The following is a 230,686-nucleotide window of genomic DNA, read 5'->3' as shown; positions in this document are numbered from 1 at the left end:
GGCGGCTTCGTCGAGATTGGGCGTGAAGACCGTCGTGCGGGGCAGCAGCTCCGCCAAGAGCGCCGTGCGCGCCTGGCCGGCCAGCAGGGTGTCGCCGTGCTTGGAGAGCGCGACCGGATCCACCACGACCGGGACGTGCCCGCCGACCGTGCCCAGCAGCTCCGCGACGAGCCGTACGGTCCGCTCGTCGCCGAGCGCGCCGGTTTTGATCGCGTCCACGCCGATGTCGTCGACGCACGCGCGGAACTGTGCCTCGATCGCCGCCGGCGGGAGCGGCCAGGATCCGCTGACGCCCAGTGAGTTCTGCGCGGTGACAAGTATGATCGCGCTCATTCCGTGCCCGCCGAGCGCCTGAACGGTCTTCAGATCCGCCTGGATGCCTGCCCCGCCGCCGGAGTCCGAGCCCGCGATCGTCAGGACCCTGGGTCGGGCGGTGCCCGCACCGGGCCGGGTCACGAGAAGTGGTCCCAGCCGGCTGCTCCGGCCCAGGTTCGGCCACTCACCGTCACCAGCGGCGCGTCGTCGGCGGCACGTTCGTGCACCCGGCCGACCACGGTCCACCCAGCCGGGAGCGTGGCCTCCGGCGGGAAGGTCGCGGCCAGCGCGTGGTCCTCGCCGCCGGTCAGGATCCAGGAGAGCGGGTCGAGGCCGAGCTGCGCGGCCGTCTCGCGCAGCTGCGGGTCCAGCGGGAAGGCCTCGGGGTCCAGATCGACGGCCACGCCGCTCTCCTCGGCGATGTGCCCGAGGTCGGCGAGCAGGCCGTCACTCACGTCCAGCATGGCCGTCGCGCCCGCCTGAGCGGCCGCCGGACCTTGCTGGTAGGGGGGCTGAGGGCTGCGGTGCCGGGCCAAGGCGAGCTTCGGGCCGTCGATCTCCCGGCGCAGCAGCTCCAAGCCGCACGCGCTCCAGCCCAGCTCCCCGGCGAAGGCCACGACGTCGCCCGGCCGAGCGCCCGAGCGCAGCACCGGCGGCCGTCCGGCCAGGTCGCCGAGGGCGGTGACGGCCAGCATGAGCGTGTCCGCGCGCACGGTGTCGCCGCCGGCCACCGAGGCGTCCACCAGCGCGGCCTCGTCCGCGAGCCCCGCGGCCAGGTCCCTGGCCCAGCTCAGCGGCAGGTCGGCGGGCGCGACCAGGCCCACCAGCAGCGCCGTGCCGACCGCGCCCATGGCGGCGATGTCGGCCAGGTTCTGCGCAGCGGCCTTGCGCCCGATCTGGTACGCGCTGGACCAGTCCCGGCGGAAGTGGCGGCCCTCCACGAGCAGATCGGTGCTGGCCACCACGCGCCCGTCCGCCGCCGCGATCACCGCCGCGTCGTCGCCCGGGCCGAGCATTACCGCCGGACCCTGCTCCGCCCGCCGCGCCACTCGGTCGATCAGGCCGAATTCACCGATCTGGCCTAATGTGGAGTCACCGGTCAAATCACCCCGCCCCGCCTCTACCTCGCTCACGCAACCACCTCGCTAGCGCTCGGTGGGCGCGTTCGCGGGCACTCAGTGCCTATCGGTTCGCTCGCAAGCTCGCTCACGCAACCACCTCGCTAGCGCTCGGTAGGCGCGTTCGCGGACACTCAGTGCCTATCGGTTCGCTCGCAAGCTCGCTCACGCAACCACTGTAGACGCCACCCATGACGCCCCGGATCCTCGCCGAATCACGCGGATCCCCGCCGAACCACCCTCAAAGGTGTGGAACTAGGGGAACCCCCTTGCGGCATCCCCGGGTCGGGCCGGTAACGTTTCGCCGTCGCCTAGTTCTCATTGACTATAAGTAGTAGTCCAAATGGAGGGCTCCATCGTGGTTCAGGCCTACATCCTCGTACAGACCGAAGTCGGCCGCGCCGCCGCGGTGGCCGGCCAGATCACCGAGCTGCCCGGGGTACTGTCCGCTGAGGACGTGACCGGTCCCTATGATGTGATCGTGCGCACCGAAGCCGAGACCATGGACGACCTGGGCCGGCTCATCGTCGCCCGGATCCAGGTCATCGAGGGCATCACCCGGACCCTGACGTGCCCGGTGGTCAACCTCGGGTGAACAAGCTCAGAGTCCTTCTTCCCACCGCCGCGGTGGTGGCCGCCAGCGTCGCCGGAGCCGTGGCCTGGCTGGTGCTCAGCGCGGACAGCGCGGTCGCGGTCACCCCGCCGAAGGCCGACGCGAAGACCGAGGCCGCCTGCGCGACCCTGCAGCGCCACCTGCCCGCCACCGTGGACGGGCAGAAGCGCGACACCACCTCCCCCGACTCCCCGCTCACCGCCGCCTGGGGCTCCAGCCCGATCGTGCTCACCTGCGGCATCGGCGAACCGGCCGTCCTGGCCTCCGGCACCAAGCAGTACGACCCCAACGCCCAGGCCGTCTACAGCGCCGGCGTCTCCTGGCTGGTCGTGCCCGGCTCCGACGGCTACGCCTTCGTGGCGATCTACCGCTCCGTGTACGTCGAGGTGTTCGTGCCGAAGTCCTACAACCTCGCCGCGACCCAGGCGCCCACCATGGACGCGCCGACCGACCTCTCCCCCGCCGTCGTCGCCGGCACCACCCGCAACGACGGCCGCCCCGGCGCCGACGACGCCCCCGCGTAAGGCGAGCGCCGAAGCCCCCCGCTCACGTGTCAGGCCCGCTCCGAGACTCCGGAACGGGCCTGTTCGCTGTTCGCGTCGACGCGGCTCAGCGCAACCCGGCCGGACGCGTCAGCGCCTCGGTCAGCAACCGGTCCACCAGTTCGCCGTAGGCCACCCCGGTGGCCGCCCACATCTGCGGGAACATCGAGGTCGGGGTGAACCCGGGCATCGTGTTCACCTCGTTGACCACGAAGCCGCCCTCGTCCAGCAGGAAGAAGTCCACCCGGGCCAGCCCTTCGCACTCGAGCGCGAGGAACGCCGCCACCGCCAGCTCGCGGATCTCAGCCAGCTGCGACTCGGTGAGCCGCGCGGGCAGGTCGATGTCGGTGGTGCCGTCCAGGTACTTGGCCTCGAAGTCGTAGAACTCGTGGCCCTCGTGCACCTTGATCTCGGCCGGCAGCGAGGCCTCCGGCCGCGCGCCGTGGATCCCGGCCAGCACGCCGACCTCGATCTCCCGGCCGCGCAGCATGCCCTCGATCACCAGCTTCGGATCGTGCGCCCGCGCCGCCTCGATCGCGGCGCCGAGCTGCTCCGGCCCGTGCACCTTCGAGATGCCGTTGGACGACCCGCCGCGGGCCGGCTTGACGAACACCGGGTAGTCGAGCTCTGCGACCGCCTGGCGCACCGCCGCCGGGTCCTGGTCCCACTGCGCCGCGCGCAGCGACACGTACGGCCCGACCGGCAGCCCCGAGGCCGCCAGCAGGCGCTTCATCACGTCCTTGTCCATCGACACCGCTGAGGAGAGCACCCCGGAGCCCACGTAGGGGATCCCGGCGAGCTCGAGCAGCCCCTGCAGCGTGCCGTCCTCGCCGTACGGCCCGTGCAGCAGCGGCAGCACCACGTCCACGTCGCCGAGGACCTTGGGCACCGCGCCCGGCTCGTGCACCGTCAGCTCACGCGCGGTCGGGTCCGGCGCCATGGTCACCAGCGCGCCGCTGGTCTCGTCCAGCCGCGGCGGCAGCGCGCCGTCGGTGATCGCGAGCTGGTCGGCGATCCCATCCGCGAGCACCCAGCGGCCGTCGGTGGAGATCCCGACCGGCACGACCTCGTAGCGCTGCGGATCGAGGACCTTCAGCACGCTGCCGGCGGTGACGCAGGAGATGGCGTGTTCGCTGGAGCGGCCGCCGAACACGACGGCGACACGCACCTTGACATCGGTGGCGGAGTGGGCGGGAACGGCAATCGGGTCGCTCATAGTCCCAAGACACTAATAGGGGAACAAGGGCTAGGTCGAGCTGGGGCGGCCGCCAGAGTCCGAGCGAGTGATGCTCATCAGTCGAGCGGACCTCTACTCAGCCCGATCCTGTGGCGGTGAGGCCGGCTCGAGAACCCGGTGAGCTGCGGATCCCACATCGGCACAGGGATCTTCCGCAAGGCGCTCCAACACGACGCGCACCCGGATGCCTAGGGCGTGTTGAGAAGTAGCGTCGGCTCAGGCCACGGCGTCTGACGCGTGCGCTCGCAAGGCGCCGGGTCGGGCGCATACTCGGCCGTCTGTAACCGATCCGGCAACGCAGCGAGCGTGCGTGGCAGGCGTCGCGGCCCCGGCGATACTTCTCAAACGCGCCCTAGTACAAGGCCTCGGACTTCGCGGTCCGCGCCATCAGCGTCGCGAGCATCTCCTTCGGCGAGTGGCCTTCATGGACCACACCGACCACGGCGCGCGCGATCGGCATGTCCACTCCGTGGCGCTCCGCCAGCTCCAGCACCGATCGGCAGGACTTCACGCCCTCGGCCGTCTCGCGCACCAGTTCGCTCGTCTCGGCCACGCTCAGCCCGCGCCCGAGGTGCACGCCGAACATGTGGTTGCGCGAGAGCGAGGAACCGCAGGTGGCCACCACGTCGCCGAGGCCGGCCAGGCCGGCGAAGGTGTACGGGTCGGCGCCCGCGGCCACGCCGAGGCGCGTGGTCTCGGCCAGGCCGCGGGTGATCAGGGTGCCCTTGGCGTTGTCGCCGAAGCCCATCCCGTCGGCCATCCCGGCGGCCAGGCCGATCACGTTCTTGACCGCGCCGCCGAGCTCGCAGCCGATCACGTCGGTGCTGGTGTACGGCCGCAGGTACGGGGTGTGGCAGGCCTTCTGCAACCGCTCCGCGGTCGACTGGTCGGCGCTGGCCACCACCGTGCCGGCCGGCATCCGGCGGACGATCTCGTGCGCCAGGTTGGGTCCGGAGACCACCGCGATCCGGTCCGGCCCGGCCCCGCTGCACTCGGCGATGACCTCGCTCATCCGCATGCAGGTGCCCAGCTCGATCCCCTTCATCAGCGAGACGAACACGGTCTCCGGCCCGGCCAGCCCGGCCCAGGTGGACAGGTTGGCCCGCAGCGTCTGCGACGGCACCGCGAGCACCACGATGCCCGCGCCGTCGAGCGCCTCGGCCGGATCGGTGGTCGCGCTCATCCCGTCCGGCAAGATGATCCCGGGCAGGTAGTCCGGGTTCTGCCGGTCCACGTTGATCGACTGGATCAGGTCCGGACGGCGGCCGCACAGCGTCACCTCGGTGCCGGCGTCCGCCAGCACCATGCCGAACGCGGTACCCCAGTTGCCCGGACCGAAGACGGCGGCGCGCGTCATTCGCTCGCCTCCGCGGCCTCGGCCGGCGCGGCCGGCACGATGCTCGGCTCGGCCTCGTTCCCCGGCGGCTGGAAGCGCACGGCCGGCGCCGTCTCGCCGCGCAGCCCCTCGAGCAGCTTGGTGATCTCGTCCATGATGTAGTCGGTCACCTCCTGCTCCGCGGCCCGGTCGCGCTTGCGGTCGGCCCACGGGCTCAGGTCCAGCGCCGGTCCGGCGACCACCTTGAGGGTCTTGCGGGGGAAGAACTGCGGCTTGGTCGAGTAGGGCGCGAACACCTCCTGGGCACCCCACTGGGCCACCGGGATCACCGGCACGCCGGTGCGCAGGGCGATCCGGGCCGCGCCGGTGCGCCCGGCCATCGGCCACAGCTCAGGGTCCTTCGTCATGGTGCCCTCGGGGTAGAAGATCACCGTCTCCCCGCGCTTGATCGCGTCCTGCGCCGCCAGCAGCGCCTTGACCGCGTCCCGGGAGCCGCGCTGCACCGGGATCTGGCCGGCCGCCTTGAACAGCCGGCCGAGCACCGGGTTCTTGAACACCCCGGACTTGGCGGTGAACCGCGGCGTGCGGCCGTTGGCCACCACGAAGTGCCCGACCGAGATCGGGTCGAAGAAGGAGTAGTGGTTCGCCACGACCAGCGCGCCGCCGGTCTCCGGCAGGTTCTCCTTGCCGCGCCAGTCCCGCTTGCACAGGACCGCCATGATCGGCCGGACGATCGCGGCGATGAACAGGAACGCGAAACCGGGGCGCGGATTGCGGCGGGCCACTTGGGGGTCCTTCCGGTCGGCCGTAGCGGCGCGACGTGGGTCGACGAACTCTTGCGAACTTCCAGCCTAGTCTCCCGTGTGGGCCGGGGTCATGCCAAGGCGCGTCGCTCGGACGCGACGTGGCTCACGTCGCGAATGTAATCATGGTCGGGTGTGGTCCCTGGTGATTCCGGTCAAGCGCCTGTCCGCGGCCAAGACCCGGCTCGAGCCCGTCCCGCCGGAGCGGCGGCGCCGGCTCGCGCTGGCCTTCGTGCACGACTGCGTCACCGCGGCCCTGGCGACGCCGCAGGTCGCCCAGGTCCTGGTGGTCACCGCCGATACCGCGGCCGCGCAGCGGCTTTCCGCCCTCGGTGCGCGCATCGCGGTGGAACCGGCCGCCGACGAAGTGCTCTCGGCCGCCCAGCGGCTGAACGCGGCGATCGCCTACGGGGCCGGGCGATCCCGGCATCAACGCCCCGACCTGCGGGTGGGAGCACTCACCGGCGACCTTCCGGCGCTGCGGCCGGCCGAACTGGCCGAGGCGCTCGCGCACGCGGCCGTGAATCCGGGACGCAGCTTCGTCCCCGACGCCGCGGGCAGCGGCACGACCTTGCTGCTCGGTTCCCTCGACGGCGTCCTGGATCCGCGCTTCGGCCCGGACTCGCGCGCCCGTCACGCCGAGAGCGGCGCCGCTCCATGGCTGGCAGCGGGCCCGTCGCTGCGCCAGGACGTGGACACGCTCGCGGACCTCGAAGCGGCGTTAAGGTTGGGCGTGGGGGCCCATACCGCGCACGAGATTGGCCTAGGACTGATGCAGGGAACGGTCAGGAGCTTCGATCCGGAGACCAGGGGCGGCACCGTGCTGCTCGACGACGGCACCGAGCTGCCCTACGACGCCGCGGCCTTCGACGCCGGCGGCCTGCGGCTGGCCCGGATCGGCCAGCGCGTCGCCCTGCGCGCCGACGGGCAGGGCCGGATCACGGCCCTGACGCTGGCCACCCTGCCCCTGCCCGACTGAGCCCGCCCGCGCCCGCTGCGCGGCCGGAACTGCCCTGGAAAACGCGACGTCCCCGCGGCCGCCGGCGCCTGGCGGTCGAGGGGACGTACGCGTGTACTGCTTCGTCGCGGTGCTCAAGCCACTAACGCTTGCGGGCGGTGGCCTTCTTCGCGGTGGCCTTCTTGGCCGGCGACTTCTTCGCCGCGGTCTTCTTCGCGGCCGTCTTGTTCGCCGGGGCCTTCGCCGCCGTCTTCTTCGTCATCGGGCGCGCGGTGGCCTTCGCGGTGACCTTCTTGGCCGGGGCCTTCTTCGCCGTGGCGGTGGTCTTCTTCGCCGCGGCCTTGGTGGCGGTGGCGGTGGCCTTCTTCGCCGCCGTCTTCTTCGCCGCCATGGTCGGCGTGGCCTTCTTGGCGGTGGCCTTCTTGGCCGCGGACTTCTTCGCCGCCGTCTTCTTCGCGGCCCCGCGCCGCCGCCCGCCGGTGGCGTTCACCTCGTCCTTGAGAGCCTGGCCGGGACGGAACTTCGGCACCGTCGCGGCCGGCACGTCCACCGCCTCGCCGGTGCGCGGGTTGCGCGCGGTCCGGGCGGCACGACGGGTGGTCTCGAAGGTGCCGAAGCCGGTCAGCGACACCTTGTCACCGGAGATGATGGCGCCGGTGATGCCTTCGAGGACGGCGTCGACGGTGTCGCCTGCCGACCGACGGGAGATGTCCAGCTTCATGGCGACGGCGTCGATCAGCTGAGCCTTGTTCACGATGCGCCCCTCGGGGGTTGGTGCGGCGCACCGTTTGCGCCACACTGCGGAGGATTTCCTTTCCGCACCGTAGGCCCCTGAATCGCCCGAATCAAACACCAAAGGCTACTCATCACCCTTGTGTCGCAATACCAGTGCGTCAAGGAAGCGGTCAAGCCGGGCGAGCGCGTCGGCGCGATCATGCCGGGAGGCGGCCGTGATGACGAGCAGGCGCCGGACGAAATCGGCGCGTTCGGGCACTTCCAAATCCATGCCACGCAAGGCTTCGTGCGCCTCTTTCAGGCGCTGGGCCAGGCGCGCGTAGCCGGAGAGCTCGGCCAATTCCTCGTCGTCGAAGGACTCGGAGTCGTCGTGCGCCGCCGTGCCCATGGCTCCATTGTGCTCCAGCAGAACGAACGCGCCGAATCGGCGTGTTGCGGGGCCGATCCGGCGCGTTCGGGTCGCGCGGGGGTGTCGCGGGTCAGGAGGACGCCGCGAGGGTTATGCGGGCTGCGTCACCGGCTTGAAGGACGGGCGGCGCGTCTCGAACTCGTCCACCGCTTCGACGTTGCGCAGGGTCAGACCGATGTCGTCCAGCCCTTCCATCAGCCGCCAGCGGGTGTAGTCGTCGATCTCGAACGGGGCCACCAGATCCCCGCAGCGCACCTCGCGCGCGTCGAGGTCCACGGTGACCTCGACGGCCGGGTCGGCCTCGGTGGCCGCCCACAGCCGCTCCACCGTCTCCTGCGGCAGCACCACCGTCAGCAGCCCGCCCTTGAGCGAGTTGCCGCGGAAGATGTCGGCGAAGCGCGCCGAGATCACGGCCTTGAAGCCGTAGTTCTGCAGCGCCCACACCGCGTGCTCGCGGGAGGAGCCGGTACCGAAGTCGGGGCCTGCGATCAGCACGCTCGCCCCGGCCCGCTCCGGCCGGTTCAGGATGAACTCGGGGTCGGTGCGCCAGGCCGCGAACAGCCCGTCCTCGAAACCGCTGCGGGTGACCCGCTTGAGGTAGACCGCGGGGATGATCTGGTCGGTGTCCACGTTGGAGCGGCGCAGCGGGGCCGCCGTGCCGGTGTGGCTGACGAACTTCTCCATGGAACTCAGACCTCCAGCAGATCGGACGGAGCGGCCAGGGTGCCGGCCACGGCGGTGGCGGCGGCGACGAGCGGGGAGACCAGGTGCGTGCGGCCGCCCTTGCCCTGCCGTCCCTCGAAATTGCGGTTCGAGGTCGAGGCCGAACGCTCACCCGGAGCCAGCTGGTCCGGGTTCATGCCCAGGCACATCGAGCAGCCGGCGAAGCGCCATTCCGCGCCGGCCTCCTTGAAGACCGTGTCCAGGCCCTCGGCCTCGGCCTCCAGGCGCACCCGCGCCGAGCCGGGCACCACCAGCATGCGCACGCCCTCGGCGACCTTGCGGCCCTTGAGAACCTCGGCCGCGGCGCGCAGGTCCTCCAGCCGGCCGTTGGTGCAGGAGCCCAGGAAGACGGTGTCCACACTGATCTCGCGCAGCGGCACACCCGGGGTCAGGCCCATGTACTCCAGCGCGCGCTCGACCTCGGCGCGCTTGCCGCCGTCCTCGATCGCGGCCGGGTCCGGCACGCGATCGCCCAGCGGGGCGCCCTGTCCGGGGTTGGTGCCCCAGGTGACGAACGGGGTGAGCGAGTCCGCGTCGATGGTGATCTCGGCATCGAAGGCAGCGCCCTCGTCGGTGCGCAGCGTGGACCAGTAGGCCACCGCGTCGTCCCAGTCCGAACCCTGCGGTGCGTGGGCACGATCCTTGAGATAAGCGTACGTAGTGTCGTCGGGCGCGATCAGCCCGGCCCGCGCGCCGGCCTCGATCGACATGTTGCACACGGTCATCCGGCCCTCCATGGAGAGCTCCCGGATGGCCTCGCCACGGTATTCGATGACGTAGCCCTGACCGCCGCCGGTGCCGATCTTGGCGATCACCGCCAGGATGACGTCCTTGGCGGTCACGCCCGCGGACAGCGAGCCGGTGACGTTGACCGACATGGTCTTGAAAGGCTTGAGCGGCAGCGTCTGGGTGGCCAGCACGTGCTCGACCTCGCTGGTGCCGATGCCGAAGGCCATCGCGCCGAACGCGCCGTGGGTGGAGGTGTGCGAGTCGCCGCAGACGATCGTCATGCCCGGCTGGGTCAGCCCCAGCTGCGGGCCGATCACGTGCACCACGCCCTGGTTCGCGTCGCCGAGCGAGTGCAGCCGGACGCCGAACTCGGCGCAGTTGCGGCGCAGCGTCTCGATCTGCGTGCGCGAGACCGGGTCCGCGATCGGCTTGTCGATCTCGAGCGTCGGGGTGTTGTGGTCCTCGGTGGCGATGGTCAGGTCCGGCCGGCGCACCGGACGGGCGGCCTGGCGCAGCCCGTCGAAGGCCTGGGCGCTGGTGACCTCGTGGATGAAATGCATGTCGATGTAGAGCAGATCGGGCTCGCCCGCGGCGCGGCGCACGACGTGCGCCTCCCAGATCTTCTCGGCCAGCGTCAGCGGCTGCACCGGCGCTGCGTGTGTGGCTGTCATCGGGGATTTCTCCAGTTCGTGGTTCGTTGCCACTTCGGGATGTGATCCAGTACCGGGAGGCGGATCGGCGCCAGGTTGTGGATCCGGGTACCGCCAGCCTGGCACCGTCTCACTGGGCAATGCACTTGTGTCTCAGGCAATGAGATGGCAGTATCGGCCCATGGACACCGCATCCAGTGGCGTCGGCGTGCTCGACAAGGCCGCCGCCGTCCTTTCCGCACTAGAGGCAGGCCCCGCCACCTTGGCGAGCTTGGTTTCTGCCACCGGCCTGGCCCGGCCGACCGCACACCGGTTGGCCGTGGCCCTGGAACACCACCGTCTCGTCTCGCGAGACATACAAGGGCGCTTCGTGCTCGGCCCCAGGCTCTCCGAACTCGCCGTCGCGGCGGGCGAGGACCGCCTGCTGGCCGCCGCCGGCCCCGTGCTGGCCAACCTCCGGGACGTCTCCGGCGAATCCGCGCAGCTCTACCGCCGTCAGGGCGAGATGCGCGTGTGCGTGGCCGCGGCCGAGCGCCTGACCGGCCTGCGCGACACCGTCCCGGTCGGCGTGGCCCTGCCCATGGCCGCCGGCTCCGGTGCGCAGGTGCTGCTGGCCTGGGAGGAGCCGGACCGGCTGCACCGCGGCCTGCAGGGCGCGCGCTTCACCGCCACCACCCTGGCCGGTGTGCGCAGGCGGGGCTGGGCCCAGTCCGTCGCCGAGCGCGAGATGGGCGTCGCCTCCGTCTCCGCCCCCGTCCGCGGCCCGAACAACCGCGTCATCGCCGCCGTCTCCATCTCCGGCCCGGTCGAGCGTCTGAGCCGTTACCCCGGCAAACTGCACGCCGAAGCCGTCCTGGACGCCGCGGCACGCCTGTCCGAAGCCGTCCAGCGCTCCTCCTGAGCAACGGGAAGGTCGTGACGGCGCGACGATCGCCACGACGCCAACGCGAGAGCGGGGAGTCGCGGGATTTCGCGAAAGTCGCGGAAGCAAGCTCACGGAGCCGAGCTGAGTGCGGTGACGCAAGGCGACCGTAAGCAGGGCGAGCGGCGAAGCGAAGAAGCGGCGCGGCGAGAAACAGCAAGGCGCACAGCAAGGCACGGCAAAGCACAGCGGGGATCGAACAGATCTACAGCACGAAGCGGCGAACGACGGTGGCGACAAGGATGACGCCCACGTCACAGGCAGAGCGAGCAAGACGCCGCTGAGAAGGCGCCCTCACCATCGAGAAGCAGGGCACCGAGCACCAGGCATACGAGGCACGGATCGTGCCACGGGCCGTCCCGGAATGTGGCAGGCAGAGCGCCGATCAGAAGTCGGTGCCGCCGAAGCCCGGCCGGCGAACACCGCGCATCCGAGGGAGCCACCGTTCGGGCCCGGATCGAGAGCGCGGGAAAGTTACAGAGCCACAAGGCCGCCGCGGACAATGGTGTCCAACCTCCCGGCGGCCTCGTGGCGGTCACTGCGCGACTACGCACCGTCGGCGGAGTTGCCGCCGCTCACTGCCGAAACTGCCGGTGGCCGGGCTCGCGGTTGCCGCCGCTCACTGCCGAAACTGCCGGTGGCCGGGCTCGCGGTTGCCGCCCCTCATTGCCGAAGCCGCCTGTTGCCGGCTCGCTGCGGTCCCCATGGCTCGGCGCGATGACTTTGTTAGTCCCGGCCGATGACACCTTCACCGTCCCGGCGCAGCCCGCTCCGATGATTTCCCCGGCCCCGGCTGCGTGCCGTTTTCTTCAGTCCCGCGCGTTCTCAGTCCAGCGTGTTCTTCAGTCCAGCGAGCCGTCGCGCCTTACGGACCATGAGCGCGGGATCTCCTCGATCCACGTGCGCTCGTAGATCAGCTCGTCGGCTTCGTAGCAGCGCACGACGTTCTCGACGTGGAACGACGTGCTGGTGCAGCTGGTCTCGGAACGGGTCACCACCCGGGCGTCCCACTTCGCCTCCGTCGCCTCCCTCGACGCCGTCATCGTCTCCCTGGCCGTCTTCTTCTCATCCCGTTGGAAGCGGATGCTCCAGTCGGAGCGGGCGCGCGCGGAGAGGGGATCGTCGTGGGTGATCCAATACCGGTCGCGGGCGATCTCGGTGTAGAGCAGCCCGTCGGGGTAGCGGCGGGAGGGGGTGGCGCCGTAGGCGGGGTCGATGTCGAGCATCCAGGTGCCCGCCGCCACGTCGCGCATCAGCATGCGCTCCGGGCGGTTGCGCCGGCCCTCGATGACTTCGACGCCGAGCGGTCGGGCCTGCTCCGGCTCGGCGAACACGATCTTCTTCTTGCCCACGTCGGGGATCTGGTCGCGGACGGGGAGGATCAGGGCGCTGTGAGCGGCTTCGACCTCGTAGCCGGCGCCCTGTCCGTCCGGCCAGATCCACGGCCAGTAGGCCGAGGACAGGGCGACGCGGATGCGGTGGCCGGGCGGGAAGGCATAGCCGGCGGCGTTGAGTTCGAGTTCTACGTCTTCGGTGTGGCCGGGGATCCACGGCGCCGCGCGGTCGCGTCCGGCGCGGCTGGCGAGGTTGAGCACGCCGCGGGTGACGAGGGTGGAGGAACCGTCCTCGGCCACATCGCACAGCCGTGCGATGACGTGGGCGTTGTCGGCTTCGCAGCGTAGCCGCAGCCGGATCCGCGGACGGCCGAGGATCTCCACCCGGCCGACCAGCGGCGCGGTGTCGAAGCAGACCGAGCGGCCGTCCTCCTCGCGCTGGTCGGGCGGCAGGTCGCCGCAGTTGCCGATCGGGAAGAAGCGGCCCGCGTCGATGCCGGTCTGCTGCGGCGAGGAGACCGGCAGCAGCCACGCCTCCGCCGACTGCTGCGGCTGGGCGAACGCGATCTCCGCCGGGATGATCTGCTTGGACGGCCAGGATTCGTCGCCGACCCAGCGGCCGGGCAGCTCGGGATGCGTGGTGGCCGGCCGCACCGACTCGCAGATCCAGCTGCGCAGCAGCGGTTCGGCGAGCACGCCGGTCTCATCGCCCCGCAGCCACTGGTCCCACCAGCGCAGCGTCTCCTGCAGGAAGCCGATGGCCGGCCCCGGCGGGGTCTCGCGATCCGGGTACTGATGCGCCCAGGGCCCGATCAGCCCGCGGACCGGGGTGTCGAACTCGTCGAGCTGCTCGACGAGGCGCAGGACGGTATCGCGGTACGGGTCCTGCCAGCCGCCGACCGCGAGCACCGCGGCTTTGATGGCGCCGTAGTCCTCGCAGACGCTGCCGTGCCGCCAGTAGTCGTCGCGCAGCGGGTGGGACAGCCAGGTGTGGATGAAGGGCAGCGTCCCGGACAGCCGCGCCAGCCACTGCTCGCGCCAGCCCGGCCCGACGTACTGCGGATCCGGCGGCCGGGCGGTGAACGCGAGCATGGCGGCGGACCAGGCATGCATGTCCACCGCGAGGACCGCGCCTCCCGCGTAGTGGACGTCGTTGTCGTAGCGGTCGTCGGTGGAGCACACCGTCACGATCGCCTTGAGCGCCTCCGGCGCCCGCGCGGCCACCTGCAGCGCGTTGAAGCCGCCCCAGGAAATCCCGAACATGCCCACCCGGCCGTTGCACCAAGGCTGCCGGGCCAGCCATTCGACCACCGCGACGCCGTCGAGGATCTCCTGCTCGGAGTACTCGTCCGTCATCGTCCCGTCGGAGTTGCCGGACCCGCGCAGATCCACCCGGACCGAGACGTAGCCGTGCCCGGCGTACCAGGGATGGCGTTGCTCATCGCGTTCGGCAGTCCAGTCGGTGAGGCGGTAGGGCAGGTACTCGAGCAGGGCCGGGACCGGCTGGTCGGTGACCGGGCGCCAGATCCGCGCGTAGAGCCGGGTGCCGTCCCCGAGCGGGATCCGCACGTCGTCGCGGATGACTCCGTAGGGGAACTCGTCTCGGATCCTCATCGCAGACCTCTCACCCGACCGCGGCCCGCTCCCGGCGAGGAAGCGGCCGCCCGGGCGCTCGCCGCGGGCGGCGGACTCCGGTCGGCCGTCTCCTCGCGGCTCGCCGACTTCGGCGACCGGCGTGGAGCGAATCCGTCGGCATCGACCTGTCCGCGACGATACCCGCGCGTTCAGGTCGGCGCTTCCGCTCAGCTTTGCGGCTGGGCCACCGGAGTGGCGGTGTCGGCGACGGCGTTCGTGCGGCCCTGGGCCTCGGCCGGCGCCGCCGTGTCCGCCAGGGTGACGCCGCGCAGGATTATGGCCGTCAGCAGCGCGGCCAGGCCCATGAGGACGGCGCCGACCACGGAGACGCTGTTGAGGCTGTCGGTGAAGGCGACGCGGGCTGACTTCAGCAGTTGCGCGGCCGCGGAGGCGGATGGCTGGTTGGCGGCCACGGCCACGGCGCCGCCCAGGGTCGAGCGGGCGCCGACGGGCACGCCGGCGGGTATGTGGTGGCGGTAGACGGCGGCGCCGATGCTGCCGAGCACGGCCATGCCCAGCGCCCCGCCGAGTTCGCCGACGGTCTCGTTCACCGCGCCGGCCGAGCCGGCCCGCTCCGGGGGGATCGCGCTCATCAGCAGCTCGTTGCCGATCGTCATCACTCCCACCGCGCCGCAGGCGAGCAGGGCCGCGCCTATCATCAGCACCCACATGTGCGAGTCGGCCCGCAGCAGCGTCGCCTGCACGCAGTATCCGCCGAGCATCACGAAGAAGCAGCCCGCGATGATGAAGGCGCGGTCGAACACCTTGACCAGCGCTCCGCATAGGCCGATCACCGCGCCCACCCCGAGCGAGGGCACCAGCGACCACAGCGCGGCCGTGAGCGGACTCATCCCCAGCACGGACTGCAGAAACTGCGTCAGGAATATGGCGTTGCCCAGCAGCGCGAAGGTTCCCAGCAGGTTGGTCGAGAGCGCGCCGCTGTAGCCGCGGCTGCGGAACAGCCGCAGCTCGAGCATCGGGTGCGCGGCCTTGCGCTGCCTGAGCAGGAAGAGCGCGCCCATCACCAGGCCCACGGCTACCGCGGCGAGGCGTATCGGATCCGTGCCGTTCTCCGCGATCTCGGAGACTCCGAAGATGGCCGGCAGCACCGCGCCGAACGAGAGCACCGCGCCGAGCAGGTCGAACCGGCCGGTCTGCGGCGAGCGGTACTCCGGGAGCAGGACGGGGCCGAGGGCGAGCAGCATCACCATGAACGGCAGGTTGATCAGGAAGACCGAGCCCCAGAAGAAGTGGTCGAGCAGGACTCCGCTGATCACCGGGCCCAGCATGATCCCGCCCATCATGCCGCCGGTCCACACTCCGATGGCCTTCCTGCGCTGGCCTTCGTCGTGGAAGAGGTTGCGGATGAGCGCGAGGGTGGAGGGCATGAGCGTGGCGCCGGCGACGCCCTGCACCGCCCGGGCCGCGATCAGCTCGCCGGCGTTGCCCGCGTAGGCCGCGCCGAGCGAGGCGACGCTGAAGAAGAACGCGCCGATCAGCAGCAGCCTGCGACGGCCGATCCGGTCCCCCACCGCGCCCATGGTGATCAGCAGGCCGGCGAGCACGAACCCGTACACGTCGTACATCCACAGCTGCTGGGTGCTGCTCGGATGCAGCTGCCTGGTGATGAAGGGCACTGCGTAGAGCAGCACGGAGGTGTCCATCGAGACCAGCAGCAAGGGGAGCAGGAGCACGGCGAGCGCGATCCACTCCCGGCGGCCCGCCCGCGGGGCCGCGCCTTCGCCTACCTGATTGATCGTCATGGATGAAACTGTACAGATGTCTTGCACATCTGTCTAGAACAGTTGTGCAAGACATCCGTACGAGGCTGGGGTATGCTCGCTGACATGGGAAATCGTGAGGCTCTGCTGGACGGCGCCAAGCGCTGCCTGCTGGAGAAGGGCTACGCCAAGACCACCGCGCGCGACATCGCGGACGCGGCCGGGGTGAGCCTGGCGGCCATCGGCTACCACTACGGGTCGAAGGAATCGCTGCTCGAGCAGGCGTTCATGGCGGCCATGGAGGAGTGGGTCGAGGATGACGACGAGGACGCCCCCGACCAGCCGCCCACCGGCTCCCTCGAGCAGTTCAGCCGGTTCTTCGAGGAGATCCTGGCCTCGTTCCCGGATCGCAAGCCCCTGCTGCGGCTGAACATGGAGATGGGCATCGAGGGCATGAACAACGAGGCCCTCGGCCGCTTCATGGCCGGCGCGGTGCAGTACGGCCGGATGGAGTTCGCCCGGGGGCTGCAGGGCCTCGACCCGGAGCGGGACGGGCAGCTGGCGCAGTCGGTCGGCAGCTTCTACAGCGTGCTGATGACGGGCCTGGTGGCGCAGTACCTCATGGACCGGGAGAACTTCCCGGCCGCCGCCGATTTGACGGAAGGTTTGCTTTACATCGCCAAGAGATTACTTGGCGCATAGCCGCAAAATGCTAGCCTGCCCCCGCGGCGCCGGTGATCGCTCCGCCGGACTCGGGTCGAGTCCGCGCCGGGGCGGCCGCGGTCGGCCGCGGTGAGGGGACATGCACAGGTACGGATCCGGTCAACATCCACCGTCAGTGGTGGACGCGCAATACCCCCGTCGCCCTATCATGACAGCACGTACGAACGTGCCCGCAGTGCCTGCGCGTCCACTCAGGGTCGGGTGTGACGCGCGAGACCAGGTCTGTGGGATCACGCACGTGAGCGTCGCCGAACAGTGAAGGGGAGCAGGATGCGCCGACACTCCGTTGCGCGCTCCGCGCGGCGTGCTCAGCCGGCGATTCCCTGGGCGCCCGGAGCATGCGTCGTGACGCGGGATGCGGGCGGGACGCCGTGACCGGCGCCGCGCAGCGGGTGGCCGCGGCCTGGTTCAAGACCCTGGCCGAGATAGGCGGTGTGCCGGGGAACGCGGCGCGCTCGCGCGAACTGCTGCAGGACTTCGCCGAACGCCTCCTCGCGGCCGACGGGCCGCAGGCGCTGCGGGAACTCGGCGCGGAGGCCGGGCGGACGCTGGTAGAGAACGATTACACGCAGCCTGAGGCGATGGCCACCAGCATCACCGTGCTCGACGGCGTGCTGCCGCGCGAAGTCGGCCGGGAGGGGCGCACCGCGCTCTACTCCGGCCTCTCCATGGGCTATGCGAACGCGCTGCGGGAGCGGACCCGGGCCGAGCAGGAACAGATCCGGCAGGCCGTGCTCAGCGCCCACCGCACCGGTGAAGGGCGTTTCCGCGCGGTGTTCCGCAACGCGGCGCTGGGGATCGGCGTCGTGGACGGCGAGGGCCGGGTGCTGGAGGTCAACGAGCGGCTGGCCCGGATAGTCGGGCAGGAGGCCTCGACCGTGCGCGGGCGGAGCATCGACGAGTTCCGCGATACCGACGACACACCCGAGTTCTGCGTCGCCGTCAAGGATCTGCTGGCGGGCCGGCGCGCGCACTACAGCGCGGAGAAGCGGTTCAGCGCGGACGACGGCACCGTGGTCACCTGGACCCGGATGCAGGCCAGCACGGTCCGGGCCGGCAACGGCTCGGTGGAACTGCTGATCATGATGTTCGAGGACATCACCGAGCAGCGCCGAATGAACCAGCGGCTGCTCTACCAGGCCACCCACGACTCGCTCACCGACCTGCCCAACCGCACCATGCTGCTCGAACGCCTCGGCGAACTGCTCGAGCACGCGGGTCCGGACGAGCGGATCGGCCTGTGCTTCCTCGACCTCGACGGCTTCAAGGGGATCAACGACACGCTCGGCCACGAGGCCGGGGACCGGCTGCTGGCGGAGGTGGCGCGGCGGCTGAGCGACGCCACCGACCCGAAGCACCTGGTGGCGCGGATGGGCGGGGACGAGTTCGTCATCGTGGTGCCGGGCTCGATGAGCTCCGCCTGCGTGACCGACGTGGCGAAGTCGGCTCTGGCGGCGCTCGCCGACCCGATCGAGCTCGACGGGCGCAAGCTCTCGGTGACGGCGAGCATGGGCCTGGTCGAGCGTCCGGCCGCCGGCGCCAAGCCGATCGAGCTGCTGCGCGCCGCGGACATCACCTTGTACTGGGCGAAGTACGACGGCAAAGCGCGCTGGGCGCTGTTCGACCAGGAGCGCAACGAACGCGAGGTGGCCCGGTACGCGCTCTCGCAGGCGCTGCCGACCGCGCTGGAACACGGCGAGCTGTTCCTCGAGTACCAGCCGATCGTGGATCTGGCCGACGGCCGCACCTACGCGATGGAGGCGCTGGTCCGCTGGAACCACCCGGTGCGCGGGCTGCTCGGGCCGGGCGAGTTCGTCTCGCTGGCCGAGGAGACGGGCGTGATCGTCGCGCTGGGCCGCTGGGTGCTGCGCCGCGCGGTGGCGGACGCGGCCACCTGGCCGCCGGACCGGACGGGCGCCGGCTCTCGGTCGCGGTGAACGTGGCGGTGCGTCAGGTGCACGAGCCGACGCTGTGCGACGACGTGGCCGAAGCGCTCGCGGCGGCCGGGCTTCCGCCGGAGCTGCTGCAGCTGGAGATCACCGAGACCGCGGCGATGAGCCCGGGCGAGAGCGGCCGCCCGGCGCTGGAGACGCTGCGATCGCTCACGGATCTGGGCGTGCGCATCGCCATCGACGATTTCGGCACCGGGTACTCGAACCTGGCCTACCTGCACCGCCTGCCCGCGGGCACACTGAAGATCGACTATTCCTTCGTCCGGGCCCTCACCCGCCCGAGCGTGCAGGGCCACGACTCGGCCGAGGCCATCATCGCGAGCCTGATCACGCTGGCGCACGCCTGCCGGATGACGGTGACCGCGGAAGGCGTCGAGACCGTCGAGCAGGCACGGATACTGCGCACCCTCGGCGCGGACCGCGGTCAGGGCTTCCTGTTCTCCCGCGCCGTGCCGCACGCACGGGTGCACGAGCTCTGCGCCGGGTTCCCGGTGGTCGAGGAGCTCGGCGCGGTCGAGGCGGCCAAGAAGTGAGCACGCCGCGAAGTCCGGTCCACAGTCCATGCGCCGAGGAAACGGCGAGGTCACAGGCGCATATCAAAGTGCACAGGAGTACCGGGGCTGCTAGCGTGACGCAGCATCGCCCGGAATGCGGGTGCTGATAAATTCGGGGAGAATCCCATGCGCCGTACCGTCATCGCCGCCGCACTGCTGCCCTGCGCGCTCGCCCTCACCTCCTGTGCCTCCTCCGCGAAGTCGACCTCGCGCGTCGTGACCACCGCGGGCGCCGCGGCGGACAGCGACGGCTCGACCAACGCGAAGCTCACCCAGGCCCAGCTGACCGCCAAGATCAAGACCGCCCTCGACGCGGCCACCGCCCTGCACATGAAGGGCACCATGACCGACAGCGGCCAGGCCACCTCCATGGACATGCAGCTCAACAAGGACGGCAGTGTCCAGGGCACCGTCGAGGTCCAGGGCATGAGCATGCCGATCATCTCGGTGGACGGGGTGACCTACCTCCAGTTCACCGCCGGCTACATCAAGATGATGGAGCAGAGCGCGGGCGGCGGGGTCGCCGACTCCTACTTCACGAAGTACGAGAACAAGTGGATCTCGTCGAAGAGCTCCACCGGCGCGGACATGACCTCGGGCCTGGGCGACGTGTCCTTCGACTCCATGTCCAAGCAGATGATCGACAACGCCGACGAGAAGTACACCTACCTCAGCACCAGCACCCTGAACGGCACGCCGGTCGCGCTGTACAAGGACGTGGACAAGACGGACGGCACCGCGACGGTCTACTTCCCGCTCAACGGCCCGGCACTGCCGATCAAGCTCGACGCCGGCTCCAAGGGCGTGATGACGTTCACTTGGAACCAGCCCACCACGATCACCGCTCCGCCGGCCTCGGAGGTCACGACCTTCACGGTGCCGACCCCCTGACCCGGGCGTCCCCGTTCAGGGAATGTAGATCCCGATGAAGGCTTGGAACGCGAAGTAGGCGCACAGCGCGGCGGACGAACCGATCGTCCACCACCACGCTGTGCGCTTGGTCGTGAGCATCGCCGCGACGAGCAGCAGCGGGAGTATACCGGCCGAGTAGCGGGCGAAGGACGAGAAGTGCGGGGCGGTGATGACCGCGGCGAGGCCTGCGAAGGCCCACACCGTGAACGAGACCGGCAGCCGCTTGGCCGACCCCCACAGCAGCCCGATCGAAGCGATCACCAGAAGCAGCGTGAACGCGCCCGCGCCGTTGCCGCCCTGGTTGATCGACTGGAGCGCGGAATCGAACGGGTTCGCCGCCGTGGTACCGCGCAGGTTGGCGGCCCGCTGGGTCGAGTACGGCAACATCCAGTCGTGGTACTCGGCGTTGACCCAGCCCAAGAATATGAGCAGCCCCACCACCGGGGACGCGGCGACGGCGAGGCGCGCGGCCGTGCCCGACGGCCTGTCGCGCCGGTTTCCCACCACCTCGACCAGCCCCGCCAGGCACAGCAGCCAGCCGGTGGGACGGACCAAGCCGGAGCCGACGCCCGCGACGAAGCCGACCGCGTACCACGTCCAGGTCGCGCGAGCCGTGGGCAGCGCGCCGGGGCGGGTGAGCAGAATCGAGGCCAGGAACGCGGCGGCCAGCATCCCGGCCAGCGCCTCGGTATAGCCCATCACGAGCACGAAGGCGCCCGGCGCGAGCTGGCTCAGCCAGGCCGCGCGGCGTGCCGTCGGCTCATCGCCGCCGACGGCCAGGGCCACCCGGTACATGAGCATGCCGAAGGCGAGCGAGGCCGCCCAGCACACCACCAGCGCGCCGGTGAGTGCGCCGATCCCGACGAGGTCGAAGGAGCGGATGGTCAGCGGCAGCAGCGGCCAGAACCGGATGCCGTCGCTCGGCACACCGGTGTATCCGTGCTCGGCGATGCCGCTGTACCAGGCGGTGTCCCAGGTGAAGAGCGCATCGAAGACGTGGTGGATCTGGTCGCGGCCGGGCATCTGGGCCGCGAACGGCGGGTCGCGGCGCTCGGCGTAGTCCTGCATCGCCAGGACCAGCACGTGCGCGAGCACCCAGGCCGGAAGCGCGGCCAGCAGCGAGGCGAGCCACAGCGGGCGATCCGCGCGCCGGGCGGCCGCCGGCGCCGAAGCCGCGGCGCGGGTCGGGACCGACTCCGGCTCGGACTGCACTCCGCCGGCCGTGTCGTCGATCTCTGACGTGCCTCGCACCTGCTCCCCAACCCTACTCAATCGTGCGCCATGACCTGATCTTCCGGCAAACCGTAGCGTGTGGGTCGGGATTGCGCCACGGCCGGGTGAAAACCACCGGACATTCCGGTCGATCAGGTCATTCCGCCAAGCCGTGGCGGTAGGCGTAGCCGATGGCCGCGGCACGGTCGCGCGAGCCGGTCTTCGAGAAGATCCGGTTGACGTGCGACTTGACCGTGAGCGTGCTGACGAACAGCCGGTCGGCGATCTCCGGATTCGTCAGGCCCTTCGCGACCAGGCCGAGGATCTCGGCTTCCCGCTGGGTCAGACCGTCCGGCGCGGCCTGGCCGCCGGCCGGCTCGCCGAGGGCGTCTTCGTCGTCGCGTTCGGCACCGAAACCCGAAGCGGCATTGAGCAAGGTGGCGTGCACGCGCGGATCGAACACGGCGAGGCCGTCGGCCGCGGCCCGCAGCGCGTGCGCGATGTCCTTGCGGTCGGCGTCCTTCGTCAGATAGCTGCGCGCACCCGCCCGCAAGGCGTCCATGACGGACGTGTCGTCGAGGTACGTCGTGAGCACCACCACGGCGACCTGCGGATGCTCGGCGACCAGCAGTTTCGTCGCCTCGATGCCGTCGAGCACGGGCATGTGCAGGTCGAGCAGGATCGCGTCCGGCCGGTGCTGCGCGACGAGTTCGACCGCCTGCCTGCCGTCCGCCGCCGACGCCACCACCTCGATATCCGGTAGTGCGCCGAGCAACACCACGAGCCCCTCGCGGACGCTGGCCTGATCATCGGCGACGATGATGCGCAGCATCCTGCCGGGTTCGTTCATCGGATGGCGACCTCCGGGCTCGGCGACTGGGCGAAGGGAAGCTCGGCCGCGACCACCCACTCGCCGCCGCGCACGCCGGCGTCGAGGGTACCGCGCAGCAGCCGCAACCGCTCGTGCATCCCGGTCAAACCGTATCCGGCGTCGACGGTCTGCGGTCGCCGCGGTGCGGACCCGTCCCCCGCCACGTCGCCCTCCTCGTCGAGATCGTTCGCGATCGTCATCCGCAGCCGGTCGGGCGCGTAGACCAGACGGATGTCGACGCTGTGGCCGGTGGCGTGCTTCGCCGCGTTGACCAGCGACTCACGGGCCGTGCGCATCAGCGCGACGGTCGCGTCCGGCGGCACCGGCCGCGGCGCACCCTCGGTTTCGCAGCGCACCGATACGCCGTAGACCGCGGCGTGCTGCGCGGCCGTCCGGGCGAGTTCCTCGTTCAGCGGCAGCGTATCCGAGCGCAACGCCAAGACCGCGCGGCGGGTCTCGGTCAGCCCTTCGGCCGCCATCCGCTGCGCGGTGGTCAGCGCATCGAGCCCGCGCCGCGGATCATCGAGGTCGGCGAAGTACACCTGTGCGGTCTGGATCTGGATGCTCAGCGCGCCGAGCGAGTGCGCGAGCACGTCGTGGATCTCCCGGGCGATCCGAGCGCGCTCGTCGAGCACATCGGCCCGACGCTGCTGCACCCGCAGCCGTTCGTGCTGAGCGAGCAACGCGGCCGCCTGCTCGGCCTGTACCCGATAGGCGGTGCGCTGACGGCCGAAGAGCGCGCCACTCAAGATCAGCAGCGGGACGCCGAGCAGCGTGGCCGCACCCTGATGAAAGGCGAGCCCGCCGATGTCCGTGGCCAGCGCGGACGCGACACCGATGCCGATGGTCGCCCGACCCCGCAGCTCGCTGCCCGCGTGCATCATCGCGGTGGCGGCGAGGATGATCAGCACGTCCCCCGCGCCACCCGCCGACGCCCCGACGCAGGCGGCGACGGCGACCGTACCCAGCGAGCCGATCAGGACCGGCACACCGAAGCGTTCCGGCAAACGGCTCCACGGCACGGCGACGGACGCCCACCCGATCACGCCCAGCACGGCGACGACGTAGGCCGTCTGCTGCGTGAGCGGACCCTCCGCCGACGTGGGCGGATTGAGGAAAGTCAGGCCGCCGAGCAGGACCAGCCCGACGATGCGGGCGAACCATACGGCGAGCAGCATGATCTCAGTATGGCGTCGGCGGCTCATCGGCGGCGATCACGAGCCGGGCCGCCGTCGAGCAGGCCGCCGAGAAGGCCGGCCCCGCCCTCCTCCGGCGCGAACGGCACGCCCGTCGCGAGCGCCCGCGGCACGATCACCGCGGCCTGTGCGAGCCGGTTGACCCCGAGGCTGAACAGCAACGTCGACGCCGAGGCCGCGACGTGCGCGTGCATCGAGCCGGCGAGCACCATGACGAGCCCGCGCCAGACCAGCAACGCGCCCCACAACCACAGTCCGGTCAGCGGGAGTCTCGCCCACAGGTAGCCGTCGCGCGATTCCAGCCGGGTGATCGCGCCGAAGGCGAATCCGATCAACGCGGATCCGACGCACCCGATCGTGAGCCAGAGGATGTCGACGCTCTGGAAGTGGTGCTCCTGGGCCGAGCGCAGATCGGTGAAACCGACCACCGTCAGAACCACCGGAAGCAGGATCGCCCTCCTCGCGCGCAACATCTCGCCCTGGGTCTGCCGGATGACGACGTACACGATGATCCCGACGACGGCCAGGATGCTGATGACGGACACGGCCGGTTCCCTCCACTGAGCCCGCGTCGACGGAACCCGCCGACAGTGGGAACGGTAGGGCGGGGCCCGGGTGGAGCGCGTCGAGCCGAGGGTGGAGATCCGGTTGGAGATCGGGTTGGAGATCGGTTGGGGCGGTACTACTACCGCTCCCCGGCCGCCGTGGCCGACCGGTCTCCGAGAGCGCGCTCAGGACGCCGCCAGTTCCACCGCCTCCGCCTCCGGCTCGCTCTCCGCCGACGGGTGCGCCTTGAGGTGCGAGACCGAGCTGTACACACCCGCGACATAACCGGCCACACCGATCACCGCGACGACGACGGAGTCCCAAGGCCCGCGCACGTCGTTGTCGCCGCCGAACGCCGTCGCGCCGAAGTACGACACAAGCAGCAGCGCGCCCAGGTAGACCAGCAGCCAGACGCCGCGCCACAGATCCGCGACCTCGAACCCGCGCTTGATGCCGTCGCCGACGTAGACCAGGATCGCGGCCAGCAGCACCGGGATCGCTATCTTCAGCTCGGCCCAGCCGGCCCAGTAGAAGATGAGCGTCGCCAGCACGAAGCCGAGCGGCGCGAGCAGCCGGCTCCCGCGCACCCAGCCGGCCTGACGCTCCGGCTCGGCCCGGCCGAACCCGGCCACGCTGATCGCCGAGATGGAGTAGGCGAACAGACCCAGGATGCTCGTCGCCGCGATGATCTTGTGCCACGAGTGCAGCGTGAGCAGGAAGACCAGCCCGACCGCGAAGTTCGCCACCAGCGCCCGACGCGGCACCCCGGAACGCCCGTCGACCTGCGCGAACCACTCCGGCAGGAAGCGGTTGCGGCTGAGCGAGTAGACCTCGCGGCTGGTCGCAGCGGTGAACACCAGCGCCGAACCGCCGGGCGACACGATCGAGTCGGCGTAGAGCACCCAGGAGAACCAAGACAGGTTCAGCATCACCGCGAGCTGCGCGTAGGGCGAAGTGAGGTTGATCCCGGCCCACCCGCCACCGCCGACCTTCACCGTGCCGAGGAAGACGAGCTCGAGGGCGACGTAGAGCAGGATCGAGAGTATCAGCGCCGTGATCACGGCCCGCGGGATGTCGCGCTTGGCGTCCCGGGCTTCACCGGAGACGTCCAGCGGACCCTGGAACCCGGTGTAGGCGTAGATGATGCCCGCCGTCGCGATCGCCGAAAGCGGCGCCGAATAGCCGTACGGTGCGAACCCGCCGTGTGCCGAGAAGTTCGAACTGGTGAATCCGGCCGTGGCCAGGAGAATCACGGTCAGTGTCGGAATGACGAACTTGGCGATCGTGACCGCGAGGTTCACCCGCGCGAACAGCAGAACACCGAACCAATTCGCCACGACCATCAACACCATGAGGACGACGGCGATGACAATGCCCAACGCGGTGAGCTGGCCGTTCTCATAGACGTGCTTGACGTGCGCACTCGAGTACTGCAGCATGGCCGCGGCCTCGGACGGCGGGTGGTCGCGTAGGCGATCCAGATACCCCAGCCCACCAGCGTGGCCACCAGCCGTCCACTGCTCAGGAACGGCCAGCGCACCAGCCCGCCGGACATCGGCCGACTGCCCCCGAGCTCCACCATCACCAGCGCGATCACCAGCAGCGCCAAGCCGCCGACCACCCAGGTGATCAGCGAGGCCGGCCCGGCGGCGTTGGCCGCGTAGAGCGCACCGAGCAGCCAGCCCGAGCCGATCACCCCGCCCAGGCCGATCGCAGTGAGCTGCCAGAAACCCAAGTCCCGTTTGAAACCGAACACTGCCGCAGCCCTCCCGGGTCGTCGCTTTCCTCGTCTCTTCACCGGTAATCGGAGACCGCAACACGTCAGGCTTCTACATCTTTACGGAAACGTGACCTCGGCTCGCGGTCTCACTCAGCTGCAATGCTCCGGCCGCCACCGCGACCCCCACACAAGCGCAGCACAGTCCCCGCGCACCGATACCGCCGTCGAGCAGCAGACCGCCGATACCGGCGCCGAGCGCTTGACCTAGATAGATGCCTGCGGAATTGAACGAGATCACCACGCCGGGAAGATCGGGCGCCAGCGTGATCAGCCGGTGGTTGTTGGGCGTGGACACCGCCCAAGCCGCAGCGCCGTTGGCCAGCATGACCAAGCCCGCCATCACTGCGTCGTCCGCGACCGTCAGCAGGCCCAGCGAAGCGGCCAGCACGCTGATGGCGAGTGTCAGCGTCCGGTCGGCGCCCCAGCGGTCCGCCAGCCAGCCACTGCCGAACGCGCCGGCCGTCCCGCCGATGCCCCAAAGCAGCAGCATCACAGCCAGTGCCGCGCCCGTGACGTGCGCCGTGGTGGCGAGCACGTCGGCGATGTAGGTGTAGACCATGATGCTCGAGCCGCTGGCGAGCGTCATGAACACGACGTACCTGATCACCCGGCGGTTCGTGAAGACGCGCAGGCGCTCCGACATCGGCACCACAGGCGGAAGCGGCGGCGCGGCCAGGACCGCGAGAAGCCCCAGCAAGGCGACGGCCCCCACCACCGCGACGTAAACCAGCGAGGCGCGCCACGACACGTGCTGGCCGATGGCCGTGCCCACGGGCACGCCGAAGACCGTGCCGACGGTGAGGCCGCCGAGGATCACGGCCAGCGCACGGCCGCGACGGGCAGGCCCGGCCAGTGCGGCAGCAGCCGCCGAAGCGTTCGGCGTATACAACGCCGCACCCAGCCCCGCCGCCACCCGAGCGGCCAGCAGCACACTGATCGACGGCGCGAAAGCCGAGCCCAGATTCGCCAGGACGAACAAGCCGAGCCCCACAGCCATCAGCGGCTTGCGTGGCATCCGTCCGGTCGCGGCGGACAGAAACGGCGCCGCGAACCCGTAGGTGAGGGCGAAGGCGGTGATGACCTGCCCGGCCGTGCCCGCCGACGTGTGCAGGCCGAGCGAGATCTGCGGCAGGATCCCGGCCAGCACGAAGGAGTCGGTGCCCATCGCGAAGGTGCCGAGCGCGAGGACCGCGACCGGCAGGATCCAGCTGCGATCGGACGCCGGTCGGTCCGGGGCTGGTCTGGGCCTGCCGGACAGGTCGTTGGCGGAGCGGTCGTTGTCAGAGCGGTTCAGGGAGCGGCGGTCGACGGACGCGTTCGCGGTCATGCTTCGAGCGTCCCGCGTCGCAGTAAGCTGGTACAGAGGCGCAGTTATGCTGGTATAACCGCTACCAGGACGACTCGGGGAGAGTGCGCTTCGATGGAGGGCATGACGCAACGGTCACTGCTCGCGAGCTTTCTCAGGGCCCGGAGAGAAGCGCTCTCGCCGCAGGAAGCCGGCTTCACCGCGTCCACCCGTCGGCGCACGCCAGGGCTCCGCCGCGAAGAGGTCGCCCAACTCGCAGGCGTGAGCGTGACCTGGTACACGTGGCTCGAGCAAGCCCGCGACATCACCGTCAGCCGCCAAGTGCTCGAAAGCCTCGCCCGCACACTGCGCCTCACCCCGGCCGAGCGACGCCACCTGTACACGCTCGCGGGTGCCGCCCTCCCCGAAGAGCCGCCAGAACCGGCAGGAGTCGACGCAACGCTGCAGGCACTACTCGAGGCGTTGGAACCGAACCCGGCCCACGTGATCGACTCCCGCTGGGACCTGCTGGCCTACAACCGCCCGTACGCGGCCCTCATCGGCGGCCTCGACGATCTCCCCGACCCGGCCCGCAACACCATATGGCTCCTGTTCACCCGCGAATCGATGCGCAAGCTGCTACTCGACTGGCGCCAGGAAACCGAAGGCATCCTCGGCCAATTCCGCGCTGCCGCCGCCCGCCACCCGCAAGACCCCCGCACCGCCGCCCTGATCAGCGCCCTGCACCAAGCCAGCCCCGAGTTCACCGCCATGTGGTCGCAGCACGCCATCCAAGCCTTCAGCCCCAAAACCAAGCGCTTCGACCACCCCCGCGCCGGCCGAATCGACCTCAGCTACACCAAGCTCTCCGTAGCCGACGACCCATCCCGCCACCTCGTCGTCTTCCTCCCGGCCTCCCCGTCCGACGCCGAGGCCTTGACCGCGCTTCAGCCCTCAGAGGAGGAGGCGGCCTCCGAACACGCGCCGGGCACGCCGGCCAACCCGGAGCTCACGTCTGACGGCCCGTGACAGCCAACGGCCGCGCATCCAGCCGCAGCTCCCCGTTCGGCATGAAGTCCACGGTCACCGCCATGAGATCGCCGCCGACTGCCGCGACCCCTCACGAGCTCCGCCTTGGCCGAGAAGTCGGAGTAGCGACCCCTGAAAACACTTCAGGCCACCTCTGGCGAGGTGGCCTGATCTGCGTTTCCTGCTGGTAGCCCCGACGGGATTCGAACCCGCGCTACTGCCTTGAGAGGGCCGTACCGCCGTGTCGGGCGATGTCGGCTAGTACCGGCTGGCCCTCTCCCCTGCTGGTCGGGCACCGTGCACTGTCGTCTGTTGTCGGCTGCTGTTGGGCGTTTCGCTGACTCTCTGCTGACTTCAGCCGACGGCGCCAGTCCTCCGCCCGCTGTCGGCGGCGGCATCTACGATGTCTGTAGACCCAGAGCGTCAAGGGGAGTGAGCTAGTGGGAATACTGGACCTGAGCGATCGCGAAGCTGTGCTCCGCGCCCTCACAGATTTCGACGACCGTGGCCGCGACGCGTTCCTCGCCACTCACTACTTCGGCCCGTCTACTCGCTACTACCTGATTCACAACGGCGCTCGCTACGACGCGAAGGCCGTCGCAGGAGTTGCCCACAACCTGCAGTTCCCCGACCGCAAGCCATTGACGAGCGAAGACTTCAGCGGTGGCGTTGCCGCGGCGAATGCAGCCCTCCAGCACGCCGGCTTCTTCGTCCTGGATACCAAGCCGAAAGACCTCGAGGAAGAGCGCGCCTGGCGCTTCGCTGTGTGGAGCCAGCTCGAGGCCAACTACAACCTCGACGCCGTTCCGCCTCAGGCACTGCATGCATATGGCGCTTACAAGCCCCAACAGGGCATCTGGACCGACTCGGCGCGGACAAAGCACATCGAGTTGCCTGCCGGCCCAAGCGCAGCACCCTCGGCAATCACCGTCGGGATTCTCCACACGGGCTCGCACTATCCAGACGACATCAGCGACGACGGCGTGATCTACCACTACCCATCCACGAACCGCGTCCAGGGCCGTGATCGAGCCGAAGTCGAAGCCACCAAAACCGCCGGGCGGCTCGGACTACCAATCTTCATGATTGCCTATCCGACGATCGGCTCCACCGTGCGCTCAGTTCGTCTGGCGTGGGTTGAAGGCTGGGATGACCAGGCAAAGACGTTCCTCGTCACGGTCGGCAATGCACCTCCGAGCCAGATCCTGTCCGAGGATCATTCGGACGAGGAGCCCTTTTTGCTGCAGGCTGACCCCCGTCGGCGCGTCGCACGCAACGTCATCAATCGTCCTGACCAGCGCAGATTCAAGTTTCGAGTGCTGCAGCGCTATGGACCTCGGTGCCCTCTGTCGGGCGTAGCAGTGACAGAAATGCTCGATGCCGCCCACCTTCGACCAGTGGCTGACCACGGCTCGAGCGATCCCAGAAACGGCCTGCCGCTCAACGCAGCTCTTCACCGCGCTTTCGATGCTCACCTCTTCGCCATCGACCCTGACACACTAGACGTCGTCGTGCGCCCTCACGGGCCGTCGATCGAAGATCTCGGGATCACCTGTCCCCACATACGCGGCCTCGACAGGAGGCCCCATCGTGAAGCTCTGAAGTGGCGCTATGAGCTGTGGCTGTCCAAGCTGCCTGAAGCCGTGAGCGCGGCCCTGCCAAAGTCGTAGGAGTCTGCTGCCCAGTTCACCAGTCTCCCATTCTGGCTCCACAGCCTTTTGCCGACCGCGCATTTAGCTGCCAGCTGCCTATACGAATGCGCCGACCTGCGCCGATGTGATCCCTGACACCGATTCACGGTCCTGCTGACCTGCGGCTATTCGCCGCCGTTCGCTGCAGTTGGTGTCAGCCGTTGGTGTCAGTCTGTATGGCCTTATCGAGGCCCTGACATCCCTGGTCAAGACACACCTACGACGTCTGCAGTACCGACCCCGGACGCTGGCCGGCCTCCTCGCGAAGACCGGCCTGGACCTTCAACCACCGTAGAAGCTACATCAGCACGCCGAACTCTCTAGCGTCGGTCTTTGCCGCCGATCGTCGAGCCTGTTGCTGTACTCCGCTGCGGTACTGCTACTCGCCTTGTGTGCCCCTCGTGAGGCACACGAGCCAGCCCGTGAGGGCCACGCCGGACGCCGTAAGGGCGACCAAAACCGGCGTGCCAGCCTGCGGCCACACAGCGGCACACGCGGTGGAAGCGACCACGCCTCCGGTGAGGCCGAACGCGATACGGCGGCGAGGCCGCTTGTCGCCAGGACGTGCCAAAACGGGTACCCTCATGGAAGCACTCCTATCTCTCTGCTAAGGGCATACGGGTGCGTGGCGGCTCTCTGGTCCAACAGAGGGCCGCCTTTTTTGCGCGGCCTGCCGCTCGCCAGAAGGTATCAGTTTGGCAACTCTGCCGCACGTCGCCGGATTGCTGAGTGAACTCAGTGCCCGGGCTTGGTATGCCAAGCAAGAAAGTTGCACGCGTGCAACCTATAGTGGGCTTGACCTGCACGTTTATAGTTGATTCAAATCAACTCCGACTGCGTGCGACTGAATAAGTTCAGCCCATCTCACAAAGTCGCTTGCATGCGAGAAAATCTGTAACCGTATCGTTATAGACTGCCGCTTGGAGTCAGCTTCATGTATTAAATCACTTGCGATCTACTTCACCGATAGAGCGGGGCTGCTCGGATCATCCCCGGGGGCGGCAAACTCCTGTTCTGCCGGGCGGTGGTCGGCGCGTCAAGACATGCTTTTCGTCTTGACGTGTTGGCCGGCGTCTGGCAGCCCTCCGGGTGGCGTCCGCGGGGATGATCCGAGCAGCCCCGCCACCACCCACAGACCGCAGCCTGACCCGTTGAATCATCCCCGAGGTGGCCCGCCGGAGGCGTTGCTTTTCGCTCTCTCCGGCCACGTGCGTGAGTTCGCCGCGGGTGTGAGTGTCCGGGACGGTGACGGGGTGCAGCTGGAGGAAGTTGGCTCGGTGGTGGCTGGGTTCGTGCTCGAAGAGGGCCAAGGCGCCTCGTTCCGTCGCGCGGCCCCGTCCCCCTGGTTCCGCCGGCCGGAAAGACCAGGGCTCCCCCAGCGCAACTCCCCCTGCTTATCCCTTCGTTCCTTTTGCTTGTTCGCCGATCCTCGGTACCTGCTGGTGCTGGTAGCTGGTTGTCGTGGGGTCGGTGTTCCTGGTTGGGTTCGTGGTCGTCGGGTCTGGTTTGGGGGTGTGGTTTCTGGGGCGTTCGTGGCTTGCTGTGGCGGCGATGAGGGTGTGGGTTCCCGCATTCTGGTGCGGGGTGGTCGGCTTCCGGCGTCCAGGTTCTTCCTGGGTGCTGGCCGCGCCGCCGGGCGCGCGGAACGCAGGCGCCCGGGCGAGCGCGGGCCAGTGCATCCCGTGGGGATGTGCTGAGGGCTTCGTGAAGGCCTCGACCGCTCCCTTGGCTCCTTCAGAGGCAGGGGAAGACCCATCAAACTCGATCACGCAGTCTGACGGCGTGGGCTCGGTGCAAGCCCTGGGAGTGGCCACACAGCCCGGTCCTGGCGTGTCGGTTCTCGAGGTTCTGAGCGGTGACGCTTGAGCATTCATGGCCTCGCCGGCCGACCCGGGCGGCGGGCCTGGTGCCCGTATTCTTCGCTGTCTGCCGTTGCCTCACCGCGTGGTCGCCTGCCCCCAGCGCGAACCCACCCCACCCGTCTTTGCCCGCCCTGATCTTTCCGGCCGGCGGAACCAGGGGGACGGGGCCGCGCGACGGAACGGCGCGCCTTGATCCTTGTAGAGAAAGTTCTAGCCCATCACCGCGGCAGCAGGTTCACGCCATCGTGGCTGCGGACCTTCGGCCCGTCTGCTTCGTACGCGTCCAGGACTCGCACGGCGAAGACCTCGTTCATGCGCTGCTTGATCTCGTTGGGTTCGAGCCACGCGAAGGCCGTCGTCTCATCGCTCGCGCGGAGCTTCCCGCCAGTGACGTGGCAACGGAAGACGATCGCCACAATGCCGTGCTTCATGTTCTTGTAGACGCCGGAGACTGACTCCGCCTCGATGGTCAAGCCGGTCTCTTCGAGGACCTCGCGGGCGAGGCCTTCCGGAATCGACTCGCCTAGCTCGAGCACTCCGCCTGGAGGCTCCCACGTCCCGTTGTCTCGGCGCTGCACAGCGAGCGCTCGACCTGTGCCATCGATGACGGCTGCTGCAACGCTGACCGAGTGCTTCGGCGAGGGTTCCGGTCTCATAGCTCCAGCGTATACTCCACTACAGGAGTGAGGAGTTCCATGCTGACGACAATCGACCCCACAAGCGATCGGCCGGCGTACAAGCAGATCGCCGATGCCATCCGTGCCGCTGTCGGCAGTGGGGAACTTGCTCCCGGGGCGAAGATCCCCAGCGAGTCTGAACTGATCCGCTCGTTCGGGGTTGCTCAGGGCACAGTCAGGAACGCGCTCAATGTGCTCCGAGCCGAGGGCCTGATCATCGCTGAGCATGGGAAAGGTGTGTTCGTTCGAGCGCGGCCGCCGATGCAGCGGAAGGCATCCAATCGGTTCCTGAGGGCCCATCGCGATGCGGGTAAGGCTGCGTACACGGTGGATGCTGAGGCGCAGGGCATCAAGCACGACGTAGAGGTCTCGAAGGTCGGACCGGATGTTGCACCCGACGAGATCGCCGAACGCCTCAGCGTGCCTATTGGCTCTACGGTCCTCGTGCGCAGCCGGCGCTACCTTCACAGCGGCACGCCGATGGAGATCGCTACGTCGTACATCCCCTGGTCAATCGCCGACGGCACTCAGATGACTGAGCAGTACCCGGGGCCTGGTGGGATCTACGCACGGATTGAAGAGACCGGTCACCGCCTCGGAAAGTTCACCGAGGACGTCACGGCGCGCATGCCTCTACCTGATGAGGCAAGGGCTCTTCACCTGGCCGCTGGAACACCCGTGATGCGGGTGCTGAGGACGGCGTACGACACGGACGGTACGCCCGTTGAGGTGTGTGACACGGTCATGACTGCTGACCTGTTCGTTCTCTCCTACGAGCTCCCCGCCGACTAGCCCTCAAAATCTCCTATACAGGAGTCCTTGACAGGCTTTCAGGCAACTCCTATAAAGGACTACAGAGGTACTTGTCTGTAGGACTCGCATCCGGGATCCATGGTCTTCCCTTCCGCCAAGAACAGACGGCCAGAGTCCCGGGCTCTTCCCTAGGAGGGTGTTTACATGGCCCGTCGTCTGGTCGTCGAAGCCACTGCTGACGAGCGCATCACCGCTGAGCAGGTGGCCCAGCGGACCCGGATCAACGAGAACGTCGGGGACGGTCAGCGCGCGCGGATCGCGGACAACACCGCGCGGCGCTGGCTCCGATAGCAGCAGGCACCCGGGGGGCGGCGTTCCCTTCCGCCAAGAACAGACCGCCGCCACCCGGGCTCTTCCCTCCGCCGCGATGCGGTCGGGGGTCTCGTTCAGCATCGCACATGCTCCGCCTCGTGATTTCCGATCTCACATCTCGCATGGAGGAACCAGAATGCTGATCATTCCGATGGACAACTCCCGGACGCTGCTGGCGGTCGGCCCGGCTACCCCGCAGATGGACCGGGCGAACGTCGGTCAGCCGGCTGTGGACCGGGCGACCGGTGCGCCGCTGATGGACGTGCCGCTGGTGATGCCGACCGACGACGGTCAGCCGCTGACGATGCGGGTGACGGTGCCGGTGACCGGCATGGCCGAGGAAGTGAAGATGGGTTCGATGGTCAAGGCGACCGGGTTGACCCTGGTCACGGACGTGAAGAACGGCAAGGCCTGGTACATGTACCGCGCCGCCGCCCTGTCTCTGGTCAAGGGCTGATCGACGTGGGGACTCTGCTGGTTGTCGTCGTCGCTCCGGTCGCCGCGCTTACCCTCGCGCGGCGCCTGGTGCGCCACCCGGCGTACGCGTGGGTCAAGGACATCGCCGCCTCGGTGGCCGTGCTGGTGCGTCTCGCCTACAAGCTCGTGCGGTTTCTGGTGCTGTTCGTGGTCGGGGAGGTGCGCTCGTGGAAGCTCTCGCGCTCTTCGGCGCAGTAACCGCCGCGCCGCCGGCCGCTGTGGCCGTGACCTCCGCAACTCGCTACGTCCTGTCGGACCGCGATCGGCAGGCGGTGCTGCGCAAGGCGTGGCGTATCCGCGCGACCTGGCGTCGTACCGCGGTGCGGGTGGGTCTGTTCCAGGCGGTGCACGGTGCGAAGGTCGGCGCGGAGGTGCCGTTGGTTGAGGAACTGCGGGCGCACCGGAGCGAGAAGATCCTGGTACCGCGTATCAAGGTCACCCCGATTCCCGGGGGCGTCCAGGTCGAGGTGCGCGCCGTGGGCAAGCTCGGGCTCGAGGCGTTCGAGCGGGCCTGTGATGACCTGGCCAACGCGTGGCGGGTGCGGTTCGTCTCGGTCTCCCCGGGCAAGCCGGGCCGGCTGCGGCTGCGCGTGACGCTCAAGGATGCGCTGCGGAACCGGACCAGCTTCACCCCGTCGCCTGATGACGTGGTGGACCTGCGGGCTTGGGAACTCGGGCACGACCGGTACGCCGCTCCCGTGAGCGTCCGGACCGCGAACGTCTCCGGAATCATCGTCGGCGGGCTGTCCGGCACCGGTAAGACCGCGCTCGTGCGCCACCGGTTCGCCAAACTCGCACCCTGCCCCCACGTCCAGTTCGCGCTGATCGACGGCAAGGGCTATGAGCTCGAAGATCTCGCCCTGCGCGCCTGGCTCTACGCCGGCGCCTCGATCGAGGACGCGCACCGGGTCATCTCGAAGGTCTACACGCTGTTCGAGACGAGGCAGGATCAGATCCGCGCCGTCCTGGGGCGTAAGAACTTCTGGGACGGCGCTCCGGTCACCGCATGGCCATTCATCAAGCTGATCATGGATGAGGCGCACTGGTTCCTGTTCGAGTCCAAGCTGAGGGATGACGCCTCGGTCACGCGGGACAAGCTCGTACGCGAGATGATCCGCATGTGCGGTGACATGGTGCGGATGGGTCGTGCCCTTGGTATTCAGCTGATGTTCCTGACGCAGAAGCCGACCGGCGAGGCGGTTCCGACCTCGATCCGTGACGCCTGCCAGATCGCGATGTCCTTCGCCCAGCGCTCCACAGAGGCAGCGAAAGCCGCGCTCGGTGAGGACATCGCCGACTATCCGCACGCGCACCCGCGCCGGCTGCAAGACCCGGCGTTCATTGGCGTGATGACCGTGCTCGCCGAGGGCCGCTCCGGCTACACCCTCGTACGTAACCCGTTCACCAGCGACGCAGACACGATCGCGCTCGCCGAGGCGACTGCGCACCTGGTCGCCGACCCGCTCGCCCTGATCGAGTACGCCATCCGAGGCCTTCACGCCGTCGACGACGACGCGCTAACAGCCTAACCACCTCCCCGTAAACCCGCTGGTCACGGTTCACCGAGCCCTGACCCTAGCCACACCCGTCCCCGAACACCCCGGAAGGAACGTCATGCCGCGCAAGCCGAAGACCGTCGCCGCAGCTCACGAGCCGTGCCCGGCCTGCGACGGCACCGGAGAGACCGAGCAGGTCGTAACCCGTTCCCGCCGCTCGATCAAGGGTCAGCTCGGGGTGTGCCTCGCCTGCTTCGGCGACGGCATCGCCCGGGACGTCCCGACCAAGACCGCTGCTCAGCCCTACCACCCGTAGAGAGGAAACGCCCTGATGAACACCCCTCAGTCCGTGGGCCTGCTCGCCGTGCTGCGCGAGGTCGCCGACGTGCTCGCCGGCCTCGACCTGGCCGCGCTGCCCGAGATCCACGCCATCGACGCCAGCCCGGACATCCACGGCGGGCTGCGCGGAAAGGCCCAGCTCTCCCACCTCGGAAACGACATCGAGGCGATCGACGCCATCCGTACCTGGGCCGACGCGCTCGGCGCCGTGGTGCTCCTCGGTGACGAGATGACCCACTCCACCCCGCCGTACCGGCAGCTCGCGGCCGTGCTGCGCCTGCCCTCCGGCGCGCTGTTCGAGGTCTGGCGCCACCTGCACGACCTGCACCCCTCGCCCGAGTGGGCGCCCACCGACCCGGAACTGATCGCCGCCTGATCGGCCGGCTGGCGCTGATCCCCGGACCTCCTGCCCGGCCCGGGGCTCGGCGCGAACCGCCCGAACCACCACCCGCTGACACAAAGAAAGGAACCCCCTGATGCTCACCCCGATCGAGGCAACCGCGATCGCCTCCGCCGTCACCTCCGGCTCCCTCGGCTTCGTGATCGGCCTGCGCGCCAACGACATCCGCGGCATCGGCTACCTGCACGGCACCTGGACCGAGGTGCACCCGCGCGAGCTGGCCGAACAGATCCGCACCGGACAGCTCAAGGCCAAGAACCTCGACAAGCGCACCCGCGCCGTCGTGCTCGCCGAGATGGCCCGCCAGGCCAACGGCATCACCGCCGCCGAGTCGGCCGAATTCCTCGCCCTTGACGGCATCGCCGGCCGCTTCACCCACGTCACCCCGCCCGCCGCCCACCCCTGCGCCGAGTACGAATACCGCAAGGCGGCCTGACCATGACCATCAAGACCACCCCCACCGTCTACGACCCGGCCATCGAATCGGACGGCCTCACCCTCGACACCCCGCTCGGCCCGGTCGACCTCGTCGCCGTTCAGCGCGTCCTCGACGGCCACCCGATCGACGCGCTGACCGAGGCGGAAATGACCTACCTCGCCAACACCCTCGGCTACGCCCCGCGCCTACGCAACGGCTACGGCCCGGAACACGACACCCGCCGCCGCGCCGCCGAATCGCTCCACATCTCCGCCCCCGCCCTGTCCACCCGGATCATCTACCGGCTGCGCCGCGACCAGACCACCACGGCCCGGAAGGTGGCGTGATGAGTATCAAGCGCCTGTCGGACGGGATCCTGTTCCAGTTCCTGATGGTCGGCTCCCTCTCCTTCTCCCACATCCACGACGTGGTCGCCGCCCACGGACAGGCCGGCTGGAAATCCTGGCTCTACCCGCTCTCGGTCGACCTGCTCACCGTCGCTGCGTACCGGAAGATCCTGGCCGCGCACCGGGTCAAGGGCTCCTCCGCCGGGCTGGCCTGGTTCTCCTTCCTGCTCGGCCTGGCCGCATCCCTCGCCGCGAACGTCGTCGACTCGTGGACCGCCGCCCCCGCCGGCCGCATCCTCGCCGTGGCCATCGGTGTCTGGCCCGCCATCGCGCTGCTCGTGTGCACCCTGCTCGGCCACGACCAGACCACCCCGGCACACCCCACCGCCGAACCGACCGCACCGGCTCCGGCTCCGGCTCCGGCTCCGGCTCCGGCTCCGGCTCCGGCTCCGGCTCCGGCGAAGCCTGCCCCCGCCCATGTTCCGGCGCCAGTCGTGCCCGAGCAGGTCGCCCCGCTCGCGCCCGCCGCGTCGCCGGACCTTCCGCCGATCGCCCCGCCGCTGCTCGCCTGGGCGCGCGGGATCGCCGACCAGCACCACAAGACCACCGGCACCCCGATCACCCCGGACGCGCTCGCTACCCGCCTGCGCATCGCCCCCGCCCTGGCCGAAGCCGTCCACGGACACCTCACCGCACAGACGGTAGGGGCCTGACATGGACACCCCGGACCTCGCCCAAGCCGCGTACCTCGAACTCGCCGCCATGGCACTCGAACGACACGACCTGCCCGCCCTCCTCGGCGCGCTCGCCTGCCTGAAGACCGACACCCTCGACCAGCTCGCCGCCACCACGACCCACCCCGCATGGGCCGTCCTGGCCGACCTCATCCCCGCCGCGACCACCGGAGGTGACAAGTGACCGACACCCTCGACCTGACCGCGTTCGGCGTCGAAAACCTCGACCAGCTCGTTCGGATCGCCGGCGCCACCCTCGAACTCCAGTCCGCCGGAACCTGCGAACACCCCATCCGCCTCGTCGGCGGACGCGACGTGATCGAGAAAGCAACCGGCGTCCTGCTCGAATCCGGCATCGACCGGCAGATCTCCGTACCCTGCGGCAACCGCCGCGCCACCCGCTGCACCCACTGCTCCACCCTCTACAAATACGACGCGTACAACCTCGTCGCCGCCGGCCTGCGCGGCGGCAAAGCCACCCCGGACACCGTCGCCGTCCACCCGCGCCTGTTCATCACCCTCACCGCCCCCTCCTTCGGCCCGATCCACCTCGGCCCCGCCAAAGACGGCACCCTCCGCCCCTGCCACCCGCGCCGCGACGGCTCGAGCTGCGGCCGCTACCACCGGGCCGCTGACCCGCTCATCGGCACGCCGCTGCACCCCGAGACCTACGACTACACCGGCCACGTCCTGTTCAACGCCGCCGCCGGCCGCCTGTGGTCCGTTACCACCACCGAAATCCGCCGCACCTTCGCCCGCCTGCTCGGCATCCCCCGCCGCGAACTGCGCGACCACGTGACCCTGACCTTCGCCAAAGTCGCCGAATACCAGCAGCGCGGCGTCGTGCACTTCCACGCCGTGGTACGCCTCGACGGCCCAGACGGACCCGACACCCCGCCCCCAGCCTGGATCACCGCCGACCACCTCGACCGGGCCATCCGCGAAGCGGTCACCACTGCCCGCCTCGATCTGCCCGACTCCAAAGCGCTCGGTGTCCCGGTCGTCACCTGGGGCCGTCAACTCGACATCCGCCCGATCGGCGCCGACCAGCTCGACGGCGACGGGCTCAGCGACGTGACGGTCGCCCGGTACATCGCCAAGTACGCCACCAAGGGCGCCGAGACCGCCGGCACCGAACTGCCCCCGCTCGCCTGCCGCGACTGCACCGCCACCGGCTACCGGCAGATCGAGGGACACGCCCCGACCCCCTGCGGTACCTGCGACGCCACCGGCCGCCGCTACGACCTCGATGCTTGGGAACTGCGCGAGCACCACCGGATTCTCATCGAGACGTGCTGGCGTCTCGGCGCCGTGTCCCAATTAGCGGCTCTCCGGCTTCGGCAGTGGGCTCACATGCTCGGCTTCGGCGGACACTTCGCCACCAAGAGCCGGACGTACTCGACCACCTTCGGTGCCTTGCGCCAGGAGCGCGCCGACTACATGGCTGCGCACGACCCGCTCACCGCCGCGTTCGCCGAGAGCGAAGACCTCATCGTTATCAACCACTGGTCGTTCGCCGGACACGATGACGCGCCCAGGCTTCCAAAGCGCGTCAAGGAGTGGCCAACGTGAGCAGCGTCGTTCCTCTGCGCCTTGTCCGCTCCGAGCGGTCCTCGGCCCGGCTGACCTACACCGTCAACGAGGTGTCTGACTTGCTCGGCCTCGGCCTGGGCCTCACCTATGCAGCCGTCCGTAACGGCGAGATCCCCGCTCGCAAGGTGGGCTCTCGCTGGGTCATCCCGAAAGCCGCGTTCCATGCCTGGCTGGACGCGACATCCGCCGAGTATAAGGAAGTGTCCTGATGGGCTTCATCAGCAAGACTCCGGCCGGAGGGTTCCGGGCGAACTGGCGCGACCCTGCCGGCCGTCAGCGGGCCAAGACGTTCCGTACCAAGCGGGAAGCCTCGGCCCACCTCGCCGAGATGGAGACGGCGACCACCCGCGGCGCGTACGTCGACCCAAACGGCGCCAAAACCAAATTCGGGGCCTACGCCTCGACCTGGCTCGAGCACCGCGCGACCGAGAAGACTTCGCACGCGCGGGATCTCTCATACATGCGCACGCACGTGATGCCCAGATGGAATGACGTACCGATGGGCAAGGTCACGTACAGCATGGTGCAGGCCTGGGTCGTCGAACTGTCCAAGGCCCTGGCTCCGGCGTCGGTCGTGAAGTGCCACCAGCTCACGTCCGCCGTCTTCACCGCGGCTGTGCGCGACCGACTGATCAGCTCAAATCCCTGCGAGGGCGTCAAGCTGCCGTCCGTGCGACGGTCCATCGACGCGTACCAGATCATTCCCATGCCCGTTGTCCGCGAGAAGCTGCTGCCCGCCCTGCCGTCGCAGTACCAGGCCCTTGTGGCTGTCGGGGCCGGTGCTGGCCTGCGGTGGGGCGAGTGCCTCGGCCTGTGCCTCGACTCCATCGACCTGAGCAACAGGACTCTAACTGTGCGACGGACGGTCGTCGAGGTCAGCGGGACCGTCTCGATGAAGCCTTATCCCAAGTCGCGGGCGGGCTTCCGCACTGTCCCGCTTCCTGGCTGGCTCGCTCTGGTGCTGAAGGTCCACATGGACGAGTTCGCGCCAGGTCCCAGTGGCGAGCTGTTCGTGTCGGCCTCGCTCGGCCCGCTCTACCGCGGCACGTTCCGCCTGTGCGTCTGGCGACCCGCGCTCGTCCGGGCCGGCCTGCTCGGCAGCATCGCGAAGCAGGACGACGGCCGGTTCCTGGCCTCGTGGACGGACGCGGCCGGCGAGCCGTGCCGGAGTTACACCAAGACCGAGGATGCGGCAGTCGTCGACATCAGCCGGGGCGGCGGCAAGTCGCTTCGGTTCCACGATCTCCGGCACTCATACGCGACGTGGCTCATCTCGACCGGCGTTCCGGTCAACGAGGTCGCCCGGGTCCTCGGGCACGAACAGGTCACTACGACGCTCAACCGGTACACGCACGTCCTGCCGGACGTCGAAGCGCGGAATCAGCGCATCCGGGACGCGCTCGCTGACTTTCCGCTGACTCCGCCCGAGTAGCTCTCTCTGAAAACACTTCAGGCCACCTCTGGCGAGGTGGCCTGATCTGCGTTCTTGCGAAGTAGCCCCGACGGGATTCGAACCCGCGCTACTGCCTTGAGAGGGCAGCGTGCTAGGCCGCTACACAACGGGGCCCTAGCTTGTCAGCTGCGGATCTTCTCGCCGATCTTGTGCTTTCCGGCGGCCGGCCCGCTTGCCAACGGGCTTAACTATAGGCGACGGGGAGGCGGACGGCCAAATCGATAAGCCGGGCGGCCGGCGGGGGGCCGGTCACCTAGAGTCGGGCGCATGGGTACGCAGCGGCCGACGGCCGGGCAGGGGCGGGCGGTCGGCTCGGCGAAGGGGCGGGTGTGGGTGGTGGCGGGGGCGCCGGGGGCGGGCAAGAGCACCGTCTGCTCGCTGCTGCTCGGCGCGCTCGAGCCGGTGCCGGCGCTGCTCGACAAGGACACGCTGTTCGGCTCGTTCGTGGCGGCGACGCTGGCGGCGGGCGGGCGGGCTGCCGGGGAGCGGGAGGGCGGGTGGTACGACGAGCACGTCAAGGCGCACGAGTACGCCGGGCTCACCGCCGGGGCCCGGGAGATCCGCTCGTTCGGCTGTCCGGTGCTGCTGAGCGCGCCGTTCACCGGGCAGATCCGGTCCCCCTCGCGTTGGGCCGACTGGGTCGAGGCGCTCGGCGGGCCGCTCGTCACCCTCGTCTACGTCCAGAGCGACGCCGAGACCTTGCGCTCCCGGCTCATCGAGCGCGGGTCGCCGCGCGACACGGAGAAGCTCGCCTCCTTCGACGCGTTCCTGCGGCGGATGACCCCGGCCGTCCCGCCGCCGGTCCCCCACCTGCTTGTCGACAATCGCGCCGATTGCCCGATTCCGCTTCCGGTACAAGTCGATCGGCTCGTCGAAGAAGAGGTGTCGCGCATCGCAAACCACGATGGCGCTGCGGACTAGGCTCGAAGCATGTCGCTCGAAACCGAGATCACTCACGCGCCGGAGGACAACCCCTTCTTCCGGACTTCCACCCTTCCGTACCAACTGCCTCCGTTCGAGCTGATCCGAATGGAGCATTACCGGCCGGCCTTCGACAAGGGCATGGCGGAGCAGTTGGCCGAGATCGCCGCGATCACCGGCAATCCGGCGGAGCCCAGTTTCGACAACACCCTGATCGCGATGGAGCGCAGCGGCGCCCTGCTCAGGCGCGTCACCCACGTGTTCTTCAACCAGTCGTCGGCGGACACGAACGAGGAGCTCGAGCAGATCGAAGCGGAGATCTCGCCGCTGCTGGCCGCTCACGAAGACGCCATCCACCTCGACCACGCGCTTTACGGGCGTATCAAGGCTCTGTATGACGCGCGCGAGTCGTTGGAGCTGCCGGACGGAGAAGCGCTGCGGCTGATCGAGAAGTACCACGAGGAGTTCGTGCGCGCCGGAGCCGAACTCGACGCCGAGCAGCAGGACCGCTTGCGTGAGTACAACGCCGAACTGGCCTCGCTCACCACGACCTTCCAGCGCAATCTGCTCGCCGACACCAAGGCCCGTGCGCTCGTAGTCGATGACGCCGCCGACTTGGCCGGCTTGTCTGCGGACAGCGTGTCGGCAGCCGCCGAGAACGGCAGGGAACTGGGCCACGACGGCAAGTACGTGCTCAGCCTCAAGCTGTTCTCCAACCAAAGCGAGTTGGCTTCGCTCGACGACCGGGATGTGCGCCGCCGCCTGCTCGAGGCCTCGGTCGGGCGCGGGTTCTCGGTGAACGGCGACGTCATCCGGCGGATCGTGATGCTGCGGGCCGAACGAGCCGCCCTGTTCGGATTCCCCTCGCACGCCGCGTACACCGTCAGCGACCAGACCGCCCGGAGCGTCGACGCGGTGGAAGCGATGCTCGGGCGGATCGTCCCGCCTGCGGTCGCCAACGCGCGCAAGGAGGCTGCGGCACTGCGCGCGGCCAACGGCGGCGCGGCGATCGAGGCGTGGGACTGGCAGTACTACTCCGAGAAGGTGCGCAAGGCGGAGTACGACATCGACTCCGCCGCGCTGCGCCCATATCTCGAGTTGAACGCAGTTCTGCACGATGGTGTCTTCTTCGCCGCCAACCAGGTCTACGGCCTGACGTTCACCGAGCGCCCCGATCTCAAGGCCTACCACCCGGATGCGCGCGTATACGAGGTCTTCAACGCGGATGGCAGCGCGCTCGGCCTGTTCATCGCGGACTTCTACGCTCGCCAGTCCAAGCGCGGCGGCGCGTGGATGAACGAGCTCGTCGACCAGTCGGAGCTGGCCGGCACGAAGCCGGTGGTGGTCAACAACCTCAACATCGCCAAGCCCCCGGCAGGCGAGCCGACGCTGCTGACCTTCGACGAGGTCGACACCATGTTCCACGAGTTCGGCCACGCGCTGCACGGGCTGTTCTCGAACGTGCGCTATCCGTACTTCACCGGCACGACCGTCCCGCGTGACTTCGTCGAGTACCCCTCGCAGGTCAACGAGATGTGGTCGGTCTGGCCGGAGGTGCTCTCGAACTACGCCCGCCACTACCAGACCGGCGAGCCGATTCCGGCCGACCTGGTGGCGAAGATGAAGGAGGCCAAGCTCTTCGGCGAGGGCTTCCGGACCGTCGAGTACCTCGGCGCGACGCTGCTCGACTGGGCCTGGCACTCCCTCGCGGCCGGCCAGGACCCGGGCGCCGACCTCGAGGCCTTCGAGGCGGCAGCGCTGGAGAGGGCCGGTGTGGCCATGGCCGAGATCCCACCGCGTTACCGCACGGGCTACTTCTCGCACATCTTCAGCAGCGGCTACAGCGCCGGGTACTACTCGTACATCTGGTCCGAGGTGCTGGACGCGGACACGGTCAAGTGGTTCGAGGAGAACGGCGGGATGCGCCGCGAGAACGGCGACCGCTTCCGCGGCGAACTGCTCTCGCGCGGCGGCAGCGTCGACCCCCTCTCCGCCTTCACCAGCTTCCGCGGCCGCGCCCCCGAGATCGACGCGCTCCTGGAGCGCCGGGGCCTGCTGGTGGCGCAGGAGTCGTAGCCGCACGCGGACCGAGCGACTCAGGGCCCTGCGGGTTGGACGGCGCGAAGCCGGCCGGCCTGCGGGGCCCTTGCCGTCGCCTGCGCCTGCGCCTGCTAGACCCCGCTTCGCGAACCAGCTCAGCTGACCGGGCAGGTGTCCACGCCGCCGGGCGTCGCGGTGCCGGCCGCCGGGCCGGTGGTGGAGCTGCCCGACGGCATGTCGGATGTGCCGGAAGTCTCCGATGCGCCCGACTGGGCCGACGCGTTCATCGCGTCGCTGGGGGCGTCCGCCATCAGGGCGAGCCGCATCAGGCTCTCGAATGCGCCAACCGACTCGGCGGCGCGCACGTCGTCCATCGCCTCGCTCGGCCCAGCCGTCCGCGGCGCGGGCTGACTGCCTGCGCCGAGGTAAGCCTCGACGTACGACATTGCTTGCGTCGAGCCGGGCGCCGACATCGGCGGGGTCATCGGCATCGGTCCGAAGACCGGAGTGCCCAGCGGGCCGATGTTGGGGCCGGGAACGGCTGCCCGGGCGGCGGGATCGAGCGGCGCTTGGCCGTTGATGCCCCAGTTCGCGATGTCGTGCCCGCCGATGCCCGGGCGCAGGCCGAGTGCCGCGCTGCCGGACGTGGCGGTGGCCGACTTCGGCTCGTTGATCAGGCCGTCCCACAACTTGGTCGCCGCGGGCTCGCTCCACACGACGCGGTCCGGGTCGTCCGGGAACGGCGTGTTGGGCACCGTCACGTACGTCATCTTGCCGGAGGGAATGGAGTTGAGCGTCTGGGCGAGACCGTACAGGTCGCTGACCGTGCCGAGGCCGGGGTCGGCCTGAATGGCGCTGGTCGCGGCGTTGAGGACCTTGTAGAGCTTGACGGGGTCGGTGAGCAGGCCGGCTGCACGTACCTGAGACGAGAGCTGGTCGATGAAGTACTGCTGACGCTGGATGCGCTCCAAGTCCGAGCCGTCGCCGACCGCGTGCCGCACCCGCACGAAGGCGAGTGCCTGCTGGCCGTTGAGCGTCGTCGTGCCGGCGGGGAGATTGAGGCCGGAGTCGCGGTCTTTTATCGGCTGCTTCACGCATACCTTCACGCCGCCGAGCGCGTTGACGACGCCGACGACGCCCTCGAAGTCGACCACGATGAAATGGGTGAGCGACAGGCTGGTCAGGCTCTCCACTGTGCGGACGGTGCAGGGCGCGCCGCCGGAGGTGAACGCGGAGTTGAACATCCCGTATGTCGCCGACACGGTCTGCCCGCCGGCGCCCGTGCAGCTGGGGATCTGCACCATCGAGTCCCTCGGGATCGAGACCTCGGTGCCCTTGTGCCGGTCGGCCGGACTGTCGAAGACCATCGTCGTGTCCGACCGCGCCCCGTCGACGGTGCCGCCGCCGAGCGCCTCGTTGGCCCCCGCCCGCGAGTCGGAACCTATGAACAGGACGTCCTGCTTGCCGTTCATGGCCGACGGCTTCAGGTTGGCCCACTCGGTCCTGATGTTGCCGTTCAGGTGATTCCAGACCAGCATGAACGTCGACGCGCCGAGCACGATGATGCCGGCGAGCGCGCTGCTGCACCAGACGATGAGCCTCTTGCGTATGGACCACTTCTCACGTCCCCGCCGCCCCCGCCAACGCCCGGGACCCGTTCCGCGCGGCCCGAAAGCAGCCCCGCCTCCGCTGGCACCGCCACGTCCGTCCGAAGAACGGCCGCGGTCGCTACGCCCGGATCCCGACTCCGTCTCCCGTCGCGGCGGCCCGTCCGTCTCCATAGGGAGATCTTCGGCCTGATCCGGTGCTTCGCGCCCGCCGCCTAAGCCAAACGAGCGTAAGGAGCGCGGGACCGAGGCGATCGCCGGCCCGGCCCGGAAAAGCAAAACGGGCGTATCGCCTAAGCGATACGCCCACAAGCTGGGGTACCAGGACTCGAACCTAGAACAACAGAGCCAGAATCTGTCGTGTTGCCAATTACACCATACCCCATTGGCGTGCAGTCTTTCCGGTTGCCCGGTCGCTGCGTAGATAACTATAGCGGGCGGCGCCCGGTGGCCCAAATCAGTTAGTTCAACTCGCGTGGACCGAAGGGCGGATGTGCGGCAGGCGGGGTTGAGATGACGCACAGTGACCGCAGCGCCGCGGAGCAGCCCGCCTCTCCGGGCCGAAGACGGACTTGTCGTCTTCGGCCCGGAGCGCCCGAAGAGGCCCAAAGCGGCTCGGAGCGGAGCCGAGCTGTACGCAGCGGGCGGTCAGCCGGCTGCCCTAGGCCGCTACGCCGCTACGACACCGCTGCGGAGGCGGCGGCGCGGGCGCGGGCGGTGGCGGCGCGGAGGCGCGCCAGGGCGCGGTCGCGGCCGAGGAGCTCGATCGACTCGAAGAGCGGCGGGGAGACGCGGCGGCCGGTGATGGCCACGCGGATCGGGGTGAACGCGTTCTTCGGCTTCAGACCGAGGCCTTCGATCAGCGCGGCGCGCAGCGCGTCGTCGATCGCCTGGGTCGTCCACTGCGCCTCGGCCGACTCGGACACCTGCGCCGACTGCGGCAGGTGGGGCGACTGGGCGGAGCCGGCGGACACGGACGGCGACGGCGCCGAACCGCCCGCGTCGGCGGCCGCCTCCGCGCTGCCCTCGCCGTCCACGCCGATCGCCTCGAGCGCCGCCGTGGCGGCGGCGAGGGCGGGCCACGCGTCGGCCGTCAGGACCTTCGCCGCGTCATCCTCGTTGACCTGGAACTTGTGCCGGCGGTCCGTCCCGTCGCCGGTGAACAGGAAGCCGAGCATCGGCACGGCCTCCGACAGCACCGTCATCCGCTCCTGCACCAGCGGGGTCGCCGCGAGCAGGGTGCGCCACTCCGCGTCGTCGGCGAGGTGGCCGTCCTCGCCGCCGAGGAGCAGGCCCTCCCGATCGAGGAAGGGCAGGATCCGCTTCGCGAGGTCCTGCGTCTCCAGCTTGCGCAGGTGGACGGCGTTGATCGCCTCGCACTTCTTCAGGTCGAAGCGCGCCGGGCTCGAGTTGATCCTCGTCCCGTCGAAGCCAGCGACCAGGTCTTCCTTGGTGAAGATCTCCTCGTCGTTGCCGAGGGACCAGCCGAGCAGCGCCAGGTAGTTCAGCACGCCCTCGGGCAGGTAGCCCGTCCTCGGGTAGAAGCTGAAGCTCGCCTGCGGGTCGCGCTTGGACAGCTTCTTGTTCCCCTCGCCCATGACGAAGGGCAGGTGGCCGAACTCCGGGACCCGCTTCGAGACGCCGAGCTCGACCAGCGCTTCGTGCAGCGGGATCTGACGGGGCGTCGACGGCAGGAGGTCTTCGCCGCGCAGGACGTGGCTGATGGCCATCATCGCGTCGTCGACCGGGTTCGTCAGCGCGTAGAGCGGGGAGCCGTCGGCGCGCAGCAGGGGGTAGTCCGGGACGTTCTCGGCCTCGAAGGAGATCTCGCCGCGCACCAGGTCGTTCCACGCGATCTGACGGTCCGGCATGCGGAAGCGCAGCACGTGCGTGCGGCCGTCAGCCTCGTACGCGGCGATCTGGTCCGCCGTCAGGTTGCGGCAGGTGCCCTCGTATCCGGGGTTGCGCTTCTCCTCCTTCGCCCGCTCGCGCGCCGCCTCGAGCTCCTCCGCGGTGCAGTAGCACGGGTAGGCGAAGCCGCCCTCCTTCAGCCGGGCGGCCGTCTCCTGGTAGATCTCGCCGCGCTCGGACTGGCGGTACGGACCGTGCTCGCCGCCGACCTCGGGGCCTTCGTCCCACTCCAGGCCCATCCACCGCAGGGTCTGCAGGATCGCCTGGTAGGACTCCTCGGTGTTGCGCGCGGCGTCGGTGTCCTCGATCCGCAGCACCAGCTTGCCGCCGTAGTGCCGGGCGAAGGCGTAGTTGAACAGCGCCGAGCGGACCAGGCCCACGTGCGGGTCTCCGGTCGGGGACGGGGGGAATCTGACCCGGACGCTGTTGTCGAGCTTTGAGGTGTCGATGCTCACGTTTCCAATACCGTTCTACTTCGCATTCGGTCGCGCCCCGGGTGCGAGCGTCGAATCAAGGGGGTGGCCGGGCCCGGCCGGGCCGTCCGGACTAGCGCTTCACGATCCGGTTCGTCAGGGTGCCGATGCCCTCGACGCTGACCGAGACCCGGTCGCCGACGTTCATCGGGCCGACGCCGGCGGGGGTGCCGGTGAGGATGACGTCGCCGGGCAGCAGGGTGAGCGCCTCGGAGATGAAGGCGACCAGCTCCTCCACCCCGCGCATCATCTGGCCGGTGCGGCCGGCTTGCCTGAGCTCGTCGTTGACGGTGCAGGTCACGGCCAGGTCGCTCGGGTCCAGCTCGGTCTCGATCCACGGGCCGAGCGGGCAGGAGGTGTCGAAGCCCTTGGCCCGGGCCCACTGGCCCTCGGCCTTCTGCGCGTCGCGCGCGGTGACGTCGTTGGCGCAGGTGTAGCCGAGAATGACCTCGCGCACCCGCTCGCGCGGTACCTGGCTGCACAGCCGGCCGATGACGATCGCGAGCTCGGCCTCGTGCTGCACGTCCTGGGAGAAGCTCGGGTAGGCGATCGTCTCGTTCGGGCCGATCACGCTGGTGGAGGGCTTGAGGAAGGTCAGCGGCACGGCCGGGACCTCGTTGCCGAGCTCCTTGGCGTGGTCGGCGTAGTTGCGGCCGACCGCGACGATCTTGCTGGGCAGGACGGGGGCGAGCAGGCGCACGTCCGCGAGCGGCCAGGCCCGGCCGGTGGTCTGGGGCTCGGGGGTGAAGGGGTGGCCGTCGAGTTCGGCGATGACCATCGCCTCGGGCTGCTCCGGGTCGCCTTCGACGATGCCGAAGCGCACGGCCCCGGCGTCGGCGGCGGTGTCGGGAAGGGAGAATCTCGCGATACGCACGAGCTAAGTCTAGGCGGCTGCCGCGTGCAGCCGACCGGCATCAAGGGCACCGGGTCCGACGCGTCGGACCTCGGCGGCCGGGCGGGTCGGCTCTCGAGCCACCCACCCGGCCGCGCGGGTCAGCTCTCGAGCCGCAGCAGTCCGTACGTCACGGCCTCGACCAGCGCGTTCCAGCTCGCGGCGACGATGTTCTCCTGCACACCGACGGTCGCCCACTCGTCCTTGCCGTCGCTCGTGGTGATCAGCACGCGGGTGCGGGAGTTCGTGCCGTGGTCGCCTTCGAGGATGCGCACCTTGTAGTCCGTCAGCTCCAGCTCCGCGAGTTCCGGGTAGAGCTGGCCGATCGCGTTGCGCAGAGCGGTGTCGAGGGCGTTGACCGGGCCGTTGCCCTCGCCGACGGTGATGATCCGCTCTCCCTTGGCGTGCAGCTTCACCGTGGCCTCGCAGCCCTGGGTGCCGTCCTGGCGCTGCTCGACGATCACCCGCCAGGCCTCGACCGTGAAGAACTCGGGGCGCTCGGTGCCGCTCAGCTCGTCCAGGATGAGCAGTTCGAACGAGGCGTCGGCCGCCTCGAACGAGTGGCCGGTGGCCTCGAGGCCCTTGACCCGGTCGGTGATCCGGGTCAGCGCGTCGCGGTTGCCGGACAGGTCGTAGCCGAGCTCACGGCCCTTCAGTTCGATCGAGGCGCGGCCGGCCATCTCGGATACCAGCATGCGCATGTCGTTGCCCACCACGGCCGGGTCGATGTGCTGGTAGAGCATCGGGTCTGCCTTGACCGCGGACGCGTGGATGCCGGCCTTGTGCGCGAACGCGGAGAAGCCGACATAGGGCTGCTTGGTGTGCGGGGCGATGTTGGTCACTTCGGAGATCGCGTGCGCGATCCGGGTCATCTCGGCCAGGGATTCCTGCGGAACGACCTGCATGTTCTTCTTCAGCTGCAGGTTGGCCACGATGGTGAACAGGTTCGCGTTGCCGGTGCGCTCGCCGTAGCCGTTCGCGGCGCCCTGGACGTGCGTGGCGCCGGCCTCGATGGCGGCGAGCGAGTTGGCCACGGCGCAGCCGGAGTCGTCGTGGCAGTGGATGCCGACGCGCGCGCCGGTGCGGTCGATCACGGTGCGCACCACGTCGCCGAGCTCCGTCGGGAGCATGCCGCCGTTGGTGTCGCACAGGGCGATCAGGTCGGCGCCGGCCTCGGCGGCGACGCGGACGAACTCGAGCGCGTAGGCGGGATTGTCCTGGTAGCCGTTGAAGAAGTGCTCCGCGTCGATGAACACGCGCTGGCCTTCGGCGCGCAGGTGGCGCACGGTGTCGCTGACCATGGCCAGGCACTCGTCCAGGGTGGTGCGCAGGGCGAGTTCGACGTGGCGGTCGTGTGCCTTGGCCACGAGGGTGACGATCGGGGCGCGGGAATCGCGCAGGGCGGCCACCTGGGGGTCGTCGGCGGCCTTCAGGTCGGCTCGGCGGGTCATGCCGAACGCGGCCAGCTGCGCGTGCTTCAGGTCGAGCTCGGTCTGAGCGCGCCGGAAGAACTCGGTGTCCTTGGGGATCGCCCCGGGCCACCCTCCCTCGATGAACCCGACCCCGAGTCCGTCGAGCTGACGGGCGATCAGCAGCTTGTCCGCCACCGAGAGGGCGAGGCCCTCCTGCTGGGCGCCGTCTCTCAGCGTCGTGTCATAGACGTGGAAGCTGTCGTTCACGCTGACTCCTCGTTCGGGTGGGCAACCGGTCGTGAAAAACAACAAAACCCCTCGCGATACGCGAGAGGTCTGCACACCGGCGGCGGACTGCGAAAGCCCTATGCCGATGCGCTGCCGGTAATAATGCTCCGGGTCTTCATGCCCGGCAGTCTGCCACCATCGATCCGATCGGGACAGAGCGTCTCGAAAGGTGGGATAGGTACGGGCGGGCCCGCCTCACTCGGCGGGCACGTCGCGCAGCTGCCTCAGCGGGGAGAAGAAGACCCACAGGCCGGAGAGCATGCCGCCGACGGCGCCGATCGCGATGGTCTCGCGCACGCCGATCCAGGTGCCGAGGGCGCCGCCGAACAGCGCGCCGAGCGGCATGGTGCCCCACACTATCCAGCGCACCGAGGCGTTCATCCGGCCAAGCAGTTGCGGCGGGCAGATGCGCTGGCGGTAGGAGACCTGGGCGGTGTTGTAGACGACGGCGAGGAAGAACTGCGCGAACAGGCCGACCGCGAACAGCAGCACGCCCCAGCCGGGCCGGGCCAGCGGCATGAGCAGGAACAGCGGGCTCGGCACGAGAACGGAGACCCAGATGATCCGGGCCGAGCCGATCCACCGGCCGAGCAGGCCCGCGGTCAGGCCGCCGATCACCCCGCCGATCGCGGCCAGCGAGAACAGCGCGCCGATCACGCTCGGCGAGGCGTGCAGGACGCGCACCAGGAAGACCACGTCGACCGCGCCGACGGTGGAGCTGAAGAAGTTGGAGGTGCCGGTGCAGGCCACGATCTTGCGCAGGATCGGGTGCTTGACCACGAAGGCCAGGCCCTCGTTCATGGCGGCGCGGAAGGTGACGTGCTCGGCCCGCTTCTCCGGCTTGGGCTCGTGGGTGCGGATGAGCAGGAGCGAGATCGCGCTGGCTGCGAAGGAGCCGGCGTCGGCCGCGATGGCCTTGGCCGCGCCGATGAAGCCGACCAGGGCGCCGCCGACGGACGGGCCGACGAGTCCGGCGAAGGAGTTGGTGGCGCCGAGCTTGCCGTTCGCGTCGACCAGTTGTTCGCCGTCGAGCAGCACCGGGACGTAGCTCTGGTAGGAGACGTCGAAGAACACGCTGAGGACGCCGGCGAGGGTGGCCACGAGGTAGATCTGCCAGAGCGTCACATGCCAGAGCCAGCCGGCCAGCGGGATGGAGCCGAGCAGCACCATCCGCGCCACGTCGCACCACATCATCAGGCCGTGCTTGCGCACCTGGTCCACGATCACGCCGGCCGGCAGCGAGATCAGCAGGAAGGCCAGGCTCGTCAGTATGCTGATCAGAGAGACCTGGAAGGTGCTCGCCTTGAGCACGGAGACGGCGAGCAGCGGCAGGGCGAGCATGGTCACCGCGCTGCCGACGTCGCTGACCGTCTGGCCGCTCCAGAGCAGCATGAAGTCGCGGTGGCGCCACAGGGACGCGGGCTTGCCTCGCTGGGCGGGGACGGCCGCCTCGGCCACTCTCGTCTCGAGAACCGGGCCGGCCTCGTCCACGCCGTCCGCGTCGCGCTGGGTCATCTCCGTCACGCCTCCTGCCTAGCGGATCGGAGGCGCACAGTCCAGTGAATTGCCTGTCCTGAGATGGGACGAGTCGCGAGCAACATGTGGGACGAGGCCGGCTTGGTGCGGCGCGCGGGCTCAGCCGGCGGCCGGCACCGGCGCGGGGACGATGGTGTGCAGCCAGCCGCGGGTGTCGGGCAGGTCGCCGTGCTGGATGGCCAGCAGGTGCTCGCGCACCCGCATGGTGACCGGGCCGGCCTCGCCGCCGCCGATGACGATGGCGCCGTCCTTGCCGCGGAAGCCCCCGATCGGGGTGACCACGGCCGCGGTGCCGGAGCCGAAGGCCTCGGTGATCGCGCCGCTCTCGGCGTGCTCGCGCAGCTCGTCGACCGAGATCAGGCCCTCCTCGGCCGGGATGCCGAGCTCCTCGGCGGCCTTGAGCAGCGAGTCGCGGGTGATGCCGGGCAGCAGCGAGCCGGACAGGCGGGGGGTGAACAGCTTCGCGTGCTCACCGGCGCCGTAGACGAAGAAGACGTTGTTCGAGCCCATCTCCTCGATGTACTTGCGCTCGATCGCGTCGAGCCAGCACACCTGGTCGCAGCCCTCGGCCACGGCCTGGGCCTGGGCCAGGAAGGAGGCCGCGTAGTTGCCGCCGCACTTCGCCTCGCCGGTGCCGCCGGGCGCGGCGCGCACGTAGTCGGTGCCGATCCAGGCGGTGACGGTCTTGCCGGGGCTGAAGTACGAGCCGGCCGGCGAGGCGATCAGCATGAACAGGTACTCGGACGAGGGGCGGTTCACGCCGAGCCCGACCTCGGTGGAGAACATGAACGGGCGCAGGTAGAGCGACTTCTCCGGGTCCTGCGGCACCCAGTCGACGTCCTGGTTGACGAGGGCGTCGATGGCGGCGAGGAAGAGCTCCTCGGGCAGCACCGGCATGGCCATCCGGACCGACGAGTTCGCCATCCGCTCGGCGTTGGCCTCGGGGCGGAAGCAGGCGATCGAGCCGTCCGCCTGCCGGTAGGCCTTGAGGCCCTCGAAGACCTCCTGGCCGTAGTGCAGCACCGAGGTCGCCGGGTCGATCTCGATCGGTCCGTACGGACGCAGCTCCGCCGAGTGCCAGCCACGACCCTCGCTGTAGCGGATCGTGATCATGTGGTCGGTGAAGTACTGACCGAACTTGGGATCGGCGAGGATGGCTGAGCGCTCGGCCTCGCTCAACGGCTCGGTGGTGGGCTTGAGCTCGATGGTCGTCGCACTGGACATGTCAGTTTCCCTCTTGCGTCGGGCCGTAACGATGGATTACGCCTCGTGACGGCCCGACCGTGGGATCGGGTGTACGGCATCCGGGGCCGTCACACTAGTTGTTCTCGCCTAGTGAGACGGTAACCCAGTTTTTCCTACCGTCTCACCGAGCTACTCGCCCCCGGATGGCGTCTCCGATGGCCGAGGTGCCGCGTACGCCCAGGTCGGCGCGCTCGGCCAGATCCGCCTCGACGGCGGTTTCGATCCGCGCGGCGGCTTCGGCGTGGCCGAGGTGCGCCAGCAGTAGCGCCGCGCTCAGGATCGCGGCGGTGGGGTCGGCCTTGCCGAGGCCGGCGATGTCCGGAGCCGAGCCGTGCACCGGCTCGAACATCGACGGGAACGCGCCGGTCGGGTTGATGTTGCCGGACGCGGCCAGGCCGATGCCGCCGGAGATGGCCGCGGCGAGGTCGGTCAGGATGTCGCCGAACAGGTTGTCGGTGACGATCACGTCGAAGCGCTCGGGCTGCGTGGTCAGGAAGATGGTGGCCGCGTCCACGTGCAGGTAGTCGGTGGCGACCTCGGGGTACTCGGCCGCGACCGCGTTGAAGGTGCGGGTCCACAGGTGCCCCGCGTGGACCAGCACGTTGTTCTTGTGCACCAGCGTCAGCTTGCGCCGGGGGCGGGCCTGCGCCCGCTCGAAGGCGTCGCGCACGACGCGCTCGATGCCGAAGGCCGTGTTGAGCGAGACCTCGGTGGCGATCTCCTGCGGCGTGCCGGTGCGCAGGCTTCCGCCGTTGCCGGTGTACGGCCCCTCGGTGCCCTCGCGCACGACCACGAAGTCGATCGGAGCCTCGCTCCGCAGCGGGCCGGTGGTGCCCGGCCACAGCTTGGAGGGGCGCAGGTTGACGTAGTGGTCGAAGGCGAAACGCAGCTTGAGCAGCATGCCGCGCTCGATCAGGCCGGACGGGATCCGGGTGTCCCCCGGGGCCGCGCCGACGGCGCCGAACAGGATCGCGTCGTGCTGCCGCAGTGCCTCGAGCGTGTCCTCGGAGAGCGCTTCGCCGGTCGCCAGGTAGTGCTCGGCGCCCAGGGCGTACTCGGTGGTCTCGAGCTTGACGTCTTCCGGCAGGACCGCGCGCAGGACCTTCAGGGCCTCGGCGGTCACCTCCGGGCCGATCCCGTCGCCGCCGATGACGGCGAGATCGATCAGCTTACTGTCACGGCTGCGGACTGCGGTGTCGGGCATGCCGGGTAGCGTACGCCCGTCTCAAATTCGCGCAGAAGCCCGTCCACATCCCGAGACTCGAGTTCGCTCTCGTCGCGCCAGTCGTAGGCCTGCTGCAGCGCACGGCGTGCCGCGGCCCTGGCTTCGGAATCCTGAGTGCTGTGACGGTGGTGCTGGTGCATCGTCGTGTTCCGTCCCTCGCTGACTATCGGTGGGGTACGGACACGCGGGCTTGTGGCCACGCGGGCGGGTCCGGGTGCGGCGGGGGTGGGGCCGTTTGCTCGGACGTCCTAGTATCCGACCGTACCCCTTGTCGGGCGAGATGTCTCGTTTTTCTTCGGACTTCCTAGTATTTGAGATGCCTGAGCCGTAGGGGGGAGGAAAACGACGAAAGCCGCGCCCCCTCAGGGGGACGCGGCTTCGCTTTCCGCCCGCGCGGCGTGCGGCCGGCGGGACGGAAGGGCCTTATTCGCTCAGGTCGGCGCTGCGGGACCAGGTGGCCCCGATGGCGTCGGAGATCTCCGCGAGCAGTTCGGCGGAGACGGCCGAGTCGACGGTGAGGGCGACCAGCGCCTCGCCGCCGCGGGCGTTGCGCGAGACCTGCATGCCGGCGATGTTGACGCCGGCCTCGCCGAGGATCCGGCCGAGCGTGCCGATCACGCCGGCGCGGTCGGTGTAGCGGAAGAAGACGGTGTGCGCCTCGAGGCCGATGTCCACGGTGAAGCCGTTGACGTCCACGATCCGGCGCACCTGGGCCTTGCCCGCGATGGTGCCGGTCACCGAGACGATCTCGCCGCTGGCCAGCGCGCCGCGCACGGTGACCAGGTTGCGGTAGTCGGGAGACTCCGAGGTCGTGGTCAGCCGCACCTCGAGGCCGCGCTCCTGAGCCAGGTAGGGCGCGTTGACGAAGGAGACCGGGCTCTCGGTGATGTCCGCGAACACGCCCTTGAGCGCGGAGAGCTCGAGCACCTTGACGTCGTGCTGGGTGATCTCGCCCGCCACCACCACGTCGAGCTGCTGCGCGGCGCCGCCGGCGAGGGCGGTGAACAGCCGGCCGAGCTCCTCGGCCAGGGGCAGGCCCGGGCGCACGTCCTCGGCGATCAGGCCGCCCTGGATGTTGACCGCGTCCGGGACCAGCTCGCCGCCGAGGGCCTGGCGCACCGAGCGGGCCACCGAGATGCCGGCCTTCTCCTGGGCCTCGTCGGTGGAGGCGCCGAGGTGCGGGGTGACCACGACGGAGTCCAGCTCGAACAGCGGGGACTCGGTGGTCGGCTCCTTGGCGAACACGTCGATGCCGGCGCCGGCCACCCGGCCCTCGCGGATCGCGTCCGCCAGCGCGGCCTCGTCCACCAGGCCGCCGCGGGCGACGTTGACGATCCGGACCGTGGGCTTGACCTTGAGCAGGGCCTCGGCGCCGATCAGGCCGAGGGTCTCCGGGGTCTTGGGCATGTGCACGGTGATGAAGTCGGACTCGGCCAGCAGCTCGTCCAGGGAGACCAGCTGGGCCCCTATCTGGGCGGCCTTGCCGGCCTGCACGTAGGGGTCGTAGGCCAGCAGCTTCACGCCGAAGGGCAGCAGCCGGGCGGCGACCAGGGCGCCGATGCGGCCGAGGCCGACGATGCCGACGGTCTTGCCGTCGAGCTCGACGCCGGTGTACTTGCTCCGGGCCCACTTGCCGGCCTTGAGCGCGGCGTTGGCGCTCGCGACGTTGCGCGCGCTGGCCAGGATCATGGCCACGGTCAGCTCGGCCGCGGAGGTGATGTTCGAGGTGGGCGCGTTGACCACCATGACCCCGGCCCGGGTGGCGGCCGGGATGTCCACGTTGTCGAGGCCCACGCCCGCGCGGGCGATCACCTTGAGGTTCTTGGCGGCCTCGACGGCCTCGGCGTCGACCTGGGTGGCCGAACGCACCAGGATCGCGTCCGCCTCGACGATGGCGGACAGCAGGGCGGCGCGGTCCGCGCCGTCGCAGTAGCGCACTTCGAAGTCGGGGCCGAGGGCCTCGACGGTGGCGGGGCTGAGCTCCTCGGCGATGAGCACAACGGGTTTGCCTGACACAGCGTCTCTCCGGTCGTCCGTCGGTGTGGGGGTTGAGCAACGGATGAGCTCCCGGGTCCACGACGCTGTGGTCCTGGCATACGGCGACGACACACGGAATCGGCGAATGTTAACGTCGCATGTCTTTCGGCCGTACACCAGCAATGGTACAGATTCGTCCGGCAAGCGCCAGGACCACTTTTGATACCGCGCCGGTCCCGATTGTGCAACATCCGATGATCGGATCACCGGCCTCGCGCTCAGGTTAGATAACCTTCTGGACCTTCGCGTAGTGGCAGGCCGCGGCGTGCGAGCCGCCGAGCCCCCGATCGATCAACTCCGGCTCCTCGTTGATGCATCGCTGCTGGTCAGCCTCCGAGAGCGTGACGAACAGCGGGCACCGGGTGCGGAACCGGCAGCCGGAGGGCGGATTGGCCGGCGAGGGCACGTCACCCTGCACCAGGATCCGCTCCCGCTCGCGCTCCCGGCGGGGGTCCGGAATGGGGATCGCTGAGATCAATGCCTGGGTATACGGGTGCAGCGGATGTTCGAACAACTGGTCCGCCGGGCCGACTTCCACGATCTTGCCGAGGTACATCACCGCCACCCGGTCGGCGATGTGCCGGACCACGGACAGGTCGTGCGCGACGAACAGATAAGCCAGCCCCAGCTCGTCCTGAAGATCCTCCAGCAGGTTGATCACACCGGCCTGGATGGAGACGTCGAGCGCGGAGACCGGCTCGTCGAGCACCAGCACCTTCGGCTTGAGCGCGAGCGCGCGGGCGATGCCGATGCGCTGGCGCTGGCCGCCGGAGAACTCGTGCGGATACCGGTTGCCGTGCTCGGGATTCAGCCCGACGCGCTGCATCAGGTCCTCGACGTACTGCTTGCCGTCGCGCTGGAACAGGCCGTGGATCTTGAGCGGCTCGGCGATGATCTCGTTGACCGTGATCCGCGGGTTGAGCGAGGCGTACGGGTCCTGGAACACCAGCTGCATGTCGCGTCGCAGAGCCCGCAGACGCCGCGCGCTGAGCGTGGTCACCTCCTCGCCCTCGAACACGACGCTGCCGCTGGTGGCCGGCTGCAGGTGCAGCACGGCGCGGGAGGTGGTGCTCTTGCCGCAGCCGGACTCCCCCACCAGGCCGAGCGTCTCGCCGCGGTAGAGGTCGAAGGAGATGTCGGAGACCGCGTGCACGGCGCCGATGGTGCGCGGGATCAGGCCCTTGGACCGGATCGGGAACTCCTTGACCAGGTGACGGACCGACAGGATCGGCTCGCCCTGGACCGCCCCGGGCGCCGAGTGCGGATCCGGCTGCTGGGGCGAGGGCGGGGTCAGCGAGCTCATGAGCGGTCGTCCTCCGTCCCGAAGTCGCTGTTGACCGAGCGGACGTCGATGTCCTCCGGCCGGCGGCCCTGGATGTCCTCGTCGTCGTACGCGCTCGCGCCGAAGTCGACCGGCAGCTCGGCGTCCGCGGCGGTCTCGTCGAACAGGTCGGACGGCGCGTGCCGGGCGACGCGGTCCTTGAAGTGGCAGGCGGCGCGGTGCCCGAGCGGGCTGCCCTGGTCCGGATCGACCAGTTCGAGCTCGGGCTCGCGGGTCTGGCACACGTCCTGGGCGAGCGGGCAGCGCGGGGTGAACGGGCAGCCGGGCGGCAGGTTCACCAGCGAGGGCGGGGATCCCTGAATGGGCGTCAGCCGGGTCGCCTCGCGCTTGTCGAGCCGGGGCAGCGAGCCCAGCAGCCCGAGCGTGTAGGGCATCCGCGGCCGGTAGTAGATGTCGTCGACCGAGCCGATCTCCACCGGCTTGCCCGCGTACATCACCAGCACCCGGTCTGCCTGGCCGGCCACCACGCCGAGGTCGTGGGTGATCAGCACCATCGCGGCGCCGGTCTCGCGCTGCGCGGCCCGCAGCGAGTCGAGCACCTGGGCCTGCACGGTGACGTCGAGGGCGGTGGTCGGCTCGTCCGCGATGATCACGTCCGGGTTGTTGGCCATCGCGATCGCGATCACCACACGCTGGCGCATGCCGCCGGAGAACTCGTGCGGGTACTGATCCACCCGGCGGTCCGGCTGCGGGATGTTGACCATCTCGAGCAGCTCGACCGCGCGCTTGTGCGCCTGCGCCTTGGGCACGTCGTGGTGCGCCAGGACCGCCTCGGCCAGCTGGTGGCCGACCTTGTAGACCGGGTTGAGCGAGGTCATCGGGTCCTGGAAGATCATCGCGACGTTGCGGCCGCGCACCCGCTTCATCTCCTTGTCCGACAGGCCGAGCAACTCGCGGTCGCGGAAGCGCACCGAGCCGGAGACCTTGGCGGTCTTGGGCAGCAGACCCATCACCGCCATCGAGGTGACCGACTTGCCCGAGCCGGACTCGCCCACGATGCCGAGCACCTCGCCCGGGCGCAGCCGGTAGGAGACGCCGCGCACCGCGTGCACCGCGCCGTCCGGGGTGGGGAAGTCCACGGTCAGGTCCTCCACGGTCAGCACCGCGTCGGTGTACGTCTCGGTGGGCCCCGCGGGCACCGCGGCGGAGCCGCTGTTCGTCGACATCAGGCGCGCACTCTCTGCTGGGACGGGTCGAACGCATCCCGCAGCCCGTCGCCGATGAAGTTCACCGAGAGGCTGATCAGGATGATCATGATGCCGGGGAAGTAGAACAGCCACCACTGGCCGCCCTGCAGCGCGGTCTGCGCGGTGGAGATCAGCGTGCCGAGCGAGGTGTCCGGCGGCTGCACGCCGAAGCCCAGGTAGGAGAGCGAGGACTCGAGCAGGATGGCGAAGGCGATCTGGATGGTGACCACGACGATGATCTGGCCGATCACGTTCGGCAGGATGTGCCGGAAGATGATCCGCCCGTCCTTGGCGCCCATCGACCGGCCCGCCTCCACGTACTCCTTCTCCCGCAGCGAGAGCGTCTGGCCGCGCACGATCCGGGCCACGGCCGGCCAGGCCAGGCCCGCGATCACCAGGGCCAGCGCCCACCAGCCGGCGGACTGGAAGTGGTGCGAGAGCAGCGCGCCGGCCGCCAGGATCGGGATGGTCAGGAACAGGTCGGCGATGCGCATCATCAACGTGTCCAGCCAGCCCCGGTAGTACCCGGCCACCGCGCCCCAGACCGTGCCGATCAGCGTGGCCAGCACGGCCACGCTGAACGCGATCTCGAGCGAGCGCTGGGTGCCGCGCAGCACCCGGGCGAACTCGTCGTAGCCGAGGTTGTCGGTGCCGAACGGGTGGGTGCCCGAGGGCGGCACCGAGTTGTCCGGGGTGATGTCGGTGTAGCTGTAATGCCACAGCGGCGCGCCCACGAAGGCCAGCAGGATCACCGCGATCAGCACGAACAGGCTCACCACGGCCAGCCGGTGCTGCATGAAGCGGCGCAGCACCAGCTGCGTCTGGGTGCGCGCCTTGACCGTGAACTCGCGCTCCTGGAACGGACGCTCCGATCCGGCCGACGGCGTGATCTCGGTGGGCTCCGGGTCCTCCCGGGGGAGTTCATGCATGGCGAATCCTCGGATCCAGGACACCGTAGAGAAGGTCGGCGATGAGGTTGAAGACGATCACGAAGATCGCGGAGACGGTCAGCCAGGCCAGGATGACGTTGAAGTCGGACGAGTTGATGCCGTTGACCAGCATCGTGCCCATGCCCTGCCAGCCGAAGACGGACTCGGTCAGCACCGCGCCGCCGAGGATCGCCGCGACGTCCAGGGCGACCTGGGTGGTCAGCGGGATCAGCGCGGTGCGCAGGCCGTGCCGGATCATCACCTGGCGCCGGCTCAGGCCCTTGGCCCGGGCCAGGCGCATGTAGTCGCTGCCGAGCACGTCGAGCATCGAGGCGCGCTGGAACCGGGACCAGGACGCGTACGAGGACATCGCCAGCACGACCGTCGGCAGGATCAGGTGGCCGATCGCGTCGGTGAAGGCCGCGCCGCCGGTCAGGCCCGGGGTGCCGGAGCCGTAGGTCGAGATCCCATACCAGCCCGTCGAGTTGTTCAGGTTCACCACCGCCTGCTTGAGCAGGATGGCGAACCAGAACACCGGCAGCGAGAGGAACAGGAAGCCGATCAGGGTGATGGCGTAGTCGGTCTTCGAGTACTGCCGGGTCGCGCTGACCACGCCGGCGATGATGGCCAGGATCACCGCGACGATGATGGCCAGGATGACCAGCCGCGCGGTCAGCTCGATGCTGGTCGCCAGCAGCTGCCCGATGCTCGTGCCCGCCTGGACCGAGGGCCCCCAGTTGCCGTGGAAGAAGAGCTGGGAGAACCAGTGCCAGTAGCGCTCCGGGATGGAGTGGTTGAGGTAGAGCTGGTTGGAGAGCTGGTCGATCTCCGCCTGCGGCGGCGGCGGGTTCTTCGCCTTGAGCTGGCCGAGCGGATCCGCGCCCCAGGTCACCAGGAGGAAGACCAGGAACGTCGAGACGATGAAGACCGGGATCGAGATCAGCAGGCGTCTGAGCGCGAAAGCGAGCATGGGGGCCTCGTGTCGGAAGGGGCGCGCGCGGCCGGGGACGGCCCGGCGGGGCACGGATCGCGCGCGACTCGTGCCCCGCCGGAGGGGTGCCTCCGGGTCAGGACTTCAGGCCCCACTGGCCGACGTTGTAGGTCGGGCCCATGGAGGTCGCGTTGTCGCGGACGTTGACCAGGTTGGGGTTGAAGGCGATCAGGGTCGGCTTCTGGTAGAGCGGCAGTGTGTAGGCGTCCTGGCTGATCTGCTGGTCCGCCTTGTTCAGGTTCGAGATCTGGGTCGCGGAGTCCGAGCTCGAGGCGGCCGTGGCCAGCCAGGTGTCGACGTTCTTGTTCGAGTAGCCGCCGAAGTTGCCGCCCCCGCCGGTGGTGTAGAGCGGCTGGTTCGCCGAGGCCGGGAACGGGGTGTTGACCCAGGCGAAGTCGACGATGTCGTAGCCGTTGCCGCCGGTCTGGGTGAGCGTGGCGCCGAGGTTGTCGGTCGGGGTCACCGCGACGTTGATGCCGAGCTGGGCCATCTCCGAGGCGAACAGGCTGCAGGTGTCCAGGCGGATCTGGTTGCCGACCGTGTACTTCATCTGGAAGGTCGGGATCTTGCTGCCGTCGGGCGCGGTCAGGCCGCCCTTGCCCGAGCCGACGTTCTTGAAGCCGGCGCTGGTCAGCTCCTGCTGGGCCTTGCTCAGGTTGCCGGTGCCGAGGCCGAACTGGGTGACGTTGTCCTGAAAGCCGTTCTGGCCCTGCACGAACATCCGGCTGTTGAGCGGCACCGCCGAGCTCTGGAACTGCTGGATGGTCTTGGACAGGATCGCGTTGCGGTCGGTCGCGGTGAACATCGCCGTGCGCAGGGTCTTGCCCCAGGTGGCGTTGCCGAGCGCGGAGTTCTTCAGGTTGAAGTCGATGTGCTCGAAGCCCAGGCCCGCGTCGATCTTGTAGGTGATCGTGCTGCCCATGTTCTTGAGCTGGTTGACCAGGTTGGTCTCCGGCTGCGGGTAGATCCCGTCCACCTCGTGGTTCTGCAGCGCGGTGGGTTCCTGGGCCGCGTCGGTGATGGCCCGGAAGGTGACCTGGTCGAGCGGGACCGCCTTGCCGTACCACTTCGGATTGCGCTTGAGGATGACCGAGGTCTTGTCCGCGGACACGCTCGAGACCACGAACGGACCGCCGGAGACCGGCGGCGGGTTGGTCTGGAACCAGTTGAAGGACTGCTCGTTGTTGCCGTGCTGCTTGGCGATGTGCGCCGGGTACATGTTGATGAACAGCGACTTCCAGTCGCCGAACGGGGTCTTGTACACGGTGGTGACGGTCTTGCCGTTGTCCGAGCCGGTGACCGACTGGATGTTCGAGTAGCCGGTGGTGGAGGCGGCCGCGATGTTCGGGTCGGTGCCGTTCTGCACCTGCCAGTTGTAGACGAAGTCGTCCGCGTTGATCGGCGTGCCGTCGGACCAGACCGCGTTCGGCTGGATCTTGTAGACCACGGTCTGCGGGCTGCTGCTCGTCTGGCTCGCGCTCACCAGCAGGTCGGAGTTGAGCGTGACCTGGTAGGACGGGTTGAAGATGTACGTCGAGGGGGTGAGCGGGTTGACGACCTGGGCGTAGTCGAAGGTGTTGCCGTCCGCCGAGAGCACGTTCCAGTTCTGCATGGTCTTCTCGATCGTCCAGGTGACCGAGCCGCCCTGCTTGGGAGTGCCGGAGTTGAACGTGTCGGCGGCCGAGGTGCCGGAGATGGACTGGGTCGAGTTCCCGCTCGAGCTGCTGTTGCCCGAACCGCCGCAGCCGGCCAGCAGCGCGAGCCCGGTCGCCATCGCGGCGCACACCACTGTCCAGCGCCGCCTCTGCCGCCGTCTCACCGTCCCGGACATTCGCGCTCCTTCAGCCCTAGATCTCTTTCGTTGACAGAGTCATTTCACCTGACAACTATGGACAAACTAGGGCGTTACGCGTCCCGACGCGCGCTCTTGCCGCCGAATGAATGACGGAGAGTCACACGACGGACATGACGAAGCCCCCCTCCCGCCGGGGCGGGAGGGGGGCTCGAAGCCGCCGGATCAGTCCTCGGTGTTGACCCAGGACATCAGCGAACGCAGCTGCTTGCCGACCTTCTCGATCGGGTGGTTGGTGGTGGCGTCGTAGAGCTTCTTGTACTCCTTGAGCCCGCCGTCGTACTCGGCGATCCACTCGCGGGTGAACTGGCCGGACTGGATCTCGGCCAGCACCTTCTTCATCTCCGCCTTGGTCTCGGCGGTGATGATGCGCGGGCCGGTCTTGTAGCCGCCCCACTCCGCGGTCTCCGAGACCGACCAGTTCATCTTGGTCAGGCCGCCCTCGTAGATCAGGTCCACGATCAGCTTGAGCTCGTGCAGGCACTCGAAGTAGGCGATCTCCGGCTCGTAGCCCGCCTCGGTCAGCGTCTCGAAGCCGGCCTTGATCAGCTCCTCCACGCCGCCGCAGAGCACGACCTGCTCGCCGAACAGGTCGGTCTCGACCTCGTCCTTGAACGTGGTCTTGATGACCCCGGCGCGGGTGCCGCCGATGCCCTTGGCGTAGGAGAGCGCCAGGTCCTGGGCCTTGCCGGAGGCGTCCTGGGCCACCGCGATCAGGCACGGGACGCCGAAGCCGTCGGCGAACTGACGGCGCACCAGGTGGCCCGGGCCCTTCGGCGCCACCATGGCGACGTCGATGTTGGCCGGCGGGGTGATCAGCTCGAAGTGGATGTTCAGGGCGTGGCCGAAGAAGATCGCGTCCCCGTCCTTGAGGTTCGGGGCCACTGCCTCCTCGTACACCGCGCGCTGCACCGGGTCCGGCACCAGGATCATGATGACGTCCGCCTCGGCACAGGCCTCGAACGGGGTGACCACGCGCAGGCCCTGCTCCTCGGCCTTGGCCCGGGACTTGGAGTCCGCCTTCAGGCCGACCCGCACGTCCACGCCCGAGTCGCGCAGGCTCAGCGCGTGGGCGTGGCCCTGGGAGCCGTAGCCGAGGACGGCGACCTTGCGGCCCTGGATGACCGAGAGGTCCGCGTCGTCGTCGTAGAACATCTCAACAGCCATGGTTCGTGTCTCTTCTTCTCGTGTCCGGTGGCCGGCGTCCCGGTGCTGCCGGGGCGCGGGCCGTGGATGGGTCGGCTATGCGGCGCGTTCGACGGCGCGCAGCGATCGGTCGGTGATGGAGCGCGAGCCGCGCCCGACGGCGAGCAGGCCCGACTGGACCAGCTCCTTGATGCCGAAGGGCTCGAGCACGCGCAGCAGCGCCTCCAGTTTGGCGGACTCGCCGGTGGCCTCGATCACGAGGCTGTCGGTGGACATGTCCACCACCCGCGCGCCGAAGGGCTCGAGGGTGGCGAGCACGTGCTGGCGCTCGGAGGCATCCGCCCGCACCTTGACCAGGATCAGTTCGCGCCGGACGCAGGCCGAGGGTTCCAGCTCCACGATCTTGAGCACGTTCACCAGCTTGTTGAGCTGCTTGGTCACCTGTTCGAGGGGGTGGTCCTCGACGTTCACGACCAGGGTGATCCGGGAGATCTCCGAGTGCTCGGTCGGTCCGACCGCGAGCGACTCGATGTTGAATCCGCGCCGGGAGAAGAGCGCGGAGACCCGGGCCAGCACGCCCGGGCGGTTCTCGACCAGCACGGAGAGCGTGTGCGTCTGGGCCGGGGCCGAGTTCGTCATGGTGCTCACTCACTTTCCTCGTCGAACTCAGGACGCTGGTCGCGCGCGGCCAGGATCTCGTCGTTGGACAGCCCGGCGGGCACCATCGGCCACACCATGGCGTCCTCGTGCACCACGAAGTCGATCACCACCGGCGCGTCGGTGATGGCCATGGCCTTCTCGATCACCGAGTCGACCTGGTCCGGACTCTCGCAGCGCAGGCCCACGCAGCCGTAGGCCTCGGCCAGCTTGACGAAGTCCGGGATCCGAATTTGGGACCCCGTCCCCGCGCTTGCGCGCAAGTTCGTGTTGGAGTAACGCTGGTTGTAGAACAGCGTCTGCCACTGCCGCACCATGCCCAGGGCGCCGTTGTTGATGACGGCGATCTTGATCGGGATGTTGTTGAGCGCGCAGGTGGCCAGTTCCTGGTTGGTCATCTGGAAGCAGCCGTCGCCGTCGATGCACCACACCGTCGCGTCCGGCCGGCCGGCCTTGGCGCCCATCGCGGCCGGCACGCCGTAGCCCATGGTGCCCGCGCCGCCGGAGTTGAGGAAGGTGTTGGGCTTCTCGTACGAGATGAACTGCGCCGCCCACATCTGGTGCTGCCCGACGCCGGTGGTGTAGATGGCGTCCGGGCCGGCGATCTTGCCGATCCGCTCGATCACGTACTGCGGGGCCAGCTGGCCGGGCTCGGTCTCGTAGCCCAGCGGGTAGCGGGTGCGCCAGTCCTCGAGCGAGTCCCACCAGGCCGCGTAGTCCCCGGCGCGGCCGGCCGCGGCCTCGGCGCGCACGGCGGCGGACAGCTCGGTCAGCACCTCGCGGCAGTCGCCGACGATCGGGACGTCCGCGGTGCGGTTCTTGGAGATCTCGGCCGGGTCGATGTCGGCGTGCACGACCTTGGCGTCCGGGGCGAAGCTGACCAGCTTGCCGGTCACCCGGTCGTCGAAGCGGGCGCCGAGCGCGACGATCAGGTCCGACTTCTGCAGCGCGGTGACCGCGGCCACCGAGCCGTGCATGCCGGGCATGCCCAGGTGCTGGCGGTGGCTGTCCGGGAAGGCGCCGCGGGCCATCAGGGTCGTGACGACGGGCGCGCCGGTCAGCTCGGCCAGCTCCAGCAGCTCCGCGGTGGCGCGGGCCTTGAGCACGCCGCCGCCGACGTAGAGCACCGGGCGCCGGGCCAGCCCGAGCAGCCGGGCCGCCTCGCGGATCTGCTTGCCGTGCGGCTTGGACACCGGCCGGTAGCCGGGCAGGTTCAGCTCCACCGGCCAGCGGAACGGGGCGGTGGCCTGCAGCACGTCCTTGGGGATGTCCACCACGACCGGGCCGGGCCGGCCGGTGCCGGCGATGTGGAAGGCCTCGGCGACGGCCCGGGGGATGTCCTCGGGCCGGGTCACCAGGAAGTTGTGCTTGGTGATCGGCATCGTGATGCCGCAGATGTCGGCCTCCTGGAAGCCGTCGGTGCCGATCTGCGCGCTGGCCACCTGCCCGGTGATGGCCACCATCGGGACGGAGTCCATATAGGCGTCGGCGATCGGGGTGACCAGGTTGGTCGCGCCCGGACCGGAGGTGGCCATGCACACCCCGACCTTGCCGGTGGCCTGCGCGTAGCCGGTCGCGGCGTGGCCGGCGCCCTGCTCGTGGCGCACCAGGATGTGGCGGATCTGCTTGGAGTCGAACAGCGGGTCGTAGGCCGGCAGGATCGTCCCGCCGGGGATGCCGAACACGGTGTCCACACCCAGCTCCTCGAGGGCGCGGATGAGGGCCTGGGCTCCGGTCAGCTCGGGTGCGCGAAGGCTGCTGCCCTGCTCCGTCATGGTGAGGCTTCTCTCGGTCTGGGTCCGGGCTTCCTACCCGGGCGATGCTGTATGCGGCCAACAAAAAACCCTCGGGCCCGAAGGGGCAACCGAGGGAAGCGCGCTGGCAGGTGGGCCCTTGAGGGGGCTTCAGCCGGCGCGCTGGCCAAGTACGAGCTCGCGCTGACGCGCGTGGGAAATCCGCATGGGGCGACCATACTCGCGCACGGCCCGGTGCCGTCAAGCCACCCCGCCGTGCGTCTCGAATGCCGGACATACAATGTCCATTTCCTCTTCATCGCCGCATGCGGCGGCGCATCCGGCTCACCGCGGCACCGGCGCCTCACGGACGATCAGCCGGCCCTTGCCCTCGCCCTTCGCCTCGTACATCGCCAGATCCGCCTCGCGCAGCAGCTGCGCGGCCGACATCCCCGGACGCCAGAACGCCACGCCGACCGAGGCGCCGACCACGAACCGGCCGGCCGGCAGCAGATAGGGCCGCACCAGCGCCGCGTGCAGCCGCTCGGCCACTTCGTGCACCGTGCCGTCGTCGCCGGCCTGCACCAGCGCGGCGAACTCGTCCCCGCCGAACCGGGCGACCGTGTCCCCGACCCGGACCGCCGCGCGCAGCCGGGCCGCGGCCTCGATCAGCAGCTCGTCGCCGACGGCGTGGCCCTGCGCGTCGTTGACCTCCTTGAACCAGTCCAGATCCAGGAAGACCACGGCCGGCGGCCGGCGCGCCGCCGAACGCTGATGCAGCGCCTGGGCCAGCCGTTCGCCGAACAGCGCGCGGTTGGGCAGCCCGGTGAGCGCGTCGTGGTACGCGTTGTAGGCCAGCTGGTTGCGCAGCGCGACCCGGTCGCTCACGTCCCGGATGGTGAAGACCAGGCCGCCGCAGTGCCGGGTGACGGTGGACTCGGCGTGCCGCCAGATCGACTGCGCCCCCTCCCCCGCGCCCGGCAGCGGCATCACCCGCGCGGCCCGGATCCGGCACTCGACCAGCACGGCCGGCGCCACCCCGGCCAGGAAGCGGTCCACCGCCTCGATCACGCCCCTCCGGTCCTCGAGGTGGATCAGGTCGTAGAGCGAGCTGCCGATCAGATGCTGCGGCTCGTAGCCGAGCACGCCGCTGACCGCCGGGGAGATGTAGCCGAGCCGGCCCGGGCGCGTCAGGGTCATGATGACCTCGCTGGCGCCCTGGACCAGAGAGCGGAAGTGGTTCTCGCGCAGGGTCAGCTGCTTGGTCAGCCGCAGGTTCTCGGTCAGCGTCAGGGCCTGGCGCGCCACCAGCGCGGCCAGCACCGCGCAGCCGGTGATCAGCGGCACCGGGTGCACCTGGTGGCGCCCGCGCAGCCCGTCGCTCATGATCACGGCCAGGCAGGTGGATCCGGCCAGATAAGGGAAGAGCTGGCCGGCGAGGTCGACCAGCCGCCGGCTGCCGGCGAGCAGGCGCGTCCGCCAGCCGGACGCCACGCCGGCGCCGGCTTCGGCTCGCCACACGGACATCCACGGCGCGATGGCCAGCAGCAGGTATCCGAAGAACCAGCCGGCGTCCATCAGCTCGCCGGAGTAGTAGTGCGCCCGCACCTGCGGCAGGGTCCACAGGCCGTCGAAGACCACGACGACGCTGTATCCGCACACCAGCATCAGCATCGAGGCGCCGTCGCCGCGCCCCTTGCCGCGGTGGCGCAGGCACAGCACGAGAGACACCAGCAGGATGTCGAACACCGGATAGGCCAGCGCGAAGGTGATCTGCGTGGGTGTATGCCCGTCGCTGTAGGCGACCCGGGACAGCGCCACCCCCCACCCGGCGGTGAACAGCGCGCCGCCCACCAGCGTCCCGTCGAGCCCGAGCCGCAGCCAGGCCAGCGGTCCGCCCACGCCGCGGTGGTGCACCAGCGTGCCCGCCATCGCGAAGGGCGCGAAGCACAGGAAGGCCCAGTCGGCCATCGACGGCACCGGCGGGGAGGTGCGCAGCACGAGCTCGTACCAGCCCCACACCGCGTTGCCGAACCCGGCCACCAGCGCCGATCCGGCGAACAGCAGCCAGGACACCCGCAGCGCCCCGGAAAGAGTCAGGGCCCTGCGAACACTGGAGACCGCGGCCAGCGCGGCCGCGCCGGCCAGTCCGAAGTCGCCCATGATGTCGGCGACGGTGCGGCTGGAACGGTCGCCGACCCCGCCCCAGTGCAGAACGGCACCGAGCACGAAGACGGCGGTGGCGGCCACGGCGGCGCCCACCGCGGCCGCCACCCGGGCCGCGGGCGGCACTTCCGGGCGGCGGGGCAGGATGGCGGGCACGGCGCTCACTCTACGCGATGAGTTGATCGCGCGTCGTGAAGAAGGCGTGGAAAACGGCTGCGCATGGGCCATCAGAGCTCGGATCCGCCCGTCGACGGCGCCGCACGGAGGCGCCGTCGGCGCGGGGCGCGAAGGCGCGCGGCGAGCGTGGACGGGCAGGCATACCCCGAAGCGGCGCCGTGTAACGGCGATGTCCGTATGCGGATACCGAATCGTTGTCGGAGGGCCATGACATGCTCGGCGGAGAGGGTGTAGACCGGTGAGGACTTCGCGGAACGACAGCGGGGTCCTGATATAAGCAGCCAGGGAGGGAACGGTGTCCGACGAACAGTCGGAGCCCGTCGAGCCGGAACCGTTCAACCGACCGTCCATCGACGCCGAAAAGGGCCCGGCGCCCGGCGCCGGGGACACGGAGGTCGGTCGGAGCGCCGGATTCGCCATATCCGCGGGGGAATCGGAGCCGCCGGAGCGCGCTTCGAGGCAGGCGCAAACGGATGGCCTCGATCAGGGCGGTACGTCCATATCAATGCACAGCGGCCCGCCACCGGCCACGATGGCAGCGGAGCCCGAAGGATCGGGGGTGCCGGCCTGGGGCACGCTCTCCGCTTCCTTCCTGACCGCGTCCTCGACCTCGGCCTCGGCCAAGGCGCGCGGCAGAGTCCTGCTGGGCACCGGAATCGGGCTCGGCTACGCCGCGATCGCGGCGGTCACCGCGTTCGCCGTGATCGCGATCGCATCGCCCGGCCCGGTCAGGGTGGCGAGCCTGGCCGACACGACCGCGACGAGCGCGGCTTCCGCGGCACCCTCGCCGAGTCCTTCCACCGCAAGCGCGGCACCGACTACACAACCGCCGACCAGCGCCACTCCGACCTCGACCGTCACCGGCCACGTCAGCGGCGGCGTGCACAGCGGCGACCTGCGCTACTTCCTGCTGCCGCCGCCCGACGGACCGAGCTCGGTGCAGGGCGACCCGGACGGCGCCACCGAAACCACGAACGACGTCGTCGACGCTTACGGCGGCGGCTCGAGTGTGCGCTCTCTCTTGCGCGAGCTCGGGTTCAAGGCCGCCTGCGACCGGACGTACCAGGACTCGACGATGGGCGCGAACGTGACCATCGAGCTCCTGCGGTTCGCCGGATCGAACGGATCCTCGCAATGGCTCAGCGGATTCACCGGATCCACCAGCAGCGGCACCAAGCGCATCTCCGTCCCCGGCGTCTCCGGCGCGGTCGGCTGGAGCTACCACAAGGGCGGGACATACGTGCTCATCGGCGCGTACCGGGATGGCGACACGTTCTTCCAGGTGAGCATCTTCGGCGACGAACCGGTGACTGCTTCGGATCTCGCGCAGGTCATCAAGGCCGAGCATGCTCGACTGGGGAACGGTTAGGGCGGGGAGAAGATGACCGAGAACGAACAGACGCCGGAACCGGAACCGCAGCAGGACCCGGCGGCGTTGGCGGCGGCGGTGGCTGATCCGGCACCGCCGGCTCTGCCCATGCAGATGCTGCCGCCGCTCCCCGAACCCCCGCTGTGCCAGATCCCGGCCGCCCGCAAGCCTCGGCGCCGAATCAAGACCCGCACGCTCATGGCGAGCGCCGTCGTCCTCGGCTTGCTCGGCGGAGCGGGCGTCGGCTACGCGATCCAGTCCTCCCGTCCGCCCACGCCGCTGCCGGCCCTGCTCCCGGCGGCGCCGAAGTACGCTCCGGTCGGCGTGTACGCGGGCGTCGCCCCGCCGACGCTGCCCCCGTCCCAAGACGATCTGACCGTGACCGACGGCGATCTGACCAAGCTTCTGCTGCCCACCCCGGCCGGCGCCTCGGTGCAGGACGCGTGGGATCACCAATGGCTGGACGTCATGGATGACGCCGAGCTCTGCTCCGACGACCGCCAGGCAGAGTGCTTCTCGGACAAGATCAATGCCGGCGTACGGGCCGTCGCGGACACCGGCTGGACTACGTCATCGGGCTACTACGAGGAGATCCGCATCTTCCGGTACGCCCCCTCCTATGACACCAACGCCTTTCTGGACGGCATCTCGTCCGAGGGCTCGCCCATCGACACCCCGCCGCTGCTCGACGCGTCGGCCGTCGCGGACACCTACACGGAGGACGGCGATCACCTCGACTACGGCGCGGCCGCGCACGGCGACCTCGCCGTCGAGTTCTGGGTCGGCTCGACCGAGCGCGTCCCCGACCCATCGCTGATCGATGACCTGATGACGCAGCAGATGGCGAGGCTGTAGATGTCCGCCTCCATCCGAACCCGGCTCGCCGCCGGCGCGGTGGCCTCGCTCGTCGTCGGCGCCGCCGTCGGCGTCTGCGTGGTGCACGCGCGCGACGTGACGCACGGCCAGCAGCAAGCCGTGGCCGACGCCGCCGCCTCGGCGCAGGCGCGGACCAACGCCATCCAGACGCCGATCACCGGCGCAGTCCGCTCCGACGGCTCGCATTACGGCTCGCTGTTCGCCTACCTCCTGCCCCTGCCGACGGGCTACTCGCTCGGCCCCGACATCGGCACGATCGGCGACAACAACTACATCTCCGCGGCCCAGGTCGACGCACAAATCCAGGGACAGCTGCTGAGCCTGCCCAAAAACGACATGGCCAGCACCAAGGGCACCCTCGCCGACCTGCATCTGCAAGGCATAGCCGTGCGCACGATGGTGAACGAACCCGGCACCGAGGAGATCGACTTCGAGCTGATGCAGCTCGACCCCAAAGCGGCGGCGTCCGACGAGAAGTCGCTCGGCAGCCTCGTCGACGGCCTCGGCTACCGCCAGGGCACCTCCGTCCCCGGCTATGGCACGGCCAAATGCGTACTGCCGCCGAGCCTCGGCAGCGACCGCGTCGACGAGATGCTGTGCGCGGCCTCGTACGGCGATGTCGAGGTCGTGGTGGAGGTCAGCGGGGCGGCGCCGCTGGACCAGGGGAGCGCCGTGAAGATGATCGCGCGGCAGCTGGATCGGTTGAAGGGCAACCAGATACTGACCGCGCCCAGCGGCGATCCGAGCATCGGGGGGCAGAATGTCTGAGCAGCCGGAGCCGCAGCCGGAGGCGATCGCTCAGCAGTGGGATATCTCGCCGCAGGTCCCGGTGCTGCCGGCGAAGCCGAAGCGTCCATTCCCTTGGCGGTGGGCCGGCGCGCTGGCTGCCGCCGTCGTCGTCGGGGCCGGCTGCGCGTTCGCGATGATGGCGCCGCAGCGTGCCGACCTGCCGGGTCTCAAGACCGCTACCGACGGGCGATACGTCTTCGCGCCGCTGTCGCTGCCCACGTTGGCTCCCGGCCAGCTCACGCCCGACGACTTGGCGAACATCGGCGAGCAGCACCTGGCCGACATCAGGAAGCTGCTGCTGCCGGCACCGCAGGGCGCGGTCGACGACGAAGCGCTGGAGCTGAGCCACGGCTGGCTCTCCGAAGCCGACTCGGAGAAGCTCACCACGTCGGACGCGGCGCGGCTGGACTTCGGCGAGTACGGCTGGCGGCACACGGCGGCGGAGTCGTGGAAGACGACCGATGGCGCGGAGACGAAGATCTACCTGCTGCAGTTCGGCAACGAGCGCAACGCCGCTGCGGCCTTCACCATTCTCGACGACATGACGGGCGAGCCGAGCAACGCCGCGACCTCGCTTCTCATGCTGGGTTCGAACCCCCTGACGTACGACAAGGAGGCACGGGGTACGAAGAACACCTGGTACGGAATCGCGCAGCTGCACGATACGGTGCTGGAAATCGTCTACACCGCGCCGAGTTCCGTGGGCGTTACGCCGTTCCGCCAGGAGTTCAGCCTGCAGGCGGAGCTGCTGGAGTAGGCCGTCCGAGAGGAGCTCGTCGCCGGTGCCTGATGCGAACTCGGATACGGAGACAACGGACGAGGCCACCTTGCCGATCGAGGAATCGGCGCCGTCCTGGGCCGCGCGCCACAGCGGGCTGCGACGACGTGGGCTGACACATTGGCTGGCGGCGAGCCTCGGCTTCGGCCTCGTCGCCGGGCCGGTGATCGGGCTGGCCGTCAACCACGGCCATCCGCAGCCCGTGGTGGTCACGATCGTCTTGGCGCCGCTCATGGTCTTGGCCGCGCTCTTCGTCCTCGTCGGCGTGCACTACATCCACTGGACCTGGCGTCATGCACTGTGGCGGGTCTTGCTGGTGCTGCTGGCCGGCAGCGTCGTCTTCCTGCTGCCGAACTCGCTGAACCTGCCCGCCACCGGCGACTTCTGGTGGGCGACCGTGCTGGAGAAGTACGCGATCTCCTGCCTGCCCTATCCGCTCGTCGGCTGGCTCGTGATGCCCGGGATTCGCCGAAGGCTGGCCGTCGAGGTCTGCGTGCTGGTGGCCGCGGCCCTGGCGCTGACCTGGCCGGCCCTGCTGCGGGGCATGCGCGCCCAGACTGCCGACGTCCTGCGCCACGAGATCAACGTGCCGCCGTCGATGCTCTACGTGCTCGAGATGCCCGGCGCGAAGACCGTCGCGGGGTACTTCCACCAGAACCCGGCCGCTTGGCTCGGCTATCGGCTGCCCGCATCCGCGCACCAGGCCGCGACGGACGGGCCCGACCTCGGCTACGACGTGACCATCACGGTCTTCCCGGCGACGAAGTCCTCGCCCTGTTCCCAGCTCCCCGACATCCTGGAGAAGGTCGACGACTTCGACCGGCGGGGTATGTCCTGCGGCCAGACCGCCCCCGGGCACTGGGAGGCCGCCGACGACGGCACCTTCGAAACGCTCGACGACGCGACCGAGGTCGAGGTCGTCGGCGGCGATTACGTCGCGCTGACCATCGCCCAGAAATCCCGGGCTTTCGACGACGAGTTCGCCGTGCTGTTCGCCGATCTACGGCATCCGACCAGCGCGCAGCTGGTCCAGATCGGGCTGGCCGGCGGCCCGAACGCGCTGTTCTAGTCTGGCCGGCGCCGCGGCATCTGCGAGCCGCGGCGCCGATCCGGAGTCCGGCTCAGGCGAGGCGGGAGAGCGTCAGTTCCTTGACCTTCGCCGCGTCGGCCTGGCCCTTGGTCGCCTTCATCACCGCACCGATGATCACACCGGCGGCGGCGTGGTTGCCGCCACGGATCTTGTCGGCCACGGCCGGGTTGGCGGCGATCGCGTCGTCGATCGCGGCGAGCAGGGCGGTGTCGTCGGAGACGACCTTCAGGCCGCGGGCGGCCACCACCGCGTCCGGGTCGCCCTCGCCGGCCAGCACGCCCTCGATGACCTGGCGGGCCAGCTTGTCGCTGAGCTCGCCGGCCGAGACCAGCGCGACGATCCGGGCCACATGGGCCGGGGTGATGGGCAGCTCGGCCAGCTCCACCGTGCGCTCGTTCGCGGTGCGGGCCAGCTCGCCCAGCCACCACTTGCGGGCCGAGGTCGGGTCCGCGCCGGCCGCGATGGTCGCCTCGATCAGGTCGAGGGCGCCGGCGTTGACCACCGACTGCATGTCGAAGTCCGAGATGACCCAGTCGGAGGCGAGCCGCTTGCGGCGGGCGCCCGGCAGCTCCGGCAGGGTCTCGCGGAGCTTGTCCACCCACTCCCGGGCCGGGGCGATCGGGACCAGGTCGGGCTCGGGGAAGTAGCGGTAGTCCTCCGCCTCCTCCTTCACCCGGCCCGAGGTGGTCGTGCCCTTGTCCTCGTGGAAGTGGCGCGTCTCCTGCACGATCGTGCCGCCGGACGCGAGCACCGCGGCGTGCCGCTGGATCTCGAAGCGGGCGGCCCGCTCCACCGACCGCAGGGAGTTGACGTTCTTGGTCTCGGACCGGGTGCCGAACTTCTCCGAGCCGGTCGGCTTGAGCGAGAGGTTCACGTCGCAGCGCATCTGGCCACGCTCCATCCGCGCCTCCGAGACGCCGAGCGCGACGATCAGCTCACGCAGTTCGGCCACGTACGCGCGGGCCACCGCGGCGGCGAGGTGGCCGGGCACCTCGATCGTCTTGGTGACGATCTCGATCAGCGGGATGCCGGCCCGGTTGTAGTCCACCAGCGAGTAGTCGGCGCCGTGGATCCGCCCGGTCGCGCCGCCCACGTGGGTCGACTTGCCGGTGTCCTCCTCCATGTGCGCCCGTTCGATGCCGATGCGGAAGGTCTGGCCCTCCACCTCGACGTCCAGGTATCCCTCGTACGCGATCGGCTCGTCGTACTGCGAGGTCTGGAAGTTCTTCGGCATGTCCGGGTAGAAGTAGTTCTTCCGGGCGAACCGGCACCACTCGGCGATCTCGCAGTTGAGCGCCAGGCCGATCCGGATCGCGGACTCCACCCCGATCTCGTTGACCACCGGCAGCGCGCCGGGCAGGCCCAGGCAGGTGGGGCAGACCTGGGTGTTGGGCTCGGCACCGAACTCGGTCGGGCAGGAGCAGAACATCTTCGTGTTCGTACCCAGCTCGACGTGCACCTCGAGGCCCATCACCGGATCGAACCGGGTGAGCGCCTCGTCGAGGTCCATCAGCTCCTCGGTGGTCGCGGTCATCAGAAGTTCAGCTCCTTCAACACAGTCATCAGGTTCACTCCGGCTAGCCCGCGGCGGCCGACGTACTCGGTTCGACGATCTCGCCCTCGATCGTCTCGTCCTGCTCGTGCACGGTGCGCAGCGCCACGGCCAGGGTCACCAGGACCGCGGCGCCGGTGACCGCGCCGTGCAGCTGGGCGAGCCGGTCGCCCTTGCTCTTCGCGTCCTTGAACGCCCGCCAGGCGGCGAGCGCGGCGGCGACCTGGCCGCCGGCGAACACCGTCCGGCCGATCCTGCCCTTGGGGACCTTGACCAGCGACTGGTCCTTCTTGCCCCTGCCCAGCATGCCCATACCCGTGCCCTTCTCGTGCGGGCGGGGCGACGCGCGCCCCGCCCGGCAGTTCGGCGACCGCCCTTGCCGTGCCCGCGCCGGCTACAGCGCCGGGACGGCGTCCAGCATCGGCCGGCCCCACTGTGCCAGCAACGCGGCCTCCAGCGCGGCGCCCACGCGGTAGAGCCGGTCGTCGGCCATGGCCGGCGCGAGGATCTGCAGGCCCACCGGCAGCCCGTCCTCCGGCGCGAGGCCGCAGGGCAGCGACATGCCGGCGTTGCCGGCCAGGTTGGTGGGGATGGTGCACAGGTCCGCCAGGTACATCGCCATCGGGTCGTCGGCGCGCTCGCCGATCTTGAAGGCGGTGGTCGGGGTGGTCGGCGAGACCATGACGTCCACCCGGCCGAACGCGGCGTCGAAGTCCCGGGTGATCAGGGTGCGCACCTTCTGCGCCTGGCCGTAGTAGGCGTCGTAGTAGCCCGAGGAGAGCGCGTAGGTGCCCAGCATGATCCGGCGCTTGACCTCGGCGCCGAAGCCGGCCTCGCGGGTGAGCGCGGTGACCTCCTCGGCGCTGTGCTCGCCGTTGTCGCCGACGCGCAGTCCGTAGCGCATGGCGTCGAAGCGGGCCAGGTTCGAGGAGCACTCGCTCGGCGCGATCAGGTAGTAGGCCGGCAGCGCGTAGGCGAACGAGGGGCAGTCCACCTCGACGACCTCGGCGCCGAGCTCGCGCAGCAGCGCCACCGACTCCTCGAAGCGCTGCATGACGCCGGCCTGGTAGCCCTCGCCGGCGAGCTGCTTGACCACGCCGACCCGCAGGCCCTTGATCCCCTCGCGCGCGCCCGCCTCGGCGGCCGCGACCACCCCGGGAACCGGGGCGTCGATGGAGGTGGAGTCGAGCGGGTCGTGCCCGGCGATGACCTCGTGCAGAAGCGCCGCGTCGAGCACGGTGCGGGCACAGGGGCCGCCCTGGTCGAGCGAGGAGGAGAAGGCCACCATGCCGAAGCGGGAGACGCCGCCGTAGGTCGGCTTCACGCCCACGGTGCCGGTGACGGCGCCGGGCTGGCGGATCGAGCCGCCGGTGTCTGTGCCGATCGCGAGCGGCGCCTCGAAGGCGGCCAGCGCGGCCGCGGAGCCGCCGCCGGAGCCGCCGGGGATGCGCTCGAGATCCCACGGGTTGCGGGTGGGGCCGTAGGCGGAGTTCTCGGTGGAGGAGCCCATGGCGAACTCGTCCATGTTGGACTTGCCCAGGATGACCACGTCGGCCTCCCGCAGCCTGCGGGTGACGGTCGCGTCGTACGGCGGGAGCCAGCCCTCGAGGATCTTCGAGCCGCAGGTGGTCGGGATGCCGCGGGTGGTGAACAGGTCCTTGAGCGCGAGCGGCACGCCGGCCAGCGGGCCGAGCCGCTCGCCCTTGGCCCGCTTGGCGTCCACGGCCCGCGCGGCCGAGAGCGCGCCCTCGGTGTCCACGTGCAGGAAGGCGTTGACCTTCTCGTCCACCTTGCCGATGCGGTCCAGGTGAGCCTGCGTCACTTCGAGCGCGGAGACCTCGCCGGAGGCGATCGAGGCGGCCAGTTCGGCGGCGGTGCGCCTGGTCAGATCAGTGCTCATGGTCTCAGTCCTCACCGAGGATGCGCGGAACCCGGAAGCGGTCGTCCTCGGCGGCCGGCGCCTGGGCGAGGACCTCGGCGCGGTCGAGCACCTGGGTCCCGGCCGGACGCACCACGTCGGCCCGGAAGATGTTCGTCAGCGGCTGGGCGTGCGAGGTGGGCGGCACGTCTTCGGTCGGCAGCTCGCTCACCCTCGCCACGGCGCCGACGATCGCGTCGAGCTGCTCGGCGAAATGGTCGAGTTCGGCCTCGCTCAGCGCAAGCCGGGAAAGCCGGGCGAGGTGGGCCACCTCCTCGCGGGTGATCGCGGACATCGGTCCTGCTTTCTGCTCGCAGCGGCGCCCGCGGACGCGCCGCGGCCGGGTCGGACCGCTCCATCCTAATGGGGGTGGAAGGAGACGAGTCCCGCTTTTCACCGGCGCGCGACGCGCCCTGCCGCGTCTTCGGCCGAATCTCAACCCAGCGCGCGGATCATGGTGGTGAGGGCGGCGCTGTCGTGGCTGGAGTCGTCCACGGGGGACCCGCCGTCGAGGAAGACGATGTCGAGCAGGTTCCCGCTACGCACGACGTAGCCGTGGTAGTCGGAGGCGGTGTAGTTGCCGTTCACCTGCGCGGGCCGGCCCTGATCGGTACGCCTGATGTCGGTGTAGGCCACACCGTCGGAGACCGTCGCGGTCTTCGTGGCCACCTCCGTGGAGGGCACGTTCTTCACATCGGTCATGTCCTTGAGAACCGAGCACGCCCCCACATCCCTGACCAGCGCAGCGTACGCGGCCTGCGCCGCCGCGACACTGCTATAACGCACGTACTCCTGCCTCGCCCCCGAAGTGCCGTCGAACCCGGCACCGGTGACATCCGCCGTGGCAGTGAAACTGTTCATCGAGAACCCGGCGACATCCTTCGAGAAGATCGGGTAGCCGTTCGCCGCGTCCGCACACGGGTAGAGAATCGGGGTCTGCCCCATCAGCGCCACACCGCTCAGCGCCGTCGACACACCACCCCCGGCCCAGTGCAGCGTGCCGTCGAGCGGCACCAGCGACGGCGAAAGCCAACCAGCCGGAACCGCCGACCAGAACGTCTTCACAGCGCTCGGGATCGAACTCGTCGGTGTGCCCGAGTTCGTGTCGCTCGGCGTGGTGGTGGTCGGGTTCTGCGTCGGAGCGGTCGGACTCGCGGATTCGGACGCCGACTGGGACGGCGACGGGCTCGCCGTGATGACGCTCGCACTGGCCGAGACGGAGGAGTTCGCGACGGGCACCTTGCCGGGACCGCTGTGGTTCAGCGAGACCGCGGCCACGCCGCCCGCCCCGCCGAGCACGGCCACGGTCAGCGCGGAGGAGGCCAGCCGTTGCCGGGTGCGGCGCTGCCGGCCTCGCTTGCGGGCCGCCGCAGCGCCGGGCTCGCGCGCGGCGCTGCTCGCCGACTCGACCACGCCGGAAAGCAGTTCGTCGAAATGCTCAGACATAGCGCGTACCCTCCTTCGAAGTCGTTTCGTGAGTCGAACTGCCGGATGTGTCGGACGTCGCCGGGCCGGCGGCCCGGCCGACGGCCTTGGCGCCGCGGGTCTGCGTGGTCTCGGGGCCATGCCCGGCCTCCTGTGCGAACTCGCTCAGATGAGGGGCCAGCGCCTTGCGACCGCGTACCAGGCGCGCCTTCACCGTGCCGGAGGGCACCCCGGTCTCCGCGCAGATCTCCTCGACGGAGAGGTCGAGCAGATGGTGCAGCACGATCACCTGCCGCAGCTCCGGTGTGATCTTCTGCAGCGCGACGACGATCGCCAGCCGGTCCGGGCTCAGGTCCGGTACGTCGGAGCTCTCCGCGGCCTGGCGCCGGTGCGCGGTGAACGTCGGCGCCCCGCAGCAGGCGCGCTCGATGGTGTCACGCCTCTGCGGCACGACCGGTTGTCACTCGGGCGGATTACTTTTCGCGGGCTGGGATCGGCGGGGACGGGCTGGGCCGAGAGAGCGCTCGGACGCCGGTCAGGGGGCGCCGCGCAGCGAAGGCCGGTTCTTCGGCCCGGGCAGCGCCGCGGTCGGACGGCCGTGCGCGACGGCCTGGGCCCGGCGGTTGAGCCACGCCGTGGCCTCGTGCGCGGGCAGCGCCTTGGCCAGCAGCCAGCCCTGGGCGATGTCGCAGCCGAGTTCGGCCAGGCGCTGCCAGGTCACCTGGTCCTCCACGCCCTCGGCGACCACCTTCAGGCCGAGCGAGTGGGCGAGGTCCACGGTGGAGCGCACGATCGCGGCGTCCTCCTGGTCGTGCACCAGCCGGGCCACGAAGGATTTGTCGATCTTGATCTCGCGCACCGGCACGCTGCGCAGCAGCACCAGGGAGGAGTAGCCGGTGCCGAAGTCGTCCAGCGACAGGTTCACCCCGAGCGCGTCGAGGCGGTGCAGGGTGGCCTTCGCGCGCTCAGGGTCCTGCAACAGCACCCGCTCGGTGATCTCGAGCTGCAGCGCGGCCGGCGGCACGCGGTGCTTGCGCAGGCCTTCCTGGATCGCGGCGACGAAGTTGGGGCCGTGGATGTCGCGCATGGAGACGTTCACCGCGACCGGCACCGACAGGCCCGAGCGCCACCAGACTGCGGCCTGCGCCAGCGCCCGCTCGACCACGTACGTGGTGAGCGTCGGCATCAGGCCGGTCTGCTCGGCGAGCTGGACGAACTCCTCCGGGTTGACCGGGCCGCGTCCGGCGTGGTTCCACCGCACCAGGCCCTCGAAGCCGACGACCTGGCCGGTGGCGAACGCCACCTTCGGCTGGTAGTGCAGCTGGATCTCGCCGCCGGCCAGCGCGCGGCGCAGGTCGCCGAGCAGCGCGAGCCGGTCCGGGGTGTTCTGGTCCCGGCCCGCCTCGTAGACCGCGATGCCCGAGCGCGAGCGCTTGGCCTGGTACATGGCCACGTCCGCGCGCTGGAGCAGCTGTTCGAAGTCGTCCGCGTCCCGGGGATACTCGGCCACGCCGATGGAGCACTCGAGGTCGAGCGTGTAGGCCTCGAGCTGGAACGGGATCGTGAAGCACTCGGCGATCCGGTGCGCGGCGGAGAAGGCCTCCTGCTCGGTGCGCACGTTCGGCAGCAGCACCACGAACTCGTCGCCGCTCCACCGGGCCAGCATGCCCTGGCTGCCGACGCAGGCGGAGAGCCGACTGGCCACCACGCGCAGCAGCTGATCCCCGATCAGGTGCCCGAGCGTGTCGTTGACGTCCTTGAACCGGTCGAGGTCGAGCAGCAGCACGCCCACCCGGCCGCCGGTGCGCTCGGCCACCTCCAGCGCCTTGTCCCCCTCGGCGCGCAGCAGCCGGCCGTTGGGCAGCCCGGTGAGCACGTCGTGCTTGGACTCCCACTCGCGCTCCCACCGCTCGGTGGTGCTGCCGTGCACGACGTAGATGGCGGGCAGCAGGCACAGCAGCAGCCAGCCGTGACGCATCGTCAGCCCCACCACGAGCGGGGCCAGGCAGACCATGGCGCCGGACGCGCGGGTCTGCCGCCAGCCGTCCCGGCGCAGCTGCAGCGAGAACGGCAGGCCGCGCACCTGCGCCACGTAGCCCCAGACCAGCGAGTGGTTGACGACGACGATGACGCAGCCGGTGACGATCAGGGCGCTGACCCTGGCCGGCCCGAGCACGTTGGCGTGGACCGCGCTGTTGCCGTTCCGGTCGACCAGCAGGGTGAACAGGAACGAGCCGGCGAAGTAGGAGATGGCCTGCTGGCAGACGTTGAACGCGATCCGGTCGAAGGTGTGCCGGCGGCCGACCTCGGCCAGCAGCATGCCCAGGGCTTGGGCGAGCACCGCGTCCTGCCAGCCGTCCACGGCGTAGATGGCCGAGGCGAAGGCGAGGCCGAGGCTGGCGCCGTCGGTGTTGCGGCGGGACAGGACCGGCCGGGCCTCGCCCAGGACGACCAGCGCGATCAGCAGCCAGAGCACCGCGGGCTGCAGCTGCAGCCGGCCGGCCGCGCCCGCTCCGGTCCACAGGGAGTAGAGCGCGGCGGCGATCGCGGCGCCGCCGCCGCCTATGACGAGACTGAGGTAGGCGCGCGGACGCCAGGTCGGATCCGTCCAGAACATCCGGAACCGCGCCATCTCCACCTCCGTCGTCGAGCCGGTTCAGTCACTCAGGCACGGGCCGATCACTCCGGCCGGACGCGCCGGGCACGCGACGGGAGCGCGTGAGCAACCAGGCTAATCGCATAGCACGTATTCAGGTGAAAGCTTGGCCGATTCGTGACGGTGAATCAGATGATCTTCGTCTCCGCGCCCACCCTGGCCTGCGCGGACACGGGAGGGGTAGCGCGCGCCGCCCGCGCCGGGCTCACACGCCAGGGCGCGCGCCGGGCACGCGCCCCCGCCGGGTCGTCAAACCGGCGCCGACTCCGCGACGCCGGTTTGAAGACCCGGCCCAGGCGGACGGGCGGGCCGGCGGCCCCTACGCGATCTCCTCGTCGGCGTCCGCGGCGGCGTCCGCCGCCTCCTCGGCCCCGGACTTCTCGGCGGCCGGCGTCTGTTCGGGCTCGGCGGCGGTCAGCTCCCCGGCCAGCAGCGCGCGGAAGCCGGCCTCGTCGAGCACCGGCACGCCGAGCTCGGTGGCCTTGTCAGCCTTGCTGCCCGGGTTCTCCCCCACCACGACGTACGAGGTCTTCTTCGAGACCGAGCCGGACACCTTCGCGCCGGCTTCCTGCGCCGCGTCCTTGGCACCGTCCCGGGTGAAGCCCTCGAGCGTGCCGGTGATCACGACCGTCAGCCCGGCCAGCGGCTGCGGCCCGGCGGCGCGGGCGGGCACGGTCGGGCGCACGCCGGCGGCGAGCCAGCGCTCGATGATCTCCCGGTGCCAGTCCACGGTGAACCACTCGACCACGGCCTGCGCGATGGTCGGGCCGACACCGTCGATGCCGGCGAGGTCCTCCGCGCTCGCGTCGCGCAGCGCCTCGAGCGAGCCGAGCACTCGGGCCAGCTCACGGGCCGCGCTCGGGCCCACATGCCGGATGGACAGGGCGGTCAGATACCGCCACAGCTCCTTGGTCTTCGCCGCCTCGATCTGCTCGAGCAGCTGGGCCGTGGTCTTGGTCGGCGCCGAGGGCTTGGCCTTGGTGCCCTTGGTGTAGAAGTACGGCACGAGTTCGAGCGCGCCCTCGGCCGCCTCCTTGCCCCGGGCCTTCTGGTACATCCGCGGCTCGGCCAGCTTCTCCACCGTCAGCTCGAACAGTTCGCTCTCGGAGGTGAGCGGCGCCTCGCCCGAGTCCGGCGCGGTCAGTGCGGCCGCGGCCTCGTAGCCGAGGGCCTCGATGTCCAGCGCACTGCGCCCGGCCAGATAAGCCATCCGCTCCTTGAGCTGGCCCGGGCAGCTGCGCGAGTTGGGACAGCGCAGGTCGATGTCGCCCTCTTTCTGCGGGGCGATCGGCGTGGCGCAGGACGGGCACTCGGCCGGCATCACGAACTCGAGCTCCTCGCCCGTGCGCAGCTCGACCACCGGCCCGACCACCTCGGGGATGACGTCGCCGGCCTTGCGCAGCACGATCGTGTCGCCGATCAGCACGCCCTTGCGCTTGACCACCTCCTGGTTGTGCAGGGTGGCCTGGGCGACGGTGGACCCGGCCACCGTCACCGGCTCCATCACCGCGTACGGGGTGACCCGGCCGGTGCGCCCCACCTGCACCCTGATGTCCAGGAGCTTGGTGGTGACCTCCTCCGGCGGGTACTTGTACGCGATGGCCCAGCGCGGATCCTTGCTGGTCGCGCCGAGCCGGCCCTGCAGGGCGAGGTTGTCCACCTTGACCACGACGCCGTCGATCTCGTGCTCCACGTCGTGCCGGTGCTTGCCGTAGTACTCGATATAAGCGAGCACCTCGTCGAGCGACTCGACCACCTTGACCCGGTCGGAAGTCGGCAGGCCCCAGGCGCGCAGCAGCTCGTACGCGTGCGACTGGGAAGTCACGTCCAGGCCGCGGCGGGCGCCGATCCCGTGCACGACCATGCGCAGCGGCCGCTGGGCTGTGACCCGCGGGTCCTTCTGCCGCAGCGAGCCGGCCGCGGTGTTGCGCGGGTTGGCGTAGGAGCGGCCCTCGTGCTCCATCGCCCAGGCGTTGAACTCCTCGAACTGCGCGCTCGGGAAGTAGATCTCCCCGCGCACCTCGACCAGCTCGGGCACCGGGTGCTCGGCCGAGCCGGTCAGCTTCGACGGGATGCCCTTGATGGTGCGCACGTTGGCCGTGACGTCCTCGCCGGTGCGCCCGTCGCCGCGGGTGACGCCGCGGATCAGCCGGCCGTTCTCGTAGACCAGGGCGACGGCCAGTCCGTCCACCTTCAACTCGCACAGGTACGCGGGCACGGAGCCGACCTCCCGGACCACGCGCTCGTTGAACGCCGCCATCTCCTCGGCGTTGAAGGCGTTCGCCAGCGAGAGCATCCGCTCGATGTGGTCCACCGAGGCGAAGTCGGTGGACAGCTCGGCGCCGACCTTCTGCGAGGGCGAGTCCGGCGTGCGCAGCTCCGGGTGCTCCTCCTCCAGGCCGACCAGCTCGCGCATCATCGCGTCGTACTCGCCGTCGGCCATCGTCGGCCGGTCGAGCACGTGGTAGCGGAACCGAGCCTCGTCGATGACCGCGACGAGTTCGGCGTGCCGGTGGGCCGCCCCGGACTCCGTGGGAACGACGGCCTCGCTGCTCAGGGAGGTGTCTCGCTTCTCAGCCATAGACACAAACTACCGGTGCCCACCGACAGAAACAGCCGACCACGGCCGGTGACGCGCTTCGAGGGTTCTCCTGGTCAGAGCTCCTCGTCCACGTCGAGGTCGAGCAGGTATCTGCTCTCGTCGAAGATCTCGAGCAGCACCACCACGAGTACCTCCCGCACCACTGTGTACTCGAGCATGAGCCCGGGTGCGACGTAGGCCTTGCGGTAGTTGTCGTTCGTTCCGATGGATGCGGTAGCGGTCTTGTGATACGGGTCGCGGGAGAGCACCTTCACCGCGTGATCGAGCATCGCCTGACGTTCGACGGGCAGTTCGTCGCGCGTCTGCTTGGCCTCCACGGTGTAGGAGACCTTGAGTTTGGGACGATCCGTCATGCCACGGTCCGTCCCGATACGTGACCCACCATGCCCCGATGGTACCGCTGCGGGGCCGACGGTAGGTCAGACGTACTGGGTGACGTCGGCGACAGCGAACCCCTGGGCCTGGATGTGGCGGTACAGGTTGGTCATCATCTGGACCATGGTCTTGCCCTTGAGCTGGGCCGGACCGCGGAAGTGGCACAGGATGATGTCGCCCGGGTTCAGCTGCCGGCGCGAGGTCTGATACTCCATGTCCTCTATCTCCATCGCCTCCCGCCACATCATCATGCCCTTGAGACCGGCCTGGCGCACCGCCGCGCGGGTGGTCTCGTTGTAGTTGCCGCCCGGCGGCCGGAATATGTAAGGCGTGACGCCGTACTCCCGCTTCAGCTTGACCTGCTGCCCGGCCACCTCGTCGAGCTGCTGCTGGAAGGAGAGCCCGGGCATCTCCAGGGGATGGGTCACCGTGTGGTTCTGAATGGAGACGAAGCCGGTCTCGTACAGCTTCTCGAAGTACGCGTAGTCGTCCCGGATCAGCGTGTCGGCCAGCGAGAGGGTCAGCGGGATCTTGAAGTCCTTGACCATCTGGATGAAGGCCGGGTCCTTGTCGATCCCGTCGTCGATGGTGACGAACACGATCTTCTCGCTGGCCGGGACGTCCGAGAAGGTCGTCGGGTGGTTCGGGTCGAGGTGGATGGCCTTGGCCGTGGGCGGCGGCGGGGCCGGCAGGAAGGGCTTGAGGCCGTAGCGGCTGGAGAGCAGTTGCGCGTCCACCACGTTCTGCGCGGCGGCCTTCGGCTGCGGCGACGCGGCGGTCGTCGGCGCCTTGGTCACGCCCGCGTTCGCGGCTTGCGCCGACGTGGGCGACCCGGCCGGCCCGTCGCAGGCGGAGGCGAAGGTACCCAGGGTGGCCAGTGATGCCGCACCGCCCATGATCTTGGTGAAGCGGCGGCGGGACCAGGCGTGCGGCTGCGGATCCGTCATGTACTGACAGATGCCGCCGACCGGGGAACGGTTGCCGGATTCTTCAGATTCGGTTCAGCCGTGTTCGCTCGAACGGCCCCGCGCGCCGCCCGCTCACTCCACGTCGGCGAGCGCCTGCGCCGCGTCCAGGCACAGCCGCTGCGCCCGCGCCGCCCACTGCGGGCTCGCGCCGGCCAGGCCGCAGGACGGCGTGACCACGACGGCGCCGGCGATCTGACGGGGCGGCAGGCCGATCCGGCGCAGCGCGAGGATCTCGTCGACGAACTTCTGGTAGCCCGGCGGCACGCTGGAGACCGGGTCCAGCGCCGGGACGACGCCCGCGTAGAGCATGACGCCGGCCTCGACCAGCTCGGCGAGCTCCTCGTCCTGGCGGGTCGTCAGCAGCGACCAGTCCACCGAGACGGCGGAGGCGCCGGCGCCGCGCAGCGTGGCGAACGGGACGTCCGGGGCGCAGCAGTGCACGACGACCGGGCTGTCCGGCGCCGCGGTCTCGATCACCCGGCGCAGCAGGTCCCGCGCGGCCGGCTCCTCCACCGAGCGCAGCCGGCCGAAGCCGCTGGCGGTCGGGACGGTGCCGCGCAACACGCCGGGCAGCGCCGGTTCGTCCAGTTGGAGCACGAGCTTGGCTCCCGGGATCCGCCGGCGCAGCTCGGCCAGATGCAGAGCGAGGCCCTCGGCCAGCGACTCGGCCAGGTCCCGGCAGGCGCCGCGGTCCGCGAGCACCTTGTCGCCGTGCTTGAGCTCGATCGTGGCCGCGAGCGTCCACGGCCCCACCGCCTGCACCTTCAGCGCGCCGGTGTAGTCCTGGGTGTGCTCCTCGAGCAGGTCCAGATCACGGCGCAGATGGCTGTGCGCCCGCCCGTGGTCGCGGCCCGCCGCGTCGGCCACCCGCCAACCGGACGGAGCAAGCTCCACCGCCAGGTCCACCAGCAGTGCGGCCGTGCGCCCGGCCATGTCCGCCCCCACCCCCCGCGCGGGCAGCTCGGGCAGGTACGGTAGGCCAGGAGCGCCACCCAGGCCGTCGAAAACCAGGCGCAGGGCGGCTCCCAGATCACCGCCCGGCAGCGATCCGACGCCGGAGGCGGCTGGTCCCGGGACCGCGGCCCGGTGATCGTTGGTCATGTCTGCAGAATATCGCTACACCCGCTAAGGCGAATCTGCTCCGAAAAGAGCGGCGGATCAGGGCGGGCTATGCAAAACTCTGTCATCCGACGGGTGAGGACTTCGACCGGCTAGCGTTGAGAGGGGTGATCCGCGTGCAGACCATGTTCTTCACCGCCACGGCCGCGGAACTGTCTCGGCTCGTCGGCGCCTGGAGCCGCGGTCGTGACGCGGTGGCGGCGGGCGTGCGGCTGGCCTTCGTGGACGCGGCGGACCTCGATCCGGCCCAGCTGCTGGAACTCGACACGCTGGCGACCGGGCACGACCCGGTGAGCGTGCGCGAGGCGCTGCTGACCCCGGCGCGGGAGCTGGGCCGATGTGCCGCGCTGGCCCCGGGATCGCTGGCTCAGGGCACTGAGGAGCAGGTGGTGCTGACCGTGCGCACCCCGCTCTACCGGCAGCTGGCCGGGTGCGGGGACCGGCGGCTGATGGAGCTGGCCCGGCTGTGGCAGGTGCGCACCTGGGGCACCGAGTGGAGCGCCGAGCGCTACGCCGGCCTGCTGCGCGGGCTCTCGATGCTCTCGGAGCTGGCCACCCGCGAGTACCGCGGCGTGTACGTGCGCTTCGACGTCTGATGTCGTGGTACGTACCGCTCGGCCCGGAACCCGAGGACGCCCGGCCGTGGCCCGGGCCCGAGCCCGAGGACGCGATCCCGAAGCCGCTGCGCGCGGAGAAGGCCTCGCCCTCGACCGTGCCGGGCCTGGCCTACGCCGCGCGCAGGTCCGGCGCGAGCACGAGGACGGCCGCGGCCGTGCGGCTCACCAGGATCAACGTGTGCTCCCTGCTGTCGCTGGTCCTCCTCGTGCTCTGCCCGCCGGCCGCGATCGTCTTCGGCGGCCTGGGGCTGCGCCAGATCCGCCGTTCGGGTGAGCGCGGATTCGGCCTCGCCGTCTTCGGCATCGCCGCGGGCGCGCTGCTGACCCTGCTGCTGGCCCTGGCGGTCTTCGTCCTGTTCGTGCTCTTCGCCTTTCCGCCGCAGCAGTGAGGACGAATCAGGCGCCTGCGACCGCGTCGGCCCGGCGGGTCGCGGTGATCGTGGCCGAGCCGATGACGCGGCTGCCGTCGTAGAGCACCGCGGTCTGTCCCGGCGCGATGCCGCGCACGGACGCGGCGAACGCCAGCATCACCACGCCGCCATCCGCGTCGTAGCGGGCCGAGGCCGCGACCGGCTCGCCGTGCGCGCGCAGCTGGACCAGGCAGTCGAAGCCGTCCCGGCCGACCGGCCCGCACCAGCGCACGTGCCCGGCGTCGAGCGCGTCCACCGCGAGCTCCTCGGCCGTGCCCACGGTGACGGTGTTCTCGACCGGCGAGATCTCCAGCACGTAGCGCGGGCGCCCGTCCCCGGCCGGATCCCCGATTCGCAGGCCCTTGCGCTGCCCGATGGTGTACCCGTACGCCCCCTGATGCTCCCCGACCACGGCGCCGGAGCTGTCCACGATCTTGCCGGGCGCGGTGCCGAGGCGCTCGGCCAGGAACCCGCGGGTGTCGCCGTCGGCGATGAAGCAGACGTCGTGCGAGTCCGGCTTGTCCGCGACGGCGAGCCCGAGCCGCTCCGCCTCGGCGCGCACGTCGGTCTTGAGCGAGTCGCCGAGCGGGAAAAGCGCGCCGGCCAGCTGCCGGGCGTCGAGCACACCGAGGACGTAGGACTGGTCCTTGGCCGGGTCCAGAGCGCGATGCAGCTCCCGCCCGCCGTCCGGCCCGTCCACGATCCGCGCGTAGTGCCCGGTGCACACCGCGTCGAAGCCGAGCGCCTGCGCCTTGTCCAGCACCGCGGCGAACTTGATCTTCTCGTTGCAGCGCAGGCAGGGGTTGGGCGTGCGCCCCGCGGCGTACTCGGCGACGAAGTCGTCCACCACGTCCGCGTGGAAGCGCTCGGCCATGTCCCACACATAGAACGGGATGCCGATCACGTCGGCGGCCCGCCGCGCGTCGCGCGAATCCTCGACGGTGCAGCAGCCGCGGGCCCCGGTACGGAAGGACTGCGGGTTGCGCGAGAGCGCCAAGTGCACCCCGGTCACTTCATGCCCCGCCGCCACCGCGCGGGCGGCCGCCACCGCCGAGTCGACTCCGCCGGACATCGCTGCTAGTACTCGCATACCTCAAGGGTACGTGAGCCGGACAGGGGATTTTTCGTACTACCGGGACGGGACGCGCAAGGGGATGTCGAGGGCGAACGGGACGTCGGTCACCAGTCGGCCCACGTGGGCGCGCTTCCACTCGAACCGGTCGCCGACCAGCCGGTGCTCGTGCACCACCGGATCGTCGTCCTCGCCACGCTCGATCAGCCAGAATGAGGCGATGCCCATCATCGCGTACATGGCGGGCTTGTCCTCGCGGTCGCGCTCCTCGGATTCAGGCGAGACGACCTCGGCGGCGAGAACGATGTCCTGCGGGAGATAGACCGACTTATCCAAGTCGAAGGCCTCGGCGCGAACGATGGAGATGTCCGGTTCCGGAGCGGATCGCGGACTCTTCCGCACGGCCATTTCCCGGAGCACGCGGTATGCATCCGGCGCCTGCTTGAGCAATTCGCCTTCGAGCATCCGGACGATAACCAGATGCCAGCTCTTCTGCGGGCTCATGACGAGCGCCCCCCGGATCAGCTCGGTGTGCTTCGGCAGATCCGGAGGGAGGTTCTCGAGCGTCCAGCCATCGGGCGGCGTAGCCGGCAACACCGGGGCGTACATGTCCCATTCCTCCTCGTCGTTCGCCATCTTTCCGAACCTTTCTACGAGGGTCTCGCCTTATCTGTGCCGCAATCCGCTGAAGATCACACCATCGGGTGATCAACGACGCCGGGCCTTCGCCCCCTGCGACGCCTCAGCTCAGCCCGGCGGCCCGGGCCCGGCTGACGACCGCGGGCAGGGCCTCGAGCAGAGCGTCGACGTCCTGATCGGTCGAGGTGCGGCCGAGCGAGAAACGCAGCGAGCCGCGGGCCAGTTCCTCGCTGCGGCCCATGGCCAGCAGGACGTGGCTGGGCTGGGCGATGCCGGCCGAGCAGGCGGAGCCGGTGGAGCAGGAGATGCCGCGGGCGTCGAGGAGGAGCAGCAGGGAGTCGCCCTCGCAGCCGGGGAAGCAGAAGTGCGCGATGCCGGGCAGCCGGTCGGCGGCCTCCGGCTCGGGCCGCGCGTCCGGCTCGGGCAGCGCCGGACCGGAGAGCACCGCGCCCGGGACCGCGCGCAGCACGCCCTCGATCAGCCGGTCCCGCAAGGCGCACAGCCGCACGTACTCCTTGGGCTGCTCGGCCCGGGCAGCGGTGACGGCCGCGGCGAAGCCGGCGATGCCGGGGGTGTCCAGGGTGCCGGAGCGCACGTCGCGCTCCTGGCCGCCGCCGTGCTGCAGCGCGGTCAGCTTCGTCTCCCGGCCCAGCAGCAGCGCGCCCACCCCGAGCGGGCCGCCGAGCTTGTGGCCGGTGACGCTGAGCGCGTCGAGCCCGCTCTCGGCGAAGTCCAGCGGGAGGTGGCCCGCGGCCTGGATCGCGTCGGAGTGGATCGGCACGCCGTGCCGGTGCGCCACCTCGGCCAGTTCGCGGATCGGCAGCACCGTGCCGACCTCGTTGTTCGCCCACATCAGGGTGACCAGTGCGGCGGTCTGCGGGTCCTCGGCCAGCGCGGCGTCGAGCGCGGCCGGGGCGACCGAGCCGTCCGGGCGCACCGGCAGCCAGTCCAGCTCGGCGCCCTCGTGCTGCTCGAGCCAGAACAGGGCGTCGAGGACGGCGTGGTGCTCGATCCTGGCCGCCACGATCCGCACCCGGCGCGGGTCCTCGGCGCGCCGGGCCCAGTACAGGCCCTTGACCGCGAGGTTGTCGGCCTCGGTGCCGCCGCCGGTGAACACCACATGGCTGGGCCGGGCGCCGAGCGCGGCGGCCACCGCCTCGCGCGACTCCTCCACGACCCGGCGCGCGGCGCGGCCCGGGCCGTGCAGCGAGTTCGCATTGCCGACGAGCGCGAACTGGGCGTTGACCGCCGCGATCGCGTCGGGATGCATGGGCGTGGTCGCCGCGTGGTCGAGGTAGGTCATAGCGAGCTTGATTCTAGACGCCGGGGGAACACACCGGAGCCCCGCATCCGCCGAGGTCGGCGGAGGCGGGGCGGCGGTTTGCCGGGCGGCGTTACTTGCGCTTGGCGATCTCTTCGGTGGCCTGCGGGACCACCGCGAACAGGTCGCCCACGACGCCGTAGTCCACCAGCTCGAAGATGGGGGCCTCGGGGTCCTTGTTGACCGCGACGATCGTCTTCGAGGTCTGCATGCCGGCCCGGTGCTGGATCGCGCCGGAGATGCCGCAGGCGAGGTAGAGCTGCGGGGAGACGGTCTTGCCGGTCTGGCCGACCTGCGACTGGTGCGGGTACCAGCCGGAGTCCACCGCCGCGCGCGAGGCGCCGACGGCGGCGCCGAGCTGGTCGGCGAGGGCCTCGATGACGGAGAACTTCTCGGCCGAGCCGACGCCGCGGCCGCCGGAGACCACGATCGCGGCCTCGGTCAGCTCGGGCCGGTCGCCCTTGGCCACGGTGACCTTCTCCACCACCCGGGCCAGCTTGGCCGACTCGGTCAGGGTCACCTCCACGTCCACCCGTTCGGCCGCGGCCGCTTCGGGGGCGGGCGGCGTGGCGTTCGGCCGCATGGCGATGATCGGGGTGCCCTCGGTGACCGAGGCGTGCACGATCGAGGAGCCGCCGAAGATCGACTGCTCGGCCACGAACACGCCGTCGGCGACGGTGAGGTCCACGGCGTCGGTGAGCACGCCGGAGCCGGTCTTGATCGCCAGCCGGCCGGCCACCTCCTTGCCCTCGGCGGTCGCGGCCACCAGCACGGCGGACGGCTCGTGGTCGGCGACGATCTTGGCGAGCAGTTCGGCCTTCGGCGCCACGACGTAGTCGGTCAGCTCGGCCGACTCGGCCACGTAGACCTTGGCCGCGCCGTACTCGGCCAGCTTGTCCTTGGCCTTCTCGAAGCCGGCGCCGATGTACACGGCGGACGGGGCGCCGAGCGCACGGGCCTTGGTCAGCAGCTCGAGCGTGACCTTCTTGACGTCGCCTTCGGTGTGCTCGACCAGGACGAGGATCTCAGACATGTGATTCACTGCCTTCCCGGCGGAGCCGACTCAGACGAACTTCTTGGACGCGAGGAACTCGACGAGCTCGACGCCGCCGTTGCCCTCGTCGCTGACGATGGTGCCCTTGGCGCGCGGCGGGGCCACGGTCGCGTCGAGGACCTTGGTGCGCGAGCCGGCCCAGCCGACCTCGGCCGCGTCGATGCCCGCGCCGGCCGCGTCGAGGGCCTCGACCGGCTTCTTCTTGGCCGCCATGATCCCCTTGAACGAGGGGTAGCGCGGCTCGTTGATCTTCTCCACCACGGAGACCACGGCCGGCAGGGCGGCCTCGACCACGTCGTGCCCGTAGTCGGTCAGCCGGTTGATCTTGATGGCGCCGCCGTCCACCTCCACCTTCGAGGCGAAGGAGAGCTGCGGCAGGCCGAGCCGCTCGGCCAGCAGCGCGGGCACCAGCGAGGTGCGCGCGTCGGAGGCCTCGGAGCCGAGGATGACCAGGTCGTACTCGAGGGTCCCGAGCACCTTCGCGAGGGCGAGCGAGGTGGCCAGCGCGTCCGAGCCGGCCAGCGCCGGGTCGCTGAGGAACACGGCCTTGTCGGCGCCCATCTGCAGCGCCTTCTTGTAGGCGTCGGTGGCGTCCTCGGGACCCATCGACACGACCGTGACCTCGCCGCCGTGCTTCTCCACCAGCTGCAGGGCCTCTTCGATGGCGAACTCGTCCATCTCGTTGATCAGGCCGTCGACCGCGCCGCGGTCCACGGCCAGGGTGTCCGGGTCCAGCCGCTTGTCCGCGGCCGTGTCCGGCACCTGCTTCACCAGGACGACGATTTTCATGCTCGGGAGCCTCCGTACGGTGCTAACGGCCCAACTCTTCTCCTGACATCGTAAAGGGTGCCGCCGACAAAACTACCGTTCAGTAATGTGTCCTGGGTCACATCGGGCGGCGGAGCAGGTAGGCCCGCCCGGCCAGCTTCCCGATCATCCGGTAGACGTGCCAGAGGTTGTCGCCCAGCGCGATCTCGTAGTTCTCCCGGCCGAATCGGCGCACGTAGCGGTCCGGATCGCGCAGCAGCCGGGCGGCGTGCACCAGCCGGCGGCCGCCGTCCCCGGCGTGTTCGTGCGCGTATTCACCCCACTCGGAGCCGAACTCCTCGCGCCGGGTCACCCGCAGTCCGGCCGCCTCGATCGCGGCCTCGGTGTACTCCGGGCGCATGTTGCGCGGCACGCAGCCCATCGCCTCGAAGAGCCAGGACGCCTCGGCCGGCTCGAGCCGGTCGGTGGCGTACATCTGGTAGATCAGAGCACTGCCGCCCGGCGTGAGCACGCGGGCGATCTCCGCCAGGGCCCCGCCGAGGTCGTCCACGTGCACGAGCACGTCCCGGCACCACACCAGGTCGGCCACGCCGGACTCGACCGGCAGCCGTTCGACGACGCCCGGCTCGAAGCTCACCGCGTCGAACAGGCCGGGCAGCCGCGCCGCGATCACCTCGGCGGCCAGCCGGGTGCGGGCGATCCGCAGGTGCCGGGCCACCGGATCGAAGCCGCGCACACGCAGGCCGAACCGCCGAGCGAGCTCGATGGCGTGGCCGCCCTCGCCGCAGCCGATGTCCAGCGCCAGCGCCCCGGCCGGCAGGTTGAGTAGGTCGACCAGGCCGTAGAGCACGCCGGGCCCGCGTGCGTCCAGGCTCTCGTCGAGCGCGAGTTGGAACTCGTCCTCTATGTCCGCGTAGGACTCGTAGCTTTGATCAAGGTATGAAGTCTCCACCACAATCGTGGGACGCTACTCGGCCCAGGTCGCGCTTGCCAGCCGTTTCCATTACGGCTCGGCAGCGGCGCCGTCCGGGCCGCCGGCCGCCGATCGTCGCGCGCCGCCCCGGCTCCGAACCGCCACGGGCGGCGACGAATCAGCACAGAGTTCTTATTTTCTCCCGCCCGCACCGGTCGACCGGCGATCAACGAGCGAATACGATCACGAAGACACCCCGGCAGCAGTTTGATACGTCCGGGCTTACGGGAGCACGCGCATCTCCGTCTCACCCACACGGTCCCGCCTCGCCGTCGCCGCCGGCCCCACCTGCTTCGGCATCACCTCGGGCGACGGCTCGATCACCGTCCACTTCAGGTACCGGGAGCTCCGCACCGCCGGCAGCTGCCCGAACTACAACCTGACGGCACGCAGACGCCGAGGGCGGCAGGGAGCTGTTTCAGTGAAACAGCTCCCTGCCGCCCTCGGCAGCAGCGTCGAACGCTCCCGGCTAGTCCGGGAAGTGGCAGGCCACCTGGTGGTCCGGGCTGGTCGGACGCGGGCCCGAGGTGAGCTGCACCAGCGGCGGCTCCTGGGTGGCGCACACCTCCTGCGCCTTCCAGCAGCGGGTGCGGAAGCGGCAGCCGGACGGCGGGTTGATCGGGGACGGCACGTCGCCCTTGAGCAGGATGCGGTCGCGCTTGCCCTCGCCCTCCTTGCGCTCCGGGTCGGGGATCGGCACGGCCGAGAGCAGCGCCTGGGTGTAGGGGTGCCGGGCCGCGCCGTACAGGTCGTCGCGCGAGGCGATCTCCACGATCTTGCCCAGGTACATGACCGCGACGCGGTCCGAGATGTGCCGGACCACGGACAGGTCGTGGGCGATGAAGACGTAGGCCAGGTTCAGCTCCGCCTGCAGGTCCTCGAACAGGTTCACCACCTGCGCCTGGATCGAGACGTCGAGCGCGGAGACCGGCTCGTCCGCGACCACGAGCTTCGGCTTCAGGGCCAGCGCGCGGGCGATGCCGATGCGCTGGCGCTGGCCGCCGGAGAACTCGTGCGGGTAGCGGTTGTAGTGCTCGGGCGAGAGGCCCACCAGCGCGAGCAGGTCCTGCACCGCGCGCTTCGTGCCGCCCGGGCTCTTGATGCCCTGGATCTCGAACGGCGCGCCGACGATCGCGCCGATGGTGTGGCGCGGGTTGAGCGAGGACTGCGGGTCCTGGAACACCATCTGGATGTCCCGCCGCATCGGGCGCAGCTCGCGCGCCTTCATGTGGGTGATGTCGCGGCCCTCGAAGCGCACCTGTCCACCGGTCGGCTCGAGCAGGCGGGTCAGCAGCCGGCCGGTGGTGGACTTGCCGCAGCCGGACTCGCCGACCAGGCCCACCGTCTCGCCCGGGCGGACCTCGAAGTCGAGTCCGTCCACCGCCTTGACCGCGCCGACGGTGCGACGCAGCAGGCCCCGGCGGATCGGGAAGTGCATCTGCAGGCCGGAGACGCTCAGCAGGGCCTCGGAACCGCCGGGCCTGGCGTCGGCGATCGCCGTGGAGGAGATGTTGTCCGTGCTCACAGAAGGGTCCTGATCTCTTCGTTGAACGTCCGCTGGCGGACGTCTTCCGGCAGGTGGCAGCGCACCAGGTGGCGCTCACCCGTCGTAACCTGCAACAGTTCCGGAACCACGCTCGTGCACCGCTCGCCGTTGAGCGAGACGTAGCCGCACCGCGGGTTGAACGCGCAGCCCGAGGGCACGTTGATCAGCGACGGCGGGCTGCCCGGGATCGGCACCAGCCGGTCCTGCACCGGGCGGTCGAGCCGCGGCATCGAGGTGAGCAGGCCCCAGGTGTACGGGTGCTCCGGCGCGGTGAAGACGGTCTTGGCCGGGCCGTACTCGATCGCCTTGCCGCCGTACATGACCATGATGTTGTCGGCCAGCTCCGCCACCACGCCCAGGTCGTGCGTGATGATGATCAGCGCCGAGTTGAACTCGCGCTGCAGATCCCGCATCAGGTCGAGGATCTGGGCCTGCACGGTCACGTCGAGGGCCGTGGTGGGCTCGTCCGCGATCAGCAGCTGCGGGTCGCACATGAGCGACATCGCGATCATGGCGCGCTGGCGCATACCGCCGGAGAACTGGTGCGGGTAGTCGTCCACGCGCGTGTCCGGCTGCGGGATGCCGACCCGGTCGAGCATCTCCACGGCGCGCTTGCGGGCCACCGCCTTGCTCACCTTGTTGTGCACCCGGTAGGCCTCGATCAGCTGGTCGCCGACCGTGTAGTACGGGTGCATCGCGGACAGCGGATCCTGGAAGATCATCGCCATCTTGTTGCCGCGCAGCTCCTGCAGCCGGCCCTGGTCGGCCGAGATCAGCTCCTCGCCGTCCAGCCAGATCTCGCCGGACATCCGGGCGCCGCCGCGGCCCTTGCGGTCCGCGCGCTTGTGCAGGCCGAGCAGGGAGAGCGAGGTGACGGACTTGCCGGAGCCGGACTCGCCGACCACGCCGAGGGTCTGGCCGCGCTCGAGCTGGAAGGAGATCCCGTCCACCGACTTGACCAGGCCGTCCTCGGTGCCGAAGTGCACGCGCAGGTCGCGCACGTCGAGGAAGGGCTGGCCGGTCGCGCGGGAGGCGCTCGTCTCGGCCGGGTTGCTGCTGATACTGGACATGCTGTGTGCTCCCCGTGGTACGGGACCAGAGTCGGGTTGACGGAACTCGTCGGCGGCACCGCCGCCGTGGCGCGCGCTCATGAGAGCCGGATCCTCGGGTCGAGCGACGCGTAGACGATGTCGACCAGGAGGTTGGCGATGATCACGAAGAAGGCCGCCATCAGCGTCACGCCCATGATCACGGGCAGGTCGCTGGTCTGCAGCGAGTTGATGGCCAGCTGGCCGAGCCCCGGGAGGGAGAAGCTGACCTCGAGCAGGACCGCGCCGCCGAGCACGGCGCCGACGTCCATGCCGAACATGGTCACGATCGGCATGACCGCGGCGCGCAGGCCGTGCCGGAAGATGACCTTGCCGCCGCTCAGGCCCTTGGCCCGGGCGGTGCGCACGAAGTCCTCACCCAGCGCGTCGAGCATGCCGGCCCTGGTCATCCGCGCGTAGATGGCGGCGTAGCCGAAGGCGAGCGCGACCCACGGGATCCACAGCGACTGGGCCCAGCCGATCGGGTCGCCCAGGAAGGAGGTGTAGCTGATGGCCGGGAAGCCGTCCGCCATCCACAGCAGCGGGCCGACGAAGTAGACCGGCAGGGCGATGCCGAGCAGCGCGGTGATCATCGTGGCGCGGTCGAGGAGCGAGCCCTTGCGCACGGCCGAGACGACGCCGATGCCGACGCCGGCGATCAGCCACAGCACCGCCGCGCCGATGGCGATCGAGAAGGTCACCGGGAAGCGGTCGAGCAGGGTGGGCCACACCTGCTCGCCGTTGCGGAAGGAGTAGCCGAAGCACGGGGCGTTGCAGTGGATCAGCTGCGTGCCGTCCGAGTACGTGTCGCCGACCAGGATCGCCTTGACGTAGTCGTAGTACTGGACGACGAACGGCTGATTGAAGTGGAACCGTTCGATCACGCCTTGGAGGGCCTGGGGGTTCTGCGACTTGCCCACGAACTCCGAGGCCAAGCTGTTCACCGTCATGCCCGCCCAGAGGGGCAGCTGGTAGAAGATGCAGTACGTGATCAGAGCGACCACGAGCAGCAGGCCGACTGCGGCGATCAAGCGCCTGACTATAAAGGTCAGCATGAGACTATCGGCCGCGGGCCCGGCTGCTCGTTGTGCAGCGCGGAACCATCGCCTTCACCTGCCTTCGTGGTGATGAGAAAAGTCGTACATGGTGGTAGCGGGGCACCGCGGTCGGGAGCCTCGACGGCCCCCGACCGCGGTTCGGTGTCTCGCTGAAGTCGTTCGAGCGCCGGGCGCTCGGGCGACCTACTTGTTGGTGGTGCCGAGGATCGAGAAGTCCGGCATACCGAACGCCCCCTCCTCGTACCAGTTGGTCACCTGGGCCGGGTGGAAGACCAGGGCCTTGTTGTAGACCAGCGGCACGATCGCGGCGTCGGACATGACCTGCGCGTCGATCTTGGTCCACATCGCGTTGCGAGCGGCGGTGTCCGTGGTCTTCAGCGCGGTGGCGAACATCGCGTCCACGGCCGGCGAGTCGTAGTCGCCGAGGTCGCTGCTGCCGCCGTCGGGACGGATGCCGTCCTTGGTGATGATCTGGTCCATGAAGCCGTAGCCGTCCTGCCAGTCGGCGCCCCACTTCATCATCGACAGGCCGATCTTGTTCTGCTTGACGAACGTGTCGTTACCCGCGAACTCGCTGTCGTACTTGTTGAACGGGTACTTGTCGATCGTGACGTTGATGTTCGCCTTCTTCAGCGCCGCCTGGATGGCGACCGCCGCGTTGACCTCCTTGGGCCGGTCGGACCGGGTCGAGAGGTTGACGTCGAGCGAACCGTTCGAGTTGAAGGCACTCGGCTCGGCCTGCTTGCAGGTGCTGAGCAGCTGCTGGGCCTTGGAGTCGTCACCGGCGTTGCCCGCGGACGGGTACTGGTTCGCCTCGGCGTAGCCGGCGACGGTCGGGGGCAGCACGGTGGAGGCTATGTCGCCGCCGCCGATGGAGCCGCCGAGGGCCTGCTGCACCGTGACCTTGTTGACCGCGTACTCGACGGCCTGACGGCACGAGACGTTGTCGAACGGCGCGACCTGGGTGTTGATGGTCATGTACGACAGCGCACCGGTGTAGGTGTCGTCGGACTGCGCCTTGAGCGTCGGGTTCGCCAGGATCTGCGCCTGAGCGGTGGTGCCCACGCCGACGCCGTCCAGGTCGCCGTCAAGGGTGCCGTGCAGCAGCCCCTGGTCGATCTGGTCCTGGGTCATGCTCATGGCCACGGTGATCTTGCTGGCCGTCAGCGTGTGCTGGTGGTTCGGGTCAGTCGAGGCGTCGAACTGCGGGTTCGGCACCAGCGTCATCTGCTTGTCCGGGGTGTACGACTGGATCTCGTACTGGCCGGTCGACTGGACGTTGTTGGCGTAGCCGAGGCCGGTGTCCTTGGACCGCTCGACCGGCATGGTGTCGGCGAGGGTGGCCAGGTAGCCGAAGTCGGCGAACGGCTGCTTGAGCTTGAAGACGATGGTGTTGTCATCCGGGGTCTGGATGCCGGAGACGCCGTCGGTCGCCTTCTTGTCCTTGTACGGACCCTGGTAGTTCGTCGCGTCGACGATCTCCGACTTGAAGTAGTTCGGACCCTGGCTCAGGGTGTCCTGGCCCCAGTTCGAACGCTCGATCGCGTACTTGACGTCGGCCGAGGTGACCGTGGTGCCGTCCTGGAACTTGACGCCCTGCTGGAGGGTGAAGGTCCAGGTCAGACCGTCCTTGCTGGTGGTGTAGCTCTTGGCCAGGTCGCCCTGCAGCGCGAGGCCGGCGGTGCCCGGAACGCGGGTGTAGGCCAGCAGGCTGCGACCGTAGAGGCGGGCGAAGTCCCAGGAGAAGGCGTCGTAGGTGTTACCCGTGTCGTCCGAGTCCCAGCCCGAGGTCAGGGCGTAGCGCAGAGTGCCGCCCGTCTTCGAGGACGCGTTCACGATCGAGGTGATACCCGCGTTGTAGCTACTGTTCGAGGCGCTCGCGCCACTCTTGGACGAGCTGCCGCACGCGGTCAGGCCGGTGGTCAGAGCCACCGCGCCGGCCGTGAGTGCGAGTACTTTGCGCTTTCGCATTTTTTCGGTTGAACCCCTCTGTGAACGACCAGGTGGTACTTGCTGTGGTGCGTGGGATCCGGCCTGGTGAAGGCAGGACGTCTTGATCAGCGGGAGGCCTTGGGATCGAAGGCGTCGCGCAGCCCGTCGCCGAAGAGGTTGAAGGCGAGGACGGTGAGGAAGATCGCCGAACCCGGGACGATCAGGAACTCCGGGTCGATCTGGAAGGTCTGGATGGCCGAGTTGATCATCGCGCCCCAGCTCGGGGTCGGTTCGCGCATACCCACGCCGAGGAAGGAGAGCGCGGCCTCGAACAGGATGTTCGCCGGGATCAACAGGGTCGCCACCACCAGGATCGGCGCCAGCAGGTTCGGCAGGATCTCTTTGAAGATGATGCGGAAGGGGCTCGCACCGAGGCTGCGCGCGGCGTCGACGAACTCGCGCTCACGCAGGGCCATGGTCTGGCCGCGCACGATTCGGCCGATGTACGGCCAGGAGAAGAAGCCGATCACGAAGACCACCAGCCCGATCCGCAGTCCGTTGCCGGACAGGCCGAAGGCGCTGTTGGGCAGGACGCCCAGGATCGAGATCGAGAGCAGCAGCACCGGGAACGCCAGCACCAGGTCCATCAGGCGGCTGAGCACGTTGTCGACGATGCCGCCGAAGTAGCCGGCCACCATGCCGACGACGACCCCGAGTACGAGGGCGAAGGCGGTGGAGACGCCGGCGATGCCCAGCGAGTAGCGGGCACCGTAGACGATCCGGCTGAACAGGTCGCGCCCGTTGGGCAGGTCCACGCCGAGCCAGTGGTGCGCGCTGATGCCGCCCCACCCGCCGATCGGCGTGGAGTAGTTCGCGTCGATCAGGGAACTGTTGAGCGAGTTCGGGTCCTGGCCCTCGAGGCTGGCCAGCAGCGGGGCGAAGATCGCCACGAGGATGAGCAGGATCACCAGGACCCCGCCGGCCATGGCGACCTTGTCCCGGCGCAGCCGGGTCCACGCGATGCGTCCGAGCGAACGGCCCTCGATGTCCCGACGGGCGGCCACGGCGAGTGCATCGGGCTCCGGCGGTATGCCGGCCGTGCCCGTCTCCTCGATCAACGTCATCGCGTCGCGTCCTGTCTTCTGGTCGGTACAGCGGCGAGCCCGCGCAGGCGCGGGGTCACCGCGGCTGGTGCAGTGAACTGAAGAAAGCTCTGTCTCAGAAATGCAGCCTGACCTAGTACCCGGCCGGATGGGAAGCGCGAACGGGGCTCCGTTGCACAAATGTGATCAGTCGGCCATCATGCCGTTTTCATGCCGTTAGCGGAAGTACACGCCGTAGCGGGCCAATCTCATGAAGTTGCGCAGGAACGCCACAATTCAGGCACGCCGGTGGGTTCGGCGGGCCTGCGACGGAGGAAGACTAGCGCACGTATCGAATGGCGAGACACCGGGTGGGGGGTAAATTTCTCGCACAACCGTGCGTCGGGGTGGTCTCGGGCGACATAAACAGCCGGAGATCTCCCGCTGAACGCGAAAAAAACCCGCGCGCGTCAACCGGGGGCGACCCCGTCGACACGCGCGGTAAGGGTCGGATCCGGGTGTGACCACACACACATTGGCGCGTGGGCACAACCGGCCCGAAACCGGTCGAACCAGGTCAGATCAGGTGGCGCTCCACAGCTCGTGATCGGCGCGCAGCAGCAGAAGTGAACGCGGAGCGAGCGCGAGGGTGGTGCCGCCGGCGAGCATCACGTCGTCGCGCGCACCCGGGTCGCCGTCGAGGCTGGTGTCCACCGCGACCTGGTACCAGCGCGCCCACGGATCGCCCGGGAGGGTGAACTCCAGGTCCTCCCAGCCGGCGTACATGATCAGCAGGAAGCTGTCGTCGGTGATCCGCTCCCCGTGCGGGCCGCGGCCGCGGATGTCCTGGCCGGAGAGGTAGACCCCGAGCGCGGTGGACGGCTCGAACCAGTCGCCCTCGTTCATCTCGATGCCGTCCGGCCGGAACCAGGCGATGTCCTGCAGGCCGCCGGGGTAGGCCGGCTGACCGCTGAAGAACAGCCGCTGGCGCAGCACCGGGTGGCGTCGGCGCAGGTGGATGACCCGCCGGGTGGTGTCCAGCAGGCTGCGCCACTGCGGCTTCTCCAGCAGCGACCAGTCCACCCAGCTGGTCTCGTCGTCCACGCAGTAGGCGTTGTTGTCGCCGTGCTGGGTGCGGCCCATCTCGTCGCCGGAGAGCAGCATCGGCACGCCGGTGGCCAGCAGCATCATCGACAGCAGGTTCCTGATCTGCCGGCGTCGCAGCAGGTTGAGCTCTTCGTCGTCGGTCTCGCCCTCGACGCCGTAGTTGCAGGACCGGTTGTCGTTGTTGCCGTCCCGGTTCTCCTCGCCGTGCGCCTCGTTGTGCTTCTGCTCGTAGGTCACCAGGTCGCGCATGGTGAACCCGTCGTGCGCGGTGATGAAGTTGATCGAGGCGTAGGGGCGGCGGCCGTCGTCCTGGTAGAGGTCCGAGGAGCCGGAGAGCCGGTAGGCCAGCTCGCGCACGTCCGGGCGGGCGCCGCGCCAGTAGTCCCGCGCGGTGTCGCGGAACTTGTCGTTCCACTCCGCCCAAAGCGGCGGGAACTCGCCGACCTGGTAGCCGCCCTCGCCCACGTCCCACGGCTCGGCGATCAGCTTCACGCCCTGGAGCACCGGGTCCTGCGAGATCGTGGTGAGGAACGCGGAGAGCTTGTCCACGTCGTGCAGCGACCGGGCCAGCGCGGAGGCGAGGTCGAAGCGGAAGCCGTCGACCCCCATCTCGGTGGCCCAGTACCGCAGCGAGTCCGTGATCAGCTGGATGACGTGCGGCTGGGTGACGTTGAGGGTGTTGCCGCAGCCGGTGTAGTCGCGGTAGTACTGCGGGTCGTCCGACAGCCGGTAATAGCAGTCGTTGTCGATGCCGCGGAACGAGAGCGTCGGACCGTCCTGGTTGCCCTCGGCGGTGTGGTTGTAGACCACGTCGAGGATGACCTCGATGCCGGCCCGGTGCAGCGCCGCGACCATCTCCTGGAACTCGCGCACCTGCCCGCCGCGGACGCCGCGGCGCACCGCCGCGCTGTAGCCGGCGTGCGGAGCGAAATACCCGATGGAGTTGTAACCCCATGAGTTGACCCGGCCCTGTTCGATCAGGTGCGGCTCGGAGATGAAGTGGTGCACCGGGAGGAGTTCGACCGCGGTGATGCCCAGCTTGACCAGGTGGTCGATCACGGCCGGGTGGGCCAGGCCGGCGTAGGTGCCGCGCAGGTCCTCGGGCACGTCCGGGTGACGCATGGTCAGCCCGCGCACGTTCGCCTCGTAGATGACGCTCTCGGCGAACGGGATCATCGGCCGCGGACCGGTGTCCACCCGCACGCTCTCGTCCACCACCACGCCCTTGGGCATGAACGGCGCCGAGTCCCCGGGCAGATGCCCGAAGGTGGCCTCGTGCAGGGTGAAGTCGCCGTCGATCGCCCGGGTGTACGGGTCGAGCAGCAGCTTCTCCGGGTTCCAGCGCCGGCCGCTGCCGGGCTCCCAGGGCCCGTGCACGCGGAAGCCGTAGCGCTGACCCGGGCCGATGCCGGGCAGATAGCCGTGCCAGACGTGGAAGGTGGACTCGGTCAGAGCCACCCGTTCCTCCGCGCCGTCCTCCCCGAACAGGCACAGATCCACCCCGGCGGCACCGGCCGCCCACAGGGCCGCGTTGACGCCCTGTCCGTCGTAGCTCAGACCGAGCGGCCGCCAAGAACCGGGCCATGGGCGAGGCATGAGAATCAGCACTCCCTTTATTCGCCGAACACGCCCCATGCAATACCCTGGGCGACGGGAGATAACCTCCGTTCCACGAGCGAGGAGAGCCGGAGGGGCTATGGCGACAAGCTGGGAAGCCGAGCTTCCCGAAGCCGCACGGGACCGCATGCGGACGATCCAGGGCAGCTCAACCTGGGGTTCCGCCTTGAGCACACAGGAATTCAACGCGATTCTCGGCGTGGGTTTCGACCCCGTCGGACAGGTACTGGGCACCGCCGTGTTCCAAATCGGCTATCAGGGCGGATACGGCTGTTCGGGTGCCTGGAGCGGCTATCTGGGTCAGAACATGGCCACCGATGTCTCGTCCCGGGCCTGGGCTCCGTTCAGTGCTCTGGTCCAGGCGATGTACGCCGCCCGGCGCACCGCGCTCGGCCGGGCCGTGGCCGAGTGCAGGGCGCTGGGCGGCGACGGCATCGTCGGCGCGTCGCTCAAGGTGCGCCGGTTCGTCGCCGGCGGCCTCGAGTTCACCGCGCTCGGCACCGCCGTGCGGGCCCGGGGCAGGGTCCGGCCGCGCGAGCCGTTCACCTCGCACGTGACCGGCCAGGAGTTCGCGAAGCTGATCCACGCCGGGTACGTGCCGACCGGGCTGGCCATGGGCATCTCCATCGCCTCCCGGCACGACGACTACCGCACCCGCGCCGCGCTCAGCCGCTGGGCCGGCAACCAGGAGGTGCCGGGCTACACCCAGCTGATCAACAACGCCCGCCACGACGCGCGCAACCAGCTGCTCAAGGACGCCCGCCAGCACGGCGGCGACGGAGTGGTGGTGGACGAGGTCGATCTGCGCATCGGCGAGCGCGAGTGCCCCGGCTACGAGGGACAGCGCGACCACATCGCCGAGGCGTTCCTGCTCGGCACCAGCGTCGCCCGATTCGACCGGACCCACCGGGAGCCGGCCCCCCAGGCATTGACCATCATGCGCCTCGACTATCAGAAGACGGGTTTGTGAGATGTCCGATCAGAGCACCGAGAAGGCCCTGCATGATGAGGGTGTGCCCGAGGACGCGATGCGCCGGCTGGCGCAGCTGCAACCGGGCAAGGGCGGGATCTTCACCTCAGACCTGACCGTGAACGAGTTCCTGCTGGTGCGCGAGGCCGGGTTCCGCCCGCTCGGGCTGGTGCTGGGCTCGTCCATCTACCACGTGGGCATCCAGCTCGGCCGGTGGTCGAAGAACCAGGAGCTCGACACCCTGTCCCAGGCCATGTACCACGCCCGCGAACTGGCCATGAGCCGGATGGAGGCCGAGGCCAGCGCGCTCGGCGCGGACGGCATCGTGGGCGTGCGGCTCGAGGTGGAGTTCAAGGAGTTCGGCGCGGACATCGCCGAGTTCATCGCCATCGGCACGGCGGTGAAGGCGGACGGCGCCGACCACGGCGACCACGCGCACGGCTGGCGCAACAACAAGGGCAAGCCGTTCACCTCGGACCTGAGCGGCCAGGACTTCTGGACCCTGATCCGGGCCGGCTACGCCCCGCTGGACATGGTGATGGGCTCGTGCGTCTATCACATCGCGCACCAGCGGATGGGCCAGGTCTTCGGCAACATGGGCCGCAACGTGGAGATCCCGCAGTTCACCCAGGCGCTGTACGACGCGCGCGAGCTGGCCATGAGCCGGATGCAGGCGGAGGCCGAGGCCCTGCACGCCGAGGGCATCGTGGGCGTGCAGCTGCGCCAGCACTCGCACACCTGGGGCGGGCACACCACGGAGTTCTTCGCGATCGGCACGGCCGTGCGCCCGCTGCGCGGTGACCACGTGATCGACCGGCCCACCATGGTGCTGTCCCTCGACAACTGAGAGCATGGTCGGCATGGGTGCAGATCTGGAGCCGACGAGCGGCTCCGCCGGAATGGACGTCGAGCTGCTGGCCGCCGCGCTGCGGCAGGACAGCGCCGACCTCGACGTGTACGCGAAGGTGCTCTCGGTCAACCTGGTCGAGTCGCTGCCTCCGGGTGCGGTGCAGGTCGAGCGCAAGCGCAGCATGGCCGACCGGGTGGCGGGCCGCGAGGGCACCGTCACCTCGCTCGACGTCGCTCTCGGCGAGACGCGGCTCGGCCTGCGGATGGACCGGGGGCGTCCGGTCGGCGAGGTCTGCAAGGAGGTGCGCGGCGTGGTGCTCTCCCGGCAGCAGGTGGGCCTGGACGAGTGGATCACCGCGTTGGCCAAGGGCCTGGCCGACGCCGCGGCGTCGAGCGCGCGGGCCCGGGAGGCGCTGCAGCGCTACCTGGGCGGCTGAGCCCGCATATTCGACTATTGCCGCCATCCCCGCCCCGGATATAGTGCGCTCGCTGCACGATGAGCGTGATCCGTCTGGAGGGGATTCGGTAATGAGTGCTGGGCCGACGAAGGAGCCAGTGGGGACCTCGGAGGCGGCGAAGGCGGCGCCCGGGGATCCCTGGGCGGTGCCGACGCAGCGGGGCGGGGTACCGAAGGCCGGCGTGCCGCGGAAACGCACACCGCAGCAGGCCGCGCGGCTCGAGCGGCAGCAGCAGACCCAGGCGCGAGCGGCGGCGAAGATCACCTGGCCGATCGCCTTCCGGCTGATCCTGGCCCAGGTGGCCTGCCGGCTCGTCCTGGCCGGCGTCCTGATCTTCTTCGGTTTCGAGAACATGCACCTGCACGCCCTGCTCGTCTCCCCGACGACGACCCGGGACCAGTGGAACGCCGCGATCCACACCTCGAACAGCTTCGCCGCCCTGGGTTTCTTGTCCGTCATCGCGCTCTGCGCACCGGGCCTGATCTGGAACCGCGTGCGCCTCTACGTGGCCAAGCTGCCCGGCGTGGCGCCACACCCGATGCAGAGCACGAACGCGTCGTTCCGCACCATGGGGATTCCGGCGTACTGGCCGCCCGTGCCCAAGGGCACGCCGTCCTGGACTCGTCGCATCCATTGGCGTGTACCGCCGAGCGTCACGGCAACTCTGTCTCTTCTCCTGGCCGTCACCAACCGGCTCGATCACGGGGTGATCAAGGAGGCCGTCAGCCGGTACCAGCTCAGCTCCGTGGTGGACCTCATCGGCGCGGTGCTCGCGCTGGTCATCGCGTTCTTCGACGTGACCCGGCTGCGGGAGTACAGCCGCTGGCCTGGGCGGCCCTGACCTCGCGGGCTCATGACGGAGGGCGGCTCGTTCGAGCCGCCCTCCGTGCCGTTCCGACGCCGCGTCAGAAGCGCGCAGGCTCCGTATACGTGCCGAACACGTCCTTGAGCACGCCGCAGATCTCGCCCAGCGTGGCCTCGGCCCGCACCGCCTCCAGCATCGGCTGGATCAGGTTCTCGCCCTCGGTCTCCGCGCCGCGCTTGAGCTCGGCCAGCGTGGCCTGCACCTTCGCGTTGTCCCGAGCCGCCCGCCGGGCGCCGAGCTCCCGGTTCTGCGCGAGCTCGACCTCGTGCGAGACCCGCAGGATCTCCAGCGGCTCCTCGATCGACTCGGTGTGCGCGTTGACCCCGACGACGCGCTTCTCGCCCTTCTCCACCGCCCGCTGGTAGCGGAAGGAGGCCTCGGCGATCTCCCCGGTGAAGTAGCCCTCGTCGATGCCGCGCAGCAGGCCCGCGGTGATGCTGCCGTCGCCGCCGAGGTCCTTGATCCGCTGGAAGATCTCCTCGGCCTGCGCCTCGATCCGGTCGGTGAGCGCCTCGATGTACCAGGACCCGCCGAGCGGGTCGGCCACGTTGGCCGCGCCGGTCTCCTCGAGGATCACCTGCTGGGTGCGCAGCGCGATCTCGGCCGCCTTGGCCGAGGGCAGCGCCAGCACCTCGTCGAGCGCGTTGGTGTGCAGCGAGTTGGTGCCGCCCAGCACGGCGGCCAGCGCCTCGATCGCCGTGCGCACGATGTTGTTCTCCGGCTGCTGCGCGGTGAGCGAGACGCCCGCCGTCTGGGTGTGGAAGCGCAGCCACTGCGCCTTGGCCGTCTTGGCGCCGTAGACGTCGCGCAGCCAGCGCGCCCAGATCCGGCGGGCCGCGCGGAACTTGGCGATCTCCTCGAAGAAGTCGATGTGCGCGTCGAAGAAGAAGGAGAGCCCCGGCGCGAACACGTCGATGTCGAGCCCGCGGTCGAGGCCCAGCTCGACGTAGCCGAATCCGTCCGCCAGCGTGTAGGCCAGCTCCTGCGCGGCCGTCGAGCCGGCCTCGCGGATGTGGTAGCCGGAGACCGAGAGCGGCTTGTAGGCCGGGATCTCGCGGGCGCAGTGCTCCATCAGGTCGCCGATCAGGCGCAGGTGCGGCTCGGGCGGGAAGAGCCACTCCTTCTGCGCGATGTACTCCTTGAAGATGTCGGTCTGCAGGGTGCCGTTGAGCACGGACGGCGCGACCCCCTGCCGCTCCGCGGCCACCACGTACATGCAGAACACCGGCACGGCCGGTCCGCTGATGGTCATCGAGGTGGTCACCTCCCCCAGCGGGATCCCGCGGAAGAGCACGTCCATGTCGGCGGCCGAGTCGATGGCCACGCCGCAGTGCCCGACCTCGCCGAGCGACCGCGACTCGTCCGAGTCGCGCCCCATCAGCGTCGGCATGTCGAAGGCCACCGAGAGCCCGCCGCCGCCGGCGGCCAGGATCGCCCGGAACCGCTCGTTCGTGTCCGCCGCGCTGCCGAAGCCCGCGAACTGCCTTATCGTCCACGGCCGCCCGCGGTACCCGGTCGGGTGCAGCCCGCGGGTGTAGGGGAACTGCCCCGGCCAGCCGATCCGGTCGAAGGCCGGGGTCGCCGCGGCCTGCTCGTCGTCCGCCGGCCCGTACACCGGTTCGGTCGGCTCGCCGCTGATGGTCGTGGTGTCCCGGTCGGTCTTCGGAGCGGCGTCGTACGCCGCCTGCCACCGCTCTCTGCTCATACGTACAAAGTACTAGGACGTCCTAGTAACTGTCGACGGCGCCACGCTACGCCGGCGAGAGTTCCTGGTCGGGCCCTTGATCACTCGATAGAGTGGAAATGCGAGATCGGGTTGATCACGAGATGTGACTACTTCCACACTCAGAGGTATGACAGTGACACTTTCGGGGCGACCGGCGGATGCACTCGACGGCGACCTGGCCGCGAAGCGCGCCGCCATCGAGGACGTACTCGGCGACCACAGCAAAGTGGAGATCCTCGGGGGGGAAATCATCGTGTCGCCGATGGCGCGCAACATCCATCTCGTGCTCGTGCAATCGGTTCTGAGGCAGTTGCTGCCGCACATCCCGGAGGACTGGGCGGTCGTGGAGAAGCTGGAGCTCTCCGTTGACGCGTCGAACTGCCCCCAGCCGGACCTTACGGTCCTGCCTTTGTCGGTCCCCCGGTCCGATCTGATGGCGACGCAGAATCCGTCCGGGCAGGCCCTGCTCGTGGTCGAGGTCACCTCACCGAGCAACGGCAACGACGACCGCAAATGGGGGCGCAAGTACAAGGCCTATGCCAAAGGTCTCGTCCCGGTGTACCTGCTCATCGATCCGTATGCCGAGTCCGGTCCCACCGTGACGGTCTTCACCGGTCCCAACGGAAAACGCTACACCGCCGAGAGCGCCGTCGAGTTCGGCACTCCGCTCCGGCTGCCAGAGCCCTTCGACGCGGTCGTGATCGACTCCGCCCGTTTTCCAGCCCGCCCGGCCGAGGACTGACGCCGGGACCGCTCCCCGCAGGGTTTTGATAGCCTCCGGTCGTGACTGCTCAGGACCCTGATGCCCTACCGTTCGGCCAGGTCGGCGCACAGCCGCTGGCGCCCGAGGACCCGCGCAAGATCGGGGCGTTCCCGCTGCGCGCCGTGCTCGGATCCGGCGGCATGGGGCGGGTCTACCTGGGCCTCGCGCCCACCGGGTACACGGCGGTCAAGCGGGTACTGCCGTACCTCGCGGCGGACCAGAACTTCCTGCGGCACTTCAGCCAGGAGCTCGACAACCAGGCCCGGCTGCCCGCCGGGGTGAGCGCCCGGCTGCTCGCCGCGGACCGGACGGCGCGGCCGCCGTGGTTCGCCACGGAATACATCCCGGGCGTCACGCTGCACGAAGCCGTGTACCTCGAGGGCGGCTCACTGCCCGGGCCGTCGCTGTGGCTGCTGCTGCGCGAGCTCGCCGACCGCCTCCGCGTCGTGCACAGCCTGTCGATGATGCACCGCGATCTCAAGCCCTCCAACGTCATGCTCACCCACTCCGGCGTGACGCTGATCGACTTCGGCGTCGCACGCGCTGCGGATCAGAGCGCGGTCACGGCGACGGGCGTGGCCGTGGGCACTCCAGCCTTCATGGCGCCCGAGCAGGCCAAGGCTCAGCGCACGCTGACGCCCGCGGTGGACGTCTTCTCCCTCGGCGGCGTCCTGTCCTTCGCCGCCGCCGGCCTGCCGCCCTTCGGCGAGGGGTCCGGCCACGACGTGTTCTACCGGATCGTGCATCAGGACCCCGACCTCTCCGCGCTTCAGGCTGCCGACCCGGCGCTCGCCGCGCTCGTGGAGTCCTGCCTGGCCAAAGACCCGGCTGACCGCCCGAGCGCCGCGGAACTGGTCTCCTTCGCTTCCGCCAACACCCTGCCCGGCCCGGTCGCCTGGCCGCGGGTCACGGCGGGGCGGATAGCCGAGCGCCGCGCCTTCGCCGCGGCGGCCCCGGTCGCGGAGTTCGACGGGACGGAGCTGGAGTCGTCGTGGATCGGCGAGCTGGGGCAGCTGCCGACGCCGGTGCCGCCCGAGCCGCAGCCCGCCGCCGAGAACGCGAACGCCGAGGCAGATGTCGAGGCGGACGTCGATGCCAGCGCACAAGCCGAGACCGAGCCGATCCCGCCCAAGAACCCGGCCCCGCTCGAGGTCATACCCGGGCCGAGCCCGATCGGCCCACGTCGGCCCCGCCGCTCGCGTAAAACCCTGACGCTCCTGCTGCCCCTGCTGCTCGTGCTCGGCGGCACGACGGGAACCCTCTTCGCGATAGCCCCCTGGACCAATAACAGCGCGTCAGGCGGCAACGACGGCTCCAAGATCGTCACCACCGGCGCAGCGTCCGCCTCCGGCGTGTCAGACACCGCCACTGCCAGGAGCTCGGGCTCACCCGAAGCCTCGACGAAGCCGTCGCCGTCGGCCAAGAGCTCGTCCGCCGCGCCGAAGAAGAGCACGACCACGGGCACCGGCGGCTCGACCGGAGGCGGTTCCGGTAGCGGCGGCTCGGGCAGTGGCGGCTCCGGCGGAGGCGGGACGACGAAGACGACCGCGCCGAGCTCCGGCGGCGGAACGAAGACCACCGGCCCCTCCGGCCCCGGCGGCGATTCGGGCTACGTGAGCGGATCCACCGTCACCGTGGACAACTGCGAAGGCTGGCTCGAGTACGGCAGTTCGTTCTTCAAGGCCACCGTCTCGGCTGGGAACCCGGCGGGCTGCGAAGAATCGGTGACGCAGACCTCGTCCGTCACGAGCGGTCCGACCACTCAGACCTTCACGGCGTCGAACGGCAACACGAACTCGGATTATCCGTGCGGCAGCTGCTTCTTCTGGGGCGCCTGGACGCTCAGCGAGAAGATCTGTGTCTGGAACACCGCCGAGGCGGAGGACAAGAAGTGCTCGGCCACCTACACCTACGACTCGACCACCGGCAAGGTCACCTGAGGGCTCCGCCTCAGTCCTCGAAGTCGCCGGCCGAGTGCCGCAGCACCCTGAACGTGTCGAACAGGCTGTCGTGCTGCGTCGAGCTGAGCGCGGCCAGGCCGAAATCGGCCCGCATCAGGTCGGTGGTGGCCTGCTCGACCATCTCGCGACCCTCGTCGGTGATCTCGGCCAGGACGCCGCGGCCGTCGAGCGGATTGGGGCGGCGGGTGACCAGCCCCGACTTCTCCAGCCGGTCGACGATGTTCGTCACCGACGTCGGGTGTACCTGCAGCCGCTCCCCGATCTTGGACAGCGGCAGCGCGCCCTGGCGGCTGAACACGAGCAGCACCAGCGCCTCGTAGCGGGCGAAGGTCAGGCCGTACGGCTTGACTATCGCGTCCACCTCGGCGAGGACCAACTGGTGCGCCCGCATCAGCGAGGTCACCGCTCGCATGGAGCTCGACTCGCCCCAGCGTTCCTGCCAGAGCTCGAAGGCCCGCTGCACCGGGTCGAAGGAGAGCACGTGCGAATCCCGTCCAGCCGTTTGCTTGCTCTGCGGCGGGCCTAGCCCTCGAGCAGGGCCCGGTCGCGCACCGCTCCGGTGGCCGCCGAGGTGGCCAGCAGCGCGTACGCCTTGAGCGCGAGCGAGACCGGCCGGTCGCGCTCCTTCGGCCGGAAGCCGCCCGCGGCCTCGATCGCGGCCCGGCGCTCGGCCAGCACCTCGGCCGGGACCTCGAGCTCGAGCGCGCGGGTGCGGATGTCGATGGCCACCGTGTCGCCCTCCTCGACCAGCGCGATCGTGCCGCCGGCCGCGGCCTCGGGCGAGATGTGGCCGATGGACAGGCCCGAGGTGCCGCCGGAGAACCGGCCGTCGGTGATCAGCGCGCACTTGGCGCCGAGGCCCTTGCCCTTGAGGAACGCGGTCGGGTAGAGCATCTCCTGCATGCCCGGGCCGCCCTTGGGTCCCTCGTAGCGGATGACCACCACGTCGCCAGCGACGATCCGGTTGTTCATGATCGCCTCGACGGCCTGCTCCTGCGACTCGAACACGCGGGCCGGGCCGCGGAAGTTCCAGATCTCCTCGGCCACGCCCGCGGTCTTGACCACCGCGCCGTCCGCGGCCAGGTTGCCCCAGAGCACGGCCAGGCCGCCGTCCTTGGTGTAGGCGTGCTCGAGGTCGCGCACGCAGCCGCCCGCGGCGTCGACGTCCAGCTTGTCCCAGCGGTTCTCGGTGGAGAACGGCTCGGTGGTGCGCACCCCGCCGGGCGCGGCGTGGAAGAGCTCCACCGCGGCCTCGGACGGCTGCCCGCCGCGCACGTCCCACTCGTCCAGCCAGGCGGTCAGGCTCGGCGCGTGCACCGCGTGCACGGCCTCGTCCAGGAGGCCGGCTCGGCTGAGCTCGCCGAGGATGGCCGGGATGCCGCCGGCCCGGTGCACGTCCTCCATGTAATACGTCTTGTCGGCCGAGGCCTTGTTCGGCGCGACCTTCACGATGCACGGGACGCGGCGCGAGGTCTCGTCGATCTCCTTCAGCCCGAAGCCGACGCCGGCCTCCTGCGCGGCCGCGAGCAGGTGCAGCACCGTGTTGGTGGACCCGCCCATGGCCACGTCCATGGCCATGGCGTTGCTGAACGCGGCCGGGGTGGCGATGGAGCGCGGGAGCACCGATTCGTCGTCCTGGCCGTAGTAGCGCCCGGCCAGTTCCACGGCCAGCGAGCCGGCCCGCTCGAACAGCGCGCGGCGCTTGGCGTGCGTGGCCAGCACCGAGCCGTTGCCGGGCAGGCCCAGGCCGAGCGCCTCGACCAGGCAGTTCATCGAGTTGGCGGTGAACATCCCGGAGCAGGAGCCGCAGGTCGGACAGGCCGAGCGCTCGATGGTACCCAGGGTGTCGTCGGAGACCTTCTCGTCGGCGGCCGCGGACATCGCGTCGATCAGGTCGAGCTTGTCGTAGGCCACGCCCTCGCGGATGTGCGCCTTGCCGGCCTCCATCGGGCCGCCGGAGACGAACACGGTCGGGATGTTCAGCCGCAGCGCGGCCATGAGCATGCCCGGGGTGATCTTGTCGCAGTTGGAGATGCACACCAGCACGTCCGCGCAGTGCGCGTTGACCATGTACTCGACCGCGTCGGCGATCAGCTCGCGCGAGGGCAACGAGTAGAGCATGCCGCCGTGGCCCATGGCGATGCCGTCGTCCACGGCGATGGTGTTGAACTCCTTGGCGACGCCGCCCGCCTCGTGCACCGACTCGGCCACGATCTCGCCGACGTTTCTGAGGTGCACGTGGCCGGGTACGAACTGGGTGAAGGAGTTGGCGATCGCCACGATCGGCTTGCCGAAGTCGGCGTCGGTCATCCCGGTGGCGCGCCATAGCGCGCGAGCACCGGCCATGTTGCGCCCGTGGGTCGAAGTCCGGGACCGCAGAGCAGGCATCGCGGATCACTCCGTTCTCGCAAGTTCGTCTCGCTTCACGCGCCCCGACGTCGTCTCGGCGGCATCGGCGCGGCGCTACCGAGTCTCCCACCTTGTCCGGGGCGCGGAACAGCCGTCCCGGTATGCAAGATGCGAAACGCCGTCGCTACGCGGCGACCGGTTGCGCCGCATCGGCCGGCGCCTCGTTCTTGACCGCGCGCTCGGCGAAGAAAGCGCCGGTCGGGAGCACTGCCATGACCAGAACCCAGACCAGGTGCTTGGGGGTCCACTTGCGCTGCAGGTAGCCGTAGGCGGCGAGCATCACATAGGCGACGAACAGCAGGCCGTGCAGCATGCCGAAGATCTGCACGGGCTTCTGGTGGTGACCGAAGACCTGCAGCGGCACGGCGACGAACAGCAGCACCAGGAAGGAGACGCCCTCGGCCAGGGACACCGGGACGAACAGGCGGGAGAACAGATCGCGAGTACGCATGGACGCAAGCTTACCGACGGCAGGTCGGCAAGATTTCCACGCGTCGGGGTACGGGCGGGGTTAGACGCGTCACATTGTCGGCCGAGCCGTTTAGGCTAAGGCGTATGGACTGGAACCGGAGGGGCTGTTCACGCAGCGGTCATGTGCTCTACGAGCCTGTGGAACCCGATATTCGGGCTCTCGTGCGGGCCGACACGGCACTGGGGACGGCATGGCGCTGCCTGCGCTGCGGGGATTTCGTCCTGGATGTGCCCACCTCGACCGGCCCGGCGGACGAGGCGCCGCGCCCGCCGCGCGGCAAGGCCCTGCGCTCCCGGCTGATCATGCGGCTGCTCGCGGTGGAGCGGGTCTTCCGGTTCTTCCTGGTCGCGCTCGGCGCGTTCGCGGTGTGGAAGTTCTCCAACTCCCAGCACGCGCTGCAGGACCTGTTCGAGCGGAACCTGACCATATTCAAGCCCGCCGCCCAGCACTACGGCTACGACCTGGACAACTCGTCCGTGGTCACGACGATACGCAAGCTGTTCACCTATAAGGCCTCCACCCTGGACGCCGCGGCCGCGGCGCTGGGCGTGTACGCGCTGATCGAGGCGATCGAGGCGGTCGGCCTGTGGCTGGCCAAGCGCTGGGGCGAGTACTTCGCGGCGGTGGCCACGGCGCTGTTCCTGCCGGTCGAGATCTACGAGCTGTCCGAGCACGCGACCAAGTTCAAGATCGCCACCTTCGCCCTGAACGTGCTCGCGGTGCTCTACCTGCTGCTGACCAAGCGCCTTTTCGGGCTGCGCGGCGGCGGCCTGGCCTACGAGGCGCAGCTCAACAGCGAGTCGCTGCTCGCGGAGATGCTGCCCGAGCGCGAGCTCGGCGTGCCCGAGCCGGCCGGCTTGAAGCCGGACACGATCACCGTGCCGACCGCGCTGCCGGAGCCGACCACCGTGCTCAGCGGCCCGGCGCGCGGCTCCTCGGCCCAGGCCCTCGCGCCCGACCCGGTGGAGCCCGCCCCCGGCATTGTTGAAGCTTAAACTACCGACGAGTACCATGGAGCTATGAGTACTACCCCCCGCTGGCTGGACGAGACCGAGCAGGCGGTGTGGCGCAGCTGGCTGAAGGTGATGCGGCTGCTGCCCGCCCACCTCGAGGACCGTCTGCACGAACGCTACGGCCTGAGCATGACGGACTATCAGGTCATGGTCGAGGTCTCGGAATCCGCCGAACGCCGCCTGCGCATGACCGAGCTCGCGCAGCGCACCCAGCTGTCCAAGAGCCGGCTCTCGCACCAGATCGGCCGCATGGAGCAGGCCGGGCTGGTCATGCGGACGCAGTGCCCTGACGACCGCCGCGGCCAGTGGGCGGAACTGACCGAGGCGGGCTGGGCGCTGCTGCGCGAAGCCGCTCCCGAGCACGTCGAGGACGTGCGCGAGTTGTTCTTCGACCTGCTCACGCCGGAGCAGGTGCAGATGCTGCTCGACGTCCAGCGCAAGGTGGCCGACCGGCTCGACGAGTCGCCGGCGACCGGATGCGCCAACGCCCGGGCAGAGGTCGAGTGCGCCGAGGCCGAGGCCGAACAGGCCCGCTGACGCTCCGGCGCTCCGGCGCTGCGGCCGAGCGGCCGAGCGGCCTGCAGCTGAACGTCCCGGCGCGTCAGGCCAGCAGTTCGTCGGCCGCCGTGAACGGATCGAGTTCCCCGGCCGCAACCCGCTCGGCGAGGCGGCGCAGCGGGGAGTCGTTCTCGCTGTGCACCGAGCCGTAGCGCGTGCGCAGCACTCCCAGCGCGATGGCCTCGACCTCCGCGGCGGCCCGGGCCACCCGGCGCGCCTGCAGCCCGCCGGTCTCGGCCAGGTAGGCGCGGTGCTTCTCCAGCGCCTCGACCACCTCGACCACGCCCTCGTTGCGCGCGGCGACCGTCTTGACGATCGGCTGGCGCCAGTCGCCCGGATTGCGCCGCTCGCCGAGCGCGAGCATGTGGTTGAGCTCGCGCGCGGTGGCATCCGCGCCGTCCCGGTCGGCCTTGTTCACCACGTAGACGTCGCCGATCTCCAGGATCCCGGCCTTCGCCGCCTGGATGCCGTCGCCCATGCCGGGCGCGAGCAGCACCACCGAGGTGTCCGCCGCCGAGGCGATCTCCACCTCGGACTGGCCCACCCCGACCGTCTCGATCAGGATCACCTCGCAGCCCGCCGCCTCGAGCACCCGCGCCGCCTGCGGGGTGGCCGCGGCCAGCCCGCCGAGGTGGCCGCGCGAGGCCATCGAGCGGATGAAGACCTCCGGGTCGGTGGCGTGGTCCTGCATCCGCACCCGGTCGCCGAGCAGCGCGCCGCCGGAGAACGGCGAGGACGGGTCCACCGCCAGCACGCCGACCCGCTTGCCCCGGGCCCGGTACTCGGCCACCAGCGCGTTCGTGGTGGTGGACTTGCCCACGCCGGGCGAGCCGGTCAGGCCGACCAGATACGCCGAACCCGCGTACGCACTGAGCGCCGCCAGGATCTCGCGCAGCTGCGGCGCGCCGTTCTCGACCTGGGAGATCAACCGCGCGACCGCGCGCGGGTCGCCTTCCCGCGCGCGGCCGAGCAGCGTGGCTACATCGATGGTCACGAGGCCGACGGTACCCGAACGATCAGCGCGTCGCCCTGCCCGCCGCCGCCGCACAGCGCCGCCGCGCCCACGCCGCCGCCGCGCCGGCCGAGCTCGAGCGCGAGGTGCAGCACGATCCGGGCGCCGGACATGCCGATCGGGTGGCCGAGCGCGATCGCCCCGCCGTTGACGTTGATCTTGTCGAAGTCCACGCCGAGGTCCTTGGCCGACTGCGCGGCCACCGCGGCGAAGGCCTCGTTGATCTCGATCAGGTCGAGATCGCCGACGTCCAGGCCCTCCTTGGCCAGGGCGTGCCGGATCGCGTTCGAGGGCTGCGACTGCAGCGAGTTGTCCGGCCCGGCCACGTTGCCGTGCGCACCGATCTCGGCGATCCAGGCCAGGCCCAGCTCCTCGGCCTTGGCCTTGCTCATCACGACCACCGCGGCGGCGCCGTCGGAGATCTGCGAGGCGGAGCCGGCCGTGATCGTGCCGTCCTTGGTGAAGGCCGGGCGCAGCTTCGCCAGGCTCTCCACCGAGGTCTCGGGCCGGATGCCCTCGTCCTTGCCGAAGACCACCGGCTCGCCCTTGCGCTGCGGGATGGCCACCGGCACGATCTCGGCGTCGAACACGCCGTTCTTCTGCGCCGCGGCCGCGCGCTGGTGCGAGTTGGCGGCGATCAGGTCCTGCTCCTCGCGGGTCAGGCCGAGCCGGGTGTTGTGGTGCTCGGTGGACTCGCCCATGGCGATGTGCTCGAAGGCGTCGGTCAGGCCGTCGTGGGCCATCGCGTCGAGCATCTCGACCGCGCCGTACTTGTAGCCCTCGCGGGACTTCGGCAGCAGGTGCGGCGCGTTGGTCATCGACTCCTGGCCGCCGGCCACCACGATCTCGAACTCGCCGGCCCGGATCAGCTGATCGGCCAGCGCGATGGCGTCCAGTCCGGACAGGCACACCTTGTTGATGGTCAGCGAAGGCACGCTCATCGGGATCCCGGCCTTGACCGCGGCCTGGCGGGCCGGCATCTGCCCGGCGCCGGCCTGCAGCACCTGGCCCATGATCACATACTGGACCTGCCCGCCGGAGATCCCGGCGCGCTCCAGCGCCGCCTTGATGGCGATCCCGCCGAGGTCGGCCCCGGAGAACGGGGTGAGCGAGCCGAGCAGCCGGCCCATCGGGGTGCGCGCTCCGGCGACGATGACGGAGGTGGTCATGGCGAGGACTCCCATCGAATGGACTGTATGGGGACGTGGATTCACACTATCGCCGAATCAGCTACTCGCCAGTAGTGTCTAGAGCTGTCATCTCCGCCACACCATGGTGGCGGGGACCCTATCCCCACGTCACCAGACGAGGCGAAGTCCGGAAGGGCACCTGAAGATGATCACACGCGTAGACCACATCGGCATCGCCTGCCGCGACATAGCGGCGAGTATCGAGTTCTACCGCCGCACCTACGGCTTCGAGGTATTCCACGAAGAGGTCAACGAGCAACAGGGCGTGCGCGAGGCGATGCTGCGGATCAACGGCACTGACGACGGCGGCGCGACCTACCTGCAGCTGCTCGAACCGACCCGGCCGGAGTCGCCGATCGCGAAGTACCTCGAGACGCACGGCGAGGGCGTGCACCACGTGGCCTTCGGCACCGCGGACGTCGCGGCCGAGACCGCCGCCGTCACCGGCACCGGCGTGCGCGCTCTCTACCCGGAGCCGCGGCACGGCACCTTCGGCTCGCAGATCAACTTCCTGCACCCCAAGGACTGCCAGGGCATCCTGACCGAGCTGGTACAGTCCCCGGTCCATGAGTGACGAACTCGCCGGCCTCGGCGGACCTCGCGGCCTCGCGCCCGGCGAGAAGGTGCCCAACCAGCTGCGCATCCTGGCCATGCAGGAGAACCTGGGCAACCTCCTCTCGGTGCACCGCCCCGCCACCCGGCTCGGCCGCCTCGCGCTCAAGGAGTCCCGCGTCTACCTCTACGACAAGGGCCTCGTGGCGGACAACGGGCGCGGCGGGATGGGCCTGTTCCGCTGGGAGCACTGCGCGGTCGCGGCGAAGTCGGGCGGTTGGCTGGTCACCCGCGCGGACGGCCCGAAGTTCGCGGTGACCAAGCACTGGACGGAGCATCAGGCGCTCGGCCTGGCCGCCGAGCGGGCCGTGGCACAGGCGCGTTCGGCCGAATCCTCGGGCTGAGCCGGGCTGCCGCGGCGGCGGTCGGCACGTACGGTGAGGTGCGCCGAGGCGCGTCCCGGTAGACTCTTCGGTCGGGCATTTTCCGTCACGCCCCCGTTTCCCGGAGGATCTCCTTGCCGCAGCCGCAGCCGCACCTGGACCCCGCCGATCCCGCAGCCGCGGAGATCGGCCGCGAACAGGCGCACGTCGACCGGGTGTACGAGCGGCTCGAAGCGACGCGTGCGCGGGCGCGCGCCTACGAGGCCGAAGGTCACCGCCGGGCCCAGTTCGGCCACGAGGGCGGACTGGTGGAGCGGGACTCGATCGTCTACCAGGCCGCCGTCTGGCTGCAGCGGCTCGAGGCCGAGGAGGAGGGACTGGTCTTCGGCCGGCTCGACTTCGCCGATCGCGAGGTGCAGTACATCGGCCGGCTCGGCGTGCGCGACGAGGAGTACGAGCCGCTGACGGTGGACTGGCGGGCCCCGGCCGCGGCCGTCTTCTACCAGGCCACCCCGGTGGACCGGCGCGGCGTGGTCCGCCGCCGCACCATCAAGTCGGCCGGCCGCCGCGTGACCCGCCTGGACGACGACCTGCTGGCACCGGAGGACCCGCTGGCCGCCGAGCTGACCGTGATCGGGGACGGCGCGCTGATGGCGGCGCTGACCCGCAAGCGCGGCACGGTGATGCACGACATCGTCGCCACCATCCAGCGCGAGCAGGACCTCGCGGTGCGCTCCCCCGGCGACGGGGCGACCCTGATCACCGGCGGCCCCGGCACCGGCAAGACCGCCGTGGCCCTGCACCGCGCGGCCTACCTGCTGTTCAACGAGCGACGCCGCTTCGAGTCCGGCGGCGTGCTGATCGTCGGTCCGTCGCGCGTGTTCACCGCGTACGTGGAGCAGGTGCTGCCCTCGCTGGGCGAGCACACCGCGGCGCTGCGTTCCCTCGGCGAGCTGCTCGACGGCGTGTACGCGACGCGGCACGACCGGGCGTCGCTGGCCGCGGCCAAGGGCGGTCTGGACATCCTGCCGGTGATCGAGCGGGCCGCGCGCTGTGCGCCGCCCGGCGTGCCGGAGCAGATCCGCATGAGCTACCAGGGCCACATCATCCAGCTCGACCGGCGCGCGCTGGACCGCGTGCGTTCGATCGTGCTCGGCCGTGGCCAGCAGGGCCCGCAGCCGAACGTGCAGCGCGCGCACGCGGCCACGGCGCTGCTGGAGGCGCTGTGGGAGCGGCTGCCGCGCGACCTGCGGGACCGGCGGCGCACGGAGCGCGCGCACTTCGACCGCGAACTGCGCGACCGGACTGAGTTCGAGGCCTTCGTCGAGCGGTGGTGGCCGTTGCGCACGCCCGCGGAAGTGCTGCGCGGGCTTGCCGATCCGGCCGTGCTCGGTTCGCTGGCCGGCTCGGACCTGACGAGAGATCAGGTCACTGATCTGGCCGCCTCCTGGGCCGACGGGGACTGGTCGGTGGAGGACGTGCCGCTGCTGGCCGAGCTCGACCAGCTGCTCGGCCCGCTCCCGGTGGACGAGCGCGAGCCGGAGGATCCGTTCGCGGACAGCGCTGTGCTCGAGGTCTCATCCTGGGTGGACCGCAACCCCGCGGCCAAGCGGGACGCCGGCCGGGAGACGTACGCGCACATCATCGTGGACGAGGCGCAGGACCTCTCGCCGATGCAGTGGCGCGCCCTCGGCCGGCTCGGCCGCCGCGCGTCCTGGACCGTGGTGGGAGACCCGGTGCAGTCCTCGTGGCCGGACCCGGAGGAATCGCGGCAGGCGATGGAGCTCGCCCTCGGCGACCAGCGGCGGCACCGTCACGAACTGCGCACGAACTACCGCAACTCGGCCGAGATCTACGAGTACGCGGCCCGCTTCGCCCGCCGTGCGATGCCGGACGTGCAGCTGCCCGAGGCGGTGCGCAAGACCGGCTTCCCGCCGGAGGAGTTCACCGACCTCGGCCGGGCCGTGGACGCGGCGCTGGAGAGCGTGGAGGGCACCGTCGGCGTCATCACCACGTTGGCCGGATTCGACGAGGTCGCCGCGGCCCTCGCCGAGCGCACCGAGGCTCATCCGCGCTTGGTGGTGCTGACCGACCTCGACGCGAAGGGCCTCGAGTACGACGCCGCCGTCGTCCTCGACCCGGACGCCATCGCGGAGGAGTCCCCGGCCGGCCTGCGCACCCTCTACGTCGCGCTGACCCGGGCCACCCAGCGGCTGTACGTGGTGGCGGCCGAGCGGTAGCGCGACTGGTAGCGGGCGCCCGGGCGGGCGCAAGAGTGCAGGTTGTCACGGGGCGAACGCAGAAATGTGGGCGGCGCCCCTAGCCAAGCACGCCTTCGGTCGGCATAGTTACCGGCAAGTAGCTAAGCGGCGGACGGCCCCGACGCCTCCCCCGCCGCGCTCGACGCGACCATCCGTTCGGAGGCCGACCCCCATGAGTATCAACGAGATCCGCGACGCCGTGCTCAGCGGCGAAGCGACACCCGAGGACTACGCCCACATCCCGCTGCCCGCCTCGTACCGCGCCGTCACCGTGCACGCGGACGAGACCGGAATGTTCGAGGGGCTCGAGACCCGGGAGAAGGACCCGCGCAAGGCGCTGCACCTCGACGAGGTCGCGCTGCCCGAGCTCGGCCCCGGCGAGGCGCTGGTGGCCGTGATGGCCAGCGCCATCAACTACAACACGGTGTGGAGCTCGATCTTCGAACCCGTGCCCACCTTCGCCTTCCTGCGCAAGTACGGCCGGCTCTCCGAGCTCACCAAACGGCACGACCTGCCGTACCACATCCTCGGCTCCGACCTGTCCGGCGTGGTGCTGCGCGTGGGCGCCGGCGTGAACAAGTGGAAGCCAGGCGACCAGGTCGTCGCGCACTGCCAGTCGGTCGAGCTCGAGGACGCGGCCGGCCACGGCGACACCATGCTCGACCCGGAGCAGCGGATCTGGGGCTTCGAGACCAACTTCGGCGGCCTCGCCGAGATCGCCCTGGTCAAGGCGAACCAGCTGATGCCCAAGGCGGAGCACCTGACCTGGGAGGAGGCCGCGAGCCCGGGCCTGGTCAACTCCACCGCGTACCGGCAGCTGGTCTCGCGCAACGGCGCCGGGATGAAGCAGGGCGACGTCGTGCTTATCTGGGGCGCCTCCGGCGGGCTCGGCTCGTACGCGACCCAGTACGCCCTCAACGGCGGCGCGATACCGGTGTGCGTGGTCTCCTCGCCGCAGAAGGCTGAGATCTGCCGGGCCATGGGCGCCGAGATCGTGATCGACCGGCAGGCCGAGGGCTTCCGGTTCTGGTCCGACCCGGTCACCCAGGATCCCAAGGAGTGGCAGCGTTTCGGCGCGCGCATCCGGGAGCTGACCGGCGGCGAGGACCCGGACATCGTGTTCGAACACCCCGGCCGGGAGACCTTCGGCGCCTCGGTCTACGTCGCCCGCCGCGGCGGCTCCATCGTCACCTGCGCCTCCACCAGCGGGTTCATGCACGAGTACGACAACCGGTATCTGTGGATGAATCTCAAGAGGGTGATCGGCTCGCACTTCGCCAACTACCGCGAGGCCTGGGAGGCCAACCGGCTGGTGTGCAAGGCCATGGTCCACCCCACCCTCTCCCGCTCCTACGGACTCGAACAAGCCGGTCAGGCGGCCTACGACGTCCACCGGAATCTGCACCAGGGCAAAGTCGGGGTACTGTGTCTAGCACCGGGAGAAGGCCTGGGCGTCGGCAACGGTGCGTTGCGAGATCGTCACCGGAGTGAAATCGAACGCTTCCGCGACGTCTAGAGCTCTACCCCGGTCATCTGACACCATAGGCACTCATGGGATACGGGCGCGTGGACGAACGGACCGGGTACGGTTCACGCCCCCACCATGCCCAGTCCGGTAACGGCGGGTACCCGAGCCAGTACCCAGGGCAGCAGGGGGCGCCGGCCCAGGCGCCGCCGCCGCAGCAGGAGCTGCTGAGCTACAACCGGTACGAGGTCGACGCGCACCTCGACGAGATGGAAGCCGAGCTCAACCGGCTGCGCGAGGAGCGGGACGAGGCGGTCAACCACGCCGAGGACCTCGCCTACCAGATCGAGGTGCTGCGCTCCAAGCTGCACGAGTTCCGCCGCGGCCTGCACCCGCAGTTCAACAACATCTCCGGCCGGGTCGACCAGATGCTGCGCAACGCGCAGCAGCAGGCCGACCAGGTCCGCGCGGCCGCGCAGCAGGAGGCGCAGCGGCTGCAGAGCGAGGTCAACGAGCGGCGGATGCTGCTCGAGACCGAGCTCGCCGAGCGCCGCCAGCGCGGCGAGGCCGAGGTCAACGAGTCGGTGGCCTGGGCCGAGCGGGTGCGCTCGGAGGCCGAGGTGCTGCGCCGTCAGGCCATTGACGAGGCCCGGGCGCAGGCCGCCACCGAGATGCACCAGCTGCGCGAGCAGGCGCAGGCCGAGCTGCGGCAGGCGCAGGAGTACGCCGCCCATGTCAGGGCTCAGGCACAGGCCGAGGCGGAGGCCGGGCTGGCCCAGGCCCGGGCCCGCGTGGTCGAGGGCGAGAGCCGGGTCGCCGCGCTGCGCGAGGCCGCGGAGAAGCAGAACGCCTCCGCGTCCACCAGCGCGCAGAAACTGCTCACCATGGCCCAGACCGAGGCCACCCGGGTGCAGACCGAGGCCGAGCAGGCCGCCGCCGCGATGCACGCCGCGACCCAGCAGGCCGTCGCCAAGCACGAGGCGCAGGCCGCGGCCGAGATCGCCCGGCTGCGTGCCGAGGCCGAGGCGGAGACCTCCCAGCTGCGCGAGTCCACCAAGACCGCCGCGGTGATGCTGCGCGAGCAGACCGAGGCGGACACCACCCGGCTGCGGCAGAGCACTGAGGCCGAAGTGGCCCGGATGCGCGCCGAGGCCGAGGCGCGCGCCGCCGAGGTCATCGCCGAAGCGAGGGCGACCGCGCAGGCGACCCGCGACAAGGCCCTGGCTCAGGCGGAGAAGGCCACCCAGGAGGCCACCGCGGCCGGCGCCCGGCTGCGCACCGAGGCGGAGCAGGCCGCTGCGAAGGCCCGCGAGACGGCCGAGCTCGCCGCCCAGCGGATCGGCGCGGAGGCGGCGGAGCAGTCCGCGAAGAGCAAGAAGGAAGCCGACCTCGCCGCCGCGCGCACGGCCCAGGAGGCCGCCCAGGCCCTGGCCGACGCGGCCAACGGCGCCGAGCGGCTCGTGGCCGAGGCGCGCGCCGCGGCCGACACCCTCACCGCCGAGGCCGCCGCCGACCTCGAGCGCCGCGAGGCCGAGACCCAGCGGCTGCGGGCCGAGGCCGAGCACTTCCAGGCCGAGTCCGAGCGGCTGCACGGCGAAGCCGGCCGGCTGCACGAGGAGGCCTCCGGCGCGCACGGCGTGGCCACCGCCGCGGCGAAGAAGATCACTGATACCGCCGCCGCGGACGCCTCCGCCGTCCGCGGGACGGCCGGCGCCGAGGCCACCCGGCTCGTGGCCGAGGCCACCGCCCAGGCCGAGAAGCTGCGCGCGGATGCCGACTCGGCCGCCGTCAAGCTGCGCGAGCAGGCCACCGCGCAGGCCGAGAAGACCAGCGAGGACGCCCGCGCCGCGGCCAACACGCTGCGTTCGGAGGCGGAGGCCGACGCGGCCAAGATCCGCCAGGACGCGGCCGACCTGGCCGAGAAGTTCCGGCTGGACACCGAGGCCGGCGTCGAGGCGCTGCGCGAGGCCGCCCGCAAGGAGCTGGCCGCGCTGCGGGCCAAGACGGACGAGCAGATCGCGGCCAAGCAGGCCGAGGCCGAGGCGGCCGCCGCGGCCGTGCGCGCCGAGGCGAAGGCCGACGCGCAGAGGATGAGGACCGAGGCGGCCGGCCTGATCGAGTCGGCGCAGCAGGAGGCTGCGACGGTCCGGGCGGAGGCGGGCAACGCCGCGCTCGCGCTCCAGCAGCAGGCTGACAAGGCGCTCGCGGACGCCCGCGCCGACGGCGAGCGCGCGCTCGGCGAGGCCCGGGCCGAGGCGGCCAAGCTGCGCGACGACGCGATGGTGGAGACCACCGCGTTGCGCAAGAAGTCCTCCGCCGAAGCCGCGCAGATGCGCGAGGAGGCCAAGGCCGAGACCGACGCGTTGCGCGGCAAGACGCTCGCCGAGACCACGCGCCAGCGCGAGGAGGCCGACGCGTTCGCCGCGAAGGCCAAGGCCGAGGCCGAGAAGCTGACCAAGGACACCATCCGTTCCAACGCCGCCTCCATCCAGGCCGCCCGGGACGAGGTCACTGCGATCCGGGCGAGCGCCGACGGCGTGCTCGAGGCCGCCCAGACCAAGGCGAGCCAGACGGTCGACCAGGCCCGCAACCGGGCCGAGCAGACCACCCGCGAGGCCGGCACGAAGGCCGACGAGACCCGCAAGCAGGCCGAGCAGGTCCTCGCCGACGCCCGCCGCCAGGCGATGGAGGCCCTCGCCAAGGCCGGCGGCGAGGCGGACGAGCTCGTCACCACCGCGCGTCAGGAAGCTGCGAAGATCGGCCAGGCGTCCGCCGCCAACGCCGAGAACACCAAGGCGGAGGCCCGGTCCGAGGCGGACAAGCTCACCGCCGCCGCCCGGGACGAGGTGGACCGGATCCGGGCGAGCGCCGAGGGCATCACCGACAAGGCCCAGGCCGAGGCCACCAAGCTGCTCACCGACACGCGGGCGCAAGCGGACCGGCTGACCTCGGACGCCCAGTCGCTGGCCGACCGGACCACCGGCGAGGCGCGCAGGAAGGCCGCGGACGGCCTGCAGAACTCGGCCCGGCAGGCCGACGAGCTCGTCGCCCAGGCCCGCAAGGAGCTCGAAGACGCCCGGCGGGAGGCCGCCAAGACCCTCGCGGACGCCCACGACGGCGCGGACCGGCTGCGCAACACCGTGGCCGAGCAGGTCGCCACCTCGCAGCGGGAGGCGCAGCGGCTGCGCCAGGAGGCGGCGACCGAGACCTCCGCGCTCAAGACCGCGGCCGAGAAGGCGGCGGACGCGCTGGTCTCCAAGGCCCGCTCGGACGCGGACAAGGCCAAGGCCGAGGCGCAGCGCGAGGTGGACGCGATGATCCGCCGCCGGGACGCGATCACCGACGAGATGGCGCGGGTCCAGGGCGTGCTCGACGCGCTCACCGGCCCGCTGCCCGGGCTCAACGACAGCAAGCCGAGTGCCGACGGCACCGGCAAATCGTGACGAACGCGCGTCCGCGCGGGCATCGAGGAGGCGATGCGCGCGGTCCGGCGGACCGGACCGATGCCGAAAAACCTATCTGCCGATAGTGTGAGCACGCCCGAGCGCCGCCGCGCGAGGCCGGATGCCGGGCGCAATCGCCAAGAGGCGTACGCGCGAGACACGGAAATCTGACAGGATTGCCCGAGACTTCGCACGACGTACGTCGCAAGCAAGCCACAGTGCCGACAGCCGTACCGCCGGGTCAGCCGAAAGATTCGACATCCCTCGACGGTCAAGTCAGAGACGGAAAGTAGATGAGCGAGACCACCTCTCCCCTCGGCCTCGAAGTCGTGCGTAAGGGCTATGACATCGCCCAGACGAACGAGCGTGTGACGAAGCTGACCGCGGAGCGAGACACCGCGCACACCCGGGTCACGGCGCTGGAGAAGCGGATCGAGGAGCTCCACCTGGAGAACCAGTCCGTGCAGGCCCAGCTGTCCGACTCCGAGCCCTCCTACGCCGGCCTCGGCGCCCGGGTCGAGAAGATCCTGCGCCTGGCCGAGGAGGAGGCCAAGGACCTGCGCGAGGAGGCCCGCCGCGCCGCCGACCAGCACCGCGAGCTCGCCGAGCAGGCGGCCGGGCAGGTGCGCGCCGACGCCGAGACCTACGCCAAGGAGTGCAAGGCCAAGGCCGAGGCCGAGGGCGTGCGGCTCAAGGAGCGCGCCAACGAGGAGGCCAACCAGGCGCGCGCCGAGGCCGGCAAGGACGCCGCGGCCAAGCGGGCCGAGGCCGAGGCGCACTACGAGGAGATCCGGGCGTCGGCCGCGGCCGCCGCGACCGACTTCGAGACCAAGCTGGCCAAGCGGCGCGAGCAGTCCGAGCGCGACCTCGCGGCCCGTCAGGCCAAGGCCGAGAAGCACCTGGCCGAGGTCGAGACCCGGTCCGAGCAGATCCGGCTCGAGGCCGAGAAGATGCGCACCGACGCCGAGCGCCGCGCCCGCCAGACCATCGAGACCGCGCAGCGCCAGGCCGACGACATCATCGCCGACGCCCGGGCCAAGACGGACCGCATCCGGTCCGAGGCCGAGCGCGAGCTCGCCGCCCTGACCCACCGCCGCGACTCCATCAACGCGCAGCTGCACAACGTGCGCGAGATGCTCGCGACCCTCACCGGCGGCGCCGCCGGCGGCGCCCTGGCCGGCCTGATGGGCGGCGGCCAGGAGGACTCCGTCGAGGACTCGGTCGGCGCCCAGCGCTAAGCACGCGGCGGGTCACGGCACGACACGGCGTGTGCGCGACGGCGGGAATCCCCCGGAAGGTCGGCGGGGGGCTCGAGGCTCCGGCCTCGGCCCCGATGCCGGTCCTGGGGGATCCCGCCGTCGCGCGTTTGCGATAACCGCGCCGTGCGTCCCACGACGCCGTTTATGCTCAAGACCATGGATCTCGAGACGGAGCCGGCCCCGGTACCCGACGCGGGCGGCGAACAGCAGCCCTCGCCGAGGCGCCGCGGACTGCCGTTCCGCCGCTCGCACCCGTACTACATAGGCTTCGTCGGCGGCCTCGGTGTGATCATCTGCTACTACCTGGCCGAGGCGCTGGTCTCGGTCACCACCGAGCTGATCCTGATCCTCATAGCGCTGCTGATCGCCGTGGGCCTCAACCCGCTGGTGGAGAAGCTCACCCGGCGCGGCATGCGCCGCGGCCTGGCGGTGCTCGTCGTCGCGGGCGGCGGCATGCTGCTGCTGGCCGCGTTCGTCACCGCCATCGCGCAGCCCCTGGCCAGCCAGACCAGCGGCCTGATCGCGGCGATGCCGCACCGGCTCGAGCACCTGAGCCACAACGCCGAGATCGCGCGGTTCGACCAGAAGTACAACGTGGTCGGCCGGCTGCAGAAGATGTTCTCGGACGCGGACACGGCGCAGGTGATCGCGGGCAGCATCCTCGGCTTCGGCGAGTTCGTCATCACCTCGGTCTTCGAGACCTTCACCGTCATCGTCATGACGATCTACTTCCTCGGCTCCCTGCCCACGATCCGGGTGGCCCTGCTCGGCCTGGTCCCGCGCAGCCGCCGCCCGCGCGTCGCCCTGCTCAGCGACGGCGTACTGGAGCGCATGGGCGGCTACGTCTACGGCGCCATGATCGTGGCGGCGCTGGCGGGCCTCGCCGCGTTCCTCATGCTGACGGTGCTCCAGGTGGAGTTCCTGCTGCCGCTCGCGCTGCTCATAGCGCTCACCGACCTGATCCCCTTGGTGGGAGCGACGATCGGCGCCGTCCTGGTGACCCTGGTCGTCTTCCTCGAATCGCCCACCAAAGCCCTGATCGCCGGTCTGTTCTTCATCGCGTACCAGCAATTCGAGAACTTCGTCATCTACCCGCGCGTGATGTCCCGCTCCGTCGACGTCCCCCCGATGGTCGCCGTGATAGCCGCCCTGATCGGCGTCGCCCTCCTCGGCGTCGTCGGCGCCCTGCTCGCCATCCCCCTCGCCGCCGGCGCGATCTATCTCTTCCGCGAGGTCGTACAACCGCGTCAAGACGCCATGTGAGTCCGCCCGAAAAGTTGACGGATAAACAAAATAGGGTAAAGTCCGGTAAAAGTCAGGTTCAGGCACACATAAAGCGCCGCTCCGCCTCGTCTCCGTCGGCGGCGTGTGGTTGGCTGGACTCCAGGCGGTTCCGAGTAGAGCGGGTGACGGAGCGTCGGCACAGTGGGCAACCAGGGCCGACGCACCGGAGAGAAGCAGGACACGCGGTCCGGCGGCTTGGGGATGCCGCAGGACCGCGTGACTCGTGACCAGGCAGAGACCACCGGAAAAGGGCGCGGCCCGATCGGTCGGACCAGGGGGAGCAACGGGCCCCGCCGGGTACGGCCGGCCGACTGACGCGCACGCAGGGGGCGCTTCAGCAGGCGCGGTCGCCCCGGCGGGGGCCCCGGGGGATTTCACAGCACCCGCCGATGCGTACGCAGGGCACGAAGACGTACCTGAAGCAAGAACCGTTGGCGCGATCTCGCACGTACGGCGCCGTCTCGGCCGCGCACGGAGCACCGAAGCTCCAGCGCACGGCTCGGCCCGCGCATGCGTGCTGACGGGAGCCGCCCGGTACGGCATAGTAGATACCGGGCAACGACTCTCAGCGGCGTCGCGGGGCGACGAACGGGGCGCAGAGTGCTGCGACTCGCCGGGTTCCCGCAACCGCCGCGTTCGCTAGAGTACGGATGAGTGCCTTGTGAAGATCGGCTGAGGGGAAGGCTGGCGGGAAGATGCTAGATGCGGCCGCGGGGGCGGCGTACGCCGTCGAGATCTCGGCGCTGCAGACGTACCAGAGCAAGCTGCTCGGCATCATGGACTCCATGGTCGCGCAGTCCGTCGCGCTCGGCCTGAGCGCCACGGTCGCCGGCTCGGGCAACGCCGGCCTCGGGAACTTCCCCGAAGCCCAGTCGCTCGGCAGCGCGTACCAGACGTCGATGCAGTCGCTGATGACGAACTTCGAGGAGATCACTCAGCTCGTCAACACCATGACCAACGTCCTCGGCACCGCCGGCAAGAACTACGCGGAGACCGAGCAGCAGCTGACCGACCAGTTCAACCAGATCGCGGCGCAATACGAGGGCAAGTCCGGCGGATTCGCTGCGAACCCCACGCAAGCGGTACCTGATACAACTCCCGGCAGTACAACAAGCTCGAACAGTTCGACGACCACCACTGATTCGTCGAGCGCGTCTTCAGGCGACTCCGGCCAGACGTACACGTCTGCCACGGATTCGTCGTCTGGCAACGACAGTCCCACCACCTGAGTCGGCGAAGGAGTGAGCCAACATGACCGACTATGGATCCATGTCGCACCAGGACCTGTACAACTACGTCCAGTCCGGCAGCCCATCGACGATTCAGTCCGAGGCCGACACCAACACGCAGCACAGCCAGTCGGTCACCGATGCGACACAGGAACTGCAGTCCACGCTGTCCGGCATTCAGTCCTCGTGGTCAGGCGCAGCAGCCGATCAGTTCAGCCAACAGGCCAATAAGTTGGTTCAGCAGATGAACCAACATGCCACTGACGCGGACACCATCGGCCAGGTGATGAACTACGCGGGCAGCTCCCTGACGTGGGCTCAGCAGTACATGCCAAGCCCGCCGAGCGAAGCAGAGCAGTTGCTCGCTGACGTCGACAGCAACGCGGTCACCGGGGTCATCGCCGGATTCTTCAGCGGCGGCACGGCGAACATCGCGTCCGAGGTCGCCAAGAAGGACATCGAGAACAAGAAGCAAGCCGCAACACAGGTGATGACGCAACTGGCCTCGGCTTACACGCAGGCCCAGTCGCAGCTAAAATCTGCGGAGTTTGGTCACCAATCTGATGACCCTTCGGACCCCGGCTCCGGAAAAGATGGCAACGGCAACGGGAACGGCTCCGGCGGCGGAACCGCCAGCGGAGCACCCATTGCAGCACCCATCATGTATCCGGTGTCCATGGGCCCCACGGGCGAGGGCGGCGGCAGCAGCAGCGGTGGCGGCAGCGGCTCCGGAGGCGGCGGCAGTTACGGCGGCTACGGGGGCGGAAGCGGCAGCGGTTCGGGATCTGCCGGCGGCGGAAGCGGTAGTGGCGGCATATACCAGCCAGGGCCGATCCCTGGCCCCACTTCGCCGACCACTGTGACATCCGGAATCGGCGACGGCGGCAACGGAACCGGAACCGGCTCGGGATACGGCGGCACGAGCGGAGGCGGCGGGATCAGCGGACTCGGGGGTTCCGGCTACGGTGGCACCACTGGGACCGGAGGCGGCAGTCTTTCCGGTGTCGGAGGTACCGGTAGCAGCTTCGGAAGCGGCGCCGCTGGATTCGGGGCCGGCGGCATCGGCGGAGCTGGCGGTCTCGGCGGCGTAGACAGCTTCGAAGGCTCGGGTGGCGTCGGAGGCGGCGGAATCGGCTCCGGAGGCAAGGGCCTGGCTGGTGCCGGCGCCGGGGAGATCGGCGAAGAGGCCGGCGGCACCGGATACGGATCGCAGGCGTCGTCTCTGCGTAGCGGTGCGGGGAGTGGTTCCGGGGCTAGCGGCAAGTCGGCTGCCGCGGCAGCAGCCGCTGGCGAAGGTGAGGGCACCAATCCTGAGCAGCAGATGGGCAGCGCGATGGGCGGCATGGGCCGCGGTGCCGGTGGTGCCGGTGGCAAGGACGAACGCGGCAACCGCGCGTCCTGGCTCAAGGAAGACCAAGACTACTGGTACGGCGATAAGTACAAGAATGCGGCGCCTCCTGGCGGTGTCATCGAATAGCAGGGCACGCTAGCCTGGACCAAGCACCGCATCGACCACGACGACGAGCTTGGGTACAGAGGAGCGGCAGATGCAGCGGGAACATCGTCAGGCTTCGAGGACGGGAAGGCGAGCGCTCGCACTCGTGGGAGCGCTCGCCTTGACTGTTGCTGGGGCTGGAACTGCCGTGGCATCAGGCACCGACAACCCGATCGCCGACAAGGAGTGGGCGCTTCAGACGCTCAAGAGCAATACGATCCACAGCCAGTATGGTGCTCGAGGCTCCGGCGTCGTCGTGGCCGTGATTGATAGCGGCGTCGACCCGCAGCAGCCGGATCTCCAAGGTTCGTTGGTGGACGGCGTGAATCTCGTAAATCCATTGACTCCGACAAACAATTTCTCCGACGATGATACCGTAGAGTCCCACGGCACCTCGATTGCCACAGTCATCGCAGGCCACGCGCATAGTGACGGCAACGGTGGCCAGACGGGCATGATCGGACTCGCCGACCAGGCGAAGATCATGCCAATCAAGGTCGAGGCGGTTGACTCGAGTACCGCTCCGGCACTCGATGCTGGCTTTAAGTACGCGGCCGATCACGGTGCAAAAGTGATCAGTATTTCGATCACCCAGGCTGGGGCATGCCCAGCCGATTTGACGGATGCGGTGGACTACGCTCTTAGCCACGGTGTCGTCGTTGTGGCTGCGACTGGAAATACTGCCACCTCAACTAACGCCTCGTCGTGTCCGGGAAATGTGCCGGGCGTAATCGATGTGGCTGCCTTCGACCAAGGCAACCGCATGGACAAGAACTCACATTACGGCTCCGACGTGACAGTTGCAGCGCCGGGCGTCGACATCGAAGGCGGCCTAATCGGCGGTAAGTACGGCGAGAACAGTGGGTCCTCTCAGGCCGCCCCCTGGGTTTCGGCTGAGGCCGCACTAATTATTGGAATGCACCCCACATGGACCGCGGGGCAGGTTGTTTCAACGATCATCGATAACACGGCTCAGGTCGTCGCCAAGCAGTCGAAGGCTGGCAGCCGTTACGACGACCACATCGGGTACGGCATCATCGACCCGCTTGCCGCGCTTGGTGCGGCCGCGCCCAGCAACACGGCTAATCCGCTTGGCGGGCCGGCGGTAACCGCGTCGGGTGGGGCTTCGACGGGGGCTTCGACGGGAGCTTCGGGCGGCGCGACTGCGCCGGGGGGGTCGGGGAATCAGCCTCCTACGGCTAGTGGGGGCGGGAAGTCTTCTTCGAGCGGGCCCATCATCGGCATCGTCGTCGCGATCGTTGTGATTGGCGGGCTGGTGCTGTTCTTCGTGACGCGGCGGAATCGGCGTGGCGGGCCGGGCGGGCCTGGTGGCGGGGGCGGGGGTGGCGGGAACGGGTATTACCCGCCGACGCCTCCGGGTGGGCAGTATGCGCCGCCTCCGCAGGGGTACCAGCAGCCGAATCCCTACCAGCAGCAGCTTCCGCAGCAGGGTGCTTACCAGCCGCAGCAGGGCGGGGGCGGGTACGGGCAACAGCAGCAGCCTGGTGGGTACGGGCAGCAGCAACAGCAACAACAGCCGGGTGCTTATGGGCAGCAGCCGCAGCAGCAGCCCCCGCAGCCTCCGGCCGGCGGGTACGGGCAGCAGCCGGGGAATCCGTACCAGGGCCGGTAGGAGCCGAGGAGAAACAGCATCCTGTCGCCGTCGTAAAGGGCACGACACGCTAGCCTGTACGAAGCACCGCCACGATGACGGCTTCGTACAGGGGACGGGACAGATGCAACGGGATCATCGTCAGGCTTCGCAGATACGAAGGCGGGCGCTCGCACTCATGGGAGCGCTCGCCTTGACTGTTACCGGGGCAGGGACCGCTGTCGCATCTGACAACCCGATCGCCGACAAGGAGTGGGCGCTCAATTCGTTTCAGAGCGGCACGATCCACAGCAAGTTCAATGCACGGGGAACCGGCGTCGTCATCGCGGATGTCGACTCCGGCGTCGATGCGAGTCAGCCTGATCTGCAGGGCACGCTTGTGCCCGGGGTGAATCTGGTCAATCCCGATAGCCCGACTTCTGACACCGGTGACACGACGAGCGAATCGCATGGAACGGCGATTGCGACGGCCATGGCGGGCCACGGTCACGACAGCAATGGGGCTCAGGTCGGAGTGATCGGTCTTGCCGATCAGGCAAAGGTCATGCCGGTCAAGATCTCTGACACGACTGACAGCCTGAAACTGCCGTCGCTTGAGGCGGGCATAAAGTATGCGGCCGATCATGGCGTGCGTGTCATCAGTACGTCGTTCGGCCAGGATGGCACCTGCAATCAGCAGATGGTCGACGCGGTCGACTACGCGTTGCAGCGAAACGCCGTTGTCGTGGTCGCTGCCGGCAACACGGCCGAGTCGGGCGATGCGGACGACTGTCCTGGATCGGTCGCGGGAGTACTGGATGTGGCCTCCATCGACCAGAGCGGTCATATGGATCCGTATTCCTACCACGGCGACGATGTCTCCGTGGCTGCGCCGGGCGTCGACATAGAGGTGGGCCTGACGGGCGGTAAGTACGGGGAGAACAGCGGAACGTCGCTCGCGGCGCCGTGGGTTGCCGCTGAGGCCGCGCTCATCATCGGGCTGCATCCCACCTGGACCGAGGGACAGGTCGTCGCGGTGATCATCGACAACACCTTTCAGGTTGCGAGTGGCCAAACGCAGGCCGGCAAGCGCGTGGATTCCCACGTCGGCTACGGGGTCATCGACCCGCTTGCCGCGCTTGGCGCCAAAGAGCCCGCCAGTACGGCGAACCCGCTCGGGGGCCCGGCTGTCTCGACCTCGGCTGCCGCGTCATCCGGTGCTTCGAGTGGCCCGACCACGCCTGCCGCGTTCCAGAATCAGGATCCTTCCGCGAGTAGCGGAGGGAAGTCGAGTTCTTCGGTCGGGCTCATTGCCGGGATCATCGTCGCGATCGTCGTCGTCGGTGGGCTGGTGCTGTTCCTCGTAACGCGGAAGAACCGGGCCGGGGGACCTGGCGGACCTGGCGGGCCCGGGGGGCCAGGCGGCAACGGCGGTGGTGGCGGGTACGGGTATTACCCGCCGACACCTCCGGGCGGGCAGTATGCGCCGCCGCCACAGGGGTACCAGCAGCCGAATCCTCACCAGCAACCACTCCCCCCACCGCCACAGGGCTCCTACCAGCCACAGCCCGGTGGCCGCGGATACGGCCAGCAGCCTGGGAATCCGTATCAGGGCCGGTAAAGAGCCGGAGCAAAACAGCATCCTGACGATGCCTTGAAATGCGTGGCACGCTAGCCTGTACCGAGCACCGCACGATGACGGACTTCGGTACAGGGGACGCGACAGATGCCACGGGATGATCGTCAGGCTTCAGCGATAGCAGGGCGGGCGCTCGCACTCGTGGGAGCGCTCGCCCTGACGTTTGCCGGGGCTGGAATCGCCTTCGCGTCGGACAATCCGGTCGCGGACAAGGAATGGGCGCTGACGACGCTCCAGAACGGCAAGGTTCACAGCGAGTTCAGCGCCCGGGGTGCCGGGGTCGTCGTCGCGGTGGTCGACTCGGGGGTCGATCCCAAGCAGCCTGACCTTCAGGGTTCGTTCGTCGTCGGCGCCAACGTCACGAATCCGGAAAACCCGTCGATGGACTCCAGCGATGTCGACTACGTCGAATCACACGGGACATCGATCGCGACGATTATCGCCGGCCACGCACACAGCGACGGCAACGGCGGCCAGTACGGCATGGTCGGGCTGGCGGACCAGGCGAAGATCATGCCGGTGGTGATCGGGGAGAACGGCGGGACGGACATGTCTCTCCAGGCGGGGATTCGCTACGCGGTCGACCACGGGGCTCAGGTCATCAATATCTCCAATGGTTCGCCGGGGACCTGTCCGAGCGCGACTACTGCTGCCATCGACTACGCGCTGAGCCACAACGTGGTCGTTGCTGCCGCAACCGGCAATGACGCGCTGACCACGAATGTCTCGTCCTGTCCCGCGAACGTCCCCGGTGTGCTCGATGTCGCGGCCATCGACCAGACCGACCACATGGACAAGTACTCCCACTACGGCTCCGACGTGACGCTCGCGGCGCCAGGCGTGGACATGGAGGTCGGCCTGATAGGCGGTAAGTACGGCGAGAACAGCGGATCCTCGCTCGCCGCGCCATGCGTCGCGGCGGAAGCCGCGCTGATCCGTGGGTTGCACCCCACCTGGACGCAGGGCCAGGTCGTCTCAACCATCATCGACAACACCGCCCAAGCCGTCGCGAAGGAATCGCAGCCCGGCAAGCGCTACGACTCTCACGTCGGCTACGGCGTCATCGACCCCCTTGCGGCCCTTGGCGCTGCCGAGCCCGCCAGCACCGCCAACCCGCTCGGAGGGCCGGCGGTCTCGGCGCCTGCCGGTACCGGGGCCACTGCGTCGAGCGACGCGACGACACCTGTCGGCTCGGGGAATCCGAGTGCCACGGCGAGTGACGGCGGGAAGTCGAGTTCTTCGATCGGGCTCATTGCAGGGATCATCGTCGCGATCGTCGTCGTCGGCGGGCTGGTGGTGTTCCTCGCCACGCGGGCAAGTCGCCGCGCCGGGCAAGGGCAGCCTGGGGGCAGCGGCGGCGGCGGGAATGGGTACTATCCGCCGATGCCTCAGGGTGGGCAGTATGCGCCGCCACCGCAGGGGTACCAGCAGCCGAATCCCTACCAGCAACCGGGTCCGTATCAGCAGCCGATCTCTTACCGGCAGCCGGGTCCTTACCAGGCACCGGGTCCCTACCCGCAGCAGTCTCCGCAAGGCAACGGTGCCTACCAGCCGCAGCCCGGCGCCAATGGATACGTCCAGCCGCCCGGGAACCCCTATCAGGGGCAGTGATCCGCGGCAGAGCGGCTTTTTTTCCAGGACAGAGCACTGCATCGACCATGACGACGGACTTGAGGCGCAGGGGAGCGGCAATGTACAGGGGGAACGCCGTCAGGCTTTCGAGTCTGACAAGGCAAGCGCTCACGCTCACAGGAGCGCTCGCGTTGACGGTGGCCGGGGCCGGAACTGCCATGGCGGGCTCAGGCAACGCGATCGCCGACAAGGAGTGGGCGCTCGTCACACTCCAGGCCACCAAGATTCGCAGCGAGTTCAACGCCCAAGGAGCGGGCGTCGTCGTCGCGGTCTTGGACACGGGTGTCGATCCGAGCCAGCCGGACCTGCAGGGTTCGTTCGTTCCGGGCGTCAACCTCATAGATTCGAACTCCCCCACCACCGACACGCGTGATGACAACTACAGCGAATCGCACGGGACTTCGATCGCCACGGTGATCGCCGGCCACGGACACACGGGTTCTGGCGGCACGACCGGCGTCATCGGGCTCGCGCCCCAGGCCAAGATCATGCCCATCAAGGTCATGCCGAGTAGCGGTGAGGGAGGATCTGAAGCCTCACTCGACGCTGGGATCAAGTACGCCACGGACCACGGCGCGCGAGTTCTCAACATCTCGAACGGCTCACCCGGTGGGTGCTCCGAGCTCGCCACGGACGCCATCGACTACGCGCTGAGCCATAACGTCGTCGTGGTGGCCGCAACCGGCAACACCGCGCTGAGCGGAAACCAGCCGGGATGCCCGGCGAACGTTCCGGGCGTGCTCGACGTCGCCGCTCTCGACCAGACCTCCCACATGGACAAGTATTCGCACTACGGCTCCGACGTGACGCTCGCCGCCCCGGGCGTGTCCATCGAGGGCGGCATGATCGGCGGCTCGTATAACGAGAACAGCGGATCCTCGCAGGCCTCGCCGATGGTCGCCGCTGAGGCCGCGCTGATCATCAGTCTGCACCCCACCTGGACGCAGGGCCAGGTCGTGGCAGCGATCATCGACAACACCGCCCAGGTCGTCACCAAGGAGACGAAGCCTGGCAAGCGGTACGACGACCACGTCGGCTACGGCGTCATCGACCCCCTCGCGGCACTCGGTGCCGCCGAGCCGGCGAGCACGGCCAATCCGCTCGGCGGGCCGGCAGTCTCGGCTTCGGCTTCCCCCAACGCGACTGCTCCTACCGGTAGCGGACAGCAGAATCCTGGGACCGCCGGCGGGACGTCGAGCTCGTCGGCCGGGCTGATCGGCGGGGTCGTCGTCGCGATCGTGGTCATCGGCGGACTCGTGCTTTTCCTCGCTATGCGGGGCAGCCGGCGCAGTCGCGGGCCCGTCGGCGGTGGCAGCGACAACGGGTACTATCCGCCGATGCCTCCGGGCGGGCAGTACGCGCCGCCCGCGCAGGGGAATCAGCAGCCGATCCCCCACCAGCCGCAGTACCCACAGCAAGGCCAATATCAGCCGCAGTACCCACAACAGGGCCAGTACGCGCCGCAGTATCCCCAGCAAGGTCAATACCAGCCGCAGTACCCCCAGCAAGGCAGCCAATACCAGCCGCAGTATCCGCAACAGGGCCAGTACCAGCCGCAACAGCCGCAGAACGCCTATCCGCAGGTTCCGCAGCAGGGCGCGTACCCGCAGCAGCAGCCCGGCGACTATGCGCAGCGGCAGCCGCGCCCGGAGAATCCCTACCAGGGGCAGTAGCTGTATCAGGCCTGGTGAGAGCCGTACTTCTCGGCGGGCCCGAAGCGGCCGTCATACTCCGCCGGCAGAGGGGCGGCGGCCGGGTTGGTGGTACGGACGATCTCGTCGAGGACGATCCGGACGTACTTCTCGCCCACCCACAGGTGCTTCGCACCTTGGACGGGGATCAGTTCCGTGCCGGCCGCTACGGACGCTTCGTTCGTCAGCAGCGTGGCGAAGCGCTCTTTCGCTTCTTCGGGGCGCAGGTAGTCGTCGAACTCGGGCACCAGCACCTTCACCGGCTTGCCGGAGTCGGCCCACGTGCGGATGTCCGCTTCGCCGGCCCGGTGCAGGGGCGGGGAGAGCAGGATCGCGCCCTTCACCTGGGGCTCGCAACCGTACTTGAGCGTCAGTTCCGTGCCGAAGGACCAGCCGACCAGCCAGGGGTTCGGCAGGTCTCGGTGGTCGGCGAAGTCGATGGCGGCGGCCACGTCGTGCTGCTCGCCGACGCCCTCTTCGAACGCTCCCTCGCTCGTGCCGCGGGCGGAGGTGGTGCCTCGGGTGTTGAAGCGCAGGACGGCGAGGTCGGCGAGGGCGGGGAGGCGCCAGGCGGCCTTGCGGTAGACGTGGCTGTCCATCATGCCGGCGTGGGTGGGCAGCGGGTGGAGGGTGACGAGGGTGGCCACCGGGGTGCGGCCTTCGGGCGGCAGGGCCAGTTCACCGACCAGGGTCAGGCCGTCGGCGGTCTTGAGTTCGATGTCCTCGCGGTGGGCGGGGAGGATCGTGTGGGCGGTGATCTCGGTGCTCGTCGTCACCTGACCAGGTTAGGTCATGGGGAGCAGGACGAACGTAGCGAGCGTGGCGACGGTACGGCCGGGCCGGGGCGTTCGGCTGCCTACTGCTTGTCGGCTTCGGCGAGGGCTTGGCGGGAGAGCTGGTCGGAGCGGCGGGTGGTCTCGGGGAGGCGGAAGCCCGGGGACGAGGGGGCCAGGCGGAGGGTCAGGCCGGTGGCTTCGTCGAGGCCGATGCGGTGGCCGACGGAGATGAACACGGGCTTGATGCCGGACTGGGTGCGCAGGACGCGGCCGATGATCTCGTCAGGCTCGCCGGGGGCGGCCGGCGGGGCGAGGAGGTCGCTGACGGCGCCGCGTTCGCGGCCGGGCTCTTGGAAGCTGCCGATGAAGGGGGTCTTGGCCACGCCGAAGGTGGGGATGCCGGTGAGCACGCCGAGGTGGCAGGCCAGGCCGAAGCGGCGCGGGTGGGCGAGGCCGTAGCCGTCGCAGACGAGGATCTCGGGGACGACGGTGAGGCGGGCGAGCGCGTCGAGCAGGGCCGGGATCTCGCGGTAGGCCAGCAGGCCGGGGATGTAGGGGAACTCGACCGGGCGCTTGGCGGTCGCGGAGTCGACGACTTCGAGGGTGCGCAAGTCCAGCACGACCACGGCGCCGGCGACGCGGGACTCGTCGGTGGCGTAGGCGACGTCGAGGCCTGCGACGTAGCGGAGGGGCCGGGGCAGGGGGCCGTGCGCCTCGACGGCGCTGCGCAGGCGGTCCTGTTCCTGAAACGCCGCCGCTTCGTCGGCGGGGACGTGGAACCCGGCGTGGCTTTCGTACACGCGCCTACTCCTCTTTCATCCGCGCAGGTGACTGGTCCCCGGGCTTTCTCTCGCAGCACACCCAGAAGTAGCGGACCCCCATGAAACCCTCGTGAAGGCCGAAGCGATGTCCCACAGTAACTCACAACCCACGAAGCGGCACGCCGGTTCGTGCCCTGATGTCATGGGCAGTCGGACCGCACGGCGGATCATGCCCCGGATCAGGCCTCTACCCCTCCCCCGGCGGCACGGACGGGACGGGTGATGGCATAGTCATACGGAACTCGACCCACACCGACACCTGTGGAGGCTTCCCTTGGGGTTCTTGCGGAATCGTGTCACCGCGGTCAGCTGCGTCGTCGCGGCCGGGTTCACGGTGAGTAGCTGCTCTGGTTCCGGCCACGCCGCCGTCGCGTCCCTAGCCACGGCCCAGAGCACGCCGGGGGTGGCGGCCTGCACCGCGACCTTCGTCGCGATGAGCACAGGGCAGCGCTCGGGGACGGCGACGGTGACGCAGCCGATCAACCTGACGAACAACGGCACGAACGCCTGCGTGCTCGACGGGTACCCGGGGGTGAACGTCATCGGGCGGGCCCACGGGAAGAGCCAGTACGTGTGGACGCTGCGGTGGGCGACGACGCCGCACTCGCGGATCACCCTCCAGCCGGGCGCCACGGCGCACTTCGACGTGATCTACCGGGCGGCGGGGGACTCCGACGGGATGACGCCGGCCACAGGCACCGCCACCGCCACCGCCACCGCCACCGCCACGGCGACCGGATCGGCGAAGGCGACCGCGAAGGCATCGGCATCGGCGAAGCCGAAGGCCACGACCGCGGCGAAGCCCAAGGCGAGCGGGAAGAGCTCGGCGACTCCGAGCAAGAGCGCGACTCCGGTGAGTACGCCTGCCGACCTCGATGTGCTGGACCTCACGATCACCCTGCCGAACACCTTCTCCCAGGACCAGATGGCCTGGTACGCCGACATGGTGCTCGAGGACAAGGACGCGAACGCGCTGACGCACGTGACGCCGATCGTCGCAGGATCCGCCTGAATGGTACAAAAGGGCGGCCATTGATCACGCCGCGTTGCCTTGTCGCTGCTTCAGGTGAAGAAACCTGAAAAGGCGCCAGGAAGATCCTGAATGTTTCTGCGAGCGCACCGAATCTTAAGAAAGATCGAAGGTCGCTTTGCGGGACTGGGATCATGACCACGATGTTGCAGCCCGCGGTGGCTACCGGCACCACCACGGCACCACCAGTCAAGAAGAAGCGCACCCGCCTCGTCACGCTCGACCTGATGCGTGGCTACTACGTCGGGGTGCTGGCGGCGATCCATCTGAACTACGTGCCGTCGCTGCTCGGGCTGGTCGACGGTCGCGGAGAGCTGCTCGTGTCCGAGGCCGAGGGCTTCTTCATGATCTCGGGTCTGCTCGTGGGCATGCTGCGCCGCCGCGACCTCGAGCGCTACGGCATCGTCAAGATGACCTTGAGCTCGTGGAAGCGCGCGGCGCAGCTCTATATCGTCGCGGTGCCGCTGACGCTGCTGTTCACCTTCATCGCCCGCACGGCGCTCGGGCACGGGCACACGCAGGTGAAGGGCAGCCTCGACCAACGTTCGGACTGGCCCCACCTGCTGGAGAACTCGCTCAACCTGAGCTACACCTACGGCTGGGCCGACTTCCTGACCTACTACGTGCCGATGTTCCTGGTCGCGCCCGCGATCGTGTGGCTGCTTTCGCGCAAGCTGTGGCCGGTGGTCCTCGTGCTGGCCTACTTCGGCTATTGGGAGACCACGCACATCAACACCGGGTACTACCGGCCGTTCCTGCAGTGGGGCGTGTACTTCTTCATCGGCGCGGCGGCCGGCTACCACTGGGACGACCTGCGGGGGCTGATGGCGCGGCTCTCGCCATCGTGGCGCCGCCGGCTACGCGGCGGGCTGATGTGCGCCGCGATCGTGCTCTACGCGATCGGGCTGCTGTTCCTGTTCAAGCGCGGGCTGATCGCGCACTCGGCCACCTACACCGACCTGTTCGGCGACAACCGCCTCGGCGTGCTGCGTCCGCTGGCCGCGCCGATCAGCGTCGCCGGCACCTACTTTCTCGTGCGCAAGTTCGAGAAGCCGCTGGCTCGGACGATCGGCAAGGTGATCATCCCGTTCGGACGCAGCTCGCTGTACGTCTACGTGGCGCAGAGTTTCGTGGTGTTTCTGACGCCGCTGGTCTTCGGGCGCCAGGGCTTCCTTCTCAACACGCTCTACGACTTCGCGATCATGGCGCTGATCTGGGTGGGGGTCCGGGTGAGGTTCCTGGCCTTCCTCATTCCACGGGCATGAACGCGTGCGAGAGCTCCGGCAGGCCGGGGCCGCTGAAGGCGAGCCGGATCGAGGGGCGGGGCTGGTCCGGGGCGAGCTCGGCGGTGAGGGTCAGCCGGTGGTAGCCGGCCGACCCGGCCGGGCCGAGCGAGCCGGGATAGCGCGGACCCAGCGCGAATTCGTGGTCGAACACAACGCGGCCGGACACCCGGATCCGCAGCCGGGACCGGATGGAGCCGCTCTCCTCGTCTTCCCGGCCGAGCACGACGTCCTGGCGCCAGAAGAGCTCGGCGCCCTCGGCCAGGTCGAGCTCGGCGTGGGCGGAGTGGTTGGCCCCGCGGACCGCGATCACCGGTTCGGGGCGCCAGTCCAGGCTGCCGCCTGAGGCGACCTGCACGTCGCAGGCGAGGGTGGACTGGGCGCCGCCGGGGCCGGGCAGGGCGAGGCTCGCGGCGACGCTGCGCACCTGCACGCGGGCACCGGGGCCGATGTCGACGCGGTAGGCCAGGTCGTCTCCGCCGATCGGGCCGGAGGCGCCGCCGAGCAGGTGCACCCGGGCGGTGTCGAGGCCGTCCGGATGGGGGGCGCGGCGCAGCAGCAGCGGGGTCTCCCCGGCGAGCGTGACGAGGCGGGTGGTGCCGTCCGGCTGCGCGCGGGCGACGATCCGGGCGCGCGCCTTCATCCGCGCCCCAGCGCGGTCCGCCGCTCCTCGATCAGGCCTCTGATCCAGTCGGCGACGGCCGGCGCGTCCGGGTGCTCGGCGAGCGAGGTGAACAGGGTCGGGCGCGACTCGCGGCGTTCGCCGGCGTCTCGGCGCAGGACCTCCAGATCGGTGCCGGCGGACGCCGCGAGGTCGGTCTTGTTGACCACGAGCAGGTCCGCCCGGGTCACGCCGGGGCCGCCCTTGCGGGCCGAGCGGGTGCCCGCGGCGGCGTCGAGCAGGAAGATCTGCCGGTCTATCAGGCCACTGCTGAAGGTGGCGGTCAGGTCGCCGCCGCCGGCCTCGAGCAGCAGCAGATCGAGCGGGTGCAGGGCCGCCTCCAGGGCTTCGACGGCGTCGAGATTGGCCGCGATGTCCTCGCGGATCGCCGTTTGCGGGCTGCATCCGGTCTGCACGGCGACGACGCGTTCGGGTTCGAGCACGCCTTCGCCGAGCAGGTAGTCGGCGTCCTCGCGGGTCTGCGGCTCGTTGGTGACGACGGCGAGTGCGTATTCGGCCCGCAGCACCCGGCAGACGGCTGCGACGAGCGTCGTCTTGCCGGCTCCGACCGGTCCGCCGATGCCGACGCGCACGCAGATCCGGTTGGGCGTGACGGCGGACGCAGCGGCGAGGGCACTGGATGAGACGGCACTGCGAGCTGCGGTGATGGGCGTGACGACCGTGGTGGCGGCGGACGGCTTGCTCCGCGCAGGTTTGCCGGTCGTGGTCGACTTAGGAGGCAAACAGACGCACCTCCCAGCCGGCGTGGTCTTCCGCGGTCAGGTCGAGCAACGGCGAGCCGAGCGCGGGCAGCATGCCGGGATCGGACCGCAGCCGGGCCATCCGGGCCAGGGCGACGGCTTTGACGGCGATCCGGTCCGCGGTCGGGGCGAGCCGGGCCAGGACGGCGCTGACCTCGTTCGGATCGAGGCCGAGCAGCTTGACCGCGGCACTCGCGGGCGTCGTGAGGATGCCGTGGACGGCGCAGGCCGCGGCGTCGTCCACCGTGAGTTCGGCGGCGGCGCAGGCCGCGCCGAGCACGAGCGGGTGGTGCGCGCCGGCCAGGTCGAGGCCGCGGACGAGGTCGAGGCGCGGGCTCGGCCAGGTCGCCGCGACCGCGCGGAGCAGGTGGCGGCCGAGGCGGCGGGAGCCTTGGCGCAGGGTGGGCGAGAGCAGGCGCACGTCGTATTCGTAGTCGAGCTCGGCCAGCGGCTCGGGGTCGGTGCTGAACCAGGACGCGGCCGCGAAGGACGCGCCGACCAAGGCCGCGGTGTGCACGCGGCCGAGAAGGAACTCGTGCAGGGTGGCGGCGTCGTGCACCCGGCCGGCCGCGACGGCCGACTCGAGGCCGCCGGAGTATGCGTGCGCGCCCGCGGGAAACCGGGAGTCGGCCAGCAGGAGCAACGCGGATCTGGTCATCAGGTCAACAGTGTCGTCGGGCCGGCGGGACGGGACGTGGCGCAGGGCACGGCGAAGTGCCGCATCTCTTCATATCAGGCTTGCCCGGTCGGCGCACCGCTTATGGGACAACGATTTCCCACCAGTTCACCGGCCGGCCGGCGCCGCGGGCACTACGCGGAGGCGACCGGGACCGGCGCGCTACCGGCGCCTGATCTTGTAACGCTTGCCGGCCCATTCCCTGAGTGCTCCGGCGAACTCCTCGCCCTCCCCCTCGGCCACGGCCGACTTGGGTATGACGTAGCCGGTGTCCTTGCGGTTGGTCACCACCAGCCAGGAGCCGGGCTGCTCGAGCACCGCCCGGACGTTGGGCCAGCTGAAGCCCTTGGTGGTGTGCTCGCCGCCGTAACGGACGCCGTCGTCGGCGAACTTCACCCGCGCCGTCCCGGCCAGCCGCCGCACCTCCGCCTTGCCCTTGCGGGGCAGGAAGACCAGCGCATAGAAGAGCGTGCCGAGGGCGTAGGCGAGCAGCAGCAGGGCGGGCAGGTACATCCGCGGCCGGCTGTCCCACTGGTAGAGCGCGAAGCAGGCGAACGCGCCGACCAGCATCACCACTGTGATCAGCAGGCTGTTGGACCGTTCGCGGCGCAGGCCGAGCTCGCGGACGATCTCGTCGTCGGTCAGCTCGAACTCGAGGGTGACGGGCGTGGCCATGGCTCGATCAACGCTCCCTGGTCTTGTAGGCCCGGCCGGCCCCGGCTTTGAGCCAGGCGGCGAAGGCCTCCCGCTGCTCGTCGGGCACGGCGGACTTGGGTATGAAATAGGTGGTCACCGGGTTCTTGGTCATCACGACCCAGCAGCGCGGCCGGTCGAGCAGGCGCCAGATCCGGGACCATTCGAGCCGCTCGGCGATGGTGGTCCCGCTGTATTCGAAGCCGTACTCGCTCAGCTGGATCCTGGTCGGACCGGCCAGTCGGGCGATCGTGCGCTCCCTCGCCTGCGGCATCCGGAAGGATCCGAGCAGGAGGAACGCGGCGATCACGGCGACGAAGACACCGAGCCCGGAGGCGAGACGGTCGCCCGTGGAGTCGCCGAGGACGATCAGCCCCACACCGGCGAGGAAGTAGATCCCGCCGAACGCCGCGGCCCGCGACCGCTGGTTCGCCGACGTGAGGAAATCCTCAAGTCGCTCCCGCGTCAGATCGAACTCCAACACGCTGGGCTCAGCCACGCCCTTGTTCCCTCCCGGTGCCCGGCCCGCACGGCGGCCCGGGTAGCCGACCCTACGTCGGCGTACGAGGAGAAATCCTAGAGCCCGGTGTCAACACTTGGGTTCCCCGGCGGCGCTGCGGCGGCGAAACGGCGGCCACGGGCGGGCGGGCGGCGCCGGGCGCGGGGAGGAGGTCGGCGAGCCCGGGGGTGGTTAGGCACCCACTACCGTCCACCACCCGGGCTCCTTCGTGCCGGACGGTCGGGGCAGCTCCGCTACCGACCTGCACGATTCTGCCGTCGGAGACCACCACGTAACCGACGGCATACTCGACAACCGCGCCATGCGCGGCTCTCGACGACGTGGCCGCGCGCTTCCGCTGCCCCCACACACCGTCATGACGACGGCACAGGTTCCCGGCCAGCGCTTAGCGGAGCTCAGCGTCTTCGAGGTCTCGATTGTACGGCCTCCCGGCCGATTTAAAAGGACTTTGCGCAAGTTCGAGCGCCGTTTCGGCGGCATTTCGGCGCCGGACGGACTTTCCCGCCGCACGTACGGCTTTCCCCGGTGCTGATCGCCACGTCCGTCTGAGGTAGCAGCGGACGGCCGCCGGGACCATCCCGGAGTCGGACGACGCCGAGGCACGGCCCTGTCTAAGGTGGCACAGTCCGCAAGAGCGACCAGGCGAGCACCGGGAGAGAACCCACCATGATCGAGGCGGTAGGCCTCACCAAGAGATACGGGGACCGGCTGGCGGTGGACCAGCTGAGCTTCACCGTGAAGCCGGGACAGGTGACCGGCTTCCTCGGCCCGAACGGCGCCGGCAAGTCGACCACGATGCGGATGATCCTGGGCCTCGACGCCCCGACGTCCGGCACGGTGACCGTCGGCGGCAAGCCGTTCGGGCGGACCGCGCACCCGATGCGCGAGGTCGGCGCGCTGCTCGACGCCAAGGCCGTGCACGGCGGCCGCAGCGCTTACAACCACCTGCTGTGCCTGGCCCAGACGAACAACCTGCCCAAGCGCCGGGTGGAGGAGGTGCTCGCCCTGGTGGGCCTGTCCGCGGTGGGGCGCAAGCGGTCCAAGGGCTTCTCCCTCGGCATGGGCCAGCGCCTGGGCATCGCCTCCGCGCTGCTCGGCGACCCGCAGGTGCTGATGTTCGACGAGCCGGTCAACGGCCTGGACCCGGAGGGCATCCTCTGGATCAGGAACCTGATGCGGGCGCTGGCGTCCGAGGGCCGGACCGTGTTCGTCTCCTCGCACCTGATGAGCGAGATGGAGAACACCGCCGACCACCTGATCGTGATCGGCCGCGGCCGGCTGGTGGCCGACTGCTCGGTGCAGGAGTTCATCGACAACAACTCCGAGCTCTCCATCCGGGTCAGGACCCCGGAGACGGCGAAGCTCAACACGCTGCTGACCGACAAGGGCGCCACGGTGCGCGCGGACGGCGACGAGGCGCTGCTGGTGACCAGGATGGGCATGGTCGACATCGGCGATCTGGCCTTCGACAACGGGATCCGGGTGCACGAGCTCAGCCCGATCCAGGCCTCGCTGGAGCAGGCGTTCATGGAGCTGACGAAGGACGCGGTGGAGTACCACGCGGCGGTCCCGGCCGGAAAGGGCGCCTGAGCATGAGCACGGTCACCGACACCCCCTCGGCGTTCGCCGGGCTCACCCCCCTGCCGCCGGCCCGCGGCCGGGCCGGCTTCGGCGGCGCGCTGGCGTCGGAGTGGACGAAGATCCGCTCGGTCCGCTCGACGGTCTGGACGCTGGCCGCGGCCATCATCGTGGCCGTGGGCATCAGCACCCTGGGCAACTGGGGGCAGGCCAGCCACACCAACCTGTCCGCTGCGCAGCTCGAGCGGCGGGACCTGGTGGCCCGCAGCATGTTCGGCATCATGCTCGGCCAGTTGGTCATGGTGGTCTTCGGCGCGCTCGCGGTCACCAGCGAGTACGCCACCGGCATGATCCGCACCAGCCTGTCCGCACAGCCGCGCCGGCTGCACGTGTTCTTCGCGAAGCTCGTCGTGGTGGCCGTGATCGCGTTCGTGGTCGGAGAGGTCATCTCCTTCGCCTCGTTCCTGATCGGCACGCACTTCTGGGCGGAGAAGGGCGTGCACCTGTCGCTGAGCTCGCACGGCGCGCTGCAGGCGGTCATCGGCGGCGGCCTGTACCTGGACGGCGCGGCGCTGCTGGCCTTCGGCATCGGCGCGGCGCTGCGGCACACGGCCGGCACGATCACCCTCGGGGTGGCGCTGTTGTTCGTGGTCACGGTCATCGTGAACTTCATGCCGGACAGCTGGCAGGCCGACGTCGACAAGTACCTGCCCGCCAACGCGGGCAGCCAGGTCTGGGCGACCCAGCACACGGCCGACGTGGGCACCGCGTTCGGGGCCTGGGCCGGGTTCGGCATCTACATGCTCTACGCGGCGGTCGCGCTGCTGGCCGGTCTGTGGGTGTTCAAGAAGAAGGACGCCTGAGCCTGAACCGGCCGGACGGGAGCGGACCGCGCGGCGGTCCGCTCCCGTCTCGTTTTCCTCACGAGTACCGAGGAGTATGGCTTGGCCGAATCGGGCCGGGGTACCTTGGGAGCCGAGAGGGGGTAAACATGATCGAAGTCAGAGATCTCGTCAAGAAGTACGGTGAAACCACCGCGGTCGATCATCTGAGCTTCACCGTTCAGCCGGGGCGGATCACCGGATTCCTCGGGCCGAACGGGGCGGGCAAGAGCACGACGATGCGCCTGATCCTCGGGTTGGACCGGCCGACCAGCGGCACCGCCCTGATCGACGGCAAGCCCTACCGGGACCTTCCGGACCCGTTGCGCTACGTCGGCGCGCTGCTCGAGGCCAAGGCCGTGCACGGCGGGCGGACCGCGTTCCATCACCTGTTGTACCTGGCCCAGACCCAGGGTGTGCCCAAGCAGCGGGTGAGCCAGGTGCTCGAGCTGGTCGGGCTGGGGCCGGTGGCGCGCAAGCGGACCAAGGGCTTCTCGCTGGGCATGGGCCAGCGGCTGGGGATCGCGGCGGCACTGCTGGCGGATCCCAAGATCCTGATCCTGGACGAGCCGGTCAACGGGCTCGACCCGGAGGGCATCGTGTGGATCCGGAGCCTGATGAAGGCACTGGCCGCCGAGGGCCGCACCATCCTGGTCTCCTCGCACCTGATGAACGAGATGGCGGTCACCGCCGACCACCTCGTGGTGGTCGGGCGCGGGCGGCTGCAGGCGGACATGCCGGTGGCCCAGTTCATCGCGCAGTTCTCCGACAACTCGGTGCTGGTGCGCACGCCGCAGCCGGACGGGCTGCGTACGGCGGCGTCCGAGCAGGGGTGGAAGAGCACGCCGGGCAGCGAGGACGGGGTCCTGCTGCTCAACGGCGCCACCGCGGCCGAGATCGGCGAACTCGCCGCGGCCAAGGGCCTGGTGCTGCACGAGCTCACGCCGCAGCGCGCGTCGCTGGAGGAGGCGTTCATGGAGCTCACCCGCGGTGCGGGCGAGTTCGCGCACGCGGGGCCGGGAGTCCCGGGGCAGCCGGCCCCGGCGGTGCCCAGCCAATACGCGCCGGGACAGCCGCAGGGAGGCAACCATGGCAGCTAGCAGTCCCCTCACGACGGGTGCGCTGCAGGCCAACAGCGCGGGTTCCGGCCACGCGAACTTCGGCCGGCTGCTGCTGGCCGAGTGGACCAAGCTGCGCTCGGTCCGCTCGACCTACTGGTCGCTGATCAGCCTCGTCGTCGTGTTCCTGTTCTTCAGTTGGCTGATCCCGTTCCTGGTGGTGCACAACTGGGACCAGGCCAGTCCGTCGGACAAGGCCTCGCTCATGGAGGACCCGCTCGCGACGATCATGAACTTCGGCATTCTGCTCGGCCAGCTGGGCGTGGCCGTGCTCGGCGTGCTGGTCACCGCGAGCGAGTACTCCACCGGCATGATCCGCAGCACCCTGCTGGCCAGCCCGCACCGGATGCGCATGCTCGCGGCCAAGTCCGTGGTCTTCACGGTGCTGGTGCTGATCGTCGGCGAGATCGTCGCGTTCGCCGCGTTCGGCATCGGGCAGCAGACGTTCAAGAGCCTCTTCTCCCTGCATCTGAACGACGACGCGCACATGCGCCAGGTCGTCGGGGTGGGGCTGTACCTCGGCGTGCTGGCGCTCTTCTCCCTGCTGGTGGGCTCGCTCATCCGGCACGTGGCCGGGGCGATCTGCACGGTGATCGCGCTGGTGCTGGTGGTCGGCCCGCTCTTGCAGGCGATTCCGGGCAAGGCCGGCCAGTACCTCTACACCTATGAGCCCACGAACGCGGGATACGCGGTCTTCCAGAAGGACCTGCCCGACAAGTTCCTGATCACGGCTTGGGAGGGCTTCGCCGTCTTCGCGGCGTGGACCGCGGTGCTGTGGGTCCTGGCGGCGTGGCTCCTGAGCAGACGCGACGCCTGATCAGACGCGACGCCCCGATCAGACGAATGCGCGGGCCCGGCTCCGGCCGGGCCCGCGCATTCGTCTGATCAGCATGCCGATTCCTCCCAACAGGTGCCCCGAATGGTTGATCCGTCCCGTTTAGGGCAGGCTTGGGGTCATGATCCAAGCCACCGCGCTGACCAAGCGGTACGGGACGAAGCTGGCGGTGGACCGCGCCGACTTCGCCGTCGCGCCGGGCAAGGTCACCGGATTCCTCGGGCCGAACGGCGCCGGCAAGTCCACCACGATGCGGATGATCCTGGGGCTGGACCGGCCCAGCTCCGGCGGGGTGACCGTCAACGGCGTGCGGTACGACAAGCTGGCCGCGCCGCTGCGCGAGGTCGGCGCGCTGCTCGACGCCAAGGCCGTGCACGGCGGCCGCAACGCGTACAACCACCTGTTGGTGCTGGCGAAGGCGAACGGGCTGCCGCGCTCCCGCGTCGATACCGTGATCGACCTGGTCGGGCTGCGCTCGGTGGCCCGCCAGCGCGCGGGCGGCTTCTCCCTGGGCATGGGCCAGCGGCTCGGCATCGCCGCGGCTCTGCTGGGGGACCCGGGCGTGCTCATGTTCGACGAACCGGTCAACGGGCTGGATCCGGAGGGCATCCTCTGGATCAGGAACCTGATGAAATCGCTGGCGGCCGAGGGCCGCACCGTGTTCGTCTCCTCCCATCTGATGAGCGAGATGGCGCTGACGGCCGATCACCTCGTGGTCATCGGCCTCGGCCAGATCCTCGCCGACGAGCCGATGGACGAGTTCATCACGAAGAACTCGGTCAGCTACGTGCGCGTGCGCTCGCCGCAGCTCGGTGAGCTCACCCCGAAGCTCGGCCTGCGCGGCTGGCGGGTGGAGCCGCAGTCTGACGGCTCGGCGCACGTCTACGGCGGCGAGCCCTCGCAGATCGGCGACGTCGCGGGCAGCGAAGGGCTGTGGCTGCACGAGCTGACGCTGGTCCAATCCTCGCTGGAAGAGGCGTTCATGCGACTTACCGCGAACGCGGTCGAGTACCACGCGGGCGGCATGCAGGACGCGCAGGTCCCGGACTCGGAGCGTGGCGAATGAGCGAGATCGTCGAAACCGTGCCGGCCGCGCCGGACGGAGCGAACGCCGACACGAACTTCCGGACGAGCGGCCCGGCGCCTCGGGCGACCTTCCCCGAGGCGATGGACAGCGAGTTCGCCAAGCTCCGCACCGTGCGCTCGACCTGGTGGACGCTGGTGGCCAGCCTCATCGCGTCGGCGGGCATCTCCTTCCTGATCGCCGTGGTGCGCTCGGTGAACTGGAACTCGCTCCCGGCCTCGCAGCGGGCCTCGCTGGACATGTACTCGGTGGTCTCCGGCGTCTACTTCGGCGTGCTGGTCACCGGCGTGCTCGGGGTGCTGGTCGTGGCCACGGAGTACACCACCGGGATGATGCGCACCGCGCTCACCGCGTTCCCCCGGCGCGGCACGCTGTTCGCGGCCAAGGCCCTCGTGCTCGCGGGCGTCGTCCTGGTGCTCGGCCTGATCATCGCTTTCGCGTCGTACGGGCTGGCCGAGCCCTTCTACGCGCGGCACGGCCTCCAGCTCTCGCTCACCCACGAGGCGAACCTGCGCGCCGTGCTCGCCGTGCCGGTCTACCTGGTGCTGGTGGCGCTGATGGGGCTGGCGTTCGGGTTCCTGCTGCGGCACACCGCGGGCGCGATCTCCTCGCTGATGGGGCTGATGTTCGTCATCCCGATCATCACGAACTTCCTGCCGGGCACGATCGGCAAGAACATCAACAAGGTGATGCCGTCGAACGCCGGCGGCGCGATGATCACGACGACGAGGCTGTCGATCGACGGCAACCCGCATTTGACCCCGCTGGGCGGGTTGATCACCCTGCTGATCTGGGTCGCGGCCCTGACGGTGCCCGCGCTGCTGCTCTTCCGCAGGCGCGACGCGTAGCCGCCGGCTCCGGGCGGCCGAGGCGGCCGAGGCTCAGTACTGGATGACCACCCGGGCCGGCACCCGGCCGCTGAGGATCTCCTCGAAGACCGAGTTGACGTCGGCCAGCTCGCGGCCCTCGGCGATCACCCGGGTGCGCCCGGCGGCGTGCAGGTCGAAGACCTCGACGAGGTCCTGCCGGGTGCCGACGATCGAGCCGATCACGGATTTGCCGCCGAGCACGGTGTCGTAAATGGGCACGTGCAGGTCACCCTCGGCCGGGAGCCCGACGCAGACCATCCGGCCGCCGCGGCGCAAGCTCGCGAAGGCCTGCCGGAAGGAGTCGTTCGACGCGGCGAGGGCGAGCGCGACATCGAGGCCGCCGCGGCGCTGGATCTCCTCGACCGGGTCGGTCTTGAGCGCGTTGACCATGTGGTCCGCGCCGAGCTGGTGGGCGAGCTCGAGCTTGTCGTCCTCGATGTCGACGGCGGTGACGAAGCCGCCCGCCAGCCGCGCGTACTGGACCGCGAGGTGGCCGAGCCCGCCTACGCCGAAGACGCCCACTTTCGTGTCCAGGCCCGCGCCGGCCACCTTCACGGCCTTGTACGTCGTCACGCCGGCGCAGGTCAGCGGCGCCGCGTCGAGCGAGGTGATCGTATCGGGCACGGGCACGACGTAGTGCCCGTCGGCGACCGCGTACTGCGCGTATCCGCCGTCGACCGTGTAGCCGGTGTTGGCCTGCTGCTCGCAGAGCGCCTCCTGGCCGGAGACGCAGTAGCCGCAGTGGCCGCAGGCCGAGCCGAGCCAGGGCAGCGCCACCCGCTCGCCGACCCGGCGTGTCCGCACGCCTTCGCCGAGGGTCTCGATGACCCCGACGCCCTCGTGGCCGGGGATGAACGGCGGGTTCGGCTTGACCGGCCACTCGCCGCGGGCCGCGTGGATGTCGGTGTGGCACACGCCGCAGGCCTCGAGCCGGACCAGCACCTGGCCCGCCCCGGGCTCCGGGATCGGCAGCCTCTGCAGTTCCAGCGGCCTGGTGAAATCCGTGACGACGGCGGCCTGCATGGTGGTCATCGTGGGCACCCGTTCCCTCGATCGTCCGGCGACGTTGGCCGTTCCATCCTCGGGCTGCCCGGGCACCGTCGGCGCGCGAACGGGGCCGTACGGGTTGTCAGCGCCGGCGTCGCCGGGACCGGGCGTTCCAGCACGGGGTGTGCCAGTGCCGACGATCGGCCACGCCGCCGCCGGAGCCGTACTCGGGCACGGCGGGCCACACCACCAGGTGCGGCGTGCCCGGGGTGACCTCGTGGTCGCAGCCCGGGCAGCGGTAGATCTTGCCCGCGGCCGCGCCGGTCACCGCGCGCACCACCCAGTCGCCGTCGGCGCCGGACTCGGTGTGCTGGTGGCCGAAGGCGCGCGCGAGGTCGTCCGGGTCTCGGGCGGGTCGGCTGGTGTTCCTGCGCGGGCTCACCCGACCATTCTCGCAGCCCGTTCGTCCGTTTCAGTCCCTAGCACAGCCTATTTGCCGTACCAGCGGGAGCACTCGTCGCTCCGTCGCCCGACGGCGCGCCGCAGCGACTCCGCGCTCTGCTCGTCCACGGGCAGGAAGGCCTCGAGTTTGAGCTCCGAGACGGTCACGTCCACGGCGGTGGCGAACGTGCTGATCGTGGTCATCAGGCGCAGATCGCCGTGCGCGGAGGCGATATCCAAGGGCACGGCGAAGCCCAGGGGCGAGCTTCCGGCGCTTTCCGGAATGTACGCAGACAACTCCGCACTCAACGCGGCGAGTCGCTCGTCCGGATCGCGCAGGTGCGCCTGGTGCAGGTTCTCCACCACGTGCCGCGACCACTGCGGGAAGTTCCGGATGCGGGGCGCCAGGCCGCACGGATGAAGGGCGAGCCGGTAGAGGTTCGCCGGGTGCGCGAGCAGTTGTTCGTCCGCTCCCTCGACGAAGGCGTCGAAGGCCGAGTTGGCGGCGAGCAGCGTGCCGGCGCGGTCGAGGATGGCGGCGGGATACGGCGTGTAGCCGCGCAGGATGTGCATGAGGGCCGCTCGGGTCGGAGCCAGGTCGGCCGCCTCGATCGAGGTCTCGGAGTAGACCGGCGCGAACCCCGCGGACACCAGCAGGCTATTGCGATCGCGCAGCGGGAGCCTGAGCGACTCGGCCAGACGCACCACCATCTCCCGTCCCGGGACCGATCGGCCGCTTTCCAGAAAGCTGACATGGCGCTGGGATGTACCGGCGCGGGAGGCCAATTCGAGTTGGCTCAGCCGCACGCGGACTCGGCGCTCCCGTAACGCCGCGGCGAATTCCACGGTTCCCGTTATAGCGGGCGTCGGCGAGGCCGGTCGATTACCCGCAGGGAATTGTGGCGATACTGCGCACGACGGAGCATCGAAGGTGTGAACACGACAGCATCCGCGAGTACGAGCGCCGCCCGGACCGCGCCACAGGAGAACGGCGAGCCGGTTCGCGTCGGCGTGTTGGTACCGATCAGCCGCTTTCTCTGGGACGGCGAGGATCCCCGCGACCTGATCGCCTTCGGCCGGCGTGCCGAAGCCCTCGGGCTGGATTCGCTCTGGGTCAACGACTCCCTGGCCAGCCCGCGGATCGAGGCGTTGACCATGCTCTCCGCGCTGGCCGCGGCCACCGAGCGGGTCACCCTGGGCACAGCGGCGCTGTTGCCGGTGCTGCGCCGGCCGGTGCAGGCGGCGAACGCGCTCGCCTCGATCGACCTGCTCAGCGCCGGTCGGCTGGTGGCTGCGGTGGGCGCCGGCTTCCCCGGTCGGCTCGGCCAGCCCATGCACGAGGTCTCCGAGGTCCCTTGGCCGCGGCGCTTCACCCGGCTCGACGAGACCGTCGCGTTGTGGCGGCAGTTGTGGACGCCCGGCAGCCCACGGTCCTTCCACGGCGAGCTCCTGCGCTTCGACGAACTGCCCGAGCCCACCCTCCCGCATCGGCCCGGCGGCCCGCGGATCTGGCTGGGCGGCGCGACGCCGAGGGCCCTCGAGCGCACCGGCCGGCTGTACGACGGCTGGTTGCCCTACCCGCCTGAGGCACGCGACTACGCGTCAGGGATCGAGCACGCGCGCCAGGCCGCTGCGGACGCGGGCCGCGATCCGGGCGAGCTCACCCCGGCGCTGTTCGCCACGGTCCGTCTCGCTGACGACAAAGCCGCTGGTGAAGATGTCCTCAGGCGCTTCACCTCGGCCAGCTACGGCATGGCGCTGGAGCAGGTCTCGACGATCCAGGCCATCAACACGGGCACGGCAGAACAGATCGCGGCCTGGCTGCGGCGGTACGTCGACGCGGGCGCCCGGCACATCGTGATCCGTATCGCCGCCCTCGGACTCGACGACCACCGGGATCAGCTCGCCCGCATCGCCCGCGCCGACTTCGCGGCCGCCGTGCGTCAGGCCGTGGTGTAGTCGCGGAAGCCGCGGCCCGCCTTGCGGCCCAGATAGCCGGCCGTCACCAGGTGCTCGAGCAGCGGCGCAGGGGCGAAGCCCGGCTCGCGGAACTCCAGGTACAGCACCCGCTCTATGGCCAGGGCGACGTCGAGCCCGACCACGTCCAGCAGCTCGAACGGGCCCATCGGGTAGCCGCAGCCGAGCTTCATCGCGGTGTCGATGCCGTCGGCGGTGGCGTAGTGCGCCTGGAGCATCTTGACCGCGTCGTTGAGGTACGGGAACAGCAGGGCATTGACGATGAAACCGGCCCGGTCGCCGCAGTCCACGGCGTGCTTGCCCAGCTTGTCGCAAAGCTCGTGCACGGTGGCGAGCACGTCCGGGGCAGTGGCCACCGTGCGCACCACCTCGACCAGCTTCATGACCGGGGCCGGGTTGAAGAAGTGGACGCCCACGACGTCCTGCGGCCGCTTCGTCATCACGGCGCAGTCGATCACCGGCAGGCTCGAGGTGGTGGTGGCGAGTACGGCACCGGGCTTGCAGACGTCGTCGAGCTCGCGGAACAGCGCGGCCTTGACCTCGAGGTCCTCGACCACCGCCTCGATCACCACGTCGCAATCCCCTGCGTCGCTCAGCGCGGCGCTGGAGGTCAGCCGGGCCAGGGCGGCCTGCCGAGACTCGTCGTCGAGCTTGCCGCGCTCCACCGCCTTCGCCAGCGAGCGCTCGATGGCCGCGCGGGCCGCCTGCGCCTTCTCGGTGCCGCGCGCGATCTGGACCGTGGCGAGGCCGGCCTTGACGCAGACCTCGGCGATGCCGTTGGCCATGGTGCCCGAGCCGACGACGGCGATCCGCTCGATCGCGCGGCCGGGCACCGGATGCTTGACGCTCTCGGGCGTCGCCTCGTCCGGCACGACCGTGGGCACGCCGGGCTGCTCGTAGGTGTAGAAGCCGCGGCCGCTCTTGCGGCCGAGCAGGCCGGCCGTCTTCATCTGCTTGAAGATCGGGGCCGGCGCGTGCAGGCGGTCGCGCGACTGCTTGTACATCGTGTCGAGGATCTCGTAGGCCGTGTCCAGCCCGATCAGGTCGAGCAGCGCCAGCGGGCCCATCGGCAGGCCGCAGCCGAGGCGCATGGCCGCGTCGATGTCCTCGCGACTGGCGTATCTGGCCTCGTACATGGTGGCGGCGTGGTTGAGGTAGCCGAACAGCAGGGCGTTGGCGATGAACCCGGCCTTGTCGCCGATGACCACCGGGGACTTGCCCAGCCGCCGCGCCAGCGCCTCCACGTCCGCGAGCACGTCCGGCTCGGTCACCACCGTGCGCACGATCTCGACCAGCTTCATCACCGGCGCCGGGTTGAAGAAGTGGATGCCCACGACCCGGCCGGGCCGGGAGGTGGCGACCGAGATTTCGGTGACCGAGAGCGAGGAGGTGTTGGTGGCGAAGACGGCCTCGGGCCGGCAGATCTCGTCGAGCCGCTGGAAGAGCCGGCGCTTGAGCTCGAGCCGCTCCGGGATGGCCTCGATCACGAGGTCGGCCTCGGCCAGGTCGGTCAGCTCGGCGGTGAAGGTGATCCGGTCCAGCAGCGCGGCGGCGTCCTCGGGGCTGAGCTTGCCCTTGGCCACCGCCCGCCGGGTGGAGTGGGCCACGTGCGCGCGGCCCCGGTTGAGCGAGGCGGCGTCCATCTCGACGCCGAAGACGTGCAGCCCGTTGCGGGCCAGGACCTCCGCGATCCCGGCGCCCATCGTGCCAAGGCCCACCACGCCCACTGTTCTGAAGTCCCGCGACACTGCCGGCTCCCTCACGCTCGTACCGTCCCTGGTCCAGGGTACGGCCATTGGTTACTCGTCAGTATCTACGACGGGCGCGGGCTCGGACAGTGTGAGCGGCGACACAGATCGACGACGGCACGCGCACGCGGCCGCTGCAGCAAGCAACGGCGGGGGCGGCGGGAGAAAACCACAGAGACCGGTCGTGGCCTTCTGCCGCACGACGCCCTCCACTGCGCGTGCCGCGGCCACGACCGGTCTCTCCCCACCGGGGTGTCGATCCCTCCAGTGCAGTCCAACACAAGCCTCTGACAGTTGCGCCGATCACTCCCTTCGGTACCGCGTCGTGCCTCCCCCTCCCCCGTCTCGGATTCGCCCCGCCCGGGGCCGGTCACTCAGCAGTCGCGCAACTCCGGCGACTGGTTGAGCAACTGGGCCCGGGGCGAGACGAAACGGCGATAGGCGCCGGACTCCATGCCCGGCTGGCCGTCGGCCGCCGGGAAGACGGCGACCCGGTGGCAGTTCTGGAAGGCGAGCCGCACCCCGAAGTAGCGCTCGAGGCAGCCGCGGATCGAGTCCGAGGCGAGCGCGCGCAGCAGCTGGCCGCGCTCTTCCTGGGTGTTCGGCGGGACGGTGTTGTCGACGAAGGGGCCGCCCTCGACGTGCAGCCGCGTGGCCAGGCCGCTGATCATGTGCCAGGCGTACGGCAGCGAGGCACGCACGCAGGCGGCGAACTCCTGGTCGGCGACCTCTCCGCGCTCCGCGGCGGCCAACAGGTCGGGGGAGACGTCCAGGGACATCGGTAAGCACTCTCCTTCAAAACGGCCGTGGTGGCGGACGGTCGCGTGGACACGGAAGGCGGTCCGGGGCACGGCGGTGCCGACCGCCGGGTGCAGGCCCTGTTCCGTCATTCCGTGAGGTGGCGCCACCGTCATCGTGCGCTCACAGGGAATGAATGACCCCGGCGCCCGGGACTCAACCCTGCCCGGGGGGCGGTGGTGGAATCGCGTGTCACCGGATGTCCGATCTCACGATGAACGCGGAGTCCGCCGCGCCGGGGCGTACGCCAGCGCAGGTAACTGCGCCTTACCGGATCACATCGCGCCGGGTTCCCGGCCCGGATCCGGAGCAGCTCCGCGCCGGTCCGGCACCGGTTCCGGAGCATTCTCCCGGCTCCCCCGGCGGCCGCCGGAGCGAGCGGGCTAAGGTAGTCGGATGCGCCTCGTCATCGCCACCTGTAGCGTCGACTACGCCGGGAAACTGGCCGCTCACCTGCCCAGTGCCAAGCGGCTGCTGATCCAGAAGTCCGACGGCTCGGTGCTCGTGCACTCCGACGGCGGCTCCTACAAGCCGCTGAACTGGATGAGCCCGCCGTGCTCGGTCCGCGAGGAGCCGGGCGTGTGGACGGTGACGAACAAGGCCGGCGAGAAGCTCGTGATCGCGATAGAAGAGGTCTTCCACGACTCCCAGCACGAGCTCGGGGTGGATCCGGGCCTGCGCAAGGACGGCGTGGAGTCGCACCTGCAGGAGCTGCTCGCGGTCCAGATCGAGATGCTGGGCCAGGGCTACCGGCTGATCCGCCGCGAATACCCCACGGCCATCGGCCCGGTCGACATCCTGTGCAAGGACGCGACCGGGATGACGGTGGCCGTGGAGATCAAGCGACGCGGCGAGATCGACGGCGTGGAGCAGCTCACCCGCTACCTCGAGCTGCTCAACCGGGACCCGCTGCTGGCCCCGGTGCGCGGGATCTTCGCGGCGCAGGAGATCAAGCCGCAGGCACGGGTGCTGGCCACGGACCGCGGCATCAACTGCCAGGTGCTGGACTACGACGTGCTGCGCGGTTTCGACGACGCCGACGCCCGGCTGTTCTAGTTCCTCGGTTCCTCGGTCCTCAGTCCCTCAGTTCCACTGCTCCCGGGTTCCTCAGCCGCGCGCGAGCGCCGAGGCGGCGGTGAGCGCGGTGCGCGAACGCCGGCCGGGTCGCCGCAAGTGCCCGCGGATATGGGCCGCCAGAGCGCCGTCGCCCGCCGCGGCCGCGGCGGCGGCGATCGTCAGCGCCGTCAGCCCGGCCGCCTCCCGCTCCGCCGGATCGAGCGACCCGAGCCGGCCGGCGTACCAGCGCGCGAACTCCAGCGCGGCCGGCGCCGCCTCGATGCGGCTGGGCAGACTGGTCCAGGCCGCGTCCGGATGCCGATATCCGATATGAGTTCCCTGGGTGATCCGTTCCAGCTGCCCGGCCCGCACCGGCCCGTTGCGCAGCCCGATATCAAGACTCGAAATCGGCGCACCGGCATAGTCCCAATGCCGCTCAGCGTAGTGGGATCATGCTTGTGACCTGTGTGTTCGTGCGGTGATTGGTGGGGCGTTACGGTCGGGGGGTGTCGCATAGTGCTGTGGAGGGCCTGTCGGGCCGTTTGACGGATCATGTGTCGGTCGGGTTGTTGGCGGCGGCGGTGCCGCGTGTGGTGATCGATGACGCGGTGGCGGAGTTCGGCAGGGGTGCGAAGCGGGCGGATGCGAAGCTTCCGGCGCATGTCATGGTGTATTTCGCGATGGCGATGGCGTTGTTCGCGGACGAGGACTATCAGGAGGTCCTGACCCGGTTGACCGAGGTCCTGAAGGATTGGGGGCGTTGGGACGCCGGGTGGGAGTGTCCCGGGTCGGGCGGGATCACCCAGGCGCGCAAGCGTCTGGGTTCTGACGTGGTCCGGGAGGTGTTCGAGCAGGTTGCGCAGCCGGTGGCGGGGATGCTGACGCGGGGGGCGTGGCTGGCGGGCAGGCGGATGGTCTCGATCGACGGGTTCGAGTGGGATGTGCCGGACAGTGCGGCGAACGCGGGGTACTTCGGGTACGCCGGTTCGGGCGGCAACCGGTCGGCGTTCCCGAAGATGCGGGTGGTGACGTTGGTCGAGTGCGGCTCGCGGGCTCCGATCGGCGCGGACGCGGGGCCGTGCGGCGGCAAGGGCAGCGGGGAGCAGTCCGCGGCGCGTCGGCTCTACCGGTTCCTCGACCAGGACATGCTGTTGTTGGCCGATCGCAACTTCTACTCGTTCGCCGACTGGTGTCAGGCGTCGCAGACGGGTGCTGAGCTGCTGTGGCGCCTGGGTGACACGATTGCGCTGCCGCTGGTCGCCAAGCTCGGGGACGGCTCGTACACCTCGGTGGTGTTCGCGTCGCGTACCTCGGCGAAGGTCCGTGAGCAGGTCCTGGCGGCGGCTCGGGCGGGGGCGGATCTGGAGGAGTTCGAGGATCGCGCGCGGCTGGTTCGGGTGGTGGAGTACGAGGTGGCGGACCGGGGCACCGCTGGGGAGCGGGAGCTGTTTTGCCTGCTGACGACGCTGCTGGATGCGCGCAGTGCCCCGGCCGCGCTGCTGGCGGCGGGATATCACGAGCGGTGGGAGCACGAGCAGGCGAACGCGCAGGCCAAGACGGTTCTACGGGGACCGGGGAAGGTCATGCGGTCCCAGAGCCCTGACATGGTGATCCAGGAGCTCTACGGCTACCTGCTCACCCACTATGCGATCAACTCCCTGATCTGTCGGGCCGCGACCGAGGCGGACATCGACCCGGACCGGGTGAAGTTCACCAACGCGGTCCGCATCATCCGCCGCCGGATCGATGATCCGGCGGCCTTTTCCCCCTGAGGGCCTGGCGGCCCTGCTCGAGCGGTTCAACACGGAGATCACCGCACCGCGCGAGCTGCATCGCGAGCGGCGCCACCGTTCCTACCCGCGCGTGGTCAAACGGGCACGTCACAACCAGTACGCCGTGAAGAAGGCCACTGATGTCGGGGTACGCCACGCCGGGCCGCCGACCCTACGCATCGCCAACCTCCCGCCGGCACGCCAAGTGCTGCATCCGGGACGGATCAGCACGGGAAACCTCGAACTCACCGCATGATCAATCTACCGTGAGCGGCATTGGGCATAGTCCGCCAACTGATCGACCGTCATCACCACGCGCAGACCGCCGAGCACGGTGACCGCCCGGACCGCCGCCAATGCCCGCCCCACCGCGGGATTCGTTTGCCCCATAAGGCAGATGACAGCCCATCGGGAGTCGACGGGAAACGGCGTACGGAATCGCGTGACCGTTCGCCGCACTCCCCGGCGCTCGACCCTACGCCCCGTCACCTTTTGTGGAGTAAAGTGCGCTGGCAAGCACATGTTCATGCAAAGAGGGGGAGCGCCAACCGCCCTCCACGGATTGTGAGGACCGCGATGAGCTTTATAGCCAAGGCGCTGGAAGTCTCCGAGAAGGCTCTCGACGAGACCCAGCACACCATCGAGGAATGGAACACCCACCGGCACGGCGCCAAGCTCTTCCTGAAGCTGGGCGTCGCCGTGTACGCCGAGCAGCGCCTCGGCGGCACGCACGGGCCCGTCGACCGCATCCTCGGCGCCCTCGACGGGCACGCCGCGGAGCACGGCGAGGTCGACCTCGACCACCTCAAGGCCGCCCACGAGGTGCTCGGCGACGACTTCATCAAGGCACACGACATCCCGGACGCCGCCGACGCCGAGAAGGCCGACGCCTGATCCGAAGGCCGTCGCCGCGGTAGCGCAGCACGAAAGCCGGATGCCCGGCGACCTGGTGGGGTCGCCGGGCATCCGGCTTTCTCCTCACCGCACTTGAGGCCTCGGGCAAGTCAGTCGAGGGCGGGCCGGCCGAGCACGTCCAGCACTCGCCCCAGAATCGTGGTCAAGTCGTAGTCGCGCGGGGTGAACACGGCTTTGACACCCTGGGCGAGCAAGGCTTCCGCGTCGGCCTCGGGGATGATCCCGCCGACCACGACCGGCACGTCGCCCGCGCCGGATTCCGCGAGCAGCCGCAGCACGTTCGGCACCAGGCGCAGGTGCGAGCCGGAGAGCACGGACAGGCCCACCACGTCCACGTCCTCCGCCACGGCGGCCGCGGCTATCTGCGCCGGGGTGAGCCGGATGCCCTGGTAGACCACTTCGAAGCCGGCGTCCCTGGCCCGCACCGCGATCTGCTCGGCGCCGTTGGAATGCCCGTCCAGGCCCGGTTTCCCGACCAGCATCCGGGGTCTGCGACCGCGCCGCTCGCCCTCCGCGCGCACCCGCGCGCGCAGCTCGGCGAGTTCGGCCGAGACCTGGGTGCCCACAGCCGCCGCGGCGACGCCGGTCGGGGCACGGAACTCGCCGAAGACCTCGCGCAGCGCTCCGGCCCACTCCCCCGTGGTCACCCCGGCCCGGGCGCACTGCAGGGTCGCGGGCATCAGGTTCGTGCCCTGATCGACAGCGTCCTTACGCAGCCGGGCGAGCGCCGCGTCGACGGCGGCGGCCTCCCGGGACGCGCGCCAGCGGATCAGGGCGTCGGCGGCTTCCTGCTCGACGGCCGCGTCCACGGTCTGGATGGCGGCGTCGAGGTCGGCGGTGAGCGGATTGGGCTCGGTCTCCCGGAAGGCGTTGACCCCGACCACGATCTGCTCGCCGGACTCGATCCGGGCCCGGCGCTCGGCGTGCGCGGAGACGAGCTGGGCCTTGAGATAACCGGACTCGACCGCGGCGACGATCCCGCCCATGTCCTCGATCTTGCCCATCTCCTCGCGCGCCGCGTCGATGAGCGCCGTGGTCTCGGCCTCGATCACGTGGGAGCCGTCGAACAGGTCGCCGTGCTCGAGCAGATCCGACTCGAACGCGAGGACCTGCTGCAGACGCAGGGACCACTGCTGGTCCCAAGGCCGCGGCAGGCCGAGCGCCTCGTTCCAGGCGGGCAGCTGCACGGCACGGGCCCGGGCGCCCTTGGAGAGCGTCACGGCCAGCATCTCCAGCACGATGCGCGCGACGTTGTTCTCCGGCTGGGCCTCCGTCAGGCCCAGTGAATTGACCTGTACTCCGTAGCGGAAGCGGCGTGCGGCGGCATCGGTGACGCCGTAGCGCTCACGCGTGATCTCGTCCCACAGCCGGGTGAAGGCACGCATCTTGCAGAGTTCTTCGACGAAACGCACTCCGGCGTTCACGAAGAAGGAGATGCGCTCCACCACCCGGTCGAAGCGGTCGGCCGGGACCTGCCCGGAGTCGCGCACGGCGTCGAGCACGGTGATGGCGGTGGAGAGCGCGTAGGCGATCTCCTGCACCGGCCGGGCGCCGGCCTCCTGCAGGTGGTAGCTGCAGATGTTGATGGGGTTCCACTTCGGCAGGGCGCTGACGGTGTAGCAGATCATGTCCGTGGTCAGCCGCAGCGACGGAGCCGGCGGGAACGCGTAGGTGCCGCGGGAGAGGTACTCCTTGACGATGTCGTTCTGTGTGGTGCCGGCCAGCAGCGCCGGATCAGCACCCTGTTCCTCGGCCACGACCTGGTAGAGCGCGAGCAGCCACATGGCGGTGGCGTTGATCGTCATCGAGGTGTTCATCTCGGCCAGCGGGATGCCCTCGAACAGCCGGGCCAGGTCGCCGCGGTGCGCGATCGGCACGCCGACCTTGCCGACCTCGCCCGAGGCGAGCTCCGCGTCGGCGTCGTAGCCGGTCTGGGTGGGCAGGTCGAAGGCCACGGACAGGCCGGTCTGCCCCTTGGCCAGGTTGCGCCGGTAGAGGGCGTTGGACTCGGCCGGGGTGGAGTGGCCCGCGTAGGTGCGCATCACCCAGGGCCGGTCGCGCTTCCCGCTGCTCGCAGACATGACGCAGGGCACCTTCCGCTGTTCGGTCGCCGCTGGGAGGGTCAGTCGGCGCTCTCGACCGGGATCCTACTGGCCGGTAACAAGCTTGGGAAGGCGCGGCCGCCGGATCGGTGCGATCCGGGGCGCAGAACAGCGGGCGGGAACAGCGGGCGAAAAACTACGGCCCCGCGCGTCCGGTGTGGCGGACGGGCGAGGCCGGAAGGGGCCGGAGCGGGCTTCAGCCGCGGCGCACGTGCTCGACCAGCGCGAGGATGCCTCGGGCGATGCCGCCGTCGAGGTCGCGGACCGCGAAGGTGCCCGCCATCGACGCGGCGGCCAGCGCGCAGGACCGGTCGTCCAGCCGCTTGCGGGCCCGGGCGCCGGTCACGATCTCCAGCTTGCGGTGCGCCGGGTCCACCGCGACCAGCACCGACTCGGCCGCGGCCGGCCCGAGGGCGCCGTGCCGGGTCAGCGCCTCGGTCCGCGGCTCGGTGCCGAGGTCGCCGACGAACACCGACCAGTTCAGGCCGGTGCGCCGCTCCGCGAGCTTGATCGCCCGCTGGATCTGCCCGGATTCGATCGTCATCGCCGCCTCACCAGGAGCCACTTGCCCCGCCGGTCCCGCTCGAGCTGCCGGCCTTGGCCTTGTCTTCCCCGGTCTGCGGCAGGCTGCCGGTGCGCAGTTCCTCGCGGGCCTTGGCCGCGCTCTGCTCGTCCCAGCCGACCTCGGACCGGTTGCGGTCGCCGCGCACCCAGCCCGGGAGCATCACCAGGAACGCGATGATCAGGAACAGGGCGATCGGGATGCCGAGGAAGATCCCGAGGGTCTGCAGGACGGACAGGCGCGGACCGGGGTCCTCGCCTTGGAAGTTGGCTGCGAACGCCGAAGTGGCGGCCAGCAGCGGCGCACTGGTGAGCGCGACCACGGTTCCGGCCCGCACCGCTCGGCGCGATGGCGTTGTGATAGTCACAGCCCAACGTTACTCGACTCCGGATCCGGTCTCGCAGGCAGGTAGGCCGTTCGCAGGGGGCAGCGGATGCTAGCCGAGCGCCCGCAGCGCCCGCGCGAGCGAGCGCACCCGCGCGTTGGTCGCCAGGTCCTCCAGGAGCACCGGCGCGCCGGTGCCGTCGGCGAGCGGATAGCGCCAGTTGGGGTACGCGTCGCCGTCGGTGCCCGGCAGGTTGTGCGGGCGCCGGTCGCCGACCGCGTCGGGCAGGTAGACGCCGACCAGCCGGGCCGGAGTCCAGGCCAGGTACCGGTGCAGCGCGTCCACCGTCTCCGGCTCGCCCGCGCCGCGGCGCAGCAGGCCCTCCCGGCGCAGCGACTCGAGCCAGTCCTCGGCGTCGAAGGCCTCGCCGGCCAGCACCTGCGCGGTCGGCGGCAGGTCGTGCGTGGTGACCGTGGCCAGGCAGGCCGAGCGCCACTCGGCCGCGTGCAGCGGCCGGCCGGTGTCCTCGTCGCGCTCGAACCAGAGCACGCTGGTGCCCAGGATCCCGCGGCCGGCCAGCTCCGCGCGCACCCAGGGCTCGACCGTGCCGAGGTCCTCGCCGATCAGCAGCGCCTCGCCGCGGTACGCCTCGAGCGTGAGCACGCCGAGCATCGCCTCGTGGTCGTAACTGACGTACGTGCCCTGATCCGGGCTGAAGCCCTCCGGGATCCACCACAGCCGGAACAGGCCCATCACGTGGTCGATCCGCAGGCCGTGGGCGTGGCGCAGCGCGTTGGTGAGGATCTGGCGGTAGGGCAGGTAGCCGGTCTCGGCCAGCTTGTCCGGCCGCCAGGGGCGCGAGGCCCAGTTCTGGCCGGACTGGTTGAACTCGTCCGGCGGCGCGCCCACGGTCACCCCGTGCGCGTAGACCTCGGGGTCGGACCAGACGTCGGCGCCGTCGGCCTGGGCGCCGATGGGCAGGTCGTGGATGACGCCGTAGGGCATGCCGGCGCGCTCGCAGGCGGCGCGGGCGGCGGCGAACTGCTCGTCGAGCAGCCACTGCATCCAGCAGTGCAGCTCGATCTCGGCCGCCTCGGCGCGCTGCCAGGCCCGGGTCTGCGGGCTGTGCGGGTCGGCGAGAGCGTCCGGCCAGTCCTCGGTGTGCGTGCCGTGCACGGCCACGATGGTCATCCAGGTGGCGTGGGTGCGCAGCGCGGCGCCCTCCCGCCGCAGGAACGCGCGGTAGTCGGCGTCCCGGCCCGGGCCGCGGAAGGCCGGCGGCAGGTCCCGCAGCAGCCGCAGCGCCTGGATCTTCGCCTCCCACACCAGGTCCCGGTCGAGCAGGTCGCCGGACGGGTTCGCCTTGCGCAGGTCCTGGCCGAGCTCGTCGATGCGCGAGCGCACCTCGGCCGGCGCGTACGCGTACTCGAAGGTGGACTCGACCCGCAGGTGCGCGGGGTCCGGGTAGCGGCGCGAGGCCGGCAGGTACGGCGAGGGGTCGATCGGCTCGACGCCGCTGGAGGCCAGCAGCGGATTGACCACCAGGAAGCCGGCGCCGAGGTCCTGCCCGGCCACCAGGGCGAGCTGGGCGAGGTCTTCGAGGTCTCCCATGCCCCAGGACTGGCGCGAGCGCACCGCGTGCAGCTGCAGCGAGAGCCCCCAGGCCCGGCCGCGCTCGGCGCCGGTGTCCAGCCGGTGCGGCGCGACCGCGAGCGGGCAGGAGAGCGTGCGCCCGGCCCAGGTGCCGGTGAGCCGGTGCCAGCCGAGCGGGAGGCCGGCCGGCAGGGCGAAGTCGTACTCGACCTGGTCGTGCGCCGGGCCCGGGCGCGAACGCACGTTGGCCAGGTCGTACCGGCGGCTGCCGTCCTCGAGTTCGATCCACAGCCGCGGGGACGAGTCGGCCGGGCCGATCGCGGTCACCTCGGTGCCGCGTCCGTTGGCGGCGCCGGCCTCCGCGCGCAGCACCACCGAGGCCGGCAGCGCCCGTCGCGCTCGGCGCGTATGCAGGGCACTGCGACAGCTCTCGGGACTGGAGGCGTCCACCCCGAAGGCGGCGAGGACGGCGATCAGGGTGGCCGAGGCCACCTCGATCCGGCGGCCGCGCCAGTCGTGGTATTCGGTCGAAATGCCGTAGGCGCGAGCGAGCGCCATCAGATCGGGCCCTGGGCTCATGCTTCATTCTGTCGCGTTCCGGCCCCGGGCGAAAGTGGCGCCCCGCCGCCGGACCCCGGGCGCACCGGCTCCGAGCAGCGTGTTCCCGGCCGAAGAGGCGAGAGTCACAAGCGGAGTATCCACACCATGATGAAGCGGGGGCGCGCCGGACACGCCGCGCCCCGGACCGCGGCTGGCGCGGTCCGGGGCGGGTGGCTGCGATCTCGGGTCGGGTCAGGCGGCCAACGGAGTGACGGGGCCGGCGGTCGGAGCCGGGGCGGGGGCCGCGACGATCGCCACCGCGGTCGCGATCGGTCCGCCCTGGACAGCCGGGACGCCTATCGGAATGGAAACGCCGTCCGGCCCTTGCGGCTCGAACGGCAGCAGTTCCAGGTCGACGCCGTACCCGCGCAGGTACGGCAGCCACCGTTGGTCGGTGCGGCCGGAGGACAGGATCCGCCAGGCCGAACCGTTGGGCTGCACCGGTGTCCGCTTCATCCGCCAGCCGAGCTCCGGCAGCGGCCGGTCGGCCTTGACGTGGTTGCAGCGGCGGCAGGAGGAGACGACGTTGTCCCAGGCGTGCTGGCCCCCGCGGGAACGCGGGATCACGTGGTCCACGCTCGTGGCGGGCGCGTCGCAGTACACGCAGCGGCCGCCGTCGCGGGCGAAGATCGCCCGGCGGGTGAGCGGCACGCCGCGCCGCAGCGGCACGCGCACGTAACGGGTGAGCTTGACCACCGAGGGCGCCGGCAGCTCCCAGCCGACGCCGCGGGCTCCGGCGGCGTGCAGCGAGGCTCCGGTGCCCTCGAGGGTGACGGCCTTGCGATTGAGGACGAGGACCACCGCGCGGCGCTGCGGCACGACGCACAGAGGTTCATAGGACGCGTTCAGGACCAGCGTATGAGGCAACTGGGGCTCCTTGGTCAGTGCCCGGCACGTGGCTCGCACCGGACTCCGGGTACCCCTCGACTGACGACGCTGTGTCCGTCGGCTTCGAACCCGCGGGCGGTACGGCCATGACGGAACCATGGCCCCTCCGCCGCGCGCCGGGTTCGCCGGAACGTCCGTACTGATACGTACGTTCCCACGATCACACACCCGACCGCGTCGCCCTTCTCAGGGCATCATGCTTAGCCGCATCTAGTGTGGCTTTCGGTGTTGTTCCCGCGCCACTGTGTTTTCACGCAGTGTGGAAAGATTATTGCCGCAGGCCGCGGTCGGGCCGATGGACACCCGGCCACCGGTAGGAGTCGATCCGCTAACGTGTCGGGGGTCGGGTCGAGCCGGAGAGAGGGTGAGCGGACCTGTGACCACGCTGTTCGCGGCCGCCTCGCTGTCGCCGTCCCCGTCGCCCAGCAGCACGGGCGTGAACCCGATCGAGGTCGATCCGGGCAAGGCGGCGAACTGGCTCTCCGCTCACGGTTCGGTACTGCTCGGTGACGGAGTGCAGATCCTCTGCGTCATCGTCGGCTGCGTCCTGCTGCGCGCCTTCGTCACCCGCTCGATCAACCGGATCGTGCGGCACACCACGCAGGTGGCCGAGTCGCGGGCCGGCCGGCTGCTCGAGGGCTCCGGGCTGGTGGCCTACGAGCGGGCCCGACAGCGCACCCAGGCGATGGGCTCGGTACTGCGGTCGGTGGCCTCCTCGGTCATCTTCGGCGTGGGCCTGCTCATGGTGATCTCGGTGCTGCACATCCCGATCACCCCGATCCTGGCCTCGGTCTCCGCCGTGGGCGTCGCGATCGGCCTCGGCGCCCGGGACCTGATCACGGACTTCCTGGCCGGCGTCTCGATGATCCTCGAGGACCAGTACGGCGTCGGCGACGTGGTGGACACGGGCCTGGCCAAGGGCACGGTGCTCGAGGTGGGACTGCGGGTGACCAAGCTGCGCGACGCCGACGGCGAGATCTGGTATGTGCGCAACGGCTCGATCACCCGGGTGGGCAACCAGTCCCAGGGCTGGAGCCGGGCGGTGGTGGACGTCCCGGTGCACTACGGCGAGGATGTCGGGCGCGTGCACGAGGTGCTCACGGTCATGGTCGAGGACATGTACGAGGACGAGCACTGGCGCCCGCGCTTCCTCGACGACCAGCCGCCGCAGGTGATGGGCATCGAGAACCTCAACGGCGGCGCCGTGGTCATCAGGGTCCAGGCGCGCACCGCCCCGCAGAAGAACTACGAGGTGGCGCGGGAGCTGCGGGCCCGGATCAAGCTCGCGCTGGACGCCGCCGGGATAGAGCTCGTCGCCGTCCCCTGAGCCGCCGTCAGCCGCGCGGCCGCTTGAGCCGCTGCGTCCACCTCCGCATCCGCATGAGAGCGGCGGCCTGATAGGCGGTCACGTCGTCTTCCGGGGTCTCGCCCGGCACCGCGTCCGCGAGGTCGGCGAGATCGACCTGCTGCGCGGTGGCGCGACGGAAATCCAGCGGAACCGAGTCGTGCGGATTCGGACCGCGCGTGGCGTAGCTTCTACGCCAGGCCTTGAGGATCTCGGCGGACTCCGCCGGCGCGGGCAAGTCGAGAATGCGGCCGTCGTGCAGATGAACGCGCAGCACCTTCCTCCGCGGATCGCCGCCTGTCTCCTCACGGAGCAACCCGATCGCGGCCCACGGCACCGACACCGGTGCGCGCCTGGCCCGGCGCAGCTCGATGCCCTGTTCGCCGACCAGCACGAGATCCCGGCCGACCCGATGGGCACGCTGCTCCCCCTCCACGCCCGGAACGTACTACGCCGCGTACTCCGACGCGCTCCCGGCCCGTCGGTGAGCCCTACGCGCGACGCCCGGACAAGCGCGCCAGGGTGTTGGCAGACATCGAGTTGCGCACGCTGATGATCACCGCGTCGGCCCGGTAGCTGTCCTCCGACCAGGCCAGCGGCTGGCCGGTGGGCGAGGAGGCGAGCCAGCGCTGGCGCAGCAGCGGGCTGCCCCGGCGCACGCCGAGCAGCCTGGCGTCGAGCGTGCCGGCCGAGACCGCGTCGATCAGGTGGTCGCCGTGGGCGTGCACGAAGCCGAGCCCGGTCAGCTGCTCGGTGATCGAGCCCGCGGTCAGGTCCATCGCCAGGATGTGGTCGGCCACCGACTCCGGGAAGAAGGACCGCTCGACCATCACCGGATCCCCGTCCAGGGTGCGCACCCGGTTGAGCCGCAGCACCGGATCGCCCAGCGGCACCCGCATCCGGGCCGCCTCGTCCTCGGTCGAGGGCCCCTTCGCCGCGCTCAGCACCACCGCGCCCGGGTGGTGGCCGCGGCTGACCGCCCACATGGAGAAGCTCTGCATCTCGGCGAAACTGTTGGTGGGCACCTCCCCGAGCACCACCCGGCGCGCGCCCTGACGCACCGCCACCGAGCCGTCCTGTTCGAGCGCTGCGACGGCCTGACGGACCGTCCCGCGCGAGACCCGGTACCGCGCCGCGAGCTCGCCCTCCGAGGGCAGCAGCGTGCCGATCGCGTAGGTGCCCTGCCGGATCGCCTCCCGCAGCTCCTGCGCGATCTGCTGGTAACGCGCCGCCATCTCACCCTTCTCTCCGCCTCGCGCCGACGCCCGGTCCCTCCTCGGAACCGGCCGCGCCGGCGCACCGTGTAGCGCACGACCGTACCGCGAGAACCGGCCCGTTGATGAGTGTGGCCTACGACCGTCGCACTGGTCCAACCGGCCCCGGAGCAGTTATTGCGCCAGCCTCCACCGGAAGATCGGTCCTCGTTCACCACCCGGCCACCTCCGCCCGGCTAAATCCACTTGTCCAGACAGGTTCGTGTCCTGTCGCCGCACGGCAGATGTGGGTGGAGTGAACGTAACGTGGCGTCAGCCCGGATGATCGTGGTCGGAGGCGGAGTCCTCGGCACCATGCACGCGTACGAGGCCTGCCTGCGCGGGTACGAAGTGGTGCACCTGGAGCGCGAGGCGGGCCCCCGCGGCGCCTCGGTGCGCAACTTCGGACTCGTCTGGGTCTCCGGCCGGGCCGACGGCGCCGAACTCGCGCTCGCCCGCCGCGCCCGCAAGCGCTGGGCCGAGATCGCCCAGGACGTGCCCGGCGTCGGCTTCCGTCCGCGCGGCTCGATCACCGTGGTGCGCGACGAGGCCGAGGCCGCCGTGGCCAAGTCCGCCGCGGCCGGCCCGCACGCCGCCGAGCACGGGTTCACCTACCTCGACGCCGAGGAGGTGCGCAAGGCCAACCCGGCCCTGCGCGGAGAACTCCTCGGCGGCCTGCTCGCCACCGAGGACGGCTCGGTCGAACCGGGCCAGGTGCTCGGCGCGGTGCGCGAGCGGCTGTCCGCGTTCCCGGGCTACACCTGGCTGCCGGGCCGGCAGGCGGTCGACCTCGAGGACCACGCGGTGCTCGACCACACCGGTGAGACGCACCGGGGCGACGTGGTGGTGCTCGCCACCGGCGCGGCGCTGACCGGCGTCGCCGGGGCGCACCTGAGCGCCGCGCCGATCCGCCGCTGCCGGCTGCAGATGATGCAGACCGAGCCGCTCGGCGAGGAGCTGACCACCTCGGTCGCCGACGGCGACTCCTTCCGCTACTACCCCGCCTACCGGGACGCCGGCCTCGACCGGCTCGGCCCGCAGGCGCCGATCGCCGCCGCGCACCGGATGCAGCTGCTCATGGTCCAGCGCGCGGACGGCGGCCTGACCATCGGCGACACGCACGCCTACGACGAGCCCTTCGACTTCGCCGTCGAGGAGGCCCCTTACACCCACCTGCGCGAGGTCGCCGAGGCCCTGCTCGGCCGGCCGCTGCCGCCGGTGCGCCGGCGCTGGGCCGGGGTCTACAGCGAGACCACCGACGGCGCGCTCTACCACCGCTCGCGGGTCCGGCCCGGCGTGATCGCCGTGACCGCGCCCGGCGGCCGCGGCATGACCTGCTCCCCCGGGATCGCCGGGGAGACCTTCGACGAGTTGGAATCCGCATGAGTACCGCCGCCATCCGCTTGGCCTGCCTGGACATGGCCGGCACCACCGTGGCCGACGACGGCCTCGTTCTGGCCGCCTTCTCGGCCGCCCTCGACACCCTCCGGGTGACCGAGACGGCCGAGCGGGAGCGGATGACCGAGTACGTCGTGGACACCATGGGCGAATCGAAGATCACTGTCTTCCGCGCCCTGTTCCCGGGCGACGAGCAGGCCGCGCAGGAGGGGAATGCGGCCTTCGAGCTCGCCTACGGCGCGCGGGTGGAGCTCACCCGCGCGCTGCCGGGAGCCGAGGAGGCCTTCGCCGCGCTGCGGTCCGAGGGCGTGGCCGTCGCGCTGACCACGGGCTTCTCCCGGGCCACCGCCGACGCGCTGCTCGAGCACCTCGGCTGGCGCGGCCTGGTCGACCTCTCGCTCACCCCCGGGGAGGTCGGCGGCCGCGGCCGCCCGCACCCGGACATGATCCTCGCCGCCGCGGCCCGCCTGGCCGACGACGAGCCCCGGGCCGTGGCCGTCCTCGGCGACACGGCCTCCGACATCCGCTCCGGCCTCGCCGCCGGAGCCCCCATCGTCGCGGGCGTGCTCACCGGCGCGCACGACCGCGCGGCGCTCCTCGCAGCCGGCGCTACCCGAGTGCTGGGCCAGGTGGCCGAGTTCCCGGACCTGCTGCGCGAGCACGCCCGACAGCTCCACCCGTGACACCCCGAACTCCCGCTACCGATTCCCGCTCCACGCTCCACCGACCACGCACCGTTTCCTCCCTCTTCTCACAGAAGGCTGATCATTCGATGCACCGCATAGCCAAGCTCGCCTGCGCGGCCGCCGCCGTGACGCTGGCCGCCTCCGCCTGCAGCTCTAGCAAGTCCTCCGGCTCCGACGCCTCCGGCGGATCCGGTTCCGTCAACTGGAACACCGTCGCCTCGGCCTCCGCCGCCGGCGGCATGAACGCCCTGGTCGCCGAGGCGAAGAAGGAGGGGACGCTCAACGTCATCACCCTCCCGCGCACCTGGGCCAACTACGGCAAGCTCATGGACGACTTCACCGCGAAGTACGGCATCAAGATCAACGACGCCAACCCCAACGGCTCCTCCGGTGACGAGATCACCGCCGTCACCTCCGACAAGGGCCTGTCCACCGCGCCGGACGTGCTCGACGTCGGCAACTCGCACGCGGTGCCGAACACCAAGCTGTTCGCGCCGTACGAGGTCTCCTCGTGGTCCTCCATCCCGGCCGACCTCAAGGACGCGAACGGCACCTGGTACGGCGACTACGGCGGCTACATCTCCATCGCCTGCGACGCCTCCAAGGTCGCCCCGGCTCCGTGCCCGACGACCTTCGCCGACCTGATCAACCCGGCGAACGTGGCCTCCTACAAGGGCAAGGTCGCCATCTCCGGCGACCCGACCAGCGCCAACGCCGCGTTCTCGGCCGTGTGGGCGGCCTCGCTGGCCCAGGGCGGCTCGCTGAGCAACATCCAGCCGGGCATCGACTTCTTCAAGAAGCTCAAGCAGAACGGCGAGTACAACGCCACCACGGACACCGAGTCCACCATCGAGTCCGGCGCCACCCCGATCACCATCGACTGGGAGTTCAACAACTCGCAGTTCGCCGCCGACCTCAAGGCCAAGGGCATCGACCTGACCGTCTCGATCCCGAGTGACGGCCTCTACTCGGCCTACTACGACCAGGCCATCAACAAGTACGCCCCGCACCCGGCCGCCGCGCGGCTGTGGGAGGAGTACCTCTACAGCGCGACCGGCCAGAACGACTTCATGGGCGGCTTCGCCCGTCCGGCCGAGTTCGAGGCGATGCAGACGGCCGGCACCTTGGACGCCACCGACGAGAAGAACCTGCCCTCGGTGACCGGCACAGCCAACCTGCCCACCACCGACCAGCAGAACACGGCGCAGGCCGCGCTGACCTCCGCCTGGGCCGCGGCTCTCGGCTAATGGCTCGATCCGGTAAGAAGCTCGGTGCCTGGGGAGCGGTCCTGCCGCTCCTCGGGTACTGCGCTGTCGCGCTGGGGCTGCCGGTGTGGGCGCTGATCTGGGAGGGCATCCAGAGCCCCGACCCGATCACCGGCGTCAACCACTTCACGGCCTCGAACTTCACCACCTCCTGGCACGGGATCTACCTCACCGGGATGCTCAGCTCGCTGCGCCTGTCCCTGCTGACCGCCGTGATCTCCGCGGTGGTCGGCCTGTTCGCGGCGTACGCGATCGCGCAGTCCCGCGGCCGGTACCTCAAGCAGGCGGTGCTCACCGCCTCCGGCGTGCTGGCCAACTTCGGCGGCATCCCGCTGGCCTTCTGCTTCATCGCCACCATCGGCACCGGCGGGGTGTTCCTGTCCTGGCTCAACGCCGTGTGGCCGAGCTTCCAGCTCGGCACCTTCGCCGGCCTGCTCGTGGTCTACCCGTACTTCATGGTGCCGCTCATGGTGCTCACCACCCTCCCGGCCCTGGACGGCCTGCGCCGGCAGTGGCGGGAGGCAGCGGCCAATCTCGGCGGCTCGGCCTGGCAGTACTGGCGCTACATCGGCGGTCCGCTGCTGCTGCCGTCCGCACTCGGCGGATTCGTGCTCTGCTTCGGCTCCGCGTTCGCCGCCTACGCCACCGCGCGCGCTTTGAGCAGCGGCACGGTCCCGCTGGTCACCACCCAGATCGCATCGGTGCTCTCCGGCAACGTGATCGCGAACCAGGCGAACCTGGGCATGGCGCTGGCACTGAACACGATCATCGTCTGCGGCCTGATGATGGCCGTCTACCTGCCGCTGCGGCGACGCAGCGCGAAGTGGCTGGAATCATGACGACGCTCACCGAGACCGAGCCCGCCGCCGCGGCGGCGCCCGGGCCCGCGGCAAGCTCCGGGCGGATCGACCTGCGCCGGGTGCGGTGGTGGCGCGGCGCGGTGCTCGGCCTGCTCGCGATCTACTTCGTGGTGCCGCTCGCCGCGTGCTTCTGGTTCACCGTGTACAACTCGCGCACACACCACTTCAGCCTCTCCCCCTACGGCCAGATGTTCGGCGCGCAGGGCTTCGCGAGCAGCGTCTGGTTCACCTTCAAGGTCGCGCTGCTGACCATCGTGCTCGAATACGTCCTGCTGATCCCGGCGATGATCGCGGTACAGCTGCGGCTGCCGAAGCTGCGGCCGGTGCTCGAATCGCTGGCCATGGTGCCTCTGGTGCTCTCCCCGGTGGCCCTGGTCGTCGGCGTGAACACGGTGCTCGGCTGGGGCACCGACCACGACCCCGGCACGCCGCTGTTCCAGCTCTCGGTGGACCTGCGCGACCCGAACACGCCGTGGATCCTGCCGATCGTCTACGTCCTGATCGCGATGCCGTTCGCCTACCGCTCACTCGACGCGAGCCTGCGCACGGTGGACCTGCGCACGCTGGTGGAGGCGGCGCGCGGACTCGGCGCGTCCTGGCCGGTGACGATCTGGCGGGCGGTGATCCCGAACCTGCGCGTCGGCCTGCTCTCCGGGGCGATCCTGACCCTGGCGCTGGTCTTCGGCGAGTACACGATCTCCTCGATCCTGCAGTTCCAGCCGTTCTCGGTGTGGATCGTCGAGGACAGCCAGGGCGCCCAGAGCGGCCAGCTGGCCCCGGCCGTCTCGCTGCTCAGCCTGCTGCTGTCCTGGGCAGTGCTGTTCCTCGTCTCCTTCCTCGGCGGCCGCCGCGCCGTCGTCGGCACCGACCGGAGTTCCGCATGACCGCGACCGTCCCCGCCCCCGACCAGTCCGCCCCCCGCCGGTCCGAGGCCGCCGCCGCGCCGGCCCGCGGCGTGGGCCTGGAGCTGTCCGGGCTGCACCGCTCCTTCGGCGCCACCCGCGCCCTGGCCGGGTTCGACCTGGCGCTGGCCCCGGGCGAGCTGGTGGCGCTGCTCGGCCCATCCGGCTGCGGCAAGACCACCGCGCTGCGGATCGTGGCCGGCTTCGACAGCCCGGACCAGGGCACGGTGCGGCTCGACGGCAAGGAGCTGACCAAGCTGTCCGCGGCCAAGCGGGACATGGGCATGGTCTTCCAGTCCTACAGCCTCTTCCCGCATCTGACGGCGGCCCAGAACGTCGGCTTCGGCCCGCGGCTGCGCAAGATCGGCGCGGGCGAGCGGGGCGGGCAGGCGGCCGAGCTGCTCGAGCTCGTGGGCATGGCCGGGATGGGCGACCGCTACCCGCACCAGCTCTCCGGCGGCCAGCAGCAGCGGGTCGCGCTGGCCCGCGCGCTGGCGGTGCGGCCGAAGGTGCTGCTGCTCGACGAGCCGCTCTCCGCCCTCGACGCGAAGGTGCGGCTGCAGCTGCGCGAGGAGATCCGCCGGATCCAGCAGGAGTTCGGCATCACCACCCTGTTCGTCACGCACGACCAGGAGGAGGCGCTGTCGATGGCGGACCGGGTCGCGGTCATGCGCTCCGGCTCGCTGGAGCAGTGCGCGGCCCCGGCCGAGCTCTACGACCGTCCGGCCACCGCGTTCGTGGCCCAGTTCGTCGGCACCATGAACCACCTGCCGGGCCAGATCCTGGAGCCCGGCCGGGTGCGGGTGGCCGGTCGGGAGCTGCCGGTGGACGGCGTCTGCCCGGCCGCCGGCACGAAGGTCAAGGTGCTGATCCGCCCGGAGGGCCTGGACCTGGAGCCGGCGCCGACGGCCGAGCCCGGCTCGGCCGACGCGGCGGAAGCGGGCGTGGGCCAGGTGCTGATGGCGACGTTCCTGGGCGCGATCACCCGGCTGACCGTGCGGCTCGGCGACGGCACGGAGGCGAAGGCGGACCTCGCCTCGCACCGCGCCGCCGAGTTCCCGGTGGGCTCGTGCGTGCGGCTGCTCCCGGCGCCGCGTCCGGTGCTCGCGGTCGAGGACGGCGGCGAGCAGGTCGCGCAGGGCTGATCGGGACGAGCCCGATCGGGACGGGCCGATCGTCGCCGCGAAGGGCTGAGGCTGTGTCAGCTTCAGCCCTTCGGGTTTTCCAGCGCCGCCTTAAGACGCAGTTAGGAGCGGTTCAACCGAGCCTGGTCTCGACCACCGCGTCCAAGATTGGTCTAGTCCATTCCCTTGACTCGGCCATCCGGCGGCAGTACACGGATAAAGAGGCCAACGCGAGGCGCGCGCACGCTGGGCCGCGGAGATCACCCACCTCTTGCACCCAGGAGCACCATGCGATTCCGATCATCCATGCTCAGCCGCGGCCGGAGCGCCGCGGCGGCGATGGCGTGCGCCGCCCTCGTCGCCACCGGCCTGGTCGCCGCGGGCGCCGCCGGGGCCGGCTCGGCCGCCGCGGCCACCGCCGGCACCGGAGCGGTCCCGGCCGCGGCCACCACCGGCGGACTCAAGGTCGCCTACTACGACCAGTGGTCCGTCTACCAGAACGCCTTCTACCTCAAGGACCTCGACACCGAGGGCATCGCGGGCAAGCTGAACTACCTGATCTACGACTTCGAGAACATCAGCAACACCGCGCCCTACACCTGCTTCGAGAACACGAAGGCCACCGACCCCGACCCGGCCGGCGAGAACGACCCGAACGCCGGCGACGGAGCCGAGGACGCGGTCGCCGACTACGGCATGAGCTACAGCGCGGCCAACTCCGTCTCGGGCACCGCCGACGTCTACAACCAGGCGATCGAGGGCAACTTCAACCAGCTCAAGGAACTCAAGGCGAAGTACCCGAACCTCAAGATCCTGCTCTCCATCGGCGGCTGGACCTACTCGAAGTACTTCTCCCCGATGGCGGCCAGCGCGAGCTCCCGGCAGGCCTTCGTCTCCTCCTGCATCAACATGTTCATCAACGGCAACCTCCCGGTGGAGAACGGCTACGGCGGCACCGGCTCGGCGGCCGGGATCTTCGACGGCTTCGACATCGACTGGGAGTACCCCGATTCGACCGGCGGCCACCTCGGCAACATCACCTCCCCCAACGACACCGCCGACTACACCGCCCTGCTGGCCGAGTTCCGCAGCGAGCTCAACACGGCCGGCACCGCCAACGGCAAGACCTACGCCCTCGCCGCCGCGCTGCCGGGCGGCCAGGACAAGATCGACAAGATCCAGACCAGCCAGATCGGCCAGTACCTGACCTTCGGCGACGTCATGACCTACGACATGTACGGCGCCTGGAACGCGACCGGCCCGACCGACGAGCAGAACCCGCTGTTCGCCAACCCGAACTCGCCCGAGACCCCGGCGGCCGGCGGGAGCGAGACCTACAGCATCGACAACGCGATGAGAGCCTGGAGCAGCGGGGACTCCCAATACGGGATCACCGGCGGCTTCCCGGCGAGCAAACTCTTAGTGGGCATCCCGTTCTACTACCGCGGCTGGACCGGGGTGGCGGCTGGCTCGAACCACGGGCTCTATCAGACGGCATCCGGACCATCGGCCGGGCAGACCTTGTCCGGGGCCGTCCCAGGCGTGGCGATGTACAAGGAGATCGAGAACGTCGTCGCCAACTCCGCGGACACGTACTGGGATCCCGTCACCGATTCGGCCTACTTCTATGACGGGACGAACTTCTACGGAGGCGAATCCGCCCAGTCCATCCAGACGCAGGCGAACTACGTGCACTGCAACGGATACGGCGGCTTCATGATGTTCTCGCTCTACGACCTCGACCCGGGCACGACGCTGTTCAACGACGCCGTGACCGACATGAACGGCTCCGCGAGCAGCTGCCCGACCGCGCCGCCGACCTCCAGCGCCTCCGCGAGCGCGAGCAAGTCCGCGTCCGCGAGCGCCTCCGCGTCGGCCAGCGCCTCGGCCAGCGCGTCGGCGTCGGCCAGTGCTTCCCCCTCGAAGAGCGCTTCGGCCAGCCCCAGCGCGAGCTCCACCGGCACGGGCTCCGGCGGCAACCTGCTGACCAACCCGGGCTTCGAGGCCGGCAGCCTGACCGGCTGGACCTGCTCGAGCGTGGACTCGGTGGTCGGCTCGCCGGTGCACTCCGGCAGCCACGCGCTCTCCGGCGCCGCGTCCAACTCGGACGACGCCCAGTGCACGCAGACCGTCACCGTCTCGCCCAACCACACCTACACACTCAGCGGGTACGTCGAGGGCGCCTACGTCTTCATCGGAGACACCGGCGGCGGCGACAACTGGACCCCGAGCGCCGGCGGCTACCAGCCCCTCTCGCTGAGCATCACCACCGGCGCGTCCCAGACCTCACTGACCGTGTACGTGCACGGCTGGTACGGCGAGGGCACCTACTACGCGGACGACTTCTCCCTGACCGGGTGAGCCGCCGGCGCCGGTAGCCGCACCACGACAGCCACATCGCCCCAGGTGACGCGGGCGGTCCGTCAGTCCGGCGGACCGCCCGCGTTGCCCCGCGCGCCCCCTGATGATCTCCTTGAAGGGGACGTCAACGGGCAGACGGTGGTCGACGCATGGCACGGACAGGCGGCGGTGAGGCGCTGGACGTCGAGCGCATCGCCACGCCCGCGACCGACGACGGCCCCGATCCCGATCCCGACCGCGCCCGCGACGCCGTGCGCCCGGTGATGGAGTACGCCACCATCTGGTTCGCCGCGGCGATGGCGCTGGTGGTGATCATCTACTACGCCAAGCCGCAGTGGCAGCTGCCGGTCTGGGCGACCCTGGGGCTGTGCTGCTCCGCCGCCACGCTGGTCGGCACCCGGCTCAACCATCCCGACAAGCGCCTGCCCTGGTACCTGCTCGCCCTGGCGATGTTCACGCTGATCAACGGCGACACGATCTACAACGTCCTGACCGACGTCTTCCACCAGAACGAGCCCTTCCCCTCCGTCGCGGACGCGTCCTACCTGTTCACCTATCCGCTGGCGGCCGGCGGGATCATCATGATGGTCCGGCTGCGCAATCCGGACCGCGACGTCACCGCGCTGGTCGACGCGCTATTGCTGGCCGCGGGCCTGACCCTGATCATCTGGGTGTTCATCATCACCCCGACGGTCAACCAGAGGTCGGTGCCGTGGTTCAACAGCGCCGTCTCGGTCGGCTACCCCATCGGCGACGTCCTGCTGCTCGTGGTCATCCTGCGGCTGCTCACCGGCGGCGGCGTGCGCGGGCCCTCGGCCATCCTGCTCGTGGTCGGCTCGCTCGGCCTGATGACCTCGGACATCGCGTACCTGACCGTGCGGCTCTACGGCACCTGGCACGTCGGCTCGCCCGCCGACCTCGGCTGGGTGGTGTTCTACATCAGCTGGGCCTGCGCCGCGCTGCACCCCTCGATGATCGACCTGACCCGCCCCAACCTGCGCGGCGGCCCGCTCGCCACCGGCCGCGTCTTCCCGCTCGCGGTCACCGCCCTGATCGCCCCCGCGCTGCTGCTGTTCGAAGCGCTCAAACGCAGCCTGCACGACGCGCCGGTCATCGCCGTGTTCTCGGCGGTCATGTTCATCCTCGTCATCATCCGGCTCTCCCTGCAGGGCCGCCAGCTGCGCCAGCAGGAGAGCCTCGCGCAGAGCCGGGCCATGCTGCGCGAGCTGCGCAACCGGGCGTACCACGACGCGCTCACCGGCCTGGCCAACCGGGCCAAGTTCCAGGAGCGCGCCGAACGGGCGTTCGGCCGGGTGCGGGAGTCCGGCGGCGAAGTGTGCATGCTGCTGATCGACCTGGACAACTTCAAAGAGGTCAACGACACCCTCGGCCACCGCGCCGGGGACGAACTGCTCAAGGCCGCCGCCGGACGGCTCAAGGCCGCCGTGCGCCCCGGCGACCTCGCCGCCCGCTTCGGCGGCGACGAGTTCGCCGTGCTGCTCGCCGACGGTTCCCCGCCCGACGGCGCCGAGGCCCTGGCCGCACGGCTGATCCGCACCTTCAGCGCGCCGTTCCTGATCTGGGACGCCCAATCCGACGTACGGGCCAGCATCGGCGTCGCCACCAGCGCGGACGCCACGCCGCTGGTCGAGGACGAGGGCGAGGACGCCGCCGACATCCTGCTGCGCAACGCGGACCTCGCCCTGTACGAGGCCAAGGCCGACGGCAAAGCCATCTGGCGCCGCTACCAGCCGCAGCTCTACGAGGCGGCGATGGAGCGGATGCGGCTGCGCACCAGCCTGGACCTGGCGATCGAGCGGGAAGAGGTCTTCCTCGCCTACCAGCCGATCGTGCGGCTGTCCGGCCCCCTGCGCGTCGCCGGATTCGAGGCCCTGGTGCGCTGGCAGCATCCCGAACTCGGCCTGCTCCCGCCGGACCAGTTCATCCCGCTGGCCGAGGAGACCGGCCAGATCATCCAGCTCGGCGCCTGGGTGCTCGGCCGCGCCATCGCCGACGCGGCCGCCTGGAACGCCGGCCGCGCGCAAGACCAGACCCGGCACGTCACCGTGAACGTCTCGGCCCACCAGTTCCTCGAGGACGGCATGGTCGACGAGATCCACCGCAAGCTGCTGAGCGAGGGCCTGCCCGCGAAGCTGCTGATCCTGGAGATCACCGAGACCGCGTTCCTGCACCATCACGGCCCCGAGGTCTCCCGCAACCTCAACGCGCTCTCCGCACTCGGCGTGCGCATCGCCGTGGACGACTTCGGCACCGGCTACTCGTCCATCGCCTATCTGCGCGATCTGAGCATCCACATCCTGAAGGCCGACAAGTCCTTCGTGGACCGGATCGGCGAGGACCAGGGCCATCTGGCGCTGTTGCAGGGCATTGTGACGGTCGCCTCCGCCCTCGGCATCGACGTGGTGGCCGAGGGTGTGGAGACCGAGCAGCAGCAACAGCTGCTGCGCGAAATGGGCTGTTCCTTCGGCCAGGGGTACCTCTATTCCTCCGCGGTCCCGATCGACCGGGTCGCGGCCATCACCGCTCAGGTGGAAGGACGGGAAAGATGAACAGCGCAAGCGGCGCACCCAAGGCGAACGACACCAGGGCCCCGGCCCCGCGCTGGCAGGAGCTGGCCCGACTCAAGCAGGACACGCACTTCTTCGACGCGGTCATCGACGAGATCGACGGCCGGATGATCCGGATCGGCGACCACTGGCTGGCCGACTTCGCCTCCTGCAACTACCTCGGCTTCGACCTCGACCCGGAGATCATGGCGGCGCCGCAGGAGCAGATCGCGCGCTGGGGCACCCACCCCAGCTGGTCGCGCCTGCTCGGAAACCCGCGGCTGTACCCCGAGATCGAGGAACGCCTGACCGAGCTGCTGGCCGCCCCCGACACGCTCGTGCTCCCCACGATCACCACCATCCACCTGACCGCGATCCCGGTGCTGGCCGAACACGGCACGGTCCTGTGCGAGGCGCAGGCGCACCGCACCATCTTCGACGGCTGCTCGGTGGCCAAGGGCCAGGGCGCCCAGCTGCACCGCTGGCACGCCGGCGAGCTCGACCAGCTCGGCGACCTGCTGCGCCAGGCCCCGAGGGACAAGCCGCGCCTGGTGTGCATGGACGGCATCAACAGCATGACGGGAAATCCGCCGGACCTGCCGCGCATCGCCAAGATCTGCCGTGCCACCGGCGCGACGCTGTACGTGGACGACGCCCACGGCTTCGGCGTGATCGGCGAGCGGCGGGAGGACGAGACCTCCCCCTACGGCGCCCGCGGCAACAGCGTCGTGCGCCACCTCGGCGAGAGCTACGACGGCATGATCCTCGTCGGCGGATTCTCGAAGGCGTACTCGTCGCTGCTGGCGTTCATGGCTCTGCCGACGGAGACGAAGGAGCTGCTGAAGTTCGCCGCAGCGCCGTACCTGTACTCCGGCCCCGTCCCCACCGCGTCGCTGGCCACGGTGCTGGCCGGCTTCGACGTGAACGAGGCCCGCGGCGAGCAGATCAGGGCGGACCTGTACCGCAAGACGAAGCGCGTGCTCGACCAAATCAGTGCACTGGGACTGGACAGTCCGAACACCAGCGGCTTCCCGGTGATCGAGCTGCCGCTGCGCGAGGCATCAGACATCGACGAAGTCGCCCGGATCCTGTGGGACCGGGGCATCTACGTCACCATCGCCGCGTACCCCCTGGTGCCGAAGAACCAGGCCGGATTCCGCGTCCAGGTGACCGCGACGAACACGGACACCGAGATCGACCGCCTCAACGAGACGCTCGCCGAGCTGGCGCCGTTGCTGCGCAGCCGGGAGGAGTAGCGGGTCGCTGCCTCCGCCTCCGCTGTCGCGGTCGCGGTCGCGGTCGCTTCAGCAGAAGAGGAAGCAGAAGTGCGACGACGAAGCACTGGGCGACGGGCTGCTCTTCTTATGTGTCTTCGTCGCGGAGGGCGTGGCCGCCGAGGTTGAAGCCGTGGCCGTACGCGTCGGCGTGGTGTGCGAAGGAGAGGGTGAAGCAGAAGGCGAAACAGAGGCCGATGATCCGCTCGGCGAAGCGTCGGCGACAGAGGTCTGAGGTATGTCGACCACGCCTGCCGCCGTCGACCGCACGGCCGAGTGAGAGGAGACCGAACCCGAAGGTGCAGAACCGCCGGATCCGCCGGAATTGTTCCCTATCAAGAGGAATGCGCACACGACGACCCCCGCGCACCCACCCGTCACCGCGAACCCGAGCCCTCGCCGACCCGACTTGCGCTGCCGCTGCGCCCGTCGCCCGTCGTCGGACCGTGGGCCGCCGTCACTTCGCGGACCGCTTTCAGGCCTCTGCGTTTCGAAGGGAACGTCGGGCACGGCCATCGGCATAGTCGCCGTGACGGTCAGAGCCCTCGCCCCGCCGACCCTCGTCAGCTCCGGCGCCGCGGACGAACCGCTCGCCTTCTCCTGCTCCTCCTCGTCAGCCGACTCCTCGCCGGCGCCCTGAGGCAGCCGCTCAGCAGGAAGTTCATCCTCCACGAGCGCTGCCGCATCGGCCTCCGCCGAGTCTTCGAGCTCTGCGTCAACCGCCGGGATCGCCGCCTCCGGCGCCCCCGCGTCCTCCCGTATCCGCGGCATCCGCACCGTCGAGCGCACGTCCTGAACGCGCTCGACCTCGACTCCGGTGGTGGCCCCGCAGCCGGGGCAGGAGACGGCACCGTTCAGGTGTCTGCGACAGGTCTTGCAGTAGTTCACGTCGAGCCCCGAGCCATTTCCGTGCCAGTGCGAGCAATGCGGCTGTGTGGTCAGCTTTCTGCATCCTGCCAAGCGGGCTGAGCCAGATCCAGCACCGTACGGTCACCGGGCGGTAAAGCCGAGGGAAATTCGGGTCAAGGCACGGCGTGCGCACTCAGCGGTAGTCCCCCTACCGCGCGCTATGCTGCGCGCAGGTTCGGAGCCGGCGTCGGGGTGAGGGAGCGCGCATGCCCACCGAAATCAGGATCCTCATAGCTGATCCCCTTGCGCTCTTCTCCCTCTACCGCTGGCTCGACGCCGACGCGCACGCGCACCTCGACCCCGGCACGCGGATCGCTCTGATCCCCGCCCAAGCCGTCACCGCCACCATCACCGGCGTCGCCGGCCTACGCGGCCTCGCCCAGTCCTACGCCGCCTGGCGCAGCTCCCGCCGCAGCACGGAGGTGTGCCCCGTCACCTTCGAAGCCGAAGCGGGCCGCGCAGGCAGGGCGGCCGTGACCGTGACCGAGTCCTCGATCAACGCCATAGAGGCCATCGCCGCCCTCGTCCCCGAGTAGCCGCCCTACTCCCCACTCCCGGCTCTACCCCACTGCTCCCCAAGGCCCCGCCTCCAGCCGCGCCAAACAGTTCCGCCGGTCCTCGTCGCCCACAACGGCCGAAGCGAGCCGCACGGCAGCCGAGCGGAGCGATTCGGCATCCGCAGCCCCCGACCGAGCCGCCACCCGAGCCAGCAGCTCCGCGAGGAAGGCCCGGTCCCAATCCGCGAACGCGTCAGCATGCGAAGAAACGAGCTCCGCGTACCGCGCCGCATGAGCAGCCGCCACGTCCAGACGCCCGACCGTCACCCCGACCGTCGCGATCAGGTACTCCCCTCGCCCGTGGTTGGCCACGGTGCCGACCTGAAGCCAGTGGTAGGTGGAGGCGTAGGCCCCATAGAGCGCCCGCTCCTGCTCCGCCAGCGCGCTCCGCTCCGACAACCCGCCATCGAGCAAGTCCCACGTCGCGTTGTTCAGCTCCACCGCCAACCGCCGGTGCGCCCGCCCCGCTTCGTCCTCGCCCGCCGCACCCGTGCCGCCCATGCCGCACCCCCTCGCGCCACCACGGCGCCTCGTGCCCCAGAGCCGAACCAACCGCGAACAGCCGCAGTCAACCGGCGCAATTAATCCTCGAAGATTACTGTCCCACCGCTGCACCCCGACTCCCCGCAAGACGTCGTCCGCGCGCCGCCGAGCCAGCACCCCACCCCGTTGCGTACCATCGCCCAAAAGCCCCGTTCCCGGAGGCCGATCGAGCATGTGGGCCCGACGACGCAGCTGGAAGCGCAGCTGGACACAGAGCCGTTGGCCCGACCACCCAGCCGTCATCCACACCGTCCGGGTGAACCGCCGCTCATCCGAGCTCGAGCTGATGCACCGAGCGCTGGGCTTCGCCGCCCTCGGCTTCGTCGCCATGATGCCCCTGCTCATCGTCATCGCGGACGTCTCGCCCGTGGACTACGGCGGCTTCGGCCAGTGGGTCGTCGACGGCATGGGCCTGTCCGGCCAGTCCGAGAGCATCGTCAAGGGGCTGTTCGAGCGCACCCGCGGCGCGCTGAGCAGCACCGACGCCCTCGGCCTTGCGGTCATCTGCGTCTTCGGCCAGAGCTTCGCCTCCAGCTTCCAGTCCGGCTACGAGAAGGTCTGGAACCTGCGCCCGCAGATGCGCCACCGCCTGTGGCAGCAGACCCTCTGGCTCGCGACGCTCACCGGCCAGCTGTACGTGGTGGCCCTGAGCTCCCACAGCGTCCACGCCTGGGTCGGCCTCATCCGCGGCATCTGCTGGGTCATGCTGTTCTGGTGGGGCCAGTGGGTCCTGCTCGGCAGAAGAGTCCCCTGGCGCGCCCTCCTCCCCGGCGCCGTCCTCACCACGGTCGGCCTCTTCGGCCTGCGCCTCTTCTCCAAGCTCGTCTTCGCCCCCATGGTCGTCGACTCCGCCAACACCTACGGCTCCGTAGGCATCGTCCTCATCGTCGTCACGTGGTTGGTCGCCGTCGGCTTCGTCGTCTTCGGCGGAGCCCTCCTGGGCGAGCAGTGCCGCCACGACAGCCTCGGCAGCTAGCCCGGCCCCGCTGTCAGCTCTCGGTCAGCTCTTGGGAAGGGTGTCGATGTAGTTCGTGCCGCTGGCGTAGTATCCCGCGACAGCCTGCTGCACGTCCTGGTAGGGCACCGCCTGTCCGGCCTTGTAGTAGAACCAGTTGACGTCCATGTCCCAGCTGCGCTGGCCGGTGAAGGGCAAGTCGATGAACCAGTCGCTGAAGTGGATTCCCATGCCTTCGCGCGGGTAGTACTTGCCGCTACTGGTGAACAGGGTCTTGCCGTCAACGGAGTAGGTGACCTTGCCGTCCACAGCGGTGATCATCATGGTGTGCCAGCCGTGCAGGCTGCGGTAGGTCCGGTGGGTGGCGCGGTCATTGTTTTCCGCGCTGTACCAGCTGGTGTTGTCGAACGCGGGTCCGGGAGCGCCCCAGCCGCCGTTGGGCATGTACTCGTTATCGAGTTCGCTGTACTTCGGCGAGTTCGGGTCGGCCGAGATCGGATAGAAGGACTCGTTGACGTGGTCGCCGTCGGGGCCGACTGCCGGGCCATCGCTGAAGTAGATCCTCGCCGCGTAGGTCCCGGTGAAGTACGGCGTGCCGGCGCTCTGCAGCTCGGCCTGGGCCGTGCCGGCCTTGGCCCCGTCGGTCGAGGCCTTCAGCTGCAGCGCTTGGCCGCCCTGGGCGGAGGCGACAGACGGGAAGCTGACACCTGAGGCAGCCCAGGTGCCCTCGATACCCGGGCCACCGGCTCCGGTGCGCGCCTGCCAGCCGTGGGCAGCCAACGCCGGGTCGCTCGCGCCGGTGTAATGGAAATCGTCGAACACCGTCGCGGCCGGCACATCCGGCGCGGCAGATGCCTGGATCGTCGGCGCAGCCGTTGCGGAGGAGGCGGGGTTCGCGGTGCTGCTGCTTGCACCCGTGGGGCTGTCGCCGTCCGGCGCCTCGCCCCATACGAGGGCTCCGCGAAGGTAGCCCGTGACTCGGCTGAAGGGCTTGTAAGTCGTGATCGAGGGGTCGAACGACCAGTCGCCGGTCTGGGTGAGGCTCTCATGGTCGACGCGGTAGAGCTGGAGCTCGACGCCCTGACTGTCCTGGCCCGGCTTGATCGTGCCGGCGCTCGCGCTGAAGCCGATCTGCAGATAGTGGTCGGCGCCCGAGGTGGCGAGGTCGAGCTTGCCGATGGTGCCCGTCACGTTGGAGCAGCCGACCCCTGCCTGCAGGCAGTTGAAGGCGAAGGCGGCGGCGTCGTGTCCGGCGAAGTAGTAGCGGAGGGTGACGTCGGCGAGCGATATCGACTCGGTCGAGGTGTTGACCACCACGAGCTGTGGTGCGGCCGCCGCGGCGTCGGCAGTGCCGGCCGGGGTCCGGTACTCGACAGTGAGCATGGGAGGCTTCACCGCCGCGGCCGGGTGCGCGTCTGCAGAGCGCCAGACCGAGCGCCACACCGGATAGAGCGCGGCGACACCGGCGATCAGGGCGACGGCTAGCAGAGGAATCAGCACTTTGCTCGCGCGGCGGCGCGACTTGCGGCGGCGGGGCGAGCCCACGGATCGCTCCTCAGAGGACGGCAAAAATTTCGATGCCCAAGACGGATTATCGCATGGGGCGAACAGATCGTAGCGGAGTTTGATATAGCCGTCAGCAGTGGTCCACCCGCATAAACTCGTCAATCAGATGGTTGCCATAACTTAACGTACGATTCGCTTTGCCGCCGATTTACCCTCGGCCGCGCATGCGATCATCTGAACGCGCGAATCCGAGAGCCCTGACAGTTCTCAGATCCCGCTCCAACTGCTGACGCCTAGGCCCGGGTGTCACTTCATGCTGCACGGAATCGGGAGGGCGCGGGGAGATGTCCTCGACGGCCGACGCGCTGCGCGTCTCGGGAGCCAGCCGCCACCGGCGCGGGCGCGTCGGCGCCGACGCGTACGGCAACGCGAAGGCGCTATGCGACACAGTGGCGATAGTGCCGGCCCGCAACGAGGAAGCCGGCGTCTTCACGGCACTTCGTTCCCTGGCCGCTCAGACCCGGCGCCCCGACCTGATCCTCGTGGTGGTCAACAACTCGACCGACCGCACCGAGCACTTCGCCCAGACCTTCGCGGCCGAGCCGGGCAGTCCGGAGACGGTCGTACTCAACGTGCCGCACAACCCGCACAAGAAGGCGGGCGCGCTCAACTACGGCATCCGCTGGCTCGCCGAAGGCACCGGCGGCCCGCTCGCCGGACGCGTGCGCCACATCCTCGTCATGGACGCCGACACCGAACTGCACCCGTCGTTCATCGAGCGGGCCCGCAACGTACTCGCCTCGGACCCGGGACTCGGCGGCGTCAGCGCCGCCTGCCTCGGCCGCACCGGCTTGTGGCGCAGCACCTGGCAGCGATACCTGCTCGGCATGCAGATCATCGAGTACGGCCGCGCCGCCAACGCCCGCTACCGCCGGGACGTGCACACGATGTCCGGCGCCGGCTCGTTCTACCGCGGCGAAGCGCTGCAGAGCCTGCTCGACTGGCGCGGCGAGGTGTTCTGGGAGGACCACAGCAACCTGGTCGAGGACTACGAGACCACGCTGGCCCTGAAGGAGTCGGGCTGGAAGGTGACGGCCAACCAGTTCTGCATCGCCTACACCGACCTCATGCCGACCCTGCGTGAACTGCTGCACCAGCGCGAGCGCTGGAGCCGAGGCACCATCGACACACTGCGCGCCCGCGGCGTGACCAGGTTCACCTGGCACTCCATCGCCGCAATCATCATGGGCCTCATCGGCGCCGCCTACATCTTCGGATTCGGCTCCGTCGAACTCACCCTCGCCGCCCAGCACGGATTCACGCTCAATCCGTTCTTCTGGGCGCTGTTCATGTTCTGGATCGTCTATCCGGCGCTGCGGGTGACCAACCTCGGCTGGAAGGCGATGCTCATCGAAGCGTCACTCGTACCAGAGCTCTGCTACACCGTGATCCGCACCTACTGGCTGGTGTCATCGATCGCAAAGTCCTACCTGACCCGCGTCTCGGCCTGGAAATAGCGAAGGTAAGGCAGTGAACCCATTCAAGGGCGCCGGCGTCATCCTGCTCGCGCTGGCCGCCGTGCTGGCGCTGACCCGAGTCAAGGACGTCGCGCACCTGATCCTGCTCGCCAGCGTCACGATCGTGGCCCTCTGCATGACCACCCTGACCATCTCAAGCCTGCGCCGACACCACGACCGCCTCGCCGCCTTCGGCCGCATCGTCCCAGCCCCCGACCTCTCCGCCCCCGCCACCCGGCCGCAGCCGCAGCCACATCCGACCCCCGCGCCCGTCGACGTGCCCGGGGCTGTGGAAATGGCAGTGGCTGGGCCGGTGCCTGCGCCTGGGCCTGCGCTTTCGCAGGACGACGCAGCCCTCTGGCGGCCATACACGTCGTAGGCGGCAGCGCCCGATTCCTAGCCGTTGGTGTAGAACTCGGGTGTATAGACGCCATCAGGGCCGGTAACCACCAAGTGGTTACCGGCCCTGATTTCTGTGGAGCCAAGGGGATTCGAACCCCTGACCTTTTGTCTGCCAGGTACCAGGCCACGAATATCTTTGGTCCGCAAGCTTTACCTTCGATCGCCGATCATTCCGTGACATGCGCCGACGACAATCGTACCCGTCCATCCGATACCGAACAGTTGCCACGGTTCGCACCTTATCCACTCGTTACCCGCTCGTGCCCCGCGGCCGATTAGCGCGCCCGCGGCACGGTCCGTAGCCGCCCGGCGCTCCGGGGTTTGTAGTCCGGGAACAGTCGGCGACCTGGCGACGACGACGTACCGACTCTGATCGCTTCGCGATCAGGCAACTTTGACCGAGTGGGGTCCGACGCGGACGGTGATATCCAGCACGCCACCGAGAGCTTGCGCATAGGCTCGGAGCGTGTCGAGTTCGATGGTCGCCGCACGCCCGCGCTCGATGTCCGAGACCCTGGCCTGCGAGACGCCGAGGAACGCGGCGACCTCAGCTTGCGACATCCCGATCGTCTTACGCAACTCGGCGAGATGATGGCCGGCGACGAAGGTGTCGACGGCCAAAGCGGCAGCCGCCCGGCGCCCCGGATCATCGGCCCCCGGATCGATCTCGCGACGGCGACGCTTGACCTCATCCCACGACGACGTCCTCATTCTCCCATCCCTCCGCTCTCCTGACGCCTGCGCTTCTCCTGCTCCAGATACTCCGCGTACCGCTGCTCAGCCAACGGCACCGCACTCCGATACCAGGCCGCCCACTGCCCCGACTTGTCACCCGCCACCAGGAACACCGCCTGCCGGAACGGATCGAACGCGAAAACGATCCTGATCTCGCCCGAACCAGCCGAACCAGGACGCAACTCCTTGAGGTTATGCAGCCGGGCATGAGCGAGACTGTCCACCAACGGACGACCCAGCGTCGGCCCATGCTCCGCGAGCAGATCAATCGCATGTTCGACCTGGTCTGCCGAGCCGGGGTCCGACTTCGCCAGTTCGAGGAACCACTCCTCGACCGACTCAAGCAGCACGATCTCCCACACCCCACCAATATAACACCGGAGCGATATCGGCGCAGGGAGCGGCGGGCACCGACTGGCCCGCCCCCGACCTCACGCCCTTCCCCTGGAACGCCCCCCGGACAGGAAGGTCAAGTCGGCGAAGGGCCCGCGAGCCGGGAGTGTGTGATCGGTGACGATGCGGCGCGCGGGCTGGAGTCGACACGGTTGAGGGCTCTGGCGCTGATCACGTGATCCGGCTGGTCGGCGTGTCGTGCGCGGCATGCCGCGCGTTCTCGGCCAGGATGGCTTGCGTGCATATCACAGGATATTGACGGACTGTTTCCGCAGTTCGCGGGCGTGACGGTTGACGATGTCGCGATCGACGGGAGCATCGTGTGGTTTCGCGTGCGGGCGAAAGCGCCTGACGCTGCCTGCTCGTGCTGTGGGCAGCGCTCGCGTCGCGTCCACGCCCGTTACCGGTGTCAACTGTCCGATCTGCCCTGCGGTGGTCGGCGGGTCCGGATCACGGCGACGGTGCGCCGGTTCAAGTGTGTCGACTCCACATCGAAGGCACCAACGCCTACCGGATCACCCCCGACGGCCAGCGCTTCGCCGTGTTCTACACCAAACTCCACAACCGCCGGCTACGCCCGCTCATGGCCGCCGACCGGCCACCCGCCCCACCCGAGATACGCCAACCCCCCGACACCCTCGACCGACACGTCACCCACACCATCAACCTGGCCAGACTCACAGCAGCCTGACCAGGCACGACGCGAAACTTGCCTCTAACGGCAAGAACCTGGGAGCAAAAGCGACCTAGATGACGGGCCATCATTTACGCCTCCCACGCATCGCGCGGATCACCTCTGCAACGGCTTTTAGGACCGCCGCGCGGGAGAAATAGTCAATAGTTGTGGATCTGTTTGTTCATAGGTCCCCGGGTGTGCCCGTCTGGACGAAGCGGATGACGGCGCGGCGAAGCTGGTCGAGGAAGTCCTGGAGGTCGGCGGTAACGGGGTGGAAGTCGCTGTCGCGGCTGGCGGCGGTAGAGCGGTGGACGGTGCCGTCGGTGGCGATGGCGAAGTGGATGCCGCCGCCGTCGGTGGCGAAGAGTGTTCCCGCGCCGGCGTCGCCGAGCGGGATCGGGCCGTCCTCGGCCAGGTCGCGCAGGACGTGCGTGGCCGGGTGGATGACGTAGGCGTTGCCGATGTCTGCGAGCATCACCTCGCCGACGTGTCGATAGAAGTGCGGCAGTACTGCGGTAACGCCCGGGTGCGCGGCCAGGTGCTGCGCCGCGGTGAGGCCGTCCGGGTCTGGATCCTGGATCGTGTTTTCGCCGGGCGGATAGCCGAAGTGGTCTTCGAAGCCGGGCAGCAGCCTTCCGAGTGCGGCCTCGACGTCCTTGCGCCATGCGGCCAGCCAGCCGGCATCGGGCCGGATCGGGGTCGCCGGTCGCCCATGGGGAGCACTCATGCCGCAGCCTCCTGACGTTCGAGCAGGATCCCGCGTTCGAACCGGGCTCCGGCACGCACGAGTGCGACCAGGTGGGGCGCGTTCACGGCGCGCCACCGCGATTGGGCGGACTCGATCAGCTTGAATGTCATGGCCAGTCCGGCGGCGCGGGAGCCGGCGCCCCGGGTTACCTTGGTGCGCAGCCGGACGGTGGCGAACGTGGACTCGATGGGATTCGTGGTCCGTAAGTGGATCCAGTGCTCCGCGGGGTAGTCGTAGTACGCCAGCAGCACGTCCTCGTCGTCGGTGACTTTCTTGACGGCCTTGGGGAACTTCGCGCCGTACGCCTTGTCGAACGCGTGGATCGCGGCCTGGGCGTGGTCCTTGTCTTCGGCGCCCCAGATCTCTGCCAGGGCCTTTTCCGCCGCCGGCTGCGCGGACTTGGGGAGTGCGTCCAGTATGTTCGCTGTTTTATGTACCCAGCAGCGCTGCTCCCGGGTGTCGGGGAACACCTCGCGTAGCCCGTTCCAGAACCCGAGCGCCCCGTCGCCCACCGCCAGGACCGGGGCCCGCATCCCGCGGCGGCCACAGTCACGCAAGAGGGCGGCCCAGGACTCGCCGGACTCGCGGTAGCCCTCGTCCATCGCGATCAGTTCCTTGGTCCCGTCGGCGCGCACCCCGATCAGCACCAGCACGCAGGCTTTGCTCTCGCCCAGGCGAATGCGCAGGTGAACGCCGTCCGCCCAGATATAGACGTAGTCGACCTTGGACAGGTCGCGCTCCAGGAAGGCGGCGCGGTCCGCCTGCCACTGCACGGTCAGCCGGGTCACACTGGCCGGGGAGAGGCCCGCGGCCGAGCCGAGGAACTGCTCGAGCGCCGGAACGAAGTCCCCGGTCGACAGACCGTGCAGGTACAGCAGCGGCAGCACCTCCGCGATCCTCGGGGACTTGCGCGCCCACGGCGGCAGAATCGCCGAGGAGAAGCGCCTGCGCTCCCCGGTTTCCGGGAACACCACCAGCGTGACCTACGACTTCGGCGACGGCTCACCCACCAAAACCGAGACCAGCCCTACTGCGTACGCCACCCACACCTACAACAAGCCCGGCACGTACACGATCACTGAGACCGTGACCGACGCGGGCGGCCACACCGCGACGACGTCAACGAAGTTCACCACCGCCGCGCCGATTCCCGGCACCCTGGTCACAGTGGACGGCGGCACTACCCCGGCCGGATCCGCCGGGCTCATCCAGTCGGCTGTCACCTCGCTGCCCAACAACAGCGACCAGCTCCTGGCGGCCACGACCAGCGGCAAGGTGGAGCTCGCCACCGGCAGCGGTGAGGGCTACACGTGGCAGAACTGGCAGACGCTGAGCCTGCCGGCCGGCGTGAAAGCCAAATGGGTCGGCATCGCGGGCATGCCCAACGGCGCGTCCCAGCTGATCACGATCTCCTCGACCGGCCAGCTCTGGCACACCGTGCGCAACGCCAACGGCAGCTGGCAGACCAGCGGCTGGGGCAGCCCGGCCGGATCCACCGGCTTCGTGCGCGCATCGATCACCGCCATGCCCAACGGCTCGAGCCAGCTCGTCGCCATCACCACCAGCGGCGTACTGATGCACAACATCCGCAACGCCAACGGCTCCTGGCAGGGATGGCGCCCGCTGCCCCAGCCCGGCGTCAAGATCGTGGATGCGAGCATCGCCGGCATGCCCGACGGCTCCTCGCAGATCCTGGAGGTCACCTCCACCGGCGTCATGAAGCACAACCTCCGCAACGCCAACGGCTCCTGGCAGAAGCAGGGCTGGGGCGTTCCCTCGGGAATCGGGGCCGTCAGCGCGGTCTCCATCACCTCTTCGTCCGTTTTCGGCAGCGCGGCCGGCACCGGCGAAAGCGTCATGAGGATCGTCAACGCCGCAGGCGCGGTCGTCTACGCGGTGCGCTACCCCGACGGCCACTGGGAGCTGGAGTACGGCGGAACGCCCATGGTCGAAAGCTGGGGGACCCCGGCGAACATCACCATGACGACCCAGCGCGCCGATGGCAAGCCTGTGACGTTCGCGGTGGCCGAGGACTGAGCGACCTCGAATACAGCGGACTCTCCGTGTCGAGCCCCCGGTCGCCTCGAAACACCGGGGGCTCACGTGTGCCCCTGCCCTTGAGCCTCGGCGAGCCTCATACCGGCACAACTGAAGCCGGAACACGGGGAATAGTGCGACCGGGACCTGCACGGGAGCCTTCTCCGGCACGCCGCTCAGACCTTATGAGGAGACACCCGAGAAGCGCACCGACATCCGACCCGAGCCTCGACCTACACCTTCAACGAGCCCCACCACCACTGAGGCCTCGCCCGCAGTGTTAGCAGGTCATAGGCCACGGTGCCCTACGCCGGCTGCGCTATGTGACCGACCCGGGCCGGTTCGGCGTGGTGTGCGAGCTGCGGACGAAGACCTCGGCTACGTTGCGTCGCTGTGTTCAGGTTTTTGGCGTACGGGTTCGAGATGGCTGGGTTCGCGGTGTTCCTGGTCGGGACGGCGGTGCTCGCGATGATCGACGCGCGCACGATACGGCTGCCCAACCGCCTGCTGCACCCCGTCGCCTGGACTGGCCTGGCGCTATTGGCCTGCGCTGCTGCGTGCTCTGGCTCCTGGTACCGCCTAACCTTCGCGCTGGCCTCGGCGGGGGCACTGCTCGGGGCATTCTTTCTGTTGCACAAGATGAGCGGGCTCGGGCGCGGCGATGTGCGACTGGTCGGGCTGCTCGGGCTCTTTCTCGGCTGGGTCGGACCGGCGACCGTGTTCGCGGGCGTGGCCCTGGGAACGGTGGCCGGCGGCGTGTTCGGCGCGGTACTGCTACTGGCGCACAAGGCCGACCGGCGCAGGATGCTGCCTTACGGCCCGTTCCTGGTTCTCGGGGCGTGGCTGGCACTACTGCTGGCCGCGTTGCCGTAACCGTTCAGCGTTCAGCGGCCGCTTTGATCGTGAAGGTAGCTGTGACGGTCTTCCCGCATTCGGGATGCTGAGTGACCATGAGGGTCTCGGCCAGGTACGAGGCGATCAATGCCAGGCCGAAGCCGTGCGGCTGGTCCTCGTCATCGTCGGGGCCGGTCTCGAAATCGGGCAGGGACAGGCTGGTGTCGGCGACGTCCAGGATGAGCTGGTCGGCGTGGCCGCGCAGGCGGACGCGAGTGGGGCCGTCGGTGTGGCGCAGCGCGTTGGTCACCAGTTCGGATAGGACCACGACCACATCCTCGGCTTGTTCAGCGGTGACTCCCCACGCGGTGAGCGCGGAGTGTGCGAGGTGGCGCAGCGCGCTGACGGCGGCGCGGTCGTCCGCCGCGAGAGGTGCGGTCAGCTCGCGCCAGGAACGATCCGAGGCGAGGCAGGCGGCGGGGCAGGCTCCGGGCTCGTTCGTGGTCTGCGTTGCTGGGAGGGCGGGGCGCTCGGGCATGGTCGGCCCTTTCCGTGCGGTGCGGCGGCGGCGCGGCCGGGGCGGCCGCACGACGTCGTGGTGCCGTCCGCACGGGGATGGGCAACCAAGGTTCTTCGCCGCCGTTCACCGGATCGGGTGATGCCGCGCGCGGGGGTGTGACGAAGGGTCTTGACGCCGTATGCGGGCCGAGCGTGCATGTGGTCGCGGGGCCGGTCGGCCCCGGATCACGCGGCACGGGAAGGCGGATTACGCGATGTTCGATCACGCGGAGGGACGGGGCGGCACGGGCGCGGCGGCGGGGGCCGTACGCGCCGCTGTGGGGCGTGGCGGCCCCGCGCCGAACGGGTGGCCCGGGGGTGTGTCGGGCGGCCCGGTGTCGCGGGGTGTGTGGGCCGTGTTGTGCGCGGCGGAATCCGCGGTCACCGCGCGGCAGCTCGCTAACGCCGTCGGGACCGGACGGGAATCGGCGAACCGGGTGCTCGGTCAACTCGAGCGGGCGGGCTGGGCCCGACGCGAGCGCGGTGATGTGAAGACGAGCACGCCGGATCTCTGGTCGCCGGTGCCCGAGGCGTACGAGACATCGCTGGCAACGCTCGAACCGAGAAGGGAGCCAGGCGCCGCTGCGAAGCTGCAGACAGCGGAGCCGTCGATGCCGACGCCTCCGCCATCCCGACAGTCGGCACGGATGCACGCCGCGAGCTCAACGCCTCCGGCCTCGCCGGGACCGCGCCGGGACGCTGCCCCGCCGCGGCTGGCGGCTGGCGGGCTTCAGGAGCTGGTGCTCGAGCTGCTGCGGTCACGACCCGAAGAGGAGCTCAGCCCGCTGCAGTTGGCGCGGATGCTTGGCGGTCGATCGCAGGGCGCGGTGGTCAACGCGTGCAAGCGGCTGGCTGCGAAGGGCGAAGCGTTGTGCTCGTGTCAGGCGCCGCTGAGGTTCACGGCGGCGCACGACCCGGAGTAGTCGATGCGCATAACGGCACCGCGTACGCCCTGGAACGGGGCGTACGCGCGGTGTCTGTGACGTGTGGATGACCGGCGGCAGGGCCGTGGCTTACCGGCCCCCGAGGTGGCGGCGCACGGTGCGGGGGGCGAGGTTCAGCCGCTCGGCGATCTGTGCGCTGCTCAGTTCCGGTTGGCGGTGGGCGAGGTCGAGGACGGCGGGGCGGCCGGTCAGCCCGCGGCCCTTGCCGACGCGCGAGGGCTGATCCGCAGGTAAGGGAGCAGAGAGGGTCGATGCCGGCGAGCCGTCCAAGACTGGTGGCGCAGCGGTCTGGGCGGTCTGCTGATCCGGTGAGGGGAAAATGTCCGCACTATCGCGCACGGCACGTACGTGCAGGTCGGGGCGCGGACGAAAATGTCCGCACCCAGCGGACATTTTCGGCACGCGCGGCCGCGACGGCGCGGCCGGGGCGAGGATGCCGCGCCTCCAGTCGGCCAGGACCGGCTTGGGTGCGAGCAGGAGGGCGAGGACGGGGTGCTCGGCGTCGTGTCGTTCGCGGCGGGTGAGGGCGGCGGCTCCGCTGCGCAGGAGCTCGATGTACAGCGCCCAGACACAGGGCATCGCGGCGTGCGCGATCAGCTGGGCGCGGTCGCCTCCAGCAGTAATGTCCCGGGTGTTGAGGTAGACGGTGGCGGCCGTGGCGGCGTAGACCGCGATCCTCGCCAGGATGTGGGGCAACGCCAGCCTGAGCAGCACGAGCTCGAGGATGCTGAAGGAGGCGATACTCGCATCGAGGGTGACCGGCACGGTCCAGGCCCAGCCCTTGAAACTCGGCCGAATCCGTGTGCTGACCGTGTGGAAGGAGGCGAGCATGCCGATGCCGGCGATGGCGCCGGCCAGGAGCGTGGCGACGGCCAGCGCGACGAGATGTGTCCTGCTGACCCACGGGCTGTGGACCGGGTGTGCCGACTGCAATCTGTTCTCCTGCCTGGTCGGGTTTGTGTTTGTGCGGCCGATCCGAGCGAGGAGCCCGGCTCGGGCGGTCACCGCTCCGGGCCGGGCTGTGTATCTGCAGGCTGATTAGTTATCGGGTGCCTCGAGGATCAGGGCGAGCACGAGGGCGGGCAGAGCGTAGGGTTCCGCAGCGGTGACCGCGACGCCGATCGAGGTCTCGGGCCGGGTGATGGTCCATAGCGCGGGCGCGCCGCGCGCCGAGTAGTGATAGGTCAGGCTCCGGTTGGTGGACAGGCAGGTGTACTCCTCCACGACCCGCCCGTCCCGGCGTGTCTTGCTGTACACCCAGCCCAGTCGCACGAGCACCTCCCCGGGGTAGAGGGCGGGTCGGTGTGTCCCGTCCTGCGCGTGGAGAGCGGCGCGCGCCGCCGCCCGCCACAACGCGGAGGACGGCGCGGGATCACAGGCGCGCCAGTGCGCCGGTTCGCCGCTGCCGCCGGGCAGAATGCCCATGCGGATGTGGGCGGATCCGTCGAGGATGTTCTGGTCGATGGTCATGTGCAGCAGGTCGTCCGGGCTGACGAGCCGTGCGGTCTGTACCTGCGGGCGCGGAGCCGTGTACCACACTTCCCAGCCGTCACCGACGAGCGCGGTGATCAGGGCTCGGCTTTCCTGGCTGGGGGGTGGAACGTTGTTGGAGCAGTGGTTCATGGTGAAGCGGTCCTTCTCCTTGTGTCGTTCGACGGACGAAGAAGGCGGAACCGGTAGCGTGGGCGGGCGCGGCCCGGACTCACTTAGCCTGAGTCCGGTCCGCGCTTTTGCGCCTCGACAGGCCGGTCGCCCCGATGGGCCCAGGATCAGCTGCGCTGGTGGGGGATCTGCAGGCGCGGGCCGGGGCCGTCAGGATCATCGGGCCGGTCCGTATCGGAATCGGCTCGCAAGCGTGGCCCGGGCCCCGGCAGGAGAGGGCCGTCGGCGAGTTCGTAACGCACCTCGGGCGACGCGGTCGTCTCGGCCCACTCGAGGGCCTGGTTCGCGGCGATGTACGCCTGCTGGAGCCAGACGATCGCGGCCTTGTGCGCGCCCCAGGCGTGGTGCTGCTCGGCCTCGGCCAGGAACCTGTCTGCCTCGGCCACCGCTTGGCCCGCAGTGCCGGGCCGGGCTTCCGGCTCGGGCTCGAGCAGCCAGCGCAACTCCACCGATCCGAGGTCGCGGTGCAGGTCCTCGAGGTCGCTGCGGTGCCGGTCGCGGCGGCCCCGGGCCTTCGCGGCGGCCTCGCGCACGCGATGCGCGACGCTGTCATACCAGCGCTCGAACAGTTCCTCGGCTTCCCGGGCGGTCACGTGCGGGCGGTTCACCGGCCCTCCTCCGCTTCGCCGCTACCGGCGGCGTCGGCGCACTCGCCGACGTGCAGGTAGATGGCGACCACTTCTCGGGGGACCTGACGCAGAGCGAGGTCGAGGACGTCGAGGCCTTCGGGCACCTGCCTGGGCGACTCGGTACCGCAGGCCTCTGATGCGGCCGCGACGTCGTCGAGCGCATCGCGCAGTGCGTCCAGGACCGAGGGCGCCGGTTCCTCCGCCATGGCCAGCACCCACGACCCGAGGCCGGAGGCGGGGCGCAGGCTGTAGATGTAGCGGCCGGTCTCGTACGGGTCCGCGGCGTCCAGGACCAAGCGTCCGCACGGCGACGCCGCGCGGAACGGCGGCGTGGTGGACGCGGGAGTGCACGGGCAGGGCTGCTCGATCGTCCAACCCTCCCGTTCGAGCCAGCCCCGCAGATCGGGAGCGGCAGCGTGTGGGGTAGAGGTCGTGTTCAAGGTCGGGGTTCTCCTTTTCCAGTTCGAGTCATTCGCAGATCAGGTTGTGCTGTGCGGACGGCGGGGCCGTGGCGGGGCCCGCTCGCGCGCTCCGGAGCGGTTCATGCGTCGGCCAGAGACCGGTGAGCGACGGCGAGAAGCTCCAGCTGCTGCGCGGTCGTGACCGACTCCAGGTAGAAGCCGAGTTCCGCGGGACGCACAGCCGCGGCGTCCTGCAGGGCGGCGAGCACGAGCCGCAGCACGCACCGTTGCGAGGCCGGGCCGAGGTGCAGGCCGGCGAGCGTGAAAGCCGGGGCGATGTGGGCGCGCAGCAGCCAGTGCAGGTCCGGTTGCACGAGCGGCAGGCTGCTCTCAGCCAGCCTTGCGCGGTGCTGGTGGGCCAGCGTCGTGACCCATGCGGCCGCGGCACGCAGCTGCGTGCGAGTCGGTGGTACGGGCCCTGAGCGGGGAGGCTGGGGCGGTGTCTGCGTGTACTGCGACCCGGCGTCGCGGTCGGTCATGGCATGGCTCCAGGAAGGTTCGGCGTGAACAGGGGAGATAGGGCAGGAGCGGGAAGGCGCACCGTGCCTGGATTCGCGGCCCTCTGATATGCGGCGGGAGGTGACCGGCTCAGCTGCCCGCAGCGGCTGCGGTGAGCCGGTAGGGCGGGGCCGTGGCGGGCCCGCCGTCCGGCCCGTCAACATAGGGCCGGGCGGCGGGTGCGGCGTGGCCGCTACCGGTCGGCGGGAGCGGTGGCCTGGGCGGGCTCCGGCTGCGTGTCCGGTTGCGCCTGCTCTTCCGCCGCCGCCTCAGCGATACCGGTGCTGATCTCGACGGTGATCCGGGCCTCGGCCTGGTCCGTATCGGCGCGGTCGGGGTCCAGGCCGCCGGGGATCGCCAGGGCCTTGACGAACGCCGCGATCGCCTCGGCGGGGCAGTTGTCCCCGAACTGCGCGCGCCACCCGCCCCGCGGCGCCTCGGGATCGGTGTAGGTGACCAGCCACAGCCCGCCCATCGGGTTGCCCGCGTAGCGGCTGGACTCGGGCGCGAACTCGACGCGCAGGTGACCGTCCGGGCTGACGGCCCAGCCGGTCTCGTTCTCATCCTGCCCGCGACGGAACTCGGCACCGGCGTTAAGGGCCGTCTCGGGCAGGCCGCAACCGGCCGCATACGCGGGCACCATGCGCACAGCGGCAGGGGCGGTGGTGTGGTCCGGGGCCGATTCGGCGACGAGGGCGTCAGGGCCGCCGGTGCGACGGCCGGTGCGGGCAGGGGTACGGGTAGAAGTCATAACAGAGCATTCCTTTACTGAAGGGTGATGTGTTTCAGGGCACCCGCCACCACGCGACGCCGGGAAGCAGGGTCGGGGCAAGGCGGCAGGAGATCAGGGGACCGCGACGGGTCGAGATGGCACGCGCCGGATTTCGGCTGGACGGCTCGAGAATCGGCTCGGCCTGCGTGGAACGGCTAAGCGGCGGCGGGCACGCCGAGGGCGGAACCTGCGGGTGGGGCGTGAGTTGGGCCGGTAGGGTACGACCGGACCGGGCGCGCCTATTAAGGGTAGGCGCGGCCGGTTCCGTTGTCGTGCGTCGCTACGCGGCGGCGGGCGCGTCCTCCTCGCCGTCGGCCGGGGAAGCGGCCGCCGTGGCGGGCGTGGCTGCGGGTGCCGTGTAGCGGCGGGGGTGCTCGCCCGCCATGACGATCTCGCCCCGGTTGATCAGACCCGAGATGGCCGCGCCCGTGGCGCCGGTGCCGTTACCCAGCTCGTGGGCCAGTTCGGTCACCGTGAACTGCGCGCCGGGGCTCGCGGCGAACACCTCCAGGATCCGTGCGCCGATCGACCCCGGGCGAGCACCGCCGCCCGTACCGGTCGAGGCCGGGCGGGAAGCCGCAGCCCCGGTACGCACGGCCCGGGCCGGTACCGGGGCGGTGCCCAGACCCAGTGCCGCGCCCATGGCCCGGTGCATGATCGAGAGAGTCTCGGCGTCCGGCTCGGCCGCAGTGAGCAGCTGGCACAGCATGCCGATCAACTCCGCGGTCGGTTCGGCGGCGGTCACCGCCTCCATCAGGATGCCGGTCAGTCCGGCCGGGGCGGTGGCCTCCGCGTTGGTGTACGGGCTCATAGCGGCGGTGAACGCCGCGCGGATGGGCGCGGCCATGGCCGTATAGGGGTTGGCCGGTGCGGCGGTGGTCGTGTCGCTCATGTCAGTACTCGCTTTCCATTGATTCGCGGGCCGGTCGGGTCAACCGGTGCCATGGACGCTATTCCCGCGCAATTAACGAAGTCAACTGATACGGGTACGTCCTTCGGATGATTCTCGGAAACGCCGGGAAATAGGAATTCCGGGCTCCGAGTATCAGCGTTCGGTGTCGCCCGGCTCGTCGCTGGATCCGGCCAGACTCGGGCTCGTCGCGGCGCCGGCCGCGCCGGCGGGCTGGAGGGGGCGGGGATGAGGACAGAGGGGATGCGAGCGGCTTGCGTGCGCCGGAGGCTGTATGCGCGGGGCGGGCTGTATCGCGCAGATAGGTCGACTACGACCTATCAGTCCCGGCCGGGCGCGCCCTGCACATGGCCGCCGAACTGTGCGTATGCAGATGCCTACCCCTCCTTCAGGAGCGAGGAGCCCAGGGCGGGGCTCAGCGCCGGGCTCAGGGTGGAGGTCAGGGCGAGCGGGTTCTGGGTAGCTGTACATTGATTCGCTTCCTCGTCTCTTCCCTCTCTCGGTCGGCTGCCGCCAGAGGCTACGGCCCTGGGGCTCGGCAGCGTCGGAAGGCCGGGGGCGGTAGACGCGACGGCCGAATTGATGGTCGGACCCGTTTTGCCGGGGCCGCATTATGCTTTCAACGATAGCGGTTCGTCGAATATCGTGGGCGTATGAATACCCCTGGGCGGCGAAGGTTCTTCACGGCGGATTTCGCGGCCGGATGCGCGTAACGCGTCGCCTGCGGTCATTCTTTAGCGGGTCCGCAGATGTCGGGGTCGGCTGCGAGGAATTGTTGGAGGACCTCGGCTTTCCGCTGCCATTTCTGGTATGCCGTCGGCAGGCCGGAGCGCTGTACGGCCTGGGCGGCCTGCCACAGCGGGATGCTCCACCAGGACCGGACGCGCTGAAGATGAATGTAGAACTGCTCGGCCGCGTAGGCGGGGTTCATGATTTGCGTGGGGGTGCCCCAGCCCTGGGACGGGCGTTGCTGGAACAGCCCCAGGCTGTCGCGGTCGCCGTGGTCGAGGTTGTAGAGGCTCGATTCCTGCATCGCCGTGGCCAGCGCGATGACGACGGCGCGGCCGGACGGCGCGATGCCGTCGTCGAGAGCGACCTGGTTGATGACGGCGGCATTGGCGGCCTGCTGCGCACTCAGGTTCAGCCCGCCGCCGTGGATGCCGCCGTCGAGGCGGCAGGTGATCGGCCCGTAGTCGTCACTGAGCTGCGGGGTGCCGCCGAGGTCGCCGGAGCCGAGCAATCCGCCGCTGAGCAGGCTGAAGACTGCGGCCGCTACGGCTGCAATCAGCAGCAGGAAGCAGAGGACGAGTGCACCGGCGGCGATCCCGGCTCTGGCAAGCACGCACATCTCCCTTTGAGAGCTACCGCTGGCTGGTGAGTTTCGGCGCGATGGGGACCGGGGCGCGCACTGCGCGGTCATCCATGAGCGGGGCGAGGAGCTTGATCCCTCGGTCCGTGAAGTGGCCGGGAATCTGCGCGAGCGTCAGGCGCGTGTCCTCGCCGAGCGGCCTCCAGGCCGGTCCGGCCAGCTGGGCGCCGAGTTCGTGGAGCTGCGCGGTGGAGCGTTCGGCGGGGGCGGTGACGGTGGTGGCGATCGGCAGCCCGGCCGCGTTCGGGGTCTTCGCGAGTCTGCCGTGCAGCCGGTGTTCGCGTTCGGTGTCGGGCAGCTGGATCAGGATCGGGCGGTACCCGCCGTAGGCCGCCGCGTAGCGCGCGTATCCCGCGCTCTTCTCGGCCAGCTGCGGCAGGTGTTCACTGCCGGTGTCATGCTCGAAGAAGAACCCGAACTCCTTCTCCGTCATCGGGTCTCGGTGCACCGCGTAGGCGTCGGGGCGGATCAGATCCCCCCACAGCCTCATGCACGTGTACTGGTTCCACCACGCCGCGAGCTGCGCGCGTGCGGCTAGGGAGACGAGTGCGTCGGTCAGCCCGATGGTGTGCGCGAGATCCGGGCGCGCGCCTTGCCGCAGCAGTTTCGCGTGGTTGTATCCGTATTCCTTCGGGGTCATGTCGTGCGCGGCCGCGGCCAGCAGCGCACCGCGCGGGCCGAGGATGTAGCGGTAGCACTGCGCCCCGCACCAGGAGGCACTGAGCGTCCGGAACCGGTCGAGCAATCCGAGCTCGCGCAACTGGGCCAGACGGTAGTTCATGGTGCGGGCACGGGTGAAGGCCAGGGCGTGGATCTGCATCGCGGTCAGCAGCCGGTGCTCGCCGAGCATCGCGAGCAGCCACCGGTCCCGAGGTGTCGTGCGAAACAGGATGTAGGCGAGGCCGTCGACGGGCGCCGGGTAGTTGCTCGAGCCACCGCGTCTCTTTGCGGGCGGCTCGAGGGGGACGGCGGTGTCATTGCCGGCGTGGGTGCGGGTCATGAGGGTACCTCCTGCTCGGTGGTGCCGGTGCTGCTGGTGGTCTCGGAAGGGCCGCCGTTGCCGGCCAGTCGCGTACGTAGCTCGGTTGCGCGGCCGGGGATGGCCGGCGGCATGGGTCTGGTCGCCAGGGTGCACGCGGGCTGTTCGTCTCCGCCGACCACGAGGCGGACGGCGGCCTGGTACGCGCCGAGTCGGGACAGGTCGTGTTCGCCGAGGTTCGGGTAGGTGTGCTTGGCGAGCTTCGCGGCGTCCTCGGGCGAGGTATTGAAGTAGATCTTGCTGCGGGCGTTCGCGGAGATCGCCTCCCGCATAGCGGCCGGCAGCTGCCCGAGGTCCTGGTGCGCGAGCATGAGCGAGAGGCGGTAGCCGCGCGCCTCGGCGAGCATGTCCTCCACCCGCAGCGGCAGGTTGAGATAGGTGTGCGCCTCATCGACGATCAGCGTCGCGTCCGGCCGGTGCGTATCCGGGCTCAGGGCCGCGCGGGCGGTGGCGCCCTGCCAGGTCTTGGCGATCAGGAAGCTGCCGAGCAGCCGCGAGGTCTCCTCCCCCAGCACGCCCTTGGGCAGCCGCGCGAGCAGCAGCCCGCCGGAGAGCACGGCCTGCATGTCGATGTCGGTGGGCCCGGACGCGATGACCCTGGCCGGGTAGTCGCGCATCAGGAACCCGCGCAGCTTGTTGAGCAGAGGCGCCGTGAGCTGGGCGCGGGCTGCCTCGGAGTGCTGCTCGTAGCCGGCCCAGAAGTTCAGCAGAACCCGGTGTCGGTCGTAACGGAGCGCGTCGGTGTAGCGGCGTCGGATCCGCGCGTCTGTCAGGAGTTCCGGTACCTCGGCCAGCGTGGGGAACGGCAGGTCCGCCCGCGCCCGGTCCGCCTGCATCAGCGTCAGGCAGGCTGCGCGCAGCAGATCGTCGGTGCGCGGCCCCCAGAACCCGCTGTAGATCTTCGAGAAGATCCCGACCAGGTGGTCCGTGGCCAGGTAGGGTTCGGCGCCGTCGAGCATGTTCACCCGCGGCACCGGCACCGTCTCGTCGCAGGGGTCGAACAGCACGACCGGGCGGTTGAGTGCCGCACCGGGTAGCCGGTCGATGACATTGCTGACGAGGTCGCCCATCGGGTCGATCACGACCTGGCCGCGCCCGGCTTCGGCGTCTTGCAGGATCAGGTTCACCAGCAGCGTGGACTTGCCCGACCCGGTCTTGCCCAGCATGTGCACGTGCTGGCGTGCGTCGGCCACCGGAAGCGCGACCGCTCGCGCCGGACCCGCATCCGCGTCCCCGAGCACTTTCGCGCCGCCGTCACCGCCCGTGGGCAGCGCCGGGGCGGGCGCGGTCGCCCGGGCACCGGCCCTGGTTAGTCCCGGGGCGTTGACGTCCCACGGCAGATGCGCCAGCGCGGCGAGTTCGGCGACCGAGAAGAGCTGACTACGGTCCATGTCACGCAGTTGGACACGGCGGGCCGGGTCCGGCAGTCGGCGACGGCGCAGGAAGTTGCGCTCGGCGTACACGCAGGTGGCCGACGCCAGCGCGTGCGCGGTACCGCGGGCCTGGGCCATCGGGGCGCCGTCGCAGGTGCGGCGGCACACGCGCTGATTCCGGTGGATGCTGTTGCGGTCGGTGCCCGGGGCGAGAGCGGCGTAGCGGATCTCCGCCTCGTACAGGGGGCCGGCGAGCTTGCCGGCTGCGGCTCGGGCGTCGGCGACCAGGCGCGCGTCCATGAACGCGCTCGGCCTGGCGCCGTCGGCGCGGCCGGGAGTAAGGGTGTCGAAGAGCATGGATGTGGCCGTGGCGTACTGCTTGCCTTCCAGGCGGCGTAGCCGGTGGCGTGCACGCGCGACCCGCCGGCTGGAGGCGGGTCGGGCCAGTACCTGCACGCACGCACCCTGACCCGCACCCAGCGCAGTTCCCGCGCCGATCAAGGCGCGCAGGGGATCGGCGTCGTGCTTGACGTTCAACGGGAGCGCCTCGGTACGCGCGAGCACGAGCCGCCCGCCGGTCACCGCGTCGCCGGGGCCGGCCGGGGGCAGCGGGGAGAGGGGCAGGTCGAGTGCTTTCGCGCGGGCGCCGGGCCAGGCCGCCTCGATCGCGCGCTCGACCATCCGCGGCGGGACCCGGCCGGGCACCCACATCCGGATCGAGAGCTCACGGCCGGTGAAGACGTATTCGAACGCGACGTGCGGCTGGCCGTGGATGAGCCGGGCGGAGCGGGGCCGGTGCAGCCCGAGCAGGTTGCTCCACAGCGTGACCGCACCTGACGGGGAGGATTCGGGCGGGCAGGCGATCTCCAGCACGCGTGCCCCGGTCAGCAGCTGGTTCCTTCTGTGGCGGCGTGTCCGGCTCACGGTCGCGGTCGCGCTGTAGGCCGAGAATGCGGCGGTGATCGAGACTTGCGGCCAGTCCCGGATGGCCAGAGCCCTCGCTTCGCGCAGTGCGGACGTCAGCCAGCCGGCCGGGGCGAGCACAGCGAAGGGGTCAGTGTGCAGGTTCATCATGGGTGCGGCCTTCTCTGGTTAGGCGGCGGGTTCAGATGCCGGTGTGCAGGAACGGTTCTTCGTCGGGGGTGGCGATCACGGCGAGGGCCGTGCGTCCGGCGCGGGTGCGCTGCAGGGCGTAGCCGCGCGGCGCGGTGGCCACGAAGTCGCGCTCACCCGCCGTGAGGTCGAAAGCGTCGGTGACGCGCGCGAGGGCTTGGGGCGCCTGGCCGAGCAGGATCTGGATCGCCGCGTTGCACGCCACCGCCGTGCCGAGGTCCGAAGCGAGAAGGTCGCCGACGTCCTGGGTGGCGAGGGAGAGCCCAAGCCGATACTTGCGCGCGGATTTCGCTAACCGCAGCACGAACCGTGCGGCGTCCGGCTCCTGAAGCAGCTGCCAGACCTCGTCGATCAGCAGCATCCGCCGGCGCTCACCGCGACGCGCTTCGCTCCAGATCCGCGAGAGCACCAGCATTATTCCCGCCGGTCGCAGCGCGTCGGGCAGGTGCCGCAGCGTGTACACCGTCAGCGGCGCCTCGCCCTCGCGCTCAGGCTCTGCGCGGTTGAACGGCGCGGCGTACGACCCGGCCGCATACGGCTCAAGGAGCCCGGCCAGTTCCATCGAAGCGGGGTCGAACCCTGCGGCCGCCTGCTGCGCGACGGCGGCGAGGTCCGGTGCCGGGCGTACCCAGGTCGAGGTGTCCTCGCTGATCCCGGCTGTGCGGTAGGCGTTCATCGCGGCCCGGTCCAAGGCCGGGCGCAGCCGCTCTGCGCGCTCGGTACCGATGAGTACCGCGCACAGGGCGTGCAGGTCCAGCACCCGGCTCGCCAGCTCGCAGGGCCCTGCCGCATCCGGGTGCGGGAGCTCGAGCACGTTCAGCGCGCCGCCGGGCAGGCCGAGCTCGATGATCCGGCCGCCGACGGCCTCGGCCAGCGCGACGTACTCGCCCTCCGGGTCGATCACCGTCCCGACCGTTCCCGTACACAGCTCCCTGATTAGGTCTGTCTTGGCCAGGTACGACTTCCCGGCCCCGGACGCGCCGAGAATCAGGCTATTGTGGTTCACCTCGGCCCAGCGGTCGCGGAACACCGGAGCGCCGGTGACCGCCGAGAGCCCCGCGAACACGGCCGTAACCGAGAGCGATTCTTCGTCGCCGATCTCGGGGCTGGTCAGCGGCGCGCATGCCGCGAGCGCGGCGGTATCGAGGATCCTGACCTGCCCGATGCGGTCCGGTCCGCCCGGCAGCGTGGCCTGCCAGGCCGCGAGGATGCGGAACGTCGGTGATTGCACGGTCGTGAGCGAGGCCGAGAGCAGCGCCTTCACGTCGCCGACGAGGTGCGCGAGATCCTCGGCCGACTCCGCGTAGCAGGTCAGGTAGAGGCCGGCGGTGAACAGTTTCGTCTCAGACCGGGCGATGCGCCCGGCGAGCTCGGCCGCGTCCTGGGCGGCGGATTCGACCTGTGGGTCATCGATCCGGCCTCGGCCCGCACCCTCGCGGCGCCCGGCTTCTAGCCGGGTGCGGCGCCTGCGCAGTCTGTCCGCGGCGATCTGTGGGGGGACCGATTCGGCGTGCAGGGCGACGTCGAGGCGCGCGGGATACGCGGTGAGCGCTTCGAGCCAGCCGGGCAGCACCTCGGCCGGATAGCCGGTCACCGCCAACGTGGTCGCGTGGACGCCGTCGATTTCCACAGAACGTGGATGGATGTGGATACCGGCCGGGGACGCCACGGCACTCATTCCTGCTCCAAGATCAAGAGGCGTGCCGTGACCGGACGGCCGGGCGGCGCGAGGCGTTTTGGAAGGAAAGAACGCTCGGGTGCGCAGGCTGCGATGAGCAGCGCGGTCAACTCGGCCGGATCCAGGACACGGGACTTGATTCCGCAGGATTCCAGTAACTGCGTCGTGGCTCGGGCGCGATGTGCGGCACGAGTCGGCGCCCCGGCACCCGCCTCTCGGATCGTAATCAGGTGTCTGCGGTGCCACAGCTCGCGGCCGCCGGCCAGGTCGCGCACGTGTTCGGCCTGCCGTCTGGCGAGATCAGCGAGCTGGGGTGTGGTGAGGAGTTCGGCGGTCTCGGCTGCGATCTGGGCACGCTCGTCCAGGCTGACGCGCTCGGTGAGCGTGGAGAGGCAAAAGGACCCGGACTGCGCGGCCAGCACGGTTCCAATCGCCACCAGCACCGCGCGGGCCTCGTCGGCGTCGGCGAGCTGCAGGCAGCGCGGCCGCGCTTCGATCACTACGGCGGCCTCCTGGCCGTCGAGCTCGACGACACCGGCCCCGTCCTGTTCGTCGATGTGCTGATAGAGCGGCACGAGGCGGGCGACCCCGTCGGGTAGCGCGACACGCGGCGCAGCGCTGGCCCGCGTGCGAGCGGTCCGCAGATACCTGATCGCGGCGCACAGCAGCCGGTCGGCCGACACGCCGCCGGGCTTGACCAGCGCCAGCAGGCATCCCGCGAACACCACCGGCGCCACAGCGGCGATCACGACCACGGGCGAGAGACACGAGATGGCGCGCAGAGCCTCGCCCTCGGCGAGCGCGAACGCCGCGGTGACCGCGAGGATCGCGCACTGCCGGGCGGTAAACGGCCCGGCGAGGCGCGCGTCGACCTCGATGTTCGCAGGCACCGGCACCGGACGCGGGGTAGCGGGATTCATCAGGAGTCTCCGTCGGCGGGAAAGTCGGGGGCGAGGAAGCGCACGGCGAGGTTCGGGCGCGTGCGCTTGGGCGGGCGCTGGCTGCTCTGCGCCTTCGCCGCGCGAACGGTGATCAGCGGCGCTTGGCCGGGGAAGTCCTGCGGGCGCGGCGCGAGCAACGGCTTGGGCTCCGGGAGCTTCGGCGGCGGCGCGACGCGATGCTCACGCGGGATCGTGTAAGCCGGGACGTTGCGCCACCGGGTCGGGAACGGACCCGAGGGGTGCGGCGGCGTCCTGGGGAACCCGGGAAGCTGGAGTTGACCCGGCCATGATGCAGCCGGGGGCGGGGAGGTCGATTCGGCCGGCTGCGGCACGCTCCACGGCTGCGGCACGACCTGTCCTTTCGGCACCGGCCACAGGGCCAGCTGCCCCGAGGCGTGCGATCCGCGGGAGGATCCGAACCCGCGCCCACCGGTCGGCTTGAGCCTGCTGCTCGATGTCGGCGAGGTACTCGGGCCCGCTCCCCCTGTGGGCGGCAACTTCGCCGCACCGATCGCATTAACCTGCCGGGCCGCTGCCGCCAGGTTCCCGCCGTTGTTTCGCGCGGCCGCACGGATCAGCGCGCTGCTGTCCGCCCCCGGCATCCGGCGGTACCCGCCGACAGGCGCCGGTCCGGGGCCGCGTGGGCTTCGCGGGCGCAGCTGCAGCGAGTCGGCCGGCCCGGAACCGCCGCCACGCATCCGGCTCACGACCATGCGACTGGCCAGCCTACGGGTGCTGTAGGCACCGGGCACCCCGAGCCGATAGCCGACCGCGGCAACAGCCGCCGTACGCAGCACCTGGCCGATGAACGTGCGCGGGGAGTGCCCGAGCGCCGTGCGGTTCATCCAGCCCGGGATCTTGAGCATGATGAGCAGCAGGGCCGTCCCGACCAGGAAGTCGGTGATCCCGCTGGTGGTGGGGAACACCAGGATCGCGGCGTGCCGGTCGCAAAAGACCTGCAGCATCAGCATGAACGTCAGGGTCTGGAGGATCTGTGTGCCCAGGACCGCGGCCATGCACCGCCACCACAGGCGCGCGCACCCGTCGATCCCCGGCAGTGCGTGCGTGGCCAGCATCAGCGGTGCCAGGCTCGTGAGCAGTATCAGCGCGGCGATCCGCGCGGCGCACGTGACCAGAACGGCGAGCGCGAGAACACAGATCACGAGCGCGAAGAGCGCTATCACGATCTGGGTGAGCCCGTCCGGCATCAGGATCAGAGCGACGATCACCTGGACGACCTGATCCCCCACCCCGGCCGGATCCAGCGGCTGGTCCCACAGCGCACCCGCCAGCGCGCCGGTGAACTCGACGACCAGCCCAATCACCGGGAGCGAGAGGTTCGAAGCAATGATGCCGAGCACGAGTCGCGGCAGGATCTGCCCGGCGGTGTACCGGTTCTGCACCGTGCCGTAGCCCATGACCAGCAGGCCGCCGAAGAGCACGTAGAGGACATAGAAGGAGTCCGCGAGCACCACGTTTGCCTGCCAGAGCTGCGCGATCCGGCCGCTGGTGAGGGCCGGCTCGGTCAGCAGCGCCACCGTGAACAGGCCCAAGACCGGAGCGAGGGCGGCCTGCGCGAGATCCCCGATCCACGTGTTGATGGCCTGCTCGATCTGGCCCGGGATATCCCACCACGACGGCCCCGACCCGAGCGGGTTCGCGTTCGGGATCTGCTGCGGCCTGCTCAGGTTCGGTGCAACAGGACGGCAGTTGCCCGGAGTCCCGGCCTTCGGGTATTCCGGAGACGGCGACGCACCGGTCTGGGGATTTGGCAGCGGCTTGCCGTCGCGCATCGGGCCGGCCGGAGGGATCGGACAGCCGTGCGCATCCGTCGAGGGCTTCACTGTCGGAGCCGGCGGAGTGACTACAGGCGCCGACGTGGACGTAGGCGGGGGCGGTGCTGGCAGGGGGTCGGCGCGCGCGAGGGTGGGAGCAAGCGCCGTGAGCACGATGGCGCCGAGCACGGCCACGCGTGCCGGCAGGCGACGGGGTAATAGCCTGATACCGGCTCGAATGTCGCGGGGCGCGCCCATCAGCTCGCCCCCACGACCGTCTTGAGCAGGGCGACCAGAGCCGGAGCGAGCACCGCGATCAGGTAGCCGAACGCGGCCTCCTTATAGGCGCGTTTGGCGGCTGAGACCTCCCCCGGGTCCCCGGCCGACAGCAGATGCCGCAGTCCCCCGACGGTCAGAGACAGCGTGGCCGCGCCGGCCAGCAACCCGGCGACCACGTTGGTGATGTTCGTGATGACCTGCGGAATCGAAGCGACCGCCAGCACGGTCGGGTGCGCGGTGGCCGCGGTGGACAGCAGCACGCGACAGGCTCCTTCCACGATCAAAGGGAATTCAAGAGGAGGGAGGGTGCCTGTCCGGCCGCCGCCGCGAGGGCTGACTCTCGAGGTGGCGGGCGGGTCCGCTGTTCGCTGGTAGCGGATGGCTGGGTCGTGCCGGTCGCAGGCCCCAGAGAGGGATCCTCGCCGGCGGCGGCCGGACAGATACCGTGGGGCGATAAAAAGCGCCTCCGTAGTAGAAGAAGAACGACGCCCCGGCGCCGTAACAGCGCCGGACGCTGACCCGGCAAAAGAATGATCAGCAGACCCCTGTGTCGCCCATCTCTGCACCCCGGCCCGCTTCGCGCTGGACGTGCCCGAGCGCGCAGGCGACCTTGTGTTCGGCCGCGCGCAGCGCCCTGGTGGTCTGCATCGGATACCAGCCGCGCTCGGCCCCGAGCCGGCGCAGCGTCGCCCCCTCGATGCGGTGACGCCCGATCAGTTCCGCCTCATCCTTGGTGATCACGCCACGTCCGACCAGCCGTGCGAGCGCGAGATCGGGGTGGTTCGCGGCCCGGCCGACCGAGCCCGGGGCCGGCAGGTGATCCTCGCGCTCGGTCTCGGTGGGCTGGCGCCTGTACGCGGCCTGACGCTGGTCGACCACCTTCTGTCCGGCCGCCTGAGCCCGACGCAGCAGCTGATGTACGATCAGGCCGCGCCGCGAGTCCGGAGTCACGGTCAACAGCGCCTCCGTGAACGCGCCCTGTACTGCGGCTGCGATCTCCTCACGCAGCTCGACGTACACGCGCCCCGCTGTGCGCGCGGCGATCTGGGCTAGGCGCGGCGCGACGATCCCGAGCGCGACAAGCTGCCAGTCGCCCTCGTGCCGGGCCCGATCGATCAGCACCTCCCACGCCGCATCCACCTCGGCCCCCGTGCGCTCGGGCGCGATTAGGAACCTGTGCAGCTCGGCCACCGACACGCTCACGTGTGCACTGACGGGAACAGCGCGCAGGTCTCCGCGCTCGATCACCGAGAGCGCCGCGGCGTGGGCGGCCGCGATCTGCGGATACGCCGACCCGGCAGCCAGGCGACGCACCCGCGCCGCCGACGCCGGAGCGGTGCGCGCCTGGGTGCAGTCGCCGGACTTACGCGTGGTCCGGCCGGGGCGGGCGGGGCGGTCGCAGGAGATGGCAGGGAAGTTCGGGTTCACGGGCGTGGTCTTCCTGTCCGAAGAGGCGAGGCCGGGAGCGGTGTGCCTCCAGCGAGGACTGTTCTCGGCCACCGCATGTGCAGACCGTGTGCAAAACCGTGCGACTTCGAGTCCTGAGACCGATGTGCGGCCATGTGCGGACCCGGGCGCACGGGCCGACCGGGCGACATGTCAGAGGTTGGACGACGGCGTGGTCCGTGTGCGAACCGCGTGCACACCGGATCTGCACACCGAGTTTCCGGAGCTTCACCCGCGCGAGTGAACCCGGGCCTTGAGCGGTTCGAGACTGGTTACCGGCCGAGGCTCCGGTCTTCTTCTTCTATGGGTCGTGCCGATCCCTCAGGACGGCGCAAGCAGGTCCACGAAGGACCGACGATGTACCACGAGAACCACAACGATGACCGGGTCCCCGGCCTCGGCCGCACCCTGGTCAAGGTCCGGGTCCCCGCGACCGTGAACCCGGGCCACTTCGTCCCCGAGGGAGGCAGTCCCGGCATCAGCCACAGCGTCTGGCTGCCCCCGGCCGGAGGCCCCGGCGCCTCGGTGGTCGACGAATCCGAACTGCCCACCTGGGCACTCGTACGGATCGCCGCGCAGTTTCTGCCGAACGGCGGGAACCTCGGCATCAGCCACGGGCCCGGCCCGAGCCGCGTCGACCTCGACGTCATCCCCACCGACTGGGCGCCGGAGTGGATGAACAACGGGCAGATCCACCACGGCGCCGAACCGATCCCCGGCCTGGACGCCGCCCTCGTGATCGCGGACCCGCTCGAGTACGAGCCGACCGCCGTGACCGAGGCGGCCGCAGCGTACTTCCGGGTGCTACGCGAGGCCGTGCGGCCGGGAGGCGTCGTGCTCGTGCACACCCACCAGGCGATCAACCAGGCCGGAATGCTCGACCCCGCCGGACCCTACGTCCAGCAGGCCCGGCACGCCGGACTCGGCTACCTCCAGCACTTCGTCATCGTCCACACCCGGCTGCTGACCGAACCCCTCTCCGCCCGCGACGGCGCCGAACGCAACCCGCCACGCCACGCGAAGATCCAGCCCCGCCACCGCCGCGTGCACTCCGACCTGCTCGCCTTCCTCGCCTAACCGCGCCGACACTGGAGATGCAGATGCACTTCGACGACCACGACCGACCGTACGAGTCTCGGTCCTGCGACAGGCAGCAGCCGCTGCCCGGGATGGAACACTGGTGCGAGGCCGAGCGCCGCACCGTCCGCCCGGCCTCGGTGCTGTGCACCGGACAGCAGGTCTCCAAGACCCAACGCCAAGGCCGCTACCTGCCCGAGAGCGTCAAACACCCCGCCCGCATGCTCCCGGCCATCGCGCGCCACGTCATCGAGACCTACACCGCTCCCGGGGACCTCGTCCTGGACCCCATGTGCGGGATCGGCACCACCCTGATCGAAGCGATGCACGCCGGGCGCAACGCCGTCGGCGTCGAGTACGAGAAGCAGTGGACCGCCTTGGCGCAGCGCGGCATCAATCACGCCCGCACCGAGGGCGCGACCGGCGCCGGATTCGTCTGGAACGCCGATGCTCGCCACCTCCCCGACCAGCTGATCGAAGCAGCGCGGGGCCGGGTCAAGCTGCTGCTGACCTCACCGCCCTACGGCCCGTCCTGCCACGGACAAGTCCACGTCGACGGCCGCGCCGGGCACGCCGGGCCGGTCGAGAAGTACGACCAGCGCTACTCGCGCGACCGACGCAACCTCGCCCACCGGCCCCCGCGGGAACTGCTCGCCGGCTTCACCCGCATCCTCCAGGCCGCCGAGCCCCTGCTCGCCCCCGGGGCGTACGTCGCGGTCACCGCCCGCCCCTGGCGACGCGAAGGCGTCCTGATCGACCTGCCCTCAGCTGTGATCACCGCCGGCAAAGCAGCCGGGCTCGTCCCGGTCGAACGCTGTGCGGCTTTGCTGGCGCGCTGCGAGGCATCCGACCTCGAGGACCCCGCCTCCTGCGGCTGCGGCTGCACCGGCGGCGCCACCCGCTACCGCAGCCAGGAGCGCCTCGTCGCGCACCTCTCCTTCATGCAGATCAAAGGCGTACGCGACGCAATCGCCGCAGGCATCCCCCGCGCAGGCATCCAGCATGAAGATCTGATCATCCTCAGCCGGGAGCAGTCGGCATGAACGCGACCCAGCCCCCCACGATCAGCGGCGCGCAGGATCTGCCACCGATGATCGACCTGATTACCGCCGCCAGGTACCTCGGTATCGGCCGCACCACCGCCTACGCGCTCGCCGCCAAGAACGCCCTGCCGGTACCGGTGGTGCGCATCGGCACGGCGCTGCGAGTCCCGACGGTACCGCTGCTCAAGATCCTCAGGATCGACTGCTGATCACCAGCGTGCCAGCGACACTCCCGCCAAGGAGGTGGTTGTCGATGGCAGGGCCGGCCACATCGGGCCGATAGTCAGACCGACCATCGGCACTCGAAGCACCGCAGAACCTCGCCCACCGCAACAGCGGCCGCCTGCTACTCACACCGGGCGAGATAACTCCGGTCACGGCTCGACCGTGGCGCAGCAGCGCAGTGCTCACCGAGCTGCCCGTGCCCCTTGAGCGTGTACGAAGACGTCCAGATCCTCAAGCAGATCCTCTAGAAAGAAGACTGAACTATATGCACTCGCCGGCGAACACCCCGAAGCTGGCCGACGCCGCATCACTCCCGCCCGTCCTCGGGCTGCGGGCGAGCGCCGCGTGGCTCGGCATCAGCCCGAGCACCGCCTACCGGCTCGTCGAGGCCGACCAGTTCCCCGTGCCGGTTCACCGGATCGGCACCAGCCTGCGCGTTCCGACCACGGCGCTGCTGGCCTACCTCGGCATCACCGCGCCCGCCTCCGCACCCGCCATGCACGCAGCGGCGGCCGGAGCCGCAGCGGGCGATGCGGCGGCGGCCGGGGCCGGGGCGGTGACCGGCCGCACGCGCACGGCCGGAGAACCTCCGCGCCCGGGGTTGCGCCCCGTCGGCCGAGCGAGCGTCGATGGACCACGCGCCCTTTGATCACCTTAAGCCCCTAAGCCCATCCCGGGCCGGAAACCCGCAGGCCACTGCGGGTTCCCGGCCCGGGCGGCCAACGAGCGGGCCGAAGACAACAGGGCGCACAACCGACCGACCCCCCGCACGGACAGGTGCCAGACGATGAACAGCGGAGCGCTCTACAAGCGCTGTTTCTGCAAGAACAGCGACGGAAAGCTGGTGGGCGCCAGTTGCCCGAAACTCAAAAGGACTCCAGGCCACGGATCCTGGACCCTGCAGTTGGAGGTGAACACCGACGCCGCCGGCGAACGCGTCCACCTGCGCCGCGCCGGATTCGAGACGAAGGACAAGGCCGCCGCGACCCTCAAGAAGATCAAGGACCTGCTGGAGGTCGCCGCCGACGCCGACGAACCCGGCCGAGCCCGCCACCAGATCGCCCAGCTGATCAAGCCGCTCCTGCGCGAAGGCGCCGTGCTGCCCAGCACCGACGAGCTCCGCGCCAAGATCAAGCTCGCTACCCCGCTGGACGAAGACCCCCTCCTGGCCGACTTCCTGCGCACCTGGCTGCAAGAACGCCGCAGCATCTGGGCCGAGGCGACGCTGCGCAACTACAGCCTCTACGTCGAGACCTACCTCGTCCCCACCCTCGGCCACATCCGCCTCTCCCGCCTGCGCGTCGGACAGGTACAGGAAGCCTTCACCCAGTACGCGCAGGCCGCGACGGAAGCCGAGGAACGTAACACGCTCCGCAAAGAGTTGACGCAAGTCGCCAAGGACCTGCGGGCAGCGGGCGATCACGCCGGAGCCCGGCTCGCCCGCGCACAGCGCACACAGCTTGGCAACTTCGAACCCGTCCCAGGCCCGGTCACCTTCAACCGGATCCGCGCCGCCCTGCGCGCCGCCCTGAACTGCGCCCGCAAGCGCTACCCGACCCTGATCAACGTCGCATCCCTGATCGAACTGCCCCACGCCCGCAAAGCCATCGCCATGCTCTGGACCGAACCGCGGGTACGCGAATGGCAGCGCACCGGCGCCACCCCCAGCACCGTCATGGTCTGGACCGCCGCCCAGGGCCGCCAGTTCATCAAACGGACCCGCGCGCACCCGGTCGGACACATGGCCACACTCGTGATGTGCGTCGGCACTCGCCGCGGCGAGAGCATCGCGGTGTGCTGGGTCGACCTCGACTTCGCCACCGGCGGCCTGACCATCTGCAAACAGGTCGTCCAATACGGCAGACAGATCACCGTCGCGCCCGTCAAGACCGAGGCCGGCGAACGCACCGTGTTCCTCCCGCGAGCCGTACTGGTCGACCTCGCCAGGCTGCGCAAGCAGCAGCAGGCGTTCTACGCCGAGATGGGCTGGCAATGGCACGACGCCCTGCCGATCTTCCAGGACCCCGACGGCGGCCACCTCAAACCCGAATGGGTCCTCGACCAGTTCCGCCTCCTGACCAAGGAAGCAGACCTTCCCCCCATCCGCTTCCACGACCTGCGCCACATGGCTGCGACCCTCGCCCGATCCGCAGGCGCCGCCATGAAAGACGTCTCCGCCATGCTCGGACACGCCAGCGAATCCATCACCAGCGACCTCTACACCACCGTCACCGACGAAGTCCTCCGCTCCGTCTCCGACGGCATCGCCGACCAACTCGCCCTCAACAACACCGACGACACCACGGACTCGAACCACTGGTAACAGGCGAGGACCACACAGGCACGCAACAGCTACGGACGACCGAGCAAACCGCACCGGCCCCGGGCCGCCCGCACGCCGTCCACCCGCGCAACCGCCTCCATGCGGCCGCGCACGGCGGCTGGCCCGGATCAGTAGGACAAGGGCCTACGAAGGGTTCCCGGCTCAGAACCTGAGCCGGGGACCCATTCTTGCGGAGCCAAGGAAACTTACCCCTGGCCTCTCGCCTGCCAGATCTCACGAATCCGGACATTGGCCGTTTTTGCGGTCACCACGGGTTCTCGTCGAGCCAGGCCCGGATATGACCTGTTGGCGGCGCTGCTGTACGAGCCCGGCGATACTCGCTTGAGCCAGCTGGCTGGGTGATGAAACATGCTCTTCTGGCTCGTCGGCCTGCCGATCCATAATTAGCCCGACTTCCCCGTGGGCGCCTACACCAGGTCCCAGGGGTGGTAGCGGTAGCCGTCGATGATCCTCCGCCTCCCGTTCGACCGCGTCCGCACGGCGCGGGCGGACCCGGCCCGGCCCGGCCGCACCGCCCGCGGCTGAGGATATTTCCGGCCGAGGCTGCGCGGTGCGCTTGGGACTTCTTCCAGTCGGCTTGCCGTTCGCGCCGATGCGCCCTGCTCGAGGGGCCACCAGCTATCGCCTCGCACCCCCGGCCGAAGCGGGCTATCGGGGCGTGCGAGGCGGGAGTTGGAGCTGCTTGCGGTATCAGCAGGCTTGCGGGGAGAGGCCCGATACGCTGTTGGCGTTCTCCCAGCCCGTCACCCCGTTCGCGGCATCGTAGAGGTAGTACCACTTCTGTCCGCCGCTGTACGTGTAGCAGTGGACCACCACGTAGTCCCCCCACAGGGCCTGAGTGCCCCTGCAGCCGGAGCCGTAGATGAGATCGGTGCCGCTGAAGTCGGGGTCGTGCGAGTCGTTGCCGGGGTGCCAGTTACAGACGGATAGGGCGGGGCTGCTGGCGGGGTGGATGACGGCAGCCTGGGCGCCCGGCGCCGCGATCGTGAGCGCGGCGGCGGCCGTGAACACGCCAAGGACCCGGAGCCGCTTTCGGGACCCAGCAGTTCTCAGGACATGCATGTGGGAATTCCTCCAAGGGTAGATGTGAGCACTTATCGGTCCAGGCGCCACTTACTCGCGGAGTGAAGCGCCCATCCGGATGCTGAACCTGCGCACTCGTGGCAGGTGTCCTCGCTCAGCCGTAGAGCTCGGGACTGTTCGCGGCGGGCGGCCTCGGCCGCCCGCCCGCAGCCTGCGCGCGGTGTGTAGTGGAGCGGGTCGCCTGGTCGGCCGCGACCGCGAGTCGACGGCGCAGTTAACCGACTGGAGACCAGGGACGCTGCTGCCTGGGTTATGCGGCATACGCCCTGCTATTGCGGATCGGACACCGAGGCGATCGTCTTTCCCGCAGAGCTGAAGACCTTGAGCGTTGCGTAGCTCTTGTTCGTTCCGTCGACCATGTCGGTCCACATCGGCCAGCCTGTGGCGCCACCGTAGGTGCCTCGACAGACCTCGATGATGTTCGCCGAGCCAGGGTCGGTTTCCAGGATCGGGCTGGGTCCACACATGGACTCGGATGCGCCGGAGGAGTCGGTGGTGGAGATGGAGAGTGAGAGGGTCCAGCCGGCGTTCTGGGCTGAAGTGTTCTCGTACGCGAAGACCCAGTTCGCTTTGCAGACGGAGGAGTACTCGTTGACCACCGTGGCCACCGCGGCACCGGACGTGTAGGTCTTCGTGATGGACGAGGCAGCTGTGCAACTCTCGGCGTAGGGGTCGTAGCTGGCGCATCCACGGGTGGAGCAGCCGGCCGCCGCCGAAGCGGACGGCGCGCCGAACGTGACGAGCGGGATGCCGCCGAGCGCGGCGGCGAGGGCAAGGGATGCGGCGGTGCGCAAACTGTTCAAGACCACTCCGGTTGGACGATCCGATTCATAAAATGTAAACCTCATGTCATGCGCGTGCGGACGGCGTCGTCTTTCAGCCGTAGAGCTCCGGGCTGTTCGGGATGTTGATTTGAGGTGCGCAATTCGCTACGGGACCGAACTCGCAACTCCAAGGGTCTGAGTAGCTGACGTACCCGTAGACGTGGTAGTGGTGGCCCGCGGTGGGACGCCAGGTCTTCGTTACGGTCGAGACGCAGCTGTTGTCCACGACTTCGACGAACGTGCCGGTCGTGTCATCGCGGATCTTGAGGTCCGTCGTGCACGAGTCCCCCGCGCCGCTCGGGACCGGCGACCAGTAGACCGCACCGTAGAGCGTGCTACCGGATACCCAGATGCGACTTCGCACCTGCGAGAAGCTGGCTCCGAACTCGCCGCTCCAGCCCGAGTAGCCACCCCCGGTGGAGGCTTGGGCGGGTGCCGCGGCGATCACACTTGCGCCTAAGACGGCCACTGCGGTGGCCGCGCCAAGCATTGAAATGTTCCTCAGCTTCATGTGGATGCCTTTCGTTGTCGGTCTGTGCCAGAGTCGCTCGACCGCGCCCCGATGCGACCTATTGAAGGGGTCTGATTGTCCAGTGCATAGTGTTCTGGACAATTCGGTACGTGTGATTGTCCAGATCGAACAGTAGGAGGACTTCGTGGGGCGCAGGATGAGGCCGTTGGACCCGGCCGGCGGGGTGGTCGAACGTTTCGCGTGTGAGCTGCGGGCCCTGCGGGCCGCAGCCGGTGAGCTGCCGTTCTGGAAGATGGCGCTGCGATGTGATGCGTCGAAAAGTGCCTTGGCGGCCGCTGTGGCTGGTCATGAGCTGCCGTCCGAACATGTGATGGCAGCCTTCGTGCGGGCGTGCGGTGGTGAGGCGCAGTGGTGGAGCAAGCGGCTGGCGCAGGCGCGCAGCGAGCTTGATGCCGAGCTTTTCGAAGCCGCGCCAGAGGAGCGGCCGCAGCATGCGACCGGCGCAGAGCTGGTGCTAGCGAGCCCTTTGCCGCCGGTCCGAGCGTTGGAGCAGGCTTATCCCGTTCCGCGCGCCGCGTTCGTGCTCAGCCGGTCCGATCCCGCCGCGCGGCCGCGCCCTAGAGCTCAGCGGCGGATGGCGGGCCTTCCGCTGCTGGGAGTGAGTCTTGCGCTGGGTGCCGCGGCCGCAATTTCTCTGAGCCTGTATGGCCACCGGGCCCCCACCCCCGTGGTCCAAACAGAGACCAGTCCCACCGAATCCGAGGCCGCCGCAGGAGGCGGGCCGTTCGTCTACGACCAGACGACCGGGCCAGGCTGCATCATGGTCTTTGCCGCCGGGCAGCACGAACAAGTTGCCCAAGTCGAGCCGGAGAACAGCGTGGACCTCGAGCACGCCTGGGTGGCGACCACGTCACACGAGCCCCACTGGTCGATCCCCGACTGCACCAACGCGGTGCTGTATTCCCAGCCCAGTACCGAGGCCAACCGCTACCAGTGGCAGAACGACTACGTATGGAAGTTCTTCGACGTCCCCTCCGGCGTCCCCTGCACGTTCCACATTTACATCGCCGACAGCCCTCTGTCGAAGTACAACGCCACCTACGACTGGACGAACGGCGTCGTCGTCGGGGACTGGGTCGACGCGAACGCCTTCACCATCGATCAGGCCACTTACACCGACTCCTGGTACACCGACGCGCCGCACGGTTACACCACCGGCATGGCGTACCTCATGCTGACCGATCAACGCGGCGACAACCTACCATCCGCCAACGCACCACTCACCGCGTCAGAAGTCCGACTCACCTGCACCCCCTAACACATGCTTTGGAGACCACACGTGCGTCTGCCTCCTGTTGGGGACAAACCGCCGCTGATCAACATCTGACCCATGGTAAGGTCGCATATCAAAGGCCAGAATCATGATCCAAAATCGATCGGGGAAGGCGGCTCCGGATGGAGGTGTCAGTTTCCGAAGCCGTCTGCACGAATGTCCGAAGTGATGTGCACTCGTAGGGTGCTGGGCGCGCGGGGTTGCAGGTCGCTGGCCAGGCCGTGAGCGCCGGAGTCTTCATCGGGCCTGGCTGCTGATCGGGCGCCGACCGGGGCGGACAGGCCGGAATCCTTCTTGACGTGCCACAGCTGGGCCGCATCTCGCTGGCATCTCCCGGCGGGCCGACGCAGTCGCTACTCTCTGATGCATAGTCACTATGGCGGGGGGCGGGAGATGACAGGTATCGAGGTCGCGGTCGGGTACATGTTTGCTTGGCTTGTACGCAAGGCCAAGTACGTGGCGGGCCGGGCAGACGCCGAAGTCGATCGGAGCCTGGACGCGGGCATGGACCACCTCCATGAGCTGGTCAGCAAAAAGCTCGGACAGGATTCCGCATTGGAGCGGGCCCGGGAAGAGGCCGAGGCCGGGCAGACCGAGCCCTCGGAGCGCACACGGCGCCGCCTGACCGATTCCCTCGAGGACGCCGTCGAGCACGACCAGGACTTCGCCCATGCCCTGAACAACCTGGTGACAGAACTGCAGGCCGCCGCAGCTTCTGCCGGCGATGGGGCGTCGGCTTCGGGCGAGGGGCAGGCCATCAAGGGCAGCGTGCACATCCACGCCGAAGGCGGGTCCGCAGCCGCGCTGAGGATGCGTGACGTGACGATCGGCTCCGCTCCGGACCCTCACCGGCCGGGTCCGGAGCAGGGCTGACCGCTCCCGGCATTATTTCCACCAGCCCGCCCGCCCACGCGCAATCCACCGCAGGCATGGCTATCACCGCTACCGGCGGTAGCGTCGCAGCCGAGCTCATCGACCAGTTCCACCTGCACCAGCACAAGCACGCCGCGCCGCGCGCCCCCGCTCCCTGGCCGCACATGGTCGGCAGCCCGCCCGAGCGGGCGCTCGGTTTTCAGGAGCGGGTGGAGGCCTCCCGGCTGCGTGCTGTGCTGGAGGCCGAGGGCACGGCAGTGGCCGGCCAGGTGTTGTCCGGGCTCGGCGGAGTGGGAAAGACCCAGCTCGCCGCAGATTATGCCCGTACTGCGTTCGAGTCGGGCCAGCTTGATGTGCTGGTGTGGGTCACCGCTGCGTCCCGCCAGGCCATCATCGACGGCTACGTGCGCGCCGCACTGGAGCTGCTCGGTGCCGATCTGGACGAGCACGCCGCGGAGCGCTTCCTGGCCTGGCTGCAGCCCGCAAGCTCCCGGCCGGTGTGCCGGTGGTTAGTGGTCCTCGACGACGTCTCAGACCCCCGAGATCTGATCAATCTATTGCCACCGGCCAGCCCGCACGGGCGGTGCTTGATCACCACCCGGCGCCGCGATGCCGCCCTGACCGGACCGGGCCGCCGCCGGGTGGAGGTCGGCGCGTTCACCCCGGCCGAAGCCGCCGCTGCGCTGCACCAGGCCCTGGCTGAGCGCGACCGTCCCGGTCAGCCCGAGCAGCAGATCCGGGCCCTGGCCACGGAGTTGGGGTTCTTGCCGCTGGCGCTCTCGCAGGCCGCCGCGTATATCGCCGACGCAGGACTCAGCGTGGCTGCCTACCTCACGCTGGTGGCCGATCGTGCCCGCACCCTCGCTGACCTGCTCCCCCACCCCGGGCAACCCGGTGAAGCCGGCGACGCGCTGCCCGACGGACAGGCCGCCACTGTCGCCGCGACCTGGTCACTGTCCCTCGAACGCGCCAGCCAGCTCCATCCCCAGGGACTGGCCCGCCCCATGCTGGCGCTCACCGCGGTGCTCGATCCCAACGGCATCCCCCAGGCCGTCCTAACCGCCGCGCCCGCGCTCGAGTACCTCGCCGCCCACCGGACCGAGCCAGCCGTCGCGACGCCGCTCGCACCCCCGGCACCGGAGGAATCCAGCGGCGACGCTGCGTCCGGTCGGGGGCAAGTTGATGCGCGGGAGGCTGTGGCGGCGCTACGCGCCCTGCACCGGCTCAGCCTCATCCAGCACGCCTCCGAGCAGCATGCCACCGCGGTGCGCGTCCACCAACTTGTCCAACGCACCACCCGCGAAAGCCTCACCTCCACCGACCAGGAATACCTAGCCCACACCGCCGCCGACGCCCTCCGGGCGGCCTGGCCCGCGCTCGAAAGCAACACCAATCTGGCCCAAGTACTGCGTGCCAACACCACCGTCCTCGACCAGGTCACCGGCAACAGCTTGTACACCCCTGACGTCCACGAGGTACTGTTCCGCTCTGGCCGCAGCCTCGGCGAGGCCGGCCAGGTCGCCGCTGCGCGCGATCATTTTCACCATCTACACGCCCGTGCCATTCGCCTGCTCGGCCCGGACCGCCATGGGACGCTGGCCACCGGCGCCCATCACGCGCGATGGCTTGGGGAGGCGGGGGATGCCGTCGGCGCCGCCGCGGCGTTCGCCGACTTGCTCACCGACCGGCTGCGAGTGTCCGGCCCGGACCACCCCTCCACCCTGACCACCCGACACGAGCTCGCGCGATGGCTGGGTGAGGCGGGGGATGCGGCCGGCGCCGCCGCTACACTCGCCGAACTGCTCACTGATCAACTGCGGGTACTCGGCCCGGACCACCCCGACACCCTGGCCACCCGCGGCCACCTTGCGCGATGGCTGGGTGAGGCGGGGGATGCGGCCGGCGCCGCCGCTACACTCGCCGAACTGCTCACTGATCAACTGCGGGTACTCGGCCCGGGCCACCCCGGCACCCTGGCCACCCGCCACAACCTCGCCTACTTTCGGGGGCGGGCGGGGGATGCGCCCGGCGCCGCGGCCGCCTACGCCGAACTATTCGAAGACTATCTGCGGGTGCTCGGCCCGGACCATCCCGGCACCCTGACCACCCATCAAAACCTCACCTATTGGCGAGGGCAGGCACTCGGCCCGGACCATCCCGACACCCTGGACGCTCGCGGCAACCTCGCCGACTTTCGTGGGCGGACGGGGGATACGGCAGGCGCCGCGGCCGCACTCGCCAATCTGCTGCCGGATCTGCGGCGGGTGCTCGGCTCCGACCACCCAGAGACCCTGACCATCCGCGGCAACCTCGCCCACTGGCAGGGGGAGCGGGGGATGCGGCTGGCGCCGCGGCCGCACTCGCCGATCTGCTGCCGGATCTGCGGCGGGTGCTCGGCTCCGACCACCCAGAGACCCTGACCATCCGCGGCAACCTCGCCCACTGGCAGGGGGAGGCGGGGGATGCGGCTGGCGCCGCGGCCGCACTCGCCGATCTGCTGCCGGATCTGCTGCGGGTGCACGGTCCGGATCACCCCGACACCCTGACCATCCGCGGCAACCTCGCCCATCGGCAGGGGGAGGCGGGGGATGCGGCTGGCGCCGCGGCCACGCTCGCCGATCTGCTGCCGGATCTGCTGCGGGTGCACGGTCCGGATCACCCAGAGACCCTGACCACCCGCGGCAACCTCGCCCATCGGCAGGGGGAGGCGGGGGATGCGGCTGGCGCCGCGGCCGCCTATGCCGAACTGCTGCCGGATCTGCTGCGGGTGCACGGCCCGGACCACCCCAACACTTTGACCGTCCGTCACGAACTCGCCCGCTTTCGGGGGGAGGCGGGGGATGCGGCCGGCGCTGCGGCCGCCTATGCCGACTTGCTGCCGGATCTGCGGCGGGTACTCGGTCCGGACCACCCCTCCACCCTGACCACCTGCAGCAATCTCGCGGGCTTTCGGGGGCGGGCGGGGGATGCGGCCGGCGCCGCGGCCGCCTACGCCGGACTGCTCGAAACCCGCGAACGGGTGCTCGGCCCGGACCACCCCGACACCCTTAAGACCCGCAGCAACCTCGCCTACTGGCAGGGGCAGGCGGGGGATGCGGCTGGCGCCGCCGCGGCCTATGCCGACCTGCTCGACGACCGGCTGCGAGTACTCGGCCCGGACCACCTCGACACCCTGACCACCCGCAACAACTTCGCCCTCTGGCGGGGAGACGCGGGCGATGCGGCCGGCGCCGCAGCAGCGTTCGCCGACCTGCTGCCGGATCTGCTGCGGGTACTCGGTCCCGACCACCCCGTCACCCTGACCACCCGTCAAAACCTCGCGGGCTTTCGGGGCCTCGCGGGGGATGCGGCCGGCGCCGCGACCGCCCACGCCGAACTGCTGCCACAGCTGCTGCGGGTACTCGGTCCGGATCACCCCGCGACCCTGACCGCTCGCGGCAACCTCGCCGACTTTCGTACGCGGGCCGGGGATGCGGCCGGGGCCGCAGTCGCCTATGCCGACCTGCTCGACGAGCAGCTGCGGGTGCTCGGCCCGGACCACCCCGACACCCTGACCACCCTCCACAACCTCGCCCGCTTTCGGCGGGAGGCAGGGGATGCGGCCGGCGCCGCGGCCGCCCAAGCCGGACTGCTCGAAGACCCCGAACGGATGCCCAGCCCGGACCACCCCGACACCCTGACCACCCGGCTCGACGCATCCGCGGAGGCCCCTGACAGTCCAGATGGCGCAATCGACGACGCTACCGTCCGTGAGTACTTTAACGAGGCGATGGCCTCGATGCACGACGAGAGTAACTGGACCACCGCTGAAGTGGAGTTTCGGAGAATCTCGGGATCCGGAAACGCCTCGTACGCGCCGCCCGCCGCTTTCTGGCTTGGCGTACTGCTCGAACGCCGGGGGCGTGTAGCGGATGCGCTCAACGCCTACGCTTCCGCGAGCACGTCCACGGACCATGCCGTGGCGAAAGCCGCCGCAACGACGGCGAAGTTCGCGGGTGGATATCGACCAGTGTTACCCGACCACATAACCGGTCGCCTGCTAGTTGCGCGGCCGGCGCTCACAGATCCAAACTTCCGCGAAACCGCGCTTCTCGTCCTCGACCACGACGATGACGGCGCACTCGCCCTCGTGCTTAATCGGCCCTCCCTAGTGCCAGTCGCAGACGTGCTCCCGCAGTGGGCGATGCATGTCGACTCGCCGCCCGTAGCGTTTGTGGGCGGCCCCGCATCCCTGGACTCCGCACTGGGACTCGTCATGCTGAAGTCGCCGTCACCCGAATCAACCCCACCATGGTTTAGAAGAATCAACGGGGCGCTCGGGCTAGTCGATCTAGACGCCGACCCTGCGGAGGTCGCGTCAATGACGGGCCACATGCGGATCTTCGCGGGCTACGCCGGTTGGGGAGCCGGGCAAATCGCGGCAGAGGTCGAGCGGGGCGCTTGGGTAGTCACCGAAGCTACCACGTCAGAGATCTTCACGGCTGAGCCGGACATGATGTGGTACCACGCCCTCGGCCTTCCGGTCGTGGAATGAGCGGGTGTGCCCGCCGGATCTCGGCCAGCAGCTGCTGGCCGCGCAACTCGCGGGTGCTGGCGATAGCGGTTGCGCATTGAGCCTTTCCGTGCAACATGTCGACTACGCCTGATAGTCGTCCCCGTGGATCGCGTTGCTGCGCCATCGATCTGACCCCGCGTCACAGATGACGCGAAGCCCCTGGTAAGAAGTCTGTCGACCAAGACAGGCTCCAGAACCAGGGGTTTCGCATGTCCAGTGTCGCAGACGATCCGATCAGCTTCACCTGTGCCCTGGAGGCGCGGCGCGAGACGGTCTACTTCCTGGCCCGCCTCATCCAGGGGCGCTGCGCGAGCCTTCCCGCCGAAGTGCGCAAGACCCTTCGGCCGGTAGTCCAGCACGATCCCGTGCTGCTCGCAGCCGCGGCGCAGCGCCTCGCTCTTGAACTCGGCGGCGTTGTCCAGGTACAGCGCGAACGGCTTCCCGCTCATCGGCCACGGCGCCGGCACTCCCAGCCGCTCCAGCCATACCCGCTTGTCGATCGCCGCGTGGGCCAGGCACAACCCGACCGAGGTGGCCGACGGCGCCTCCAGCGTCATGGAGTCAGCCCCGTCTTCCACCCCCCTGTTTATGCCGCTATTGCTATGCGCCGCTGCCAGGCGGTACGCGACTCGACCGGAGTGGTGTAGCCGAGCGAGGAGTGCAGGCGGCGACCGTTGTACAGCTCGATCCAGTTCTTGATGTCTCGGCGTGCGGTGGCACGGTCGGGCCAGGAGTCGGTAGCGATCTCGGCCTTGAGCGTGGCGAAGAAGGATTCGGCGGCCGCGCCGTCGAGACACGATCCGGTCCGGCCGGTGCTCTGGCGAATGTCGAGACGCTGCAGCACGTTGCGGTAGAGCTTCGCATGATACTGACTGCCGCGATCGGTATGCATGATCGCGTTGCCGGCGACCAGCCCGGTGGAGTGGGCCACACCGATCGCCTCGACCACGAGATTCACTCGCATATGCGGCGCGAGCGCATACCCGATCAACCCCTTGCTGCACAGATCCAGGACGGTATAGGTAGAGCCAGCCTTCCCCGGTGCGGAAGCAGCTGATGTCGCCGATCAACTTCAGGCCGGCCATCGGCGCGGCGAACTGACGTCGTATCAGGTCAGGGACCACAGCCGCACCGGGATCTGGCTTCGTCAGGCTCCGTCGCCAGCGTCGGGTGATCCCGATGATGCCGTTCTCGCGCACCAACCGCGCCACCCGACGTCGTCCCACCTCAACGCCCTGGCGCTTGAGCTCGCAGGTGACACGTTCGGCGCCGTAGGCAGAGAACGCAGTGTGGACCTCGGTGATCAACTCAATGAGTCGCTCGTCGTCGTATGCACGGTCTCGGCGTTTGCGCTCCGCACGGACCCAAGCGCGGTAGTTCGCGCCGTCGGTCACCAGGACGCGGCACAGCAACTTGGCGCTGAACCGGTTGCGCAGTCCATGGACGAAAGCGAAGCGCTCCCGCGCCGACGCGCGGTGGATCAATGGCTCCGCCGCTTCACACAGGATCTCGTTTTCCCGACGCAGGCCTTGGACCTCACGCGGGCAAGGGCGCAGCTCCTCGCGCAATTCGGCGACAGCAGCAGCGAAGTCATGACGGCTTGCTCAGCGGGACATGATCGAACTCTGCCGCATGCGGCCAACCTCGAGAGAGCGTGTTACTGAACCGGGCCAGAACCCCAACACTGTCGTAGCAGCCACCCGATCATCTCAACCAGCTCAGAAATCAACAGGAGGTGCATAAGCGTGTCGAGTCATCACAAGATCAGCCCACGGACCAGTTCAAGCCGCCGAGCCACGAAGCGGAGCACGTGACCACGGCGCTGGCGTGATCCGTGAGTGGAGTCCCGCCCATCAGTGGGACTCCACCCAACGACAGCCGACGCCCCGCAGGATCGCAGAAGTCAGGGTGCCCACCCGGTCGGCGGGCGGAACGCACCGAGTCGCATCAGTGTGCTGAATCGTTATCGGGGACATCCGGCGATCCCCTTCACGCGAGGGCGGTTTCCTGAAAGTTTGTCAGTAGTCACATACGCCATCCGCCCAGGCTGGCGGTGTGATGGACAACTCAACGTAGCGCGGACATCGTCGCGGCCCACACCGCGACAGCGCCGTCCGCGTTTGCCGAGATGGAGGGGAGATCAGGTGGCAGAGCGACCCGGCAGCGGCGAGGTCGAGCTTTCCGCGGGGGACCTCGACGACTTCGACGCACTCTACGCCGAGCTGCGCGGGATCCCGGGAATCGCGCTCGAGGCGGTCCCGGCGCCAGTGGAGCCGGGCGAGCAGGGCTCGGTGCTCGACCTGCTGACCGTGGCCTGCTCCGGCGGCGCAATCACCGTGTTCCTGGAGATCATCAAGACGCTGGTCGAGTCGCGCGGACCGAGCTTCACCCTGAAGCTCCGCCGCGGCCGGAACCGGCTGGAGATCAGCGCGGACAATCTCGACGAGGTGCTACCCCTGGTCAAGGAGCTGCTCGATGGATCGTGACCTCTCACGATCCCGCGCGATCCTGATCGGCAACGCCCTCTACAGCGGGCATTCCCGGATCCCGGACCTGCCCGCAGCCCACGGCAGCGTCACGGCGATGGCCGACCTGCTCACAAGCGAGCTGTGCGGCTGGCCCGCCGACCGGGTCACCACCCTGGTAGACGTGGCCGCGCCGCACGAGCTGGCCCGCCGGGTCCTCGCGGAGGTGCGCGAGGCGCAGGATGTCCTGTTGGTCTACTACGTCGGACACGGGATGCGCACCCCGGACGGGCAGCTCGCACTGGCCTTGGGCGATACCGACCCACATCCCGAGGCCCTGGCGCACACCGCCATGCTCTACGACAACCTCACGAAAATCATGCGGGGCTGCCGGGCGGCCACCAAACTGGTCATCCTCGACTGCTGCCACGCGGAACTGGGCAACAAGGCCAACTACGCGTTCCAGTCCGCCGACATCGCCGAGGTCTACCCGGTCGACGGCCTCTACTACATCGGCGCCAGCGCCCGGGACAAGAAGGCCAAAGCCCCGCTGACCGGAGAACCGACCTACTTCACCCAGGCCCTGCTCGACGTCGTGCACGCCGGTATCCCCCACCTGCCCGCGACCCTACGCCTGGACCAGATCTTCCTGGAGATGCGCGCCCGCCTGCTGCGCGCCAACCTGCCCGAACCCGTCGAAGCCGGCACCCGCGGCGCCCGCCAATATCCCTTCGCACGCAACACGGCCAGTCCGGACGAACAGCCATCCCCCGGGCCGAACCCTAGGGAAACCGCCGGAGGGCTGCTTTCGACCCTCACGCGGGCCAAAATCGCCGTACCGTCGCTGGTCGCGCTCCTCGCCCTCGCCGCCGTGCTCGCGACCCACCCGTGGACCGGCGGCTCGACGCACCTATCCACGCCGCCCACCACTCCCACCACCGCCCGCATCACCTCCGGCGCTCCGTTCTCGGCCACGGCCGCGCCCCCCGAACTCGCCTACGACCAGACCGTGGGCCCCGGCTGCCCCTCTACGAACCACGCCCAGTTCAACCCGCAGCTGGCTAAGACGGCGCACCCGTGGACCACCGTGCCCGCGACCGGGACCGTGCCAACGACCACCTGCCCGAACAGCCTGATGTACACCGAGCCCACCACAAATGCCGCCGCCGACAACTGGATGAACTACGCCCAGTGGATCTTCAACAACGTCCCGACTCACGCCGCGTGCACCTTCCACATCTACGTCGCTCGCTCCAGCTACTCGCAGTACAACGCCCATTACTTCTGGACCACCAAAAAGAACGACTTTACCGACGACCCGCACCCCAACTTCGACCTGTCACAGGTCAGGCTTCAAGGCACCTGGCAGACCCACCCTGCCGGCCCCTTCCCCACCGGTCAGGCGGTACTCGACTTCACCGACTCACGCACCAGCGGCGTCCCGGGACCCATGACCGTCTCCGCCGTCACCCTCACCTGCCCCTGAGCGGCTCCTCGGATACAACAGCAGACATGCTGACCCGGCCGGTTCGACTCCCCGATCGCTAGCCTGGGCGCCGGCGACGACGTGGTAATGCGTCGTTGAACCTGTACCGCTACAAGTTCTACGAGTTCACATCGAAGAGCGGTGACTATCTCTGTACTCGCCGCGCCGCGACACAGCACATGGTTTCAGCCATCAGCGCTGCCGACATGCCCTCTCGATGACACCGGCCCGGCAGCGATCAACGCCAGGGCACCGATGCCCTGTGCTTGCCGAATTCCTCGTCCGCGCAGGTCAGCCTGCGGGCGAGTTGTCGTCTCCACGGTTGCTCCGCGATGATCGTCTGCTATGTGCCTGCGGTTCGTCTTCCTCCTGGCCGTGCGTCTGCCCGTGTGGCTGAGACTGTCACGCCGTTCCACAGCCTGGAAAGACGCGAAAATCTTGCTCCTGCGCCACCAGATCGCGCTCCTTGAACGCCGCAGCACCGCCTGGAGTGGACGCGGTTTCTGCCACCACCTGGGCCCACCAGAGCTTTAACATGCGGCCGGGTGGGTTCTGGCGTTGTGTCCGCTGCGCCACAGAACAGCAACGGGACGACGGTAGCGCGTCTGTTGGTGCCAGCGTCTCGTTCATGTCGCGCTGTGCCAGGTGATCTCGAAGCCGCCCTTGCCGACACCCGCGGACAACCGCGCCGCCGAGAACGCGAGCTGTAGACGCTGCGCGAGGAAGCCGACGTCCTGCGGGACGCGGCCGAAGCGTTGATCCATCACGCGCCGACGAGAGAACGCTTCGCGTTCGTCCACGAACTGCACGACCAGACCCGACAAAGCCGCCACCGCGATCCCGGACCTACCCCAACGGCAGCTCGCAGCCCCATGCCCGGAATGAAACTCACGGGCGACATCTCCTGTTTCCGCACATCCGAAGGCTGGATCCACCCGCTACGGTGCAGTCTCTGGCAAGAAGGTGATCGGCTGGGCGATCGCGCCACACATGCGCACCAGCCTCGTTACCGGCGCGCTCGCGATGGCGTGCGAATGCGGCCTGACCGCCGACAACGCGATCATGCATACCGACAGGGGTCCGACCGGGCCTAGACACCCCGCACCGATCTGAGCGCAACGCCGAACCAAACCCGGGCAGAGCTTCTGGTAACCGGCGAGAACTACGGGAGGGCCTAACGAATACGGGTACGTACAAACCGCCTCAGACCCCGGATCGCGCATCCACTCGTTGTTTGCTCGCAAGACCGGCTTTATGCGGTCCCGTACGGCAAGTGGACTAGACCAGTAAGTCAATGCCGATACAAAAGATCCCCAGCTCAGAGCACTGAACTGGGGATCTTTCCCTGTGGAGCCAAGGGGATTCGAACCCCTGACCTTTTGTCTGCCAGACAAATGCTCTACCAGCTGAGCTATGGCCCCTTGTATGAACTTGTCGTTCACTCGCTTCGGCGTCGATCTTACTACACCGATTCGGGTGGTCCCCCCGGTCACAGTCTTCGGTTCCGCGTGGATCCTTGCTGCTCCCGGGCGGGCTCGCCCATATTAGCCAACGTGAGGGTCGGAAGGGAAATCGGTTATCCGTCGCAGCTCAGAGCGGCGGGCGGGCCGGCGGCGGCGGGGGGTCAGGGCTCGGTGTCGGACTGGTCGAGGTGGTCGTCGCCGATGACGGGCTCGGGGAGGGAGCCGGCGTTGTGCTCGAGCAGGCGCCAGCCGCGGTGGCCTTCGCCGAGGACGGACCAGCAGCAGTTGGAGAGGCCGCCGAGGACGCCGGCGGCTTGCTCGGGGAGGCCGAGGAGGCGGGCGATGGCGACGCGGGCGGTGCCGCCGTGGGTGACCACGACGATGGTGCCGCGGGCGGGGACGCGGGCCAGGGCGCGCTCGATCGCGGCGACGGCGCGCTCGGCGACTTCCGCCTCCAGCTCGCCGCCGCCGCGGCGCTGGTGGTAGTGGTCCTTGCGCCAGGCCGCGTACTCCTCCGGGAACTTGGCCTTGATCTCCTCGTCCGTCAGGCCCTGCCAGGTGCCGACGTACGTCTCCCGCAGGCCCTCGTCCAGCTCCACCTCGAGCTTCACGAGGCGGGCGAGGGCGCTCGCGGTGTCCTCGGCCCGGGAGAGGTCCGAGGAGATGACGACGTCGGGCTCGAGGGCGGCGAGGAGGCGCGCGGCGGCCTGGGCCTGGGCGCGGCCTATCTCGTCCAGGGGGACGTCCGTCTGGCCCTGGAGCCTGCCCTCGAGGTTCCACTCCGTCTGGCCGTGCCGCCACAGCACGATCCTGCGGCCGGTGACGTAGTACGCGTGGCGATCGGTGGGGCGGGGGGCGCCGGCGGCGGCCGGGGGCTGCTCGGGCGCCTCCCCGGGGACGTCGCCGGCGTTGAGGTCGACCGTGTTCACGGCCTGCTCCCGGTCACCGTTTCCGGCAGCTCGATCCGCGGGCAGTCCTTCCACAGCTTCTCGAGCAGGTAGTACTCGCGCTCCTCGCTGTGCTGCACGTGCACCACGATGTCGAGGTAGTCGAGCAGCACCCACCTGCCCTCCTGCTGGCCTTCGCGCCTGGCGGGCTTCGCGCCGAGCTCGATCAGCCGCTCCTCGATCCCGTCCACGATCGCGCGCACCTGGCGGTCCGTGGGGGCCGAGGCCAGCACGAACGCGTCGGTGATCACGAAGACCTCGCTCACGTCGTACGCCACGATGTCGTGCGCGAGCTTGTCGGATGCCGCCTCGGCGGCGGCGATCGCCAGGTCTTTGGCGCGGTCGGTCGCTGTCACTCGGATACCCCTCGTCGGTCGGTCGGTGCTAAGGCCAGGATCTCACGGGGCGTGGCCGGGTAGCCCGTCCGCCTCAGGTCGGCCACGCTGACCTGGCCGTTCCGCGTCGGCAGCCTACGAGCCTGCGGTGGCCACGCTCGCCCAGTCGGCGCCGAGTACGACGGTCACATCGTCTACCTGGGCGAGACCGGGCACGACCTTCACCGTGCTCCCGCTCAGGCCCAGACCGCTCGCGACCTGCTGGGCGAGGCCCTGCTGGGACGAGGAGGCCACTTCCACCACCGTCTTCGCCTGTTCGGGGACGGC

At 69.9% G+C, this 230,686-nt stretch carries 211 protein-coding genes, 3 tRNA genes and 5 pseudogenes (2 of these 219 cut by a window edge); 99 read left to right on the top strand and 120 right to left on the bottom strand.

Translation table 11 applies throughout. The annotated features are described in order from the left end of the window. Both thiD and ACTRO_RS29600 read right to left on the bottom strand, forming a co-directional pair. A protein-coding gene (gene thiD, locus ACTRO_RS29605; RefSeq protein ID WP_034268317.1) for a bifunctional hydroxymethylpyrimidine kinase/phosphomethylpyrimidine kinase crosses the window boundary here: on the bottom strand, positions 1-456 show its 5' portion. 357 nt of this gene lie to the left of the window's left edge; 456 of the gene's 813 nt are visible here — the first part of the coding sequence; it begins with the start codon at positions 454-456; the stop codon falls past the left edge of the window. Next, entirely contained in the window at positions 453-1,448 is a 996-nt protein-coding gene (locus ACTRO_RS29600) for a thiamine-phosphate kinase (protein ID WP_245594525.1), read from the bottom strand. The genes thiD and ACTRO_RS29600 overlap by 4 nt, the downstream gene beginning before the upstream one ends. A 343-nt stretch (positions 1,449-1,791) precedes the next feature. Between ACTRO_RS29600 and ACTRO_RS29595 the strand changes: the two genes are divergently transcribed. Together ACTRO_RS29595 and ACTRO_RS29590 are read left to right on the top strand one after the other, a co-directional pair. After that, positions 1,792-2,028 (top strand): Lrp/AsnC ligand binding domain-containing protein, encoded by a 237-nt coding sequence (locus tag ACTRO_RS29595; protein ID WP_084317185.1) that lies wholly within the window; start codon positions 1,792-1,794, stop codon positions 2,026-2,028. After that, on the top strand, positions 2,025-2,570 hold the full coding sequence (locus ACTRO_RS29590; RefSeq protein ID WP_051451581.1) for a DUF3515 family protein: 546 nt from the start codon (positions 2,025-2,027) through the stop codon (positions 2,568-2,570). Before ACTRO_RS29595 ends, ACTRO_RS29590 begins: the two co-directional genes overlap by 4 nt. An 85-nt stretch (positions 2,571-2,655) precedes the next feature. Here ACTRO_RS29590 and ACTRO_RS29585 read toward each other — a convergent pair whose 3' ends face one another. The 3 genes from ACTRO_RS29585 to ACTRO_RS29575 all read right to left on the bottom strand — a co-directional run bounded on the left by ACTRO_RS29585 (position 2,656) and on the right by ACTRO_RS29575 (position 5,946). Continuing rightward, on the bottom strand, positions 2,656-3,804 hold the full coding sequence (locus tag ACTRO_RS29585; protein WP_034268309.1) for a D-alanine--D-alanine ligase family protein: 1,149 nt from the start codon (positions 3,802-3,804) through the stop codon (positions 2,656-2,658). A 373-nt stretch (positions 3,805-4,177) separates the two neighbouring features. Then, positions 4,178-5,182 carry an NAD(P)H-dependent glycerol-3-phosphate dehydrogenase gene (locus ACTRO_RS29580; RefSeq protein WP_034268307.1) on the bottom strand — a complete coding sequence of 335 codons (1,005 nt, stop codon included), beginning with the start codon at positions 5,180-5,182 and terminating at the stop codon, positions 4,178-4,180. Continuing rightward, positions 5,179-5,946: a lysophospholipid acyltransferase family protein gene (locus tag ACTRO_RS29575; RefSeq protein WP_084316613.1), complete on the bottom strand. Its 768-nt coding sequence runs from the start codon at positions 5,944-5,946 to the stop codon at positions 5,179-5,181. The genes ACTRO_RS29580 and ACTRO_RS29575 overlap by 4 nt, the downstream gene beginning before the upstream one ends. Positions 5,947-6,097: 151 nt before the next feature. Between ACTRO_RS29575 and cofC the strand changes: the two genes are divergently transcribed. Beyond that, positions 6,098-6,943, top strand: coding sequence for a 2-phospho-L-lactate guanylyltransferase (cofC, locus tag ACTRO_RS29570; protein ID WP_063628095.1), 846 nt, complete (start codon positions 6,098-6,100; stop codon positions 6,941-6,943). A 121-nt stretch (positions 6,944-7,064) separates the two neighbouring features. On the opposite strand, the gene ACTRO_RS51135 is transcribed toward cofC, so the two are convergent. The 4 genes from ACTRO_RS51135 to leuC all read right to left on the bottom strand — a co-directional run bounded on the left by ACTRO_RS51135 (position 7,065) and on the right by leuC (position 10,189). Then, entirely contained in the window at positions 7,065-7,676 is a 612-nt protein-coding gene (locus tag ACTRO_RS51135; protein ID WP_034268304.1) for an HU family DNA-binding protein, read from the bottom strand. Positions 7,677-7,781: 105 nt separating this feature from the next. Next, a complete protein-coding gene (locus tag ACTRO_RS29560) occupies positions 7,782-8,045 on the bottom strand; it encodes an SCO5555 family protein (protein WP_051451580.1) in 264 nt (87 codons plus the stop codon). 111 nt (positions 8,046-8,156) lie between these two features. Beyond that, entirely contained in the window at positions 8,157-8,750 is a 594-nt protein-coding gene (leuD, locus tag ACTRO_RS29555) for a 3-isopropylmalate dehydratase small subunit (RefSeq protein WP_034268301.1), read from the bottom strand. 5 nt (positions 8,751-8,755) lie between these two features. Then, positions 8,756-10,189, bottom strand: a complete 1,434-nt coding sequence (gene leuC, locus ACTRO_RS29550) for a 3-isopropylmalate dehydratase large subunit (protein WP_034268298.1) — start codon at positions 10,187-10,189, stop codon at positions 8,756-8,758. A gap of 160 nt (positions 10,190-10,349) precedes the next feature. Between leuC and ACTRO_RS29545 the strand changes: the two genes are divergently transcribed. Next, positions 10,350-11,069: an IclR family transcriptional regulator gene (locus tag ACTRO_RS29545; RefSeq protein WP_034268296.1), complete on the top strand. Its 720-nt coding sequence runs from the start codon at positions 10,350-10,352 to the stop codon at positions 11,067-11,069. Between the two features lie 863 nt (positions 11,070-11,932). Here ACTRO_RS29545 and ACTRO_RS29540 read toward each other — a convergent pair. Then, positions 11,933-14,038, bottom strand: coding sequence for a CocE/NonD family hydrolase (locus ACTRO_RS29540; RefSeq protein ID WP_034268294.1), 2,106 nt, complete (start codon positions 14,036-14,038; stop codon positions 11,933-11,935). Positions 14,039-14,226: 188 nt separating this feature from the next. Continuing rightward, the gene (locus tag ACTRO_RS29535) at positions 14,227-15,822 is read right to left on the bottom strand and encodes an MFS transporter (protein ID WP_051451579.1); all 1,596 of its coding nucleotides are present in this window, start codon (positions 15,820-15,822) and stop codon (positions 14,227-14,229) included. A gap of 84 nt (positions 15,823-15,906) precedes the next feature. On the opposite strand from ACTRO_RS29535, the gene ACTRO_RS29530 reads away from it, so the two are divergent. The 4 genes from ACTRO_RS29530 (at position 15,907) to ACTRO_RS29520 (ending at position 19,900) form a co-directional block, all read left to right on the top strand. Next, positions 15,907-16,482 (top strand): TetR/AcrR family transcriptional regulator, encoded by a 576-nt coding sequence (locus tag ACTRO_RS29530; protein ID WP_034277267.1) that lies wholly within the window; start codon positions 15,907-15,909, stop codon positions 16,480-16,482. A 359-nt stretch (positions 16,483-16,841) separates the two neighbouring features. Further along, positions 16,842-18,440, top strand: coding sequence for a putative bifunctional diguanylate cyclase/phosphodiesterase (locus tag ACTRO_RS50500; protein WP_084316610.1), 1,599 nt, complete (start codon positions 16,842-16,844; stop codon positions 18,438-18,440). A gap of 17 nt (positions 18,441-18,457) precedes the next feature. Next, positions 18,458-18,988, top strand: coding sequence for an EAL domain-containing protein (locus ACTRO_RS50495; RefSeq protein ID WP_169739964.1), 531 nt, complete (start codon positions 18,458-18,460; stop codon positions 18,986-18,988). A 147-nt stretch (positions 18,989-19,135) separates the two neighbouring features. Beyond that, positions 19,136-19,900, top strand: a complete 765-nt coding sequence (locus tag ACTRO_RS29520) for a hypothetical protein (protein WP_034268291.1) — start codon at positions 19,136-19,138, stop codon at positions 19,898-19,900. A gap of 15 nt (positions 19,901-19,915) precedes the next feature. On the opposite strand, the gene ACTRO_RS29515 is transcribed toward ACTRO_RS29520, so the two are convergent. The 7 genes from ACTRO_RS29515 to ACTRO_RS29490 all read right to left on the bottom strand — a co-directional run bounded on the left by ACTRO_RS29515 (position 19,916) and on the right by ACTRO_RS29490 (position 26,853). Continuing rightward, a complete protein-coding gene (locus ACTRO_RS29515) occupies positions 19,916-21,172 on the bottom strand; it encodes a hypothetical protein (RefSeq protein WP_034268288.1) in 1,257 nt (418 codons plus the stop codon). 118 nt (positions 21,173-21,290) lie between these two features. Then, complete coding sequence (locus ACTRO_RS29510; RefSeq protein WP_034268285.1) at positions 21,291-21,983, bottom strand: response regulator transcription factor; 693 nt, start codon at positions 21,981-21,983, stop codon at positions 21,291-21,293. Then, positions 21,980-23,182 (bottom strand): sensor histidine kinase, encoded by a 1,203-nt coding sequence (locus ACTRO_RS29505; protein WP_051451576.1) that lies wholly within the window; start codon positions 23,180-23,182, stop codon positions 21,980-21,982. The genes ACTRO_RS29510 and ACTRO_RS29505 overlap by 4 nt, the downstream gene beginning before the upstream one ends. 23 nt (positions 23,183-23,205) lie before the next feature. After that, positions 23,206-23,745, bottom strand: a complete 540-nt coding sequence (locus tag ACTRO_RS44110) for a DUF1453 family protein (protein ID WP_051451575.1) — start codon at positions 23,743-23,745, stop codon at positions 23,206-23,208. A gap of 186 nt (positions 23,746-23,931) precedes the next feature. Beyond that, positions 23,932-25,185, bottom strand: coding sequence for an APC family permease (locus ACTRO_RS29495; protein ID WP_051451574.1), 1,254 nt, complete (start codon positions 25,183-25,185; stop codon positions 23,932-23,934). Further along, on the bottom strand, positions 25,089-25,442 hold the full coding sequence (locus ACTRO_RS51525; protein ID WP_425394891.1) for an amino acid permease: 354 nt from the start codon (positions 25,440-25,442) through the stop codon (positions 25,089-25,091). Before ACTRO_RS51525 ends, ACTRO_RS29495 begins: the two co-directional genes overlap by 97 nt. Positions 25,443-25,575: 133 nt before the next feature. Then, positions 25,576-26,853: an MFS transporter gene (locus tag ACTRO_RS29490; RefSeq protein WP_084316608.1), complete on the bottom strand. Its 1,278-nt coding sequence runs from the start codon at positions 26,851-26,853 to the stop codon at positions 25,576-25,578. A gap of 102 nt (positions 26,854-26,955) precedes the next feature. Between ACTRO_RS29490 and ACTRO_RS29485 the strand changes: the two genes are divergently transcribed. The 3 genes and pseudogenes from ACTRO_RS29485 to ACTRO_RS51520 all read left to right on the top strand — a co-directional run. Then, the gene (locus ACTRO_RS29485) at positions 26,956-27,840 is read left to right on the top strand and encodes a helix-turn-helix transcriptional regulator (RefSeq protein WP_211244452.1); all 885 of its coding nucleotides are present in this window, start codon (positions 26,956-26,958) and stop codon (positions 27,838-27,840) included. A 440-nt stretch (positions 27,841-28,280) separates the two neighbouring features. Then, positions 28,281-29,510 (top strand): HNH endonuclease, encoded by a 1,230-nt coding sequence (locus ACTRO_RS29470; RefSeq protein WP_211244451.1) that lies wholly within the window; start codon positions 28,281-28,283, stop codon positions 29,508-29,510. Between the two features lie 205 nt (positions 29,511-29,715). Continuing rightward, positions 29,716-29,826, top strand: a pseudogene (locus ACTRO_RS51520) (IS630 family transposase); the annotation flags it as partial. A gap of 1,785 nt (positions 29,827-31,611) precedes the next feature. Here ACTRO_RS51520 and ACTRO_RS29465 read toward each other — a convergent pair. Next, positions 31,612-32,049 carry an NUDIX hydrolase gene (locus ACTRO_RS29465; protein WP_034268282.1) on the bottom strand — a complete coding sequence of 146 codons (438 nt, stop codon included), beginning with the start codon at positions 32,047-32,049 and terminating at the stop codon, positions 31,612-31,614. 39 nt (positions 32,050-32,088) lie between these two features. Here ACTRO_RS29465 and ACTRO_RS29460 point away from each other — a divergent pair, with 39 nt between their 5' ends. The 14 genes from ACTRO_RS29460 (at position 32,089) to ACTRO_RS29400 (ending at position 40,431) form a co-directional block, all read left to right on the top strand. Then, positions 32,089-32,862 carry a GntR family transcriptional regulator gene (locus tag ACTRO_RS29460; protein ID WP_034268280.1) on the top strand — a complete coding sequence of 258 codons (774 nt, stop codon included), beginning with the start codon at positions 32,089-32,091 and terminating at the stop codon, positions 32,860-32,862. A 165-nt stretch (positions 32,863-33,027) separates the two neighbouring features. After that, positions 33,028-33,174, top strand: a complete 147-nt coding sequence (locus ACTRO_RS47600) for a hypothetical protein (protein WP_157436531.1) — start codon at positions 33,028-33,030, stop codon at positions 33,172-33,174. Between the two features lie 157 nt (positions 33,175-33,331). Continuing rightward, a complete protein-coding gene (locus tag ACTRO_RS29455) occupies positions 33,332-33,652 on the top strand; it encodes a hypothetical protein (protein ID WP_034268277.1) in 321 nt (106 codons plus the stop codon). A gap of 5 nt (positions 33,653-33,657) precedes the next feature. Continuing rightward, positions 33,658-33,870 carry a hypothetical protein gene (locus tag ACTRO_RS29450; RefSeq protein ID WP_034268275.1) on the top strand — a complete coding sequence of 71 codons (213 nt, stop codon included), beginning with the start codon at positions 33,658-33,660 and terminating at the stop codon, positions 33,868-33,870. Between the two features lie 26 nt (positions 33,871-33,896). Further along, positions 33,897-35,201 (top strand): hypothetical protein, encoded by a 1,305-nt coding sequence (locus tag ACTRO_RS29445; protein ID WP_157436530.1) that lies wholly within the window; start codon positions 33,897-33,899, stop codon positions 35,199-35,201. A gap of 85 nt (positions 35,202-35,286) precedes the next feature. Continuing rightward, positions 35,287-35,484, top strand: a complete 198-nt coding sequence (locus ACTRO_RS29440; RefSeq protein WP_034268273.1) for a hypothetical protein — start codon at positions 35,287-35,289, stop codon at positions 35,482-35,484. 15 nt (positions 35,485-35,499) lie between these two features. Beyond that, positions 35,500-35,883, top strand: coding sequence for a hypothetical protein (locus ACTRO_RS29435; RefSeq protein ID WP_157436529.1), 384 nt, complete (start codon positions 35,500-35,502; stop codon positions 35,881-35,883). Between the two features lie 100 nt (positions 35,884-35,983). Next, positions 35,984-36,343 (top strand): hypothetical protein, encoded by a 360-nt coding sequence (locus ACTRO_RS29430; RefSeq protein ID WP_034268268.1) that lies wholly within the window; start codon positions 35,984-35,986, stop codon positions 36,341-36,343. A 2-nt stretch (positions 36,344-36,345) separates the two neighbouring features. Then, positions 36,346-36,672: a hypothetical protein gene (locus ACTRO_RS29425; protein WP_034268266.1), complete on the top strand. Its 327-nt coding sequence runs from the start codon at positions 36,346-36,348 to the stop codon at positions 36,670-36,672. Further along, entirely contained in the window at positions 36,672-37,385 is a 714-nt protein-coding gene (locus ACTRO_RS29420) for a DUF2637 domain-containing protein (RefSeq protein ID WP_034268263.1), read from the top strand. The genes ACTRO_RS29425 and ACTRO_RS29420 overlap by 1 nt, the downstream gene beginning before the upstream one ends. A gap of 1 nt (position 37,386) precedes the next feature. Then, entirely contained in the window at positions 37,387-37,590 is a 204-nt protein-coding gene (locus ACTRO_RS29415) for a hypothetical protein (protein WP_034268260.1), read from the top strand. Continuing rightward, positions 37,587-38,978, top strand: coding sequence for a replication initiator (locus ACTRO_RS29410; protein ID WP_051451571.1), 1,392 nt, complete (start codon positions 37,587-37,589; stop codon positions 38,976-38,978). Before ACTRO_RS29415 ends, ACTRO_RS29410 begins: the two co-directional genes overlap by 4 nt. Further along, on the top strand, positions 38,975-39,208 hold the full coding sequence (locus ACTRO_RS29405) for a helix-turn-helix domain-containing protein (protein WP_211244450.1): 234 nt from the start codon (positions 38,975-38,977) through the stop codon (positions 39,206-39,208). Before ACTRO_RS29410 ends, ACTRO_RS29405 begins: the two co-directional genes overlap by 4 nt. Continuing rightward, positions 39,208-40,431 carry a tyrosine-type recombinase/integrase gene (locus ACTRO_RS29400; RefSeq protein WP_034268257.1) on the top strand — a complete coding sequence of 408 codons (1,224 nt, stop codon included), beginning with the start codon at positions 39,208-39,210 and terminating at the stop codon, positions 40,429-40,431. Before ACTRO_RS29405 ends, ACTRO_RS29400 begins: the two co-directional genes overlap by 1 nt. A gap of 62 nt (positions 40,432-40,493) precedes the next feature. Here ACTRO_RS29400 and ACTRO_RS29395 read toward each other — a convergent pair. Next, positions 40,494-40,566 (bottom strand) — tRNA-Glu (locus ACTRO_RS29395). A gap of 153 nt (positions 40,567-40,719) precedes the next feature. On the opposite strand from ACTRO_RS29395, the gene ACTRO_RS29390 reads away from it, so the two are divergent. Together ACTRO_RS29390 and ACTRO_RS29385 are read left to right on the top strand one after the other, a co-directional pair. Next, entirely contained in the window at positions 40,720-41,373 is a 654-nt protein-coding gene (locus ACTRO_RS29390; protein WP_051451570.1) for a P-loop nucleotide/nucleoside kinase family protein, read from the top strand. Between the two features lie 9 nt (positions 41,374-41,382). Next, on the top strand, positions 41,383-43,449 hold the full coding sequence (locus ACTRO_RS29385; protein WP_034268255.1) for a M3 family metallopeptidase: 2,067 nt from the start codon (positions 41,383-41,385) through the stop codon (positions 43,447-43,449). A 119-nt stretch (positions 43,450-43,568) separates the two neighbouring features. Here the strand turns inward: ACTRO_RS29385 and ACTRO_RS29380 are convergent, their stop codons facing one another. The 18 genes from ACTRO_RS29380 to ACTRO_RS29295 all read right to left on the bottom strand — a co-directional run bounded on the left by ACTRO_RS29380 (position 43,569) and on the right by ACTRO_RS29295 (position 68,198). Then, positions 43,569-44,972 (bottom strand): LCP family protein, encoded by a 1,404-nt coding sequence (locus ACTRO_RS29380; protein WP_051451569.1) that lies wholly within the window; start codon positions 44,970-44,972, stop codon positions 43,569-43,571. A 361-nt stretch (positions 44,973-45,333) separates the two neighbouring features. Next, a tRNA-Gln gene (locus tag ACTRO_RS29375) sits at positions 45,334-45,405 on the bottom strand. A gap of 292 nt (positions 45,406-45,697) precedes the next feature. After that, entirely contained in the window at positions 45,698-47,386 is a 1,689-nt protein-coding gene (gene gltX / locus ACTRO_RS29370) for a glutamate--tRNA ligase (protein WP_063628094.1), read from the bottom strand. Positions 47,387-47,477: 91 nt separating this feature from the next. Further along, positions 47,478-48,278, bottom strand: coding sequence for a fumarylacetoacetate hydrolase family protein (locus ACTRO_RS29365; protein ID WP_034268253.1), 801 nt, complete (start codon positions 48,276-48,278; stop codon positions 47,478-47,480). Positions 48,279-48,397: 119 nt separating this feature from the next. Further along, on the bottom strand, positions 48,398-49,975 hold the full coding sequence (cimA, locus tag ACTRO_RS29360) for a citramalate synthase (protein WP_034268250.1): 1,578 nt from the start codon (positions 49,973-49,975) through the stop codon (positions 48,398-48,400). A gap of 216 nt (positions 49,976-50,191) precedes the next feature. Next, positions 50,192-51,511 (bottom strand): MFS transporter, encoded by a 1,320-nt coding sequence (locus ACTRO_RS29355; protein ID WP_084316606.1) that lies wholly within the window; start codon positions 51,509-51,511, stop codon positions 50,192-50,194. 120 nt (positions 51,512-51,631) lie between these two features. After that, positions 51,632-52,756: a branched-chain amino acid aminotransferase gene (locus ACTRO_RS29350; protein ID WP_034268247.1), complete on the bottom strand. Its 1,125-nt coding sequence runs from the start codon at positions 52,754-52,756 to the stop codon at positions 51,632-51,634. A gap of 142 nt (positions 52,757-52,898) precedes the next feature. Further along, positions 52,899-53,981, bottom strand: a complete 1,083-nt coding sequence (locus ACTRO_RS29345; protein ID WP_034268245.1) for a 3-isopropylmalate dehydrogenase — start codon at positions 53,979-53,981, stop codon at positions 52,899-52,901. 444 nt (positions 53,982-54,425) lie between these two features. Beyond that, positions 54,426-56,018, bottom strand: coding sequence for a phosphoglycerate dehydrogenase (serA, locus tag ACTRO_RS29340; protein WP_034268243.1), 1,593 nt, complete (start codon positions 56,016-56,018; stop codon positions 54,426-54,428). A gap of 244 nt (positions 56,019-56,262) precedes the next feature. Continuing rightward, the gene (locus ACTRO_RS29335) at positions 56,263-57,342 is read right to left on the bottom strand and encodes an ABC transporter ATP-binding protein (protein WP_084316605.1); all 1,080 of its coding nucleotides are present in this window, start codon (positions 57,340-57,342) and stop codon (positions 56,263-56,265) included. Next, positions 57,339-58,547 carry an ABC transporter ATP-binding protein gene (locus ACTRO_RS29330; protein ID WP_084316604.1) on the bottom strand — a complete coding sequence of 403 codons (1,209 nt, stop codon included), beginning with the start codon at positions 58,545-58,547 and terminating at the stop codon, positions 57,339-57,341. The genes ACTRO_RS29335 and ACTRO_RS29330 overlap by 4 nt, the downstream gene beginning before the upstream one ends. Beyond that, positions 58,547-59,497, bottom strand: coding sequence for an ABC transporter permease (locus ACTRO_RS29325; RefSeq protein ID WP_051451568.1), 951 nt, complete (start codon positions 59,495-59,497; stop codon positions 58,547-58,549). Before ACTRO_RS29325 ends, ACTRO_RS29330 begins: the two co-directional genes overlap by 1 nt. After that, positions 59,490-60,467, bottom strand: coding sequence for an ABC transporter permease (locus ACTRO_RS29320; RefSeq protein ID WP_034268241.1), 978 nt, complete (start codon positions 60,465-60,467; stop codon positions 59,490-59,492). Before ACTRO_RS29320 ends, ACTRO_RS29325 begins: the two co-directional genes overlap by 8 nt. A gap of 97 nt (positions 60,468-60,564) precedes the next feature. Then, entirely contained in the window at positions 60,565-62,319 is a 1,755-nt protein-coding gene (locus ACTRO_RS29315) for an ABC transporter family substrate-binding protein (protein WP_034268238.1), read from the bottom strand. Positions 62,320-62,505: 186 nt separating this feature from the next. Continuing rightward, complete coding sequence (gene ilvC / locus ACTRO_RS29310) at positions 62,506-63,507, bottom strand: ketol-acid reductoisomerase (RefSeq protein WP_034268236.1); 1,002 nt, start codon at positions 63,505-63,507, stop codon at positions 62,506-62,508. A 75-nt stretch (positions 63,508-63,582) separates the two neighbouring features. After that, positions 63,583-64,125 (bottom strand): acetolactate synthase small subunit, encoded by a 543-nt coding sequence (ilvN, locus tag ACTRO_RS29305; protein ID WP_034277236.1) that lies wholly within the window; start codon positions 64,123-64,125, stop codon positions 63,583-63,585. A 5-nt stretch (positions 64,126-64,130) separates the two neighbouring features. Further along, positions 64,131-65,918 (bottom strand): acetolactate synthase large subunit, encoded by a 1,788-nt coding sequence (locus tag ACTRO_RS29300; protein ID WP_051451566.1) that lies wholly within the window; start codon positions 65,916-65,918, stop codon positions 64,131-64,133. Between the two features lie 303 nt (positions 65,919-66,221). Beyond that, positions 66,222-68,198, bottom strand: coding sequence for a diguanylate cyclase domain-containing protein (locus tag ACTRO_RS29295; RefSeq protein ID WP_169739962.1), 1,977 nt, complete (start codon positions 68,196-68,198; stop codon positions 66,222-66,224). Between the two features lie 580 nt (positions 68,199-68,778). On the opposite strand from ACTRO_RS29295, the gene ACTRO_RS29290 reads away from it, so the two are divergent. The 5 genes from ACTRO_RS29290 to ACTRO_RS29270 are packed head-to-tail and all read left to right on the top strand — an operon-like array spanning position 68,779 to position 73,100. Further along, positions 68,779-69,588, top strand: coding sequence for a hypothetical protein (locus ACTRO_RS29290; RefSeq protein WP_157436526.1), 810 nt, complete (start codon positions 68,779-68,781; stop codon positions 69,586-69,588). 12 nt (positions 69,589-69,600) lie between these two features. Next, positions 69,601-70,443: a hypothetical protein gene (locus tag ACTRO_RS44105; RefSeq protein WP_051451564.1), complete on the top strand. Its 843-nt coding sequence runs from the start codon at positions 69,601-69,603 to the stop codon at positions 70,441-70,443. A 39-nt stretch (positions 70,444-70,482) separates the two neighbouring features. Continuing rightward, the gene (locus ACTRO_RS29280) at positions 70,483-71,232 is read left to right on the top strand and encodes a hypothetical protein (RefSeq protein WP_157436525.1); all 750 of its coding nucleotides are present in this window, start codon (positions 70,483-70,485) and stop codon (positions 71,230-71,232) included. Next, positions 71,225-72,010, top strand: coding sequence for a hypothetical protein (locus tag ACTRO_RS44100; RefSeq protein ID WP_051451563.1), 786 nt, complete (start codon positions 71,225-71,227; stop codon positions 72,008-72,010). Before ACTRO_RS29280 ends, ACTRO_RS44100 begins: the two co-directional genes overlap by 8 nt. Before the next feature lie 25 nt (positions 72,011-72,035). Beyond that, complete coding sequence (locus tag ACTRO_RS29270; protein WP_034268226.1) at positions 72,036-73,100, top strand: hypothetical protein; 1,065 nt, start codon at positions 72,036-72,038, stop codon at positions 73,098-73,100. 52 nt (positions 73,101-73,152) lie between these two features. On the opposite strand, the gene gatB is transcribed toward ACTRO_RS29270, so the two are convergent. The 11 genes from gatB to ACTRO_RS29215 all read right to left on the bottom strand — a co-directional run bounded on the left by gatB (position 73,153) and on the right by ACTRO_RS29215 (position 85,718). Continuing rightward, positions 73,153-74,655 carry an Asp-tRNA(Asn)/Glu-tRNA(Gln) amidotransferase subunit GatB gene (gene gatB / locus ACTRO_RS29265; RefSeq protein WP_034268222.1) on the bottom strand — a complete coding sequence of 501 codons (1,503 nt, stop codon included), beginning with the start codon at positions 74,653-74,655 and terminating at the stop codon, positions 73,153-73,155. 43 nt (positions 74,656-74,698) lie between these two features. Then, positions 74,699-74,986, bottom strand: coding sequence for a hypothetical protein (locus tag ACTRO_RS29260; protein WP_034268220.1), 288 nt, complete (start codon positions 74,984-74,986; stop codon positions 74,699-74,701). An 81-nt stretch (positions 74,987-75,067) separates the two neighbouring features. Beyond that, positions 75,068-76,573, bottom strand: a complete 1,506-nt coding sequence (gene gatA / locus ACTRO_RS29255; RefSeq protein WP_034268217.1) for an Asp-tRNA(Asn)/Glu-tRNA(Gln) amidotransferase subunit GatA — start codon at positions 76,571-76,573, stop codon at positions 75,068-75,070. Positions 76,574-76,577: 4 nt separating this feature from the next. Next, a complete protein-coding gene (gatC, locus tag ACTRO_RS29250) occupies positions 76,578-76,886 on the bottom strand; it encodes an Asp-tRNA(Asn)/Glu-tRNA(Gln) amidotransferase subunit GatC (RefSeq protein ID WP_034268215.1) in 309 nt (102 codons plus the stop codon). A gap of 140 nt (positions 76,887-77,026) precedes the next feature. Beyond that, positions 77,027-78,037 carry a hypothetical protein gene (locus ACTRO_RS29245; RefSeq protein ID WP_034268212.1) on the bottom strand — a complete coding sequence of 337 codons (1,011 nt, stop codon included), beginning with the start codon at positions 78,035-78,037 and terminating at the stop codon, positions 77,027-77,029. After that, the gene (locus tag ACTRO_RS44095; protein WP_051451562.1) at positions 78,030-78,467 is read right to left on the bottom strand and encodes an RNA polymerase sigma factor; all 438 of its coding nucleotides are present in this window, start codon (positions 78,465-78,467) and stop codon (positions 78,030-78,032) included. The genes ACTRO_RS29245 and ACTRO_RS44095 overlap by 8 nt, the downstream gene beginning before the upstream one ends. An 84-nt stretch (positions 78,468-78,551) precedes the next feature. Continuing rightward, the gene (locus ACTRO_RS29235) at positions 78,552-80,648 is read right to left on the bottom strand and encodes a putative bifunctional diguanylate cyclase/phosphodiesterase (RefSeq protein WP_051451561.1); all 2,097 of its coding nucleotides are present in this window, start codon (positions 80,646-80,648) and stop codon (positions 78,552-78,554) included. 343 nt (positions 80,649-80,991) lie between these two features. Continuing rightward, positions 80,992-83,253: an NAD-dependent DNA ligase LigA gene (gene ligA / locus ACTRO_RS29230; RefSeq protein WP_034268209.1), complete on the bottom strand. Its 2,262-nt coding sequence runs from the start codon at positions 83,251-83,253 to the stop codon at positions 80,992-80,994. A gap of 74 nt (positions 83,254-83,327) precedes the next feature. Continuing rightward, the gene (locus tag ACTRO_RS29225) at positions 83,328-83,627 is read right to left on the bottom strand and encodes a hypothetical protein (protein WP_034277227.1); all 300 of its coding nucleotides are present in this window, start codon (positions 83,625-83,627) and stop codon (positions 83,328-83,330) included. A 66-nt stretch (positions 83,628-83,693) separates the two neighbouring features. Beyond that, positions 83,694-84,596, bottom strand: a complete 903-nt coding sequence (locus ACTRO_RS29220; protein ID WP_051451560.1) for a polysaccharide deacetylase family protein — start codon at positions 84,594-84,596, stop codon at positions 83,694-83,696. Positions 84,597-84,689: 93 nt separating this feature from the next. After that, a complete protein-coding gene (locus ACTRO_RS29215; protein ID WP_034268207.1) occupies positions 84,690-85,718 on the bottom strand; it encodes a methionine synthase in 1,029 nt (342 codons plus the stop codon). 125 nt (positions 85,719-85,843) lie between these two features. Between ACTRO_RS29215 and ACTRO_RS29210 the strand changes: the two genes are divergently transcribed. Both ACTRO_RS29210 and ACTRO_RS46160 read left to right on the top strand, forming a co-directional pair. Beyond that, entirely contained in the window at positions 85,844-86,332 is a 489-nt protein-coding gene (locus tag ACTRO_RS29210) for a hypothetical protein (protein ID WP_034268204.1), read from the top strand. Next, entirely contained in the window at positions 86,332-86,742 is a 411-nt protein-coding gene (locus ACTRO_RS46160) for a DUF4190 domain-containing protein (protein ID WP_051451559.1), read from the top strand. Before ACTRO_RS29210 ends, ACTRO_RS46160 begins: the two co-directional genes overlap by 1 nt. Before the next feature lie 7 nt (positions 86,743-86,749). Here the strand turns inward: ACTRO_RS46160 and mnmA are convergent, their stop codons facing one another. The 12 genes from mnmA to glgX form a co-directional block, all read right to left on the bottom strand. Beyond that, entirely contained in the window at positions 86,750-87,853 is a 1,104-nt protein-coding gene (gene mnmA / locus ACTRO_RS29200) for a tRNA 2-thiouridine(34) synthase MnmA (protein WP_084316602.1), read from the bottom strand. A 39-nt stretch (positions 87,854-87,892) separates the two neighbouring features. After that, a complete protein-coding gene (locus tag ACTRO_RS29195; protein WP_051451558.1) occupies positions 87,893-88,471 on the bottom strand; it encodes a Uma2 family endonuclease in 579 nt (192 codons plus the stop codon). 106 nt (positions 88,472-88,577) lie between these two features. Then, positions 88,578-89,777 carry a cysteine desulfurase family protein gene (locus ACTRO_RS29190; protein ID WP_034268197.1) on the bottom strand — a complete coding sequence of 400 codons (1,200 nt, stop codon included), beginning with the start codon at positions 89,775-89,777 and terminating at the stop codon, positions 88,578-88,580. Positions 89,778-89,868: 91 nt separating this feature from the next. Further along, on the bottom strand, positions 89,869-90,828 hold the full coding sequence (locus ACTRO_RS29185) for an electron transfer flavoprotein subunit alpha/FixB family protein (protein ID WP_034268195.1): 960 nt from the start codon (positions 90,826-90,828) through the stop codon (positions 89,869-89,871). A gap of 30 nt (positions 90,829-90,858) precedes the next feature. Next, positions 90,859-91,638, bottom strand: coding sequence for an electron transfer flavoprotein subunit beta/FixA family protein (locus ACTRO_RS29180; protein WP_034268192.1), 780 nt, complete (start codon positions 91,636-91,638; stop codon positions 90,859-90,861). Positions 91,639-91,735: 97 nt separating this feature from the next. Further along, on the bottom strand, positions 91,736-92,569 hold the full coding sequence (locus tag ACTRO_RS44085) for a class I SAM-dependent methyltransferase (protein ID WP_051451557.1): 834 nt from the start codon (positions 92,567-92,569) through the stop codon (positions 91,736-91,738). Between the two features lie 490 nt (positions 92,570-93,059). Further along, on the bottom strand, positions 93,060-94,100 hold the full coding sequence (locus ACTRO_RS29170) for an ABC transporter ATP-binding protein (protein ID WP_425394890.1): 1,041 nt from the start codon (positions 94,098-94,100) through the stop codon (positions 93,060-93,062). 11 nt (positions 94,101-94,111) lie between these two features. Then, positions 94,112-95,206, bottom strand: a complete 1,095-nt coding sequence (locus ACTRO_RS29165; protein WP_034268186.1) for an ABC transporter ATP-binding protein — start codon at positions 95,204-95,206, stop codon at positions 94,112-94,114. 77 nt (positions 95,207-95,283) lie between these two features. Then, positions 95,284-96,279 (bottom strand): ABC transporter permease, encoded by a 996-nt coding sequence (locus tag ACTRO_RS29160; RefSeq protein WP_034268184.1) that lies wholly within the window; start codon positions 96,277-96,279, stop codon positions 95,284-95,286. 186 nt (positions 96,280-96,465) lie between these two features. After that, positions 96,466-98,253, bottom strand: a complete 1,788-nt coding sequence (locus tag ACTRO_RS29155) for an ABC transporter substrate-binding protein (RefSeq protein WP_034268182.1) — start codon at positions 98,251-98,253, stop codon at positions 96,466-96,468. An 86-nt stretch (positions 98,254-98,339) separates the two neighbouring features. Continuing rightward, on the bottom strand, positions 98,340-99,338 hold the full coding sequence (locus tag ACTRO_RS29150) for an ABC transporter permease (RefSeq protein WP_034268179.1): 999 nt from the start codon (positions 99,336-99,338) through the stop codon (positions 98,340-98,342). A 540-nt stretch (positions 99,339-99,878) separates the two neighbouring features. Further along, positions 99,879-101,999, bottom strand: coding sequence for a glycogen debranching protein GlgX (glgX, locus tag ACTRO_RS29145; protein ID WP_211244449.1), 2,121 nt, complete (start codon positions 101,997-101,999; stop codon positions 99,879-99,881). A gap of 187 nt (positions 102,000-102,186) precedes the next feature. On the opposite strand from glgX, the gene ACTRO_RS29140 reads away from it, so the two are divergent. The 4 genes from ACTRO_RS29140 (at position 102,187) to ACTRO_RS29125 (ending at position 105,138) form a co-directional block, all read left to right on the top strand. Next, positions 102,187-102,990 (top strand): heavy metal-binding domain-containing protein, encoded by an 804-nt coding sequence (locus ACTRO_RS29140; protein WP_169739961.1) that lies wholly within the window; start codon positions 102,187-102,189, stop codon positions 102,988-102,990. A gap of 1 nt (position 102,991) precedes the next feature. Next, positions 102,992-103,837, top strand: a complete 846-nt coding sequence (locus ACTRO_RS29135) for a heavy metal-binding domain-containing protein (RefSeq protein WP_211244448.1) — start codon at positions 102,992-102,994, stop codon at positions 103,835-103,837. 13 nt (positions 103,838-103,850) lie between these two features. Further along, positions 103,851-104,276 carry a hypothetical protein gene (locus ACTRO_RS29130; RefSeq protein ID WP_051452527.1) on the top strand — a complete coding sequence of 142 codons (426 nt, stop codon included), beginning with the start codon at positions 103,851-103,853 and terminating at the stop codon, positions 104,274-104,276. Positions 104,277-104,394: 118 nt separating this feature from the next. Then, a complete protein-coding gene (locus ACTRO_RS29125; RefSeq protein ID WP_034268173.1) occupies positions 104,395-105,138 on the top strand; it encodes a hypothetical protein in 744 nt (247 codons plus the stop codon). Positions 105,139-105,202: 64 nt separating this feature from the next. Here ACTRO_RS29125 and icmA read toward each other — a convergent pair whose 3' ends face one another. Next, positions 105,203-106,867, bottom strand: coding sequence for a coenzyme B12-dependent isobutyryl-CoA mutase large subunit (icmA, locus tag ACTRO_RS29120; RefSeq protein WP_034268169.1), 1,665 nt, complete (start codon positions 106,865-106,867; stop codon positions 105,203-105,205). A gap of 148 nt (positions 106,868-107,015) precedes the next feature. On the opposite strand from icmA, the gene ACTRO_RS29115 reads away from it, so the two are divergent. Then, a complete protein-coding gene (locus ACTRO_RS29115; protein WP_051451555.1) occupies positions 107,016-107,630 on the top strand; it encodes a Uma2 family endonuclease in 615 nt (204 codons plus the stop codon). Between the two features lie 41 nt (positions 107,631-107,671). Next, positions 107,672-109,591 carry a serine/threonine-protein kinase gene (locus tag ACTRO_RS29110; RefSeq protein ID WP_051451554.1) on the top strand — a complete coding sequence of 640 codons (1,920 nt, stop codon included), beginning with the start codon at positions 107,672-107,674 and terminating at the stop codon, positions 109,589-109,591. A 10-nt stretch (positions 109,592-109,601) separates the two neighbouring features. Here the strand turns inward: ACTRO_RS29110 and ACTRO_RS29105 are convergent, their stop codons facing one another. The 3 genes from ACTRO_RS29105 to ACTRO_RS29095 form a co-directional block, all read right to left on the bottom strand. Then, positions 109,602-110,093: a MarR family winged helix-turn-helix transcriptional regulator gene (locus ACTRO_RS29105; RefSeq protein WP_034268166.1), complete on the bottom strand. Its 492-nt coding sequence runs from the start codon at positions 110,091-110,093 to the stop codon at positions 109,602-109,604. Between the two features lie 41 nt (positions 110,094-110,134). Beyond that, a complete protein-coding gene (ilvD, locus tag ACTRO_RS29100; protein WP_034268164.1) occupies positions 110,135-112,000 on the bottom strand; it encodes a dihydroxy-acid dehydratase in 1,866 nt (621 codons plus the stop codon). A 145-nt stretch (positions 112,001-112,145) separates the two neighbouring features. Then, the gene (locus tag ACTRO_RS29095; RefSeq protein ID WP_034268162.1) at positions 112,146-112,472 is read right to left on the bottom strand and encodes a DUF3817 domain-containing protein; all 327 of its coding nucleotides are present in this window, start codon (positions 112,470-112,472) and stop codon (positions 112,146-112,148) included. A 182-nt stretch (positions 112,473-112,654) separates the two neighbouring features. Between ACTRO_RS29095 and ACTRO_RS29090 the strand changes: the two genes are divergently transcribed. Beyond that, positions 112,655-113,488 carry a DUF2127 domain-containing protein gene (locus tag ACTRO_RS29090; protein WP_245594523.1) on the top strand — a complete coding sequence of 278 codons (834 nt, stop codon included), beginning with the start codon at positions 112,655-112,657 and terminating at the stop codon, positions 113,486-113,488. A 24-nt stretch (positions 113,489-113,512) separates the two neighbouring features. Then, on the top strand, positions 113,513-114,043 hold the full coding sequence (locus ACTRO_RS29085) for a MarR family winged helix-turn-helix transcriptional regulator (protein WP_034268159.1): 531 nt from the start codon (positions 113,513-113,515) through the stop codon (positions 114,041-114,043). 64 nt (positions 114,044-114,107) lie between these two features. Here the strand turns inward: ACTRO_RS29085 and meaB are convergent, their stop codons facing one another. Together meaB and ACTRO_RS29075 are read right to left on the bottom strand one after the other, a co-directional pair. Continuing rightward, entirely contained in the window at positions 114,108-115,058 is a 951-nt protein-coding gene (gene meaB / locus ACTRO_RS29080; RefSeq protein ID WP_157436523.1) for a methylmalonyl Co-A mutase-associated GTPase MeaB, read from the bottom strand. Beyond that, the gene (locus ACTRO_RS29075; RefSeq protein WP_034268156.1) at positions 115,055-116,260 is read right to left on the bottom strand and encodes an acetyl-CoA C-acetyltransferase; all 1,206 of its coding nucleotides are present in this window, start codon (positions 116,258-116,260) and stop codon (positions 115,055-115,057) included. The genes meaB and ACTRO_RS29075 overlap by 4 nt, the downstream gene beginning before the upstream one ends. Positions 116,261-116,411: 151 nt before the next feature. On the opposite strand from ACTRO_RS29075, the gene mce reads away from it, so the two are divergent. The 13 genes from mce to ACTRO_RS50480 all read left to right on the top strand — a co-directional run bounded on the left by mce (position 116,412) and on the right by ACTRO_RS50480 (position 136,172). Further along, positions 116,412-116,840, top strand: a complete 429-nt coding sequence (mce, locus tag ACTRO_RS29070; RefSeq protein WP_051451552.1) for a methylmalonyl-CoA epimerase — start codon at positions 116,412-116,414, stop codon at positions 116,838-116,840. Continuing rightward, positions 116,833-117,222 (top strand): hypothetical protein, encoded by a 390-nt coding sequence (locus ACTRO_RS29065; RefSeq protein WP_034268154.1) that lies wholly within the window; start codon positions 116,833-116,835, stop codon positions 117,220-117,222. Before mce ends, ACTRO_RS29065 begins: the two co-directional genes overlap by 8 nt. Positions 117,223-117,335: 113 nt before the next feature. Then, complete coding sequence (locus ACTRO_RS29060) at positions 117,336-119,441, top strand: HelD family protein (RefSeq protein ID WP_211244447.1); 2,106 nt, start codon at positions 117,336-117,338, stop codon at positions 119,439-119,441. Between the two features lie 199 nt (positions 119,442-119,640). Further along, complete coding sequence (gene ccrA, locus ACTRO_RS29055; protein ID WP_034277203.1) at positions 119,641-120,978, top strand: crotonyl-CoA carboxylase/reductase; 1,338 nt, start codon at positions 119,641-119,643, stop codon at positions 120,976-120,978. Positions 120,979-121,028: 50 nt separating this feature from the next. After that, entirely contained in the window at positions 121,029-124,370 is a 3,342-nt protein-coding gene (locus ACTRO_RS29050) for a hypothetical protein (RefSeq protein WP_034268151.1), read from the top strand. 293 nt (positions 124,371-124,663) lie between these two features. Then, positions 124,664-125,608 carry a coiled-coil domain-containing protein gene (locus ACTRO_RS29045; RefSeq protein WP_034268148.1) on the top strand — a complete coding sequence of 315 codons (945 nt, stop codon included), beginning with the start codon at positions 124,664-124,666 and terminating at the stop codon, positions 125,606-125,608. Between the two features lie 177 nt (positions 125,609-125,785). Beyond that, positions 125,786-126,892: an AI-2E family transporter gene (locus tag ACTRO_RS29040; RefSeq protein ID WP_169739960.1), complete on the top strand. Its 1,107-nt coding sequence runs from the start codon at positions 125,786-125,788 to the stop codon at positions 126,890-126,892. 716 nt (positions 126,893-127,608) lie between these two features. Then, entirely contained in the window at positions 127,609-128,142 is a 534-nt protein-coding gene (locus ACTRO_RS29035) for a hypothetical protein (RefSeq protein WP_034268144.1), read from the top strand. 22 nt (positions 128,143-128,164) lie between these two features. After that, positions 128,165-129,619, top strand: a complete 1,455-nt coding sequence (locus tag ACTRO_RS50485) for a WXG100 family type VII secretion target (RefSeq protein ID WP_051451551.1) — start codon at positions 128,165-128,167, stop codon at positions 129,617-129,619. 166 nt (positions 129,620-129,785) lie between these two features. Next, on the top strand, positions 129,786-131,270 hold the full coding sequence (locus tag ACTRO_RS46155; RefSeq protein ID WP_169739959.1) for a S8 family peptidase: 1,485 nt from the start codon (positions 129,786-129,788) through the stop codon (positions 131,268-131,270). 157 nt (positions 131,271-131,427) lie between these two features. Next, the gene (locus ACTRO_RS46150; RefSeq protein ID WP_034268142.1) at positions 131,428-132,849 is read left to right on the top strand and encodes a S8 family peptidase; all 1,422 of its coding nucleotides are present in this window, start codon (positions 131,428-131,430) and stop codon (positions 132,847-132,849) included. A gap of 159 nt (positions 132,850-133,008) precedes the next feature. Next, the gene (locus ACTRO_RS29020; RefSeq protein ID WP_034268140.1) at positions 133,009-134,478 is read left to right on the top strand and encodes a S8 family peptidase; all 1,470 of its coding nucleotides are present in this window, start codon (positions 133,009-133,011) and stop codon (positions 134,476-134,478) included. Between the two features lie 179 nt (positions 134,479-134,657). Continuing rightward, positions 134,658-136,172 carry a S8 family peptidase gene (locus tag ACTRO_RS50480; RefSeq protein WP_034268137.1) on the top strand — a complete coding sequence of 505 codons (1,515 nt, stop codon included), beginning with the start codon at positions 134,658-134,660 and terminating at the stop codon, positions 136,170-136,172. A gap of 5 nt (positions 136,173-136,177) precedes the next feature. On the opposite strand, the gene ACTRO_RS29010 is transcribed toward ACTRO_RS50480, so the two are convergent. Beyond that, positions 136,178-136,966, bottom strand: coding sequence for an alpha/beta hydrolase (locus tag ACTRO_RS29010; RefSeq protein WP_034268135.1), 789 nt, complete (start codon positions 136,964-136,966; stop codon positions 136,178-136,180). Between the two features lie 80 nt (positions 136,967-137,046). Then, positions 137,047-137,766, bottom strand: coding sequence for an endonuclease V (locus tag ACTRO_RS29005; RefSeq protein ID WP_034268133.1), 720 nt, complete (start codon positions 137,764-137,766; stop codon positions 137,047-137,049). Positions 137,767-138,070: 304 nt separating this feature from the next. On the opposite strand from ACTRO_RS29005, the gene ACTRO_RS29000 reads away from it, so the two are divergent. Together ACTRO_RS29000 and opgC are read left to right on the top strand one after the other, a co-directional pair. Further along, complete coding sequence (locus ACTRO_RS29000) at positions 138,071-138,799, top strand: DUF4232 domain-containing protein (RefSeq protein WP_157436520.1); 729 nt, start codon at positions 138,071-138,073, stop codon at positions 138,797-138,799. Between the two features lie 152 nt (positions 138,800-138,951). After that, positions 138,952-140,082, top strand: coding sequence for an OpgC domain-containing protein (gene opgC / locus ACTRO_RS28995; RefSeq protein WP_034268128.1), 1,131 nt, complete (start codon positions 138,952-138,954; stop codon positions 140,080-140,082). On the opposite strand, the gene ACTRO_RS28990 is transcribed toward opgC, so the two are convergent. From ACTRO_RS28990 to ACTRO_RS28970, 5 genes are all read right to left on the bottom strand, one after another. Beyond that, positions 140,066-140,743, bottom strand: a complete 678-nt coding sequence (locus ACTRO_RS28990; protein WP_051451550.1) for an urease accessory protein UreD — start codon at positions 140,741-140,743, stop codon at positions 140,066-140,068. The genes opgC and ACTRO_RS28990 overlap by 17 nt on opposite strands. Further along, a complete protein-coding gene (gene ureG, locus ACTRO_RS28985; RefSeq protein WP_245594522.1) occupies positions 140,740-141,504 on the bottom strand; it encodes an urease accessory protein UreG in 765 nt (254 codons plus the stop codon). Before ureG ends, ACTRO_RS28990 begins: the two co-directional genes overlap by 4 nt. After that, positions 141,494-142,180 carry an urease accessory protein UreF gene (locus tag ACTRO_RS28980; RefSeq protein WP_034268126.1) on the bottom strand — a complete coding sequence of 229 codons (687 nt, stop codon included), beginning with the start codon at positions 142,178-142,180 and terminating at the stop codon, positions 141,494-141,496. Before ACTRO_RS28980 ends, ureG begins: the two co-directional genes overlap by 11 nt. 180 nt (positions 142,181-142,360) lie before the next feature. Beyond that, positions 142,361-142,873, bottom strand: a complete 513-nt coding sequence (locus ACTRO_RS28975) for a YcxB family protein (protein ID WP_034268124.1) — start codon at positions 142,871-142,873, stop codon at positions 142,361-142,363. Between the two features lie 7 nt (positions 142,874-142,880). Continuing rightward, positions 142,881-143,390 (bottom strand): YcxB family protein, encoded by a 510-nt coding sequence (locus ACTRO_RS28970; protein ID WP_034268121.1) that lies wholly within the window; start codon positions 143,388-143,390, stop codon positions 142,881-142,883. Between the two features lie 687 nt (positions 143,391-144,077). Here ACTRO_RS28970 and ACTRO_RS28965 point away from each other — a divergent pair. The 6 genes from ACTRO_RS28965 to ACTRO_RS28940 all read left to right on the top strand — a co-directional run bounded on the left by ACTRO_RS28965 (position 144,078) and on the right by ACTRO_RS28940 (position 149,755). After that, the gene (locus ACTRO_RS28965) at positions 144,078-145,001 is read left to right on the top strand and encodes an ABC transporter ATP-binding protein (RefSeq protein ID WP_051451549.1); all 924 of its coding nucleotides are present in this window, start codon (positions 144,078-144,080) and stop codon (positions 144,999-145,001) included. Between the two features lie 2 nt (positions 145,002-145,003). Next, the gene (locus ACTRO_RS28960) at positions 145,004-145,852 is read left to right on the top strand and encodes an ABC transporter permease (RefSeq protein WP_051451548.1); all 849 of its coding nucleotides are present in this window, start codon (positions 145,004-145,006) and stop codon (positions 145,850-145,852) included. A 128-nt stretch (positions 145,853-145,980) separates the two neighbouring features. Then, entirely contained in the window at positions 145,981-146,970 is a 990-nt protein-coding gene (locus tag ACTRO_RS28955) for an ABC transporter ATP-binding protein (RefSeq protein ID WP_034268118.1), read from the top strand. Beyond that, positions 146,960-147,805 (top strand): ABC transporter permease, encoded by an 846-nt coding sequence (locus ACTRO_RS28950; RefSeq protein WP_051451547.1) that lies wholly within the window; start codon positions 146,960-146,962, stop codon positions 147,803-147,805. Before ACTRO_RS28955 ends, ACTRO_RS28950 begins: the two co-directional genes overlap by 11 nt. Before the next feature lie 139 nt (positions 147,806-147,944). Continuing rightward, the gene (locus ACTRO_RS28945) at positions 147,945-148,889 is read left to right on the top strand and encodes an ATP-binding cassette domain-containing protein (protein WP_034268116.1); all 945 of its coding nucleotides are present in this window, start codon (positions 147,945-147,947) and stop codon (positions 148,887-148,889) included. Next, a complete protein-coding gene (locus ACTRO_RS28940) occupies positions 148,886-149,755 on the top strand; it encodes an ABC transporter permease (protein WP_051451546.1) in 870 nt (289 codons plus the stop codon). Before ACTRO_RS28945 ends, ACTRO_RS28940 begins: the two co-directional genes overlap by 4 nt. A 33-nt stretch (positions 149,756-149,788) precedes the next feature. Here ACTRO_RS28940 and ACTRO_RS28935 read toward each other — a convergent pair whose 3' ends face one another. The 3 genes from ACTRO_RS28935 to ACTRO_RS28925 form a co-directional block, all read right to left on the bottom strand. Beyond that, the gene (locus tag ACTRO_RS28935) at positions 149,789-150,799 is read right to left on the bottom strand and encodes an alcohol dehydrogenase catalytic domain-containing protein (RefSeq protein WP_034277189.1); all 1,011 of its coding nucleotides are present in this window, start codon (positions 150,797-150,799) and stop codon (positions 149,789-149,791) included. Between the two features lie 106 nt (positions 150,800-150,905). After that, entirely contained in the window at positions 150,906-151,205 is a 300-nt protein-coding gene (locus ACTRO_RS28930) for a hypothetical protein (RefSeq protein WP_034268113.1), read from the bottom strand. A 47-nt stretch (positions 151,206-151,252) separates the two neighbouring features. Further along, on the bottom strand, positions 151,253-152,050 hold the full coding sequence (locus tag ACTRO_RS28925) for a helix-turn-helix domain-containing protein (protein ID WP_034268111.1): 798 nt from the start codon (positions 152,048-152,050) through the stop codon (positions 151,253-151,255). Positions 152,051-152,137: 87 nt separating this feature from the next. Between ACTRO_RS28925 and ACTRO_RS28920 the strand changes: the two genes are divergently transcribed. After that, the gene (locus tag ACTRO_RS28920) at positions 152,138-153,163 is read left to right on the top strand and encodes an LLM class flavin-dependent oxidoreductase (RefSeq protein ID WP_084316596.1); all 1,026 of its coding nucleotides are present in this window, start codon (positions 152,138-152,140) and stop codon (positions 153,161-153,163) included. Here ACTRO_RS28920 and ACTRO_RS28915 read toward each other — a convergent pair. Both ACTRO_RS28915 and ACTRO_RS28910 read right to left on the bottom strand, forming a co-directional pair. Continuing rightward, positions 153,148-154,929 (bottom strand): 3-hydroxyacyl-CoA dehydrogenase family protein, encoded by a 1,782-nt coding sequence (locus ACTRO_RS28915; RefSeq protein ID WP_034268108.1) that lies wholly within the window; start codon positions 154,927-154,929, stop codon positions 153,148-153,150. The genes ACTRO_RS28920 and ACTRO_RS28915 overlap by 16 nt on opposite strands. A 374-nt stretch (positions 154,930-155,303) precedes the next feature. After that, positions 155,304-155,708: an SCO5389 family protein gene (locus ACTRO_RS28910; RefSeq protein WP_034277185.1), complete on the bottom strand. Its 405-nt coding sequence runs from the start codon at positions 155,706-155,708 to the stop codon at positions 155,304-155,306. A gap of 415 nt (positions 155,709-156,123) precedes the next feature. Here ACTRO_RS28910 and nucS point away from each other — a divergent pair, with 415 nt between their 5' ends. Further along, entirely contained in the window at positions 156,124-156,783 is a 660-nt protein-coding gene (gene nucS, locus ACTRO_RS28905) for an endonuclease NucS (RefSeq protein WP_034268105.1), read from the top strand. A gap of 51 nt (positions 156,784-156,834) precedes the next feature. Here nucS and ACTRO_RS28900 read toward each other — a convergent pair whose 3' ends face one another. Then, positions 156,835-157,155: a hypothetical protein gene (locus ACTRO_RS28900; RefSeq protein ID WP_034268102.1), complete on the bottom strand. Its 321-nt coding sequence runs from the start codon at positions 157,153-157,155 to the stop codon at positions 156,835-156,837. Between the two features lie 134 nt (positions 157,156-157,289). Between ACTRO_RS28900 and ACTRO_RS28895 the strand changes: the two genes are divergently transcribed. The 3 genes from ACTRO_RS28895 (at position 157,290) to ACTRO_RS28885 (ending at position 159,449) form a co-directional block, all read left to right on the top strand. Beyond that, on the top strand, positions 157,290-158,555 hold the full coding sequence (locus ACTRO_RS28895; RefSeq protein ID WP_034261336.1) for an IS4 family transposase: 1,266 nt from the start codon (positions 157,290-157,292) through the stop codon (positions 158,553-158,555). After that, positions 158,530-158,811 (top strand): hypothetical protein, encoded by a 282-nt coding sequence (locus ACTRO_RS49170; RefSeq protein ID WP_051450305.1) that lies wholly within the window; start codon positions 158,530-158,532, stop codon positions 158,809-158,811. The genes ACTRO_RS28895 and ACTRO_RS49170 overlap by 26 nt, the downstream gene beginning before the upstream one ends. 320 nt (positions 158,812-159,131) lie before the next feature. Continuing rightward, the gene (locus ACTRO_RS28885) at positions 159,132-159,449 is read left to right on the top strand and encodes a hypothetical protein (protein WP_051451545.1); all 318 of its coding nucleotides are present in this window, start codon (positions 159,132-159,134) and stop codon (positions 159,447-159,449) included. 110 nt (positions 159,450-159,559) lie between these two features. Here the strand turns inward: ACTRO_RS28885 and ACTRO_RS28880 are convergent, their stop codons facing one another. The 5 genes from ACTRO_RS28880 to ACTRO_RS28860 form a co-directional block, all read right to left on the bottom strand. Further along, a complete protein-coding gene (locus tag ACTRO_RS28880; protein WP_034268100.1) occupies positions 159,560-161,551 on the bottom strand; it encodes a methylmalonyl-CoA mutase family protein in 1,992 nt (663 codons plus the stop codon). 217 nt (positions 161,552-161,768) lie between these two features. Beyond that, a complete protein-coding gene (locus tag ACTRO_RS28875; RefSeq protein ID WP_051451544.1) occupies positions 161,769-162,116 on the bottom strand; it encodes a DUF5130 family protein in 348 nt (115 codons plus the stop codon). 7 nt (positions 162,117-162,123) lie between these two features. Then, positions 162,124-162,501 (bottom strand): hypothetical protein, encoded by a 378-nt coding sequence (locus tag ACTRO_RS49165; protein ID WP_211244444.1) that lies wholly within the window; start codon positions 162,499-162,501, stop codon positions 162,124-162,126. A 69-nt stretch (positions 162,502-162,570) separates the two neighbouring features. After that, the gene (malQ, locus tag ACTRO_RS28865; RefSeq protein WP_034268097.1) at positions 162,571-164,631 is read right to left on the bottom strand and encodes a 4-alpha-glucanotransferase; all 2,061 of its coding nucleotides are present in this window, start codon (positions 164,629-164,631) and stop codon (positions 162,571-162,573) included. A gap of 213 nt (positions 164,632-164,844) precedes the next feature. Beyond that, positions 164,845-165,519, bottom strand: coding sequence for an HNH endonuclease (locus ACTRO_RS28860; protein ID WP_084317178.1), 675 nt, complete (start codon positions 165,517-165,519; stop codon positions 164,845-164,847). 385 nt (positions 165,520-165,904) lie between these two features. Here ACTRO_RS28860 and ACTRO_RS28855 point away from each other — a divergent pair, with 385 nt between their 5' ends. After that, positions 165,905-166,867: a mechanosensitive ion channel family protein gene (locus ACTRO_RS28855; protein WP_211244443.1), complete on the top strand. Its 963-nt coding sequence runs from the start codon at positions 165,905-165,907 to the stop codon at positions 166,865-166,867. Positions 166,868-166,874: 7 nt separating this feature from the next. Here ACTRO_RS28855 and ACTRO_RS28850 read toward each other — a convergent pair whose 3' ends face one another. Next, entirely contained in the window at positions 166,875-167,321 is a 447-nt protein-coding gene (locus ACTRO_RS28850; protein ID WP_034268094.1) for a hypothetical protein, read from the bottom strand. A gap of 55 nt (positions 167,322-167,376) precedes the next feature. Beyond that, positions 167,377-168,120, bottom strand: coding sequence for a GntR family transcriptional regulator (locus tag ACTRO_RS28845; protein ID WP_034268091.1), 744 nt, complete (start codon positions 168,118-168,120; stop codon positions 167,377-167,379). A 300-nt stretch (positions 168,121-168,420) separates the two neighbouring features. Here ACTRO_RS28845 and ACTRO_RS28840 point away from each other — a divergent pair, with 300 nt between their 5' ends. The 11 genes from ACTRO_RS28840 to ACTRO_RS28790 all read left to right on the top strand — a co-directional run bounded on the left by ACTRO_RS28840 (position 168,421) and on the right by ACTRO_RS28790 (position 182,020). Beyond that, the gene (locus tag ACTRO_RS28840; protein ID WP_034268089.1) at positions 168,421-169,524 is read left to right on the top strand and encodes a TIGR03364 family FAD-dependent oxidoreductase; all 1,104 of its coding nucleotides are present in this window, start codon (positions 168,421-168,423) and stop codon (positions 169,522-169,524) included. Further along, positions 169,521-170,219, top strand: coding sequence for an HAD family hydrolase (locus ACTRO_RS28835; RefSeq protein ID WP_034268086.1), 699 nt, complete (start codon positions 169,521-169,523; stop codon positions 170,217-170,219). The genes ACTRO_RS28840 and ACTRO_RS28835 overlap by 4 nt, the downstream gene beginning before the upstream one ends. An 89-nt stretch (positions 170,220-170,308) precedes the next feature. Then, on the top strand, positions 170,309-171,469 hold the full coding sequence (locus ACTRO_RS28830; RefSeq protein ID WP_034268082.1) for an ABC transporter substrate-binding protein: 1,161 nt from the start codon (positions 170,309-170,311) through the stop codon (positions 171,467-171,469). Beyond that, entirely contained in the window at positions 171,469-172,326 is an 858-nt protein-coding gene (locus ACTRO_RS28825) for an ABC transporter permease (protein ID WP_034268079.1), read from the top strand. Before ACTRO_RS28830 ends, ACTRO_RS28825 begins: the two co-directional genes overlap by 1 nt. After that, on the top strand, positions 172,323-173,231 hold the full coding sequence (locus ACTRO_RS28820) for an ABC transporter permease (RefSeq protein ID WP_211244442.1): 909 nt from the start codon (positions 172,323-172,325) through the stop codon (positions 173,229-173,231). The genes ACTRO_RS28825 and ACTRO_RS28820 overlap by 4 nt, the downstream gene beginning before the upstream one ends. Beyond that, positions 173,228-174,394 carry an ABC transporter ATP-binding protein gene (locus ACTRO_RS28815; protein ID WP_034268077.1) on the top strand — a complete coding sequence of 389 codons (1,167 nt, stop codon included), beginning with the start codon at positions 173,228-173,230 and terminating at the stop codon, positions 174,392-174,394. The genes ACTRO_RS28820 and ACTRO_RS28815 overlap by 4 nt, the downstream gene beginning before the upstream one ends. 267 nt (positions 174,395-174,661) lie before the next feature. Next, entirely contained in the window at positions 174,662-176,734 is a 2,073-nt protein-coding gene (locus tag ACTRO_RS28810; protein ID WP_245594519.1) for a glycosyl hydrolase family 18 protein, read from the top strand. Positions 176,735-176,883: 149 nt separating this feature from the next. Further along, positions 176,884-179,304 (top strand): putative bifunctional diguanylate cyclase/phosphodiesterase, encoded by a 2,421-nt coding sequence (locus tag ACTRO_RS28805; protein WP_034268073.1) that lies wholly within the window; start codon positions 176,884-176,886, stop codon positions 179,302-179,304. Further along, the gene (locus tag ACTRO_RS28800; RefSeq protein WP_051451543.1) at positions 179,301-180,557 is read left to right on the top strand and encodes an aminotransferase class I/II-fold pyridoxal phosphate-dependent enzyme; all 1,257 of its coding nucleotides are present in this window, start codon (positions 179,301-179,303) and stop codon (positions 180,555-180,557) included. The genes ACTRO_RS28805 and ACTRO_RS28800 overlap by 4 nt, the downstream gene beginning before the upstream one ends. Positions 180,558-180,687: 130 nt before the next feature. Then, a complete protein-coding gene (locus ACTRO_RS50475; protein ID WP_281177908.1) occupies positions 180,688-180,810 on the top strand; it encodes a hypothetical protein in 123 nt (40 codons plus the stop codon). Positions 180,811-181,690: 880 nt separating this feature from the next. Beyond that, entirely contained in the window at positions 181,691-182,020 is a 330-nt protein-coding gene (locus ACTRO_RS28790) for a hypothetical protein (protein WP_034268067.1), read from the top strand. 24 nt (positions 182,021-182,044) lie between these two features. On the opposite strand, the gene ACTRO_RS28785 is transcribed toward ACTRO_RS28790, so the two are convergent. After that, a complete protein-coding gene (locus ACTRO_RS28785) occupies positions 182,045-182,542 on the bottom strand; it encodes a hypothetical protein (protein WP_051451542.1) in 498 nt (165 codons plus the stop codon). 298 nt (positions 182,543-182,840) lie between these two features. On the opposite strand from ACTRO_RS28785, the gene ACTRO_RS28780 reads away from it, so the two are divergent. After that, entirely contained in the window at positions 182,841-183,560 is a 720-nt protein-coding gene (locus ACTRO_RS28780) for a YhjD/YihY/BrkB family envelope integrity protein (RefSeq protein WP_211244441.1), read from the top strand. A gap of 24 nt (positions 183,561-183,584) precedes the next feature. Here ACTRO_RS28780 and ACTRO_RS28775 read toward each other — a convergent pair whose 3' ends face one another. Then, the gene (locus ACTRO_RS28775) at positions 183,585-185,084 is read right to left on the bottom strand and encodes a cellulose binding domain-containing protein (RefSeq protein ID WP_034268065.1); all 1,500 of its coding nucleotides are present in this window, start codon (positions 185,082-185,084) and stop codon (positions 183,585-183,587) included. Between the two features lie 305 nt (positions 185,085-185,389). Between ACTRO_RS28775 and ACTRO_RS28770 the strand changes: the two genes are divergently transcribed. Continuing rightward, on the top strand, positions 185,390-186,562 hold the full coding sequence (locus ACTRO_RS28770) for a glycosyltransferase family 2 protein (RefSeq protein WP_034268063.1): 1,173 nt from the start codon (positions 185,390-185,392) through the stop codon (positions 186,560-186,562). Positions 186,563-186,575: 13 nt separating this feature from the next. Continuing rightward, the gene (locus tag ACTRO_RS28765; protein ID WP_034268061.1) at positions 186,576-186,941 is read left to right on the top strand and encodes a hypothetical protein; all 366 of its coding nucleotides are present in this window, start codon (positions 186,576-186,578) and stop codon (positions 186,939-186,941) included. A gap of 407 nt (positions 186,942-187,348) precedes the next feature. Here ACTRO_RS28765 and ACTRO_RS28760 read toward each other — a convergent pair whose 3' ends face one another. Together ACTRO_RS28760 and ACTRO_RS28755 are read right to left on the bottom strand one after the other, a co-directional pair. Then, positions 187,349-187,675, bottom strand: coding sequence for a helix-turn-helix domain-containing protein (locus ACTRO_RS28760; protein ID WP_034268058.1), 327 nt, complete (start codon positions 187,673-187,675; stop codon positions 187,349-187,351). Then, positions 187,672-188,061: a type II toxin-antitoxin system RelE/ParE family toxin gene (locus ACTRO_RS28755; RefSeq protein WP_034268056.1), complete on the bottom strand. Its 390-nt coding sequence runs from the start codon at positions 188,059-188,061 to the stop codon at positions 187,672-187,674. The genes ACTRO_RS28760 and ACTRO_RS28755 overlap by 4 nt, the downstream gene beginning before the upstream one ends. Before the next feature lie 315 nt (positions 188,062-188,376). On the opposite strand from ACTRO_RS28755, the pseudogene ACTRO_RS51515 reads away from it, so the two are divergent. After that, positions 188,377-188,511 (top strand): annotated as a pseudogene (locus ACTRO_RS51515) (hypothetical protein); the annotation flags it as partial. Positions 188,512-188,567: 56 nt separating this feature from the next. Continuing rightward, positions 188,568-188,783 carry a hypothetical protein gene (locus ACTRO_RS49925; RefSeq protein WP_034268054.1) on the top strand — a complete coding sequence of 72 codons (216 nt, stop codon included), beginning with the start codon at positions 188,568-188,570 and terminating at the stop codon, positions 188,781-188,783. Between the two features lie 166 nt (positions 188,784-188,949). Here ACTRO_RS49925 and ACTRO_RS28745 read toward each other — a convergent pair whose 3' ends face one another. Both ACTRO_RS28745 and ACTRO_RS28740 read right to left on the bottom strand, forming a co-directional pair. Next, complete coding sequence (locus ACTRO_RS28745; protein WP_051451541.1) at positions 188,950-189,495, bottom strand: hypothetical protein; 546 nt, start codon at positions 189,493-189,495, stop codon at positions 188,950-188,952. Beyond that, positions 189,492-190,478 (bottom strand): annotated as a pseudogene (locus ACTRO_RS28740) (IS256 family transposase); the annotation flags it as partial. The gene ACTRO_RS28745 and the pseudogene ACTRO_RS28740, both read right to left, overlap by 4 nt. Positions 190,479-190,494: 16 nt before the next feature. Between ACTRO_RS28740 and ACTRO_RS28735 the strand changes: the two are divergent. Both ACTRO_RS28735 and ACTRO_RS28730 read left to right on the top strand, forming a co-directional pair. Continuing rightward, complete coding sequence (locus ACTRO_RS28735) at positions 190,495-191,553, top strand: PKD domain-containing protein (protein WP_034268051.1); 1,059 nt, start codon at positions 190,495-190,497, stop codon at positions 191,551-191,553. 423 nt (positions 191,554-191,976) lie between these two features. Next, positions 191,977-192,426 carry a prepilin peptidase gene (locus ACTRO_RS28730; protein ID WP_157436517.1) on the top strand — a complete coding sequence of 150 codons (450 nt, stop codon included), beginning with the start codon at positions 191,977-191,979 and terminating at the stop codon, positions 192,424-192,426. Positions 192,427-192,430: 4 nt separating this feature from the next. On the opposite strand, the gene ACTRO_RS44070 is transcribed toward ACTRO_RS28730, so the two are convergent. Further along, positions 192,431-192,925: an ATP-binding protein gene (locus tag ACTRO_RS44070; protein ID WP_051451539.1), complete on the bottom strand. Its 495-nt coding sequence runs from the start codon at positions 192,923-192,925 to the stop codon at positions 192,431-192,433. A 235-nt stretch (positions 192,926-193,160) separates the two neighbouring features. Here ACTRO_RS44070 and ACTRO_RS28720 point away from each other — a divergent pair, with 235 nt between their 5' ends. Further along, positions 193,161-193,868 carry a helix-turn-helix domain-containing protein gene (locus ACTRO_RS28720; RefSeq protein WP_157436516.1) on the top strand — a complete coding sequence of 236 codons (708 nt, stop codon included), beginning with the start codon at positions 193,161-193,163 and terminating at the stop codon, positions 193,866-193,868. Positions 193,869-193,958: 90 nt separating this feature from the next. Here the strand turns inward: ACTRO_RS28720 and ACTRO_RS28715 are convergent, their stop codons facing one another. From ACTRO_RS28715 to ACTRO_RS28645, 15 genes are all read right to left on the bottom strand, one after another. Then, a complete protein-coding gene (locus ACTRO_RS28715; RefSeq protein ID WP_034268044.1) occupies positions 193,959-194,822 on the bottom strand; it encodes a DUF2637 domain-containing protein in 864 nt (287 codons plus the stop codon). Between the two features lie 105 nt (positions 194,823-194,927). Continuing rightward, entirely contained in the window at positions 194,928-195,512 is a 585-nt protein-coding gene (locus ACTRO_RS28710; protein WP_034268041.1) for a hypothetical protein, read from the bottom strand. 146 nt (positions 195,513-195,658) lie between these two features. Continuing rightward, complete coding sequence (locus tag ACTRO_RS28705; protein ID WP_034268038.1) at positions 195,659-196,159, bottom strand: hypothetical protein; 501 nt, start codon at positions 196,157-196,159, stop codon at positions 195,659-195,661. Beyond that, complete coding sequence (locus tag ACTRO_RS28700) at positions 196,156-196,620, bottom strand: hypothetical protein (protein ID WP_157436515.1); 465 nt, start codon at positions 196,618-196,620, stop codon at positions 196,156-196,158. The genes ACTRO_RS28705 and ACTRO_RS28700 overlap by 4 nt, the downstream gene beginning before the upstream one ends. Positions 196,621-196,721: 101 nt before the next feature. Then, on the bottom strand, positions 196,722-197,120 hold the full coding sequence (locus tag ACTRO_RS47580; RefSeq protein WP_157436514.1) for a hypothetical protein: 399 nt from the start codon (positions 197,118-197,120) through the stop codon (positions 196,722-196,724). 212 nt (positions 197,121-197,332) lie between these two features. Continuing rightward, entirely contained in the window at positions 197,333-197,890 is a 558-nt protein-coding gene (locus tag ACTRO_RS28690; protein ID WP_034268030.1) for an SPDY domain-containing protein, read from the bottom strand. Between the two features lie 301 nt (positions 197,891-198,191). Further along, entirely contained in the window at positions 198,192-198,803 is a 612-nt protein-coding gene (locus ACTRO_RS28685; protein ID WP_034268027.1) for a hypothetical protein, read from the bottom strand. A 745-nt stretch (positions 198,804-199,548) separates the two neighbouring features. Beyond that, positions 199,549-200,163, bottom strand: coding sequence for a hypothetical protein (locus ACTRO_RS28680; protein WP_157436513.1), 615 nt, complete (start codon positions 200,161-200,163; stop codon positions 199,549-199,551). 19 nt (positions 200,164-200,182) lie between these two features. After that, positions 200,183-201,190 (bottom strand): replication-relaxation family protein, encoded by a 1,008-nt coding sequence (locus ACTRO_RS28675; protein WP_051451537.1) that lies wholly within the window; start codon positions 201,188-201,190, stop codon positions 200,183-200,185. Further along, the gene (locus ACTRO_RS28670; RefSeq protein ID WP_051451536.1) at positions 201,187-203,676 is read right to left on the bottom strand and encodes a type IV secretory system conjugative DNA transfer family protein; all 2,490 of its coding nucleotides are present in this window, start codon (positions 203,674-203,676) and stop codon (positions 201,187-201,189) included. The genes ACTRO_RS28675 and ACTRO_RS28670 overlap by 4 nt, the downstream gene beginning before the upstream one ends. Before the next feature lie 31 nt (positions 203,677-203,707). Next, positions 203,708-205,345 (bottom strand): VirB4 family type IV secretion system protein, encoded by a 1,638-nt coding sequence (locus ACTRO_RS28665; protein WP_169739958.1) that lies wholly within the window; start codon positions 205,343-205,345, stop codon positions 203,708-203,710. Positions 205,346-205,389: 44 nt separating this feature from the next. Next, entirely contained in the window at positions 205,390-206,313 is a 924-nt protein-coding gene (locus ACTRO_RS28660; protein WP_084316593.1) for a PrgI family protein, read from the bottom strand. Then, positions 206,313-208,127 (bottom strand): hypothetical protein, encoded by a 1,815-nt coding sequence (locus ACTRO_RS28655; RefSeq protein WP_034268023.1) that lies wholly within the window; start codon positions 208,125-208,127, stop codon positions 206,313-206,315. Before ACTRO_RS28655 ends, ACTRO_RS28660 begins: the two co-directional genes overlap by 1 nt. A 239-nt stretch (positions 208,128-208,366) precedes the next feature. Beyond that, positions 208,367-208,648 carry a pilin gene (locus tag ACTRO_RS28650; protein ID WP_245594518.1) on the bottom strand — a complete coding sequence of 94 codons (282 nt, stop codon included), beginning with the start codon at positions 208,646-208,648 and terminating at the stop codon, positions 208,367-208,369. Positions 208,649-208,922: 274 nt separating this feature from the next. After that, a complete protein-coding gene (locus tag ACTRO_RS28645) occupies positions 208,923-209,816 on the bottom strand; it encodes a hypothetical protein (RefSeq protein ID WP_034268019.1) in 894 nt (297 codons plus the stop codon). Positions 209,817-210,191: 375 nt separating this feature from the next. On the opposite strand from ACTRO_RS28645, the gene ACTRO_RS28640 reads away from it, so the two are divergent. The 5 genes from ACTRO_RS28640 to ACTRO_RS28620 all read left to right on the top strand — a co-directional run bounded on the left by ACTRO_RS28640 (position 210,192) and on the right by ACTRO_RS28620 (position 214,502). After that, complete coding sequence (locus ACTRO_RS28640; protein WP_034268016.1) at positions 210,192-210,911, top strand: hypothetical protein; 720 nt, start codon at positions 210,192-210,194, stop codon at positions 210,909-210,911. Positions 210,912-210,934: 23 nt separating this feature from the next. Then, complete coding sequence (locus ACTRO_RS28635) at positions 210,935-211,954, top strand: TRM11 family SAM-dependent methyltransferase (RefSeq protein ID WP_211244440.1); 1,020 nt, start codon at positions 210,935-210,937, stop codon at positions 211,952-211,954. Beyond that, a complete protein-coding gene (locus ACTRO_RS28630; protein WP_034268013.1) occupies positions 211,951-212,163 on the top strand; it encodes a helix-turn-helix domain-containing protein in 213 nt (70 codons plus the stop codon). Before ACTRO_RS28635 ends, ACTRO_RS28630 begins: the two co-directional genes overlap by 4 nt. Positions 212,164-212,444: 281 nt before the next feature. Continuing rightward, entirely contained in the window at positions 212,445-212,828 is a 384-nt protein-coding gene (locus ACTRO_RS47575) for a helix-turn-helix domain-containing protein (RefSeq protein WP_051451534.1), read from the top strand. 138 nt (positions 212,829-212,966) lie between these two features. Continuing rightward, complete coding sequence (locus tag ACTRO_RS28620; RefSeq protein WP_034268010.1) at positions 212,967-214,502, top strand: site-specific integrase; 1,536 nt, start codon at positions 212,967-212,969, stop codon at positions 214,500-214,502. A gap of 711 nt (positions 214,503-215,213) precedes the next feature. Here ACTRO_RS28620 and ACTRO_RS28615 read toward each other — a convergent pair. The 3 genes from ACTRO_RS28615 to ACTRO_RS28605 all read right to left on the bottom strand — a co-directional run bounded on the left by ACTRO_RS28615 (position 215,214) and on the right by ACTRO_RS28605 (position 216,878). After that, positions 215,214-215,585 (bottom strand): hypothetical protein, encoded by a 372-nt coding sequence (locus tag ACTRO_RS28615; RefSeq protein WP_157436512.1) that lies wholly within the window; start codon positions 215,583-215,585, stop codon positions 215,214-215,216. Positions 215,586-215,875: 290 nt separating this feature from the next. Continuing rightward, complete coding sequence (locus tag ACTRO_RS28610) at positions 215,876-216,409, bottom strand: hypothetical protein (protein WP_157436511.1); 534 nt, start codon at positions 216,407-216,409, stop codon at positions 215,876-215,878. A gap of 73 nt (positions 216,410-216,482) precedes the next feature. Next, positions 216,483-216,878 carry a hypothetical protein gene (locus tag ACTRO_RS28605; protein WP_157436510.1) on the bottom strand — a complete coding sequence of 132 codons (396 nt, stop codon included), beginning with the start codon at positions 216,876-216,878 and terminating at the stop codon, positions 216,483-216,485. Positions 216,879-217,107: 229 nt separating this feature from the next. Here ACTRO_RS28605 and ACTRO_RS47570 point away from each other — a divergent pair, with 229 nt between their 5' ends. The 4 genes from ACTRO_RS47570 to ACTRO_RS49160 all read left to right on the top strand — a co-directional run bounded on the left by ACTRO_RS47570 (position 217,108) and on the right by ACTRO_RS49160 (position 223,642). Continuing rightward, complete coding sequence (locus ACTRO_RS47570; protein ID WP_157436509.1) at positions 217,108-218,220, top strand: helix-turn-helix domain-containing protein; 1,113 nt, start codon at positions 217,108-217,110, stop codon at positions 218,218-218,220. 408 nt (positions 218,221-218,628) lie between these two features. Then, on the top strand, positions 218,629-219,108 hold the full coding sequence (locus ACTRO_RS28595; protein WP_051451533.1) for a hypothetical protein: 480 nt from the start codon (positions 218,629-218,631) through the stop codon (positions 219,106-219,108). A gap of 56 nt (positions 219,109-219,164) precedes the next feature. Next, a complete protein-coding gene (locus tag ACTRO_RS28590; protein ID WP_063628090.1) occupies positions 219,165-221,528 on the top strand; it encodes a tetratricopeptide repeat protein in 2,364 nt (787 codons plus the stop codon). Next, positions 221,498-223,642 carry a YqgE/AlgH family protein gene (locus ACTRO_RS49160; protein ID WP_051451532.1) on the top strand — a complete coding sequence of 715 codons (2,145 nt, stop codon included), beginning with the start codon at positions 221,498-221,500 and terminating at the stop codon, positions 223,640-223,642. The genes ACTRO_RS28590 and ACTRO_RS49160 overlap by 31 nt, the downstream gene beginning before the upstream one ends. Positions 223,643-223,980: 338 nt before the next feature. Here the strand turns inward: ACTRO_RS49160 and ACTRO_RS51120 are convergent. From ACTRO_RS51120 to ACTRO_RS51510, 3 genes and pseudogenes are all read right to left on the bottom strand, one after another. Continuing rightward, positions 223,981-224,220, bottom strand: a pseudogene (locus ACTRO_RS51120) (Mu transposase C-terminal domain-containing protein); the annotation flags it as partial. Positions 224,221-224,249: 29 nt separating this feature from the next. Then, complete coding sequence (locus tag ACTRO_RS48305) at positions 224,250-224,675, bottom strand: integrase core domain-containing protein (protein ID WP_084316591.1); 426 nt, start codon at positions 224,673-224,675, stop codon at positions 224,250-224,252. Between the two features lie 163 nt (positions 224,676-224,838). Next, positions 224,839-225,057 (bottom strand): annotated as a pseudogene (locus ACTRO_RS51510) (IS3 family transposase); the annotation flags it as partial. 750 nt (positions 225,058-225,807) lie between these two features. On the opposite strand from ACTRO_RS51510, the gene ACTRO_RS28575 reads away from it, so the two are divergent. Beyond that, complete coding sequence (locus ACTRO_RS28575; RefSeq protein ID WP_034267997.1) at positions 225,808-226,149, top strand: effector-associated constant component EACC1; 342 nt, start codon at positions 225,808-225,810, stop codon at positions 226,147-226,149. After that, positions 226,139-227,614 (top strand): caspase family protein, encoded by a 1,476-nt coding sequence (locus ACTRO_RS28570; protein ID WP_034267994.1) that lies wholly within the window; start codon positions 226,139-226,141, stop codon positions 227,612-227,614. Before ACTRO_RS28575 ends, ACTRO_RS28570 begins: the two co-directional genes overlap by 11 nt. A gap of 626 nt (positions 227,615-228,240) precedes the next feature. Here ACTRO_RS28570 and ACTRO_RS28565 read toward each other — a convergent pair. The 5 genes from ACTRO_RS28565 to ACTRO_RS28545 form a co-directional block, all read right to left on the bottom strand. Next, positions 228,241-228,423, bottom strand: coding sequence for a hypothetical protein (locus ACTRO_RS28565; RefSeq protein WP_157436507.1), 183 nt, complete (start codon positions 228,421-228,423; stop codon positions 228,241-228,243). Between the two features lie 539 nt (positions 228,424-228,962). Further along, positions 228,963-229,035: transfer RNA gene (locus ACTRO_RS28560), tRNA-Ala, on the bottom strand. 203 nt (positions 229,036-229,238) lie between these two features. Then, complete coding sequence (locus ACTRO_RS28555) at positions 229,239-229,886, bottom strand: histidine phosphatase family protein (RefSeq protein WP_034277146.1); 648 nt, start codon at positions 229,884-229,886, stop codon at positions 229,239-229,241. A gap of 116 nt (positions 229,887-230,002) precedes the next feature. Continuing rightward, entirely contained in the window at positions 230,003-230,380 is a 378-nt protein-coding gene (gene rsfS, locus ACTRO_RS28550; protein ID WP_051451530.1) for a ribosome silencing factor, read from the bottom strand. A gap of 114 nt (positions 230,381-230,494) precedes the next feature. Continuing rightward, positions 230,495-230,686, bottom strand: partial view of an LCP family protein gene (locus tag ACTRO_RS28545; RefSeq protein ID WP_034267988.1) — the 3' end only. It continues 1,626 nt past the right edge of the window; the window shows 192 of its 1,818 coding nt (coding positions 1,627-1,818); its start codon lies off the right edge, out of view — the gene reads right to left on this strand; the stop codon is at positions 230,495-230,497.

The organism is Actinospica robiniae DSM 44927, from assembly GCF_000504285.1.
Taxonomy (GTDB): domain Bacteria; phylum Actinomycetota; class Actinomycetes; order Streptomycetales; family Catenulisporaceae; genus Actinospica; species Actinospica robiniae.
This window is presented reverse-complemented; position numbering and strand designations above follow the sequence as displayed.

Coding starts and splice junctions, on each gene's coding strand:
- ACTRO_RS28965 (WP_051451549.1), top strand. CDS start 144,078: ATGATCGAGGCGGTAGGCCTCACCAAGAGATACGGGGACCGGCTGGCG.
- ACTRO_RS28955 (WP_034268118.1), top strand. CDS start 145,981: ATGATCGAAGTCAGAGATCTCGTCAAGAAGTACGGTGAAACCACCGCG.
- ACTRO_RS28815 (WP_034268077.1), top strand. CDS start 173,228: ATGACCGCGACCGTCCCCGCCCCCGACCAGTCCGCCCCCCGCCGGTCC.
- ACTRO_RS29045 (WP_034268148.1), top strand. CDS start 124,664: ATGAGCGAGACCACCTCTCCCCTCGGCCTCGAAGTCGTGCGTAAGGGC.
- ACTRO_RS28675 (WP_051451537.1), bottom strand. CDS start 201,190: ATGACCCGCACCCACGCCGGCAATGACACCGCCGTCCCCCTCGAGCCG.
- ACTRO_RS28710 (WP_034268041.1), bottom strand. CDS start 195,512: ATGAACCACTGCTCCAACAACGTTCCACCCCCCAGCCAGGAAAGCCGA.
- leuC (WP_034268298.1), bottom strand. CDS start 10,189: ATGACAGCCACACACGCAGCGCCGGTGCAGCCGCTGACGCTGGCCGAG.
- ACTRO_RS46150 (WP_034268142.1), top strand. CDS start 131,428: ATGGGAGCGCTCGCCTTGACTGTTACCGGGGCAGGGACCGCTGTCGCA.
- ACTRO_RS47580 (WP_157436514.1), bottom strand. CDS start 197,120: ATGACCGACCGCGACGCCGGGTCGCAGTACACGCAGACACCGCCCCAG.
- ACTRO_RS28885 (WP_051451545.1), top strand. CDS start 159,132: ATGAGCTTTATAGCCAAGGCGCTGGAAGTCTCCGAGAAGGCTCTCGAC.
- ilvD (WP_034268164.1), bottom strand. CDS start 112,000: ATGCCTGCTCTGCGGTCCCGGACTTCGACCCACGGGCGCAACATGGCC.
- ACTRO_RS29220 (WP_051451560.1), bottom strand. CDS start 84,596: ATGACGGATCCGCAGCCGCACGCCTGGTCCCGCCGCCGCTTCACCAAG.
- ACTRO_RS28975 (WP_034268124.1), bottom strand. CDS start 142,873: ATGGCCACGCCCGTCACCCTCGAGTTCGAGCTGACCGACGACGAGATC.
- ligA (WP_034268209.1), bottom strand. CDS start 83,253: ATGGCTGAGAAGCGAGACACCTCCCTGAGCAGCGAGGCCGTCGTTCCC.
- ACTRO_RS50500 (WP_084316610.1), top strand. CDS start 16,842: ATGCGTCGTGACGCGGGATGCGGGCGGGACGCCGTGACCGGCGCCGCG.
- ACTRO_RS29195 (WP_051451558.1), bottom strand. CDS start 88,471: ATGGCGAACGACGAGGAGGAATGGGACATGTACGCCCCGGTGTTGCCG.
- ACTRO_RS28770 (WP_034268063.1), top strand. CDS start 185,390: ATGTCCTCGACGGCCGACGCGCTGCGCGTCTCGGGAGCCAGCCGCCAC.
- ACTRO_RS28590 (WP_063628090.1), top strand. CDS start 219,165: ATGGCTATCACCGCTACCGGCGGTAGCGTCGCAGCCGAGCTCATCGAC.
- ACTRO_RS29065 (WP_034268154.1), top strand. CDS start 116,833: ATGAGTGACGAACTCGCCGGCCTCGGCGGACCTCGCGGCCTCGCGCCC.
- ACTRO_RS29190 (WP_034268197.1), bottom strand. CDS start 89,777: ATGACCTACCTCGACCACGCGGCGACCACGCCCATGCATCCCGACGCG.
- ACTRO_RS29535 (WP_051451579.1), bottom strand. CDS start 15,822: ATGACGATCAATCAGGTAGGCGAAGGCGCGGCCCCGCGGGCGGGCCGC.
- ACTRO_RS29485 (WP_211244452.1), top strand. CDS start 26,956: ATGACGCAACGGTCACTGCTCGCGAGCTTTCTCAGGGCCCGGAGAGAA.
- opgC (WP_034268128.1), top strand. CDS start 138,952: ATGACCACGATGTTGCAGCCCGCGGTGGCTACCGGCACCACCACGGCA.
- ACTRO_RS29350 (WP_034268247.1), bottom strand. CDS start 52,756: ATGTCCAGTGCGACGACCATCGAGCTCAAGCCCACCACCGAGCCGTTG.
- ilvC (WP_034268236.1), bottom strand. CDS start 63,507: ATGGCTGTTGAGATGTTCTACGACGACGACGCGGACCTCTCGGTCATC.
- ACTRO_RS44105 (WP_051451564.1), top strand. CDS start 69,601: ATGACCGAGAACGAACAGACGCCGGAACCGGAACCGCAGCAGGACCCG.
- ACTRO_RS29130 (WP_051452527.1), top strand. CDS start 103,851: ATGGGTGCAGATCTGGAGCCGACGAGCGGCTCCGCCGGAATGGACGTC.
- mnmA (WP_084316602.1), bottom strand. CDS start 87,853: ATGCGAGTACTAGCAGCGATGTCCGGCGGAGTCGACTCGGCGGTGGCG.
- ACTRO_RS28615 (WP_157436512.1), bottom strand. CDS start 215,585: ATGCATGTCCTGAGAACTGCTGGGTCCCGAAAGCGGCTCCGGGTCCTT.
- ACTRO_RS29320 (WP_034268241.1), bottom strand. CDS start 60,467: ATGCTCGCTTTCGCGCTCAGACGCCTGCTGATCTCGATCCCGGTCTTC.
- ACTRO_RS28910 (WP_034277185.1), bottom strand. CDS start 155,708: ATGTCCCTGGACGTCTCCCCCGACCTGTTGGCCGCCGCGGAGCGCGGA.
- glgX (WP_211244449.1), bottom strand. CDS start 101,999: ATGCCTCGCCCATGGCCCGGTTCTTGGCGGCCGCTCGGTCTGAGCTAC.
- ACTRO_RS29510 (WP_034268285.1), bottom strand. CDS start 21,983: ATGAACGAACCCGGCAGGATGCTGCGCATCATCGTCGCCGATGATCAG.
- ACTRO_RS28730 (WP_157436517.1), top strand. CDS start 191,977: ATGGCTGGGTTCGCGGTGTTCCTGGTCGGGACGGCGGTGCTCGCGATG.
- ACTRO_RS29400 (WP_034268257.1), top strand. CDS start 39,208: ATGGGCTTCATCAGCAAGACTCCGGCCGGAGGGTTCCGGGCGAACTGG.
- ACTRO_RS29300 (WP_051451566.1), bottom strand. CDS start 65,918: ATGACGGAGCAGGGCAGCAGCCTTCGCGCACCCGAGCTGACCGGAGCC.
- ACTRO_RS28940 (WP_051451546.1), top strand. CDS start 148,886: ATGAGCGAGATCGTCGAAACCGTGCCGGCCGCGCCGGACGGAGCGAAC.
- ACTRO_RS28595 (WP_051451533.1), top strand. CDS start 218,629: ATGACAGGTATCGAGGTCGCGGTCGGGTACATGTTTGCTTGGCTTGTA.
- ACTRO_RS28570 (WP_034267994.1), top strand. CDS start 226,139: ATGGATCGTGACCTCTCACGATCCCGCGCGATCCTGATCGGCAACGCC.
- ACTRO_RS29330 (WP_084316604.1), bottom strand. CDS start 58,547: ATGTCGACGAACAGCGGCTCCGCCGCGGTGCCCGCGGGGCCCACCGAG.
- ACTRO_RS28875 (WP_051451544.1), bottom strand. CDS start 162,116: ATGACGATCGAATCCGGGCAGATCCAGCGGGCGATCAAGCTCGCGGAG.
- ACTRO_RS29225 (WP_034277227.1), bottom strand. CDS start 83,627: ATGACGGATCGTCCCAAACTCAAGGTCTCCTACACCGTGGAGGCCAAG.
- ACTRO_RS28685 (WP_034268027.1), bottom strand. CDS start 198,803: ATGAGCGACACGACCACCGCCGCACCGGCCAACCCCTATACGGCCATG.
- ACTRO_RS28825 (WP_034268079.1), top strand. CDS start 171,469: ATGGCTCGATCCGGTAAGAAGCTCGGTGCCTGGGGAGCGGTCCTGCCG.
- ACTRO_RS29495 (WP_051451574.1), bottom strand. CDS start 25,185: ATGCTGCAGTACTCGAGTGCGCACGTCAAGCACGTCTATGAGAACGGC.
- ACTRO_RS29160 (WP_034268184.1), bottom strand. CDS start 96,279: ATGCTGACCTTTATAGTCAGGCGCTTGATCGCCGCAGTCGGCCTGCTG.
- ACTRO_RS28690 (WP_034268030.1), bottom strand. CDS start 197,890: ATGACTTCTACCCGTACCCCTGCCCGCACCGGCCGTCGCACCGGCGGC.
- ACTRO_RS28945 (WP_034268116.1), top strand. CDS start 147,945: ATGATCCAAGCCACCGCGCTGACCAAGCGGTACGGGACGAAGCTGGCG.
- ACTRO_RS29150 (WP_034268179.1), bottom strand. CDS start 99,338: ATGACGTTGATCGAGGAGACGGGCACGGCCGGCATACCGCCGGAGCCC.
- ACTRO_RS29155 (WP_034268182.1), bottom strand. CDS start 98,253: ATGCGAAAGCGCAAAGTACTCGCACTCACGGCCGGCGCGGTGGCTCTG.
- ACTRO_RS29540 (WP_034268294.1), bottom strand. CDS start 14,038: ATGAGGATCCGAGACGAGTTCCCCTACGGAGTCATCCGCGACGACGTG.
- ACTRO_RS29135 (WP_211244448.1), top strand. CDS start 102,992: ATGTCCGATCAGAGCACCGAGAAGGCCCTGCATGATGAGGGTGTGCCC.
- ACTRO_RS28990 (WP_051451550.1), bottom strand. CDS start 140,743: ATGAAGGCGCGCGCCCGGATCGTCGCCCGCGCGCAGCCGGACGGCACC.
- ACTRO_RS28845 (WP_034268091.1), bottom strand. CDS start 168,120: ATGGCGGCGCGTTACCAGCAGATCGCGCAGGAGCTGCGGGAGGCGATC.
- ACTRO_RS29580 (WP_034268307.1), bottom strand. CDS start 5,182: ATGACGCGCGCCGCCGTCTTCGGTCCGGGCAACTGGGGTACCGCGTTC.
- ACTRO_RS28720 (WP_157436516.1), top strand. CDS start 193,161: ATGTTCGATCACGCGGAGGGACGGGGCGGCACGGGCGCGGCGGCGGGG.
- ACTRO_RS28745 (WP_051451541.1), bottom strand. CDS start 189,495: ATGAGTGCTCCCCATGGGCGACCGGCGACCCCGATCCGGCCCGATGCC.
- ACTRO_RS29335 (WP_084316605.1), bottom strand. CDS start 57,342: ATGAGCTCGCTGACCCCGCCCTCGCCCCAGCAGCCGGATCCGCACTCG.
- ACTRO_RS28820 (WP_211244442.1), top strand. CDS start 172,323: ATGACGACGCTCACCGAGACCGAGCCCGCCGCCGCGGCGGCGCCCGGG.
- ACTRO_RS28630 (WP_034268013.1), top strand. CDS start 211,951: ATGAACGCGACCCAGCCCCCCACGATCAGCGGCGCGCAGGATCTGCCA.
- ACTRO_RS50480 (WP_034268137.1), top strand. CDS start 134,658: ATGGCGGGCTCAGGCAACGCGATCGCCGACAAGGAGTGGGCGCTCGTC.
- ACTRO_RS29115 (WP_051451555.1), top strand. CDS start 107,016: ATGACAGTGACACTTTCGGGGCGACCGGCGGATGCACTCGACGGCGAC.
- gatC (WP_034268215.1), bottom strand. CDS start 76,886: ATGTCCGCGATCACCCGCGAGGAGGTGGCCCACCTCGCCCGGCTTTCC.
- gatB (WP_034268222.1), bottom strand. CDS start 74,655: ATGACCGCGACCACCGAGGAGCTGATGGACCTCGACGAGGCGCTCACC.
- ACTRO_RS28655 (WP_034268023.1), bottom strand. CDS start 208,127: ATGCGCGACGGCAAGCCGCTGCCAAATCCCCAGACCGGTGCGTCGCCG.
- ACTRO_RS28800 (WP_051451543.1), top strand. CDS start 179,301: ATGAACAGCGCAAGCGGCGCACCCAAGGCGAACGACACCAGGGCCCCG.
- ACTRO_RS29465 (WP_034268282.1), bottom strand. CDS start 32,049: ATGAGACCGGAACCCTCGCCGAAGCACTCGGTCAGCGTTGCAGCAGCC.
- ACTRO_RS29355 (WP_084316606.1), bottom strand. CDS start 51,511: ATGACCCAGCGCGACGCGGACGGCGTGGACGAGGCCGGCCCGGTTCTC.
- ACTRO_RS29420 (WP_034268263.1), top strand. CDS start 36,672: ATGAGTATCAAGCGCCTGTCGGACGGGATCCTGTTCCAGTTCCTGATG.
- ACTRO_RS29165 (WP_034268186.1), bottom strand. CDS start 95,206: ATGTCCAGTATCAGCAGCAACCCGGCCGAGACGAGCGCCTCCCGCGCG.
- leuD (WP_034268301.1), bottom strand. CDS start 8,750: ATGGAGAAGTTCGTCAGCCACACCGGCACGGCGGCCCCGCTGCGCCGC.
- ACTRO_RS28620 (WP_034268010.1), top strand. CDS start 212,967: ATGAACAGCGGAGCGCTCTACAAGCGCTGTTTCTGCAAGAACAGCGAC.
- ACTRO_RS29180 (WP_034268192.1), bottom strand. CDS start 91,638: ATGAAAATCGTCGTCCTGGTGAAGCAGGTGCCGGACACGGCCGCGGAC.
- ACTRO_RS29585 (WP_034268309.1), bottom strand. CDS start 3,804: ATGAGCGACCCGATTGCCGTTCCCGCCCACTCCGCCACCGATGTCAAG.
- ACTRO_RS29530 (WP_034277267.1), top strand. CDS start 15,907: ATGGGAAATCGTGAGGCTCTGCTGGACGGCGCCAAGCGCTGCCTGCTG.
- ACTRO_RS29085 (WP_034268159.1), top strand. CDS start 113,513: ATGAGTACTACCCCCCGCTGGCTGGACGAGACCGAGCAGGCGGTGTGG.
- ACTRO_RS28760 (WP_034268058.1), bottom strand. CDS start 187,675: ATGAGGACGTCGTCGTGGGATGAGGTCAAGCGTCGCCGTCGCGAGATC.
- ACTRO_RS29455 (WP_034268277.1), top strand. CDS start 33,332: ATGCTGATCATTCCGATGGACAACTCCCGGACGCTGCTGGCGGTCGGC.
- ACTRO_RS29315 (WP_034268238.1), bottom strand. CDS start 62,319: ATGTCCGGGACGGTGAGACGGCGGCAGAGGCGGCGCTGGACAGTGGTG.
- ACTRO_RS29325 (WP_051451568.1), bottom strand. CDS start 59,497: ATGCATGAACTCCCCCGGGAGGACCCGGAGCCCACCGAGATCACGCCG.
- ACTRO_RS29075 (WP_034268156.1), bottom strand. CDS start 116,260: ATGGGAGTCCTCGCCATGACCACCTCCGTCATCGTCGCCGGAGCGCGC.
- ACTRO_RS29040 (WP_169739960.1), top strand. CDS start 125,786: ATGGATCTCGAGACGGAGCCGGCCCCGGTACCCGACGCGGGCGGCGAA.
- icmA (WP_034268169.1), bottom strand. CDS start 106,867: ATGAGCAGAGAGCGGTGGCAGGCGGCGTACGACGCCGCTCCGAAGACC.
- ACTRO_RS50485 (WP_051451551.1), top strand. CDS start 128,165: ATGACCGACTATGGATCCATGTCGCACCAGGACCTGTACAACTACGTC.
- ACTRO_RS47600 (WP_157436531.1), top strand. CDS start 33,028: ATGGCCCGTCGTCTGGTCGTCGAAGCCACTGCTGACGAGCGCATCACC.
- ACTRO_RS29490 (WP_084316608.1), bottom strand. CDS start 26,853: ATGACCGCGAACGCGTCCGTCGACCGCCGCTCCCTGAACCGCTCTGAC.
- ACTRO_RS28880 (WP_034268100.1), bottom strand. CDS start 161,551: ATGTCTGCGAGCAGCGGGAAGCGCGACCGGCCCTGGGTGATGCGCACC.
- ACTRO_RS29415 (WP_034268260.1), top strand. CDS start 37,387: ATGGACACCCCGGACCTCGCCCAAGCCGCGTACCTCGAACTCGCCGCC.
- ACTRO_RS47575 (WP_051451534.1), top strand. CDS start 212,445: ATGCACTCGCCGGCGAACACCCCGAAGCTGGCCGACGCCGCATCACTC.
- ACTRO_RS28840 (WP_034268089.1), top strand. CDS start 168,421: ATGATCGTGGTCGGAGGCGGAGTCCTCGGCACCATGCACGCGTACGAG.
- ACTRO_RS28660 (WP_084316593.1), bottom strand. CDS start 206,313: ATGAATCCCGCTACCCCGCGTCCGGTGCCGGTGCCTGCGAACATCGAG.
- ACTRO_RS29035 (WP_034268144.1), top strand. CDS start 127,609: ATGCTAGATGCGGCCGCGGGGGCGGCGTACGCCGTCGAGATCTCGGCG.
- ACTRO_RS44070 (WP_051451539.1), bottom strand. CDS start 192,925: ATGCCCGAGCGCCCCGCCCTCCCAGCAACGCAGACCACGAACGAGCCC.
- ACTRO_RS28810 (WP_245594519.1), top strand. CDS start 174,662: ATGCGATTCCGATCATCCATGCTCAGCCGCGGCCGGAGCGCCGCGGCG.
- ACTRO_RS29560 (WP_051451580.1), bottom strand. CDS start 8,045: ATGGGCACGGCGGCGCACGACGACTCCGAGTCCTTCGACGACGAGGAA.
- ACTRO_RS29505 (WP_051451576.1), bottom strand. CDS start 23,182: ATGCTGCTCGCCGTATGGTTCGCCCGCATCGTCGGGCTGGTCCTGCTC.
- ACTRO_RS29095 (WP_034268162.1), bottom strand. CDS start 112,472: ATGCGTACTCGCGATCTGTTCTCCCGCCTGTTCGTCCCGGTGTCCCTG.
- gatA (WP_034268217.1), bottom strand. CDS start 76,573: ATGAGCACTGATCTGACCAGGCGCACCGCCGCCGAACTGGCCGCCTCG.
- ACTRO_RS44100 (WP_051451563.1), top strand. CDS start 71,225: ATGTCTGAGCAGCCGGAGCCGCAGCCGGAGGCGATCGCTCAGCAGTGG.
- ACTRO_RS28835 (WP_034268086.1), top strand. CDS start 169,521: ATGAGTACCGCCGCCATCCGCTTGGCCTGCCTGGACATGGCCGGCACC.
- ACTRO_RS29435 (WP_157436529.1), top strand. CDS start 35,500: ATGAACACCCCTCAGTCCGTGGGCCTGCTCGCCGTGCTGCGCGAGGTC.
- ACTRO_RS29520 (WP_034268291.1), top strand. CDS start 19,136: ATGCGCCGTACCGTCATCGCCGCCGCACTGCTGCCCTGCGCGCTCGCC.
- mce (WP_051451552.1), top strand. CDS start 116,412: ATGATCACACGCGTAGACCACATCGGCATCGCCTGCCGCGACATAGCG.
- nucS (WP_034268105.1), top strand. CDS start 156,124: ATGCGCCTCGTCATCGCCACCTGTAGCGTCGACTACGCCGGGAAACTG.
- ACTRO_RS28830 (WP_034268082.1), top strand. CDS start 170,309: ATGCACCGCATAGCCAAGCTCGCCTGCGCGGCCGCCGCCGTGACGCTG.
- ACTRO_RS29185 (WP_034268195.1), bottom strand. CDS start 90,828: ATGTCTGAGATCCTCGTCCTGGTCGAGCACACCGAAGGCGACGTCAAG.
- ACTRO_RS29245 (WP_034268212.1), bottom strand. CDS start 78,037: ATGTCTGAGCATTTCGACGAACTGCTTTCCGGCGTGGTCGAGTCGGCG.
- ACTRO_RS28950 (WP_051451547.1), top strand. CDS start 146,960: ATGGCAGCTAGCAGTCCCCTCACGACGGGTGCGCTGCAGGCCAACAGC.
- ACTRO_RS28980 (WP_034268126.1), bottom strand. CDS start 142,180: ATGACCAGATCCGCGTTGCTCCTGCTGGCCGACTCCCGGTTTCCCGCG.
- ACTRO_RS46160 (WP_051451559.1), top strand. CDS start 86,332: ATGTCGTGGTACGTACCGCTCGGCCCGGAACCCGAGGACGCCCGGCCG.
- ACTRO_RS28790 (WP_034268067.1), top strand. CDS start 181,691: ATGCCCACCGAAATCAGGATCCTCATAGCTGATCCCCTTGCGCTCTTC.
- ACTRO_RS28935 (WP_034277189.1), bottom strand. CDS start 150,799: ATGCAGGCCGCCGTCGTCACGGATTTCACCAGGCCGCTGGAACTGCAG.
- ACTRO_RS28785 (WP_051451542.1), bottom strand. CDS start 182,542: ATGGGCGGCACGGGTGCGGCGGGCGAGGACGAAGCGGGGCGGGCGCAC.
- malQ (WP_034268097.1), bottom strand. CDS start 164,631: ATGAGCCCAGGGCCCGATCTGATGGCGCTCGCTCGCGCCTACGGCATT.
- ACTRO_RS28960 (WP_051451548.1), top strand. CDS start 145,004: ATGAGCACGGTCACCGACACCCCCTCGGCGTTCGCCGGGCTCACCCCC.
- ACTRO_RS29260 (WP_034268220.1), bottom strand. CDS start 74,986: ATGGGCATGCTGGGCAGGGGCAAGAAGGACCAGTCGCTGGTCAAGGTC.
- ACTRO_RS29385 (WP_034268255.1), top strand. CDS start 41,383: ATGTCGCTCGAAACCGAGATCACTCACGCGCCGGAGGACAACCCCTTC.
- ilvN (WP_034277236.1), bottom strand. CDS start 64,125: ATGACGAACTCGGCCCCGGCCCAGACGCACACGCTCTCCGTGCTGGTC.
- ACTRO_RS29460 (WP_034268280.1), top strand. CDS start 32,089: ATGCTGACGACAATCGACCCCACAAGCGATCGGCCGGCGTACAAGCAG.
- ACTRO_RS28670 (WP_051451536.1), bottom strand. CDS start 203,676: ATGATGAACCTGCACACTGACCCCTTCGCTGTGCTCGCCCCGGCCGGC.
- ACTRO_RS28640 (WP_034268016.1), top strand. CDS start 210,192: ATGTACCACGAGAACCACAACGATGACCGGGTCCCCGGCCTCGGCCGC.
- ACTRO_RS49170 (WP_051450305.1), top strand. CDS start 158,530: ATGATCCGGCGGCCTTTTCCCCCTGAGGGCCTGGCGGCCCTGCTCGAG.
- ACTRO_RS29235 (WP_051451561.1), bottom strand. CDS start 80,648: ATGGCGCGGTTCCGGATGTTCTGGACGGATCCGACCTGGCGTCCGCGC.
- ACTRO_RS29545 (WP_034268296.1), top strand. CDS start 10,350: ATGGACACCGCATCCAGTGGCGTCGGCGTGCTCGACAAGGCCGCCGCC.
- ACTRO_RS28635 (WP_211244440.1), top strand. CDS start 210,935: ATGCACTTCGACGACCACGACCGACCGTACGAGTCTCGGTCCTGCGAC.
- ACTRO_RS29345 (WP_034268245.1), bottom strand. CDS start 53,981: ATGCCCGACACCGCAGTCCGCAGCCGTGACAGTAAGCTGATCGATCTC.
- ACTRO_RS29430 (WP_034268268.1), top strand. CDS start 35,984: ATGCTCACCCCGATCGAGGCAACCGCGATCGCCTCCGCCGTCACCTCC.
- ACTRO_RS28805 (WP_034268073.1), top strand. CDS start 176,884: ATGGCACGGACAGGCGGCGGTGAGGCGCTGGACGTCGAGCGCATCGCC.
- ACTRO_RS29425 (WP_034268266.1), top strand. CDS start 36,346: ATGACCATCAAGACCACCCCCACCGTCTACGACCCGGCCATCGAATCG.
- ACTRO_RS29390 (WP_051451570.1), top strand. CDS start 40,720: ATGGGTACGCAGCGGCCGACGGCCGGGCAGGGGCGGGCGGTCGGCTCG.
- ACTRO_RS29440 (WP_034268273.1), top strand. CDS start 35,287: ATGCCGCGCAAGCCGAAGACCGTCGCCGCAGCTCACGAGCCGTGCCCG.
- ACTRO_RS29215 (WP_034268207.1), bottom strand. CDS start 85,718: ATGACCAACGATCACCGGGCCGCGGTCCCGGGACCAGCCGCCTCCGGC.